Origin of the sequence: Acinetobacter sp. YH12145 (genome assembly GCF_013418335.1) — a bacterium.
In the GTDB taxonomy this organism is placed as follows: Bacteria; Pseudomonadota; Gammaproteobacteria; order Pseudomonadales; family Moraxellaceae; genus Acinetobacter; species Acinetobacter amyesii.
In genome coordinates this window covers 1-169898 of record NZ_VPCE01000009.1, presented here as the reverse complement: position 1 = coordinate 169898, position 169898 = coordinate 1, and the positions used below count along the sequence as shown (strand labels likewise).

At 40.2% G+C, this 169898-nt stretch carries 141 protein-coding genes, 4 tRNA genes and 3 pseudogenes; 83 read left to right on the top strand and 65 right to left on the bottom strand.

What is annotated here, in order from left to right; genetic code table 11:
• The 4 genes from FTU80_RS11920 to FTU80_RS11905 form a co-directional block, all read left to right on the top strand.
• Positions 1–2392 (top strand): BapA/Bap/LapF family large adhesin (locus tag FTU80_RS11920; protein ID WP_180085232.1); only part of this gene is annotated, 2392 nt, incomplete at its 5' end.
• Between the two features lie 248 nt (positions 2393–2640).
• Positions 2641–3612: a hypothetical protein gene (locus FTU80_RS11915; RefSeq protein WP_180085230.1), complete on the top strand. Its 972-nt coding sequence runs from the start codon at positions 2641–2643 to the stop codon at positions 3610–3612.
• A gap of 95 nt (positions 3613–3707) precedes the next feature.
• Positions 3708–4553, top strand: coding sequence for a hypothetical protein (locus tag FTU80_RS11910; RefSeq protein WP_180085228.1), 846 nt, complete (start codon positions 3708–3710; stop codon positions 4551–4553).
• Positions 4554–4703: 150 nt separating this feature from the next.
• On the top strand, positions 4704–5147 hold the full coding sequence (locus FTU80_RS11905; protein WP_257221503.1) for a hypothetical protein: 444 nt from the start codon (positions 4704–4706) through the stop codon (positions 5145–5147).
• A 108-nt stretch (positions 5148–5255) separates the two neighbouring features.
• Here the strand turns inward: FTU80_RS11905 and FTU80_RS11900 are convergent, their stop codons facing one another.
• Together FTU80_RS11900 and FTU80_RS11895 are read right to left on the bottom strand one after the other, a co-directional pair.
• Positions 5256–5834: a DJ-1/PfpI family protein gene (locus FTU80_RS11900; protein ID WP_120400947.1), complete on the bottom strand. Its 579-nt coding sequence runs from the start codon at positions 5832–5834 to the stop codon at positions 5256–5258.
• A gap of 346 nt (positions 5835–6180) precedes the next feature.
• Positions 6181–6798 carry a hypothetical protein gene (locus FTU80_RS11895; RefSeq protein ID WP_180085226.1) on the bottom strand — a complete coding sequence of 206 codons (618 nt, stop codon included), beginning with the start codon at positions 6796–6798 and terminating at the stop codon, positions 6181–6183.
• A gap of 389 nt (positions 6799–7187) precedes the next feature.
• Here FTU80_RS11895 and FTU80_RS11890 point away from each other — a divergent pair, with 389 nt between their 5' ends.
• Both FTU80_RS11890 and FTU80_RS11885 read left to right on the top strand, forming a co-directional pair.
• Positions 7188–8588 carry an AAA family ATPase gene (locus FTU80_RS11890; protein ID WP_180085224.1) on the top strand — a complete coding sequence of 467 codons (1401 nt, stop codon included), beginning with the start codon at positions 7188–7190 and terminating at the stop codon, positions 8586–8588.
• Positions 8585–9595: a hypothetical protein gene (locus FTU80_RS11885; protein ID WP_180085222.1), complete on the top strand. Its 1011-nt coding sequence runs from the start codon at positions 8585–8587 to the stop codon at positions 9593–9595. The genes FTU80_RS11890 and FTU80_RS11885 overlap by 4 nt, the downstream gene beginning before the upstream one ends.
• 30 nt (positions 9596–9625) lie before the next feature.
• Here FTU80_RS11885 and gatB read toward each other — a convergent pair whose 3' ends face one another.
• From gatB to gatC, 3 genes are read right to left on the bottom strand one after another with little or no spacing between them, the layout of a single operon-like run.
• On the bottom strand, positions 9626–11101 hold the full coding sequence (gene gatB, locus FTU80_RS11880) for an Asp-tRNA(Asn)/Glu-tRNA(Gln) amidotransferase subunit GatB (protein WP_180026500.1): 1476 nt from the start codon (positions 11099–11101) through the stop codon (positions 9626–9628).
• Complete coding sequence (gene gatA / locus FTU80_RS11875) at positions 11101–12579, bottom strand: Asp-tRNA(Asn)/Glu-tRNA(Gln) amidotransferase subunit GatA (RefSeq protein WP_180022293.1); 1479 nt, start codon at positions 12577–12579, stop codon at positions 11101–11103. The genes gatB and gatA overlap by 1 nt, the downstream gene beginning before the upstream one ends.
• 51 nt (positions 12580–12630) lie before the next feature.
• Complete coding sequence (gene gatC, locus FTU80_RS11870; protein ID WP_078189985.1) at positions 12631–12945, bottom strand: Asp-tRNA(Asn)/Glu-tRNA(Gln) amidotransferase subunit GatC; 315 nt, start codon at positions 12943–12945, stop codon at positions 12631–12633.
• 133 nt (positions 12946–13078) lie between these two features.
• On the opposite strand from gatC, the gene FTU80_RS11865 reads away from it, so the two are divergent.
• From FTU80_RS11865 to FTU80_RS11840, 6 genes are all read left to right on the top strand, one after another.
• Entirely contained in the window at positions 13079–14125 is a 1047-nt protein-coding gene (locus tag FTU80_RS11865) for a rod shape-determining protein (RefSeq protein WP_078193300.1), read from the top strand.
• Between the two features lie 16 nt (positions 14126–14141).
• Positions 14142–14999, top strand: a complete 858-nt coding sequence (mreC, locus tag FTU80_RS11860) for a rod shape-determining protein MreC (RefSeq protein WP_078189984.1) — start codon at positions 14142–14144, stop codon at positions 14997–14999.
• Positions 14986–15477 (top strand): rod shape-determining protein MreD, encoded by a 492-nt coding sequence (mreD, locus tag FTU80_RS11855; RefSeq protein ID WP_168379038.1) that lies wholly within the window; start codon positions 14986–14988, stop codon positions 15475–15477. Before mreC ends, mreD begins: the two co-directional genes overlap by 14 nt.
• The gene (locus FTU80_RS11850) at positions 15465–16031 is read left to right on the top strand and encodes a Maf-like protein (protein ID WP_180085220.1); all 567 of its coding nucleotides are present in this window, start codon (positions 15465–15467) and stop codon (positions 16029–16031) included. Before mreD ends, FTU80_RS11850 begins: the two co-directional genes overlap by 13 nt.
• A 42-nt stretch (positions 16032–16073) precedes the next feature.
• Entirely contained in the window at positions 16074–17528 is a 1455-nt protein-coding gene (gene rng, locus FTU80_RS11845; RefSeq protein WP_111885603.1) for a ribonuclease G, read from the top strand.
• A gap of 142 nt (positions 17529–17670) precedes the next feature.
• The gene (locus tag FTU80_RS11840; protein WP_180085218.1) at positions 17671–17844 is read left to right on the top strand and encodes a PA1571 family protein; all 174 of its coding nucleotides are present in this window, start codon (positions 17671–17673) and stop codon (positions 17842–17844) included.
• A gap of 313 nt (positions 17845–18157) precedes the next feature.
• Here FTU80_RS11840 and FTU80_RS11835 read toward each other — a convergent pair whose 3' ends face one another.
• A complete protein-coding gene (locus FTU80_RS11835) occupies positions 18158–19537 on the bottom strand; it encodes a wax ester/triacylglycerol synthase family O-acyltransferase (protein ID WP_111885602.1) in 1380 nt (459 codons plus the stop codon).
• Between the two features lie 166 nt (positions 19538–19703).
• Complete coding sequence (locus tag FTU80_RS11830; protein ID WP_168379034.1) at positions 19704–20438, bottom strand: phosphoadenylyl-sulfate reductase; 735 nt, start codon at positions 20436–20438, stop codon at positions 19704–19706.
• Positions 20439–20639: 201 nt separating this feature from the next.
• On the opposite strand from FTU80_RS11830, the gene thrH reads away from it, so the two are divergent.
• Positions 20640–21257, top strand: a complete 618-nt coding sequence (thrH, locus tag FTU80_RS11825; protein WP_180085216.1) for a bifunctional phosphoserine phosphatase/homoserine phosphotransferase ThrH — start codon at positions 20640–20642, stop codon at positions 21255–21257.
• 73 nt (positions 21258–21330) lie between these two features.
• Here the strand turns inward: thrH and FTU80_RS11820 are convergent, their stop codons facing one another.
• The 5 genes from FTU80_RS11820 to FTU80_RS11800 all read right to left on the bottom strand — a co-directional run bounded on the left by FTU80_RS11820 (position 21331) and on the right by FTU80_RS11800 (position 27891).
• Positions 21331–22722 (bottom strand): OmpP1/FadL family transporter, encoded by a 1392-nt coding sequence (locus FTU80_RS11820; protein ID WP_078189977.1) that lies wholly within the window; start codon positions 22720–22722, stop codon positions 21331–21333.
• A gap of 359 nt (positions 22723–23081) precedes the next feature.
• Positions 23082–24254, bottom strand: coding sequence for an OmpP1/FadL family transporter (locus FTU80_RS11815; protein WP_180035514.1), 1173 nt, complete (start codon positions 24252–24254; stop codon positions 23082–23084).
• Positions 24255–24558: 304 nt separating this feature from the next.
• Complete coding sequence (locus FTU80_RS11810) at positions 24559–25812, bottom strand: OmpP1/FadL family transporter (protein ID WP_180035515.1); 1254 nt, start codon at positions 25810–25812, stop codon at positions 24559–24561.
• Between the two features lie 544 nt (positions 25813–26356).
• Positions 26357–26429: transfer RNA gene (locus FTU80_RS11805), tRNA-Arg, on the bottom strand.
• 73 nt (positions 26430–26502) lie between these two features.
• Entirely contained in the window at positions 26503–27891 is a 1389-nt protein-coding gene (locus tag FTU80_RS11800; RefSeq protein WP_111885597.1) for an amino acid permease, read from the bottom strand.
• A gap of 330 nt (positions 27892–28221) precedes the next feature.
• Between FTU80_RS11800 and prpF the strand changes: the two genes are divergently transcribed.
• From prpF to FTU80_RS11785, 3 genes are all read left to right on the top strand, one after another.
• Positions 28222–29412 carry a 2-methylaconitate cis-trans isomerase PrpF gene (gene prpF / locus FTU80_RS11795; RefSeq protein ID WP_180085214.1) on the top strand — a complete coding sequence of 397 codons (1191 nt, stop codon included), beginning with the start codon at positions 28222–28224 and terminating at the stop codon, positions 29410–29412.
• 207 nt (positions 29413–29619) lie between these two features.
• Positions 29620–30597 (top strand): GGDEF domain-containing protein, encoded by a 978-nt coding sequence (locus FTU80_RS11790; RefSeq protein ID WP_180085211.1) that lies wholly within the window; start codon positions 29620–29622, stop codon positions 30595–30597.
• Between the two features lie 130 nt (positions 30598–30727).
• Complete coding sequence (locus FTU80_RS11785; RefSeq protein WP_180085209.1) at positions 30728–31636, top strand: polyprenyl synthetase family protein; 909 nt, start codon at positions 30728–30730, stop codon at positions 31634–31636.
• Between the two features lie 196 nt (positions 31637–31832).
• Here the strand turns inward: FTU80_RS11785 and putP are convergent, their stop codons facing one another.
• The 5 genes from putP to FTU80_RS11760 form a co-directional block, all read right to left on the bottom strand.
• A complete protein-coding gene (gene putP / locus FTU80_RS11780; RefSeq protein ID WP_078193047.1) occupies positions 31833–33323 on the bottom strand; it encodes a sodium/proline symporter PutP in 1491 nt (496 codons plus the stop codon).
• Positions 33324–33534: 211 nt separating this feature from the next.
• Positions 33535–34389 (bottom strand): SPFH domain-containing protein, encoded by an 855-nt coding sequence (locus FTU80_RS11775; RefSeq protein ID WP_078189969.1) that lies wholly within the window; start codon positions 34387–34389, stop codon positions 33535–33537.
• Between the two features lie 16 nt (positions 34390–34405).
• On the bottom strand, positions 34406–34885 hold the full coding sequence (locus tag FTU80_RS11770; protein ID WP_078189968.1) for an NfeD family protein: 480 nt from the start codon (positions 34883–34885) through the stop codon (positions 34406–34408).
• 99 nt (positions 34886–34984) lie between these two features.
• Complete coding sequence (locus tag FTU80_RS11765; RefSeq protein WP_180085207.1) at positions 34985–35908, bottom strand: patatin-like phospholipase family protein; 924 nt, start codon at positions 35906–35908, stop codon at positions 34985–34987.
• Positions 35909–35969: 61 nt separating this feature from the next.
• Positions 35970–36605, bottom strand: a complete 636-nt coding sequence (locus tag FTU80_RS11760) for a 1-acyl-sn-glycerol-3-phosphate acyltransferase (protein WP_180085205.1) — start codon at positions 36603–36605, stop codon at positions 35970–35972.
• Between the two features lie 168 nt (positions 36606–36773).
• Here FTU80_RS11760 and FTU80_RS11755 point away from each other — a divergent pair, with 168 nt between their 5' ends.
• From FTU80_RS11755 to FTU80_RS11735, 5 genes are all read left to right on the top strand, one after another.
• The gene (locus tag FTU80_RS11755; RefSeq protein ID WP_180085202.1) at positions 36774–38060 is read left to right on the top strand and encodes an MFS transporter; all 1287 of its coding nucleotides are present in this window, start codon (positions 36774–36776) and stop codon (positions 38058–38060) included.
• Between the two features lie 127 nt (positions 38061–38187).
• A complete protein-coding gene (locus FTU80_RS11750; RefSeq protein WP_180085200.1) occupies positions 38188–39294 on the top strand; it encodes a porin in 1107 nt (368 codons plus the stop codon).
• A 140-nt stretch (positions 39295–39434) separates the two neighbouring features.
• Entirely contained in the window at positions 39435–41105 is a 1671-nt protein-coding gene (locus tag FTU80_RS11745) for a phosphoethanolamine transferase (protein ID WP_180085198.1), read from the top strand.
• A gap of 3 nt (positions 41106–41108) precedes the next feature.
• Positions 41109–41777: a response regulator transcription factor gene (locus tag FTU80_RS11740; protein ID WP_078189962.1), complete on the top strand. Its 669-nt coding sequence runs from the start codon at positions 41109–41111 to the stop codon at positions 41775–41777.
• A gap of 19 nt (positions 41778–41796) precedes the next feature.
• Complete coding sequence (locus tag FTU80_RS11735) at positions 41797–43116, top strand: ATP-binding protein (protein WP_180085196.1); 1320 nt, start codon at positions 41797–41799, stop codon at positions 43114–43116.
• A gap of 43 nt (positions 43117–43159) precedes the next feature.
• Here FTU80_RS11735 and FTU80_RS11730 read toward each other — a convergent pair whose 3' ends face one another.
• The gene (locus FTU80_RS11730; RefSeq protein WP_180085194.1) at positions 43160–43867 is read right to left on the bottom strand and encodes a phosphatase PAP2 family protein; all 708 of its coding nucleotides are present in this window, start codon (positions 43865–43867) and stop codon (positions 43160–43162) included.
• 172 nt (positions 43868–44039) lie between these two features.
• Between FTU80_RS11730 and FTU80_RS11725 the strand changes: the two genes are divergently transcribed.
• Positions 44040–44738 (top strand): HAD family hydrolase, encoded by a 699-nt coding sequence (locus tag FTU80_RS11725; RefSeq protein ID WP_180085192.1) that lies wholly within the window; start codon positions 44040–44042, stop codon positions 44736–44738.
• A gap of 76 nt (positions 44739–44814) precedes the next feature.
• Here the strand turns inward: FTU80_RS11725 and FTU80_RS11720 are convergent, their stop codons facing one another.
• The 3 genes and pseudogenes from FTU80_RS11720 to dhaK all read right to left on the bottom strand — a co-directional run bounded on the left by FTU80_RS11720 (position 44815) and on the right by dhaK (position 49235).
• Positions 44815–46002, bottom strand: coding sequence for an ammonium transporter (locus FTU80_RS11720; protein WP_078193036.1), 1188 nt, complete (start codon positions 46000–46002; stop codon positions 44815–44817).
• Positions 46003–46604: 602 nt separating this feature from the next.
• Positions 46605–47282, bottom strand: coding sequence for a DUF421 domain-containing protein (locus FTU80_RS11715; RefSeq protein ID WP_180085190.1), 678 nt, complete (start codon positions 47280–47282; stop codon positions 46605–46607).
• Between the two features lie 222 nt (positions 47283–47504).
• A pseudogene (dhaK, locus tag FTU80_RS16495) lies at positions 47505–49235 on the bottom strand (dihydroxyacetone kinase subunit DhaK).
• Positions 49236–49458: 223 nt separating this feature from the next.
• Here dhaK and FTU80_RS11705 point away from each other — a divergent pair.
• On the top strand, positions 49459–51309 hold the full coding sequence (locus tag FTU80_RS11705) for a DUF262 domain-containing protein (protein ID WP_180085188.1): 1851 nt from the start codon (positions 49459–49461) through the stop codon (positions 51307–51309).
• Positions 51310–51359: 50 nt separating this feature from the next.
• Here FTU80_RS11705 and metH read toward each other — a convergent pair whose 3' ends face one another.
• Positions 51360–55049: a methionine synthase gene (metH, locus tag FTU80_RS11700; protein ID WP_180085186.1), complete on the bottom strand. Its 3690-nt coding sequence runs from the start codon at positions 55047–55049 to the stop codon at positions 51360–51362.
• A gap of 478 nt (positions 55050–55527) precedes the next feature.
• Here metH and FTU80_RS11695 point away from each other — a divergent pair, with 478 nt between their 5' ends.
• Entirely contained in the window at positions 55528–57147 is a 1620-nt protein-coding gene (locus FTU80_RS11695) for an inorganic phosphate transporter (protein WP_180026505.1), read from the top strand.
• A gap of 162 nt (positions 57148–57309) precedes the next feature.
• Here the strand turns inward: FTU80_RS11695 and FTU80_RS11690 are convergent, their stop codons facing one another.
• The 3 genes from FTU80_RS11690 to FTU80_RS11680 form a co-directional block, all read right to left on the bottom strand.
• Positions 57310–58860: a hypothetical protein gene (locus tag FTU80_RS11690; RefSeq protein WP_111884443.1), complete on the bottom strand. Its 1551-nt coding sequence runs from the start codon at positions 58858–58860 to the stop codon at positions 57310–57312.
• A gap of 219 nt (positions 58861–59079) precedes the next feature.
• On the bottom strand, positions 59080–59259 hold the full coding sequence (locus FTU80_RS11685) for a hypothetical protein (protein ID WP_078193028.1): 180 nt from the start codon (positions 59257–59259) through the stop codon (positions 59080–59082).
• Between the two features lie 245 nt (positions 59260–59504).
• The gene (locus tag FTU80_RS11680) at positions 59505–60122 is read right to left on the bottom strand and encodes a rhomboid family intramembrane serine protease (protein WP_180085184.1); all 618 of its coding nucleotides are present in this window, start codon (positions 60120–60122) and stop codon (positions 59505–59507) included.
• Positions 60123–60280: 158 nt separating this feature from the next.
• Here FTU80_RS11680 and nfuA point away from each other — a divergent pair, with 158 nt between their 5' ends.
• Both nfuA and FTU80_RS11670 read left to right on the top strand, forming a co-directional pair.
• Positions 60281–60919 carry a Fe-S biogenesis protein NfuA gene (nfuA, locus tag FTU80_RS11675; protein ID WP_078189947.1) on the top strand — a complete coding sequence of 213 codons (639 nt, stop codon included), beginning with the start codon at positions 60281–60283 and terminating at the stop codon, positions 60917–60919.
• A gap of 231 nt (positions 60920–61150) precedes the next feature.
• On the top strand, positions 61151–63346 hold the full coding sequence (locus FTU80_RS11670) for a TonB-dependent siderophore receptor (protein WP_180085182.1): 2196 nt from the start codon (positions 61151–61153) through the stop codon (positions 63344–63346).
• 37 nt (positions 63347–63383) lie between these two features.
• On the opposite strand, the gene FTU80_RS11665 is transcribed toward FTU80_RS11670, so the two are convergent.
• Positions 63384–64391, bottom strand: coding sequence for a hypothetical protein (locus tag FTU80_RS11665; RefSeq protein ID WP_180024089.1), 1008 nt, complete (start codon positions 64389–64391; stop codon positions 63384–63386).
• A gap of 46 nt (positions 64392–64437) precedes the next feature.
• Entirely contained in the window at positions 64438–65478 is a 1041-nt protein-coding gene (locus tag FTU80_RS11660; protein WP_373685217.1) for an alpha/beta fold hydrolase, read from the bottom strand.
• 334 nt (positions 65479–65812) lie between these two features.
• Between FTU80_RS11660 and FTU80_RS11655 the strand changes: the two genes are divergently transcribed.
• A complete protein-coding gene (locus tag FTU80_RS11655; protein ID WP_111884438.1) occupies positions 65813–66427 on the top strand; it encodes a carbonic anhydrase in 615 nt (204 codons plus the stop codon).
• A gap of 83 nt (positions 66428–66510) precedes the next feature.
• On the opposite strand, the gene FTU80_RS11650 is transcribed toward FTU80_RS11655, so the two are convergent.
• A complete protein-coding gene (locus FTU80_RS11650; protein ID WP_180085178.1) occupies positions 66511–67140 on the bottom strand; it encodes an arylesterase in 630 nt (209 codons plus the stop codon).
• A gap of 11 nt (positions 67141–67151) precedes the next feature.
• Between FTU80_RS11650 and FTU80_RS11645 the strand changes: the two genes are divergently transcribed.
• Both FTU80_RS11645 and FTU80_RS11640 read left to right on the top strand, forming a co-directional pair.
• Positions 67152–67883, top strand: a complete 732-nt coding sequence (locus FTU80_RS11645; RefSeq protein ID WP_111884437.1) for an ABC transporter ATP-binding protein — start codon at positions 67152–67154, stop codon at positions 67881–67883.
• The gene (locus FTU80_RS11640; protein ID WP_180085176.1) at positions 67880–70381 is read left to right on the top strand and encodes an ABC transporter permease; all 2502 of its coding nucleotides are present in this window, start codon (positions 67880–67882) and stop codon (positions 70379–70381) included. Before FTU80_RS11645 ends, FTU80_RS11640 begins: the two co-directional genes overlap by 4 nt.
• A 117-nt stretch (positions 70382–70498) precedes the next feature.
• On the opposite strand, the gene FTU80_RS11635 is transcribed toward FTU80_RS11640, so the two are convergent.
• Positions 70499–71335, bottom strand: coding sequence for a rhomboid family intramembrane serine protease (locus tag FTU80_RS11635; protein WP_180085174.1), 837 nt, complete (start codon positions 71333–71335; stop codon positions 70499–70501).
• A gap of 78 nt (positions 71336–71413) precedes the next feature.
• Here FTU80_RS11635 and mtgA point away from each other — a divergent pair, with 78 nt between their 5' ends.
• Both mtgA and ppk1 read left to right on the top strand, forming a co-directional pair.
• The gene (gene mtgA / locus FTU80_RS11630) at positions 71414–72091 is read left to right on the top strand and encodes a monofunctional biosynthetic peptidoglycan transglycosylase (RefSeq protein ID WP_180085172.1); all 678 of its coding nucleotides are present in this window, start codon (positions 71414–71416) and stop codon (positions 72089–72091) included.
• A 146-nt stretch (positions 72092–72237) separates the two neighbouring features.
• On the top strand, positions 72238–74319 hold the full coding sequence (gene ppk1 / locus FTU80_RS11625; protein WP_180085170.1) for a polyphosphate kinase 1: 2082 nt from the start codon (positions 72238–72240) through the stop codon (positions 74317–74319).
• Positions 74320–74403: 84 nt separating this feature from the next.
• On the opposite strand, the gene FTU80_RS11620 is transcribed toward ppk1, so the two are convergent.
• From FTU80_RS11620 to rubA, 5 genes are all read right to left on the bottom strand, one after another.
• Positions 74404–75015, bottom strand: a complete 612-nt coding sequence (locus FTU80_RS11620) for a response regulator transcription factor (protein ID WP_180085167.1) — start codon at positions 75013–75015, stop codon at positions 74404–74406.
• Positions 75016–75773: 758 nt separating this feature from the next.
• Entirely contained in the window at positions 75774–76679 is a 906-nt protein-coding gene (gene oxyR, locus FTU80_RS11615; protein ID WP_180007453.1) for a LysR family transcriptional regulator OxyR, read from the bottom strand.
• Between the two features lie 11 nt (positions 76680–76690).
• A complete protein-coding gene (estB, locus tag FTU80_RS11610) occupies positions 76691–77629 on the bottom strand; it encodes an esterase EstB (protein ID WP_078189932.1) in 939 nt (312 codons plus the stop codon).
• Between the two features lie 58 nt (positions 77630–77687).
• The gene (locus FTU80_RS11605) at positions 77688–78866 is read right to left on the bottom strand and encodes an NAD(P)/FAD-dependent oxidoreductase (protein ID WP_180085165.1); all 1179 of its coding nucleotides are present in this window, start codon (positions 78864–78866) and stop codon (positions 77688–77690) included.
• Between the two features lie 77 nt (positions 78867–78943).
• On the bottom strand, positions 78944–79108 hold the full coding sequence (rubA, locus tag FTU80_RS11600; RefSeq protein WP_005179369.1) for a rubredoxin RubA: 165 nt from the start codon (positions 79106–79108) through the stop codon (positions 78944–78946).
• 526 nt (positions 79109–79634) lie between these two features.
• On the opposite strand from rubA, the gene FTU80_RS11595 reads away from it, so the two are divergent.
• Positions 79635–80180, top strand: coding sequence for an adenine phosphoribosyltransferase (locus FTU80_RS11595; protein ID WP_078189930.1), 546 nt, complete (start codon positions 79635–79637; stop codon positions 80178–80180).
• Between the two features lie 93 nt (positions 80181–80273).
• Here FTU80_RS11595 and FTU80_RS11590 read toward each other — a convergent pair whose 3' ends face one another.
• On the bottom strand, positions 80274–80780 hold the full coding sequence (locus FTU80_RS11590) for a YqiA/YcfP family alpha/beta fold hydrolase (RefSeq protein ID WP_078193013.1): 507 nt from the start codon (positions 80778–80780) through the stop codon (positions 80274–80276).
• Between the two features lie 462 nt (positions 80781–81242).
• Between FTU80_RS11590 and lysS the strand changes: the two genes are divergently transcribed.
• Entirely contained in the window at positions 81243–82769 is a 1527-nt protein-coding gene (gene lysS, locus FTU80_RS11585; protein ID WP_078193012.1) for a lysine--tRNA ligase, read from the top strand.
• A 169-nt stretch (positions 82770–82938) separates the two neighbouring features.
• On the top strand, positions 82939–84390 hold the full coding sequence (locus tag FTU80_RS11580) for a capsule assembly Wzi family protein (protein WP_180085163.1): 1452 nt from the start codon (positions 82939–82941) through the stop codon (positions 84388–84390).
• Between the two features lie 355 nt (positions 84391–84745).
• Here the strand turns inward: FTU80_RS11580 and trpS are convergent, their stop codons facing one another.
• Positions 84746–85759 (bottom strand): tryptophan--tRNA ligase, encoded by a 1014-nt coding sequence (gene trpS, locus FTU80_RS11575; protein ID WP_180085161.1) that lies wholly within the window; start codon positions 85757–85759, stop codon positions 84746–84748.
• A 202-nt stretch (positions 85760–85961) separates the two neighbouring features.
• Here trpS and FTU80_RS11570 point away from each other — a divergent pair, with 202 nt between their 5' ends.
• Together FTU80_RS11570 and FTU80_RS11565 are read left to right on the top strand one after the other, a co-directional pair.
• On the top strand, positions 85962–86888 hold the full coding sequence (locus tag FTU80_RS11570; RefSeq protein WP_180085158.1) for a DUF808 domain-containing protein: 927 nt from the start codon (positions 85962–85964) through the stop codon (positions 86886–86888).
• 46 nt (positions 86889–86934) lie between these two features.
• A complete protein-coding gene (locus FTU80_RS11565) occupies positions 86935–87840 on the top strand; it encodes a neutral zinc metallopeptidase (RefSeq protein ID WP_180024102.1) in 906 nt (301 codons plus the stop codon).
• 55 nt (positions 87841–87895) lie between these two features.
• Here the strand turns inward: FTU80_RS11565 and FTU80_RS11560 are convergent, their stop codons facing one another.
• Complete coding sequence (locus tag FTU80_RS11560) at positions 87896–88453, bottom strand: hypothetical protein (RefSeq protein WP_180085156.1); 558 nt, start codon at positions 88451–88453, stop codon at positions 87896–87898.
• Between the two features lie 219 nt (positions 88454–88672).
• Here FTU80_RS11560 and FTU80_RS11555 point away from each other — a divergent pair, with 219 nt between their 5' ends.
• The 6 genes from FTU80_RS11555 to FTU80_RS11530 all read left to right on the top strand — a co-directional run bounded on the left by FTU80_RS11555 (position 88673) and on the right by FTU80_RS11530 (position 91949).
• Positions 88673–90172 (top strand): sodium:proton antiporter, encoded by a 1500-nt coding sequence (locus tag FTU80_RS11555; RefSeq protein WP_180011033.1) that lies wholly within the window; start codon positions 88673–88675, stop codon positions 90170–90172.
• A 385-nt stretch (positions 90173–90557) separates the two neighbouring features.
• The gene (locus tag FTU80_RS16530; RefSeq protein ID WP_373685219.1) at positions 90558–90749 is read left to right on the top strand and encodes a BapA prefix-like domain-containing protein; all 192 of its coding nucleotides are present in this window, start codon (positions 90558–90560) and stop codon (positions 90747–90749) included.
• Positions 90724–90921: a hypothetical protein gene (locus tag FTU80_RS11545; protein WP_180035355.1), complete on the top strand. Its 198-nt coding sequence runs from the start codon at positions 90724–90726 to the stop codon at positions 90919–90921. Before FTU80_RS16530 ends, FTU80_RS11545 begins: the two co-directional genes overlap by 26 nt.
• 27 nt (positions 90922–90948) lie before the next feature.
• Positions 90949–91170, top strand: coding sequence for an Ig-like domain-containing protein (locus FTU80_RS11540; protein WP_078193005.1), 222 nt, complete (start codon positions 90949–90951; stop codon positions 91168–91170).
• Positions 91171–91200: 30 nt separating this feature from the next.
• Positions 91201–91560, top strand: a complete 360-nt coding sequence (locus tag FTU80_RS11535) for a type I secretion C-terminal target domain-containing protein (RefSeq protein WP_227591821.1) — start codon at positions 91201–91203, stop codon at positions 91558–91560.
• Positions 91561–91631: 71 nt separating this feature from the next.
• Positions 91632–91949, top strand: a complete 318-nt coding sequence (locus FTU80_RS11530; protein ID WP_180085151.1) for an MGMT family protein — start codon at positions 91632–91634, stop codon at positions 91947–91949.
• A gap of 109 nt (positions 91950–92058) precedes the next feature.
• Here FTU80_RS11530 and FTU80_RS11525 read toward each other — a convergent pair whose 3' ends face one another.
• A complete protein-coding gene (locus FTU80_RS11525; RefSeq protein ID WP_180085149.1) occupies positions 92059–92499 on the bottom strand; it encodes a universal stress protein in 441 nt (146 codons plus the stop codon).
• 294 nt (positions 92500–92793) lie between these two features.
• Positions 92794–93210 carry a hypothetical protein gene (locus tag FTU80_RS11520; RefSeq protein WP_218949040.1) on the bottom strand — a complete coding sequence of 139 codons (417 nt, stop codon included), beginning with the start codon at positions 93208–93210 and terminating at the stop codon, positions 92794–92796.
• Positions 93211–93377: 167 nt separating this feature from the next.
• On the opposite strand from FTU80_RS11520, the gene FTU80_RS11515 reads away from it, so the two are divergent.
• Positions 93378–93454 (top strand) — tRNA-Met (locus FTU80_RS11515).
• Between the two features lie 266 nt (positions 93455–93720).
• Here the strand turns inward: FTU80_RS11515 and FTU80_RS11510 are convergent.
• Both FTU80_RS11510 and FTU80_RS11505 read right to left on the bottom strand, forming a co-directional pair.
• Positions 93721–95346: an NAD+ synthase gene (locus tag FTU80_RS11510; RefSeq protein ID WP_180085147.1), complete on the bottom strand. Its 1626-nt coding sequence runs from the start codon at positions 95344–95346 to the stop codon at positions 93721–93723.
• A 374-nt stretch (positions 95347–95720) separates the two neighbouring features.
• A complete protein-coding gene (locus tag FTU80_RS11505) occupies positions 95721–96236 on the bottom strand; it encodes a hypothetical protein (protein ID WP_180085238.1) in 516 nt (171 codons plus the stop codon).
• Positions 96237–96398: 162 nt separating this feature from the next.
• Between FTU80_RS11505 and FTU80_RS11500 the strand changes: the two genes are divergently transcribed.
• The 5 genes from FTU80_RS11500 (at position 96399) to FTU80_RS11480 (ending at position 103039) form a co-directional block, all read left to right on the top strand.
• Complete coding sequence (locus tag FTU80_RS11500; RefSeq protein WP_180085145.1) at positions 96399–97901, top strand: AAA family ATPase; 1503 nt, start codon at positions 96399–96401, stop codon at positions 97899–97901.
• A complete protein-coding gene (locus FTU80_RS11495) occupies positions 97889–99325 on the top strand; it encodes a VWA domain-containing protein (protein WP_180085143.1) in 1437 nt (478 codons plus the stop codon). The genes FTU80_RS11500 and FTU80_RS11495 overlap by 13 nt, the downstream gene beginning before the upstream one ends.
• Before the next feature lie 241 nt (positions 99326–99566).
• The gene (locus tag FTU80_RS11490; RefSeq protein WP_111884407.1) at positions 99567–100523 is read left to right on the top strand and encodes a metal-dependent hydrolase; all 957 of its coding nucleotides are present in this window, start codon (positions 99567–99569) and stop codon (positions 100521–100523) included.
• A gap of 12 nt (positions 100524–100535) precedes the next feature.
• Entirely contained in the window at positions 100536–101402 is an 867-nt protein-coding gene (locus FTU80_RS11485) for an SDR family NAD(P)-dependent oxidoreductase (RefSeq protein ID WP_180085141.1), read from the top strand.
• Positions 101399–103039, top strand: coding sequence for an NAD(P)/FAD-dependent oxidoreductase (locus FTU80_RS11480; protein ID WP_180085139.1), 1641 nt, complete (start codon positions 101399–101401; stop codon positions 103037–103039). Before FTU80_RS11485 ends, FTU80_RS11480 begins: the two co-directional genes overlap by 4 nt.
• 334 nt (positions 103040–103373) lie before the next feature.
• Here FTU80_RS11480 and gltA read toward each other — a convergent pair whose 3' ends face one another.
• Entirely contained in the window at positions 103374–104651 is a 1278-nt protein-coding gene (gene gltA / locus FTU80_RS11475) for a citrate synthase (protein WP_180085137.1), read from the bottom strand.
• A 1027-nt stretch (positions 104652–105678) separates the two neighbouring features.
• Here gltA and sdhC point away from each other — a divergent pair.
• The 13 genes and pseudogenes from sdhC (at position 105679) to pgaD (ending at position 123993) form a co-directional block, all read left to right on the top strand.
• The gene (gene sdhC, locus FTU80_RS11470) at positions 105679–106077 is read left to right on the top strand and encodes a succinate dehydrogenase, cytochrome b556 subunit (protein ID WP_078192993.1); all 399 of its coding nucleotides are present in this window, start codon (positions 105679–105681) and stop codon (positions 106075–106077) included.
• Entirely contained in the window at positions 106077–106442 is a 366-nt protein-coding gene (sdhD, locus tag FTU80_RS11465) for a succinate dehydrogenase, hydrophobic membrane anchor protein (RefSeq protein ID WP_078192992.1), read from the top strand. Before sdhC ends, sdhD begins: the two co-directional genes overlap by 1 nt.
• Before the next feature lie 12 nt (positions 106443–106454).
• A complete protein-coding gene (gene sdhA / locus FTU80_RS11460; RefSeq protein WP_078192991.1) occupies positions 106455–108353 on the top strand; it encodes a succinate dehydrogenase flavoprotein subunit in 1899 nt (632 codons plus the stop codon).
• 14 nt (positions 108354–108367) lie between these two features.
• A complete protein-coding gene (locus tag FTU80_RS11455; protein ID WP_078189905.1) occupies positions 108368–109075 on the top strand; it encodes a succinate dehydrogenase iron-sulfur subunit in 708 nt (235 codons plus the stop codon).
• A 794-nt stretch (positions 109076–109869) separates the two neighbouring features.
• Positions 109870–112692, top strand: coding sequence for a 2-oxoglutarate dehydrogenase E1 component (locus FTU80_RS11450; RefSeq protein ID WP_180059506.1), 2823 nt, complete (start codon positions 109870–109872; stop codon positions 112690–112692).
• A 16-nt stretch (positions 112693–112708) separates the two neighbouring features.
• Positions 112709–113926 carry a 2-oxoglutarate dehydrogenase complex dihydrolipoyllysine-residue succinyltransferase gene (odhB, locus tag FTU80_RS11445; protein WP_078192990.1) on the top strand — a complete coding sequence of 406 codons (1218 nt, stop codon included), beginning with the start codon at positions 112709–112711 and terminating at the stop codon, positions 113924–113926.
• A 60-nt stretch (positions 113927–113986) separates the two neighbouring features.
• Entirely contained in the window at positions 113987–115417 is a 1431-nt protein-coding gene (lpdA, locus tag FTU80_RS11440) for a dihydrolipoyl dehydrogenase (RefSeq protein ID WP_078192989.1), read from the top strand.
• Between the two features lie 181 nt (positions 115418–115598).
• Positions 115599–116765, top strand: coding sequence for an ADP-forming succinate--CoA ligase subunit beta (gene sucC / locus FTU80_RS11435; RefSeq protein ID WP_180085135.1), 1167 nt, complete (start codon positions 115599–115601; stop codon positions 116763–116765).
• A 13-nt stretch (positions 116766–116778) separates the two neighbouring features.
• Positions 116779–117669, top strand: a complete 891-nt coding sequence (sucD, locus tag FTU80_RS11430; RefSeq protein ID WP_180024115.1) for a succinate--CoA ligase subunit alpha — start codon at positions 116779–116781, stop codon at positions 117667–117669.
• Between the two features lie 232 nt (positions 117670–117901).
• Positions 117902–120358: a poly-beta-1,6 N-acetyl-D-glucosamine export porin PgaA gene (pgaA, locus tag FTU80_RS11425; RefSeq protein ID WP_180085133.1), complete on the top strand. Its 2457-nt coding sequence runs from the start codon at positions 117902–117904 to the stop codon at positions 120356–120358.
• Entirely contained in the window at positions 120358–122223 is a 1866-nt protein-coding gene (pgaB, locus tag FTU80_RS11420; RefSeq protein ID WP_257221498.1) for a poly-beta-1,6-N-acetyl-D-glucosamine N-deacetylase PgaB, read from the top strand. Before pgaA ends, pgaB (FTU80_RS11420) begins: the two co-directional genes overlap by 1 nt.
• A pseudogene (pgaC, locus tag FTU80_RS11415) lies at positions 122223–123494 on the top strand (poly-beta-1,6-N-acetyl-D-glucosamine synthase). Before pgaB (FTU80_RS11420) ends, pgaC begins: the two are co-directional and overlap by 1 nt.
• Positions 123481–123993, top strand: a complete 513-nt coding sequence (gene pgaD / locus FTU80_RS11410) for a poly-beta-1,6-N-acetyl-D-glucosamine biosynthesis protein PgaD (protein ID WP_180085132.1) — start codon at positions 123481–123483, stop codon at positions 123991–123993. Before pgaC ends, pgaD begins: the two are co-directional and overlap by 14 nt.
• Before the next feature lie 54 nt (positions 123994–124047).
• Here pgaD and pgaB (FTU80_RS11405) read toward each other — a convergent pair whose 3' ends face one another.
• From pgaB (FTU80_RS11405) to FTU80_RS11390, 4 genes are all read right to left on the bottom strand, one after another.
• The gene (pgaB, locus tag FTU80_RS11405; RefSeq protein ID WP_180085131.1) at positions 124048–125304 is read right to left on the bottom strand and encodes a poly-beta-1,6-N-acetyl-D-glucosamine N-deacetylase PgaB; all 1257 of its coding nucleotides are present in this window, start codon (positions 125302–125304) and stop codon (positions 124048–124050) included.
• A gap of 306 nt (positions 125305–125610) precedes the next feature.
• Positions 125611–127323, bottom strand: a complete 1713-nt coding sequence (locus FTU80_RS11400; protein ID WP_078192981.1) for a flotillin family protein — start codon at positions 127321–127323, stop codon at positions 125611–125613.
• 176 nt (positions 127324–127499) lie between these two features.
• On the bottom strand, positions 127500–128138 hold the full coding sequence (locus FTU80_RS11395) for a YqiJ family protein (RefSeq protein WP_180024121.1): 639 nt from the start codon (positions 128136–128138) through the stop codon (positions 127500–127502).
• A gap of 464 nt (positions 128139–128602) precedes the next feature.
• Positions 128603–129145 carry a hypothetical protein gene (locus FTU80_RS11390; protein ID WP_180085130.1) on the bottom strand — a complete coding sequence of 181 codons (543 nt, stop codon included), beginning with the start codon at positions 129143–129145 and terminating at the stop codon, positions 128603–128605.
• Between the two features lie 321 nt (positions 129146–129466).
• Here FTU80_RS11390 and cysD point away from each other — a divergent pair, with 321 nt between their 5' ends.
• The 6 genes from cysD to FTU80_RS11360 all read left to right on the top strand — a co-directional run bounded on the left by cysD (position 129467) and on the right by FTU80_RS11360 (position 135127).
• Positions 129467–130381, top strand: coding sequence for a sulfate adenylyltransferase subunit CysD (cysD, locus tag FTU80_RS11385; RefSeq protein ID WP_078189893.1), 915 nt, complete (start codon positions 129467–129469; stop codon positions 130379–130381).
• A 167-nt stretch (positions 130382–130548) separates the two neighbouring features.
• Positions 130549–132162 carry a sulfate adenylyltransferase subunit CysN gene (gene cysN, locus FTU80_RS11380; protein WP_180085129.1) on the top strand — a complete coding sequence of 538 codons (1614 nt, stop codon included), beginning with the start codon at positions 130549–130551 and terminating at the stop codon, positions 132160–132162.
• Positions 132163–132261: 99 nt separating this feature from the next.
• A complete protein-coding gene (locus tag FTU80_RS11375) occupies positions 132262–133950 on the top strand; it encodes a hypothetical protein (protein ID WP_180085128.1) in 1689 nt (562 codons plus the stop codon).
• A gap of 67 nt (positions 133951–134017) precedes the next feature.
• Positions 134018–134536, top strand: coding sequence for a PadR family transcriptional regulator (locus tag FTU80_RS11370; protein ID WP_180085127.1), 519 nt, complete (start codon positions 134018–134020; stop codon positions 134534–134536).
• Positions 134536–134853 carry a DUF3861 domain-containing protein gene (locus tag FTU80_RS11365; RefSeq protein WP_180011006.1) on the top strand — a complete coding sequence of 106 codons (318 nt, stop codon included), beginning with the start codon at positions 134536–134538 and terminating at the stop codon, positions 134851–134853. The genes FTU80_RS11370 and FTU80_RS11365 overlap by 1 nt, the downstream gene beginning before the upstream one ends.
• A 13-nt stretch (positions 134854–134866) precedes the next feature.
• Positions 134867–135127, top strand: a complete 261-nt coding sequence (locus FTU80_RS11360) for a DUF2798 domain-containing protein (RefSeq protein ID WP_111885646.1) — start codon at positions 134867–134869, stop codon at positions 135125–135127.
• Positions 135128–135140: 13 nt separating this feature from the next.
• Here FTU80_RS11360 and FTU80_RS11355 read toward each other — a convergent pair whose 3' ends face one another.
• On the bottom strand, positions 135141–135491 hold the full coding sequence (locus FTU80_RS11355; protein ID WP_180085126.1) for a co-chaperone YbbN: 351 nt from the start codon (positions 135489–135491) through the stop codon (positions 135141–135143).
• Positions 135492–135622: 131 nt separating this feature from the next.
• On the opposite strand from FTU80_RS11355, the gene FTU80_RS11350 reads away from it, so the two are divergent.
• On the top strand, positions 135623–136615 hold the full coding sequence (locus FTU80_RS11350; RefSeq protein ID WP_180085124.1) for an NAD(P)H-quinone oxidoreductase: 993 nt from the start codon (positions 135623–135625) through the stop codon (positions 136613–136615).
• 155 nt (positions 136616–136770) lie between these two features.
• On the opposite strand, the gene FTU80_RS11345 is transcribed toward FTU80_RS11350, so the two are convergent.
• Together FTU80_RS11345 and FTU80_RS11340 are read right to left on the bottom strand one after the other, a co-directional pair.
• Positions 136771–136856 (bottom strand) — tRNA-Leu (locus tag FTU80_RS11345).
• 10 nt (positions 136857–136866) lie between these two features.
• Positions 136867–136940 (bottom strand) — tRNA-Cys (locus FTU80_RS11340).
• 152 nt (positions 136941–137092) lie between these two features.
• Here FTU80_RS11340 and folD point away from each other — a divergent pair.
• Both folD and FTU80_RS11330 read left to right on the top strand, forming a co-directional pair.
• Positions 137093–137941 (top strand): bifunctional methylenetetrahydrofolate dehydrogenase/methenyltetrahydrofolate cyclohydrolase FolD, encoded by an 849-nt coding sequence (gene folD, locus FTU80_RS11335; RefSeq protein WP_078192972.1) that lies wholly within the window; start codon positions 137093–137095, stop codon positions 137939–137941.
• 263 nt (positions 137942–138204) lie between these two features.
• On the top strand, positions 138205–138873 hold the full coding sequence (locus FTU80_RS11330) for a methyltransferase (RefSeq protein ID WP_180085122.1): 669 nt from the start codon (positions 138205–138207) through the stop codon (positions 138871–138873).
• A 62-nt stretch (positions 138874–138935) separates the two neighbouring features.
• On the opposite strand, the gene FTU80_RS11325 is transcribed toward FTU80_RS11330, so the two are convergent.
• From FTU80_RS11325 to FTU80_RS11315, 3 genes and pseudogenes are all read right to left on the bottom strand, one after another.
• Positions 138936–139364 (bottom strand): hypothetical protein, encoded by a 429-nt coding sequence (locus FTU80_RS11325; RefSeq protein WP_078193296.1) that lies wholly within the window; start codon positions 139362–139364, stop codon positions 138936–138938.
• A 198-nt stretch (positions 139365–139562) separates the two neighbouring features.
• Positions 139563–140882: an MFS transporter gene (locus FTU80_RS11320; RefSeq protein ID WP_078190125.1), complete on the bottom strand. Its 1320-nt coding sequence runs from the start codon at positions 140880–140882 to the stop codon at positions 139563–139565.
• Between the two features lie 287 nt (positions 140883–141169).
• Positions 141170–141346 (bottom strand): annotated as a pseudogene (locus FTU80_RS11315) (alpha-ketoglutarate permease); the annotation flags it as partial.
• 355 nt (positions 141347–141701) lie between these two features.
• Between FTU80_RS11315 and glpD the strand changes: the two are divergent.
• Positions 141702–143219: a glycerol-3-phosphate dehydrogenase gene (gene glpD, locus FTU80_RS11310; protein ID WP_180085120.1), complete on the top strand. Its 1518-nt coding sequence runs from the start codon at positions 141702–141704 to the stop codon at positions 143217–143219.
• Positions 143220–143299: 80 nt separating this feature from the next.
• Here glpD and FTU80_RS11305 read toward each other — a convergent pair whose 3' ends face one another.
• Complete coding sequence (locus tag FTU80_RS11305; RefSeq protein WP_180007483.1) at positions 143300–145132, bottom strand: phosphoenolpyruvate carboxykinase (GTP); 1833 nt, start codon at positions 145130–145132, stop codon at positions 143300–143302.
• Positions 145133–145545: 413 nt separating this feature from the next.
• Here FTU80_RS11305 and FTU80_RS11300 point away from each other — a divergent pair, with 413 nt between their 5' ends.
• The 4 genes from FTU80_RS11300 to groL all read left to right on the top strand — a co-directional run bounded on the left by FTU80_RS11300 (position 145546) and on the right by groL (position 149432).
• Positions 145546–146484 carry a diacylglycerol kinase family protein gene (locus tag FTU80_RS11300; RefSeq protein ID WP_180024133.1) on the top strand — a complete coding sequence of 313 codons (939 nt, stop codon included), beginning with the start codon at positions 145546–145548 and terminating at the stop codon, positions 146482–146484.
• A complete protein-coding gene (locus FTU80_RS11295) occupies positions 146465–147250 on the top strand; it encodes a metallophosphoesterase (RefSeq protein WP_180085118.1) in 786 nt (261 codons plus the stop codon). The genes FTU80_RS11300 and FTU80_RS11295 overlap by 20 nt, the downstream gene beginning before the upstream one ends.
• A 183-nt stretch (positions 147251–147433) precedes the next feature.
• A complete protein-coding gene (gene groES / locus FTU80_RS11290) occupies positions 147434–147724 on the top strand; it encodes a co-chaperone GroES (protein ID WP_078192966.1) in 291 nt (96 codons plus the stop codon).
• Positions 147725–147797: 73 nt separating this feature from the next.
• On the top strand, positions 147798–149432 hold the full coding sequence (groL, locus tag FTU80_RS11285) for a chaperonin GroEL (RefSeq protein WP_180085116.1): 1635 nt from the start codon (positions 147798–147800) through the stop codon (positions 149430–149432).
• Between the two features lie 79 nt (positions 149433–149511).
• On the opposite strand, the gene FTU80_RS11280 is transcribed toward groL, so the two are convergent.
• Complete coding sequence (locus FTU80_RS11280; protein WP_078192964.1) at positions 149512–149994, bottom strand: copper resistance protein NlpE; 483 nt, start codon at positions 149992–149994, stop codon at positions 149512–149514.
• A gap of 280 nt (positions 149995–150274) precedes the next feature.
• Here FTU80_RS11280 and FTU80_RS11275 point away from each other — a divergent pair, with 280 nt between their 5' ends.
• Positions 150275–150853: a 1-acyl-sn-glycerol-3-phosphate acyltransferase gene (locus FTU80_RS11275; RefSeq protein WP_171262613.1), complete on the top strand. Its 579-nt coding sequence runs from the start codon at positions 150275–150277 to the stop codon at positions 150851–150853.
• Between the two features lie 81 nt (positions 150854–150934).
• Here FTU80_RS11275 and FTU80_RS11270 read toward each other — a convergent pair whose 3' ends face one another.
• Positions 150935–151264 (bottom strand): hypothetical protein, encoded by a 330-nt coding sequence (locus FTU80_RS11270; protein WP_180024138.1) that lies wholly within the window; start codon positions 151262–151264, stop codon positions 150935–150937.
• Between the two features lie 190 nt (positions 151265–151454).
• Positions 151455–152192, bottom strand: coding sequence for a sulfite exporter TauE/SafE family protein (locus FTU80_RS11265; RefSeq protein WP_180055799.1), 738 nt, complete (start codon positions 152190–152192; stop codon positions 151455–151457).
• 188 nt (positions 152193–152380) lie between these two features.
• Here FTU80_RS11265 and FTU80_RS11260 point away from each other — a divergent pair, with 188 nt between their 5' ends.
• Complete coding sequence (locus tag FTU80_RS11260) at positions 152381–152863, top strand: hypothetical protein (RefSeq protein WP_180085114.1); 483 nt, start codon at positions 152381–152383, stop codon at positions 152861–152863.
• Positions 152864–152919: 56 nt separating this feature from the next.
• Here the strand turns inward: FTU80_RS11260 and rsmD are convergent, their stop codons facing one another.
• Both rsmD and mrdA read right to left on the bottom strand, forming a co-directional pair.
• Complete coding sequence (rsmD, locus tag FTU80_RS11255; protein ID WP_180085112.1) at positions 152920–153471, bottom strand: 16S rRNA (guanine(966)-N(2))-methyltransferase RsmD; 552 nt, start codon at positions 153469–153471, stop codon at positions 152920–152922.
• Between the two features lie 3 nt (positions 153472–153474).
• Complete coding sequence (gene mrdA / locus FTU80_RS11250; RefSeq protein WP_180085110.1) at positions 153475–155517, bottom strand: penicillin-binding protein 2; 2043 nt, start codon at positions 155515–155517, stop codon at positions 153475–153477.
• A 234-nt stretch (positions 155518–155751) separates the two neighbouring features.
• Here mrdA and FTU80_RS11245 point away from each other — a divergent pair, with 234 nt between their 5' ends.
• The 4 genes from FTU80_RS11245 (at position 155752) to FTU80_RS11230 (ending at position 158676) form a co-directional block, all read left to right on the top strand.
• Positions 155752–156270, top strand: coding sequence for a hypothetical protein (locus tag FTU80_RS11245; RefSeq protein WP_180085108.1), 519 nt, complete (start codon positions 155752–155754; stop codon positions 156268–156270).
• 64 nt (positions 156271–156334) lie between these two features.
• Positions 156335–157651, top strand: a complete 1317-nt coding sequence (locus tag FTU80_RS11240) for a hypothetical protein (RefSeq protein ID WP_078189867.1) — start codon at positions 156335–156337, stop codon at positions 157649–157651.
• Positions 157652–157735: 84 nt separating this feature from the next.
• The gene (gene adk / locus FTU80_RS11235) at positions 157736–158395 is read left to right on the top strand and encodes an adenylate kinase (RefSeq protein WP_078189866.1); all 660 of its coding nucleotides are present in this window, start codon (positions 157736–157738) and stop codon (positions 158393–158395) included.
• A gap of 86 nt (positions 158396–158481) precedes the next feature.
• Entirely contained in the window at positions 158482–158676 is a 195-nt protein-coding gene (locus FTU80_RS11230; protein ID WP_180085106.1) for a hypothetical protein, read from the top strand.
• Between the two features lie 56 nt (positions 158677–158732).
• On the opposite strand, the gene nth is transcribed toward FTU80_RS11230, so the two are convergent.
• Both nth and FTU80_RS11220 read right to left on the bottom strand, forming a co-directional pair.
• Positions 158733–159422: an endonuclease III gene (gene nth, locus FTU80_RS11225; protein WP_180079050.1), complete on the bottom strand. Its 690-nt coding sequence runs from the start codon at positions 159420–159422 to the stop codon at positions 158733–158735.
• 2 nt (positions 159423–159424) lie between these two features.
• Positions 159425–160219, bottom strand: a complete 795-nt coding sequence (locus tag FTU80_RS11220; RefSeq protein WP_180085104.1) for an RnfABCDGE type electron transport complex subunit B — start codon at positions 160217–160219, stop codon at positions 159425–159427.
• A 330-nt stretch (positions 160220–160549) separates the two neighbouring features.
• Between FTU80_RS11220 and gdhA the strand changes: the two genes are divergently transcribed.
• On the top strand, positions 160550–161896 hold the full coding sequence (gene gdhA / locus FTU80_RS11215) for an NADP-specific glutamate dehydrogenase (RefSeq protein ID WP_227591817.1): 1347 nt from the start codon (positions 160550–160552) through the stop codon (positions 161894–161896).
• A 624-nt stretch (positions 161897–162520) separates the two neighbouring features.
• On the opposite strand, the gene FTU80_RS11210 is transcribed toward gdhA, so the two are convergent.
• From FTU80_RS11210 to rlmH, 3 genes are all read right to left on the bottom strand, one after another.
• Entirely contained in the window at positions 162521–163297 is a 777-nt protein-coding gene (locus FTU80_RS11210; RefSeq protein WP_180085103.1) for an META and DUF4377 domain-containing protein, read from the bottom strand.
• A 167-nt stretch (positions 163298–163464) separates the two neighbouring features.
• Positions 163465–164241, bottom strand: coding sequence for a dioxygenase (locus tag FTU80_RS11205; RefSeq protein WP_180085101.1), 777 nt, complete (start codon positions 164239–164241; stop codon positions 163465–163467).
• Positions 164242–164377: 136 nt separating this feature from the next.
• Positions 164378–164860 carry a 23S rRNA (pseudouridine(1915)-N(3))-methyltransferase RlmH gene (gene rlmH, locus FTU80_RS11200; RefSeq protein ID WP_078189858.1) on the bottom strand — a complete coding sequence of 161 codons (483 nt, stop codon included), beginning with the start codon at positions 164858–164860 and terminating at the stop codon, positions 164378–164380.
• Between the two features lie 152 nt (positions 164861–165012).
• Here rlmH and FTU80_RS11195 point away from each other — a divergent pair, with 152 nt between their 5' ends.
• The gene (locus FTU80_RS11195; RefSeq protein ID WP_373685213.1) at positions 165013–165975 is read left to right on the top strand and encodes a M20/M25/M40 family metallo-hydrolase; all 963 of its coding nucleotides are present in this window, start codon (positions 165013–165015) and stop codon (positions 165973–165975) included.
• A 417-nt stretch (positions 165976–166392) separates the two neighbouring features.
• Here the strand turns inward: FTU80_RS11195 and lon are convergent, their stop codons facing one another.
• The gene (lon, locus tag FTU80_RS11190; RefSeq protein ID WP_180085099.1) at positions 166393–168819 is read right to left on the bottom strand and encodes an endopeptidase La; all 2427 of its coding nucleotides are present in this window, start codon (positions 168817–168819) and stop codon (positions 166393–166395) included.
• A 147-nt stretch (positions 168820–168966) separates the two neighbouring features.
• Entirely contained in the window at positions 168967–169554 is a 588-nt protein-coding gene (locus FTU80_RS11185) for a 5-formyltetrahydrofolate cyclo-ligase (RefSeq protein WP_180085098.1), read from the bottom strand.
• Between the last annotated feature and the right edge of the window lie 344 nt (positions 169555–169898).

The following is a 169898-nucleotide window of genomic DNA, read 5'->3' as shown; positions in this document are numbered from 1 at the left end:
ACAACAAGCCAAAGCAGATGCACAAGCAGCGGTCGATGCGATTGAAACTGAATATCCAACCGCAGCTGGTAAATTCCAAGATCGTCTAGATGCATTGACAGATATCGTGTTACCGACGGTGAACGATGAAAACGGCAATGGCATTGATGATGCAACGGATCTATCAAGCGTAGAAGATTTAGTTGCTGATGCAGAACAAGCCTATCAAGATGCAGCAGATGCACTGGCTGCAGCTGAATCGGACAACTTGATCACGCCAAGTGAATTGGCTACGTTGACTCAAAACTTGGCGGATGCACAACAAGCCAAAGCAGATGCACAAGCAGCGGTCGATGCGATTGAAACTGAATATCCAACCGCAGCTGGTAAATTCCAAGATCGTCTAGATGCATTGACAGATATCGTGTTACCGACGGTGAACGATGCAATTGCAGTTAATGATGAAGTAGATGCAAATATAAATCTTGAACATCTACCAATCACAACGAATATCACACCAACTTCTAACGTTGCATTTGCTGTGGTTGGCTTACTCGGAGCTAATTTAAATCTTGGTAGTCCCTTAACACAATTTACAGTTGAAGAAGGCCACACGCAAAATTTAACTTTTACTGTAAGCAGTGGAATTAATTTAGGTGTGGGTCAACAACTTAGTATTGTCCTTCAGAAGTATGAAAATAATGAGTGGGTAGCAGTTGGGAATACTCAAGACGAGTATTCATTAATTAACTTAAACTTATTAGGTAATAATTTAGTTGGTACGGTTACGGATCTTCCGGAAGGTCAATACCGTGTTAATCTAGGAATTAATAGTGCTGTAGGATTAAGTATTTTCCCAAGTGTGACAATCAGTGGAACGGATACAGATTTGGGGATCTCAAGTGATACAGCGACAGGTAACGTCCTCACTGGTGATGGCGGTGCGACAGCAGATAATGTATTAGCGGATACTGTTGTAAGTACGATCAAACTAGTTGGTGGGGTAGCGATACCTGTTGATACTGATGGAGTAAATATTCAGGGCCTATACGGAACATTAAATATTAAGGCTGATGGTACCTATACTTATACTGCAAATCCAAAAATTGAAAGTTTGGGTAAAACAGAGGTCTTCGAATATACAATTACTGATCCTTTGGATATAAATGCAGTGAATAACACTGCTACACTGACTATCAATATTGGTAGTGACGATGTGACTGGTGTTGTGGCGGCTGAAAATGACACATTCGATTTAGATGTAAATGTTGCGAAGAATGTTTTGTTCAAAGAACATGAGCAAACAGATGTTTCGACTGTAGCCTCAAGCACAGCTACACAAAGTGATTCGGGCACAATTCAATTTACTCTAGGAGATGTAAATAAAGGTACTTTAGGTTTATCTAATGCTTTAGCGACCTCGGCAGCAACCACTACTATTACCTATAGTTTGAAATTGGATGGTGTTGCAATAGCTATTTCTGGTGCACAAGGTACAAACACTTCTAATGTTTATACTGTAGTGAAAACGGCAACACTCTCTACCATTTCGGCCAGTAACTTATTCTCAATTGATTTGAGCAGTTTAGCGGCTGGAAATTATGAGTTAACTTACACTGTGACTAAAGCTGCAGGAAATATACTTGGAGCCGCTACATCAGCATCTCAGGTAACTGCAGTATTGGATGGGACATCCTATACATACAATGGAGAGCATACAGACAGTACATCACAAGTGATCATTACGGGTAATATTTATGCTGATAATGGTGTAGCTACAGATACATTGGATACAACATTTACTAAACTTCTAGTTGGAGGGGTAACTATTGGCTACAATGAATCAACTACATATGAAACAGCTAAAGGTTACTTTGAAGTTAAAGGGAATGGTGATTATACCTATACTGCAAAAGCAGCTGGTGATACGACTAATTTGTCTGCTGATGTAATTAATTACACATTGATTAGCCCAACAGGTGCAACTGATAGTGCTTCTATTACAATTAATCCAGTATTGAATAATTCTGGAGTAGTTCAATATAGTACCAGTGGTGATGATACCTTTAATACAGGTACTGGCGCCGATACTGTAATTTATGACTTGTTGTCAACTGGAACTGCTGGTGGTAATACTAGCCTGTTAGGCAATGATACATGGGCGGATTATAATTTTAATGAAGGCGACGTGTTGGATTTGCGTGGTTTATTCAGTGATACAAGTACTGCACTAACTGATGCAAATATTGGAGGCTTTATTCAAGTTGAACAATCTGGTACTGATGTAAAAGTAAGTATTGATTTAGATGGACCTACATTTGGTGTAAGTAATTACACAGGTCTTGTAATTTTGAAAAATACTGATGTTACTCTGCAAGATCTTTTAGATAGTAATCAACTTATATTCTATTAAAATAGAATTTAAGCAATCAGAAAAGAGCCTCCTCGGAGGCTCTTTTTTATTTTCTTCATAAACACCGCTAGATCAAAATAAAATGTGAAACTCATCAAATTAAAATGAACAACATGTGTATACATCTCAAACGTATGCGATTTTAGTGATTAAAATTATAAAAATAATAAATAAAATCAAGATTATAAAATTGTGGAAGGCACTAAATTACGCTATTTTTTAAGGGTGAATTTTTTGAGATTTTTGCTGTGAATTTAAAGGCAATTTTATGGGTGGGGAGTATTGGATTTGCATTACATGGTTGTACAACCATGCAGAGTTTAAACCCAAATTCATTTAATCATTATGCTTCACCACAAGAAGTGATCAATCAAAAAGAGCTAAATAGCTCAAATGGAAAGGCGAAAGAATACGTCTATGATTGGGGACCACAAAAGAAAAATGTGGAAGTAGAATCGCTCATACCTAAGCAAAATATGAGCAGTTACTGCCAAGCCAAAAATGGCAAATTTATTCAACTGAATAAAAGCAATTTGAACCAAGTCAAAAATGCATGGAGTCGTAAATTATTAGCGACCTATAGCAGCATAAAACAGGGTACAGGTGTATTTCAGTGTAGTCAGGCAGATGGACAGCGCTGGATGGTTGCTATTGAACCCGTTTCAGAGCGTAAATTAAATGACCGTTCTGAAACCCGCTTAGTCAGTTTGTATACAGCAATCATTGGACCTGAAGAACGTCGCAAAAACTATAATAAACAAGAAGAAACCATAGCTAAGAAAGCCACATCAAACAAAGCAAAAGCAACGACAACAAAAAGCAATGCGAAAGATGAAGCAAAAAAAGAAGTAGAGACTAAAAAAGAAACCAAAGCCAAAGAGCCTGAAAAAAAACCTGTAGTGAAACCAGTTGCAGAAACATCGCAACAGATACAAATGCGCTTATATGTGAATGCACGACGTGACCTGAATGCCGGAAAAAATCAAGTCACCGCTTGTAATAATGCACAGCGCGCTTATAGCTATGGCAAATTAAATGGTGCAAATGCCAATAGAGCCTATGCTGAATCAGGTATGCTCGTTGCAAAATGCTTAACCTCAGTGCCTGCATATAGCAAAAGTTATCCAAACGCCAATGCAAGAGCAAAAGGCATCTTACAAAACTTAGCGACCAACTATAACCATGCAGGGGCAAAAAATATGTTGAATCGTATGAAATAAACTTCAACAGGATAAAAGCCATTTGGGGAAATAAGCTTTTATCCTGATCCAATGATGTACTCAGATAAAATTTTAAAAAATAATAAGGAAAAACCATGAGTTCAGTAAATGAAACTTATTTTAATGCACCATTATTTGACCGAGAATTAACAGAGATTACAGTCAATATCGAGCAAACACCCTTCTTTTTGAATGATCGTGGGCATCCAACATATTTAGCATCACTTGGAGCAGGAATTCATTTAATTACCGAGTCACCAACCAATGCGAAAATGACGATGGGAAATCCCTACGCGGTTCCTTCCGAAATTTCGACGATAACTACCGATTGGGGCGAGCAAACTGAGCTTGATTTTGAAGAGCAACACTTCGAGTTTATGCCATTGGTGGCAACCAGAGAAACCGCGGCAGCTTTTGGCATCACCCTAATCCATGCAGGTGAAGCGATTCAGATTCATTCACATCAAAAACGACTGTCAGAAATTCATTATGAATACGGCATGATGGCAGGGCATTATTTGCCTTATGAAAATGCAACATCAAATTTAAATGGCTGTAAAACTTTAACGCCATTTGTCATTACTGATTTAGAACATCATGACTTTCCGCATATTTTTAGCGCGACAGATCAGGATCATTTGCCTCTGGTCATCTCAGTAGGACGCTATTTTCCAAATCTAGGCAAGATTTACTTGGCAGATTTATGGGTCAATCCGGGGGATGCTTTATACATTCCTGCGAAACCCAAATATTCGAATCCCGAGTTTATTGACCTACATAACAACCGTAATGCAGCACTTGCATGTTGGCGAGGTGATAGCAATAAATCGACATTGACCACCCATAGTTTGCTCGATACCAATGGACATTTTTACTGGTATTGGAATAGAAGGCCAACGATTCATCCTCTCATCTATGCACCGACTAGCAAAAATGAATAGTTGAGTTACATAGACCAAACAGCAAATACAGCACTTCATGATACAAAGGTGACTCAAGTTTTGGGAGTTTGGTCTATGGCTTACGGTTTATCTAAAAAATTACATCTACGTTTTTCACGACCTGCAGGTTTGGCTTTATTGACGCTCATCATGCTCGGGTCGACTCAGGTGAGTTTGGCGAGTCCTACGGTCGATCAGCTTAGTCAATGTTTAGTGAAATCGACCACTGCTGCGGATAAAACAGCGGTGCTGCAATGGACCTTTTCTGCCTTGGCAGCGCATCCAGATTTAAAACAATACAGTAATGTCAGTGATGCGCAAAAAACGCAACTCGATAAAAATCTGGCTCAAGTGATGCAGCGAATCTTGGTGGAGCAATGTTCTACGCAAACGCAGGCTGTAATTAAAGCCGACGGTCTACAGGCTGTAGGCGAAAGTTTTCAAGAGCTTGGTAGTATGACGGGGGATGAAATATTAAAGACGCCTGAAATTAAACAACAATTACAAGGCGTACTGCGTTATGTCGATTTGAATAAATTGGTGACCAAATTTTTAACCCCAGAAATTTGGAATAAGTTAGGTGTGGTTCGTTAATTTTATTTTGAGTAAATAAAAAATGCTCCTTTTATACAAGGAGCATTTTTTATGGATTCACCCTAAATGGATGATGATCCAATGCGTTTTAGTTTGCTGACTCAAGCATTAAATGGTAATCGTCGCGCCTAATGCTTTAACAAATTGCGCCATCCACGCAGGGTGAGCAGGCCAAGCAGGAGCAGTAACTAAATGACCGTCGGTCACTGCATCCGTGACTGCAATATCTGCATACTGACCGCCAGCCAGTTTAACTTCGGCTGCACATGCAGGATAAGCGGAACATGTACGGCCTTTCAGTACATTGGCTGCTGCCAAAATTTGCGCACCATGACAAACCGCTGCAATAGGTTTTTTCGCCGCGTCAAATTCGCGTACGATTTCAATCACACGTGTATTCATACGTAAATATTCAGGCGCACGACCGCCCGGGATCACTAAGCCGACATAGTTTTCTGAGTTAACTGCATCAAAGTCATAGTTAATCGCAAAGTTATGACCGCGTTTTTCGCTATAAGTTTGTTCACCTTCAAAATCATGAATGGCTGTGGCAATGCTGTCGCCAGCTTTTTTGTCAGGACAAACGGCATGAACGGTATAACCAAGACCAACTAAAAATTGAAAAGGTACCATTGTTTCGTAGTCTTCAGCATAGTCGCCCACGAGCATAAGAATTTGTTTTGACATGATGTAACCCTCTGTTGAAATATGATTTATATCAATTTTTCATTTACCTTAGCATATTGGAATGACAGTTTTAAGCAGGCTGTAAATTCTTTAGTTGTATATTTTTATTTAGATTTATAAAAGTTATAGATGGTTATAGTTCAAATTATGATGAGTCTAGTAGGCTAGCTGTTATCAATTATTAATGACTTTAGTGTTTTTCACAAAGTTTTAAAAAGTTAAATATTTACCTCTCCCTTGCGCAGCACTGCTGCTTATCTCCTAAAAGGAGAGGGGGGATATCCAAAAAATCGTTTAAGTATTTATTCACTTTGAAAGCTCCCTCTCCCATTGGAAGAGGGATAAATCACAGCAAATCAGGATAAAATTTTTCATAGTCTAGATTTGGTTCATGCGTTACTTTCAGCTTGCCTTTAGATCCTGTGACATAGCTATTGATCTCTTTAAGTGGTTTCTCATGCCAACCGATATTGAATGCACAAAACGTATTTTCTTTTTTAAAAAATTCTAGATGACTGTATGGCAAGTGATTGTGAATCCAATATGCAATCTGTTTCCAATTATTTGGGTCTTTTTCAATTAAATCGATGAGTGAGGGAATGATAATACACGCCGTTGCACCGTAGCCTTTTGCGTCAGGATAGTCCCAAATATGGCTTGCAAAGTTTTTCTCATTGCTCGCGCAGTTGTGTCCTTTTTCATTGCCGATTTGGTTCACGCTTGGTGAACGGTACGCGGAACGAATGGCAATACGTCCAAACTTTTCTTGCAGTGGTTCAAGTAGTTCTTCGCAGAGTTTCGAGCCCGTACGAATGGCAATATCAGGATGGTCAGGGACGTTGGGTACACCGTACCAGTTTGCGATTTCACTATAGAGAAAGTCACGCATAAAAAAGGACTTTGAAAGTTGCACACGTCCTAAGTCTTCGAGTTTGGCGATAGAAGATAATTTTTTGATGGTCATGTTGTTTTAGTCTAAGTGTTTAGACTGATTTTATTATTAAATTTATGAAAATTAAATATTAATCCTCTCCCTAACCCTCTCCTTAAAGGAGAGGGAATTTCTATTATAGAATCCATAACGGTTTTAATTTGGTAATGGAAGCTCCTTCTCCCTCTGGGAGAAGGCGGGGGATGAGGGTAGAAGTCACGGATAAAGAAGAACTTTTAAATTTGAATGCGCCCTAAGTCTTTAAGTTTAGCGATAATGGTACTTTTTTGATGGTAATGTTATTTTTAAGCTGAAATCTTTGAAGATCTCTAAGTTAAAAGAAGTTTTTAGGAATATTTGTATCTTGTAAGGTTTTGATTTTAAGTTATAATTTTTACAACCATAGATGATATGACTATATTATGATTACAAATTATTCCATAGAAAACTTTAAAATTTTTTCTGATAAAACGGATTTAAAGTTTGCACCTATTACGCTAATTTATGGCCCTAATTCATCAGGAAAGTCATCAATTATACAATCTTTATTAGTCCTAAAAGAAAGTTTACTTAGCTCTAATTCCTTAAAAAGTAATAATCAGTATTTTGAATTAGGTAGTTATTTGTCTGTTGTTAATGAGCATAATAGTGATAAAAAAATTGGATTTCAGATTGATGTTGATGAATTGGAATACTCTTTCGAATATGCATACAGCAAGGAACATAATATATCTTTTTTGGATAAAACGGAGCTAATTTCAAAAGAAGATAGTGATTTCAATTTTTTATTCAGGCCCAAGTCAGTCTCTCGACAAGGTGTTCATTTGTATAATTTTGATTTTGATAAAAAAATAATAGATAAGCTCGTAAAACAAAATAGACTTTTAAAAGATATCAGTGAAATCATAAAAGAGAAGCACCCTATATCTAATAATGAAATAGAAAGGCATGTTAAAAAAGTAAGTTTTTCTAGAAAAAATAATTTGTTACCTTTAAGGATTAGCCGACCAGATGTGGATGCTAGTGGCTTGCTAAATGATGATGAAACACAAAGATTAATCCATTATTATCAAAATACATTTGTGGAAGATATTAGTAAGTATTTAAATAGAAGCGATAGAAAACTTTTTAACTTATTAAGTAATGTTTCATACATTGGACCATTAAGACCTCATCCTAAAAGAGTGTATCAATTAGATGGATTAGTTAATAATAGTGTTGGTCAAAAAGGTGAAAACTTTCTATCTTTTTTAACGCAAGAAGAAAAGTATATTGAAGGTGTAAACAAGGTATTAGAGGATTTTGGAATAAATTACATTATTGAGATAAAGAGATTAAATGATGAGATTATAGGAGATACAGCTTCAATCCTATTGAAAAATAAGAGTAATGGTGTAAAAACAACTTTGGTTGATGTTGGATTTGGAATTGGGCAAGTACTACCCATTATTATTGAAGGTTTAGTTAAAGAAAAGGCATCTATTTGTATAGAACAACCTGAAATCCATCTCCATCCAAAGTTACAAGCAAATTTAGCTAATTTCTTTGCTAAAGATATTAAGTCTTCAAAAGCTAATCAATGGATTATTGAGACACATAGTGAAGCATTACTATTAAGATTTCAGAGGCTTATTCGTCATAAAGTGCTCATGCCACAAGATATTTCTATTATTTATGTTAATCCAGCAGAAGATGATATAAGGACGATTGAAATTCCTTTAGATGCAGATGGTGATTTTAAAGTCACTTGGCCGAATGGATTCTTTGAAGAAAGGCTTGATGAAATGTTTGGTGGAAATCCTTTAGAGGATGAAAAGCTGTGATTACCCCTTTTATTTTTGACAAGGAAATTTTTAATTGTATAAAGTTTAAGGAAAATCTTTTAATTAGTGACTCCTTAATTGAGGATTGGGAACGTTTTGGAGTTTTATTATTCTCTAATAATTCTCAAATATTAGAATTGTCAAAAAAAATACAGCAAGATTTTCCTGTGAAGTATCGAAAAAGATGGACAACAGCATTAACATACTTTCCCAAATATATTATTAACAAAGAAATTATTTCGGATTTTTCCTTAAGCAATAATGATTTACCAAAATTGTTGGAAATTTTTGAGCACGCTGAAACCGTGTTGTTAAGTTTGGAAAACTATGAATTAATTAAAGAAAATATAGATATTTCTAAAATTAATGAGGATAGTGAATTATTAGATTATCAGTCTATAAAACGTTCTAAAAATTTCGAGTTGTCAAGAATTCATTCTATCAAGCAAATTGATTACAGAGAGAATAATCAGCAAGTTTTCAAAAGATTAAAAAATATTTTTAAATATACAAAGGAATTAACTATAGTTGATAGATATTTGTTTAAAAATGATTTTGCATCTGCATATGATCCTTTAATAGGAACAACTGCTTTAAAAAAAATATTTAAATATTTATCTGATAATAATTTACATATTACTAATTTTTTGATTGTGTCCAGTAATAAGGATGTTACTCAAGAAAATATAAAGCAACTGTTAAAGGATATTCTTGCAACTAACTCAAAATTTTATGAATGTTTTTCAGAATTGAAAGTTATTATGAGAGACGATAGGAAGTTTTCTAATATTTTTCATGATCGAATAATCAGAACAACTTATCATTATCTTGAGTTTGGTGCTGGCATGGTTGATGCATTAGGCCCATCTAGTACAGAAAGGTTCATGACTTTTAACTGTAAAAGTAGAACTCAAGTGGATTACCAAAAATATTTTAATGATATTTCTTTAAACCATATGCAAAGTAATGAATGTTCATTTGTCATTTCAAAAGAAAACCCGCTCTAAAGCGGGTTTTTTATTCCAAAATTAATTAGATTAACCAATCAATTTCTTCATTAGTTCATTCACTTGTGCAGGATTCGCTTTACCTTTCGCAGCTTTCATCACTTGACCAACAAGACCGTTAAAGGCTTTCTCTTTACCAGATTTATACTCTTCAACCATCTTCTCGTTAGCAGCAAGTACGTCTTTAATAATCGCTTCAATCGCGCCTGTATCAGTTTCCTGTTTCAAGCCTTTTTCAGCAATAATCTCGTCCGCAGTTTTGCCTTCTTCCCACATAAAGCCGAACACTTGCTTTGCAATCTTACCGTTAATGGTGTTGTCCACAATACGCGCGATCATACCGCCAAGTTTTTCAGCAGATACAGGAGAGTCATGAAGCTCGAAGCCCGCTTTGTTTAAAGCACCTGAGAATTCGCCCATCACCCAGTTTGCAGCCACTTTACCTTGAGCAGCACCGCCAGCAGCTTTCACCACGTCTTCATAAAACTCTGACATTTCACGAGTAAGCGTAAGCACGTGAGCATCGTACTCAGTCACGCCAAAGTCAGCTACAAAACGCGCACGGCGTGCAGCAGGCAACTCAGGCAATGCAGCACGTGCCGCTTCAATTTGCGCATCTGCAATGATCACAGGTAACAAGTCAGGGTCTGGGAAGTAGCGGTAATCGTTCGCTTCTTCTTTAGAACGCATTGAACGCGTTTCCATCTTCACAGGGTCGAATAAACGTGTTTCTTGATCAATGGTGCCATCCCATTCTAGGATTTCCATTTGACGTTCAATTTCTACGTTAATCGCTTGCTCAATGAAACGGAATGAGTTGAGGTTTTTAAGCTCGCAACGTGTACCAAACGGTTGACCCGGACGACGTAAAGACACGTTACAGTCAGCGCGGAATGAACCTTCTGCCATGTTACCGTCAGAAATACCTAACCAGCGAACTAGCGTGTGAATCGCTTTAATGTAGGCAACCGCTTCTTCAACCGAACGCATATCGGGTTCAGATACGATTTCAAGAAGTGGTGTACCTGCACGGTTTAAATCGATACCAGATTGACCTTCAAATTGGTCATGGATTGATTTACCAGCATCTTCCTCAAGGTGAGCACGGGTTACGCCAATGCGCTTAACCGTACCATCTTCAAGTTGGATGTCGATATGACCCAAGCCCACAATCGGGTTGTCCATTTGGCTGATTTGGTAGCCTTTTGGAGAGTCAGGGTAGAAATAGTTTTTACGTGCAAATACAGACGCTTGGTCGATGTAAGCATCAATACCCAAACCAAAGCGAATCGCAAGATCAACTACTTCTTTGTTGAGTACTGGCAATACGCCCGGCATTGCCAAGTCAACAAGGCTCGCTTGCGTATTTGGGTCTTGACCAAACGTAGTCGATGAACCTGAGAAAATTTTGGTATTGGTCGCAAGCTGAGTGTGAATCTCGATACCAATCACCACTTCCCAACCATCAATCAGGTTAGATTTTGGTTTCGCAGCGTTCTTAGCCATTATGCGTTCTCCTCAGCAATTGCAGCGCGTTGTGTATGCCAATCGGTTGCTTGTTGGTACTGATGCACCACAGACAACAATTGAGATTCTGACCAGTAGTTACCAATCAACTGTAAGCCAACAGGTAAGTTGTCTTTGTCAAAACCAACAGGCGCGTTAATCGCAGGCAGACCTGCCAAGTTCACTGCGATGGTGTAGATGTCACCTAAGTACATTTCTACAGGAGACAGGTTTGCACCAATCTTATACGCCGTTGTAGGCGCAGCAGGGGCAGCAATCACGTCTACAGATTCAAATGCTTTTAAGAAATCTTGTTGGATTAAACGACGTACTTTTTGTGCTTTGACATAGTATGCATCGTAATAACCCGCAGAAAGCGCGTATGTACCAATCAATATACGTTGCTGAACTTCTTTACCAAAACCTTCCGAACGTGAACGCTTGTAAAGATCCATCAAATCCACAGGATTTTCTGCACGGTAGCCATAACGTACACCGTCGAAACGAGATAAGTTAGACGATGCTTCAGCAGGTGCGATCAAGTAATACGTTGGTACGTAGCTTTCAGTCATGTTCAGGTCAATCTCAACCAAGATTGCGCCCATTTCCTCTAACTTTTTCAACGATTCTTCAACACGTGCTTTCACGTCAGCATCTAAGCCGGCAACGTTAAAGTATTGTTTAGGAATACCAATGCGTAATCCTTTTACAGAAGTACCGTTTAGGTTAGCAACATAGTTGTCTACGTCTTTTTCAACCGAAGTTGAATCTTTCGCGTCATGACCTGCCATCACGTTCATGAGGTAAGCACAGTCTTCAGCCGAACGTGCCATCGGGCCGCCTTGGTCTAAAGATGATGCATACGCGATCATACCGAAGCGTGACACACGACCATACGTCGGTTTAAGGCCTGTTAGACCACAGAAAGATGCAGGTTGACGGATTGAACCACCGGTATCTGTACCTGTTGCGAACGGCGCAAGATCAGCTGCTACCGCTGCCGCAGAACCGCCTGAAGAACCACCGGGAACATGGTTTAAGTTCCACGGGTTCGCAGTCGCGCCATAAAATGAATTTTCAGAGGTCGAACCCATGGCGAATTCATCCATGTTCACTTTACCTAAAGTGACAAGGCCCGCAGCTTTACCTTTCGCTACAACGGTCGCGTCGTAAGGAGAGATAAAATTGTCCAGCATTTTAGAACCAGCAGTGGTTTTAATGCCTTGGGTACAGAAAATATCTTTATGTGCAATTGGTACACCGGTCAACGCAGTTGCATTGCCTGCTTTAATTGCAGCATCAGCCGCATCTGCTTGCGCAAGTGCTTGTTCAGCTGTCACGGTCACGTATGACTTGACTTGAGCATCGATTTTTTCAATGCGTTTTAAATAGTGTTCAGTCAATTCGCGTGAAGAAAATTTAGCGCCAGCCAAACCTTCAGACAATTCACGAATTGATAAGCGATGTAAATCTGTCATGAGAAATATTTCTTTACGTTTAATTTGAAAAAATGTTGATCTGAATAAAAATTACTCAATCACACGCGGAACAAGGTACAAGCCATCCTGTACGGCAGGAGCAACTGCTTGATATGCTTCGCGATGATTGGTCTCAGATACCACGTCTTCACGTAAGGGCTGTGGATTGTCGAATGGACTTTTTAGTGGTTCAACACCGTCAGTATCGATGCCTTTCAGGGTTTCCATCATGCCTAAAATTTTATTTAAACTTTGAGCATAGTCAGCAGATTGCGCTTCATCTAGCGACAATCGAGCCAGATGGGCAATCGCTGAAACTGTTTGTGCATTTAGATCTGCAGAATGCTGTGCATCCGATGTAGACATAACATTACCTAATCAGTATTAAAAAAATTCAAAATATCGTGGCTTATAATAAGCGATTGACTTGTTCAAATCATCACATTTAGTTAAAGTTGCCACCTTGCGTCCATATAAAAGTTTAACTGAGAACGTCCCCGTGATTCTAAAACGACTAATTGGCTTGTTTTCGCCGGATCTTGCCATTGATTTAGGCACTGCAAATACACTTATTTATGCGCCAGGACGAGGCATTATATTAAATGAACCGACGGTGGTGGCAATTCGCCACAGTGGTTCACAAAAAATCGTTGCCGCAGTAGGTCTTGACGCGAAGCAAATGCTAGGTCGTACACCTGCAAATATTTCTGCGATTCGCCCAATGAAAGATGGTGTGATTGCAGATTTTGAAGTCACTGAAACGATGTTGAATCAATTCATTGGCAAAGTGCACGAAAAACGTTTGTTCCCACCTGCACCGCGTGTCGTGGTGTGTGTGCCATGTAAATCGACGTTGGTGGAACGCCGTGCAATCCGTGAAGCTGTATACAATGCAGGTGCACGTGAAGTTCGCTTAATTGAAGAGCCAATGGCTGCTGCAATTGGTGCAGGTATGCCTGTTGAGCAAGCTTGTGGTTCGATGGTTGTCGATGTTGGTGGTGGTACAACTGAAATCGCGATCATTTCACTTCAAGGTTGTGTCTATGCAGACTCACTACGTATCGGTGGTGATGTATTTGATGAACAAATCATTAACTACGTGCGTAAAGCACATGGTTGTGTGATTGGTGAAACCACTGCAGAAAACATCAAAAAAGAAGTTGGTATGGCGCTTCCAGAAGAAGGTGCAAAACCTTTGGAAATCGAAGTCCGTGGTCGTAACTTGGCTGAAGGTGTACCCCGTGCGATTACCGTAACTTCTGACGAAGTGACTCAAGCGATTTCTGATCCACTACAAAACATTGTGTCTGCGGTTAAATCTGCACTAGAGCAAACGCCACCTGAGTTGTCTTCAGACATCGCAGAACGCGGTATTGTGTTGACTGGTGGCGGTGCATTACTTCGCAATCTTGATAAGCTTCTTGCAAAAGAAACAGGTCTTCCTGTCGTAGTTGCAGAAGATCCACTATCATGTGTTACACGTGGTGGTGGTAAGGTTCTCGAATTCTTCGATAACCCTAATCATGACATGTTATTTGTAGGCTAAGAAAAGGACTCGGCGGGTGCAAACGCAACTGTTTTCAAGACAACCGCCATCTTTTCGCTCATTTATCATTGCGGTGATTACATGCTTGGTGGTGCTTTTCTTTGATTGGCGCATGCCGCATGTAATTCAACCGGCCAGAGACGTCTTGTATGCGGCATATAATCCAATTTATGCACTAGCAAGCTATCCAGTGTTATCGCGAGAATGGCTGAATCAACAAACCAAGTCTGAAGCTCAATTACGTCGTGAAAATACCGCGATGCAAGCAGAGTTAATTCAGGCTCAAGTCCGTTTACAGAAACTTTCTGAACTTTCTGCTGAAAATACTCGACTACGTGGACTACTCGATACACCACTCATCATTGATGGTCGTATGGAGATTGCCGAAGTCATTGGTACTGATGCTGATCCCTTACGTCATATTATTGTGATTAACCGTGGAGCCAGCAGTCAGCTTAAAGTGGGACAAACTGTACTCGATGACAAGGGTATTATGGGGCAAATTATCAATGTTTACCCGCATAGTAGCCGTGTCATGTTGCTCTCAGACAAAGAGCACTCTTTATCCGTGCGGATGGAGCATACCGGTATGCGCGCAATCGTTACGGGTACAGGTGACTTAGGTCGACTTAAGATGGAATACGTGCCAACCAGTGCGAATATCAAAGTCGGTGAAAAAGTCTATAGCTCAGGGCTAGGGGCACATTTTCCAGCGGGTTATTTGGTGGGTACAGTGTCGAAAGTCAGTCGTCACAATAGCGGTGAATTTGCCCAAATTGATATCAATCCTGCTGCCCAATTGGCAGGTGGTCATCATGTGGTTGTGCTATTTTCCGATTCTTTAGCGATGGAGCAACCGCATGTCACTCGCTAAGCTTAGTCGTCATACAGAGCGCGACCCATTATTTCCGATTATCTTTTCCATCATTTTGGCATCCGTGCTGATGGTGTATCCGCTTTCTTATGACCTATCAGGTTGGCGCCCATTATTCATGATGATGATCATGCTATTTTGGGTACTTTGTCAGCCGACATGGTGCGGTGTTTGGTTTGCATTTGCCACAGGTCTCTTTACCGACTTATTGACTGATGCGCCATTTGGCATGAACGCACTGAGTTTTGTGGTCATTGCATTTGTGACACGCTTTTTGACCCGTGAACGTCGTATCCTCACATTTGGTAATTTATGGATTATTGCTGCAATGGCAATTTTCGCGCATTTACTGTTTGTGTGGATTGTTCAAGTGATGGGTGGGGCACAGTTTTCATTTGCTCGCCATTGGCAGCCAATTGTTACTAGCTTACTCATTTGGCCAATCATGTATTACTTCCTGAGAAAATGGCGCATATAATTTTAGCTTCGAGTTCTCCTCGACGACGCGAACTATTGCAACAATTAGGTCTGGAATTTGAAATTTTCAGTCCAGATATTGATGAGTCCGTGTTGGAAGGAGAACCTGTAGCGGATTATGTAGAGCGTTTAGCACGTGCTAAAGCTTGCGCAGTACAACAACAATTCCCTAATGCTATCGTTATTGCCGCCGATACCAGTTTAGGCGTAGATGAGCACATTTTAGGAAAACCAGCATCGAAAGCACATGCTTTTTCTATGTGGGAAATGATCTCTGGACGAAAACATGATGTGTTTTCAGGTGTTTGTGTCAGTACAAAAGATCAAATATACAGTATAGTAGTACGTACACAGGTTGAATTTCAAACGCTGAGTCTAGCTGACATGGAAAGCTACTGGGCAACAGGTGAACCAATCGGCAAGGCGGGAGCCTACGCCATCCAAGGAATTGCTGCGCGCTATATTCCTTGTATTGAAGGGAGCTACAGCAATGTCGTTGGGCTGCCTTTGTATGAAACCGTACAGTTATTACAGACAGTTAAGGCATTAAATTAACTGCTGCAACACAAGAATTTTTATAATGTTTTGAGTTTTGATATGTCTGACGAGTTGTTGATTAACGTCACACCGATGGAATGTCGGGTGGCGTTGATTCAAAACGGTACGGTCAATGAATTATTTGTTGAACGCACCGTGAAGCGTGGGTTAGTGGGCAATATTTATAAAGGGAAAGTTGTTCGTGTGCTTCCGGGTATGCAGGCTGCTTTTATTGATATTGGATTGTCGAGAACAGCTTTTTTACATATCAATGATATGGTCTGGCAGCGCAATCAACCGACCCCGAACGTTTTTGAGCTGTTACAACCGGGGCAAGTACTCACCGTACAAGTCATGAAAGATATGTTGGGTACCAAAGGTGCACGACTTTCTACTGATCTTTCTATTCCTTCCCGTTACCTCGTTTTAATGCCATATGGCAGTCATACCGGTGTTTCACAGCGCATTGAGTCTGAAGAAGAACGTGATCGCTTGCGTAGCATGATTGAACGCATTCAAAAGGAACACAACTTACCGGGTTCAGTCATCGTTCGTACTGCCGCCGAAGGTATTCCTGAATGTGAAATTGCGCAGGACATGGCTTATTTAGCCAAACTGTGGGAATATATTCAACGTAAACAACGCAGTATTGTCGTACCTTCTCTGATTTTTGAAGAGCTGCCTTTACCGCAACGCGTCATCCGTGATTTGGCTAATGAAGAGACGTCTAAAATTCAGGTCGACTCACGAGAAGTACATGGCAAATTGCAAGAGTTTGTCCAAGAATTTGTACCGAGTATGCAAAATCGCTTACTCCATTATCCGGGTGAGCGTCCAATTTTTGACTTGTACAATGTCGAAGAAGATATTCAGAAAGCCTTACAGACACGTGTAGCACTTAAGTCTGGCGGCTACCTGATGATCGATCAAACTGAAGCGATGACCACGATTGATGTCAATACTGGGTCCTATGTTGGTGGTCGTTCGCTTGAAGACACTGTGTTTAAAACCAATATGGAAGCCACACAAGTTATTGCACGTCAGCTCCGTCTACGTAACTTGGGCGGGATTATCATTATTGACTTCATTGATATGCAAGAAGCACATCATCGAGAAGAAGTGATGAGCCAGTTTGAGAAAATGCTCGAGCGCGATCATGCCAAAACTAAGATCACTCAAGTGTCTGAGCTGGGTTTGGTGGAAATGACGCGTAAACGCACCCGTGAATCTCTGGAGCATCTGCTTTGTGATTCTTGCCCGACCTGTCAGGGGCGTGGTTATGTGAAAACTGCTGAAACAGTTTGCTATGAAATTTTCCGTGAAATCTTGAGATATGCACGAGCTTATGAGTCACAAAGTGGTTTTACCGTGGTGGCACATCCGTCGGTGATTGACCGATTGTTAACTGCTGAAGCACCTGCAGTGGCTGATTTAGAGCACTTTATTAGCCGTGTGATCAAGTTCCAAGTGGAAAATTTATATACGCAAGAGCAATACGATATCATTCTGAGTTGAAATTGTAACAGAATATCGTTAAACACTTGTTACAACTGAGATTTTACTTTTGAACTGTTATTTTGAATACTAGACACATCAAATAGCCAAAGCCGTTTTCCCGTAATGAACTTGAAAATGGCTTAGCAAAAAGAGGTGTATTATGGGTGTTAGTAAAACAGTAATGAAAAGTGGTCTTAAAACTGTCGTTGAAGCAAAAGTGATCCATTCAGGTTATATCGTGGATGAGCGTGGTAATGAAGTTCAAATTACAGCGTCTATGATTCGCTCTGCTTGTCATCAGTTACTTAAACAGTGCCGAGCAATTAAAGCTTAAATATTGAAATATAAATAATAATGTAATCCAGAGGGTTAAAGTGCTAACGCGCGATTCTAAATTTTTTTTTTGCGCAAAATTTTATAAAAAATGGAAAATAAACTTAATTATCAGTGCGTATCTACAAGTCGTAATTAAACAATAACAACGGATTTGTTCACCTAAATTTTAGCTTATACACATAAATTACTCCAAAAAATTAATCAAAGTTCAAATACTAAAAAACCCGTCTAGATTGTTTAATTTAGACGGGTTTTTAATTTTTGATGGTTCAATCTGCTGATGAACTGATACTAAGTTGTGAAGCAGGCGGTTAGCTAACCGCCTGTAACTTTGGGGAATCTTGATTCACAATAGCTTCAAATCGTTGGATTTCTTCTTCCAAATGCGTCAGTAAATTTTGCATTTTTGGCAGCGCATTACGACATGCCGTTAAACCCACTTCAAGCTTATCTAAATAGCTGGTCATGGTGATATTAAGCGCTTGACCATCCAAGACAATGGACGCAGGGTAGAGCGCTTCTAAACGTGCACCATTCCAATATAACGGCTCTTGTGGGCCGGGAACATTTGAAATCACCAAGTTAAAGGCCTGACGTTTTGGCATAAAGCCTGATGCAATATTTAAACCTGCTGCACTGTAGACAAAAGCACTGTAGTTTAAAATTTGATTCGAGTTCATCCGCTTAAAGCGTTCTTTGGCATTGAGCACACTACGACGCACAATCTTCAAGCGCTCTAGCGGATCTTCTTTATGGGTACCAAGGTTTGCCAAAATCATGGTAATACGGTTTGACATATCTGAATCGTCTGTACGAACCGATGCAGGCACCATGGCAATCAATGGCTTTTTAGGTAAAGCATTTTGTGTAATTAAATACTCACGTAATGCACCTGAACAAATTGCGAGCACAATATCGTTAATTGTTACACCAAGTGACTTGGCAATATGTGACAAACGTGAAAATTCAAAAGACTGAGCAGCGAAACGACGTGAAGAACTAACCCGTTGGTTTAATATTGAACTCGGCGCTTGGAAGCTAGATACATAATCTGGGTTACGCCCCATATCTTTCATTACAGTTTGTGATAGTTCATACAAAACTCGTGGAGTTGAGTCAAGTTGTCCCTTAATGGTCGATAACAAACCTTTCATGCGACTGACTTTAGGCTGCTTGAGGCGTTTTGCACGAGGGCCTTCCACACACCATGGCGGTACAATACTTTTAGCATCTGGGTCATGCGAAAGTGATTTTTCAACTAAACGCATACCTGCAATGCCATCGACCATCGCGTGGTGGATTTTGAAGTACATGGCAAAACGATTGCCTTCAATGCCTTCAATAATATGGCAAGTCCAAAGTGGTTTTGCGCGGTCAATCAACGCACTGTGTTCCTGTGAAATATAAGTCAAAAGTTCACGGATACGACCGGGATGCGGCAGTGCGATATGGCGGAAGTGATGATCTAAATCAAACTCTTCGTCTTCATCCCAAAAGAAGCCGTTGAGTTTATTGTTAAAAGGAGGAATAGGAATGGATTTTGAATTACGAATATCTGCGACTAAATCTTGAATAAAAGTATCTGGTGCATTGTCAGGGATCTGAAATAAAAATAGACCACCTACGTGCATCGGTTGTTGCCGTTTCTCTAAATTTAAGAATATGAAATCAATAGGATGTAATGGACGCATAGCGTTGATTGCCTCACTGCAATTTCTACAGCTGCTCATGTATGAGTAGCATTGTTAGAATTATTAAATTGTCATTTGCAGTATAGCGTTTTTACGTTGAAATGATACGGAATTATGTGTATCGATGCGTTGAAAAAACCACTGCTGTGCAGTGGTTTTGTGCTCTTTATTTTTTCATATTGCCTGCGTGTAAACCGCATTCTTTATGGGTTGCATCTTCCCACCACCAGCGACCTTCACGTTCGTGTTGATTCGGTAAAACAGGTCGAGTACATGGTTCACAGCCTATCGAGATAAAGCCACGTTCGTGTAGTGGATTATATGGAATTTCCATTAGACGGATATAGTTCCATACATCAGCACTAGACCAGTTTGCCAAAGGATTATATTTAATCAATTGCTTGCCCGGACCTGAAAAACCTGGGTCAGCTTGTACTACTGGAATTTCATTACGTGTGCCTGGGCTTTGGTCCTTACGTTGACCAGTGATCCAGCCATCTAAAGTGGCTAGTTTTTTACGCAAAGGTTGTACTTTGCGGATACCACAGCATTCTTTATGTTCATCTTGATAGAAGCTAAAAAAGCCCTTTTCTGTTACTAGTTTTTGTACCGCATCACTTTCTGGGAAACAGATTTCGATATCAATTTTATAATGTTTACGGACAGTATCTAAAAATTGGTAAGTTTCAGGGTGTAAGCGACCGGTATCTAAACTAAATACACGAAATGGAATCCCTAAGTTCGATGCAAGATCTATCAGTACAACATCTTCTGCACCAGAAAAGGAAATCGCAACTTCACCTTGCTGGCTTAGCGCAAGTTTCATAATCTCAGAAGGTGATTTATCTGCATATTCGGATGCAAGTGCATCGACAAGGTCAATAGTAGGGATGGTAGTCATGAATGTCCTGGCTATAGGCTTGGAACGTTAAAACCTATATTAATTTATTTCAGAACTATTTTAATTGAAATGCTAAAACACACTTATCACTAAAAAATAGATACTTATGAAAAAAATAGATTTAAAAAAAGAACAATGCATTTTTTTATTCTTCCGCTATGATATTGAAAAAATTTTTTCACTTAACAGAGGGTAGAGTGCATGGAAGTCGTTTGTTTAGATCTAGAAGGGGTTTTAGTACCTGAAATTTGGATTAATTTTGCGAAAAAAACAGGCATTAAAGAACTTGAAGCAACGACTCGTGACATTCCAGATTACGATGTGTTGATGACTCAACGTTTAAATATCCTAAAACAACACGGTTTGGGTTTAAATGATATTCAAGACGTAATTGCAGATATGGGGCCATTTGAAGGTGCAAAAGAGTTTGTAGAGTGGGTACGTACTCATTTTCAATTGATTATTCTTTCAGATACTTTCTATGAGTTTGCACATCCATTAATGCAGCAACTTGGTTGGCCAACGATTTTCTGTCACAAGTTAGAAACTGATGAAAATGGCATGATTAGCGCTTATAAGCTTCGTCAACCTGATCAAAAACGTAAAGCCGTTCAAGCATTACATGGGTTAAACTTCCGTGTAATTGCAGCAGGTGATTCTTATAATGATACGACGATGCTTGGTGAAGCTGATGCGGGTTTCTTATTTGATGCGCCTGACAATGTGATTGCTGAATTTCCACAATTCCCACCAATTCATGGCTATGCAGCACTGAAAGAAGCGATTCGTAATGCTTCTATTCGGGATATTCCAGCTTAATTCTGAATAGTAAGTTATAGAAAAGGGCGCTTATAGCGCCCTTTCTTGTTTAATCCAAAGTTTTTAAAGCAACTTAGAAACGGTAACCGATTTTTAAGCTGTAACCGATTGCATCGTTGTCTTTAAAGTTAGCAACATTTGCAGCTGTTTCATTACCAGGGACAGAGTGTGAACCAGATTGTGCAGTCGCATCACCCAACCAGAAGTATTTAACACCAGCTTGAATAAACGATTGAGGTGTTGGACTAAATTGTCCACCTAAGCCAGCGCTCCAGTAACCTTCGGTTGGGCCTAAAGTTGACACTGGGTTACCTGCACCAGAGTCCCAACCGACCATGACTGTACCAGCCCATTGATCATTAAATTTACGGCCAACGCCTGCATTTACAGACCATTGATCCTTAGAATAGTCGACTAAGTTAAAACCATCTGTGTAGCCAACGATACCGTTAGAACCAGCAACTAAAGAACCTAAAATATCTGCTTTAATACCAAACTCATGAGGTTTAATTGCAAATTTAGACCAATCTACCCAACGTACATTTGCGAAGGCAACAGTGTTTTCCATGATGCCAGATTGCAAATCTAAATTTACCGATTGTGGCGTGGTAACTTTTGTTTTACCTTCTGGAAGTGAATTAGATGCAACTAATGCATTTCTTACTGCAATTACAGCATCACGTTGCTCTTTCGGTAATTTGGCACCCAATGGACCAAGCATAATGTTTAAGATTGGTGCACTTAAGCCAGTGAAGTTATCAATTGATTGGAATGACTCAGTTGCATTTACTTCATGTTCGATTTCAGATCGATATGTTAGGGATGCCTTTAAGGCAATTTCAGGAATTTGATATGCAAAACCCGCTAGCCATCCAAGATCACCTTCTTCTTTGATATTTGCATCATATCCAGACATCATGCTGTAAGCTTCACCACGCAGACTTACTTTACCTTCAACAGTTTGGTATACCGGTCCTGCGTAAAAATTCCAATTCTCATTAGGTTGAAAACCAAATAAAAGAGAAAGGTTTTGTGTTTTTACATCCACTTCAGTTTGACCAGTAACTTCAGTGGCCTTACTGTTAAATTGAGCGACTGTTTTGTGGTCTAGTGCACCTAGGACAGAATCAGTAGATTTTGCTGAAAAGACGCTATTTGAATTATATTTAGCCTCTGCACCAAAAGGCTGATCATAAATTAAACCAAATGAGAAATGCTCATTCAGTTGAATTTTTAATGCAGCAGCTGGGAAATAATAGTCCTCAGCCATATCACCTGTAGCTTGGCCTTTAATATCTACACCTGAGACGTTTGGATCTAAAACTGAAATCCCTGCTTCAAAATAATTACCCGGTTGTAAAAATGCAGAAATTGACTGCCCAGAGCGATCCATTGCTGCTGCAAAAGCCCCTGTCATTGGTACGCTGGCAAATAAAATGGCACTTGTTAATGCTTTTAAGTTCATTTTTCTACTTTCCTAGTATAAAAAACGCGTCAATGCGTTAATAAAATTTAAAGATATGTAATTTTTTTAATCATATCTTGCACCAAAAAATAGCATAATAAAAAAAGAGTAAAGACTCTAAATTTGAACTTAGGGTAAAAAAAAGCTGTTGATTTTAAATAATTAGAATAAATACTTTAATAATTTTTAGATAAACTATTGTTATTAAATATATAAAATAAATATCCATTAAATTATTGATATAAAATCAATTGTTTGAAAAATAAGCAACTTGTATAAAATTCTAAATGTATTGTGTGAAATGGGTCACATGCAAAAATAAAAAAAGCCCCATATAGGAGCTTTTAGTTTTTTAATTCTTAGAAGCGATAGCCAATTTTCATGCCATAACCAAGCGCAGTATTGTCTTTGAATTCGCCAACAACTGTACCGCCAGTTTGCGCTTTCGCATCTCCTAACCAGAAGTATTTCACACCAGCTTGAATGAAATAGTTCTCAGCAGGGCTGTATTGACCGCCTAAACCAACACTCCAGTAGCCTTCAGTTGGGCCAAGTGTTGTTACAGGGTTACCTGCACCAGAGTCATAACCGACAGCTGCAGTACCCGCCCATTTATCATTGAACTTACGAGAAATACCTGTAGTGATTGAGTACTGATCGTCAGAATAATCAATTAAATTGTTGCCGCCTGAACGTTGGAATAATGCTTGCGGTGTTACTACAAATTGATCCCAATGAACCCAACGAAGGTTAGCAAAAGCTAAAGTGTTTGCAGCAATACCAGTTTGTAAATCTACGTTTACAGATTGCGGTGTAATTGCATCAACACGAGCGTCAGCTAAACCGATCGTAGTACCTGTAGGTAGAGTAACATCAGGAGCAACAGTCATAGGAGATGAAAGCGTATAAGTTTCTTCACCAGTTGCTTTGTGCTTGATTTCTGAACGATACGTTACAGAAGCTTTTAAAGCAATTTCTGGAATAGAGTAGGCGAAACCTGCTAACCAACCATATGCTTCTTCTTCAGCAATCTTGATGTTATAACCAGAAAGGCCTTGGTAAGCTAAACCACGGAGTTTGATATCTGCTTCAACAGTTTGCCATACTGGACCTGCATAGAAGTTCCAGTTCTCTGTTGGTTGGTAACCAATTAACGCTGTTAGGTTTTGTGTATCAACTTCAACACTTGTACCCGTGCCGTTTGAACCGAAGAAAAGTGAATTGCTGTCGTAAGCTGCATCTGCACCATACGGTTGATCATAGATCAAACCTAAAGAAATTTTATCTGTCGCTTGTACTTTAATTGCTGCTGAAGGGAAGTAGTAGTCTTCACCCATGTCATCAACTTTATTTTTCAGTAAATCTTGACCTTCTACTTTTGGGTCTAAAATAGAAATGCCAGCTTCTGCGTAGTTACCAGGTTGTAAGAATGCTGAAATAGACTGACCTGAACGATCTAGACCCGCTGCAAATAATGATGCTGTTGGTAAAGCGGTAAGTAAAATTGCGTAGCTAAGGTGATTTAAGCGCATACTTTTCCCTGTTTGTAACTTTTGATGTTATTTCAATGTGTGGAAAGTAACATAAATAGAAAAACAGTAAATAAGAGTTGCTACTCTAAAAATGAACTGTATAAGTTAAAAAATAAGCAATGCTAGAGTAATTATTCTAGAAGGTGTTATTTATGTTTATGATTTATAAATAAAAAAATAGAGTATTTAACTTAATGTTTATCTTTGAACTTAAGAAATTCAAATGCTCAATCTATGAACATTTGAATTAAATTATTTTTACAATAGTAGATTGGATATATTTCCAATCTACTAATACCGAGAATTAGAAGCGGTAACCGATTTTTAGACCGTAAGCCCATGCATCGTTATCTTCAAATGATGCAATTGAGTTGTTAGTGCCAAACATTGACGCAGGTTGTGCATCAGCATCACCTAGCATTAAGTATTTCACACCACCAGCAATGAAGTAGTTCGGTGCAGGGCTAAATTGTAAACCTAAACCGACGTTCCAATAACCTTCAGTTGGGCCAAGGGTAGAAACTGGGTTGCCTGCACCTGTGTCGTAACCTACAGAGACATTACCAGCCCATTTTTCACTTAACTTACGACCAACACCTACAGTTGCTGAAATTTGATCATCAGTATAAGACACTAAATCAAAACCATTCGGGTTATCTGGTGTTTGACCTACTGCGCCTAAAGTGCGGCCAATTTGATCAAATTTTTCTGGGCGGATGCTAAAATCTTTCCAATTTACCCAACGCACATTTGCAAATGCAACTGTATCCGCCATGATACCTGTTTGGAAATCAAGGTTTACGGATTGAGGTGTAGTAATGTTTGTTGTTGTATTTTCATCGAAAATGGCGTTTGCTGGATTGCTTGTAACTAACGCCATTATGTTACTTTGGCCAAATTCACGAGTTGATGCTTCATGTTCAATTTCAGAACGGTATGTAACCGATGCTTTTAAAGCAATTTCAGGAATTTGATAAGCAAAACCAGCTAACCAACCTACAGCTGAATCTTCCTTCATTGTTGCATTATATTTACCCAAACCATTTGCTGAACCATAAGCTGCACCACGAAGTTGCACATCACCTTTCACAGTTTGATAAACTGCACCACCATAAATATTGATACTTTCAACAGGCTGATAGCCAACAACGAAAGAAAGGTTTTGAGTAGTTACTTCAACTTCAGTATTTTCACCATTTAAATGAAATAAGCCCGTTCCAGCAGCTACTAATGGGTCATTTGCTGAATATGCTGCGTCAGCTCCAAAAGGTTGGTCATAAAGCAAACCGAATGAGAAGTTTTTTGTAGGTTGAACTTTAATTGCTGCTGTTGGGAAATAATAATCACCCGCCATATCGGATAGATTCCCACCACCATATGCAGCTTTAGCTTTACCTTCTACTGTTGGATCTAAAACCGAAATACCTGCTTCAAAATAGTTCCCTGGTTGTAAAAATGCAGACATAGATTGTCCTGAACGATCTAGTGCAGCTGCAAAAGCCCCTGTCATTGGAACTGAAGCAAGAATCATGGCTGTAGTTAAAGTTTTTAATTTCATTCTTCGTCATTCCTTGAGATACGAATTTGATTTTTATGGTTACTGCAAATATTCGTTATGGAAAACTTTTTAATACTCTTGGGCTTAATTGTTACTCCATGTGACAAAAATAGCACAATTAAAATAAGAGTAAATGCTCTAGATTAAAAAATATGATTGAAAAACGAACTATTTAGAGTAAATGTACTAATTAATACATATAACATTTTGATTATTATTTAATATTTTTAGTTACTGCATTATTTTCTAAACCTAAAAATAATTGAAAAATATTTTCATATGGGCAGTCATAAATTGATTTTTTGGCCTTATAGACCACGCCATGTGTCGTTTTTTGCATTGACAAATAGATGGTTAGGGAATCTAAAGGTGCTATTCAATTCTTCTTAAAAACAAAATCTCAAGAGTAATATCAGTAAAAACAAAGATTAAGTTAAAAAAAAATTAGATATGAATTTTGAATTTAGATTTAAGAATTCTGAATTTAGTTTTATTGATAAATGTGAGTTGAAAAAATCAGAGAGGTGAGGTGTCCAAAAAATTGTGCGCTCTGCGGGACTCGAACCCACGTCGGTCGCTTAGGAGGCAACTGCTCTATCCAGTTAAGCTAAGAGCGCAAGACGGAGGCTAATGTACTCCTATTTTAGCTAAAAAAAAAGTTATTGCCGAAACAATAACTTTTTAAATTACTTAGTCTTTATGAACTTCATTGGGGTCAATGTCGCTCAAATCTTTAGGATTAAGATAGTTAAACATTAATAACATGACTGTAATCCAAACAGGGATCATCAGAACAGATTCCATAAAGCCCTGAGTCCACATAATAAATAGAACTAAAGCAATAAAGATCAGAACGATGTAGTTGCTGACTGGTGCCCAAAGTGCAGGATATGAGGTTTTAAAATTCAAAATACGTTTTGCACGACGGAACTGTAAGTGAGTCATGGTAATCATCGCCCAGTTCAGGACAAGCGCACCAACAACAACATACATTAAGTGACCAAGTGCATCTTCAGGTACGAAGTAGTTTAAGAGTACACAGCCGAAAATCAATACTGCAGAAAGTAATACTGCTGGAATTGGCACGCCACTTTTGTTAGTTTTTGCGAAAACTTTTGGGGCATTACCTTGTTTTGCCAAGCTATAAAGCATACGGCTATTGGCATACATACCGCTGTTATAAACAGACAGTGCTGCAGTTAGGATAATGAAGTTCAGTAAATGTGCAGCCCAATCAATACCCAGTTGGCTAAAGATCATCACAAATGGACTTTTGTCTAGACCACCTAGTTCAAGCTGATTCCATGGCACAAGTGACAATAGAATAGTCAAAGAACCCACGTAGAAAATCAAAATACGAAATACAACTTGGTTAATCGCTTTTGGAATAGTTTCTTTTGGATTTTCAGCTTCCGCTGCCGCCATACCAATCAGTTCAATACCACCGAAGGCGAACATCAAGAAAGCTAGCATGAAGAATAAGCCTTCAAAACCATTTGGGAAGAAGCCGCCCTGACTCCATAAGTTGGTAAATGATGCTGTTGAATTGGCATCTGCAGTCAGTAGCAAATACAAACCAAATACGATCATCGAAATAACCGCAGTGACTTTAATAATCGACAGCCAAAACTCAGACTCACCATAAAACTTCACATTACCTAAGTTTACTAAAGTAATGATCACGAAGAAGAACAGTACAGATGCCCACGCTGGAATATGAGGCCACCAGTAGTTGATGTATTTCGCAACAGCGGTGAGTTCTGTCATTGCCACTAAAATATAGAGAATCCAGTAGTTCCAACCTGTTAAGAAACCTGGAAATTTCCCCCAATATTTATATGCAAAATGGCTAAATGAACCTGCTACAGGTTCATGGACGATCATTTCACCCAACTGACGCATAATTAGAAAGGCGATCAGACCGCCAATGGCGTAGCCGAGAATAATGGATGGTCCAGCAGATTGAATCACATGCGCTGAGCCCAAGAATAAGCCTGTACCAATTGCACCACCCATGGCAATCAATTGAATATGACGATTCTTTAAGCCACGCTTGAGTTCGGAGGAATTGGTAGTCAAGTTACTCTTCCCGAGAATGGTTTAATTTTGGTAATTGTAATGTATAGAGAATGAATAGCCTAGTAGCTCAAAATTTATGAAAAATATTTATATATTTAATAACCTATTTTTCGTTTTAAATGCTGAATTAAAAATTTATGAATCAATAGATTAATTTTATTTTAATTGAAATTTTTATACTTGGCTTTATATGGAAAAGGTATCGAATGTTGTTTTTTTATACTTAAGTCATGTGATTGTTAAAACTTCAATTAAACATTGTATGATGCAAAAGCGCAGAAAAGAACGCTCTGCCAAAACACAATGATAAAGATTAAGGATTCAATAAAAATGAGTTTTGCTCCCCAAATTAAGATTCCAGCGACTTATATGCGTGGTGGTACTAGTAAAGGTGTATTTTTCAAGCTAGATGATTTGCCGCTTGCAGCACAACAAGCTGGAAAAGTTCGCGACCAACTTTTATTACGTGTGATTGGCAGTCCAGATCCTTATGGTAAACAAATTGATGGGATGGGGGGAGCGACTTCAAGTACCAGTAAAACCGTGATTTTGGCAAAAAGTTCACAGCCTGAGCATGATGTAGATTATCTATTTGGACAAGTGTCGATTGATAAAGCATTTGTCGACTGGAGTGGTAACTGCGGAAACTTAACGGCAGCGGTTGGTGCATTTGCCATTTCAAATGGTTTAGTTGAGGCATCACGTATTCCTGAAAATGGTTTGTGTACGGTTCGTATTTGGCAAGCCAATATTCAAAAAACCATTATTGCGCATGTACCTATTACTGATGGTGCAGTACAAGAAACTGGTGATTTTGAACTAGATGGTGTGACCTTCCCAGCAGCCGAAGTTCAAATTGAATTTTTAGACCCCGCAGATGATGGTGAAGATGGCGGCGCTATGTTTCCTACAGGGAATTTGGTCGATACCTTAACCGTACCTGATGAAGGCAGTTTCCCTGCAACATTTATTAATGCAGGCATTCCAACCATTTTCTTAAATGCAGAAGATATTGGTTATGTCGGCACTGAACTGCAAGATGCGATCAATGGTGATGCCAAGGCATTGGCCCGTTTTGAAAAAATCCGTGCTTATGGTGCGCAGCAAATGGGTTTGATTTCAGATATTGCTGAAGCAGAACAGCGTCAACATACCCCAAAGATTGCATTTGTTTCAAAGCCGAAAGCCTATACATCTTCGAGTTCTAAACATATTTCAGAACAAGATACGGACTTATTGGTTCGTGCCTTATCAATGGGGAAACTGCATCATGCCATGATGGGTACAGCGGCAGTTGCCATTGGTACAGCTGCGGCGATACCGGGGACACTTGTGAACTTAGCCGCGGGTGGTGGGGAGCGAGAAGCTGTGCGTTTTGGACATCCATCTGGGACGCTACGTGTAGGTGCGCAAGCAATTTATGAAAATGGTCAGTGGGTCGTTAAAAAAGCCGTGATGAGCCGAAGTGCGCGTGTCTTAATGGAAGGCTGGGTGCGTATTCCTGGGGATAGTTTAGATTAAGCATTTAACATCGAATTAGAAATCAGCCTCTGCTTTGCAGGGGCTTTTTTTTTGCCTTTATCTTTTATATGAATAAGCAAATCATGAATTGGTATATATTTTTATATAATATGAACTGCATTTAATATTAGAAAGTTTCTGTGATTTATGTCAGATTAATTTTGTTAGCATTTTGCGTAGCTTTACCCTGAAAAAAGTAGCGAAACCATGCTTAAAAAAGACTTAATAAAATCGGACCTACCTACTGAACAATTGGCTGTATTAGAAGCGTTGCCAATGCCTGCTGCGCTATTTTCTGCGACAGCTGAGCTGATATGCGCCAATCAAATATTTAAACATCGATTTCAGTCAGACTTACAAGAGATCGTATTAAATCACGTGTCTGTGATGCAGCAAAAGACCAAAGCCACAAGTTCTGAGTTTGATTTACGCTGTTTAGAGAACGATAGCATTGAACCCTTTATGTATAGTGAAAATGAACGGCATTATTGGTTCACGCTCAAACCAAAGTTTCAACAAAGTGGCGATTTGGAACATGTGCTGTTGTGCTGTGCGGATATTACAAATTTAAAGCAATTCGAATTATCTCTGTTGAAACATAACCAACAACTCGAACAACAAGTTTATTTTGATTATCTGACAGGGATAAAAAATCGACGAGGTTTTGATTTAGACCTTTCTCAGTGGCAAAAAAGCTTCGCGGTTGAACAAGCTGATGAAATTTGTTTGATGATGCTCGACTTAGACAATTTTAAGCAAATCAATGATATCTACGGTCATGCATTTGGCGATGAAGTTTTAAGAAAAAGTGCGCAGCTTTTAAGGATGCAAATTAGTCAACATGCAGATGCACAAATATATCGCATGGGTGGGGAAGAGTTTGCAATGATTTTGCCACGCACAGCTATATCGACTGCATGTTCGATTGCACAACAATGTTGTGAGCAAATCTATGCTTCTTCGATGAATTATGCGGATAAGGCTTTACAACTGAGTATCTCATGCGGAGTGGCCTTGTGGGATGGTACAGAGTCATTTTTTGAAACATTGGCACGTGCCGATCAGGCTTTGTATCAAGCCAAGAAAGGTTCGAAAAATTGTACCTGTTTTAATGATGGACAAAATGTGGCGCTATTTGAGGAAACAACATTTAAAAAACCATCAGACTGTGGGAAAAATACATAGATTTAGGCCGTAACATAGAGAAAGATTTGAGAAAGCAGTATGATGCAACAGGTCAAAATTGACAGAAAACATTGGCAATCAATTTGCTAATGAACGAAGCAGTTAAATATTTAAAGTATTTGAGGTGAATGTGTCTTCTTTAACAGACGTTTCCACACATGCCCTGACAGAAGCGCAGCAGCGTATTCAGCAGGATTTACTGACAGCGCTTGATGCATTTTCAATTCCAGAACCCTTAAAAGGGGCGGTGTTTCATGCTGTGATGTTGGGTGGAAAACGCGTTCGACCGGCACTTTGTTATGCAACAGCAGCGTTAAAACCGAATACTAATTTTGCAGCCGTACGCCGTGCTGCAGTGGCGATCGAATTTATTCATTGCTATTCATTGGCACACGATGATTTGCCGTGTATGGACAATGATTTACTTCGTCGTGGTCAACCAACCTGTCATGTGGCTTTTGGTGAAGATACGGCTTTACTTGCTGGCGATATTTTACAATCGATGGCTTTTGAAGTTTTAGGCAGCCGTCTCTTTGATCAAGGCCCAGCCGTTGAAGCGCCGATCATCTTAAAGCAAATGCAAATTTTAGCGACTGCAACTTCCAAAATGGTCAATGGACAAGTTCTAGACTTACAAGCGGAAGGCAAGCATGTCAGTCAGGATGAACTGGAAAATATTCATCGAAATAAAACTGGTGCTTTAATTTCTGCTGCAATCATGATGGCGGCAGTGACGATATTTAATGGTACAGATCAAGCCATTCCTAAACTCCGTGAATTTGGTCTCGCGATTGGTTTAGCCTTTCAGGTGCAAGATGATATTTTAGATATTATTGCTGACACTGAAGCATTGGGTAAAACAGCGGGTAAAGATCAACAAGTGGATAAATCGACATATCCTGCGCTAATGGGTCTCGAGCAAGCGCAAGCTTATGCAGAAGAATTACATGCACAAGCGCTTCAAGCTTTGGATTATTTTGCAGAAGACGCGGCAGAATTACACAAGATCACGCAGTTTTTATTAAAACGTCAAAGTTAATATAACGCAGTAAAAACCTCAGCTCACTCATTCAATATGTTGTGAGCTTTTTTTATATTTTGTAGATTTGGAACAGAAGTAAATAAACCATCTAAGTAATATCTAAATGGATGACATGATAAAAACAAAAAAGGACGCTAGGCGTCCTTTTTTGCAGATATTAAAAATTAGAGCTTATATTTAAGTGCTATTGGTCTTAAATACTTTCTTTATAGATACGATCTGCTTCTTCAAATTTTTCAGTGACTTCAGCAGATGGTGCTTTGCCCATTAAGCTTACAATGATGATTGCAATGAGTGAGCAGATGAAGCCTGGTATAATTTCATAAACGCCTGTATCGCCCCAGAGGTTTTTCCATAGAATAACCATAACAGCACCAACCACCATACCTGCTAAAGCACCATTGAGTGTCATGCGTTTCCAGAACAATGACATGATAATCAGTGGGCCAAATGCAGCACCAAAGCCTGCCCATGCATATGCGACGAGACCAAGGACTTTAGAGTCAGGATTACCCGCCATATAGATCGCAAGCAACGCAATCATTAACACCATAATACGGCCGACCCAAACCAATTCTTTTTGTGAAGCATTTTTGCGTAAGAATGATTTATAAAAGTCTTCAGTTAATGTACTTGAGCAGACTAAAAGCTGACAGCTTAAGGTACTCATGATCGCAGCTAAAATCGCAGCCAATACGATACCTGCAACCCATGGGTTAAATAGAATTTTAGTCAATTCCATAAAGACCGTTTCAGGGTTTGCTGTAACGACACCTGCCAGTTCTGGATGCTGTTGGAAATAAGCAATACCGAAGAAGCCTGCTGCAACTGCGCCACCGAGGCAGAGCGTCATCCATGTCATACCAATACGGCGTGCATTGGGAATCGATTTAACAGAATCAGCTGCCATGAAGCGGACTAAGATATGCGGTTGACCAAAATAGCCTAAGCCCCATGCCAATAAAGACATGATTGCGACAAAACTTAAGTCAGCAAATACATTCATCGCTTGAGGGCGTGCCGCTTCTAGTGCCAGAGTGAACTGGCTTAAATCAGAGAATGACAACATGACCACGATAGGTGTCAGCAGCAAGGCAAAAATCATAAAGCCCGCTTGAATGGTATCGGTCCAACTGACAGCAAGGAAGCCACCAATAAACACATAGCTCACCGTTGCAATGGCACTGATCCAAAGCGCAGTGCTATACGACATACCAAACATACTTTCAAATAATCGAGCGCCTGCAACCATGCCTGAAGCACAGTAAATTGCGAAGAAAATCAAAATAATCACAGCTGACACGATACGTAAGATTTTCTTTTGATCGTTAAAACGATTTGAGAAATAGTCAGGTAGGGTCAAAGCATTATTTTGAACTTCGGTATGTACACGAAGACGACCTGCCACAAGTAACCAGTTGAGCCAAGCACCAATGATCAGACCAATTGCAATCCACATTTCAGATAAACCTGAAAGGTAAATCGCCCCCGGAAGACCCATGAGCAACCAACCACTCATATCCGATGCACCTGCAGAAAGGGCAGTGACAAAGCTCCCTAATCGGCGGCCACCTAAAATGTAGTCAGAAAAGTTACTGGTCGCACGGTATGCAAGTAAACCGATCACGACCATGGCGACAATATAAAAGAGAAAGGTAATTAGGGTGGGATTCAGGGAGCTCATACGGTATCCGCTTTGGCGTTGGACAATTGCGTTTAATTAGGGGACTCAATGGGATTTGCCTAAGCCAAGTAGGTAAAATCGAACGATAAGTCCTAAAACGTCAAAAAAATAACGTGAAATTTAAACATAAATTGACAAAATTTGCCTTCTTTTTTGTTTTGGGCATAAAAATGGGCCGTATATCACGACCCATTTTAATTAATGCGAAGATTTAGTTATTACGTCCCATCACACCACGAATCGTATTCAGTACATCCGCAGGTAAAACCACAGTTTTGGCATTATTAGATTTAGCCATATCTTGCATGGCTTTAACGTATTGTTCACCCAGTAAGTAAGCAACTGGAATTTCTTTATCGCCGACGGCTGAACTCACCATTTCAATTGCACGCTGTGAAGATTCTGCCAGTACCACTTGAGCTTCTGCATCACGACGAGAGGCTTCTAAACGACCATCAGCTTCCAAAATAGCCGCTTGTTTTTCACCGTCTGCCTTGGTCACTGTCGCACGACGTTGACGTTCCGCTGCTGCTTGCTCTTCCATTGCAGCCTGCATGGTATGAGAAGGTTTAATATCTTGAATTTCTACAGTTTTAAGCGTAATACCCCAGTCAGAGATATCATCAGAAATAGCAGCTTTAAGTTTAGCCTTAATATGATCACGCGATGAAAGTGCATCATCGAGGTCCATTTCACCAACAATAGACCGCAAAGAGGTTTGAACTAAGTTTTGAATCGCCCATGTGTAGTTTTCAATACCATAAACTGCTTTTTCAGGCGTGGTTAAGTTGATATAAGCCACAGCATTCATCAGCAGTACCGCATTGTCACGTGTGATCACTTCCTGAGAGGGAATATCTAACACGATATCTTTGGTTGTGACTTTATAAGCCACTTCATCGACATACGGAATCACAAAGTTCAGCCCCGGATTGAGCGTTGTATGGTATTTACCTAAACGCTGAACAATCCATTTATAACCTTGGGGAACAATACGGACACCTTTAAAAATGGTGACGGCTACAAAAACTAAGAGCGCTAAAAAAACAATAGAAACACCAGACATGTCATTTCTCACTTATTTATGGATTGTCAGTGGGGTGGTTGCTGCTGTGCAGTTGGACGACTAAATCATTGCCTAAAATATCGGTCACGCGAACACGGTCGCCGACTTGAAGTGCATCTTGGGTACGGCAATGCCATTCGTCTGAACCTAAAACAGGCATCGGGAAGCGAACTTTAACGCTGCCATGATTGAGCTGGGTTTGAATCACCATACCCACTTGGCCAATCGTCGCTTCACGGGACAGACCTGCTTTGGTTTTATCAATGGATAAAGGCTTAATAAATTTGAACCACAAAAATGTGCAGAGCACGGCAAAAATAATCCAAACCACAATTTGGACATTAAAGTCCATGGATGGAAAGATCCAATATAAGATCCCAACCAAAATTGCAGAAACGCCAAACCATAGCGCAGCAAAAGACGGCAAAATCAGTTCAAAAAGCATCAAAGCGACGCCCAATACAAACCAGTGCCAAGGTTCTAAAATAAATTCCATACATCTACTCTTATATAAGGGTGAATTGATATAGATGAACCAGTATCTATATCAATGTAGCAGATGTATAACTCAATGAATATAAAAAAAATCGTTGAATTATATTTTCGCTTTTGGTGCTGGTTTAAAGGCCGCAGGGGACTGTTTAAAGTTATCGATCGCCTTAATAATGCTATTCACTTTGAGCTGTGCGGCTTTTTCACCTTCTAAAATCGTCGCATTGCTCGACTTCAAATCGAGTGTGCCGATATGTCCCACTTTAGGTTGAATCACGAAATTGGCATTTTTCAGTTCTTCATTAATACTTTGTTGTCCCATGATGTTAATGGTTTGATCGAGTAAACCAAACATGCTTACGGCTTTGGTACCATCAGGACGCGCAGAGATATCAACTGCAATCACGATATCTGCACCCATATCACGTGCGGTTTTCACTGGAATTGGGCTGACTAAGCCACCATCGACATATTTCACCCCTGCAATGGTTGCAGGTACAAATACATTCGGAATGCTGCACGATGCACGTACCGCTTGGCCGGCATTACCACGGTTAAATTCAGTTTTACTGCCATTATCCAAACGGGTGGCTACAGCAGCAAAGCGCTTTGGAAACTGTTCAATTGATTTATTGCCGACGTTTTTATTGACAAAGTCTTGCAATTTTTGCCCTTGAATAATGCCTTGGCTATTTAAGGTTAAGTCACGAATATCAGACTCTTTAAAGTTCAGGGCCAATTGCTGCATTTGATAAGGCGTTTTACCGCTGGCGTACAAGCTGCCAACAAAACTACCCGCACTGGTCCCAGTCACAATTTTAGGTTTAATACCATGTGACTCGAGTACTTTAAGCACGCCAATATGAGCAAAACCTTTGGCACCGCCACCACCGAGCGCAATCGCGATCACCGGTTCACGTGCTTTGGTTGGTGTAGGTGTCGTGGTTGCAGGCGTTTTGGTTGCAGAATCACAGCCAGCGAGTGCCAATACAAATAGGCTAGGAGTCAGGTAATGCAAAAGTTTCATGTGTGAAATCTGATTGTTAAATATACAAAGTGCACATCACATCAAAAAAATAGCCATTTGACTAGGGCTTTTTCCAGTGCTTTTGTAACGGCAAGGCCAACCATTCGGGATTTTTCGGGGAAAATTTTCCATCATAAATCTTCAAAATTTTTTCGAGATCAGTTTCAAAATCTCCACTGGGTTCAAAAACACCCAAGCAATGAATGGTTTTCTTTGCATAATCAAAGCTAAACATCACAATAGGTATCTGTGCTTCATAGGCAATATAGTAAAAACCACTGCGGATTTTATCGGCTTTTTTTCGTGTTCCCTCAGGTGCCATTCCAATCCAAATTTGATCTGTCGCTTGGACAATCTCAGCAATTTCATGGGTCAGTCCATGTGGATTTTCACGTTGCACAGGGATCACGCCGACCCAATCCAAAAGTGGTTTTAAGGGAGTATCAAAAAGGGTGTTTTTACCAAAAATGGTTATTTTTATCCCGATTCCAAGCAAGGCGAGAAAACCATGCCATGCATCTATATTAGAAGTATGCGGAGAAATGATCGCTACAGCTTTGGCAAGGTTGGGAAACTCGCCGTCAAATTTCCATCCTTGCGCCAAAAAAAGTTTTTTAAATATTGCGCGGCTCAGAGTGGAACCACGTGATGGGACTTGATCGGGCAAAACTGGAAATAATTGAGTCTTTTGATTCATTGCATATTCTTATATAAGTGAAATCCATTTTCGACGTGATGCACTTTAAAAATACGGCATCAGCATTGACCTTTATCTTAGGTCGATGATTTTTTTAGATCATTGGCAAAATAGCCGTATTTTGACTACTCTAAATGTAACTTCAGCGCATTCAACATTTAGGAACTTATGATCCAGCTTCGTCAGCTCTATCTTTTACTGTTTTCCTTATATTGGGCGCAAGGGTTACCTGTCGGTTTTATGACGCATGCTTTACCAGTGATTTTAAGAGCGCAAGGTGTGTCTTTGGCGCATATTGGTGGTTTTGGATTACTCATGCTGCCATGGTCGATCAAAGTTTTCTGGGCACCGTGGATTGATCGGCATGGTTCAAGGTCCAAAGGGCACTATCGGAGTTGGATTATTCCAATGCAGTTGTTGTCCGTGGTGGTCTTGGTCTTCCTGTCTTTTCTGCCGATCCAAAGTTTGAATGAACCGATGTATCTGCTGCTGTTTTTTGTGGCTTTACTCAGTATGAATTTGGTCGGTGCAACTCAAGATGTCGCAACCGATGGCTTGGCTGTCAATATTTTAAAAACCGACCAACAGCACTGGGGCAATACCTTTCAGGTGATTGGTTCAAGACTCGGCTTTATCGTGGGTGGTGGTGCTGTGCTTTGGGCCTTGGATTGGTTGGATTGGCAAGCCACATTTCTGTTTTTAGCGGCATTGGTGTTCATCAATACCATTCCTATTTTTCTGTATCGAGAACCTTTAAAGCCACAGCTCAACATAATTTCCTCTCAAGAGAATGATAACAACCATAAATATACTTCAGGCTTGTTCTACGCCATTCGCCAGTATCTGACTTATTTTACCCAAACCAAAACTCTCACACTGTGGCTGATGATCTTATTGAGTTTTAAGCTTGCAGATGGACTGGCAGGTCCTTTACTTAAGCCGCTGATGGTCGATTTAGGATTGAGTTTTAGTCAAATCGGTCTATATGTCACTATGCTAGGTGCGGTGGCTGCTTTAATTGGGGCAGGGCTTGCAGGTCTTAGTTTGAAGTATATTTCTCGGGCACAGGCCTTGGTTGTCTATTCAGTATTGAAAATATTCAGCTTATTGGCCTATGCATGGTTGGCTTTGCAGTTCGAGGCAAAACGGCCCGTCCATGAATGGCTGATCTATGGCATTAATGCTGCCGAAGACATGATTTCAGCCATGCTGCTCGTGATCATGCTGACTTTGGTGATGCAATATAGTCGTAAAGCATTTGCAGCAACGGACTTTACATTTCAGGTTGCCATTATGGCGACGGTGAGTGGGGGGCTGTATAGCATCAGTGGCATAGTGGCCGATCAGTTGGGTTATAGCACTTATTTATTTTGGATCACAGGTTTGGCTGCATTGAGCTTAGTCCCGATTCTATTTTGGGGAAAAGCATCAAAAAATGACCAAAATCACTTTTAAATCATGATTTTGGTTGTTTTTTATCAGCTAAAGCACTAAAAGAGCAATGCAAATATTATTTTAATAATTTTGTAATATGTTTCGCGTGTGTAATATCTGTTACAAAATAATTTAAGGAAAATTTTTGATGAAAACTAAGTTAGCAGCGGCTATCGCATTGAGCCTTTTGGCTGGGTCAACCTTTGCAGCACCAACATTCTACGGTGAAATTGATGCGTCTGTTGATTATTTACCTGAAGATAATAAAACGGGTGTTTCAAACAAAGATGTCGTTGAAATCAGTTCAAACAGTTCTTTCTTGGGTTTAAAGGGCGATGAAAAACTGACTGAGCGTTTAAGCGCAGTTTATGCAATTGAATGGGCATTCAACTCTGACGGCGAAGGCGATGACTGGTCTAAGCGTAACCGCTTCGTTGGTTTGAAAGATGCGAAACTTGGTACATTGAAAGTTGGTGCACACGATACACCATTAAAACAATTGTCTAGTCCGGTTGATACATTCAACAACTACGTGGGTAACCGTGCTGATGTTACAGGCATCATGACCGGTGAAAACCGTGTAGATAACGTTGTTGTCTATGAATCACCAGCATTTAAAATTGCTGAAGGTGCAATTAAAGTTAATGCATTGCTTGCAACAGGTGAATCTTCAGGAATCAAGAGCGACAAAGGTGTAGTAAAAACTGCAGGTCGTGGTCTTGGCGATGCTTGGTCGGCGTCTGTTGTCTATGACAGCCCCGTTGTTGTCGCAGGTTTAGCCTATGACAAAGCCATTCCATCGAACTTTGGTGGATTTGGGATCTTAAATGCTGTAAGTCCTGAAGTTGAGGGTACTAAAGTTTTTGCTGCTGCAAATACAATTCGTGCGATCGGTCGTGTAAATCTTGAGGGTGGTTTGGCACTGAAAGCACTGTATCAAACATCAGAGGTTGAGGCTGCTAAAGGTAATGATGTTGCAGCAGCAAATATTGATGATGCTCAAGGTTGGTTAGTCGGTGCAGAATACAATTTACCCTCTGCAAAAGCTTGGACAGTAAAAGCACAATATAGTCAAAATACTACGACCTATAAAGTGGGTGATGATTACGAAGCTCAGCAATTCATTGCAGGTGCAGATTATGCATTTAGCAAACAAGTGAAAGCTTATGGTTATGCGGGTTACTTGGCACTTGAACAAGGTCCAGATGAAAGCAAACAACCCGTATTGGGTACAGGTCTAGAATTTAAATTCTAAAACTTTGATTTGAGTTGTTCAAAAGGCGATGTTTTACATCGCCTTTTTTGATTTTTCTTACTTGGTTTTGATCAGTTTTAAGTGATTTTTAAGTTTGAATTTTTAGATTAGGGCATCAAAGATCAATAATTGATGCCAATATGCTTCAGGTCATAGCTAAAATACAGCAAAAAATTCCAAGACTTAGTTTAAGTCAATTTAACCTCGTGCTTGCCTTATGGCTTGGGGTGGTTTTGAACCTTACGTTTTATCAGCAAATCCAGCAGCTCACGCCTTATACGGGGCTGAAGGCCGGACTATTTTTAGCGGCAACCGTACTGGTGGTGGTGGCACTTTATAATGTGCTGATGCAACTCCTGCAATGGCGATGGAATTCAAAACTTTTGGCGAGTGTTTTGCTGATCATTGGTGGCTTGAGTGCTTATTTCGTCAATAGTTTAGGCGTGACCATTACATCTGACCAAGTGCAGAACATGATGCAAACAGATGTAAAGGAAGTGCAGGATTTAATCTCGCCACAATTTTTTATCTGGGTCTTTGGACTGGTTATTTTGCCAGTGCTATTGATCTGGCTTTTGCCACTGCATAAAGAAGCCCTAAGCACGGTGGTAGCCAAAAAGGGTTTACATATAGTGCTTTCGCTCATCCTCATGGGTGCTTTGCTGTTTGTTTATTTTGTCGATTATGCTGCGATCTTTCGTGAGCATCGTGACTTAAAAGGCATGCTCTCACCACAAAACAGTATCGCTTCGACATTTTCCTATTATCACAAAAAAGCACCGAAACAGAATTTGCCATTGCTGAGCTATGGTGAAGATGCACATATAGTTGAAAACGTAAGCGCCAAAAGCTTACCAAAATTGATGGTCTTAGTGGTTGGTGAAACTGCGCGCGCGGAAAGTTTTTCACTCAATGGCTATGCTAAAAATACAAATCCTGAACTCAGTCAGCAAAATATTATCAATTTTAGCCAAGTCAGTTCATGTGGCACCGCAACCGCTGTGTCTGTTCCTTGTATGTTCTCGGGTATGCCGAGAACCGAATATGATGAACAGCTTGCAAGTCATCGCGAAGGTTTACTCGATATTGCACAGCGTGCAGGCTATAAGGTGACGTGGCTAGATAATAATTCAGGCTGTAAGGGCACATGCACACGTGTTGAAAAATATGAATTTCCTGAAGCGCTGAAGAAAAAGTGGTGTGATGCCGATGGCGAATGTCATGATGAAATCTTGGTGGATGGTTTGAAGGCATATTTGGCTTCGATCCCCAAAGCAGATCCAACTCCCCGTTTAATTGTGTTACACCAAATGGGCAGTCATGGCCCTGCTTATTTCAAACGAAGTACCGCAGCGTTTCAAAAATTTAAGCCAACCTGTAATAGCAATGCCATACAGGGATGTAGCTCGACGGAATTAATAAATAGTTATGACAACAGTATTGTCTATACCGACCATGTACTGAGTAAATTGATTAACACTTTAAAAGTGACTGACAACTATCAAACAGGACTGTGGTATTTGTCCGATCATGGCGAGTCGACAGGTGAGCATGGTTTGTATTTACACGGTTCTCCATACGCAATTGCACCGTCACAGCAAACCCATGTACCGATGTTGATGTGGTTTTCACCGGCGTGGCAAAAAAATAATTCAGCGCAATATACTTGTTTAATGGCACAAAAAAGCCAAAAATTAAGTCAGGATAATCTATTTCCATCGCTATTGAGTTTGCTCGATGTGCAGACTCAAGTGATTGATGAAAAAAACAATATGTTGCAACAATGTACTTCAGTACAGCGCAGGACTTAAGCCATGCACAAAATACTTATTATTGAAGATGATTTCATGATTGCCGAATCGACTAAAACCTTGTTGAACTATCAACAGTTTGAAGTCGAGTGGGTGAATAATGGTATCGATGGCTTAAAGCTCATAATGCAAGGGGGGATTGATATCGTCTTACTAGATCTGGGTTTGCCGATGATGGATGGTATGCAAGTCCTGAAACAAATTCGTCAAATGCAGCCTAAATTGCCAGTGTTAATCATCTCGGCACGTGATCAATTACAAAATCGTGTAGATGGTTTAAACCATGGGGCAGATGACTATCTGATTAAGCCTTATGAGTTTGATGAATTACTTGCACGGATTCATGCGCTCCTTCGACGCACAGGGCTGAGTTCAGTCGAAGCACCACAGAAAATTTTAAAACATGGTGAATTGATTTTAGATATTGAGCAGCATCTTGCACGCTATAAGGGGCAATATGTTGATTTATCTAACCGTGAATGGGCCATATTGATTCCACTGGTGACGCATCCGAATAAGATTTTTTCGAAAGCCAATTTAGAAGATAAGCTTTATGATTTTGATAGTGATATCAGTAGTAATACCATAGAAGTGTATGTGCATCATCTCAGAACAAAATTAGACAAAGATTTTATTCGCACCATTCGTGGTTTAGGTTATCGACTCGGTTAAGGCAAAGGAATTATCAACCATGCAGCAGCCTTATTCTCTGAAAAAGAGACTAATTATTTATGTGTCTGTTTTCAGTATGTTTTTGGGCTGTCTTTTGGTGTTTTCAGCTTATCGAATTGCACTTGAAGAAATTAATGAAATTTTAGATGCGCAAATGCAAAATTTGGCGGAACGTGTTGCAGAGCATGATCCGCAGCCTATTCGCGGCGAATTTGATCAACATAAGCGTTATCACGAAGAAGATTTATTTGTTGATGTGTGGACTTATCAGTCCAATGCGCATCAAACCCATCAATTAAAATTATTGGTCGCGCCTCAGCCCAAAGCCGGTTTTTATACCCACAATACCCAACAAGATGAGTGGCATACCTATATTTTGCCACTTGCAGATCGGCAAATTCAGGTCAGTCAGCAAGAATCGGTACGACAGCATCTTGCAGCAGAATTGGCCAGTAGCATGTTTATTCCCTATTTGGTTTTTATACCTTTTGCATTAATCGCTTTGGGATGGTTGATTCAACGCAGTTTAAACCCACTGGAAAAATTTAAAAAAGAACTGGCAAAACGGGATGCCTTTGAACTTTCTCCAATCTCTCAAATGCCGTATCCAGAGGAAATTGCACCGACTATTATTGAAATGAACCAGTTGTTTGAACGAATTTCATTGTCACAGCAGGAACAGCGCCAGTTTATTGCTGACGCAGCGCATGAGTTACGGACCCCGATTACCGCACTGAATTTGCAAATGCAGATTTTGCTACAAAAATTTCCACAAGATGACGCTCTACAAAATTTGAGTAAAGGTTTAATTCGTATTCAGCATTTGGTCAGTCAATTATTGAGTTTGGCAAAACAAGATGCCTCGGTCTTTGAACTTGAGCGCAAACAACATTTTGATCTTAAGCAAGTCGCAACCAATTGCGTGGAGCAACTGGTACATTTGGCGATGCAAAAAGATATTGACCTTGGCATGGAGCAACAACAAAGCATTGCCTTATATAGTCTTGAGCCAACGGTACATTCAATCATTTTTAATTTGATTGATAATGCCATTAAATATACCCCTGCACAGGGCATGATTAATGTCTCCGTCTTTGAACATGCGGGGCAGGCGGTTGTACAGGTTGAAGATAGTGGGCCTGGCATCGACCCAGCTTTATATGAGCAAATTCGAAAACGCTTTTATCGAATTTATAATCATGAAGAAATTGGAAGTGGTTTAGGGCTAGCGATCGTGGATAAAGCCGCAAAACATATCGGTGCGGATTTGAAATTTTCTAAAAGTGAAACATTGGGTGGTCTGAAAGTGAGTTTACAGATCCCATTTAGTGAATCATGAGTGACTCAATCATTTTCAGATCAAGCTCAATTCAGGGACTTAATTAGATCCATGTAAAAGGTTTGCTGTTTTGCTGCGTAGTCGATGCAGTGAAATGGCGAGAAAACAGCACATACATGACACAATTAAATGCCCAAATAAACCATGCTGTCCATAGATTATGACTGAGAAAATGTGCACCCCGCATCATTTGCGCCCAGCCAAAAGCAAAGCCTAAAATCAGCCCAGCAGATAAAAAGAAGTAAGCACGGGCAGGTCGATGTATTCGATAAACAAAATATCCCGTAATTAAGGCAAAACCAGTCGCAGCATGGCCACCGGGGAAGCAGTGTCCTTGGCGTGCTGAAAAATCCCAAGAAAAGCCATGGGCTGTAGCGGCAGTCATATTCCAAGGGCAGGCATGTGCAGATTGTGATTTGAGCAACCCAATCATTGCCGTGCTGAGTAGAGCAACCACGAAAAAATAACCAAATTCAAACTTACGTGCTTTCAGATGCGGATATTTAAAACTGCATATCCATGCTGCGATATAGAGAACATACACGCCTATGACGATATTCTTGATATAGCGATGGTTCAGCACAGCAAGTGCCCAATCATTACGATGAGGAAAACTACCATGTAGGTCGACCCAAGGCTGAATAAAAGCTTGGTCGAGCGAACCACCGACGGGAAAAACATAAAGGAGGCCAACCAAACTGAGTGTGAGCAGCAGGGTTTGTCGCAATAAAAAGGTACGGTTCGAGAGCATAAGTCGTGTGATGTGCCGAAATTATTTTGTTTGAATGCTGCTATTTGAAACCACAAAACTTAAATCAGACTTAATCGGCTATTTGAACTGTATTGATATCGATAGTGAAGAAGGTGCATAAAGCAAAACGGGCATTGTGTTAAAGTTTTTGAAAACTCAGTAATAAAGATTTATGAGCATACGTGCAGTCCTTTTTGATTTAGATAATACTTTGACTCATCGAGATCACAGCGTTCAGGCCTATACGCAGTATTTAGCCGAGTCTTATCAGTCGACGCTGGCGGAGGTAGACCTTGTACAGATTAAACGTATTATTAATCGTATAGATAATGGGGGATATCCGAAAAAAGAACTCCTTACTCATCCGAGTATTGGGGCATCTGTCGCTTATGCTCTACAAACGGAGCTGGATTGGATACATCAACCCGATTTTGATGAGCTCACACAATTTTGGTTTCAGCACTTTGGTCAGTTTGCCGTGGCGATGCCTGGGGCTTTGACCTTGCTGCAGCAACTAAAACAACAGCAGTATAAATTGGCTGTGGTGTCGAATGGTGGACATGCCACACGCCTGAATATTTTGAATGGACTAGGTTTTGCATCGTATTTTGATCAGATCATCAGCTCGGAAAGTGCAGGCATCAGTAAGCCCAAAGTTGAAATATTTCAGCACAGTTGTCGTGAGTTGGGCGTGATGGAAACCGAGTGTTTATTTATTGGTGATCATCCTGTCAATGATATTTATGGTGCGAGCCAAGCAGGGATGTCTGCCGTATTGCTTGAAGGCTTTCATACTTTAAGTCCTGAACAACAGCACAGCATTCCGAATAAAATTCAGCATTTGGATCAGGTCTTAGATTTTCTAAAATAAGGTGATTTAAACTCAAGCTTTAAGCGAAGTTCTGGGTAAAAAAAAGCGGCATAAATGCCGCTTTAGATTGTGTTGTTTAGAACATGTTTTCTTCAGAGTTTGCCGAAATACGGTGAATACTTAAGTCTGCACCACGGAATTCTTCTTCTTGATCTAGGCGAATGCCCATCGTTACTTTGAGTAGACCATAAACGATGAATCCACCAGCCAATGCAATCACGATCGCGAGTAGCGTACCGATACATTGAGAGATCATTGAAATACCGCCTAAACCGCCCAACCATTTTTGTCCAAATACACCCACTGCAATACCACCGAAAGCACCACAAACACCGTGTAGTGGCCATACGCCAAGTACATCATCGACTTTGAGTTTGTTTTGAGTGTATGTAAATAGTTTGACAAAGATCAGACCTGCGATAGCGCCGATAATCAACGCACCGACAGGATGAACTACATCTGAGCCTGCACAGATTGCAACCAAACCTGCTAAGGGACCGTTATGTAAGAAACCGGGGTCATTTTTACCCATGAAGTTTGCCGCCAATGTGCCACCGACCATCGCCATGAGAGAGTTAATTGCAACCAGTCCTGAAATCGCATCAAGGCGTTGAGCACTCATTACGTTGAAGCCAAACCAACCGACAATGAGAATCCAAGAACCGAGTGCCAAAAAAGGAATACTTGAAGGTGGATGCGCACTGATACGGCCATCTTTTTTGTAACGACCATGACGCGCACCGAGTAAAAGTACTGCAGCTAAAGCGATCCAACCACCCATCGCATGTACCACGACCGAACCTGCAAAGTCATGAAAGGCTGCGCCAAATGTACGTTCTAACCAAGCTTGTAATCCAAAATTACCATTCCATGCCATGCCTTCAAAAAATGGATAGACCAAAGCGACCAATAATAATGTGGCAATCGCTTGAGTCCGCATTTTTGCACGTTCAGCAATACCACCAGAAATAATCGCTGGAATGGCTGCGGCAAAAGTCAGCAGAAAGAAACAACGCATTAAGTTGTAGCCATGATCGGCGGCTAAAGTGTCCCCAATATGAAAAAAGTGCTGACCATAAGAGATGTAATAACCCACAAAAAAGTATGCAATTGCGGAAATAGAAAAGTCAGTCAAAATTTTACTCAGCGCATTGACCTGATTTTTATGTCGTACTGTACCCAATTCTAAAAATGCAAAGCCAGCATGCATGGCAAGAACCAAGACTGCACCAAGAAGGAGAAAGAGGAGATCTATATTTTGCATAAGGTGTTCCAGTTTTGTGCGCTAGTTCACGAAAAGAAGTTCAGTATATCGAGCGGAATAATTTCGAAAAGAGGAGTGAGAGAGGGAAATTTTGATTAAAAAAACTAAAAAATGTAGAAGACTCGATATAAAGCAAAGACTTGCTTGAGCATGACAATAATGCACTAAAATAGTGCAATGATGATTTGCAATGACAAAATTAAATGAATGATTATTAAGTGAAAAACTATGTTTTTAGAATCTGTTTAAAAAATGAAAAACAAATTGCGCCATTTCTGAGTTAATTCAGGGCAATTCATTATTTTGTATTTTTATCTGATTGATAGATGTTAGCGCGATAATGGAACTGAAAATTGACGAATGATACATTTTTGGGAGTCTGTCTGAGCATCTTGTGGTCATTAAAAGATGAAAGCTGGATGTCTTGCCTGAACTGAAATGATGCACAGATATTAACCAATGAAATCTCTGCTGCTGCACTTTTAGATGGCGAATAAAACATTCAAGGGTGGGTCTGTGGTGATGGTCGTTGGATCTGACTGTATTTTGATGACGTATTTAATTGAAGCGGCACAGAATTTTAAAGTTTTAGCCTTGAATGCTTAAGCTAAACGCTGTGTATTAATCGCTTCAGCCCAGTCACAACATCCGCAGCGCGGGCAGGCGTCCTGTGCACCGTGAATGTACATGGTTTTGCCACAATGCGTACAGGCGTACAAATGATGCATTTTGATATCGCGAACCGCTTTATAGGGTTTCGGAAATAGTGGCAGTCCATAACGCACTTGTTCTGGTGGGTAAAACAAAATACTAAACTTGCCATCACTTTCTAATAAGCCAACTCGAACTTGTCCAAGATGCTCAACATTTTGCTGACGCATTTCAGAGAAGAATTCATCATGTGACATTTTACCTTGTTTAATCTTTTCTAAAACCAATTCACCATCTTCCACAATGTAGAGGGCTTTGCCTTCAATTAAATCTTCAAAGGGTTGGTATTTCATCATTAGCCAAGTGATTACGCGGTATAAACCAATCACCACCGTCATCACAATGAGCGCTTGTAAGAGGGGGAGTTCCTCATCAAACATTGGGTCGCCTGCAATAGAACCCAAAGCAAGGAGTATCGCAACTTCAAAGATGGATAACTGTCGCACCCCGCGTTTGCCCGTTAGGCGTAAGAATACGATGATTAAAACGAACATAATGACGCTACGCAAAATCACTTCGGCAGCAAAAGTCCATGTGGTGTCATGGATGAAAATTTGAGTGAAATCCATGTCTCATCCTTTTTTATCGTTATATGTTTTAACTTAGCAAAGCGCTGGGCGGTAAAGCAGCTCAATTGTGTTAATTTTTAAGCATTATTTGAAAATGGATTTCATGCTAACGGTATTGTATGCATGAGATAGTTGATGAAAAAAGTGCTTTAAAATAGTCATAAAAAAGCACCGACGAATCGATGCTTTTGATGTGGGTTGGCAATTTTTTAAAACGTTCAGTTATTTAATATGTTCTGCAATATCCGTAAAGATTACACCTAAACCATGTGCGCCTGCATCTGGATAGCCAAGACTGCGGTCGCCCACAGTTCCTGCACGTCCCATACGCGCCACGATTTCTTTGGTATTTTCAGCGCCTTGAACTGCCGCTTTTGCACCTAATGTAAAGTTTTCTTTAAATGATTTATCGGTATGGGCAGACCATGAATCTGCACATGGCACTAAGGCATCAATCAGGGTTTTATCACCCACCACTGCGCCACGTCCAAATGAACGTTCACCTGTGGTTTGAATGCCTTTGACCGCTGCTTGCAGCATCTCTGAGAAATCAGCGACAGTTAAAACTGATTTGCCTTGAATCGATTTCGCTGCCGCACGGAATGCTGAACCCCAGATTGGGCCAGACGCGCCACCACAATGTTCCATAATGATCATTGAGCAGTTCAGCATGAATTCATCCATCTGCTGCGCTTGAATCAGACTTTGCCATTCACGTTTTAATTGCTTAAAGCCTTTCGCCACGCTCATACCGAAGTCGCCATCACCTGCATGCGCGTCCAGCTCACAGAATAGCACTTCATTTCTAATGATACATGCAGACATCACATCCACCACATAACGCATGTTTTCGATGGTGAATTGCTCATTGCTAATCACCGCATGTTCAGGCTGTGTTTCAACTTGGGTGTTTACTACAGCTTCGGCTGAAGAATCTTTGGACACAAAAGTTAAAGGCTGTGCTGCTGAACCATCCATTTTAAATGCAGGGGTGTTGGCTGCTGCATCGAGGTAAGTTTTCAATTCATCATCGACAGCAAGCAAGGACACAGATGCACCATTCATGTCGATACTGGTCATATAGTTGCCGACAAATGTGCGGTAAATTTTGATGCCTTTACGTGCAAGGTGTTCGCATACATCATGGTTAAAGACATACAACTCTTGCAGCGGTGTGCTACCAAAGCCATTGACCAAGACTGCAACTTCTTTCATGTCTGGGCGGTCAAGGAACAGGTCATCCACGATGCGCTGTACCATTTTTTTGGATGGCAAGATTTTTTCACGACGGATGCCGGGTTCACCATGAATACCAACACCGTACTCCATTTCATCTTCAGCTAAAGAGAAGGTTGGTGTACCTTAGGCAGGTACGGTGCATGAGCTATAAGCAAAACCAAGGCTAATGACGTTGTCCGCAGCTTTTTGAGCAATCGCTTTTACGTCTGCAAGTTCTAAGCCTTTTGATGCTGCTGCGCCTGCAATCTTATGTACAAATACTGTGCCTGCAACACCACGACGACCGACTGTATATAGGCTGTCTTTAACCGCAATGTCATCTGCCACTTTTACATAGTCAACTTTAATGCCGTCTTCAGTTGCAAGGGCTGCGCCATTCTGGAAATTCATCATATCGCCAGAATAGTTTTTGATGATCATCAGCACGCCTTTGTCAGTTGCGACTTGCTGTAAGGCTTTATAGACCTGAATTTGCGATGGAGATGCAAATACATCACCACATACGGCAGCGTCTAACATGCCTGTACCGACAAAGCCTGCATGGGCAGGTTCGTGACCGCTACCACCACCACTGATAAGTGCCACGTTATTGTGTTTTTCTTTACGTGAAATGATTTTGTGCGACTCGTTAAATGCGAGTTCTGGATGGGCAAGAACAAAGCCTTTGCACATTTCAATTACGATGTTTTCTGCACCGTTCATGAGTTTTTTCATGGAGGAAAGCCTTCACGGATATTTGGGAGAATATTAAATGTGGCTATTATCCTAGAAAGTGAGACTTTTTGCAGAGTTAAAAATGTAAAAATGGATGATGAGGCGTTGATGGGTTAGAAAGTAGCTAAGAAATAATGAATTAATTTGATGTTTTTCTTCATAGCTAAATGATATTAATGTATAAAACCGTTAGCGATTATTAATAAAGGAAATTATAAGGGTTATGAAAACTAGTACACAGGAAACTAAATCAATTGAAGATATTGTAAAATTAATAGATAAAGAAAAATTGGTGTTACCAGAGTTTCAACGCGATTTTAAATGGCCTTTAGAGAAAACAGAGACATTATTTGATTCAATTTTAAAAGATTTATTCATAGGTTCATTAATAGTTTCTAAACCAGATTTTGATTTAGCTTGTCGTGGATTTGACCTTAGAGAGCGAGGTAAGCGAGAAAGAAAGCCTAAAACAGTTCAGTACACTAAAGATCAATTTGAACAAGAGGACATTTATACATTATTGGATGGACAACAACGTGTTACATCTATATATCGAGCTATTAAAGGGATGGATAAAGTATATGTTACCTTTAAAGACAGTGAATTGCTCAGGGATTCTGAGATATGGGATGACACAATTCAAAAAATCAAAAAAGGGATAGATATATCCTTTGATAAATATATAGATGGCGTAACTTCGGTAAAGCCACTAGGTAAGACCTATTATATTTGCTTAGGTGATCTTTATGAAAATATAGATGAAATGCAAGATGATTTTCAGGAGGCAGTTATTGACCCAATTCTTGAAAATGATAAAATTGATTTTACTCATGATGATAAAAAAATATATAAAATTTTTGGTATAAAGTTTTGGAATGACTTTAAGACAGATGTCTATAAAAAGACAAACTTAATTTCTGTTCAATTATTAAATATGGACTTAGAAAAATTTTGCTTATACTTTGAAAGAAGTAATTCACAAGGCTTGAATTTATCTTTTACTGATATCATTACTGCGAAAATATATTTGACATTCAATTTGCGAAATGCACTAAAAAAATTAGAAAAAGAACCTTATTTTCAAGAAAATTTAGTTGATCCTTTAGTTAGATATATAAATTTTAAAGTCAATGGTGATGTAACCAAGAAATCTATATTAAAAGATTTAGATGGAGAAGCTTTTAAAAAAAATTGGGATAGCACAGTTAAAGATATAATCCATGTGCAAAAATGGTTGGAAGATAACCATTGGGTTTTTAAGGTTGAAAATATTCCATATAAGACAATGTTGCTACCTTTGTTAAGCTTTTTTCAAAATTTACCGAATAAAGATTTTTCTCAGGCAAGTGCTCAACAGATTGATATTGTTAGGTTTTGGTTTTATGCCTCTATTTATGATAATAGATATGGAGGTGCGCGACATGGTTCTACAAATGTTGTACTAAAAAAAGATTGTGAAGTTTTACGTGATTTAGCAATAGGTATTGCTATTCCTACTGAATATTGGAGTAATTTTAAAATAGAATTTAGTTTTGAAGAGTTTTTGAATATTGATTCAAATACCAACACCAAGTTTTTAACTGTAAATTACTTAATGTGGAGTAAGGAAAAGTTTAAGAACTTAGAGAATAATGCAAATATTTCCATCTCTGAAAAGATTGACGTTCATCATATATATCCAGTGAAATATATTGATAATAATTTTGCAGTTGATTCTTTTGAAGATGAAAGGGTCGATTGTGTATTAAATAAAATAAGAATTAATAAGATCTCTAATATTAAAATTAGGGATAAAGCACCAAGTATCTATTTGAAAGAACTTCTTGCAAATAATATTGAGAAAGATACAAACGGTGTACATCTTCCACAAAGTGAAATAAATGCAAAAAACAATTTAATAAAAAGTTTAGAAACTCATTGCATACCTTTTAGTGAGGACTTATTAAATGGAAGTAATGATAATAAATTTGAAGATTTTCTAAAAGCCAGATATCAACTGTTTGAGAAATATTTAAAACTATTGGATGATGCACACCTTAATATTAAAACAGCTCAGAGCACAATTTGGCAGTAAAAAAATCCCCTCACTCGAGGGGATTTTTCTTATCTAAACTCTTGCGATTATTAAACCACCGAATCATCCAAATTTGGCGCTAACCAACGTTTCGCTTCATCCAGTGTCCAACCTTTACGCTTCGCATAATCCTCAAGCTGGTCGCCTGCGATTTTACCCACGTTAAAGTATTGGCTTTCAGGGTTTGCATAGTAGAAACCGCTGACAGATGAAGGCGGCCACATTGCAAAACTAGAAGTCAATTGCGTACCAATCTTGTCGGTAGAACCTAACCAGTCAAACAATGGCGCTTTTTCAGAATGCTCAGGACAAGCAGGGTAGCCCGGCGCAGGACGGATGCCCACATACTTCTCTTTAATCAATTCTTCATTGCTTAAGGTTTCAGACGCTTGGTTGCCCCAGAACTCTTTACGGATGCGCTCATGCAAATGCTCCGCAAACGCTTCCGCAAAACGGTCACCTAAAGATTGTGCAAGAATTGCAGAGTAGTCATCGCCTTTAGCTTTGTACTCATTGGCCATTTCTTCTGCACCAAAGATCGATACAGTGAAACCGCCCAAGTAGTCTTCTGCGACACCTTTAGGCGCAATAAAGTCCGCTAATGACAAGTTTGGTTTACCTGTCACTTTATCAGACTGTTGACGAATGTGATGGAAGGTATGCGTAACCGATTGACCATCTTCGCTATACACTTCAACCGAATCCGCTGCTGAACGGTTTGCAGGGTAAATACCAAACACAGCACGAGCATCAAAACGTTTGTTATCAATGATGTCTTTCAGCATGGTCTGCGCTTGTTCATACAAGTCAGTTGCTGCTTCACCTACAACTTCATCAGTTAAGATAGCAGGGAATTTACCTGCCAAACTCCAAGAAATAAAGAACGGTGTCCAGTCGAAGTATTCAACCAAAGTTTCCAATGGATAATTGGTCAGTGTTTGCGTACCAATAAAGTTTGGCTTCACAGGTGCATTGGCTGCAAAGTCAATTTTTAAACCATTTTCAACCGATTCAGCATACGTCAGTTTCGCTGCTTTCGGCTGTTTGTTAGCAATACGCTCACGCACTTTTTCATATTCAGCACGGGTTTCTGCTACAAACTTTGGCTTCATTTCTTTAGAAAGTAAAGTTGTTGCTACACCCACCGCACGAGATGCATCGGCAACATAAATGACTGCATCGTTTGAATATTGTGGATCAATTTTCACTGCCGTATGCGCTTTAGAAGTGGTTGCACCGCCAATCATCAATGGAACATTAAAGCCTTTGCGCTGCATTTCTTTCGCAACAAAAACCATTTCATCCAGTGACGGCGTAATCAGGCCAGATAGACCAATAATGTCGACTTTCTCATCAATGGCAGTTTGCAGAATCTTCTCGCAAGGTACCATCACGCCAAGGTCGATGATGTCATAGCCGTTACAGCCCAACACCACGCCCACGATATTTTTACCGATGTCGTGCACGTCGCCCTTCACCGTTGCCATTAGGACTTTACCCTTAGATTGGCCAGCTGTTTTTTCCGCTTCAATGAACGGATTCAGCCAAGCTACAGCCTGTTTCATGACACGTGCAGATTTCACGACTTGCGGCAGGAACATTTTGCCTGAACCGAACAAATCACCTACCACATTCATGCCGTCCATCAGCGGACCTTCAATCACATCGAGTGGACGTTTAGCTTTCAGGCGTGCTTCTTCAGTATCTTCATCGATGTAAGTGGTAATACCTTTTACAAGCGCATGCTCAAGACGTTTTTCAACTGGAAGTTCACGCCATTCCAAGTTTTCCACTTGTTTTTGCGCAGCGCCTTGACCGCGGTATTTTTCAGCAACTTCAAGCAGCTTTTCTGTTGCTTCTTGATGGCTTTCACCTTGGTTTTGGTTCAAGATCACATCTTCAACCGCAGCTTTCAGTTCAGCGTCAATATCATCATAAATCGCCATTTGACCTGCGTTGACGATACCCATAGTCATGCCTTGCTGAATGGCATGGTATAAGAACACTGAGTGAATCGCTTCACGTACAGGCTCGTTACCGCGGAAAGAGAACGATACGTTAGATACACCGCCTGAAATCATCGCATGTGGTAAGTTTTGCTTGATCCAACCTGTCGCTTCAATAAAGTCCACAGCATAGTTGTTGTGTTCTTCGATACCTGTTGCCACTGCAAACACGTTCGGGTCAAAAATGATGTCTTCAGCAGGGAAGCCAACTTCATTCACTAACACGTCATAAGAGCGCTTACAGATTTCTTTTTTACGTGCAGCAGTGTCGGCCTGACCATTTTCGTCAAAGGCCATCACAATTACGGCAGCGCCATACTGACGGCACAAACGCGCTTTTGCAACGAACTCGTCATAGCCTTCTTTTAAGGAAATCGAGTTAACAACCGCTTTACCTTGTACACATTTTAAGCCCGCTTCAATGATTTCCCATTTAGATGAGTCAATCATGATCGGCACACGTGAAATTTCAGGTTCAGAGGCTACAAGATTCAGGAAGTGCACCATTGCGCCTTCTGAATCCAGCATGCCTTCATCCATGTTGATGTCGATAATCTGAGCACCGGCTTCAACTTGCTGCTGTGCAACATCGAGTGCTTCGGCAAAGTTTTCTTCACGGATTAAGCGTAGGAATTTTTTAGAACCTGTCACGTTGGTACGTTCACCGACGTTTACAAACAGCGAATCTTCTGTAATGTTGAACGGCTCTAAACCGCTTAAACGGCAAGCGGGTTTGGTTTCTGGCACTTGGCGCGGCGCAATGTCTTTTACGGCATTGGCAATAGCACGGATGTGATCCGGCGTTGTACCGCAGCAGCCGCCAGTGATGTTAATCAAGCCACTTTCTGCAAATTCTTTAATAAAGGCAGCGGTTTGTTCAGGGGTTTCATCATAACCGCCGAAGGCATTTGGTAAGCCAGCGTTCGGATGCGCCGAAACAAAAGTATCGGCAACGTCAGCAATGGTTTTTACATGCGGACGCATGGCATCTGCACCTAGGGCACAGTTAAAGCCAATCGACAATAAATCACCATGACGCACAGAGTTCCAGAACGCTTCAGCAGTTTGGCCAGTTAAAGTTCGGCCAGAGGCATCGGTAATCGTGCCTGAAATCATCAATGGCAATTCATAGCCAAGCTGATTAAACACTTCTTTCACTGCAAAAATGGCAGCTTTACAGTTCAAAGTATCAAATACTGTTTCAATTAAAAGAATGTCTGCACCGCCTTCAATCAGGGCATGCGCAGCTTCAATATAGTTTTCTTTAAGCTCATCAAAAGTAATATTACGAAATGCTGGGTCATTTACATTTGGCGAGATTGAGCAAGTACGTGAAGTTGGCCCAAGCACACCAGCCACAAAACGTGGTTTTTCAGGTGTTGAGTATTTTTCACAAGCGGCTTTGGCAATACGCGCTGCTTCACGGTTGATCTCTGATACCAAATCTTCCATGTGGTAGTCAGACATTGAAACTTTAGTGCCGTTAAAGCTGTTGGTTTCAATGATGTCTGCGCCAGCATCGAGGTAGGCTTCATGAATGCCTTGAATGATTTGCGGCTGAGTCAACACCAATAGGTCATTATTGCCTTTGAGGTCAGATGCCCAATCTGCAAAACGCTCACCACGGTAGTCAGCTTCTTCGAGTTTATGACGCTGAATCATGGTGCCCATTGCACCGTCGATAATCAGAATCCGTTGAGCGAGCAGCTCTTTTAGGGTGGCAAGCGTGGACATAAATAACCCCAATCCGATGGAATATAAAATCGGCAAATATATTAACAGAATTCATTGCAGTTTTATTGATATTCAACCATCTTAACAGCGCGCAATTATTAGCTTGTTGAATTAATGAGCAATATTGCAACTTGTTAATTTCATATACCAATTTCATATAAATGTATGGAAAGCTTCATGAATTTGTCATATTGCTCAGGCAAGCTTGAAAAACAACCAGGAGGGCTATGCAATATGACAAAAAAGATGACAGATGAAATATAAGTTGAAACATTGGGTTTCAAAGAAATTAAAGTTCAAATATGAAGCTTAAACAACTGATTTACTTTGTGAAAGTAGAGTGTAAAAGTCGGTTTTTAACGCTTAAAAAAAACAAATAAAGCATGAAAAATTGCTTTATATGACACCGCTTTGTCATATAATTGTCATAATTAAATTGAACAATATGGGGATTTTAAAATCCTCTATTCCTGCCTGCATGAATTCTAAACAAACTCCCGTAGATTCAGCGCACACGTCGACTACTCAAAAGTCTACGAATGTTCATGTGCCTACACCGAAATTCTTTATGCCGGTATTTTTAACGGTGATTATTTCAACGTTGATTTATATTGGTTTTCAGGTGACTGCCGATTTAGCGCATGTTCCGCCTTTAAGTCTTTATTCAATGATTTTATTGGGCACAGCCTTATTCATCGCACTTGGCTTTGAATTTGTAAATGGCTTCCATGACACTGCAAATGCAGTAGCAACAGTGATTTATACCAACGCCTTGTCAGCACCGGTTGCGGTAATGTGGGCGGGTTTCTGTAACTTCCTAGGCGTAATGGTTGCCAGTGGTGCAGTCGCTTACGGCATTATTGCCTTGTTACCTGTTGAATTGATTATGAATGTCGGTTCAGGTGCTGGCTTTGCCATGGTTTTCGCTATGTTGATCGCAGCGATTTTGTGGAATTTAGGGACTTGGTTCTTGGGCATCCCAGCGTCTAGTTCGCATACTTTGATTGGTTCTATTCTTGGCGTTGGCATCATGAACTACCTGTTAAATGCAGGCGGTGGTGCGAGCGGTGTAGATATGGAGCAGGTGCTTAAAGTCGGTAAGGCTTTATTGTTCTCTCCACTGATTGGTTTTGCATTTGCAGCACTCGTTTTCTTGTTGGTGAAGCGTATTTTCCGCAAACAGCTAGAATTGTTTCAGCCACCAGAAGGCAATAAGCCGCCACCACCACTGATTCGTGCAATTTTGATCTTTACCTGTACAGGTGTAAGTTTTGCGCACGGTTCAAATGATGGTCAAAAAGGTATGGGGCTGATCATGCTGATTTTGATCGGATGTGTGCCATTGGCTTATTCATTGAATAAGAACTTAGATAATCAACATATTCAATCTTTCCATCAGTTATCTGCTCAAACTGCGACTGCGATCTACGCAGAGCATAAGGATATTCCTGATGCACAAGCGCGTGATGTACTCACCAAATACATTCAAACCAAAGAAGTCAGCCCAGAAGTTGTGCCAGCTTTAGCAAGTTTGACCGATCATTTAGGTGAGCGTGTTGCACAGTATGGCGACTTAAAAGATATTCCTGAACAAGAAGTATCTTCGATTCGTAATGACATGTACTTAAGTACTACTGCTTTTAAACGTCTAGATAAAGCTGAGCAACTACCAGCAATGGCAGAAGCTGAACAAAAGACTGTGAAGGAATATCGTAGTCACTTAGACTCGTTCTTACAGTACATTCCAACATGGGTGAAAGTCGCTGTTGCATTGGCACTGGGTCTTGGAACCATGGTGGGTTGGAAACGTATTGTCGTGACTGTAGGTGAGCGTATTGGTAAAAACCACATGACCTATGGTCAGGGTATGTCTGCCGAGCTTGTTGCTATGTCAACGATTGCTGCTGCGGATGGTTTTGGTATGCCTGTATCGACTACACACGTACTTAACTCTGCGGTTGCAGGTACCATGGTCGCGAATAAATCGGGTCTGAACTTTGCAACAGTGAAAACCATTCTATCAGCTTGGGTCTTCACTTTACCTGCAACGATCTGTCTATCAGGTTGCTTGTACTGGTTATTCTTGAAAGTGTTCTAAGCAACTCAAATTCCAGATATAAAAAACGCTGCTTCGGCAGCGTTTTTTTATGGCTTTATCTCAGTCATCACCGATTTGAATGGGGTGACTGAGCTGAATTGGAACAGTCAAACTAGCGAGTTGAAGCTTTGCAAAGTTCAACACTTATTTAAACCAATGCAATTATGCTTTTTTAAACAGCCCCAATACTTTTTTCACGGGCAATTTCTCTTCAGCAAAACCATACAGCGCTGCAAAAGGTAAGGCAGTACGCGCCAAATAAGCCACACGCCATAAGCCACCATGGTTGGCACCATGCATCATGAGTTCTAATGGATGGTCTAGCGCTGTTTCAGGGTTAGCAACCGATTGAGGGTTTCTCAAGTCGTGAATCCATAAAGCTGCCATGAGTGCATTGGTGGTTTCAGGTTGGAAGGATTCCACATCAAATAAACTCGCACCATTAAATGCTGCCTTTAATAATGGGTTCTTCGTCACTGAGCGGGTCGTGGTGGATGGCGCAATATTGATACTAACCCGCTGACCATTTTGACGTGCGACAGTTGCGCGCCATTGTTGGATACGTTTTGCGAGTGCGTAGTTTGGACCTTGTTCCACCACTAGACAGTCAGCAATACCATAGGATTTTCCATTGTCTGCTGTGGTGGTTTGCTCATTATTTTGCTTAAAGAAATGCTGACCTGTGACTTTGGCAATACTTTGTGTCAATAGTTTTTGTGCAGAAGCACGGTTTTGGAATTTGGCTTGCGCTGCCGTAACAATCTCTTCTGGAACCGCATAGACATCGGTCGGAGTACACATAAACATCAAGCTGGTGTCGGCTTTTTGTTGGCTGACATAGGCCATGATGCTGTCCATTGCCATTGCAACACGAACATGCTTTTCACCATCTAAATAGGCAATTGCAGCCAGATCGAGTTGATGTTCACTTTGTGCAAGCCATTGTGCAATTTCAGGAATGTGTGTCAGTAAATTGGCGCCCAATTTGTGTTTTAGTTCTTGAATGGGTGTGTCTTCATGCACAGCGTCGAGACTTGGTGCATATAAAGTGGCATTACCGGCCTGAACCGTGCTTAAGATTCGATCCCAAACACGTTCATTATTGAGGTCGATTGCCACAATATTGGCTTTCCATTTTGCTAACCACGTCAGAGGGCCAGCTTCGGAGGCAGCACCAAAAAGCACCATAGTCCGATCTGATAAATCGAACCATTCTGGGTGTGCAATGGCTTCACGTAATGCGTCGGCATGACTGGCTTCAATGATGCCAGCATCTTGCCATTTTTGAATCTGAGCCAGTAAAGCCTCACCTTGAAGTTTTTGGCCATGATAGGGCACATACCACTCAGGCGCTGCGTCACTTTCACCTTTTAATTTCACGGTATGCAGCGGATGTGCAGTCAAAGCTACTGCATCTTTGAGCGTATACTTTTCTTGATTACGATAAAACTCAAAGACGTGATGCGCTTTATTTAAACCTTGCTCAGCAATGTTGATCGCAGCTTCAGATGATTGAATTCCTTGTTCAACCAAGGCTTTAAAATATTCAGGATATTTTTTACGCCAGTTTTTTTCTTGTTTTGCACGTACAGAAGAGTGATGGTCAACTGCAGCTAAGGCTTCAGCGATAATTTCACGACCAGTTTTAGATGTACTCGGCTTTTGGTTTGAAGCCGAAATGGGAAATTGAAGACCTTCAGTTGAACTCGACATGCAAAATATCTCAGCTAATTTTGTCATTAATATACAGATGTATACATTATCTATGCCAAATTAAAAAATAGGGTGGCATAAAGTGCCAGATTTATATGATTTGTCATGTGCTTTTGTGAACTTTCGTAGAATATACAGCTTCAAATTTTATTGCCGGAATTGAAAAAGCCTTCGGTTTGAAGGCTTAAAAGAAGAGGGCATGAAATCAGCAACGGCAAATCAGCAACGGCCTTTTTTAGCCTGTCCGGGCGGGCAAAAGTCGCCATGTCGATCTGGGTACTTATAAGGATAGTGATTACGATCTGGGTCGACCACGATACTGCCTTCACGGGTGTGAACGGCACAAGCACTCAACACGCAGGTCAACAGCAAACTTGAGAACATCAGGACTATTTTCATTGGAATTTTCCCTTTTTTATTCTGTGTCATTTCAGTTTAAATCAGGGCAAGGATAGATAGCGTTTCAATCTGCTGTGAAATTGTATAGCTCGATATTCAAAGTGCGGTGTTGTAGATGTGGGAAATTGGCTAAAGAAAAGATCAATGGTCATGAGGTTAAACTCTGCACAATAAAAAAGCCTAAACTGAAACGGTTTAGGCTGTCATTTTACTGGTTACATCAGGCTGATTTTTTAAACTTAATGTTAGAAAGGAACGTTTAATAACTGACTTAAGAAATGTGGAATGAGCTTCGGTTCAAGAATAATCGTCATGATTACACCATACGCTGCGCCCCAAAGGTGTGCGCTGTGGTTAATATTGCTGTTGCCACGTTTACCTGACCAGATACTATAAGCCACATACAGCACGGCAAAAATAATCGCAGGAACAGGAATAAAGAATACAAAGATCAGTTTCCACGGTTCAAACAGAATATACGCAAAGAGTACCGCAGACACCGCCCCAGAAGCCCCTAAACTTGCCCAATGGTTATCATGCTTATGTTTTAAATAACTCGGAATAATCGCAGCGATCAAACCGCCTAAATAAAACAACACAAAGCCCATGTCGAAGAAATATTGGCGATAAAAACTTTCAATCACGCTACCAAAGAAAAATAAGGTAATCATGTTGAACAATAGGTGCGCGCCATCTGCATGAATAAAACCATGGCTAATAAATCGGTCATATTCGCCACGACTGAGGGCTGGCGGCCAAAATAACAAACGATTCATCACTTTCTGATTTGAAAATGCAATCAGTGAAATCACCACCGTAATCAGGATAATGGTCACGGTGTGGTTAAAGGGTAGACCCAACATATATGACTATTCTACTTGTTAAAATTTATGCTCAATAATGCCATTAAAACGGCTTAAAGCGTGAACTTTCAGAATAATTCCGACAATTTTAGTTGATTTTTTTCTAATGCCCCGCATCTTAAGTTAAAATAGCGACTTCAGCTTGAGGAAATATTGTAATGTCGACTGAGAACAACAGCACAGCAGTTGCTGAAGAAATTCCAAACCTATTGATCACTCCAAATGCCCAAGAGTATTTGAAAGATCTTTTGGATAAACAAAATACACCGGGCATTGGTGTACGTGTTTTTGTGGAAAATCCGGGTACGCCACGTGCTGAATGTTGTATGGCTTACAGTGCACCAGAAGAAGTTGTGCCTACAGACTATAAACAAGACTATCCAGATTTCCCTGCATTTATTGACACACCGTCTATTCCATATCTTTTGGATGCGGTGATTGACTATAACAAAGACCGTTTTGGTGGTCAGTTAACATTCCGTGCACCAAACTCAAAAGTGCCACGTGTGGGTCCAGATGCCTCTGTAGAAGAGCGTATTACTTATGTTCTACAGTCAGAAATTAACCCTGGCCTTGCAGGTCATGGTGGTAACTGTGCACTGGTAGAAGTGGTTGAAGATGCAGAACATGGTTTAACTGCAGTGCTTAAATTCGGTGGTGGTTGTCAAGGTTGTTCTTCAATCGATTTAACCTTGAAACAAGGTGTTGAAACAACATTGAAGCAGCATGTACCTGAGTTAATGCGCGTTGTTGACCAAACGGATCACAGTAATACTGAAGGTGCTTATTTCAAATAAGTTTAGTATTGTTAAAAAAAGCCGCAATGATGCGGCTTTTTTATTGTCTAAATCAAATAAAACGAAGATTTTTAAATGGTTTCTGAAGTTTTTACAGCGAGATGATAATCTATATCATAAATATAAATGAGAATGATTATTAAAATTAGTTGCAATATTGTTCTTGGTGGTTACAATGTGCAACACATTATTCTAGATTTCTCCATAAATACGTTTATTTGGAAGCACTCAATGACCAAACAACTATTAAAATCAACGCTTACACTTTCAATACTCTGTGCATTGGTAAGTTTGTCGCATGCAGAAGATATGCAAACTGAAGCAACAGACGAATCCGTAACGAAGATGGAAACCATTGTTGTTACCGCAGCAGAACAGGTTAAACAATCATTAGGTGCTTCAAAAATTACGGCAGAAGATTTAGAAAAAATGCCGGTTGTGAATGATATTTCAGAGTATGTGCGCCGTATGCCGGGTGTGAATTTGACTGGTAACAGTGCCACAGGCCAACGTGGTAATAACCGTCAGATTGATATCCGTGGCATGGGGCCTGAAAACACGTTGATCTTAATTGATGGCAAGCCTGTAAATTCGAGAAACTCAGTACGTTATGGCTGGCGTGGTGAGCGTGATACACGTGGTGATTCGAACTGGGTACCTGCAGATGCTATTGAGTCGATTGAAGTGCTGCGTGGTCCAGCAGCAGCGCGTTATGGTTCAGGTGCGATGGGTGGTGTGGTCAATATTAAAACCAAGAAAGTGACCAACGAAGTGCATGGTTCTGTGGAGGTTTTTACTAATCAGCCCGAAGACGCTAAAGAGGGCGCAAGTCACCGTGAGAGCTTTAACTTAAGCGGGCCAATTCTTAAAGATGTCCTTTCATATCGTTTATACGGTAGTTATAACAAAACCGATTCAGATGCTGCGGATATTAATGCTCTAATGGATAATGGTGCGCGTATGGCGGGTCGAGAAGGCGTTGAAAATAAAGATATTGCAGGGCGCTTGGCTTGGCAGTTGAACGATCAACAAGTCTTGATGTTTGACGCAAGTGTTGGCCGCCAAGGTAACCGTTTTGCAGGAGACAGTCAAAACAGTGTATTTGATCCAGCCGATCCCAACAAAGCACCAATTTTATCCGCTTTAATCGGTGAAGAAACCAATACCATTTATCGTGATAGTTTTGCATTAACCCATGAAGGTACGTGGGGTTGGGGCGATAGTAAACTCATTGCGCAATATGACAAAACCAAAAATAAACGCCTACCTGAAGGAACAGGCGGTAGTACTGAGGGACAGATTAATAATCTCGAGAATAAACAAACGTCACATCTAGAAACCATTCGCTTTAATGCAGAAGCCAATCTGCCGTTCCAATGGTATGTCCCACAAGTATTAACTTTAGGCGCTGAATGGGTTGAAGATGACTTTACTGATACGGTTAATACACAAGCTGGCGCAGGCGGTTTTGGCGATGTGTTGACCTCAGGTGACCGTTCACAAATGGATTCACGGATTGCATCGGCCTATGTTGAAAACAATATGAACTTGGGCGAAAGCACCGATGTTGTTTTGGCACTACGCTATGATAATCATAGTAAATCGGGCGATAGCTGGAGTCCAAGTCTCAATATTACGCAAAAACTTGGCGACTATTGGACATTAAAAGGTGGTGTGGCTAAGGCGTATAAAGCACCTAATATGTACCAAAATGCGGAAGGTTATCTGTTAAGCACTCGCGGTAATGGCTGTCCGATTGGGCTGAGCCAATGTTTATTACAAGGTAATGGCGATCTCAAACCTGAAACTTCAGTGAATAAAGAATTAGGTGTACAGTTTGAAAAAGACATCGTAAATGCAAGCTTTGCATGGTTTCGTAATGATTATAAAAATAAGATCGTTGCTGGGGATACACGTCTAGAAGAACTGGAAGTAAATGGTACAACATATAATGTACTGCGTTGGATGAATACGCCAGAAGCCTTGGTGGAAGGTGTTGAAGGAAGTATTTCTTTGGACTGGGGTGATATCACGTGGACCAATAACGTTACTTATATGATCAACTCTGAAGATAAACGTACAGGCAACCCGCTTTCGATTATTCCGAATTACACACTAAACTCTATTTTGAACTACAACATCACGGATCGATTAGACAGTAACTTTGTCTATACCCAATATGGTCGTCAAAAACCACGTCAATATGCAGAAACCAGTCTTGAAAGCAAAAATGGCTTGGCGATGGATAGCGTGAAAAGTTATGGCATTGCAGGCATTAACTTTGGTTATAAATTTAATGCGGCTTTAAGTGCTCGTATCGGTGTGAATAACCTATTTGATGAGCAAAAACTGCGTGATAAAACGGTCAACCAAACATATAACGAGCCGGGTCGAGCTTATTATGCAAGTTTGAAATACCAGTTCTAAGTATGTCCAAAAGAAAAGCCGCTTAACGCGGCTTTTTTTATGTTGGGATATTTAAAATTTTCAGTGCTTCACTTGAGTAGTAGAATTGTTCTAAATAGAGACGTGAACGCTCACGCAAATAACCCGACTCAATCATTTGTTGAACGATAGGATTGAGTAAGTTTTGAAGTTCATGCTGAATCAGTGCTTCATCAATATTTAAATCACGTAGCAATAAATCAAAAGGGCGTTCTGCATTGCGCACGTACCAAGCGTATACGCCATCATGCACTTGCTGTTTCATATATTCAGACTGTCGCATAAAGTCCCAAATTTCATGACCCATGGCAACTGTTTGCGGCAAGTCCTGAACTTCAACATAGTTCTTTAATACTGAAACTGGCAGCGCTTTAATTTTATGCCACAAATTGGCTTGAAAATGGTACAGCTTATGATCATCAAAGTGCTGATTTAACACGGTTTCACTCATTTGACTGAGCTTTAAAATATTCTTTTGCAAGTATTTGCTGACAGCATTATCTAAATTGGTATCTGTGACATTTTCCAGTACCGATTTCCCCATTTTCATAAATCGTGAAACACCGGGTACCGATTTTGCAATCACTGAGTTGTCTAAATAATCTTGTATCGCATGTTGAATCAACTGACTGATCATGGCTGAAAATGCAGGATTGTTGACCATCGTATGAATTAAACGCTGACGATGTCCTTGTTTACTTGCCACATACTGCGCAATTTTATCGATGGTCAACACAGGAATGATTTCGGCAATTGTGGTGCTGTCATTTGCAGGATGAATCAGTGCAAATTTGATATGTTCAGCAATTTGCTCAATCAGAAATTGACTTGCAGGGGTATTTAAAATTTGTTTCTGCAACAAGGCATTGATTTGATCAAAACTCCAAATCTGCTGCAAAGATTGTTTACGAAACCATTGATAAAAATGGGTGAATTCAGTGGCTACGGTATCATTGTGTGAAAAGCTCTGATCTAAAAAGTTCAGTTGAGCGTCAATCAACTGCTCAATCATCGGGTTTTTCTGCATACTTTCCCTGAAGTCCCAGTGATGGGGATCTAAAAATGGCGAATGCTCAGTTTAACTGAATCAGTTTATCTACCAAAGGGTTTTTAAACTTTTGGCTTTTCGCAAGGAAAGGCAAGTAATGCTCTGCAACTTGTTGTTCAGCTTCTAAGATTGGCATATGACCGACGTTATTTAAAATCACTGGGGTTTCTGCACGTTTCAGTAAAGACTTGAGTTCGCCAGCCACTTCCACATTAAAGATTTTATCTTGTTTGCCCCAAAGGATCAGGGTTGGGGCTTCTACTGTTCGTGTTAAACGAGCAAAAGTTTCAGGGGTGTAGATTCGATTGAGCGTGACGACTTGATCGATCATTTTACTGGTGAAGGGCGCACGCGCAATTAAGATATTCTCCTGCGCTTCTTTAAGCTGTGTCGGAACATTGGGCGGATTTTGCATGAGTTTATGCATGACATCATCTAAATCCCCCGGTTTTGAAACGATTAAATTTTTAAGTTTATACGGGTCGCGGGTGTAACTGGTATTGGCCTGTTTATAAATGCCCGCGCTGTTGAGTAAAAATAAACTTTGGGTATCAAAAGGATATTGAGAGGCATATACCGTGGCAATGGAACCACCCAATGAGTGACCTGCAACATTCAGTTTATCTTCAATATCTATTTTAAGGACAAACTGGCGTAGTTGTTCCGTGACATTCGGCACTGAGACATCAAAATCGACCGGCACATGTGTATCGCCATTGGCCGGAAGGTCGGGGATGATCACGTGATAGTTCGGTGTTAAATAATGCGCAACACGATTCCAATTATCACGTGTGCCGCCTAAACCATGAATCAGCAAAATGGTAGGTTTAGAGCGTTGACCGCCTTCGCTATAACTCCAATTCACATTGCCGACTTGAACGCTATGTGTAACTAAACCAGCCGCTTTACGTTCTTGGCTCAAATAGTTTTGGACGATAGAGGGTACAGCCAGGTTTTTGCTGATGGGAGACGGATTTGCAGCCAAAGCATGGTTGGCAGTAAACGTCATACAGCAAATTGTTGCTAGCTTGAAAAAGCCAAAAACGCGTGAATGATGTCCTTTCATTGACGTTTACCCCAGTTAAATCGAATCGATATATTTTTTAGATCATTTATATGACTATTATCAGAATGGGCTGAAATAGCAAAAGCGTATATTTATGAAATATATTGTAAATTAAAAATGACCTTTGTCATCCATTGCTTTTTTGATGTGGTTAAACTTGAGTTTTAATAATGTGAACCATTACAGAAAAAATATTTTTTTTTGATGAATGTGGAGTAGCATTTTCTATCAAGTTGCATCGTCGTAGAAAAAATTCACAGCAATTGTTTTTGCAAGTGACAATCGATTCGACTGGGATTAAAATATTGCAACTTCGGATAAGGGTAATTAGAACATGCTAACAGCAGCAGAAGCTTTAGATCGTTTAAAAAAAGGGAATCAACGTTTTGTAGACGGTGAAACGAATCACCCAAAGCTTTTGACGCATCAACAACGCGCTGAAATGGCCGAAAGCCAAGAACCTTTTGCGATTATTTTAGGGTGTTCAGACTCACGTGTTCCTGCTGAAATGGTATTTGACCAAGGCTTAGGCGATTTATTCGTGATTCGTGTTGCAGGTAATATTGTGGCACCGTCTCAAGTCGGTAGCGTGGAATTTGCAGCAGAAAGCTTCGGTTGTCCTGTTGTAATTGTATTGGGCCATACACACTGTGGCGCGATTCATTCTACGATTGAAGCTTTAACTAACCCTGCGACACCACCATCAGCTAACTTGATGTCGATTGTGAATCGCGTTCGTCCATCTGTAGAAATACTTATGCAAACTGAATTGAAAGATGACCTTGAAAAACTTTCAATGCATGCAGTACGTTCAAACGTTTTTGCATCAGTAAATCAACTTCGTCATGGTTCAGCAGTTCTCGAAAACTTAATTGCGCAAGGCAAATTAAAAGTGGTGGGCGCTGAGTATTCACTCGAAACGGGTGAAGTAAGCTTCTACGATTTCTAAGCAAATTACAGTAAAGACAAGATATTAAAAAAGGCGCTCAAATGAAGCGCCTTTTTTAACGAATCCATTTTCACCAATTAAATTTATAAGCTGGCTTTAATCAATGGATAAGCATTATTCAGCAAAATTGGTTGCGCTTTGGCATTTGGGTGAATTTGATCTTGTTGCATCAAATTTTTATGCCCCGCCACGCCTTGCATAAAGAAAGGTAATAATTTGACTTTGTACTGTTGGCTCAACACTTGATAGTTATTTTCAAAAGCTTGGCTATATGCCTTGCCATAATTCGGTGGAATTTTCATTCCAAATAAAATCACTTTCGATTTGGCCTGTTGGCTTTTTTGAATCAGCTGCGCTAAGTTTTTTTGAATTTGTGCAGGGGGCTGTCCGCGTAAACCATCATTACCACCTAATTCAATCACCACAAGGTCTGGACGATGAGTGTGCAACAGTTTAGGCAGTCGTGCCAAAGCTCCACTGGTGGTTTCACCGCTGACACTTGCATTGACCACTTTATGTTGTTTCGGATACTGTTGGTCTAGACGTTTTTGTAATAAGTGGACCCAACCTTGCTGCACTGAAACACCATAACCTGCACTTAAGCTATCGCCCAAAATCATAATGGTTTTGGCAGAGAGCAGCATCGGGCAGAACATCAGTGCAATAGCCAGCAAGTAACTCAATAGACGATTATTTTGAATGCGATTTTGCATATAGGGAAAATATGACCCAACTCACGACAGATGTTGACATCATGCCACAGGCGATTATTTCTGCACAGCAATTGACACAAAAGATACAACTTCCACAAAAACAGTTATCGATCTTTGAACAACTCGATCTTGAAATCTTTGCCGGGGAACAAGTTGCGATTACCGGTCGTTCTGGTTCAGGTAAATCCACCTTGTTGGGGATTTTGGCGACCTTAGATCAGGCCAGTTCGGGACAATTACGGGTCTGTGGTCAGGACATTCATCTATTAAATGAAGAACAGCGTGCTCAAGTCCGTTTGGCCCATATTGGTTTTGTCTTTCAGTCTTTCCAGTTGTTGCCACATTTAACGGCACTGGAAAATGTCATGCTGCCGCTACGGTTACAAGCAAATTTTCAGGTCAAAGCTGCCGAAGAAAAAGCATTAAAATTATTAGCAAAGGTCGGACTAGAACGCCAAGCGCATCAAGCCCCTAAAGTTTTATCCGGTGGTGAGCAGCAACGGGTTGCGATTGCCCGTGCTTTGGTGAGTGAACCCGATCTGATCTTTGCAGATGAACCGACAGGTAATTTAGACAGTGCAACGGCACAGGAAATTGAACAACTGTTATTTCAGTTAAATCGTGAAATGGGAACCACTTTGGTATTGGTGACGCATGATGCCGATTTGGCCCGTCAATGTCAGCGCCATTTTGAATTGGTCAATGGTCAATTGATTGAGCATCGAACAGGAGATGCTGCATGAATCTTTTGGCATTGTTTCGACCACTCTTACAACTGAGTTTTAAAACCACGGGTGTGTATTTATTATTGATCGCACTCACCTTGGCGATCAGTGCCACCACGGCTTTAAAGTTTAGTAATGTACAAATTCAAAATGCTGTAGCGCTACAAGCTGCTGAAATGTTGGCAGCAGATTTGGTGCTGACAGCCAATGAACCAATTCCACAAGAGTGGCAACAACAAGCCAAAACACAGCAATTAAAACAATCGAATGTCACGCTATTTAGCAGTATGGCACACACCGATCAGCAATTTGTCATGGTCAATGTCAAAGCCGTTGATGCTGCATTTCCATTACGAGGTGAACTCGAAACAGAACCGAAACTAAACCGCTCCATAAAAGCAGGTGAGGTTTGGTTAAGTCCGCGTGCTATGGATTTGTTGGGCGTAAAAGTGGGAGATCAGATCAATATTGCTGATGCTGCTTTTCAAGTCAGTGCCAAAATCATTCATGACACCAATCAAGAGCTTGGCTTCAGTGGTTTTTCACCGACAGTTATGATTGCGCAGTCTGAGGTGGCGAGAACCAATGCCATCCAAGTAGGAAGTCGGATTGAATATCGCCTGTTAATGGCTGGAGATGCACAAAATACACAGCGATTTGAAAAACTGTATAAGCAGAAATTTGGCGATCAAAGCGAAGACCGTACTGCTAACTCAGATCATGCGCAGGTTCAAGATGCGGCTCAAAGCAGTTTAAAACTGAGAAATGCCAGTGAAGGCAATACACGCTTGATGAAGCCGATTGCCAATCTTGAAACGTTTTTACAACTGGCCAATATTTTAACCATTCTACTTTGTGGCATCGCCATCGCATTAACCAGCCAGCGCTATGTACAACAAAATCAGGATGCCATTGCGCTGATGCGCTGTATTGGATCGACCAAACAGCAAATATTAAGTGCTTATCTAGCTTTACTGTTGGTTGTACTCGGACTTTCAATCCTGTTTGGAAGTTTGATTGGTCTGGGATTGGGTTATGGTTTATTGCAACTGATGCTACAGCTGATTCCAAATTTACAATTAGAGTTTTCAGCCCTGTCTATGCTGCTTGGGCCACTTCCAATTGCAATATTCACCAGTGCGATTGTGCTATTAGGTTTTGTTCTTCCGAGTCTTTGGCAATTATTAGGAACACCGCCGGCACGGGTGATACGACAACAAGAGCGTTCTGTACGTTCCATGCTTTGGATGCTCAGTTTCGGCACACTCAGTTTGGTGGTGTTTTGTGTGGTTTTAACTGAAAATTTACAACTCACCCTGTGGCTGATTTGCGCCATCATCTTCCTGTGTGTCGGCCTATATATGATGGTCTGGCTCAGTTTAAAGGCTTTGAAAAGTTGGGGGACGAAAATCTCAGCATATATACGTACACCGTATCAAACGGCATTTCAAATTACTGCATTGGCATTGGGGCTAAGTTTGATCACGGTTTTAGCGGTATTGCGTACAGATTTACTGGAACGTTGGCAACAACAATTGCCACAAGGGACACCTAACCAATTTGTCTATGGATTACCGCCATTTGAGTTGCAGGATTTTAATCAACAACTCAAGCAGCATGGCTGGCAAGGGACGCCGATGTACCCGAATATTCGTGGGCGTTTAATTGCCAAAAATGATCTCCCTTTTTCGGATGCCTTAATTAAAAGCAATAATTCATTACGCCGTGAATTAAATCTTACGCAGGCCACAACTTTTCCAAAAGATAATCAAATCATCGCGGGTAGTCAGCAGTTTCAACAAGTCAATGAAGTATCGGTAGAGGTGAAAACCGCACAAGAGCTGGGTATTCAAATTGGAGATCGACTGAGTTTTAGCCTTCCTGAAGGGATTTTGCAAGCCAAGGTAATTAACCTTCGTAGTGTGGAGTGGGAAAGTTTTAGTCCAAACTTCTTCTTTATTTTTTCTCCCCAAACCATGGATGAAAATGCAGGCAGCTATTTGGGGAGTTTCTATGTTCCACTGCAAGATAAAAATCAATTGATTGGTCTAATTCAGCAGTTTTCGAATACCGTGTTTATTGATGTCAGTCTGATTTTGGATGAGATCAAACGCATCGTCAGCGTATTGGTTCAAATTATCACCATCTTGGCGCTGTTGGTCAGTATTTCAGGCATTTTGGTCTTGGTTGCATGTTTGAACTTATTTATGGATGAACGCAAAAAAGAAGTGGCATTACTGCGTTCCTTCGGCAGTTCCAAGCAAAAATTAAAGTCGATGCTCAGTTTGGAAGTCGGTTTGATGGGGCTAATTTCGGGTGTTGTGGCATGTATTTTTGCTGAAGTGATCAGCGCGATTGTCAGTTATAAAATGGAATTGGTCATCCAGTTGCATGCAGAGATTTGGTTGATCCTCCCGTTGGTCATGACCTTAGTCTGTACTTTGATCGGACGTTATCGCTTAAGTTATCTTTGCGATATTCCACCCTTAGAAAGTTTGCGTGAACTAAATAGTTAAGGGTGAAAATGGTTAACAGCCGAGCAAGTTAAGAGTGGAGCAGGAACCCAGTACTTAGTTCAGGTTTAGACATGATTTAACATGTTCTCAATATGTCTGTGTTGATAGCCACAGGGTTCATTCCACTGTTGAATGTGCTGCGAGAGATTGCTTCATCAGTAGGATAAAGTGTTCCCAAAGCGGTAAAATCGGTTGGATTAATTGTTGGCAATGCAGATAAAACAGATAGCATCCGACGGCTGCGGCGATTAGACCGATGATTTGAATGAGTAGGGATTGATGTAATTTTTGTCCCACATACCAAATGAAAGCCAAGGCAGCACCCATCAACATGCCGCCAATATGCGCGGCGTTATTAATCCCACTAATCATAAAGCCCATCGCGAGGTTAATCCCCATCACCATCAATAAGGTTTTTTTATCCAGATAAAATTGCTGTTTAGGTAACATAGGGAGCAGTGAAATAATCGTCAGCGCGGCACCCAGTCCCATTACCGCACCCGATGCGCCTGCACCAACACTCGGGAAAAGCTGCTGATTGGCTGTACCTTCGGCCAATAATGCATAGCTATCTTGAATAGTTAAATACCCACTCAACAAACTTCCCATCAGTCCGGCTAAAACATACAGGCCAAGAAAGTAGAAACGACCTAACATTTGCTCGGTAACACTGCCAAAAATATACAAAGCCCACATATTCAACATCAGGTGAATCAGGCCAAAATGAAAAAACATACTGCTGATTAAGCGGATGGGTTCCTCTAAAAAGGTTAAAGGTGCATAATCAGCACCCCAACGCAAAGCATCCAGTGTGTCGGGTTGGCTAACGTTTATTCCACGCAACACTTGCCAGCCAAAGAGTCCAACATTGATGGTAATTAAGAGTGCCGTGATCCACCACAGTTGGATTTGCAGCTTACGGGTTGATACAGCAGGAGGGCTGAGTTCAGACATGCTATTCTTGTACTGTGTCAAAATATTTAAAAATAAGCTTAACATGAAAAAACAGAATTTCTGGAGTAACACACTGACATGAAAGCCTTTATTGTTCGTACATTGTTAATTCTTGTCAGTCTTGTGCTTTTGGTGCAGCTTTGGATCTTTGGTAGTCTGGTTTGGTGGCGTACACATCCTGTGGAATCGACGATGATGATGCGTTTAGATTATTGGTCTGAGCCATCCAAACCGATTAAACACGAATGGCGTGATTACGACCAAATCAGTGATTATGTCAAACATGCTGTTGTTGCCGCGGAAGATGGCAAGTTTTTACAACACAAAGGTTTTGATTGGGAAGGCATGCAAAATGCCTTAGAACGCAATAAAGATAAAGGCAAAGTAGTCGCAGGTGGGTCTACCATTTCTCAGCAATTGGCAAAAAACTTATTTTTATATAACAAGCGTTCATTTATCCGAAAAGGACAGGAAGCCGTTGCAACATGGATGATGGAACGCATGTGGACGAAGCAGCGCATTTTAGAGGTATATCTCAACTCGGTTGAGTTTGGGGACAACATTTACGGCGTAGAAGCTGCAACACAGCACTATTTTGGCAAAAGTTCACGGAGTTTGAGTCGAGAACAAGCAGCGTTTATTGCGGCTATTTTACCTAATCCAAAATATTATGATGAAAATCGACAAAATCGTAAGCTAAATTATCGTAAGCGCATGATCCAAAAATATATGCGTTATAGCCATATCCCAGATTAAAAACGATCTAAACACACGTCAAATGGCATGGCAGCGATTTGAATTACAACAAAAAGCTCATCTTTATGGGCTTTTTTTATGAAATTGTCACAAATTTGAAGCATACTAAACTGAGTACAGCACACATTTTTTAATATGGGTTTGAAATGAATACCGCAGCTGAAGTCGCGCAAGTACCTACTGAATATACTTATAATGATCGTTATATCAATCGAGAGTTATCGATACTCGACTTTCATCTGCGTGTGCTCGAACAAGCGGTTGATCCGATACATCCATTACTTGAACGCATGAATTTCTTGCTGATCTTTTCACGTAACTTAGACGAATTTTTTGAAATTCGTGTTGCGGGAATGATGGAACAGCTAGACTTAGGTAATGAAAGCCGCAGTCCAGATGGCTTAACACCAAAGCAAGTATTAGATGAAATTTCTGCGACAGCGCATGCGGCAATTGAGCGCCAGTATCGTATTTTAAATCAAGAAATTTTACCCAAACTGCGTGAAGAAGATATTTGCTTCTTACGTCGTGGTGAGTTAACCCCTGCACAGTCGGCATGGGTGAAAAAATATTTTCAAGAGCAAGTTGCTCCAGTCTTAACGCCAATTAGCTTAGATCCCGCACATCCATTCCCTCGCTTGGTCAACAAGTCGTTGAATTTTATTGTGACTTTAGAAGGGAAGGATGCGTTTGGCCGTCAGATTGACTTAGCCGTTGTACCTGCACCACGTTCGCTGCCACGTGTCGTTCGGCTTCCTGATGAATTAACCGGTGGCAAAGAGCATCATGTGATGCTATCGGCAATTATTCATGAACATGTCTCTGATTTGTTTCCCGGCATGACGGCGACGGGTTGCTACCAATTCCGCGTGACGCGTAATGCCGATTTGGCTTTAAATGAAGATGTTGAAGATTTGGCTAAAGCCCTCAAAGGTGAGTTGAACTCACGTCGTTTTGGTCGCGCTGTTCGCTTGGAAGTGACAGAAAATTGTCCGCAGCATATTTATGAATATTTGCTTGATGAGTTCGATTTAGAAGAAGAGCAACTCTATAAAGTAGATGGACCAGTTAACCTTGCACGTTTACTGTCAAACTTTAAACGTCCACATCTACGCTATGACGCGCATATTCCTGTTATACCGAAAGTACTCAAAAAATCTGAAAACATTTTTAGTGCGATGCAAAAGCAAGATATTTTGCTGCACCATCCTTTTGAATCTTTCGCACCGGTAATTAACCTACTACGCGAAGCTGCACGTGATCCACAAGTTTTGGCCATTAAACAAACGCTTTATCGAAGTGGTGCAGATTCGGAGATTGTGCAAGTTTTAGCGGAAGCAGCACGTAATGGCAAAGAAGTCACCGCTGTAATTGAGCTTCGAGCACGATTTGATGAAGAATCAAACATTGCTGTGGCTAATGTATTACAAGAAGCAGGCGCAGTTGTCGTGTATGGCATCGTGGGCTATAAAACTCATGCCAAAATGATTTTGGTGGTACGCCGCGAAAACAATAAATTGGTGCGATATGTGCATTTAGGTACGGGCAACTATCATGCGGGAAATGCGCGTATCTACACGGATTACGGTCTATTAACCACAGATAAAGAACTCTGTGAAGATGTACATCGTATTTTCCAAGAATTGACCGGTATGGGTAAAATGGCGAAGCTAAAAAAACTGCTGCATGCGCCATTTACCTTACATACTCAACTCATCAATTATATTGATAATGAAATTTCTAATGCTAAAGCGGGTAAGTCTGCGCAAATTATAGTCAAGGTTAATGCATTAACAGAAGTTCAGTTGATCAATAAACTGTACGAAGCGTCACAAGCAGGTGTACAGATTGATTTAATTATTCGTTCTATTTGTTGTTTGCGTCCAGGTTTACCGGGGCTGTCTGAAAATATTCGCGTGCGCTCTATTGTTGGGCGTTTTTTAGAGCATACTCGAGTGTATTATTTCAGTAATAATGGTGATTCACGTATTTTCTGTTCAAGTGCAGACTGGATGGATCGTAATTTATTTAATCGCGTGGAAGCCTGTTTTCCAATTGAAGATCCAGCGTTGAAAAAGCGTATTTATCAATTAGGTTTAGTGAATTACTTAAAAGATAATCAGCAAGCTTGGTTGCTCCAAAGTGATGGGCGTTGGATTCGTACGCATGTTCAAGAGGGTGAGGAAGCACACAATTCACAGCATGTGCTTATAGAAGCATTTAAATAAATGCGTTAGAAAAGTAAAAGGGAGCAATGCTCCCTTTATTTTTTTAATTTATAAGTTTTTTTGAATCATTTATCTGAACTAAATTTAGCTGTAGCTACTAATTTTTCGGTAGATATTTTTAACAAAACCATCAATTTGATACGTTGAAAGTTTTAACTCACGGACCATCTGCTCTTGAGTCGCGCTATGGCTGACCATATCTAAAATTTGGTATTCAGCTGGATTCAGACTGAGCTGTTTAGGTGCTGCATTTTGCGGACTAAAAGTTTCACTCAATAAAAATTTAGCAAAACTTGGATGCAATGCAGCGCCACCTCTTAAAATAGTTTTCAGTTGGTTGTAGGTGTCTTCCAACGGTTGTTGAATCAACATATAGGCGGTTGCACCTAACTGAATGGCATGTAAGGTTAAATCTGTAGATTGTTCATTGACTAAAATGATGAGATTACTCGAAGGATAAATCTTTTTGATTTTATGGATGAAAGAGATATCAGACTGCTGAGTGATCACTAAAAAAATTAAATTGGGTAATTGATTGAAAATTTGTTGTTCTGCATCTGCTAAGTTTTCTGAAAATGTGATGAGATCTTCAGGATAACCGAGGTTTCCTAAGATGTTAAACAGCACTGTTTTTGAAGTCATTGCTTGATGATCAATGATCAAAACGGGTACTGGTAATAAAAATTCACTCATCATACATTTCGCTCATTTATTATTTTTAATCAAATTGCATTTCCATAATGTGCATGAAAGTGAATTAGAAAAATATACCTAGAAGTAGTGATTTATATATCAAAGTATAATTAAGTTATTGTGATATAATAGAATTTAATTAATGTATGGTTTTTTGTGTTTTTCATTATGTTGAATGCAAAGATTTATAGTTTTTTCGTTTTTATTTTTAGAATATTGATTAAATAATCATCAGATTTAGATTCGAATTGAAAATAATAATTGAAATGTGAAAGCAGTATTTTGACAACCGATAAATTGAACTGTTTCTGAGATGAGTTAATATTGACTAATTGATTAGTTATTTTAAACATAAATATTAGTGATTATTTAAAATAATGTGATTTATTTCTCATCTATATTTATTTTATAGCACAAAACACAACTATAAAAAAAGCCCTTTGAAAAATGAATCAGAAATACTTTATCTAAAATACCTGAAACTAGTGATTTTAACGAAAGTTATATTTTACTAAGATGTATTTATCTTCTTACTTATCTGGCTAGTGTGAAGATATTGTTGAGGCGATGAATTGAGATATACATCAAGTCATATATTACCTTATCAGGCTACCTATTTGGGTTAGCCTTTTCTTTTTTCTAGAGAATGTATTTTTCATTTTCAATTGTAAACTCATCTCAATATTATTACTTCTGCATTATTCATTTCTGCCAAATAAAAAAGAGAGCACAGGGCTCTCTTTAATTTTCACACTGATTAGTTAGTGCAGATTGTTAGTGATTTTCTGCAAGATTTGAAGCAATACATCAAATTCACTTTGAAGCGGTGTACTCTTACGTGTTACCAATGCCAATGTGCGTGTAGGACTTGCTTCAATTTCTTTCACAGCCAAATCTTCATTGGCTTTGATCATATTGGTATGAACTGCAATTTCAGGCAATAAAGTAAAGCCTAAATCTGCGGAAACCATTTCAACCAAAGTTGGCAATGAGCTTGCTTTTAATCGATGGTCATTTTTACGTTCACCAATCGGGCAAGCACTCAAAGCATGATCACGTAAGCAATGGCCTTCTTCAAGCAACATTAAACGAGATAAATCTAAGTCGTCTAGAGATTTCGCTTGAGCAGCATTTTGATCAGCTTTGTTGTACACCAAGAACAATTTTTCTTTGTTTACTTCTGCAACTTTCAAGCTACGTGTATCGAAAGGAAGAGCAAGTAATACAATATCTAGATTACCGTGCTCGAGTTTCTCTACAATTTTTTCACTTTGTGCTTCATGTAAATGCAATTGAATTTTTGGTAATTGCTTATGCACTTCTTCTAATAATGGCGCAAGTAAGAATGGCGCAATAGTGGGAATGACCCCTAGATGTAAATCACCCGTTAGAGGTTCGCTCATTTCACGACTTAAACGCATTAGGTCTTGCGCATCTGCCAATAGAACTCGGGCTCGTCCGACAACTTGTTCGCCAAGAGGAGTTAAACGCACGTTTTGACGGTCGCGTTCTACCAATACGCCACCTAGTAAACGCTCAAGTTCCATGATCCCGCCAGACAAAGTAGACTGGGTGACAAAAGAACGACGCGCAGCTTCAGTAAAGTGTAGCGTTTCTGACAGTGTTACTAGATATGACAGCTGTCTTAAGGATGGTAATGCAGCCATAGTGTCCTAATTTATGATTTAAAGTGATCAGCAAACAAACCGCTAAGATATGGAATAAAATGCGGTGGGATATCATGCCCCATTCCATCAATTAATTCAAATTTAGCACCTGAAATAGCCTTTGCAACGGCCTTACCATGGCTTGGCGGCAGCAAACGGTCACGAGCTCCATGAACCACAATGGTTTTATGCTGAATTTGTTTATCCAACTGCAGCAGGGAACCTGTACATAATATTGCTAAAAACTGTTGAAGTACACCCGCTGGGTAATAACTCCGCTTATAGAGTTTACGTGCAGTTTGTATCGCTTCAAGCTGATTAATATAGCCTGGAGAGCCTATAATATTAAAAACTTTCAGGCTATGGTTAATAATGCCATCTTCATCGTTAGATTCAGGTTTTTCAATTAGACTAAATAATTGCTTTGGAAATGGCGGTGGAAGTAAGGGTTGGATGTTACTGGTAAACAGTAAGCTTAAGTTGTGGACTTTGTCAGGATAGCGTGCAGCCACGATTTGAGCGATCATGCCGCCCATCGAAGCGCCTAAAATATGGACTTTATCGAGTCCCATACGATCAATTAATAGAGCAACATCGTCTGCCATATCGTAGAGGTCATAGGGCGCACCTTGATTCTCTAGACCTAAGGCAAAACGTCCCATCAATTTAAAGGTATTGAGACGTGGGCCTGGGTTACGAATTTTACTTGATAGACCAATATCACGATTATCAAAGCGAATAACACGGTAACCTTGGTCTATTAGGGACTTACAAAAGAAATCGGGCCAATACAACATTTGTGCGCCGAGCCCCATAATCAGCAAGATTGCAGGATCTTCAGGATGACCACCCACCTCGACATGAAGTTCAATGCCATTGCCTAACTCTACGCGAGTTTCATGCATAAAAGAGGCATAAGGTGAAATATTAAACTGAAGGGCACTATTCATTGTTATTTTCCTTTAAAAAGGACGTCTATTATTATCAGGACGTCCTTGTATTTAAACCTTAAACTGAAGCGGGAATCAAGTCCGGAACCTGCTTAGTCAAAGTTAAGCGTTGCTTCCCAGCAGTTGCACCGAGCAGTACAAATCCACGTAATACGCCATCTTGATCGATCGCACGGGCAATCATGCCATCTTCAAGCTCTTCTGTTTCCCATTGGGTTTCAACATCAATAGGCGCAGGAAGGACAGTTAATGGTGCAGCAGGTGTTTTAACGGCTACAGGCATGGCTGGATAATGCACAGCGGTATGTTCACCATTGAGGGTTTTTGCCAAAGCACGCGCTTGTTGCATGATCGGCATCACGTATGGCAGAAGGGTACCATTGACTTCAGCACAGTCACCGACAGCATAGATATCTGCTAAGTTGGTTTCTAAGCCTTTATTGGTTAATACACCACGACTGGTGTGAATGCCGGCTTGTTTTGCCAAGCTAATCTCAGGCTGTAGACCAATCGCAGACAACACAACATCTGCCACTAAGCTTTGACCATTGGCAAGGCTCACTTGATAGTCACCATTTTCAATACGTGAGACTTTTTCGACTGTCGTGCCTAGAACGAATTGAATGCCCGTTTCTTCTAAATTGCTTTGGAATTTAGCTGCAACATGAGACGGCAGTAGGCGACCCAAAGGTTGCGGAGCTAAATCGACCACCGATACTTTCGCCCCAGTATTTTGGAGGTCGTTGGCAAATTCACAGCCAATCAGGCCTGCCCCTAAAATCACCACACGTTTATCTTCACGTGCTGCAAGCTGTTTACGGAAAGCTTTGTAGTGATCTAAATTGTTGACGACGTGAATGTCTTCACTGCCATCACCCGAAATAGCTAAGCGAATTGGATTTGCGCCGACTGCTAAAACGAGTTTTGAATATAGTTGTGTTTGAGTTCCATTTTGGCTTTCAATAGTAAACTCATGTTTTGCTGCATCAATGGATTTAACCCAACTCTTATTGATGATTTGCATATTGAGTTGAGCCGACATTTTTTCGGCATCCCCTAGAGGGATTTGCTCAGGAGTTTTATTACCAACGAGCGCATTGGATAATGTCGGTTTAGCGTAGTTAATGGCATCATCCGCACAGATCATAATAAGTTCTAGTTCAGTATTTAACTTTCGAAATTCACGTGCAACGGCATATCCCGCCATACCAGAACCAATAATGACAATAGGGTGCATACTCAACTCCAAACACATTTCATATTTTTTAAAGACAAAAAAAAGACCATAACGATGATGGTCTTAGATTCTATTTATTAGATTTCAACCATTTCAAAATCTACTTTTGAGACGCCACAGTCTGGGCAAGTCCAATCATCTGGGATATCTTCCCATTTCGTTCCTGCCACGATACCGTCTTGTGGCCAGCCTTCTGCTTCGTCATAAATCCATCCACAAACGATGCACTGATACTTTTTCATTCCATTCTCCAAAAACTGACACAAAATTAAGTCAGTAAATACTTCATAACTGTATAAGTTTATACCTTAAGGTTAATTAGCCTTATACAGTAGACTCTTATGTTAAATTTTTACGCAGTTCTAACGATAAAGTAAAGTGGCTAAGAGTTTAATGAGTGAAATTAAAAGCAGAATGGCAGTGAGGGACAATAAATATCATCAAAACCCCAGATCTGGGAAAATTGTCTGACAATATTTATGCCTATTGAAAGCTATATTGGAATTCATTTCCGTGAATTGGGGTCTAAAAACCGCTTTTTCTATATTCATAGACTAAAGTCTTGCAGAAAAAAACTCTAAAATCTTTTATTTTATGATTAGGAAAATATATATTTGATATTTTTTAAATAAATACAATATTAATAATCAATAACTTATGTAAATTTGCTGTATCTTAAATATGCATTTTAGTCGGGGGTTAGCTGTTCTTTTCTCTCAAATCGCGTTAAAATTCACACATTCCTTCCTTAATTTATTTTCTCCTATTATGAGTAATTCTACTGCTGCGGCATTGTGGTCTAACATTCGTACTGTCCAAGATTTCCCAAAACCAGGAATTTGCTTCTTTGACCTTACGCCGTTATTTATGAATAACATCGAATCGTTAACTGATGCCCTAATTGCAAGTATTCCAGCTGAGCAATTGGCAGAAGTAGATAGCTTTATTGCAGTTGAAGCGCGTGGTTTTGTTTTGGCAAGCTTACTTGCTCAGCGTACAGGCAAAGGTTTGGTGTTGGTACGTAAAGCCGGAAAATTACCACCACCTGTTGTCGGTGTTGGTTATAGCCTTGAATACGGTTTAGATCGTCTTGAAATGTCAGCTGAAATCGAATCACAAAAAGTAATTATTGTGGATGACGTATTGGCGACGGGCGGTACGCTTCGTGCAGTGAAACAATTGGCTGAAAAATGTAAACACCAAGTTTTAGGCGCAAGCATTTTCTTAGATTTGCCTGACTTGCATAAAGATTTAGGACTAAATATTTGGTCTGTTTTAGATGATAAAACACGTCCTGAAGCAGATGCTGCCTAAGCGTCAGTTTTAAAATGTAAAAAGCCTTGTCTATGACAGGGCTTTTTTATGTCTGATAAAAAAGACGTTGCTACTTATGATTAATCTTATGATTTATTTTTTTAAATAGTTTAATTCGAGATGTTGGATTAAATCATTAATATTTTCAGGGCATTGTAGACGATGGTGTCCGCCATCCATCACTTGAACTTGCATATAGTCTTCGAGTTGTTGTTCTGCTTCATACATATCTAAGATTTCATCGCCACGTTCGATATATGCAATTTGTGGAATATCGTGATCCAAATCCATTTCATTAATTGCAGGGTAGTCGTCGCGAAAGTCTGGATGCAGACTCGGGTTGGCAATTACACACGGAATACGATGAAACAGCGACATTTTTAATGCCCAATATGCCCCGAGACTATGCCCGACGATGATATCGGGCTTAATGGTTTCAATACTCTCGTGGTAAAAATCCGCAACAGTTTGAAAATTTAAGTTGCGATAGTCCACTTCAATGCAGAATTTTTGTTTTGCATTGATGGCATGGAACTTCGTAGATTCACGGGAAGAATCCAATCCATGTAAAAACAGAATTTTCGATAAGCAGGAAGTCATTGTTTTTCTACACACTGTTTTAAAACATTTTTGGATGTGTTGAATATTTTATTTTTCAACAATTTTATGACTTCATTGTAGAGAGAATTGTCAAAAAGAGAATTTAGCTTTTGGTCTAATTTATAGGCATTTAAAAGACTTTAGTCTTAAAGAAAATAGATTAAAAGGTTGAATTAAGTTATTGATATTTATTTTAATGTATTGATAGTTATAAGTATTTTTTAAAGCTTTTAGTTATCATTTGATATCGTTAAAATGTAGGTTTTCGAGCTTGAGTATTTAATTTTTATCTACTGCATATTTGTAAGGTATGTTTTATGTCTACCTGAAGGTATAACGATTAAAACATCTTACTTCGATAAATTTCTACTTATTAAAAAAATGCGCGCATTGCTTACTGCTCAATTCAAAGGAAATCTGCTATGCTATGCAACTTCCGTTTTTTAACTATTTGAGACAGAGATGACGCAACATAACGCTCAATCGACTTCTGAACAAGCCATTTCCGAAAACGATTTAATTGCACAGCGTCATGCCAAGTTAGAGCACATCAAAGAGCACGCCAAGGAAACAGGTGTTAGCCCGTGGCCTAACACATTTAAGCGTGAACACTATGCACAAGACCTACAAGATCAATTCGCTGAAAAATCAAAAGAAGAAATTGAAGCAGGCGAAAAGGTTTATGTAAAAGTTGCTGGTCGTGTGATGTTGAACCGTGGTTCATTCATCGTAATCCAAGATATGACTGGTCGTATCCAGCTTTATGTACCACGTAAAGAGTTGGATGCTGATGTTCTTGCAACAATTAAAGCACTCGATTTGGGCGATATTATTGCCATTGAAGGTTATATTGGTCGTTCTGGTAAAGGTGACCTTTATGTTCATATTGAACATTTTGAGCTTTTAACCAAATCACTCCGTCCACTTCCAGACAAATTCCATGGTTTGACTGATACTGAAGTTAAATACCGTAAGCGTTATTTAGACCTCATCATGAACGAAGAAACACGTAAAACTTTTGAAATTCGTGCAAAAGTGGTGTCAGGTATTCGTTCATATTTGAGCAATGAGCGTTTCATGGAAGTTGAAACACCAATGATGCATGTGATTCCGGGTGGTGCGTCTGCGCGTCCATTCGAAACTCATCACAATGCATTGGATATGCCTTTATTCTTGCGTATTGCGCCTGAACTTTACTTAAAACGTTTGGTCGTTGGTGGTTTTGAGCGTGTGTTCGAAATTAACCGTAACTTCCGTAACGAAGGTGTATCAACACGTCATAACCCAGAATTCACCATGATTGAATTCTACCAAGCGTATGCAGACTACAAAGATCTGATGGCTTTGACAGAAAATATGCTTGAAAAATTGGCCATTGATATATTAGGTTCGACTGATGTGCCTTATGGTGATGAAGTGTATAGCTTCAAAGGTCCATTCAAGAAAATTTCGATGTTTGATGCGATTCTTGAACATAACCCAACGTTCACTGCTGAAAATGTATCTGATCGTGAGTTTCTTGCAAACTTTGTTAAAAATGAACTGAAAGAGCAAGTAAAACCTGGTTTTGGTTTAGGCAAACTTCAAACCATCGTATTTGAAGAAACTGTTGAAACAGAACTTCGTCAACCGACATTCATCACAGAATATCCAGCGGAAACTTCACCATTAGCACGTCGTAATGATGAAAATCCACATATTACGGACCGTTTTGAATTCTTCATCGGTGGTCGTGAATTGGCAAATGGTTTCTCAGAGTTAAATGATCCGATTGACCAAGCTGAACGTTTCCAAGCCCAAGTTGCTGAAAAAGATGCGGGTGACGATGAAGCAATGCATTACGATGCAGACTTTATTGAAGCATTGGAATACGGCTTACCTCCTACAGCGGGTGAGGGTATCGGTATTGACCGTTTGGTGATGTTGTTTGCGAATGCTGCAAGTATCCGTGAAGTGATCTTGTTCCCACATATGCGTCATAAAAACTAATTTAGTTTTTGAAATAAAAAACCCGCTTACTGCGGGTTTTTTATTTTGTATTTTTATTGAACATCTTTACCGAAATGATGAAAAAAATGAAAGGAGATACAGTTTCGCCCTTGAATAAATGAGTTGAAAAATCTAAGGTGGGATGTGAATTAAACTTGAGAAAAAGAGCATGTATTTAAGAAAGTCACTCTATGCTGCTGTACTGTTTGGATTATCAGTTCCTGTTTTTGCTCAGGGGATTGTATTAAATAATGAAGAGTTACGCGCAGATTTGAATTGGTTGAATCAGCAAGGCGTTATTCAAATTAGTACCTCAACATGGCCAATGAGTGGTGATGAAATACAGCGAGCGTTAACTTCTGCAAAAGTGATGACACCTGCACAACAAAAAGTATTACAAAGTATTCAAAATAAATTGACTGCCGAAAATGCATTATTAAAAGCAGAATTGTTTGCAGAGTCAGATAAAAATAATTTACCGCAAAATTTTGGTGATCATCAAAAAGCGCAATATCAAGGTGCACTTGAACTCAACGTTGGTGGTGAAAATTGGGATGGTCGTTTACGTGTAAATGCAGAAGATAAACAGCAAATTAATAATGATCAAGATGTAAATGTGGAAGGCTCATACATTGCCGGGAAGCTTTGGAACCAATGGTTAATTGCAGGTCAGATTCCGACTTATTGGGGGCCTGGTCATGACGGTAGTTTAATCCGTGGTGATGCGAGTCGTCCTGTGTACGGTGTTACTGCACAGCGTGCACAACAGAATGCTTTTGAAACACCATGGCTATCATGGATCGGCCCTTGGCAGTATCAAGCTTTTGCTGGACAGTTAGATGATTATTCTGCTATCCCAGATGCAAAACTCATTGGACTTCGACTAACTGCACAACCTACTCCATATTTGGAATTGGGAGCATCACGTTCTATACAATGGAGTGGCGAAGGTCGTCCCGAAAGTTTTAGTTCACTTTGGGATGCCTTTATTGGTAATAAAGATAATGTTGGAACAGGTAAGGCTGATCCATCAAATCAAGTCGCGGGTTTTGATGCTCGTTTGAATTTACAACCACTTGTGCAAGTTCCAGTTAGTCTTTACGGCCAATATATTGGTGAAGATGAAGCAGGTGGTTTACCAGCAAAAAGCATGTATCTTGCAGGTGTTGATTATTCTTCAAGTGTAAATAATATGCCTTATCAACTGTATACTGAATGGGTTGATACTCGAACTAATGGTGATGCCAAAGGCATTTCATACAATCACTCTATTTACACAGATGGATACTATCAACATGGCTATCCACTTGGTCATGCATTAGGTGGTGATGCTCAAATGGTTTCAGTGGGTGGGAATATACGTATTGATCCACTAAATCGTCTAAATGGTCGTGTACTTTTTGCAAAAGTTTCTGAAACAGAACGTGCTGCTTTGAACAATGCAGCATTTCCAGAAAAAGATGAATTTAAAGCTCTAGACTTAACTTGGACACATTATTTACGTCCAGATATGCCTTTAAAAATTAATGGTTGGGTGAGTGACTCGGATTTAAATGGTAATGATGGTGGAGCGTCAATTGGAATTGAACTACCATTAGATAAACGTTTATTTCATTACTAATTTATATTCGTTTTTAAAATGATTTATTAATTGAAAAGTCCGCTTATAGCGGACTTTTTTCTATTGGTAATTGTCAATTTTTAGACAAAAAAATACGCAATGATTGGGGTGTTCACTGCGTATAACAACGAATCTGCTTTCACAGGTTCGGTAAAGGAGAAATGTTATGAATTTAGGTATTCCTAAAACATAAGTAGATAATAGAGTGAACGGTCAGTCATTTCATTGGTGTTCACGTTAAGTGATGTTACCTAACGTTAAAACTAAGGAGATTTTGTGAATACCTTCACGAAAAGTGCTTGTAAAAAAAGCCTTTCATAATGGAAAGGCTTAATTTTATGGAATTTTTTTAAATTTAGAAGTGGAACACACCCAATCCAGATTTAATCTCATCCAACGTTTGTTGGGTAATATCACGGCATCTATCGGTACCAGTTTTTAAAATATCCATGATGTAGTCAGGATCTTTTTGCAATTCTAAACGGCGTTCACGGATCGGGCCGATCAGCTCTTTTAGTACACCTTCAAGACGCTTTTTCACAGTACCATCGCCTAAGCCACCACGACGATAGTGTTCTTTTAATTCTGCAACAGCATCTTTATCAGGGTCGAATGCATCAAGGTAAGTAAATACGACGTTACCTTCCACTTGACCCGGATCTTCAATACGTAAATGATTTGGGTCGGTATACATTGCATTAACAGCTTTCTTGATATCTTTATCAGTCGCGTCAAGCACAATAGTATTGCCCAAAGATTTAGACATTTTTGCTTTGCCATCAAAACCAGGTAGACGGCCTACATTAGAGAGTAAAGCTTTACATTCAGGAAGTACGTCACGACCAATTTGACGATTTAAACGACGAACAATTTCATTGGTTTGTTCAATCATTGGAATTTGGTCTTCGCCCACCGGAACGACAGATGCTTTAAACGCTGTAATATCGGCAGCTTGAGCCACTGGATAGCATAAGAAACCTGCAGGAATGTCACGCTCAAATCCACGCATTTGAATCTCAGATTTGATGGTTGGATTACGCTCTAAGCGAGAAACCGTCACAAAGTTCAAATATAACATGGTCAATTCATTCAATGCTGGTAAGCATGATTGAACGCAAATCGTGGTTTTAGTCGGGTCAATTCCTACAGCAAGATAATCGGTTGCGACTTCAATAATATTACGACGGACTTTTTCGAAGTTATCGGCATTATCAGTTAAGGCTTGGGCATCAGCTAAAAGAAGATGTTGATGATGCGAATCTTGTAAACCTACACGTGAACGTAAAGAACCTACAAAATGACCTAAATGTAATTGTCCAGTCGGACGGTCGCCAGTCAAAATCACTGGACGATTATCTTGAGTACTCATTATCTGTTCCAAAGTGGTAGTCAAAGCTACGGCTGATTTTCAAAGAATGTCCCCATTGTACGGCATTCTATTTTTGATTGTTACTGACACAGCACAATTGACTGAAAAATGGGTGAATATTTTGTTAATTATTAAAAAACTAAATACAATTTTAGTGTTAAATAGAATTAGAATAATAAAAAATGCCTAAAGGATAAAAATAATGGCGAGTAGCTTATTAATCTTACTTGATGATATTGCAACTGTGCTGGATGACGTTGCTGTCATGAGTAAGATGGCAGCCAAAAAAACAGCGGGTGTCCTTGGAGATGATTTAGCACTGAATGCACAACAAGTCAGTGGTGTACGTTCGGATCGTGAACTTCCAGTTGTTTGGTCTGTGGCCAAGGGTTCTTTTGTTAATAAATTAATTTTAGTTCCGGCTGCTTTATTGATTAGTGTGGTTGCACCTTGGCTGATTACACCGCTTTTGATGATTGGTGGTTTGTTCTTATGCTATGAGGGTGTGGAAAAAGTCCTGCATAGTTTGCATCATAAAAAAGCCAAAACAGAAGAAGTTGCTCGTGAAGAGATGAGCCATATTGAAACAGATTTGGTGACTTTTGAGAAAGAAAAAGTTAAAGGAGCCATCCGTACCGATTTTATTTTATCTGCTGAAATTGTGGTGATTTCATTAGGTACGGTTGCGACTGCGGCATTTGGGACCAAGGTCATGGTGCTTTCAGTGATTGCAATTTTAATGACTGTTGGTGTTTATGGTTTTGTCGCGATGATTGTCAAAATTGATGACTTAGGACTGTATCTCACTCAACAAGCATCACAATTTAAAAAGACCGTTGGACAAGGTTTGTTAGCATTTGCACCTAAGTTGATGAAGACATTGACCATTGTCGGTACCATTGCCATGTTTTTAGTGGGTGGTGGCATCATTACCCATGGTGTGCCTTTACTACACCATTTTATTGAAGGCTCTGTAGATTATGCAGAACATATTCCTACAGTTGGCAGTATTGTGGGTGCATTAACACCGACTTTAATTAATTTAGTGACAGGTTTTATTGCAGGTTTAATCGTGCTGTGCGTTGTATCTTTAGTTCAAAAAGTATGGCCAAAGTCGCAAAAGCATTAATCTGTAAACGCACGGATATCAACTATTTTATATAAGGAAGATCACTATGCGCTGGAAAGGTCGAAGAGTTAGTTCAAACGTAGAAGACCGTCGCGGTGGTGGCGGTGCAAAAGCGGGTGGGATCAGTATTCTCGGTTTGGTTGTGGCATTTGTTGCGTGGAAATTTTTTGGTGTCGATCCGCAGCAAGCTTATCAGGCGACTAAACAAGTGACTTCACAGGGGCAAACGGCTGAAGTCAAAGGTCTGGATAATCCAACACCTGAACAACAAGAAGCGATGGATTTTGTTGGAACGGTTTTGGCTGATACGGAAGATACATGGACTAAAGTCTTCCAAGAACAGTTAAATGCCCAGTATAAACCGCCTAAGTTGGTTATGTTTAATGGTGTGGTCAACTCGGGTTGTGGTACAGCACAAGCTGCAATGGGGCCGTTTTATTGCCCAGCAGATCAGAAGGTCTATATTGATACCGCATTCTTTAAAGATATGCGTACGCAAATGGGCATTACGGGTGAACAAAATCAAACAGAATTGAGTCGCCAAGATCAGGCGGGTGATTTTGCGCAAGCCTATGTGGTTGCCCATGAAGTTGGACATCATATCCAAACGATTTTAGGCATTTCTGAGCAAGTTCAGCAGGCCCGTGCGCAAGCATCTAAAGCTGAGGGTAATCGTTATTCGGTTATGCAAGAACTGCAAGCAGACTGCTTTGCGGGTATTTGGGCGCATCATAATCAACAGCGTACCCAATTTTTAGAGCAGGGTGATGTAGAAGAAGCGATGGACGCTGCACATAAGATTGGTGATGACTATTTACAGAAAAGTGCAACTGGGCAAGTGGTCCCAGACAGCTTTACGCATGGCACCAGTGAACAACGTATGAAATGGTTCCAGACAGGGTTGAAATCAGGCAATATCAATAGCTGTGATACCTTTAATCAAGCCATTTAAAACAAAAAAGAGGATGCAAAACATCCTCTTTTTTCATTGAAAAATAGATTGAAGCTTATTTGTTGAGAAATGATTTGAAGTTTCGAACAATGCGATAGCTGACATACAAGGCGGCAAATGCAAATAAAGCTACGCCAAAAACAGTATATTTAAGGCCTGAAATATCGTTTTGATAGAACTGTTTTAATTGGGCATCGCTATAGCGTAATTGTTGTTTTTGACCAGTGCGGCTATTGGTGAAACTCACATTTTGGATATATTGAAATTGTCCGATTTTCAGTAAATCGAGGTGTTGAATTTGTCGGGTGTGTTGCTGATTAAATTCATCTAGACAAATATCTTGTGCATAGTTTTCACAATTCAGTTTGGCAAGATAACCATTATTCGCCAGCATGATAAAAATCGCACGATCGGGTGATTCATTATTGGAGACCAAAACCAATTGTTCTTTGGGTGTTGAATCCAGTGAGATGGTTTTTGCCTGACTAAAATAGTGGTCAGCACGTAAAATTTCCTGTGACTTGCTATAGCAAGTGAGGAGCAGGGCCGCCGTAATGATAAAGATCACCGCAGCAAAAAAGAGTCGAAAAACAGTTTTAATAGTCTGATGCATAGGAGAAATCATGTAGATGATGAAAATGCATAAAATCTATGCAGGCTTGCTATGTTAAATGATCTTGATAAAAGATGTGAAAAAAACTGAATTTATACACGGTATTTAGATAAAATTCGTTAGAATATTTTATTTTTAAATACCAAATAATTTAGTATTTATTTTTAAAATACCTATATCTCACTCTGTAGGCGACAGAGCACCAAAATTGGGAACGAAATGGGAAATTATTTTTTTCTACAGGTTTTTACCGTTATTTTTGCACTTTCGATTGCAACCACGATTTTTAATAAACGTATCTTGGGTTTTCCACAAGCCATAGGTGTTCCCATTGTTTCTGCAATTTTTGTCTTTATTTTGCAATGGGGCGCAAGCCTGCTCAATGGCAATCAATTTGTGACGATTAATTTGCACAATATTGAAGAGGCCGTTCGTCATATCGACTTTTATGACTTTTTAATTAATGGCGTGATTTGTTTTATTTTGACCTCATCTGCCTTGAAATTTAAAGTTTCAGATTTACGTTTGCATTGGAAGCCGATCAGTATATTGGCCAGTATTGCCTTGGTGCTTTGTGCGGTGTTTTTTGGTGTTGCCTTATATGGTTATCAGTTCTTAATTGGTCATCATGTTGATTTATTGGTGTTGTTATTATTAGGTGCGGCTTTAGGTGCGACCGACCCAATTGGGGTTAAAGGTGTACTAAGTTCGGTACGTGCGCCACATCATTTGATGGTGAAATTAGAAGGCGAATCTCTCTTTAATGATGCCATGTGTATTGCCGTGTTTATGACTTTACTCAATGTTTTGCAAGGTGAGCATTTTACCGTCCTTGGTACGCTTGAAACACTGTTATATGAAATTGTTGTTGCAATCATTATTGGTTGGGCATTTGGTTTAGGGATTTTACGTTTACTCCGCGGTAAACATGAAATGGAGTCCTTGATTTTAACCACAGCATTATTGGCAAGTGGTTCATATCTAGTCGCTTTATTCGCACATGCATCTGCACCAATTGCATGTGTTATTGGTGGTCTGATCGTTGGGAATAAATGGAAAGAAATCCTCCAAGACCGAGAAATCAGGGAAGTGAACCATTTCTGGCATACCGTGGAAGGAATCATCAATTCCTTCTTATTTACCCTGATCGGTCTTGAGTTATTTATCTTAGATTTAAGTCTTAGCTTGATTTTAGGCGGCATGGTGGCGTTTATTATTTTGCATGCATCGCGCTTTGCAGCAAACTATTTATCTTTCGCATTTTTCCCGAGTTTCCGTAAAAAAAGCTATAACGGTAGTCTTGCGATTTTATCCTGGGGTGGGGTTCGTGGAGGCATTTCATTGGCTTTGATCCTTGCGGTTGCCAATATTCCTGAACTTAGTGAATACAGTAGTATCTTGATTGGATATACATTTATCGCAGTATTAATGTCGGGCCTCGTGTGTGGTCTGGGTTTACCTGCTGTGATGAATGCTTTTTATTACAATCCGAATGAAGAAACCAAAGGCTTTAAAGGTTGGTACCAAAGAATGTGCCATAAAATGAATAAAAAGGGTTTCCAATATATTGTGGGTGAAGATATCCATGGTAATGAAACCATTACGGTTTATAACCCAGAAGCGTTAATAGATACCAAAGCGGATGATGGTGTTGCTGCTGTACATAACCCAGAAAAAGTGCAAGAAGTTCGTCGTTTGGAGAACCCTGAAAACTTCTAAAACTGTTTTGTTTGACTTAAAAAAGGAAATGCTTGAGCATTTCCTTTTATTATTTATAGTTATGTTTCATCATGGTACATCAAAATGGAGGGAAATTATGACTGGTCATTTATTGGTGTTATTGTGACTCACATCACATAAATAAGTGTTTGTTATTACTTGCATAAAGATGGATCTAAAATCTAAATGTATTGATAAAAATATTAAAATATTCAAACAATTATGCAAAAAAATACACAAAGCATGATATAACGCACACAATTAAAAAAATTGGTTTTAATGATTTGTAATTAAAGAAATTATTAGTCACCAATAACTCATTACAAAACCAAAAAAAATAAAAACGGCCCTAATGTAAATAAATGAGGTTTTACCTATGTCGTAAATTTCTGTCATTTCTAAAGAAAGTCATAAAGTTTTGTATCAAGTTGAATCCAATCAAGTTGGGCTTATCAAAAATTCTGTCATCGTACTCAAAATCAGGAAAGAGGATGTTACTTCAATTACAAAGAATGGTGCTGACGTAATAATCACCTTAAAAAAATGGGGAAGTGATTACTGTACAAAACTATTTTAGTGAGGCGACACCAGACAATAGTTTGGTATTTGAGGGTGAAGACGGTACATGGTATTGGGCAAAATTTACAACAGCCAATGGTGATATTGCGGATGTTATTCAGTATCAACTTTTAGAAGAAATTAAACTGCTGCTTTATAACGATTCATTGACGGATGTAATTTTACCCTGAATTGCGGGAGCAGATGGTGCTGGTTTATTGGGTGCAGCTATTGTTGGTGAATCTGATTATTCTGGTGGTTCTAAGGATACGACTAAACCTGACGCGTCTAAAGATGTGGTGATCACCGATGATGGTGAGCACGTCACAGGTGAAGGTGAGCCGGGTACAACGGTAGAAGTAAAAGATCAAGATGGCAAAGTCATTGGCGCAGGCACAGTGGATTTATCAGGGAATTTTGATGTTGAATTTAAAAATTAATTAACCAAGGGTGAAACCATTGAAGTCACTGTGACAGATAAAGTAGGCAATGATCAATTCAACACCAAAGCGGGCATTGATACGGTTATTTATAAAGTATTGGATCAAGCCGATGCAACGGGCGGTAATGGACATGATACTTGGAATGACTTTAATTCGTCTGTAGGCGATAAAGTGAATATCAAAGCCTTGTTACAAGGTCAAAATGTCAATCAGTCGAATATTGATCAGTTTGTTTCGGTTAAATCTGATGGCAAGGGCAACACTGTGATCAGCATTGATCGTGATGGAACAGGATCTAAATTTGGTGATAAAGTTGAATTACTCACTTTGAAAAATACCGATGTGACTTTACAAGATCTAATCGATCACAACCAATTACTGTACTAATCTGTCAAAATTAAATATTAATCAAAGAGAACCTTCGGGTTCTCTTTTTTATGCGGCTCAAAGGAGATCAGATGAAGCAGAGTGATGAATTGGCAACGCAAATTTTGTCGGTCATTCAATTGATACCGCAGGCGAAGATTGCCACTTACGGACAAATTGCCAAATTAGCGGGTTTACCGAAGCATGCACGACTGGTTGGCTATGTACTAAAGCATCTAGATACAACATCAACGATCCCATGGCATCGGGTGGTGAATGCTCAGGGAAAAATCAGCACGCAGCGTTGCAATGAAAAAGGTGAAAATATCCAGCAATTGAAATTGGCAGCTGAAAATGTCTTTGTAGTGAATGGACGCATCTCATTGAAACAATATCAATGGATACCTTAAAAAATCCTTGCCTTAAACATAGAATTTTAATTTTATAATTGATGAAGTAGTCAATAAAAAGCCCTCTAGGATCAGAAGGCTTTTTATTTCACGCTATAAATCTAATGGCTTATTTGCGTACAACCAAAACAGGAATGTTTGAAGCACCTAGTACGCTTTGAGCTACGCTGCCCAAGAAGAATTTTTTGATCCCTGTACGGCCATGTGAACCAATAATAATCAAGTCCGCATGTGTTTCTTCTGCAGCTTTAACCAGTTCTGTATGCACCACTTGACCTTCAAGTAAGCGAGTTTCAACAGTGACACCTTCAGTTGAAAATTTCGCTTTTGCTTCTTCAAGTGTATTTAAAATCGATGCACGAGCACGTTCAATTAAATCATTGGTTTGCGCTGCTGAAATATACTCTGCAGCAATATATGGATCGAGCGTCAGTACTTGAACCACAGTAATTTTACTGCCAAAAGTTTTTGCAAACTCGACAGCTTTAGCCACCGCAGCATAAGAAGTTTCTGAACCGTCCACTGGAACTAAAATATTATTTAAAGCCATCTTATTTCTCCTTATCTGATCAATTGAATTTGGATGGAAAAACCTGAAAAAAAGCGCTACTTACATTGATCATAGTTTCATCATACGCTTTTTTATTTGGGAATAAAACCAAGTAAATTCATAAGGATATTGCGAAATTCGCAATAAAAATATTGCAAAAATATAGACTTGTTTTCACCTCGCTTAGCGATAGCAAAAATGCTCAATAATGTAAGCAGCTATGTCTAGATTGTAAGACAATTTGGTGCTGAAAAAATTGAGCCTAGATGAATTCATCCAACAGCAGACATGGTTTTAATCACACTGTTTCTCTTGCTCTGTCAGGGTAATATGCAATGCTTGTTGCTCAAGCAAGCTTAATTTATGCAACGCATCTTCAGGGAAGATCTGTTTTTGCAGGCGTTGAATTTGTCGCGCTGATAAATGCTGATTGGCACAATACATCGCAGCTTCATTGGCGCGCGCAACACTGACTAACTTCTCCTGATCATTGAAGTCGAGACGAATGATTGGTTGCTGTGCTCGGCTAAGTTGAGCCATGCTGCGCTTTTGTTGCATGCTCAATAAAGGCTGTTTATTAATCCAAGTCGCCACATCACGTCGCACACCATTATAGTCAACAAAAATTGGGGAGACGATTTGGCAGCCCGTCAGTGTCATAACGGTTAGGCTAAGGGTCAGACAGATTTTTTTTATCGAATTGAATTGCATGATAAAACTCTAATTTTTAATCAAAAAATATAGTAATTAGGGCTAAAAATAGCATGATTTGCTTAAATAGTAACATCTTGAACTTTGCTTGTTTAAACTCTGAACAATTGCAAACAAAAATGCTTGACGATAATGTATGAAATCTAGATAATGCCACCACAGTTTACGGCTATGTAGCTCAGTTGGTTAGAGCACCGCACTCATAATGCGGGGGTCACAAGTTCAAGTCTCGTCATAGCCACCATTTTTATAGACCAAGCTCTCAGCTTGGTCTCTTTTTTTGTGCCTAGAAAAAGTCAAATAGATTGAAATAATTACAGCACTAATAAAATGATCTATTTACGATATTTATGTGGAAATAAAAGAGAACTCAAATCTTTAACTGCATTATTTTATGACCTAACTTTTGAAATACACATCTCAATTACTTTTCATATTTACTGCTGTGTTTTTTGCGCCTATAAAAAGCCCAGTTATAGAACTGGGCTTTTTTTAATTTGAATCGAATAATTAGATACCCGGTTTCCAACCATTCACGATTGGGTAGCGTCGTTCACGGCTAAATGCACGTGAGCTGATACGTGGACCAATCGCGCCTTGGCGACGTTTGTATTCGTTTAGATCAACCAAACGGATGACTTTTTTCACGACTTCAGCATTAAAACCTTTGGCAATGATGTCATCTTGGCTCATGTCTTCTTCGATATACGCATACAAGATGGCATCCAATACTTCATATTCAGGTAATGAGTCTTGGTCTTTCTGATCTGGACGAAGTTCCGCAGAAGGTGGACGAGTAATTACACGTTCAGGGATCACAGGTGTTTCTGAAATGCTATTACGGTATTTTGCTAGTTCAAATACAATCGTTTTATATACGTCTTTAAGAACTGCAAAACCACCGACCATGTCACCGTACAATGTGCAGTAACCTACAGATAGTTCAGACTTGTTCCCTGTAGAAAGGACTAAATTGCCGAACTTATTCGATAAGGCCATTAACAATGTACCGCGAGAACGCGCTTGTAGGTTTTCTTCAGTTGCATCTGTCGGTGCATTGCCAAAGAATGGGAACAAGGTTTGCATAAAACCATTCACAATTGGATTGATTTCGGCAATACCAAAAGTCACGCCCATATTCTTGGCTTGTTCAGCAGCATCTTCAACACTGATTTGTGCAGTATAAGTATATGGCATCATGACCGCTTGAACTTTATCTGCGCCAATCGCATCGGCAGCAATCGCTAAAGTTAATGCTGAGTCAATACCACCAGATAGACCTAAAATCACGCCAGGGAAGCCTGAACGTTGTACGTAGTCACGGGTTGCGATTACAAGGCTTTGGTAGATTTCAGCCATGGTATTTAATACAGGCGTGATTGCACCTGGTTTAAAGGCTTTTTGTTCAGCATCGTATTCTGCGATATATAGATCTTCAACAAAACTCGGTGCTTGCAATGCAACTTCACCTGAATTGTTCATCACAAAGCTTGTACCATCAAAGACAAGGTCGTCTTGACCGCCCACTTGGTTGCAGTAAACCAGATTGATGTTCAATTGTTTGGTCAATGCAGCCATGGTTTCAATGCGATGCTGTGGTTTACCAACTTCATAAGGTGAAGCATTTAAAACCAAAGCGGTTTCAACATTTAACTGAGCAAGCTGTTGAACAGTTGGTAATGCCCAAACATCTTCGCAAATCAACACACCAAACTTATGACCTAAATATTCAAAGACAAGGTGTTGATGACCCTCACTGAAATAACGTTTTTCATCAAAAACGCTATAGTTTGGAAGATTTTGTTTATTGTAAATCCCGAGAACTTGACCATTTTTCATGACAGCAGCAGAGTTATAGCGCTGACCATCTTCAGTTTGATTCACAAAACCAAAGACTAAAACGATGTCCTTAACGTTCGCCAATTGTTCAAAAGCTTGCTGTGTACGTTTATTTAAACTTGGACGTAATAATAAATCTTCAGCAGGATAACCAACTGTAGAAAGTTCAGGAAAAACAATAATATCTGCGTTCTGTTCTTTTGCAGCATTGGCTTGTTGAAGCATTTTTGCTGCGTTTGATTCTAGATTACCAATATGCGGAGAGAACTGAGCAAGTGCAATTTTAAAACTATTCATTCCAACTAAATCCTATTCCTATAGGTGAATACACTTAACACACTGATTTGTATTATTGTGATTATTCAGCGAGTGTATTTAGATACGAAAAATACTGCCGAAAGGCGAAAACAAAACACCATCATCGTATGATAATTCACTTGTTTTGATGCAAAGCAAAAAAATAAGGTGAACCTATTTTATCTGAATTTAAGCGAGATACTAGAGGTATTCATAGCTTTTAAAAGCCTAGCTGAGCTTATGTGCCATAAAGTAAATATAATGCTGTTTTTTTGTACTTAAAATAGCGTCAATGGCCAAGCACTAGTGTGAAATAGAATGATCAGGCGATATTTAATTTTATCTATAAATATTCGTCAAAGAGCATTGACGCTTTACAGCTCAATGTGATGAACAAGTTCTGGATATAAAATAATATTTTTAATTCGCTTTAAATAGATGTCACGAGCAATGTCGCCTTGTTGCTCAATGTTGTAGTCAAAAAATGCTTTGTGTGGTTTGAGGGTATAGCGGTATGGATTATATTTTTTAAAACTGAAGAAATACGCCATCTGTAAAACAGCGCCACGACCCAAAACATTGATCTGCTGCTGGTATTGATAAACATGGGCCATCTCATGAATAAACAGGGCACGATATCCTAAAGACGCTTTGGCATAGTCCGCTTTAAACAGTAAATTTCGTGCATGGATATACCCCTGAGGCGCCATGACCACATGCGCAGATTGCCAAGGCAAAAAAGGGTGATTCATCACTTTCACTTGCTCATATTGAATCAAATCCCCAAATACACTCTGACACATGGATATTTCACCTGCCGTGAGGGATCGATATTTAAAACCTTCAAGTTTTAACAGTCGGATGAGTGTAGGAAAGAAGGGCAACATGATGAAAAGTTTCTAGAGTTCCAAAGGGATGTGTAGTTTTACTATAACCTGAAAATACAATATCACGCTGTTGCGCTGTATTTAAAAAGCGATATTTTTGCATCTGCTACAGCGAAAAATCGGTTAGGGCGTTACAATTTAGTTTTCGGTCAAACAGATAATCAGATGCAAGCACGGATCAATACTTTAATTTCTGAAATCAGCAAAAATATGTATGAACGTGAGCAGATTATTGCTTTGAGTTTGCTGGCTGGTGTTGCGGGCATGAATACCTTTTTATATGGTTTGCCCGGCACAGCAAAAAGTTTGATTTCACGTCGAATCGCCTCTGCTTTTGAAGTCCATGACTATTTTGAATATTTGATGAATCGTTTCAGTACGCCTGAAGAAATTTTTGGCCCAGTATCAATTAAAGCCTTAAAAGAAGATCAATATATTCGTAAAACAGAACATTATTTACCACGGGCAGATTTTGCTTTTTTAGATGAAATTTGGAAAGCCAGTCCAGCGATTTTAAATACTTTACTGACCTTGGTGAATGAGCGGAGTTTTAAAAATGGTGACATTGTCCAAAAAGTTCCATTAAATGTTTTGGTTAGTGCATCGAATGAAATTCCTGAACCCAATCAAGGCTTAGATGCCTTGTATGATCGTTTTATTTTGCGTTTAGAAGTGCCACCGATTGCTGTTGCAGAAAACTTTCATGCACTGTTACAGGCCAAGCCGAGTCAAGTCAGTGTTGAAGTCGATGCAACTTTAAAAATAAAAAAAGCGGAGCTACAAGATTGGCGGGAACAGATTTATCAGGTGGAATTACCCGAATCGATTTTAAATCTGTTTGATCAACTTAAAAATCGACTCAATCGTAACTTTGAAGATCACGTGGTCTATGTCTCTGACCGTCGTTGGCAACGTGTGGCTTATCTAGTCAAAACCTGTGCATTTTTAAATGATCGTCCATCGGTGATTTTGAGTGATTTTTTAATTTTAAAACATTGCTTATGGAATCAGCCTGAAGACATTGCCTTTGTTTCGCAGCAGATAGATGAAGTATTGGCTGAAAATGGCTTAAATTACGGTTTGCAATTCGAACAGCATGTGGCAGAGAAGGATGCACTTGAACAGCGGGTGCTCAATCATTTTTATTATACCGATGATGTGTATGAGAGTTATTTAATTCATGGCACTGACTACTTACGTGCAGTGACCAATCTAGATCGACACTATAAAGATAAAGTGTTGTATCTCGAACTGGATAAAATGGATACGAAAAAGGACTTCTTTGCCTTAGATGATACCGGTGAAGAAGTGCGTGGCATCGTATGTAATTTTAATGGTTCAAGAGTGTGTACGTTAAAAGGTGGCTATTACGGCCTAGAAGAAGTGGTGACGCCGTATATAAAACATACCAAAGGCAGTCCACGCAGCTCTCTTTCAGCACAAAGCCAATATGAGCTGTTACACGAAATTCAACAGCTCAAAACACTGTTTCAAACAGAATTGGATCTGTTAACGGAGCGCTTTAACGGCCAAAAACATCAGTTTAAATCGGTCTTTGTCACTGAACAGGATATTCAACAATTAATTCAATCTATTGAGCAGCAATTGGCAAGATATCAATTGCAGTTGCAAGATTGTGAGCGCTTGGAACAGTTATGTCGCAATTAAAACCGACACGACAACAAACCCAATCGGCGCTCGATGAATTAAGTTCGCAGCTTTATGATGAATTAAAACAATCCAGCTTAAAACATTGGTTGAAAGATCATAAAGTTGCAAAAAAGCTCGATCAAAAAATTCAGGAATGGGCCTTTCAGGCAAAGTCGAGTTTAGATCAGCAGCATCCCTATGCAGTGGCGCAGCAGCAATTGGAATATTGGCTTGTGTTAAAGCATTGGGAGCAGGGTGATTTTGTTCAATTCCGTGCTGAATATGCCGCCTTTATGCAAACATTAGGGATTCCAGAATTCACTGAAATGTGGCAACAGAGCCAACAGCCATTGCTGACCAAGCAGCAGCGTCAATTACAAATAGAGCTATTCAAAGGCAAATGGCAGCGCAAATTCACCGAAGCCATTGCACATTGGGAGTTTGAGCAGCTCTGTTTACAACGAGATGCCTTTTTAGATGAAATCAAAGATTTTCTTGCGACATTGTCGAAAATGGTCAAGCACCATGACAGTGTCGGGTTTGAAACTGGGATTTTTCTGGACTATTCCAAAGGGCAATTAACTGAGCATGATGTACAGAACTTTGAGCAATGGGCGAATTATCTCGAGCAAGATCGGGCGCTTAAACGCCTATGTCAAATGATTGGAAGCGCACAGCCGAGTATGCCACGTAAGCGGATTTCTGCTCAGTTAGAACAAGAACCACAGCAGCTTATTCACACCCCGATGGCGCAAGAGGAAATTACAGGAATTAAATTGGCACAAGAACTCAGTATGGCTTTACCTAGCGAGTTGGCGCTATTAGCCGATCCAGACTTGCAGGTTTTATTTGATTTGAAATATTTAGAATCTAACTTGATGAGTTTTAATCGACAAGGTCAGCAACAGGGACGGGTGATTGAAGACCAACGCCATACGCAGCGTCGAGTCGGACAAAAAGGCCCGATGATTGTCTGCTTAGATACGAGTGGCTCAATGAATGGGCAACCTGAACTGATTTCCAAAGCGATTTGTTTGTATTTATCTATTCGAGCGCTAAAAGAAAAGCGAGCGATGTATTTGGTGAATTTCTCGACCAATTTAACCGCGCTGAATTTACAGCGTAACAGCGCTTTGGATGATGTCATTCACTTTTTAGGGCAGTCATTTCATGGGGGAACCGATATTATCCCTGCGATGAATCATGCCGTGGACATGCTGAAACAACCGAATTTTGTACATGCCGATGTGGTGGTGATTTCCGACTTTATAATGGGTCAACTGACTGAAGAACTCATGCAAGAGATTACACATTTGAAGCAGCAGGGCAATGGATTCTATGCTGTGGCTATCGGTAATTTTAAACTAGATCATTTAGATGACAGCCTGTTTGATCATCAATGGGTCTATCAATCTGTGACTGGCGAAGTGCAAAAAATCTAATAATCGTCCCTCACAAAAAAATACGCCATGACCTTTAATGACAAGCTTTTGAGCCATGCAGCATTGATGTTTTAAAGATTGTCTGACAAAGAAAATATTTGAGCATTTTTGCAAATCTAGAGGTCGGTTTTGCTAATGGCCTAGTGATCTATCTCACTTAATTTGATCCTCAATCTATGTGTTTTTACTTTAATCGACATGAAGTCAATGAACGGTAAACACCCAAATTGAGAGCAAAATCATGAGCGCTTTTCAACCGATAAAAAAAACTTTAGCACGCGTATTTGCAGGCCCTGTCTTTGACCCAACAAAACAGTCTGCCGTTGTACCTATTCGTCATATGAAATTTGATTTCGAACCAGAAAAAATTGATCCAAAATTTTATATGAATGCAGAATTGGCCAGTGCCTATTTTGCATCTTTATCTATTTTCTTAACCCGTGGCGAAGATTTGGTGATTGATACTGCTCGATATCATCGCGACTTTATTCAAGATCCTGTATTAAGACAACGTGTCACGTCGTTGATTGGGCAAGAGGCTATTCATTCACGTATGCATGAAGAAATGAATGAAGCGTATCGCGCAAGAAATCTGCCTGTGCAATTTTTTAGAAAGTTAGAACACTACGTCTTTGCCTATGGTTTTGAACGTATGCCACAGCCAATGAAGTTATCCTTAATGGCAGCAATTGAGCATTTCACCGCAGTGCTTGCGGAATACATGATGAATCATGAAGAAATCTTTTTTAATTCAATAGATGAAAAGCAGCGCGCCATTTGGATGTGGCATATGTTGGAAGAGTCTGAACACAAAGACATTGCCTATGATGTTTATCAAGAATTATCAGGTAATTATGCTTTACGTATTGCTGGCTTTTTCCCTGCATTAATTACCATTTTGGGTTTGATTTCAATTGGTGCATCGATTGTCCCTTTCTACAGAAAGCCATCAAATTTGATTAGCCTAAGCTACTGGAAAGATGTTCCGCGCAGTTTCCAACTGATTTTTGGGCTAAGAGATGGTGTTTATGGCAGCAGCCTCGGGCATATTTTTGATTATTTACGACCAAGTTTTCACCCAAATGATCATGACACTTCTGCATTTCTTGAATATTACAAAAAGCGTTTGCTGAACCCTGTTGATGGTGTGTTAACACCTTATTTTGTCAAAGAATTTACCCCAGCATTAAAACGATAAAAGGACAAAACCATGGGTCTATTTGGAAAAAAGAACAAGCCAAGTGAAAATGCCTATGCGGTGGTCACTGGTGCAGGCAGTGGTATTGGGCGAAGTTTCGCTTTGGAGTTGGCTCGTCGTGGCGGAACAGTGGTCTGTGCCGATATTCATTTAGAGGCAGCGCAAGAAACGGTGGATCAAATTCAATCCATGACATCATCAAATGCTTATGCGGTGCAGTGTGATGTAGGTAAAGCTGAAGAAGTAAAAGCATTGTCAGAGCAAGCTGAGCAGTTGATGGGACATGCTGTGACCTTGGTGATCAACAATGCAGGCGTCGGGCTGGGTGGTAAATTTGATGAACTGAGTTTAGACGACTGGCAGTGGTGCATGCATGTCAATTTGTGGGGTGTGGTGCATGGCTGCCATTATTTTGTACCCAAGTTGAAACAAAATAAGCAGGGGGGCGCGATTATTAATGTTGCTTCTGCTGCGGCATATACCGCTGCACCAGAAATGACAGCATATAACGTGACGAAGTCGAGTGTGTTGGCATTGTCTGAAACTTTATCGGCAGAGCTCAGATCGGCAAATATCCGTGTGAATGTACTATGCCCAACTTTGGTGCCGACCAATATCATGAAAAATGGACGCTTACCCAATCGATATTCAGGCTTGGCTGATCAACTGCTGATGAATCATGCATTTACGACGAGCCACGATGTCGTCAATTTGACATTGAATAATTTAGATGCAGAGAAGTTGTATACCATTCCGCAACCTGATGCCAAATTATTTTGGTGGTTAAAGCGTCTATCCCCGCAAACCTATACCCGCTTATTGGGGATGGGTTATCCCTTATTTAACAACTATATTAAAAAGTCGGGAGCAAAAGCATGAATATGCCGACACAATTACATGACGAAGATGTAAAAGCATTAGATCAAGAGAAAACTCAAACTAAAAAGGCAACAACGCAAACTAATGCACGTCGTCCTGTAACGTCTTCTGCCAAAGCAAAAAAAGCAGTACAAGACCAATCAGAGTCAGAGCCTAGCCTAGAAAAACCAAGCGTAGAAAATCAAGTGCGTGTCTACGATACCATCGTGATTGGTGCGGGGATATCAGGTTTAGCTGCTGCTCATCAAATGAATGAACGGGGTTATACCGATTATGTGGTTTTAGAAAAAGCCAATCGCGTGGGAGGAACATGGCGCGACAACACCTATCCAGGTTGTGGATGTGATGTTCCTTCGGCGTTGTATTCTTTTTCATTTGCGCCGAGTCATAAATGGAGTCATTTATTTGCCAAGCAACCTGAGATTCTGAACTACTTAGAGGATGTGGCAGAGCAGCATGGGCTTTATCGTAACATTCAGTTCAACTGTGAATTGATTGCAGCGGAATGGAATGAGGAATTAAAGCAATGGCAATTGGAGACGAGCAAAGGTAAGTATGCCGCGAGAACGGTAATTTTTTCAACTGGGCCGATTACTGAACCTCAAATTCCAAAAATTAAAGGTATTGAAAGCTTTGAAGGTGAAATGTTCCATTCTGCGCGATGGAACCATGCCTATGACTTAAAAGATATACGTATTGCGGTGATTGGTACGGGGGCATCTGCGATTCAGTTTATTCCTCAGATTCAACCTATTGCCAAAAATGTGGTGGTGTTTCAACGTACCGCACCATGGGTATTACCAAAAGCAGATTTACCACTGAATGACCGTGCGAAAGGCATTATTACCCGCTTTCCAGCTGTTCAAGAAACTTGGCGAAAAAGTGTAGCTGGTATATTAAATGGTATCAATTTAGGACTGCGTAATCCTTCACTTTTAGAGCCTGTGAATTATTTGGGTCGTCAGTTGTTAAAAACACAAATTCAAGATGCTGAATTACGTGAAAAAGTTACACCAAACTTTTCTATTGGTTGTAAGCGTCTTTTATTTGCCAATAACTATTATCCTGCTTTGCAGCAAGCTAATGTCGAACTTGTACCACATGGTTTAGTCGAAATAGAAGGTAATACTGTTATTGCTGCGAATGGTGAACGTCATGAAGTCGATGTCATTATTTGGGGCACAGGTTTTGAAGTTTCTCATCCGCCGATTGGGCAACGTGTAAAAAATGCCAAAGGGGAGTTATTGTCAGAACTTTGGAAAAACAGTTCTCCCGAAGCGTTTTTGGGGACTAGTATCGCGCAAGTACCCAATGCCTTTTTGGTGCTCGGGCCAAATATTTTGGTTTATGATTCATTTATTGGGATTGCAGAAGCACAGGTTGGATATATCGTCGATGCCTTGTTAAAAATGAAACAAGAGAAGATACAGCGGCTTGAAATTAAGCCAAATGTATTGGCCTATCACAATGCAAAAGTACAGACACATCTACAGACTACAGTCTTTAATAGTGGCGGCTGTAAGAGCTATTACTTAGATGCCAATGGGCGCAATTTTGCAGCTTGGCCGTGGTCACTGAAACAGTTAAAGCAGCGTCTAAAACAGGTAGACTTGGCAGACTATGAGACGGTTGCTTAGAAAATATTGTTTATTAAAAGTTGCCTAACTCAATAAGCCAAAATAAAGGATCATCAATATTTAAACCTTTTGTTTACAGCCTAATTTCTACGTGGAATTAGGCTTTTTTTATGACGCTATCTGATGAAACAGTGTGAGATTTTCTAGAAAATGGCGATTTAAAATACATTCAGCAATATACACCATACTTTATAGCTTGTGATGCATCGTTTTATCTAATGATTGAGTTGGAAAATTCAGTCAGATGGGGCTGTTCAATAGCGCAAAATAATTCTAGCTGCATAAAAAAACCGCCCCAAAGGGACGGTTTTTAGATTCGCACAATTCTTTCGAATTAACGACCTTGGATATCGCGTTGAGTTTCGCCAGTGTAAAGCTGACGAGGACGACCGATTTTGTAAGGTGCGCTATGCATTTCTAACCAGTGGCTGATCCAACCAACAGTACGTGCAAGAGCGAAGATTACGGTAAACATTTCTGTTGGGATACCAATCGCTTTAAGGATGATACCTGAGTAGAAGTCTACGTTAGGGTATAGGTTACGTTTGATGAAGTATTCGTCAGAAAGCGCAATACGTTCAAGTTCCATAGCCAAAGCAAGTTGTGGATCGTTGATACCAAGTGCAATTAAGACTTCGTCACAAGTCTCTTTCATTACTTTCGCACGTGGATCGAAGTTTTTGTAAACTCGGTGACCGAAGCCCATAAGTTTAACTTCTTTAGTTTTCACTTTTTCCATGAACGGAGCAACGTTTTCTACAGTGCCGATTTCATCAAGCATCTTAAGAACAGCTTCGTTCGCGCCGCCGTGAGCAGGTCCCCATAGAGCCGCGATACCCGCAGCGATACATGCGTATGGGTTAGCGCCAGTAGAACCAGCAAGACGTACTGTAGAAGTAGACGCGTTTTGTTCGTGGTCAGCATGAAGCGTGAAGATACGGTCCATTGCTTTAGCAAGAATAGGGTCAACTTTGTAATCACGGTCTGCAGGAGTAGCAAACATCATGTACAAGAAGTTTTCTGCGTAGCTTAAGTCGTTACGTGGGTAAACGAATGGTTGGCCTACTGTGTATTTGTAAGTCCAAGCAGCTAAAGTAGGAACTTTAGCGATTAAGCGAATAGCAGTGATTTCGCGGTGGTCAATGTTTTCAACATCGAAACCGTTGTGATAGAACGCAGAAAGCGCACCAACAACACCACACATGATCGCCATAGGGTGAGCGTCACGACGGAAACCATTGAAGAAACGGCCAACTTGATCGTGAACCATAGTGTGGTTACGAACTTTAGCATCGAATTCTTGTTTTTGTTCAGCAGTAGGAAGCTCGCCGTTCAAAAGAAGGTAGCAAGTTTCTAAGTAGTCTGCTTTAGTAGCAAGCTGGTCGATTGGGTAGCCACGGTGTAGAAGAACACCTTTACCGCCGTCAATGAAAGTGATTTTAGATTCACAAGCAGCCGTTGAGACAAAACCAGGATCAAAAGTAAAGTGACCTGCGGCCAACACATCTTTAACGTCAATTACATCTGGGCCTAGAGTGCCACTGTAAATTGGTAAGTCAATTTCTTTGCCATCAAGCTGTAAAACGGCTTTTTTGCCAGTTGCTTCAGACATTCAATAGATCTCCTGTCCTGGTGAATGTTTTATCTGACTCAGTACTAATCTTTTAATGCGAGAATCAGACAGATCAAAAATTTGCTCTAAGATTAGAGGGAACTGAAATTTTGTCAATTATACTTATGGATATAAATTGAGGATCATTCCTTGAAATGAAGCACAATTCATCCGCTTAAAAAATGAGTAAAATCACAGTGCCGACGCAGTATAATAAGTCAATTTGCAGGGGAGGTGCAGATTAAAAAAAGCCTATTGCCTTAATTGTAAGCAATTTTTAATTCTTAAAAACTCTGAAACAAATATGAATTACAAGACCGCTATTTCATTAAATTATTATAATTTTCGTAACTTACACACATCTGTGGCTCTAAATTGCTTTTTTCTTATTCATAATTAAAACGACTTAATCGTACTTAAAAAAAAGTTCGTTTGGTTAAAAAATAGTTAATTAAACGCCTTTAAAAGATCAATAAATGAACATTTTTGTCATTGGAAAGGTAAAAAATGGAGTTTTATTAAACAGATTTGCTGTTGCTGAGATTTTTATGCACAGACTAAGTACTTATTTCGTTTCATGATCTTTTAGTTTTATCATTTGAGAAAATGGTGCACATTTATTTTTGTGATTATGGCTTGGCGAATGTGCTGGAAGATTTTAAAATGTAGTGGGAAAAGAAAGATTTAGATTTGTTCATCTTTAGTCTAAAAGTTTAAGTCGCCATATACACACAAAAACAATAAGTGAAACTTACATTTAACCGATTAAAACCAATAACATAGTATGATTTTCTTAGATAAATAAGGTATTTGTTTTTAGAAAAGTTATTGTTAATGATTCTTATTTAAGGATATTTTGCAAAATTCCTAATTGTCTTCGTTTGTGTTTTGAAAGTTCACGTTTTATAATTCCCTGTCGTTTATAAGATCAGACAGCTGCAGAGTTTATTATATTGTAATGTCTGACTATGCTAGCTTTCCTACGAATTAATTCCAACAAACTCCGGATGGAGTTTTTACTTACAGGATGCCCGCTGTGAAAAGCAACAGACCTGTCAATTTGTCCATGGGTCAAGTTTTAGACGTAAACTTAAAATCCCCTGTGGCTATTGCATCAATTTTACACCGTCTATCAGGTGTTATCGTATTTTTACTCGTACCGGTCCTTCTTTGGATTTTAGACAAATCTTTATCTTCACCTGAAGGTTTTGCGCAAGTTCAAGCTGTGTTTGATAGCTTTATTGTGCGTTTTGTCGTATGGGTATTTGTAGCCGGCTTAATTTATCACCTTATTGGTGGTATCAAGCATCTATTTGCAGATCTTGGCGTTGCTGAAGAACTTCAAAGTGGTCGTATCGCAGCTACTATTTCATTGATCTTGTCTGCAATCGGTATTGTTGCAGCATTTGTATGGATTGTTCTCTAATGAAAAGTGCTACAGGTTTAACAGGATCAGGTTCTCGCGATTGGTTTATCCAGCGTGTAAGTGCCGTTGTATTGGCTGTTTATACTATTGTTGTACTGGGCTGGATCCTTTGCAATAGCGGATTCACTTTTGAGCAATGGTATGGCTTTATGATGACAACACCAATGAAGATTATGTCTTTATTGTCTGTCTTATCTCTTGTTGCGCATGCTTGGATTGGTATGTGGCAAGTATTCACTGACTATGTGACTACTCGTCAAATGGGTCCTTCAGCAAACGGTCTGCGTTTAGTGCTGACTTCTGCAGTGATTGTTGCAGTATTTGCATACGCGATCTGGGCGATCCAGATTTTTTGGGCAAATTGATAGGAAAATATCATGGGCGCTATAACCCCTAAAGAAGATTACACAAATATTCCACACCTAACTTTCGATGCAGTCATCGTTGGTGGTGGTGGTTCAGGTATGCGTGCTTCTTACCAACTTGCTCAAGCTGGTTTGAAAGTTGCTGTACTGACTAAAGTATTCCCAACTCGTTCACACACTGTTGCAGCGCAGGGTGGTATTGGTGCATCTCTTGGTAACATGCAAGAAGATAACTGGCACTACCACTTCTACGATACAGTTAAAGGTTCTGACTGGTTAGGTGACCAAGACGCAATTGAGTTTATGACTCGTGAAGCGCCTCAAGTTGTATATGAGCTTGAACACCTAGGTATGCCATTTGACCGTAACGCTGACGGTACAATTTACCAACGTCCGTTTGGTGGTCATGCTGCGAACTATGGTGAAAAACCAGTTCCACGTGCATGTGCTGCTGCCGACCGTACAGGTCATGCTCTTCTTCATACGCTTTATCAAAGCAACGTGAAAATGGGTACTCAATTCTTCGTTGAATGGATCGCACTTGATTTGATCCGTAATGAAGAGGGTGATGTGCTTGGTGTGACAGCAATTGACCAAGAAACAGGTAAAATTGCAGTATTCCAAGGTAAAGCAACATTGTTCGCTACTGGTGGTGCTGGTCGTGTTTACCGTGCATCTACTAACGCTTATATCAACACTGGTGACGGTCTTGGTATGGCAGCTCGTGCAGGGATTCCATTACAAGATATGGAATTCTGGCAATTCCACCCAACAGGTGTTGCGGGCGCAGGCGTATTGTTGACAGAAGGTTGTCGTGGTGAAGGTGCGATCCTTCGTAACGATGCTGGTGAGCCGTTCATGGAACGTTATGCTCCGACACTGAAAGACTTGGCACCTCGTGACTTCGTATCACGTTCAATGGACCAAGAAATTAAAGAAGGTCGTGGCTGTGGTCCTAAGAAAGACTACATCTTGCTTGATATGACGCATCTTGGTGCTGAAACAATCATGAAACGTCTTCCATCTGTATTTGAGATTGGTAAGAAATTCGCGAACGTTGATATCACTAAAGAGCCAATTCCTGTAGTACCTACAATCCATTACCAAATGGGTGGTATTCCTACAAATATTCATGGTCAAGTGGTTGTTCCTGTATCTCGTGAAACTGAAGCTTTGGTTGCGAACTACAATAAAGAAACTGGTGTGTACTCACACAATGCGGGTGACCGTGATTTCACTAAACCAGTGAAAGGTTTCTATGCAATTGGTGAATGTTCATGTGTATCTGTACACGGTGCTAACCGTCTAGGTACAAACTCATTGCTTGACTTGGTTGTATTTGGTAAAGCTGCTGGTGAACATATTGTTGACTATGTAACTAAACACCACGGTGATGAATATGCACCGCTTCCTACAACTGTTCTTGAAAAAACTTTGAATCGTGTTCGTCATCTTGATGAATCAACTTCTGGTGAAAATGCTCAAGAAGTTGCAGATGCAATCCGTGACATCGTTCAAGATCACGCTGGTGTATTCCGTACATCTGCACTTCTTGAAGAGGGTGTGAAACAGATTCTTGCGCTCGAACCACGTGTACGTAACATTCACTTGAAAGACAAATCTAAAGTATTTAACACAGCGCGTGTTGAAGCTCTAGAAGTTGAAAACCTGTATGAAGTTGCGAAAGCGACACTGATTTCTGCGGCTGCACGTAAAGAATGTCGTGGTGCGCATACAGTGGTAGATTTTGAATTACCACCTGATCATGCTGACTACCCATACGGTCGTCGTGATGATGAGTGGATGAAACACACTTTATGGTTCTCTGTAGATAACCGTCTTGAGTACAAACCAGTACGTTACAAGCCTTTATCTGTAGATGCTATTCCGCCTAAACCACGTACATTCTAATTGGGAGAAGTAAGATGAGTAGAGGTACTCGTACATTTAATATCTACCGCTACGATCCTGATAAGGATGCAGCTCCGTACATGCAAACTTTTAAACTAGAGTTGACTGATAAGCATCGTATGTTGCTTGATGCACTTCTAGCATTAAAAGTTCAAGACGAATCATTAACATTCCGTCGTTCATGTCGTGAAGGTATTTGTGGTTCTGATGGTGTAAACATTAATGGTAAAAATGGTTTGGCGTGTCTTTGGAACCTAAACGACTTACCAGAAGTGATCACAATTCGTCCACTTCCAGGTCTTCCAGTAATTAAAGATTTGGTTGTAGATATGAATCAGTTCTACGATCAGTACAATAAAATCCATCCGTTCCTAATCAACAATCAGCCTGCGCCTCCTAAAGAGCGTTTGCAGTCTCCTGAAGAGCGTGAACATTTAGATGGTTTGTACGAATGTATTCTTTGTGCATGTTGTTCAACTTCATGTCCATCATTCTGGTGGAACCCAGACAAGTTCTTGGGTCCTTCAGCATTGTTGAACGCATATCGCTTCATCATTGACTCTCGTGATACAGCAACTCAAGAGCGTTTGGCTCGTCTTGACGACCCATTCTCATTGTTCCGTTGTAAAGGTATCATGAACTGTGTATCTGTATGTCCTAAGGGTCTTAACCCAACTAAAGCAATCGGTCACATCCGTAATATGCTTTTAGATCTTGGTTAATAGATTTAGCAGTAAAAAGAAGCGCACCATTGGGTGCGCTTTTTTTGTCATATATAAAAATGATGATAGTGAAAGTTATTCGCTGTCATTGCAGAGTGCTATAAATGGATTTCATAGAAACGTAGTGAATTAAAAGTATAAAGTGATAGATAAATGGTTATTTATTGATGAAACGCTCGTTCAAGTCTGTCAAAAGGATTAGAAGATGTTATTATGTAACGTAGTAAAAAGAGAGAGGATAGGAATGTCAGCTCTCTTTTGTTTTTGTATATGAGATGAGGTAAAAACCGAACGTAGACTTTTGTCTTAATTGAAAGATCATTTTATATGTAGCACCATATCATAGATGAAAATACAAACAGTGTATTTCGCTAATTTATGAGAGGTATGTGTCAAAAAAATCAATTGAAATGCTCGAACGTGTTAGCATTTAAGGTATCACTATATGTAAAAAATGACTTTGAATTGGGTACATTTTTTCTACAATTTAAGCGCTGTAGACGGTATATAAATGTTAATAAAGTCGCTTTAGAAAAGATAATTGCGAAAAATTTATTTTTTCTAAGATGATTTGCAAAAATTGCCCGATTTATGTCGGGTATTTCTCAATGAGTAATGATGCCGCTGAGGGCGTTATTGTTCATTAATCACATTGGGTAATCCTAATGTAGTGATAACGCCTCAAGGCTTAAGCCTAATGGGGACTAATGTCATATTACCAATTTGACATTACTAATCATGGGTTCGCTTAAAAAGCATCCTGAAATGTTTTGCAATAGGAAATGGGTCCACAAATGCAAGAAGTTGCTGACGCACTGCGTCTTGACACTGAACTTAGCGCTGACAGTGCAGCGTATATTGAAGAACTTTATGAGCAGTATTTAACGGCTCCAGACTCAGTAGAGGCTGATTGGCGTGAATACTTCGATAAATTCCCGAAAGGTGATCAACCACACAGCAATGTACGTGAGCAATTCCTATTATTAGGCCGTAATTCAAGCCGTGTTCAGCCAGTAGTGCAAAGTGCAGTAAGTTCTGAGCATGAACGCCGTCAAATCGGTGTATTACAGTTGATCGCTGCATACCGTAACCGTGGTCATCAAAACGCAAAATTAGATCCACTTGGTCTTGCAAAACGTGAAATCGTGCCTGATCTAGATCTTGCTGCGCACGGTCTAACTCAGTCTGATTTAGATACTGTATTTAATACAGGTAACCTTGCAATCGGTAAGTCTGAAGCAACACTTGGTGAAATGGTTCAAGCAATGGAAGCAACTTATACTGCTTCGATTGGTGTTGAATACATGCACATTGTTGATACAAAAGAAAAACGTTGGATTCAACAACGCCTTGAAGGTACTCGTGGTCAATTTGGCTACACTGCAGACCAGAAAAAACATATCCTTGAACGTCTAACTGCAGCTGAAGGCCTAGAAAAATACCTTGGTAACAAATTCGTTGGTGCGAAACGTTTCGGTGTTGAAGGTGGTGAATCTTTCATTCCTATGGTGAATGAACTTATTCAACGCGCAGGTTCAGTAGGCTGTAAAGAAGTGGTTATCGGTATGCCTCACCGTGGCCGTTTAAACCTTCTTGTAAACATCATGGGTAAAAACCCAGCTGATCTATTTGGTGAGTTCGAAGGTAAATCTCTGCATAAAAAAGGCTCTGGTGACGTTAAATACCACCAAGGTTTCTCTTCAAACGTAATGACTCCGGGTGGCGAAGTTCATTTGGCATTAGCGTTTAACCCATCACACTTAGAAATCGTTGGACCTGTAGTAGAAGGTTCTGTACGCGCACGTCAAGTACGTCGTAAAGATATCGGTGGTGATGATGTATTACCAATCATCGTTCACGGTGATGCTGCATTTGCAGGTCAAGGTGTAAACCAAGAAACTTTCCAAATGTCACAAACTCGCGGTTATACCGTGGGTGGTACAGTTCATATCGTTGTAAACAACCAAGTTGGTTTCACAACGTCTGACCCACGTGATGCGCGTTCTACAGAATACTGTACTGACATCGCGAAAATGATCCAAGCACCGATCTTCCATGTGAACGGTGATGATCCTGAATCTGTATTATTTGTTTCTCAATTGGCACACGATTTCCGTCATACATTCCGTAAAGACGTTGTAATCGATATGTTCTGCTACCGTCGTCGTGGTCATAACGAAGCCGACGAGCCAGCTGCAACTCAGCCAATGATGTATCAAATCATCAATAAAAAAGCGACTACACGTACGCTTTATGCTGACAAGCTTGTACAAGAAGGTGTTCTTGATCGTGCTTCTGCTGATGCAATGGTTGAACAATATCGTTCTGACCTTGAAGCAGGTAAACACGTTGCAAATGCGTTGGTACTTGAGCCAAACACAAAAATGTTTGTGGACTGGAAACCTTATTTAGGCCACGAATACACAGATAAATGGGATACCACTTTCCCAATCGAACGTCTAAAAGAGCTTGGTGCGAAAATGCGCGAGCTTCCAGAAGGCTTCGTGATGCAACGTCAGGTTGCTAAAGTGATTGATGACCGTCTGAAAATGCAGACTGGTGAAATGCCATTGAACTGGGGTGCTGCTGAAACATTAGCTTACGCGTCTCTTCTAGATGAAGGTTTCCTTGTTCGTTTAACAGGTGAAGACGTTGGTCGTGGTACATTCTCACACCGTCATGCAAAACTTCATAACCAAGTAGATGGTTCAACTTACATTCCATTATGTAACTTGAAAGAAAACCAACCACGTACAGCTATTTATGACTCATTATTGTCAGAAATGGCGGTTCTTGCATTCGAATACGGTTATGCAACGACTCTTCCGAAGAGCCTTGTCATTTGGGAAGCGCAATTTGGTGACTTCGCAAACTGTGCACAGGTTGTAATCGATCAGTTCATCGCGTCTGGCGAAACTAAGTGGGAACGCGTATGCGGTCTGACTATGCTTCTTCCACATGGCTTTGAAGGTCAAGGTCCTGAGCATTCATCAGCTCGTTTAGAGCGTTTCTTACAGCTATGTGCTGAAGAAAACATGCAAGTGATCACACCGACTACACCAGCGCAGATTTATCATGCGATGCGTCGTCAAGCACTTCGTCCAATCCGTAAACCAATGATCGTCACTTCACCGAAGTCTCTTCTTCGTCACAAACTCGCAACGTCTACATTAGAAGAACTTGCAAATGGTACATTCCAAACTGTGATCGATGAAATCGACAATATCAACAAGTCAGACGTAACTCGTCTAGTGCTTTGTGGTGGTAAGGTTTACTACGACTTACTTGAAAAACGTCGTGAAAAAGAATTGAACAACACAGCAATCGTTCGTATTGAACAATTGTATCCGTATCCAGAAGCACGTCTTGCTGAAGTTCTGGCACAATATCCAAACGTTAAAGAATTGGTTTGGGCTCAAGAAGAACCGAAGAACCAAGGTGCATGGTTATTCATCGCTCCGCGTCTTTATGACGACGTGATGAAAGCGGGCAAACAAGTTCGTATTAGTTATGCAGGTCGTGAAGCTTCTGCTGCACCGGCTTGTGGTTCACCATATTTGCACGCAAAACAACAAGCTCAGCTCGTAAATGATGCTTTAGCTATCGTAGCTGAATAACAGGAGATTCTTAATAATGGCAACCGAAATTAAAGCACCGGTATTCCCAGAGTCAGTTGCTGACGGTACAGTTGCAACTTGGCACAAACAACCAGGTGAAGCAGTATCACGTGACGAAGTGATTTGTGATATTGAAACAGATAAAGTTGTTTTAGAAGTTGTAGCTCCTGCTGACGGTACGATTTCTGCAATCGTTAAAAACGAAGGCGATACAGTTTTATCGAACGAAGTGATTGCGACTTTTGAAGAAGGTGCTGCTTCTGGCGCTGCTCAAACTCAAGCTGTTCAATCAGAAGAGAAAGTAGAACAAGCTGCTGCGCAAACTCAAGCGGGCGCTGCTCCTGTTGTTGAACGTGCTCAACCTGTTGCTGATCAAGCTCCTGCAGTGCGTAAAGCATTGACTGAGTCTGGCATTGCTGCTGCTGACGTTGCTGGCACTGGCCGTGGCGGTCGCATCACTAAAGAAGATGTTGCAAACCATCAAGCTAAACCAGCTGCTCCTGCTGCTGCGCCATTAAGCGTTGCTGTTGGTGAACGTATCGAAAAACGTGTTCCTATGACTCGTCTTCGTAAGCGTGTTGCTGAACGTTTACTTGCTGCAACTCAAGAAACTGCAATGTTGACTACGTTCAACGAAGTAAACATGAAACCAATCATGGAAATGCGTGCGCAATACAAAGATGCTTTTGAAAAGCGTCATGGTGCACGTCTTGGCTTCATGTCATTCTTCGTTAAAGCGGCAACTGAAGCACTTAAACGCTACCCAGCTGTAAACGCTTCGATTGATGGCAATGACATCGTTTACCACGGTTTCTACGACATCGGTGTTGCTGTATCAAGTGACCGTGGTCTCGTAGTTCCAGTTCTTCGTGATACTGACCGCATGAACTATGCTGAAGTTGAAAACGGTATCCGTGCATACGCTGGTAAAGCGCGTGATGGTAAATTGGGTATCGAAGATATGACTGGCGGTACATTCACTATTACTAATGGTGGTACTTTCGGTTCTTTGCTTTCTACACCTATCTTAAATACGCCACAAACTGCGATTTTGGGTATGCATAAAATCCAAGAACGTCCTATGGCTGTAAATGGTCAAGTTGAAATCTTGCCAATGATGTACTTAGCGCTTTCTTATGACCACCGTCTAATCGATGGTAAAGAAGCAGTAGGCTTCCTTGTAACAATCAAAGAATTGTTAGAAGAACCAGCTAAGCTAATCCTTGATCTTTAATACTTCAGAATAATGCAATGGGCTTAGAGCGATCCTCTAAGCCCATTTTTGGAGATACACATGTCTCAATTTGATTTAGTTGTTATTGGTGGCGGTCCTGGTGGTTATGAAGCTGCTATCCGCGCTGCTCAATTAGGCTTTAAAGTAGCTTGTATTGAAAAACGTATTCATAAAGGTAAACCATCTTTAGGTGGTACTTGCTTAAACGTGGGTTGTATCCCATCTAAAGCATTACTTGATTCATCTCACCGCTATGAAGATACCGTTCATCACTTAGATGACCACGGTATTACGACTGGTGAAGTGAAATTTGATCTTGCAAAACTGCTTGATCGTAAAGACAAAATTGTTAACCAATTGACGATGGGTATTGATGGCCTACTTAAAGGCAATGGTATCGAATGGTTAAAAGGTACAGGTAAATTACTTGCAGGTAAGAAAGTTGAGTTTGTATCTCACGAAGGTGAAACTCAAATTTTAGAACCTAAATATGTAATCCTTGCATCGGGTTCTGTGCCGGTAAATATTCCAGTTGCACCTGTAGATCAAGACATTATTGTTGACTCTACTGGCGCGCTTGAGTTCCCAGAAGTGCCTAAACGTCTTGGCGTAATCGGCGCGGGTGTAATTGGTCTAGAACTTGGTTCTGTTTGGCGTCGTCTAGGTGCTGAAGTTGTTGTATTTGAAGCAATGGATGCATTCTTGCCAATGGCTGATAAGGCTTTGGCAAAAGACTACCAAAAAGTATTGACTAAACAAGGTCTTGATATCCGTGTTGGCGCGAAAGTTGCTGGTACAGAAGTGAATGGCCGTGAAGTTACTGTTAAGTACACTCAAGGCGGCGAAGACAAAACTCAAACTTTCGATAAATTGATCGTTTGTGTGGGCCGTAAAGCATATGCAGAAGGTTTATTGGCTGAAGATTCAGGCATTAAACTCACTGAACGCGGTTTAGTTGAAGTAAACGATTGGTGTGCAACTTCAGTTGAAGGTGTATACGCAATTGGTGACTTGGTACGTGGTCCAATGCTTGCACATAAAGCAATGGAAGAAGGCGTAATGGCTGTTGAGCGTATCCACGGTCATGCAGCTCAAGTGAACTATGACACTATCATCTCTGTAATTTACACACACCCAGAAGCGGCGTGGGTTGGTTTAACAGAAGAGCAAGCGAAAGAAAAAGGCCACGAAGTTAAAACAGGTCAATTTGGTTTCGCTGCAAATGGTCGTGCAATGGCTGCTGGTGAAAACGCAGGCTTTGTTAAGTTTGTTGCTGATGCGAAGACAGATCGTCTACTCGGTATGCACGTGATTGGACCTGCAGCGTCTGACATCGTACACCAAGGTATGATCGCACTTGAGTTCGTATCAAGTGTTGAAGACCTACAGTTAATGACTTTCGGTCATCCGACATTCTCTGAAGTGGTTCATGAGGCGGCACTTGCAGTCGATGGACGTGCGATTCACGCGATTCAGCGTAAACGCAAATAAGATGAAAAAAAGAGCGACTTAGGTCGCTCTTTTTTGTTTAAGATGGTTGTTTTAATTTGAATAATCATCTAAAAATAAAGATAAGAAATATTTTAAGATTTAAAAAGGTTAAAGCTGCTTTGACGGATGTCTGGGCTTTAATGGGTCATAACAAAGCGAAGAAAGAGTAAAAGGTTGTTCAATGAATCTACACGAATATCAAGCTAAAGCGTTATTAAAAAAATATGGTATGCCAGTCCAAGAAGGCGTATTTGTAACTACCGCAGAAGAAGCAGTCAAAGCTTTTGAGCAACTGGGTGGTAAGTTTGCGGTACTCAAAGCCCAAGTGCATGCAGGTGGTCGTGGTAAAGCAGGCGGCGTTAAAGTCGTAAAATCTGCACAAGAAGCCACTGATTATGTGAACAAAATGGTCGGCTCACGCTTAGTCACTTATCAAACAGATGCATTAGGTCAACCCGTCAGCGGTATTTTGGTATCCGAAGATGTTTATCCTGTAGAGCGTGAATTGTACCTAGGTGCTGTAGTTGACCGTTCTAGCCGTCGTGTGACCTTTATGGCATCGACTGAAGGCGGTGTTGAAATTGAGAAAGTTGCAGAAGAAACGCCTGAAAAAATTATTAAAGTTGAAGTTGATCCTCTGGTTGGATTGTTACCATTCCAAGCACGTGAAGTGGCGTTTGCTTTAAACCTAAAAGATGGTCAAGTGAATCAATTTGTCAAAATCATGTCTGCGGCTTATCAAGCATTTATTGAAAATGATTTTGCTTTATTTGAAATTAACCCGTTATCCGTACGTGAAAATGGCGAGATTTTATGTGTGGATGCAAAAATTGGTATCGACTCAAATGCTTTATATCGCTTACCAGAAATCGCAGCACTACGAGATAAAACGCAAGAAAATGAGCGTGAGCTGAAAGCATCAGAATTTGATCTGAACTATGTTGCCTTAGAAGGCAATATTGGCTGTATGGTCAATGGTGCTGGCCTAGCGATGGCAACCATGGACATTATTAAACTCTATGGTGGTCAACCTGCAAACTTCCTAGATGTAGGCGGTGGCGCGACCAAAGAACGCGTAATTGAAGCCTTTAAAATCATTTTGGCGGATAGTTCTGTGCAAGGTGTATTAATTAATATTTTTGGTGGGATTGTACGTTGTGACATGATTGCTGAAGCAATTATTGCAGCGGTTCAAGAAGTAAATGTGACTGTACCTGTGGTTGTTCGTTTAGAAGGGAACAATGCAGAGTTGGGTGCAAAATTACTTGATGAATCAGGTTTGAAATTGATTTCTGCAAATGGCTTGGCTGATGCTGCAGAAAAAATTGTTGCTGCGGTAAAAGGCTAAGGGAGTAGGGATCATGAGCGTATTAGTTAATAAAGACACCAAAGTATTGGTACAAGGTTTTACCGGTAAAAACGGTACATTCCATTCTGAACAGTCAATTGCTTACGGCACAAAAGTGGTCGGTGGGGTGACTCCGGGTAAAGGCGGCACACAACATTTGAATCTACCCGTATTTAATACCATGAAAGAAGCGGTGCGTGAAACGGGTGCAACGGCAACCTCGATTTATGTACCTGCACCATTTGTCCTAGATTCAATTATTGAGTCTATAGATGCAGGTGTAGAGCTGATCGTTGTGATTACGGAAGGTGTACCGACACTTGATATGCTAAAAGCGAAACGTTACCTAGAAACCTATGGTAACAATGCACGTCTAATTGGTCCGAACTGTCCAGGGATTATTACTCCGGGTGAATGTAAGATCGGTATTATGCCGGGGCATATTCATCAACCAGGTAAAATCGGCATTATCTCGCGTTCAGGGACTCTGACCTATGAAGCTGTAGCGCAAACCACGAAGCTGGGTCTAGGTCAGTCGACGTGTATCGGTATTGGGGGAGATCCAATTCCGGGCATGAATCAAATTGATTGCTTAAAGCTGTTCCAAGACGACCCGCAAACTGAAGCGATCATCATGATTGGTGAGATTGGTGGTACAGCAGAAGAAGAAGCGGCTGAATATATCCAGTCGAATGTAACTAAGCCTGTTGTCGGTTATATCGCGGGTGTGACTGCACCAAAAGGTAAACGTATGGGACATGCAGGCGCGATCATTTCGGGCGGTAAAGGTACAGCAGAAGAGAAATTTGCTGCTTTTGAAAAAGCCGGAATGGCCTATACCCGTAGTCCTGCTGAATTAGGCTCAACTATGTTTGAAGTCTTAAAGTCAAAAGGTCTTGCTTAAGTACGGTAAGTTTCTGTTAATAAAAACCCCTCAAATGAGGGGTTTTTTTATTTTTATTTAATAATAGTGGGTGAATAGTAAAGAAAATTTATAAAATCAGCATATTCTCATTCATTATTAACACTTTAGTATGAATAATTAACCAAATTTAATCGATCAAAATATGATATAATGTGAAACACATCACATTAATTTAATTTGATGAATAATTACTCTTCTAACGTGAATAATCATGATTTATAAATCTTATTTATCTCGTCTATGTTTCTTGTCGATTTTTTCGAGCCTTCCTACGGTTGTATTTGCAGTTGATAATATTGATCAGCAAAGAGAACAAAGTGTTGCAGATATCCGTGTCGGTAAAGTGGATCAGGGATTTAACCAATTACAAGTTTTATTAGCGCAACATCCTGAAAATCAGAAGCTCATTGCAGATTACACGCTCCTGCGTTATGCAAATGCAACCTTTAGCTCTACAGATGTGGCCTACTTGGCGAAGATTAGTCCAACGACGTTTCCAGATTATGGCAAAGTCAGTGTCATCAAAGCTTTACGCGATCTTAAACAATATGATCAAGCCTTACAGTGGGCACAAAAATTTTATCAGCAGGATCAATCGGAACAGTGGTTGATTTGGCAGGGTGTGTTGCTTGCAGAATCAGGTCAAAAAGATCAAGCAAAACAAAAACTGGCAAATCTCAACTTACAGTCGCTTGGTGCAGATTATCTTTCGCAATTGGCCTATGCCTATCGATTATTGGATATGCCTGCTGAATCTCTCAATGCAGCGAAATATGCGTTAGAAAAACAGCCCAATGCAGATATCCAAGAACAGTTCGTATTGGCTCTATTGCAAAATAGCGATTTTGCCACTGCGCAAAGCTACATTCAGGCCAATGGACTCAATAGTTCTAAGCCAGTGTTGCAACATTTGCTCAAGATGAATGAGTTCTCGCAGCGTATTCAACAAGGCATTCAAGCCTCAAAAAATGCGTTTGATATGAAGCGTGGGGCAACGGCATTTGAACCACTAGATCGTGTTCTGGCTGAAATGAGTGCTTATGAAGACTCACTTCCTGCAGATGAAGCCAGTAAACGTAAATTTTACTATGAATATATCTATGCCTTAAATGGACGTAATGCTTCAAAGCAGGCATTGGCACAAGTAGAAAAAACAGGTCAAACAGCTAAAGAAATGCCTGCTTATGTACGACATGCTTTGGCAGACAGTTATTTAAAATTACGTCAACCTGAAAAAGCTGAGCCTTTATATCAGAGTTTATTTGCTGAAAAAAATTATGCGGACTATAACGTCTATGCTGGTTTGTACTATAGCTTGATTGAACAAGAAAAATTTAAACAAGCCAATCAGTTAATCGACACCATGGACAAACAGTTGCCGACCTTTGTTTATAGTAATGCAAAAGGTGTTGATAAGGCGCCACACGATGATCGTACTGAATTTATTGCGTTGAAGGGATTGAACTATGCTTATCGCAACGAGCATGAAAAAGCGGAACGTTACTTTAATGACTTAACAGCAAAGGCTCCTGGCAATATTGGGTATCAAAATAATTTGGCATTAATTCAACGTTGGCGTGAAAAACCAGAGCAATCCCAGCACACTTTGGCGCAGCAGAATAGCTTAGAGCCAATTTCACAAGGAACGCAAATTAACCGCATGCAGAATTTCCAAGCCTTGAGTCAAATTCAAGCTTGGCGTGAACTCAATCAATATATGGTCAGTCATGTCGGTGATGATACGGGCGTAAAACAAAGTAAAAAAGAATTAGATGATCGGAATCGTGCGTCAATTCAACATCAAAGTACCTTTGCAAAAAGTGAGTCTGATGATCCTCGTGTACAAAATCGCCTGAAAGGTTCACGTGAACAGGAAAACTGGACGCGCATCAATAGCCCATGGTTTTACGATAATTACCGACTCTTTGCAGACCATAGCAACCGTTGGTCGAAGTATGAGTCTGGCAAATTAAAAGACCAAAGGATTGGCATGGGTTTGGAGTGGGCTTCGGATCGTAAAGCTGCATCTGCATTATTCTCTCAAAGCACCGATGGCGACCGTTTTGGTGTGCAATTGGATTGGTCACATTGGCTGAATGATCATTGGAACTATGCATTGGGTTATGACAGCCAAGCGGATATTCCATTGCAATCTTTGGCACAGGATCATGAAGGGCAGGCATATCGTTTTGCACTGAACTGGCAACAAAATGAATCACGTAAAGCAGGTGCAAGTTATCAATTGACCGATATTGATGATGGCAATCTACGCCAAGAACTGTCAGGGTATTTTAAACAGCAATTCCAACAATCTCCGCATCATATTTCTGCGGCAACACTGCGTGGTTATTACGGAAAAAATGATCCGGTTGATGTGCCTTATTTTAACCCCGAACATAGCTATAGCGCTGAAGTGACATTGGAACATGATTGGATGACATGGCGTGATTATGAACGTCATTTTAACCAGCACTTTGCAGCAACTATCGGTACATTCGGACAAAAAGGCTACTCAAGTCGTCCGATTTATAATTTGTTTTATCAACATGATTGGCAGCTCTCGCGCACGTGGAAACTGAACTACGGCATAGGTTGGGGTTCACATCCGTATGACGGAAAAGATGAAGATCGTAGTTATGCAGTTGTTGGTTTTGAGGGGCGCTTCTAATGAAAAATACATTAATACACCGCATGTTGAAGCAAAGCTTAGTTCTAGCTGTGACTTTGCCCATCAGTACGACATATCTTTTTGCTGACAATAATGTGCCAAAAACTGCAAATTTGGCGATGCCTGAACTTGATGAAAGTACCGCACATAACCAATTTGTAACGCTGACCTTTCATGATGTTCGCGATGATGTTGCCAAACGTGGTGACCGAGATGTCTATGCGATTAGTACGCAAAATCTTGGGCAATATTTTGCGTGGATTAAACGAGAAGGTTGGCAGCCCATTCGTTTAGAAGATGTCATGCAGGCGCGTTTACAAAAGAAAAAGCTACCTGAAAAGGCGCTGTTATTAACCTTTGATGATGGTGCGCTAAGTAGTTATAGCAAAGTATTTCCATTGTTAAAGCAATATCAATTTCCTGCAGTTTTTGCTATTCCAACCAGTTGGATTAATGGCAATACCAAAGATGCTTATGAAGCTTATGGTGTGGGTAATTTGATGAATTGGGATCAAATGCGGGAAATGCAAAAGTCGGGATATGCCGAATTTGTATCGCATTCGGATGATCTGCATCATGGTATTTTGGCAAACCCACAAAAAAATATGGAACCTGCTGCGATTACACGTCAGTATTTTCCAGCTCAAAATCGTTATGAAACCGATGCTGAGTTTGAGCAGCGTATTGTGCAAGATTTGAAGAAATCTAAACAAGAACTCGATCGTCAACTGGGTATTCATAGTATGGCAATCTTCTGGCCATACGGTGCAGTTACACCGGAAATTGAGGGATATGCACGTAAAGCAGGACTGCCCATGTCCTTTAGCTTAGGTAATGTGGTCAGTCAGGCAGATTCAGTGCATACCTATCAGCGTGCCTTGATTATGGATAACCCAACACCAGAGTTTATCCACCAAAATATGGAAGACTTTATCGTTGAAGCTCGTGCGCCTTATAAACAACGTAAAACATTCCTGAATTTTAATTTGACTGAATTACAAGCGCCAACGGATGAGCAATCAGATCAGAAATTAGGGAGATTATTAGATCAGGTCAATGCGTTAAAAACTAATACATTGCTTTTAAATGCCGCAGTTGATCATGATGGTGACGGTAAAATTGATGCCTTATTTTTCCCAAATTCAAAACTGCCGATGCAGCAAGATTTACTGAATCGTACCGTATGGCAAGCTCGTACACGAATTGGTAATCGAGTCTATGCACAGCTTCCAATCAGTTTAGAGCTACAGCAGGGGATTAATCTAGCAGACCTAACGGCAGATCTATTGAAAAATAACAGTTCGCTAGAAGGTTTAATTATTAACACCGGTAACAGCTTGGACTGTGCAATTCATTCAGCTCAGTGGTCAACCGCATGTACCGAGCAAGTGCAAAAAATTATTGCAATTAAAGAGCGTAGTAAGGCGCAAGCGCATTTTTATTCCAATATTAGTAATGACAACCAAACCGCGCTCAAGGTGAATTTAACTGGACATCAGTTTTCTGGATTAAAACCGTTGGTGACTCGTGCCTTAACAGCGTCGGACTTTCTGTATTTAAGTATTAACCCAGGTCAACATCCGCAAAGTTTTAAAGCCTTTATGTCCGCATTGAAGACTTTGAATACAGAGCAAAAGCAACGCTTGATTGTCAGTTTGGATATCAATCCAAAAATGAGCGAGAAAGATTGGACACAGTATCAGCAAAACTATCAGGCTTTACGCGCAGCATCGGTTCAAAAAATCGGACTGAATAATTACCAGCTTCAGGATGGCGAACGCGTTCAACATCACCTATATCAAAGCATCAGCTTGAATGGCAGTCCACTGACTTACCGTGATCCGTATATACAAGGAGGTCAGTAATGCAAGAATGGGAACTGAGTTTTAACGATCTGTTTTTTGCCTTTGCTTTCCTATATCCCTTATTTATGGCGTGGATTTGGATTGCTGGAGGCGTGTGGTTCTACTTAAAGCGTGAATGGAAACAACCTGAACTTCCCGTGCCAACCGTACACGGTTGTAGCATCATTGTGCCTTGCTTTAATGAAGAAGCACAGGTACGTGACACGATTCGATATGCGATGCAGAGCCAATATCCAAATTTTGAAGTGATAGCGGTGAATGATGGCAGCAAAGATCGAACCGCTGAAATTTTAGACCAATTGGCACTCGAATATCCGAGATTGCGTGTGGTGCATTTGGCTGAGAATCAGGGTAAAGCGTATGCGTTACGTGCAGGCGCGATGGTCAGCCAATTTGAATACTTGATCTGTATTGATGGTGATGCATTATTGCACCCGCATTCAGCACTTTGGATGATGCATCATCTGACCAGTTTTCCACGAGTCGGCGCTGTAACCGGTAATCCACGTATTGTGAACCGTTCAAGCATCTTGGGTAAAATTCAGGTCGGTGAATTTTCTTCGATTATTGGCTTAATCAAGCGCTCTCAAAGAACCTATGGTCGTATTTTTACAGTATCAGGTGCAATTGCAGGTTTCAGAAAAACGGCACTCGACCGCATCGGTTATTGGCGTGATGACATGATCACAGAAGATATTGATGTGTCATGGCGTTTGCAGTTCGATCATTGGGATTTGCACTATGTGCCGCAAGCCCTTTGCTATATCTATATGCCAGAAACATTTAATGGACTTTAGAAACAACGTTTACGTTGGGCTCAAGGCGGCATCGAAGTGCTATTTGCCTATTTACCTAAAATATTTAAATGGCGTTTACGTCGGATGTGGCCGATTGCATTCGAATCTATCATTAGCGTGATCTGGGCATATGTGATGTTCAGTATTTTTGTCTTGTATTTTTATGGACTGTTTTTCTCATTACCGGGCGAGTGGGCGATTCAATCACTTTTACCTCAATGGTATGGGGTGATTTTAGGCGTGACCTGTTTATTTCAGTTCCTCGTGAGTTTATGGATCGATCGTGCATACGACAAAAAACGCTTACTTCGAAATTATTTTTGGGTGATTTGGTATCCCTTATTTTTCTGGATCTTAGCCATGCTGACAACGGTCGTTGCTTTGCCAAAGACTATTTTTAAAACCCAAAAGCGTGCGCGTTGGGTCAGTCCAGACCGTGGATTTAGAGGGGAGGAAAACAATGAACCAAGTTAATTTACAAAATCAGAAGCCGGTTGCAGATTCAGATTTTAAAATTATTCAAGATGAATCATTGCTTGAATTACCTGAATATATTGATAAACCTGAATACGTCAAACGCAAGTCAGCAGGCTATGGTCTGATGGCAGTCGGGTGGATGCTTTGGATGTGGTTGTTTTTACCGCTATTAACCCTTGTGTTTTGGTGGTTTGAAGGCACGGTGGTGTATTCACAGGTTATGGATCAGTCCCAACCGATGACCAGTCTAACGATCATGAAATTGATTTTCTCAATCGGAATCTTTATTTGCTGTCTATTTGTTTGGGCAAGTTATAACTGGCTGCGTTTTCACGGTGAAGACCGACGAAAGGCGCCTGAGAATGCTCAAGATGAAGATTTGGCGAAAAGCTTTCATGTAAAAGCCAGTGATATAGCCACGATGCGAGAATCAAAAAATATCACCTTGCACTATACGGATGAAGGTCAATTAGAACACTATAAAATCAACAGCTAATCAGCGTTCTTCATCAGATCTAGAATCCTAGATCTGATGATGTAGGCATTGGTATCAGTCCTTAGCTAGGGTGGGTGCAAATGCCTTTTTTATTTGCTGTGCATCTGGATGATTTTGCACGAAATCATCTGGATAATACCCAATATGTTGCACACCATGTTGTTCTAGTAAACGGATGGTGTCAGTGAGCTCCTGATTGGAAATGGGTTTTTGATGATTCCAATCGGTCACTTGAAGTTCAAAAATGGTACGGTTCAAATTGGGGTCATATTTTTTGGCACGTTCGATCAAGTTTAAATAAAACTGACGATGGTCATCTGCTTTTTCCATATAGGGCATGGCCATGATGGCGTTGTAATCATAATGTTGATATGTACTGGCATTAGACTGGCTAAACCATTTTTCACTGTTCGGGTTCAGCACGGCTTCAGCATACATATTACGAGCAAAATGTAAGTCGGGTTGTTGCTGTTTTAAAATCTGACTGATGCCTTCAGCAAATTGGTCTAAATAGGCGGTTTTGTAGCGTGAAAATTCAAGCTGCTGCGCATGCTTTGGCTGTCCAATCAATTGTCGATCGAAGCCCCACGTTTTGTATGTCTGAAGTGCTGCGGCACTATTATCCTCAAAATCATTGAGAGTGATATCATCATGATAAAGAATGCCATCTACTTTATTCTGCTGAATAAAATCTAGAAAAATTTCTGCTGTGTATTGTTGGTTTCTCGGGTCAAAGGGCGATATCCGAATATAACCTTTCTTTTCACTTTGGCTTTTTACATATTGCAACGGGTACTGTTTCGGGAACTCCCACGCAATTAAAGGCAGCCATGCATATACAGTTTTTACTTGAGTCTGCTGTCGTATTTCGTGCAAAACACGTTGAAATAAATCTGAGCGCATTGGGATATAGCGATTTTTAAAATACACCGCATCAGCCGAACCATTGGCATCAGGGTCTGCAAAAGCCTGTAGAAAAATCGTATTGGCTTCAATGCTGCGGATACGTTCGATAAAAGCGTGGATATTTTTTTCTTGTTGAGCCTGATTGGCATCATAAACATAATCTAAGTCGATATGCATGATGCGCATACGTTTTGTAATGCTTGGCTTTTGTATATCGCTGGTCAAGGTTTGATGTACAGAATTGGCTGATGCATATTGCTTGACCAAATCTTGTATAGGGTGGTGGGCAATATGTACAGTTTCAGCACTGCTACAGCCTGAAAAGACCAAACCGAAGCAGGTCATTAGACCTATTAATTTTTTAAAGGGGCGTAGGGAAGTAACGGCATTTAAGGAAGAAGTCATATTTATACTTGCACTGAGCGTATTATCATTCGTAAATGTGTTCATCGCATATTTTGCTGCACGTTTTAGCAAGTACAGCTAAGCAGAATATGATGAATTTGAAGATTGTAGCAAGATTGCAGGGGAAGGGTTATTCTTAAAAGTGTGATTTGGTTTGCACTTTGTTGTGATCCAGTATTTCGTCATTTTACAGTCATGATTTGGTACTGAACGAATTATTTAAGCTCTCGTAAGTCTTCCTTGTCGATGATCTCAATAAAAAAAACCGCAGGATTAAGCTGCGGTTTTTTTAGCGTGTAAAACGAATTAACCAGCTTTTTTATTTAAGCTCTGAGTTAAACCGTTAATATCGCCACCTTGGATACCAAGCTCACTCATCAAGCTATCAATCAGTGGGGCCTGGCTGCGGTAGCGTAGGGCGCTATTCACCACTTGGTCTGACAAGGCAACATTACCACTACCTTCGTGGTGAGCATCACCTTGGCAAGAACCTGCATGACCACCATTTAGACCATTTACTTGCAAAATCTTAATGTCATCAATGTTTTCCATTGGTTTAACACTTTCGCGAATGATTTCTGGTAAGTATTTCAGCATCGCTAAACGAATTTGCATTTCAACCTGTTCAGATGACAATACGTTGTTTGCTTCGTTCACTGCACGTGTACCTTCAGCATCAACTTGGTATTGTTTTTCCATCGCTTGAGCCAACAGAACTTTTGCGTCAGCTTCACCTTTGGCTTTTAAGCGAACTTTTTCAGCTTCGGCTTCAGCTGCAATACGAATCGCTTCAGCTTCATCTGCGGCTGCTTGTTTACCCGCTTCAGCCGCGACAGTAATGGCAATCGCATCTTTCTCCGCTTTTTCTTTCGCAGAGACCAATTCAACAGCTTTTTGACGTTCAGCTTGTTGGATCTGACGAACGGTAATCACTTCTTCTTCGGCTTTTACCGCTTGAGCACGTGCTTGATCGGCATGTGCTTTAGCTTCAGATTCAGCACGAGATTTTTCAGCAATGGCAATGGCACGGTCTTGCTCAGCCAATTCAATGGTTTTCTTTTGTTCCACTTGGGCTTGCTGAATAATTTGTGACTTTTGAATATTTTGATTTTCAACGTCACGTGCAGCAGTAATACGCTTTAAGTCAACTTCACGTTCAGCAGCAATACGCGCTTCTTCGGCTTCACGTTTTTTAGCAGCTTCTTGTGATGCAATTTCTGCAAGCTGTTCTGCACGACGGATTGAAATTTCACGTTCTTGTTGCAGTTTTGCATATTCTTCTTCACGCAAAATTTGTAGACGTGCTTGTTCTGCTTCTAAGTTCTTGGTCTTAATTGCAAGATCTGCATCTTGTTCAATCGCATTACGTTTACGACGACGGTCTTCAATGGTTTCTGTCAGTTTAGTTAAACCTTCAGCATCGAACGCATTTTGTGGGTTAAAGTATTTAAAGCCTGTTTGGTCTAAGCCAGTTAATGAAACGGTTTCAAGTTCCAAACCGTTTTTATGTAAATCTTCAGACACCACTTGCTGAACTTTTTGTACGAAGTCGACACGTTTTTCATGCAACTCTTCCATCGCCATTTCTGCGGCAACTGCACGTAGAGAGTCAACAAATTTACCTTCAACCAAATTCTTTAACTCATTTGGCGACATGGTCTTTTGACCTAAAGTCTGTGCTGCTGTAGCAATCGAATCGGCTGTCGGTTTAACACGGACATAGAACTCCGCCATCACGTCGACACGCATACGGTCACGTGTAATCAGCGCTTGGTCATCTGCACGGCGTACTTCAAGACGTAGGGTGTTCATATTGACTGGAATAATTTCATGCAGCACAGGAAGCACAATAGCACCGCCACCTAAAATCACTTTTTCACCGCCGAAGCCTGTACGCACAAATGAAATTTCTTTACTTGAGCGACGATAAAGTCGAGCAATAATAAAACCAATAAAAATAAGTGCGGCAAAAATTATCCCGACTGAAACAAGGATACCGCTTGGAATAATGTCTAACATGGACGTTTATCTCTTTTGTTGTAGTTCAAGTTAACCCTCTAAAGTGCTAACAAGTTTGGTTTAAAAATCAGTATTTTGTTGACTCATCATGACTTCGATATATGCAGAAGGTATGACGTGTTAAATGTATTTATATGGTGTTAGAAGAACTGATCGAGCATCAATTCATTCAAAATTTAGAGCATGGTGGCTTGAAAGCCTACATTTGTTTTTTGGGTTAAAACCACTGATTGACCTTGGCTGAAAATTTCATCTTGTTCAGGTTCAACCAAAATATAATGGGTCAATCCGTGTTGATCTTTGACTTTGGCTTGAGCAGGAGACTGTGGTCGTGCATCACCCAGAATGATCGTGGCCGTTCTACCGATCAATTCATCACTATAAATGGCAGTGGTTTCATCTTGGGGTAAAATACGGGCAATGAGCATTGCGCTAAAACGTACGAAGGGCATGCACAGAAAAACACAGGCTGGTGCAATAATCCATGCACTGAACATCATACTGGTCATTTGGTTAACGATGGCTTGAATAGCAAAGCCCAACAAACTATAGACACATAAGAAAATGATGAGCCATACAAACAGTGGAATACGACCCAAATACAACCAATCGAGCACACGTGTCACGATACCTGCATCGGCATCTACACCTAGCTCTGCATTATGACCAACATCCTCAGGTAGGAATTGATCTAAGAAGCCTTGAGAACCACCCCCTAAAATTGTTAACACAATCTCAAAAAGTCCAAACAAGAACATTAAGCAGAGACTGATGCTAAACACGATATTAGACGGGTGAGTAAACAATTCCCACATTATATTTATCTCTATATTTATGCTTATAAAAAATCAAAAAAAATAATTCTGGCTGAATTTTTTTCAGTAAATAAAATAACATTATCTGTCGAAATTGTGTAAAAAAATTACAGATCAGATTAACAAAAAGTCGGCTTTTATGTGAGCTATTACTAAGTTTTTCTTTAAAAATAGGTGATCAATTAAGTCAGGATTATCTAAATCTAAAGTTAATAGTATTTCTGCTTTACCCATTTAAGATTTAAGTCATTGTGATCAATCAAATTTTCAGTCTAATTGCAGATATATAAGTGGTCGTGCTCAAGGGAGAGAAATGGCCTGTTAAACGGCACAGAAAACAATGTTAGGAAATGTAAATTTATAAGCGTCACGGCAGTGCTGAGGGCTTTGCCGTGACTTTCGATGTCATATGGAGATTTGAACTGGTGTTCAATAGAGCTATTTTTAGGTGGCTTTAACCGTTTTTATAACAATGAAGTTTGAATGCGTACTTTCATATCTAAAGCCGCTTGAACAATAAAGGTTTTCATCCACTTCACTTGTTCGCCCATCGGATTGGTTTTAATCGCAGTGTCTAAAAAGTCCATGCTTTCAAGTTGAAACAATTGCTTTTCGATCTCTTCTTCTAACTGGGTGCTATTGGCTGCGAGCGGGAAATGGATTAAGTGAAATGCTTTGGGAAAATTATAAAAAGCATAGAGCAGATTAAATGCGCGTTGATCGGCCTTTAAATTGCCAGCGCCAATTTCGTAGCCGCGATCTTGGTTACTGTGAGTCACCCCAATCAAAAACTCGAGTTTATTGTCCAAAAGTCGTAGACCGAACTGAAGGCCAATTTGGTCTGCACTCAGCTCATGTTGGATAAAGTTATTCAGCGGGCTGCCGTCATCATTTAAGGCTTCTTGGAGCACGAGCATGTGTGAAGAATGCTGATAAATATAGCCAGCAAGACCTGCGGCTTCAATCAGCGACTTTAAGGTTTCAAGCGTATAGTGACTATATGGCATATCAATAACTGTTGGAGAGCGATATAGCTACTTTAGGTAGTTTGAGCGAGTTTGAATACCGATTGTTTAGAGGATTTAGCGATTAGTTAATTGATAAAAAATTGCGTAAACTTACGGATCTCGGACTAGAATAATAATGAAATTGATAAGTCTATCGTATTAAATTAATTAAAATTGATAAGCAGTATCAGACAATTTGTATATGACGAATAAGAATATCAATATCACAAAACAAGCAATCGTTATGAAAGCTTAATCACTATAATGTATATATATCTTTAAAAGTGTAATAAGTACACATATTCTAAGCTGGTGTTGTCCATGTCATTAAATGAGGAAAGACTTACTCATCTTAAACAGCTTGAAGCTGAGAGTATTCATATCATCCGTGAAGTTGCTGCTGAGTTCGAAAACCCAGTCATGCTGTATTCAATCGGTAAAGATTCAGCGGTCATGCTGCATCTTGCTTTAAAAGCATTCTATCCTGCCAAACTTCCATTCCCACTACTGCATGTAGACACGGGTTGGAAATTTAAAGACATGATTACTTTCCGTGACAACATGGCAAAAGAGCATGGCTTTGATTTGATCGTGCATCAAAACAAAGAAGGTAAAGACGCAGGCGTGAATCCGTTCGATTATGGTAGCTCAAAATATACTGACATTATGAAAACTCAAGGCTTAAAACAAGCGCTTGATAAATATCAGTTTGATGCGGCTTTCGGTGGTGCGCGCCGTGACGAAGAGAAATCTCGTGCTAAAGAACGTGTTTACTCGTTCCGTGATACCAAACACCGTTGGGACCCTAAAAACCAACGTCCTGAACTTTGGAATCTTTACAACGGTAAAGTGAACAAAGGCGAAAGTATTCGTGTGTTCCCATTGTCTAACTGGACTGAGTTGGATATTTGGCAATACATCTACCTTGAAAATATTAAATTGGTTCCTTTGTACTTGGCTGCTGAACGTCCAGTGGTTGAGCGTAACGGTACTCTGATCATGGTTGATGATGAGCGTATGCGTTTGAACGAAGGTGAAGTGCCACAAATGAAATCGGTGCGTTTCCGTACTTTAGGTTGTTACCCACTTACAGGTGCGGTTGAATCAACTGCAACAACTTTACCGGAAATTATCCAAGAGATGCTTTTAGCCACCACATCTGAACGTCAAGGTCGTATGATCGACCATGACGAAGCAGGTTCGATGGAAAAGAAAAAGCAGGAAGGTTACTTCTAAGAATCTTAAGAAATCTCCCTTACGCAGCAGTGCTGCTCACCCTCTTTACTAAAGAGGGGGAACTCCCGAGAAAGAACGGAGCAAAGTCTCCCTTTCTTAAAGGGAGATTTAGAGGGATTAAAAAGATTCAGAAACCGATTTCAAAAGAATATGTGGAGCTTTGAGCAATGTCTCATCAATCAGATTTAATTAGCCAAGACATCTTGGCGTATTTAAAACAACACGAAAATAAAGACCTTCTACGTTTCCTGACTTGCGGTAACGTAGATGACGGTAAATCGACTTTAATCGGCCGTTTGCTTTACGATTCAAAATTGATTTATGAAGATCAATTACAAGCTGTGACTCGTGACTCTAAAAAAGTCGGTACAACGGGTGATGCGCCTGACTTGGCTTTACTTGTCGATGGTCTACAAGCAGAGCGTGAACAAGGTATTACCATTGACGTGGCTTACCGTTATTTCTCTACTGAAAAACGTAAGTTCATTATTGCTGACACCCCGGGGCATGAGCAGTACACACGTAACATGGCAACTGGTGCGTCGACTGCAGATTTAGCGATCATCTTGATTGATGCACGTTATGGCGTTCAAACGCAAACTCGTCGTCACTCATTTATTGCGAGTCTTTTGGGTATTCGTAATATCGTGGTTGCAGTGAACAAAATGGACTTGGTTGAATTCTCTGAAGCGCGCTTCAATGAAATTCAAGCAGAGTACAATGAGTTCGTAAACCAATTGGGCGACCGTAAACCTGCGAACATTATCTTCACGCCTATTTCTGCGTTGAATGGTGATAACGTTGTAAACAAATCGCCAAATACGCCGTGGTACCAAGGTCAGACTTTAATGGAGACTTTGGAAACTGTTGAAATTTCGCATGATACGAGCAAGCACGAATTCCGTTTCCCTGTTCAGTATGTTAACCGTCCGAACCTCGACTTCCGTGGCTTCTGCGGTACGATTGCACTTGGTGAAGTGAAAGTTGGCGATACCATTACTGCATTGCCATCTGGTAAGTCTTCGACTGTTAAAGAAATCGTGACTTTTGACGGTAACTTAGATCATGCAGTTGCAGGTCAAGCGGTGACTTTAACACTGAATGATGAAATTGATATTTCACGCGGTAACGTGTTGGTAAAAGCGGGCGAACAGCCTCTAATTTCACGTTCTGCACGTGCCTCTGTGGTATGGATGACGGATGCGCCTTTAGTGGTTGGCAAACTGTATAATGTGAAGTTTGGTACACAAACTATTCCTGCGAAAGTTGCGAAAATTAACTACCGTACCAATGTAAACACATTGGAAAAAACGGAAGTTGAACAGCTTGAACTGAATGCGATTGCAGATGTAACGATTGAGTTTGATGCGCCAGTGGTATTTGACCGTTATAAAGACAGCCGTTACACAGGTTCATTCATCTTTATTGACCGTTTAAGCAATGTGACCGTTGGTGCGGGTATGGTTGAGTCTGCAGTGGAATGGACTGCACACAACGAGCCTGTTACTGCTGAAGCGCGTGCTGCACGTTTAGGTCAAAAACCTGCTGCGGTAACTGTAACTGCAAAAGCACTTGAAAATGCGCAAGCGATTGAAAGCTTGTTGATTCAGCAAGGTGTGGTTGCGATTGCGAAAGCTGGTTTAACTGTAGAGCAAGTTGCACTAGTTCGTGAAACTGGTGTGGTTGTGATTACTGATAGTACTGAAGGTACTGATATGACTTATACAGTGGAGACTGCTGAAGAAGTTGCTGAGAAAATTGTTGAGTTAGTTCGTCTATAATAGATTGAATTGATTTAAAAAGACCCGCCGAAAGGCGGGTTTTTACTAACAAATTATTGTAAAGTAATTTATTTAATGTTAGTGAATTTTGAGCTTAAAATGTTTAGAAATATTATATTAAATACAAATAAAACAGAGATTGATTTTGAGATATTAAAATCCGAACAAATTTATTCTAAATTTGAAGCATGTCTCAATGCACATGGAATGTATGAAACACTGAAATTTTCTCTTAGTTTAAGTCCTGTAGTTCATAATTTGATGGATGAATTAATTGATGAAAATAATAATATTATGGATAATCCTACATATGAGCATTTTCAGGCATATTCAACCTATCTGCATGAAACTATTCATTGGTGGCAGCATGTTGGATCTGTATCTGGTTTATTATTCAGTTTGAGCTATTTGGGTATAACATACATTAACTTTGAAGATTTAAAAGAAATATATAGAGACTTTGGAGCAAAAAAATCATTAAAGTCATGGTCATCTTCAATTTTAAAAAAAGAAGGGGCGTTAGCTCAAAAAAAATTGGCTAAAGCTAATACTGTAGTAAATAATACCTTAGACATAGAATATTATCAGTTGCTTGCTTTAGAACCAAAACGATTTGCTCATTATGTAAATGGAGATAATTTTTTTGAGTCTATTGGACATTCCTATCATATGGCATATAGTCAACTGAATAGATTATTAGACACAGTTATTGATGATGAATTTAAAATTTTACCGCACCCTGAAAATTGGCAAAAGAAATTCAATGAATTATCGGATAAAAAAATAGACGGCTATTATTATGGTAGTGTGATAATTATTCCACCTATTGGTATGCTTGATATTTATGAGGGTCAAGCTAAATTTATTCAGTTACAGTTTTTAATAAGTTTATATCCAGAATTAGATTCAATGGAATATTGGTGTAATAATGGTCACTTATATGGAGTTTACTTAAGTGCATTTAATGAATACAAAAGAATTTTGAATATTGATGTAATAGAAAAAATAAGTGACCCATTAGTAGGTTTATTTTTATTAATCTGTGATTTAGCAATTAATCCGTCTGTCGGTTTTCCATTTAATATTGAAAAATATGAAAATTTTATTACAGATGTAGATGTTGGAATACGATTTTGCAAGCTTACGGTGGCTTTACGTGAAAAAATATATTTGATAGATAGGCTTAATGATTATTCCAAACAAGAATATTTATACTTAAGTTATGAATTGTGTGAGCATGCAGGATATACTCACCCTTCATTGTTATTAGATAAAATATTAAGTTGGGAAAATAAATCGGATAAATTTGTTAGTTTAATGAAGGAATATGAATCTTTTGAGTTTGATTTATCAAATCAACCAATTAGAGTTATGTTTTCTCATTTTATAGAATTTTGTAAAGATAAATCTCTAAGGCCTGAGTTTTTCTGCTGGCCATCAAAGTTTTTAATTAGTCAAGGCTCAAATCAAGAATTTAAAGAGCTGTGGCTTAAGCACCTTTCACTTTTTGGTGATCACCCTTATAAAAAAGGTGTATATCCTCGTTTAAGAAATGATCGTAAACAAGAAAATGTTCAAAAAACTTTTAATGATTTTTACGGCGGAACGGCGCTTTATGATTTAACAAGACAATGGATTTTGATAGATGGAGATTTTAAATTAAATTATAATTGGTTATCAGAAAATTATATAGAAAAAGATATTTTTGAATGGGCCAATGAAACCTTTAAATCGGTATATAGTATTGATCTACGGGAATTTGAAAATTTTAATCATAATAATATATAAAAATGATTGTTAGATAGAATTTTTTTGTTAAGATATATCTTAAATAATCTTAAGGTGTATCTTTGCTATGTCAAATTCAGACCTTCTCGACAGTAGTGATAGTCCAGTCAAAACCCGAAAACGCCTGTTTGAAGCAGGGCACATGAAACTATTGGTGCTGCATCTGATCTCCCAAGCGCCTAAGTTCAGCTATGACATTATCAAAGATGTCGGAGCAATCGTCGGCGGTGGCTACAGCCCAAGCACAGGGACAATTTACCCAACGCTGAATTACCTAGAAGAACAGCAATACATACATGCAGAACTAAATGCGGAAGACCGTAAGCAATACAGCGTTACGCAGTCAGGTTTAGCGCATCTGGATGCCGAAAAAGCCACAGTAGAGAAAATCCTCTGCCGTTTTGATACCCGCAAGCAGATTCATAACAACGAACAGTACGTCGATATCAAACGCGCGATGGAAAACCTAAAAGCATCACTACGCATCAAAATTCAGCACTGTGAACTGACACCCGAGCAGGTGTATGCCATTGCAGAAAAAATCGATCAGGCGGCAGTCGAAATCAGCCGTATGGAGGTGTCTTAGTGAAACAGCATCAATATGAAATTACGCTCAAACACATTGCAGATGCACAGGGCAATCCATCGACCTATACCGAAGCGTTGCAGTTTAATGCTTACAACCATGATGACATGTTTAAGGTGCTAGAGCATTTGACTAAAGCGCAGTTATTAGATGATGAAAAGACCAAAGCCTTTGCTGTGGGTCTGAAACTGTTTGGTGAAACCTTGTTGGAAAATAAAGACCATCCTTTATTTAAAGATTTCATGCCGCATTTCGGGCAATTTATGAAAACACTAAAACAAACCGTAAAAGCCCAGAACGCAGCCCAAGACGAATAATAGGTATTTACAGATGAATCAACTCCCAAAATTTCATCCCAAACACATGACTTGGCTGATGCCCCTAATTCTGTCCGGCATTATGAGCGGTTCAATTTCCTGCTTTAATATGCTGATGAATAAAGGCTTAGTTGAAGGCTTTCTTGGTATTTGGCTGCGCGCTTGGGGTATGTCATGGATGGTGGCGTTCCCGCTCATTTTGATCGTGTTGCCATTGGTGCGTAATACGTTAATGAAGTTTGTACGCCTGCCGAATGAGTCTGCATCCAAATAAAAGGAAAATATGCTTAGTCATGAGTTGAATGTGACTGCATCGCATCTTGAATGATGGCTGTTAATTCAGTCAGTGATTTGACACCTGCAATACGTTGAATCACTTGCCCGCGATAAAATACTAAGGTTGAAGGTAGTCCATAAACGTTATAGCGCAAGGTTAGTATCGGTGAGGAATCAATATTTACCTTGCCAAATTTGAGCTGTGCATGCTGTGCGGACATTTGACTTGCGCACTGCTCAAATACAGGGAAGTTCTGCACACAGGGCGCGCACCAGTCTGCATAGAAACGAATCACGGCAAAACCATCGAACCATTCATAGTCGCTGGCGTTATCTTCATTGTATTCAACGATCTGAGACATGCTTGGCCTATTATTCATTTACGAAATACAGTACAGATTATACATAAGTCCATGTTTATTCATTCTGCGGCATTTCTATGTTCAAATAGTGCAGAGATAGATGAATAGTCAATAATTGAAAAGGAAAAACAATGTCACAGCAAAGCATGCAGCAGGTCATTATTACTGAACCGGGCGGTGTCGATAAACTGGCGTATGAAAGCGTTGCCATCCCAGATGTGAAAGCGGATGAAGTGTTGGTTAAAGTGCATGCCTTTGGTATTAACCGTCCAGACATTTTACAGCGCCAAGGCTTGTACCCAATGCCGAAAGGGGTAACACCAGTACCGGGTCTGGAAGTGGCGGGTGAAGTAGTTGCTGTGGGTGCAGATGTCACTTTGTTTAAAGTGGGTGATAAAGTCTGCGGTCTGACCAATGGTGGCGGTTATGCAGAATATTGCGTAGTGCCTGAAAGCCAAACCATTCGTATTCCTGAAGGCGTCAGCTTTACCCAAGCAGCGGCCATTCCTGAAACGTTTTTTACAGTTTGGGCAAATGTATTCCAAATGGGTAAAGCCAAAGCAGGTGAAACGGTACTTATTCATGGCGGTACTAGCGGTATTGGTACTACAGCGATTATGTTGTGTAATGCTTTAGGTATGAAAACCTTTGCGACGGTCGGTTCAGATGAAAAAGTGGCAGCGATCTCTGATATCACGCATGCGATTAACTACAAGACTCAAGACTTTGAGCAAGTGATTAATGAAGCGACCAATGAGCAAGGTGTAGATGTTATTTTAGATATCGTTGGCGCACCGTATTTGGCGCAGAACCTCAATCTATTACGTCGTGATGGTCGTTTGGTCTATATCGCCTTCTTAGGTGGTGCAAAAGCCAAAGAGGTAAAACTGGGTCAAATCATGATGAAGCGTTTGACCATTACAGGCTCAACCATGCGTGCGCGTAATACTGCAGAAAAAGCAGAGATTGCCAAAGGCATTCAGGAAAATGTTGTTCCGTTATGGTCTAAAGGTGAATGCCTGCCAATGATCTACAAAACATTTAAGTTTGACCAAATTCAAGAAGCACATGCAGCCATGGATACAGGCGAGCATGTGGGCAAGATTGTGGTTGAAGTGATTTAAAGGATTATTTTTAAAACGCGATGTATTTGCAGGGTGTTTTAAAATAATTAAAGAGGGCAATGTCCCTCTTTTTTTATTGTCTTACTAAATTTTAGGCATAAAAAAACCAGCTTATCGCTGGGTTCTTTATTACACCATCTTCAGTAGAAGAAGAATGGTGCCCGAGGCCAGACTCGAACTGGCACGCTTTGTGGGCGGGGGATTTTAAATCCCCTGTGTCTACCGATTTCACCACTCGGGCTTAACAAGATTGGAGGCGGAGGTCGGAATCGAACCGGCGTACACGGAGTTGCAGTCCGCTGCATGACCACTCTGCCACCCCGCCATGTCTTGTTGATGCGTATATTAGCAAGCTCTGAAAAAAAAACAATAGCAGATTCATCTGTATGAGCATAAAAGCAGCATACAAGGTAAAAAATTTAAAATAATCATGTATTATGTGCAAAATTGATTCATATCATCACTTGGAGAAGTGCCGTGGCATTAGTTTTAGATGGTCGTGCATTGGCGAAGAAAATTGAAGCTGACTTGTTGACTCGCGTAGAAGCGCTAAAAGAGAAAACTGGTCGTACCCCAATTCTTGCGACTATTTTGGTAGGTGACGATGGTGCATCTGCAACTTATGTACGTATGAAAGGGAATGCTTGCCGCCGAGTTGGTATGGATTCATTAAAAGTTGAGCTTCCTAAAGAAACTACAACTGAGCAATTGCTTGCTGAAATTGAAAAATTGAATGCAAACCCTGATGTTCACGGTATTTTGTTACAACACCCTGTACCTGCTCAAATTGATGAGCGTGCTTGTTTCGATGCGATCTCTCTTGAAAAAGACGTAGATGGCGTAACTTGCTTAGGTTTTGGTCGTATGGCGATGGGTGAAGCGGCATATGGTTCTGCAACACCAGCAGGTATCATGACCATTCTAAAAGAAAACAACATTGAAATCGCAGGTAAACATGCGGTTGTTGTGGGTCGTTCTGCAATTTTAGGTAAACCAATGTCTGCGATGCTACTTGAAGCGAATGCAACAGTGACCACTTGCCACTCACGTACTCAAAACTTAGCTGACTTTGTTAAGCAAGCTGACATTATTGTGGGTGCGGTAGGTAAAGCTGAATTGATTCAAAAAGATTGGATCAAACCAGGTGCAGTGGTTGTTGATGCTGGCTTTCATCCACGTGATGGCGGCGGTGTAGGTGATATCCAATTGGTGGGTATTGAAGAAGTTGCTTCTGCTTATACACCTGTTCCGGGTGGTGTAGGTCCTATGACCATTACAACGTTGATTCGTCAAACTGTTGAAGCTGCTGAAAAAGCGTTGGGTTAATCTTTTAATAAAAAGATATTAAAGTCACAACGGAGTCTTACCGTTGTGACTAAAATGTAAGAAGCTCGTATGTTACTTTTGTTTCGGCAAAAGTAACCAAAACCATTTGTCATCTGCTGAACTCGACAGAATCAGTCTTTTGATTAATGGTATCGCAGAAACAGTGTTCATTCGATTAAGGTCTGTCTCGCACAGCAGCAGATGACGATGTCGCATATCTAATACGTTTATAAATTCAAATAAAATCATCTCCAAGGCTTAATATGAGCTGTACTTTCCAATTCCCCAAAGCCCCTGAACATTTACTGAAAGCGCTGCATGAAGTCATTCCGCATTGTGAACTACATGCACAACAGTTGCCTGAAACGCCTATTTCTCTATGGTTGATTCCACCGGTATTTCCAACCGATAAATTGGATGATGAAGTCATTCGAAGGATTTGGAACGACACACCGTATTGGATATTTTGCTGGGCATCTGGTCTTGCGATGGCGCAGTGGTTGTTGGCAGAGCCGCATCATGTCAAAGACAAATTGGTATTAGATTTTGGCGCAGGTTCGGGTGTGGTTGCGATTGCCGCGAAAATGGCAGGTGCAAAACGCGTGATCTGCTGTGACATCGATCAAGTGAGTCTAGATGCCTGCCGTGCCAATGCAGAGTTGAATAATGTTGAACTCGAATATTTGGACGATCTGTATAAAGTTGAACAAGTCGATATTTTATTGGCTGCCGATGTGCTATATGATCAATGCAATCGTTTCTTTTTGGATGAATTTTTAAAGTTTGCTCCAGAAGTGTGGGTGGCAGACAGTCGTGTGAAAAACTTTAGTCATCCTAAATATGAAAAACTCGATGAGCGAAGCGCGACGACATGGCCTGATTTAGATGAATCACCTGAGTTTCGTAATGTGAGTTTTTATAAAACACTATAAATATTGAACCCATAAAAAAGACGCTCAACGCGTCTTTTTTGTCTTTTGAACAACATATTTTATTAAGAGCAGGTATAGCGAACCACACGTAATGTTGCAGGGCGAGCATCGAGTGCATCACGTGCACCTAAGTTTTCAGAGTTACGTAGGTCTGGGGTGTTTGACAGTCCAAAGTTCGCACGTGTATTACCAATTTGACGGCCGTACTGGGTATTTTCCAAAGCAGGATTTGCAATTTCGTTCACGCTTAAGATTTGCAATTTATAGGTCTTTTGCGTATTTAATACTTTTTGGCAAGCACGTTGTAATTTATTGGCATCCAGTTGTTGGTTTTGGCGACCCGCTAAAGTATATGCAAGTGTTGCGCTATCTGCAGATTTGGACTCTATTTGAAAGCCCGTTTGACCATTAAAAGCACGTGGAGTACTTTGGCAAGCAGCCATCGACATTGCAACAATACCCAAACTTAAAACTTTGTAAATATTTTTCATCATTCATTCGCCGTGTGTATTTGTACGCTCAGTATGCCATAGACCGTCTGTCGACTCGATGGCGAAAACCAAGAAAGCCATAGAAGTTTGATTAAATCTTTGATGTAGCTAGAACGATAAATAGATGGAAATTGATATAAAAAAAGCTCATCAAAATAGGCTTTGATGAGCTTAAGTGGAATAGCAGGGCTGAGCGACTTAATCGTCAGTGATCATGCTATGTTTTTTCGTATCTTTCATGAAGACATAGGTAATTAAAGATAAACCAATCATGAATGTAATGTAGTAGAAGAAGTAGTTTTCATGGCCTGCATTTTTGAAGCTCAAAGCTACAAGTTCTGCGGTACCACCAAAGAGTGTGTTCGCGATGGCATAAGGCAATGCAACACCTAAGGCACGGATGTGTGCAGGGAACAACTCTGCTTTTACTACGGCATTAATCGCAGTATAACCAGTGACAATCACCATACCGCTCATGCAAAGCATAAATGCTGTGGTTGGGCTGGTAGTTGAACCGATACCATTGAAAATAGGAATGGTAAACAGCACACCAAGCACACCAAAGGCGATCATAATTGGCTTACGACCAATTTTGTCTGAAAGCGCACCGACAGCAGGTTGTAAAAGCATGAAGATGAAAATTGCAGCAGTGGTAATTTCAGTTGCTGTGGTTTTTTCAAAGCCAGACGTGTTGACCAAATATTTTTGTAAATATGTGGTAAAAGTGTTGAACGCTAAAGTACCACCGGCAGTCAACATTATCACAGTGAAGGCTTGTTTAGGGTATTTGGTAAATAACGCTAAAGCACCTGATTTTGGACCACCATTTTTAGCTTGTTCTTGAGCTTCTTTAGAGGATTGAGTTTCAACTAAACCGCGACGAATCCAGAACACCACAATAGCGAGTAATGCACCGATGAAGAACGGAACACGCCAGCCCCATTCAGTTAAAGCTTGTTCTGAGAAATTGCGTTGTAAGATAATTAAAACGCAAAGTGCCAATAGCTGACCTGAAATCAGTGTGACATATTGGAAACTTGAGAAGAAACCACGATGGTTTTTACCTGCCATTTCAGTCAAATAGGTGGCACTAGAACCATATTCACCACCAACACTTAAGCCTTGGAGTAAACGCGCTAAAAGTAGAATAGCGGGTGCGAGCATCCCTACAGAATCGTAGGTTGGTGCACATGCGATCATCAGTGAGCCGACACACATCAACGATACAGACAGCGTTAAACCTGCTTTACGACCTTTACGGTCAGCATAAATACCCATGACCCATGCGCCGATTGGACGCATTAAGAAACCGAGTGCAAAGACTGCAGCCGCTTGTAAGAGTTTTACAGTATTGTCACCATCAGGGAAAAATTGCGGTGCAAAGTAAAGGGTAAAGGCAGCGTAGACATACCAGTCGTACCATTCAACGAGGTTGCCGGCAGATCCGCCGAGGATAGATTTGACACGAGTTTTTCTATCCAATTGTTCAGGAACAACTGGCTCAGATGAGTTTGACACATCATTCTCCAAGGAATGAATGCAAAACATATCCATTTAAACTCTTTGGGAAAAGTTTAAATCAATATATTTTGTCGAAATGGGAGATGAAACTATATTTATTTAATTTATACTCCTGTTGTCGCAGAAAATCATGCGACTTTAGTCTATAAAATGCGATTTTTTTAAACAGATACATTTTTCACGACTAAATGAAAACAACAAAGCCTCATAGATTGAGGCTTTGATTGGAAAAACATGCTGTTTTTGATCAGCTTGATCAATAAGTCGTCATCAAATGACCCAGATCAATGCTCCTGAATTTTGGAATGGTGTTTGGTGTCTTTCATAAAGACGTAGACCAATAACGAAATAAAAATCATGATGGTCACATAGATGAAGAACCAAGACTCGTGACCAGCTTCTTTAAAACTTAACGCGAAGAATTCTGCCGTACCACCAAAGATGGTATTTGCAAGTGCATAAACGGGGTACATCAAAACTGAAGGCTTCTGCAGCTGAACATGCAATATATAAAAGCTTGAAATAAAATTTTAAAAAAGATTAGGTTGAAAAAAAATACAAATCAACTGCTTGTAATTATGTTTGCTTTGAATATAGGTTCTGACTTTAAAATGATTGATTTCATGCTTGAGCCAGCAAGCTTTTAAACGTACATTTAAAATATAACTTCTCATTTATTGAAGGATATAAAAAACTCAGCGTACAGATATCTTGATCAAAATAGGTACTTGATCAAAAAAGCATGATCAATGAGAAAAATAATAAAGCAAAGAAAACGAAGCATTGTTGAATAAAAAGACATAGCGGGAGGGAGCGATGAATACACAACAACAATCAATATATGACATGGTGGTCATTGGTGGTGGAATAAATGGTGTTGGTATTGCCTGTGATGCAGCGGGGCGGGGTTTAAGTGTTTTGCTCTGTGAAAAAGACGATCTCGCGAGCCACACTTCATCTGCAAGTAGCAAATTAATTCATGGTGGTCTTCGCTATTTAGAGCATAAAGAATTTCGTTTGGTACGTGAAGCACTGGCAGAACGCGAAGTTCTCCTTAAAAAAGCCCCCCATATTATTCGACCGATGCGTTTTATCATGCCACATGAACCGCATTTACGTCCGGCTTGGCTAATTCGGACTGGATTATTCTTTTATGACTATTTGGGTAAGCGAGAACAGCTTGCTGGCTCCAATGGTATTGAATTTGATGTGAAAGTTAGTCCTTTAGCACCCAGATTTACTCGAGGATTTGAATATTCCGACTGCGCTGTGGATGATGCACGCTTGGTTGTACTCAATGCGATACAAGCACGCGAATTTGGTGCACAGATTCTGACTAGAACAGAATGTTTAAATGCATATAGTAAAGCTGGAATTTGGCAAGTGTGTTTGAAAAATACCAAGGGTTTGCAAAATGTGCAGGCTAAAGTATTGGTGAATGCGGCAGGTCCTTGGGTTGCTGACTTTATAAAACAGGGGTTAAAGCAAGAGTCACCTTATGGTATACGGCTGATACAAGGTAGCCATATCATTGTTCCAAAGCTCTTTGATGGTGATAAAGCTTTTATTATGCAAAATGATGATCATCGCATTGTTTTTGCGATCCCATATTTAGAACAATATACCTTGATCGGCACGACAGATCGTGAATATCATGCAGACCCAAATCGAGTAAAGATAAGCCAAGAAGAAATCGATTACTTGCTTGATGTGTCAAATGATCACTTTAAAACTCAATTGACGCAAACGGACATAATTTCAACCTATTCAGGTGTGCGTCCGCTGTGTGATGATGAATCAGATAATCCAGCAGCAGTCACGCGAGATTATACTTTGGCACTGACAGATGTAGAAGGTGCAGCATTGCTATCAATTTTTGGTGGCAAGCTCACCACCTATCGAAAACTCGCAGAAGCGGCGCTAGATCAGCTTAAAACTGTTTTTCATCATCGATCCAAGCCTTGGACTGCTGATACAGCATTGCCTGGTGCGGAAAATTTAGAATCAATCGAGCAGTTGATAGTTGAAATCCAACAAAATGTTAAAGGTGTTTCAAGCAGTCTAGCAAGTCGTTGGGCGTATGCTTATGGAACCCGTGTCTGGATTTTGCTGAATCATTTAACTTCGATTGATGAGCTTGGGCAAAACTTCGGGCATGGCTTGTATGCTCAAGAAGTAGATTATTTGGTTGAGCATGAGTGGGCGAGAAGCTCTGAAGATATTTTGCAAAGACGCACAAACTTATATTTGCAATTCAGTGCATCTGAAGTTGATGTTTTGGACGAGTACTTAATGGCAATACGTATAAAGCAAAAAGCTCAAGATGTGGCTTAGTTGATATAAAAAAGACCGCGCAAGGCGGTCTTTTAAATCTTTCTTAATCCCTCTTTTAATGGAGGGAAATTAAAGGCCGATTAAGCAGATTTTTTTACAGCTTCTAAAAGTTCGTCTTGACGTACTTTAAGTGCTTTTGGTAAGCGATCACCAAGTTTGTTGAACAATTCAGTGTGGCTTTCAAGTTCTTTGATCCATTGATCTTTATCTTGAGAAGTTACAAGCTCGAATTGCTCTTTAGTGAAGTCTGAACCAGTCCAGTTCAATTGTTCGTATGTTGGAACAAGGCCGATAGGTGTTTCAACAGCGTCTGCACGACCTTCACAACGGTCAATGATCCACTCAAGAACACGCATGTTTTGACCGAAACCAGGCCATACAAAGTTACCTTCAGCATCACGACGGAACCAGTTCACGTTGTAGATACCAGGAAGTTTATTGCCAGCAGCTTTAGCTTTAGCAGCAACTTCTTCACCAAGTTCTAACCAGTGAGAGAAGTAGTCAGCCATGTTGTAACCCGCAAATGGAAGCATTGCGAATGGGTCACGACGAACGATACCTTGTTGACCAACAGCAGCAGCAGTTGTTTCAGAGCCCATAGTTGCAGCTTTGTAAACACCGTCAACCCAGTCAAATGCTTCTGAAATTAGAGGCACTGTGTCTGCACGACGACCACCGAAGATGAACGCAGAAATTGGAACACCTGCTGGATTTTCCCAGTCAGCATCAATAGAAGGACATTGACCAGCTGAAACAGTGAAACGAGCATTTGGATGAGCTGCTTTTTCTTCGCCGGTGTGTGGTTGACCTTTCCAGTTAGTCAAGTTAGCAGGCGCTTCTTTAGTCAGACCTTCCCACCATACTTCACCTTCGTCAGTTACAGCAACGTTGGTATAGATTACGTCTTTATGAAGAGTCGCCATACAGTTCGGGTTAGTCTTGGTATTTGTACCAGGTGCTACACCGAAGAAACCAGCTTCAGGGTTGATTGCATATAAACGACCATCTTCACCTGGTTTGATCCAAGCAATATCGTCACCTACAGTTTCAATTTTCCAACCTTCGTAACCCGCTGGTGGAATCAACATTGCGAAGTTTGTTTTACCACAAGCAGAAGGGAATGCAGCTGCGATGTAGTGTTTTTCGCCTTGTGGGTTAGTCACGCCAAGGATGAGCATATGTTCAGCTAACCAGCCTTGTTGACGACCCATAGAAGATGCAATACGTAAAGCTAGGCATTTTTTACCCAACAATGCGTTACCGCCGTAACCAGAACCGTAAGACCAGATTTCACGAGTTTCTGGATAATGAACGATGTATTTTTCAGGGTTGCAAGGCCAAGCAACGTCTTTTTGACCTTCTTCAAGCGGAGCACCAACAGTGTGTACGCAAGGAATGAAGTCACCGTCAGTACCAAGTACGTCATAAACAGCTTTACCCATACGAGCCATTTTAGACATGCTTACAGCAACGTAAGGAGAATCAGTAAGTTCGATACCGATGTGAGCAATATGAGAACCTAAAGGACCCATAGAGAAAGGAACTACGTACAAAGTACGGCCTTTCATTGAACCGTCAAATAAACCATTCAGACGAGCACGCATTTCAGCTGGAGCTTCCCAGTTGTTTGTTGCGCCTGCATCTTCTTGTTTTTCAGAACAGATGTAAGTACGACCTTCAACACGAGCAACGTCAGAAGGATCAGAATTAGCAAGGTAAGAACCAGGATGTTTTTCTTGGTTAAGTTCTTGCATAGTGCCGTTAGCGATCATCAAGTCGATATAACGTTGATATTCTTCTGCGCTACCGTCACACCATTCGATTTTTGCTGGTTTGGTTAATTTGGCAATTTCTTCCACCCAAGCAATGAGCTTAGGGTGACGAACGAATTCTGGTGCGTTCACTTGGGTCATGGTGAGGCCTATCTCAAAAATGTACTAACCGTACAAAGTATAATCTGCATCATGGGATACATCATGCAGATAAAAGATGAAAAAAAAGTGGCTGTATTAAAGCATAAAATCATAAAAAAAATAAGACTAAAGAAGTGGTAGATTTTTTTTGGTAGTTAATGCTATTTATATTAAATATAGATAAAATACAATAACTTAAAATATTATATGGTGAATTTTAACTTTATTTATTAACGTGATGGACAATATTTTATATAGTTATTTTTAATAAAAACAAAAAGTTGCATGTAATTGATATTTGAGAATTATTATTGATTAAATAAATGGTGGTAATTCGATTTTTACATAAAGGCGCTATTATTTGCTGTTAAATTCGACAAAATACAATACTAAGCGGCCAAGATGTATAAAAAGTGATTAAACAAGCCAAGCCTTTATCTATTATCTATAATAAAAAATCAGGATTTCATGCTGCAAATAAAGATGAAGTCTACGAGGAGCTTGTGCGGATATTATCCGATCATAATTTCGAAATACAGTCATTTGAGCTTGGGCAGGAAGCGAGTTTTGATACTTTAATGAGCAAGGTATTTGCACGCCATCAAGACCCTGATAATTTGGGTGTTGTGGTTGCTGCAGGTGGTGATGGAACCTTAAATGCTGTTGCTCATCAGTTGATGCATACCGATATTCCTATGGGGGTCTTACCTTTGGGCACATTTAATTATGTGGCGCGGGTACTCAATATTCCTCTCGATTTAATTCAAGCGGCACAGGTGATTGCGACAGGCAATAATCGACAGGTGCACGTGGCGCAAATCAATGAACATATCTATTTAAACAATGCCAGTTTGGGCTTGTATCCTTTATTTATACAAAAAAGAGAATTTTATAATCAAAAGTTTGGGCGTTTCCCATTGCATGCTTATACCTCAGGTTTGGATGTGCTGATTCGAGATCGTAAAGAGCTGAAATTGGAAATAGAAGTGGATCATCATATTTATCCAGTCAAAACGCCCTTGATCTTTTTTGGCAATAATCAATTGCAATTGGCCGATTTAAACTTGCAAATTGCTAAGGATGCAGAGGCAGGTAAAGTTGCAGGTGTGGTGGTCGCAAAAAGTGATAAGAAAACGTTATTTAAAATTTTATGGCAATTGATCCGTGGCAATATCGACAATGCGCCAGATGTGTATAGTTTTGCCGCTGATGAAGTCACGATACATACCCAACGAAAAAAAATGACCGTTGCTGTGGATGGTGAGATTGTAGAAATGAAACCGCCGCTTAAAATTCGAGTGCAAAAACAAGCCTTAAAGATACGGGTGCCACATGATACTGCATCTGTCTGATTTGCATTTTGGCACTGAAAAGCCAGAGTGTATACGTGCTATTCAGCAATTTTGTCATGAACAGCGTATCGAGGCCGTGGTTGCCAGTGGAGACTTGACCCAACGTGCGCGCTATCGCCAGTTTTATGCATGTAAGCAATTTTTAGAAAGCTTAAATTTGCCATATATCGTTGTGCCGGGGAATCATGATATTCCGCTATATCATTTATGGAACCGTGTTTTTAGCCCTTTTGCACGTTATCAACTTTTTTTTGGTGCCATGGAAAATGTACTGGAAACCGAGCATTTTTATTTAATTGGGATCAATAGTATTCGCCGTCGTTACCATACGCGAGGGCATGTATCGCTCGAGCAAATACATCATGTCGAGGAATTACTTAAACATGCGCCGCCCAATAAAGTGAAATTAATCATAGCGCATCAACCTTTTTATACGCCGCCCAATGACCCGCATGGTGTGAAAGATTGTCCTGTTCAAGGGCGTTTGGCACTCGAACAGTGGAGTCAACACGGTTTAAATGGTTTATTGCATGGACATTTACATGTTCCAGCCAGCTATGACCTCAATCAGATTTATGCTTTAGGTGCTGCGCATCCAGTTTGGGATATTCATGCTGGAACTGCAACGTCATATCGCCTACACGATAACCTTGCCAACAGTTTTAATGTCATTGATGAGCAGATGAATGTGCAGCATTATTTTTATCATTCAAAGTTAAAAATATTCGAAGAAAATCTTAGTACTCATATTTTGGATGAGCTTTAATCCTTTAAATTTAAATTTTGAAGAAAAAAAATACAAAAAAATGAAAAAAATTAAATTTTGCCCTTGAAGGGTTTTTTTCCATCCCCACAAAAGTGTCATCTAAATTATTTTTTGTCGATGGCTTACGGAAATCAAAATGTCATCGTCTTTTATCTAGTAAATAGACTTAGTCTGGAGTTAACTATGAGCAATATTCGTCCTTTGCATGACAACGTTGTGATTCGCCGTGTTGAAAAGGAAACTAAAACTGCTGGTGGTCTTATTTTAAGTACTTCAGCAGCTGAACAACCTGCTCAAGGCGAAGTAATCGCTGTAGGTAATGGCAAAGTAACTGACAATGGCGTACGTGCATTAGACGTTAAAGTTGGTGACAACGTATTGTTTGGCACTTATGCCGGTACAAAAGTAAAAGTAGCAGGCGAAGAGCTTCTTATTATGAAAGAGTCTGACATCTTAGCGGTACTTGAAGCTTAAGTTTCGTACACGCATTTAGACCCTTTTATTCATCATAAATTGTTAAAAATTTTAAAAAGATTCGGAGTTAGACATGTCAGCTAAAGACGTAAAATTTGGTGATTCAGCGCGTTCAAAAATGATCGCGGGTGTAAATGTACTTGCAGATGCTGTAAAAGTGACTTTAGGTCCTAAAGGCCGTAACGTTGTCATCGACCGTTCTTTCGGTGCGCCGCACATCACTAAAGATGGTGTTTCTGTTGCTAAAGAAATCACGTTAAAAGACAAGTTTGAAAACATGGGCGCTCAGCTAGTTCGTGAAGTGTCTTCAAAAACCAACGATATTGCGGGTGACGGTACAACAACTGCAACTGTTCTTGCACAAGCAATCCTTAATGAAGGGATTAAATCAGTAACTGCGGGTATGAACCCAATGGATCTTAAACGCGGTATCGACATCGCGGTTAAAGCTGTAGTTGCTGAAATTAAAGCGACTGCAAAACCTGCATCTGACTCTAAAGCGATTGAACAAGTAGGTTCTATTTCTGCGAACTCTGACACCACTGTTGGTAAACTTATTTCTCAAGCAATGGAAAAAGTTGGTAAAGAGGGTGTAATTACAGTTGAAGAGGGTTCAGGCTTTGAAGATTCTCTAGATGTTGTAGAGGGTATGCAGTTTGACCGTGGTTACATCAGCCCGTACTTTGCAAACAAGCAAGATACACTAACAGCTGAACTTGAAAACCCATACATTCTTCTTGTTGATAAAAAAATCAGCAACATCCGCGAATTAATTGCTGTACTTGAAGCTGTTGCTAAAACAGGTAAACCGCTTCTTATCATTGCTGAAGATGTTGAAGGTGAAGCACTTGCAACTCTTGTTGTAAACAACATGCGTGGCATTATCAAAGTTTGTGCTGTTAAAGCACCTGGTTTTGGTGATCGTCGTAAAGCGATGCTTCAAGACATCGCGATTTTAACTGGCGCGACTGTAGTTTCTGAAGAGATTGGTATGTCTTTAGACCAAACTACACTTGAGCACTTAGGTACAGCGCATAAAGTTACTGTTTCTAAAGAAAATACAGTAATTGTTGATGGTGCAGGTGTTGCAGAGCAAATTGCTGAACGTGTAACTCAAATTCGTGCTCAAATTGAAGAATCAACTTCAGAATACGACAAAGAAAAACTTCAAGAACGCGTTGCTAAATTGGCAGGCGGTGTTGCTGTAATCAAAATCGGCGCTGCAACTGAAGTTGAAATGAAAGAGAAGAAAGATCGCGTTGACGATGCACTTCATGCAACTCGTGCTGCAGTTGAAGAAGGTGTTGTAGCAGGTGGTGGTGTTGCACTTGTACGTGCTGCAAAAGCACTTGAAGGTGTGTCTGGTGCTAATGATGACCAAAATGTTGGTATCAACATTTTACGTCGTGCAATTGAAGCACCGCTTCGTCAAATCGTTGCAAACTCTGGTGATGAGCCATCAGTTGTAATCAATGCTGTGAAAAACGGTGAAGGTAACTTCGGTTATAACGCTGCGACTTCAGAGTATGGCGATATGTTAGAAATGGGTATTCTTGACCCAGCTAAAGTAACACGTTCTGCGCTTGAGCATGCTGCATCTGTTGCGGGCTTAATGCTTACAACTGAATGTATGATTACTGAAATCCCAGAAGACAAACCTGCTATGCCTGATATGGGCGGTATGGGTGGTATGGGCGGTATGATGTAATTCATACTGATCATCCGATCTAAAAAATCCCCGCTACTTGCGGGGATTTTTTTATAACAATCCTAGTTAAAATAAAACACTAATCAAGCTTTTTGGTGAGTTTAAGATTTACTTCAGGCATTTCTAGTTTTTCACCTTTATCACCACGAAGCTCAATAAAGTTTTCACCTACAAAGTAAATTCGATTGTCGCCCTCGGCATCAAGTTGAATCATTCCAGGTTGATCTGGCAAGAACTTAAAACTGCCTTTCACTTTATTTTCAGTGTTCGCAGGTTTACCTAAAAACTCTTGGCTGAGTTCATAGCTCTTATCAAGTTTGAGTTCAAGTTCAGTTTCAATCCCTTTGCAATCATGGCAAGGTAGAATCCCTTTATACTCACCTGCCCAATCAAGTGCATTTTCGGTGTTATCACCTGTGGCAATCGGACTTTCTGAGGCTGCGTCTGTATTGGCAATGACATTATTATCTGGTGGTGTCGCAGTTTCAGATTCATTGCTGGTTTTTGAACATGCCGTTAAGGTTGCACTGACCATACAGAGAGCGAGGATTAGTTTTTTCATGAGATTTATACACCGTACGTACCCAATATAATGCTAAGCGTGGCTTTTATTGCTCAAGAAAAATAGCCTATTCTTGTTAACAATTTGTGTTTGGTTAATACATCAAAACAGACATTTGATTTTTAAAAATTCGTAAATAGTGAAATATTGGTGACTTACCTAAAAATGAACGCTAAAGGACATTTATATATTAATTGGTGAATAACTGAACAATATAGGCTTTTATAATTATTTTGCGTTGTTAAACTCTGCGGCATAGAAAAAACTGTCGGTGCAAATTGTGTTTGAAAAAACAGCGGAAAAAAGTCTGAACTTAATGGGGTGGCAAATTGATAACCATTGGGATTTAAATATTGACCAATGTGTCATGATTGCAGCGCCACATACCAGTAATTGGGATGCACTTTATGCACGCCTTGCCCTGAAAGCTTTAGGGGTAAATGTTCGTATCACGATTAAAGACAGTTATATGAAATTCCCGTTTGGGCCTTTTGTACGTGCTATGGGCGGAATTGGTATTAATCGTCGTCCAAAACAAGATGGTGAAGCACGTCAAAGTATGGTTGAGCTGATGGCTGACTTATTTAAGCATCATCCGAAATTAGTCATGTTGGTAACGCCTGAAGGGACACGCGCTAAACAAGAGAAGTGGAAAACCGGTTTTTATCATGTTGCTATGCAAGCAGGTGTACCGATTGCTTTAGCTTATATGGACTATGCGCAGAAAAAAACGGGTGTGGGTAAAATTGTTTATCCTACAGGCGATTATGAAAAAGATATGGCTGAAATCATGGATTTTTACGCGCAAATTCATGCCAAATTTCCTGAAAAATTCAGTGTCGATACACGCTATCACTAATCCAACAAACCAATAAAAAAGGACAGCATCGGCTGTCCTTTTTTATGTTTAGATTCTTCTGTTTAGATTTTTATATTGATTTTAATCATTAAAGTCGGGATGAATACCGCCCAGATTTTGACATGCCGCCTTATAAATAATGTATTGCTGGTCAACCACATCGATGAGCGGAATACGAAATAACTTTTCGCCTTGCTTATAGCTATCGATATAAGACACGACTTTTTGTTTGCTTGATGCTAGTTTTTCTTCATGGAAAGTTGTAATCGAGCTATGAGTCATATGTGAACTTTCAATATTATTGCATTGAAAATGGGAGAGTAGTTTTTCAGCTTTTTTAATTTCGCTGGACGTGCCAAACATACAGCCGCTAAGCAGAGTCACACCTGCAAGCAGGATGAACTTTTTCATGGTTTTATTTTAAGCAAAATTATGAGGTGCAATATTCTATTAATTTTCGACAAAAAAATTAATCACTTTTTTACTATTTGGCTAATTTTTATTTAAATGTGAACTGTGTCATTGTTACAAGATGTGAATGTCTAACTGAAAAGGCTTTTTGTTAGAACAATTTGGACAAATATCTTTAGGTTTGGAGTCATCAGGTTAAGATACTCATCGTCACCAAGAAGCAGCCTGAAGAAAATAATAGCCCTAATACAATATGTTTAAATTGGCGTTCTGAAATGCGATAAAAAAGTTTGGCACCAAAAATCACTGGAAAAGCCATAATCACCAAAAGCACGGCTAAATAGGGTAGATGTTCACGATGGATGATCCCTTGTAACAGATAGCTAATGAGTGTGACGAGCTGAATGGCTAAATTGAAATGTCGCAAAATATAGCGTTGTTCTGCTTTGGGTGTATTTTTCAGCATGAGCCATGCAGAGGGTAATGCACCACAAAAGCCTCCAAGACCACCCAAGATTCCAGCAATATATCCAATACTAGAATCCGCCCATTTCCCTGATTTTTGGATGAATGAAAATTTCGGATTAAAAAATAAAATTGGGCACCAAAACATTAAAAAAGCGCCCAAAACCAATTTAAATGTATCTGGATTAATGCTGTCTAATAAATAGGTACCGAGCGGTACACCTAAAATTCCTGCAATTAAATAGGGATAAATGATTTTTTTATTGATCGGAATGCTTTTACGTTCTGATGATAATGAAATGAAGTGGCTATAAACTGAAGCGCAGACCACCAAGGGTGCGGCTATTTGAGGGGGGAGTATCCAAACCCAAAATGACATTGCGATAAGGGCGAATGCAAACCCTGTTAATCCTTGTACGAATCCCGCAAAGATGGCACCAAGAATAAAAATCAGCCAAGTCATTAAATTACAGCTTTGAAATACGTGGCGATATTGTAGTTAATTTTTCGTTATAAATGTGGCTGTCTGAGCAAATGTGGAAAAATTGGACCTCAAACCATGAATGTTTAAATACAGCAGATGTACACAGACTTCAGATTGAATTCATTTCGATAAGTGAAAATGCCCTTCATCAAAGAGGAGTGCTACACATGCTTAAACAAGTTGCTTTGCTATCTGTGGTTGCAATTACATTTACAGGGTGTGTCGTGGCGCCATTTGATGATGGCCGATACCATTCGAATCAATATGGCTATGCAAATCAATATGGTTATTCAGGTCAATATGGTGGTTCATACGGACAGAGCTATGACTCAAGTCAACGGTATGACCGCTCATATGGTCGAATGAATAGCCCGCAACATCGACCAAACTCACCACGACCGAATTCGAATAACCGTCCAGACAATATATATAAACCAAATGCGCATAAACCGAATGTACACAATTCTTCATCTCAGCATCCGTCAAATGTGCAGCGTCCAAGCTCAAAGCCTCAGACTTCGGCTAAACCCAATACAAGCAAGCCCCAGCAGCAAAAACCACAGCAACAACGTCTAAAAGTGACGCCCGTGGATAAAGCTAAAACCACAGGTGGATTTAACAGCCAGCGTCCACTTCGACCACAGGTTTAATGATTTTCAAGTAATAAAAAAGGACGCATTGGCGTCCTTTTTTATGTGCATCTACATTAAGCCTTTTTATATAAGCCTGCACGCACCGTTCCAGCTTTGGTTTGTTTAATTTGCTGCCAACTGCTCGGGAGTTTTAACTGAGCAAGATCACGATCAGCTTCGATATAAATTAAACCATTGTCTGAAATGTACGGATCGACCAACTCAGCAAGTTCTTGCCATAAATCAAGACTATAAGGGGGATCTAAGAAAATCAGATCAAATTGGTCTTTCAAGTTAGGAATGGCTTGTTGTGCCGTCATGTTTTTGAGTTGCACACGTTGTTTGCTCACTCTTAAAAGTTCTAAATTGTCCATGAGAAATTTCGCTTGGGTGCGATCAGGTTCAATTAAAACAGCTTCTGCTGCACCACGTGAGAGTGCTTCAAATGACAAAGCACCTGAACCTGTACAAAGGTCGAGAACTTTGGCATTTTGAACATCCCACATGAGCCAGTTAAATAATGTCTCGCGCACACGGTCAGGTGTAGGGCGTAAACCATCAATACTGGCAAAAGGCAGTTGACGGCGTTTCCATTCACCCCCAATGATTCTTAATTGATTTTTCATGAATTATTCCTCATCGGTTGCATGGGCTGCACTGGCAGCACGAGGTGGGGTATTTGCAGTATTCGATTGTTGAGTTGCACTGTTGTTCTGCTGAGCTGTTGGGCTCGCATTTGGATCGGCTGATAAAATATTAGAGCCGCTTGGTAACTCACTCGGTTTTAGACCCGCAGTCATGAGACCACCGCTAATTTGATGGCTTGCAGGACGAATTGGATTCTTTTTACGTGTTAATAACCAGTAGTCAAACATCGGTTTCGCAATTTGAGCAGCAGAACCACCGTGACGACCATTTTCCCAAACGACGGCAATCGCAATTTCAGGTTTTTCCGCAGGGGCAAAACCAACAAATAAACCATGGTCAAGTTGACGCTCTGTCAATAAGGACTCGTTATAGCGTTTACCTTGGGCAATACTTTTAACCTGTGCAGTCCCTGTTTTACCTGCTATTTGATACATTGGGGTACGAATACCACGACCGGTCCCTGTTTGAACCACATCAATCATGGCATCACGCATTTTAATCCAATCTTCTGGCTTACCATTAAATTGAATGCGACCATTCGGGGCGTTATGGACTTTATGAACCTTTGCGCCTTTACTTTCACGCAAAACGTGAGGTGTAACATGAGAGCCTTGATTGGCGGTAATGGCAGTTGCCATCGCCAGTTGTAATGGTGTTGCTGTAAATGCACCTTGACCAATACTGACAGAAATGGTTTCACCTTTAAGCCAGTTGGACTTCCGTGTGCGGAGCTTCCATTCAGGATTTGGATATAGCCCCGTACTTTCACTTGGTAAATCTACACCGGTTTTTTCACCGAAGCCAAACTGACGCATCCAAGTATTCATTTTTTCAATGCCCATGCGATAGGACAAGACATAGAAGTAGGTATCGCAGGAAATGACTTGAGCTTTGTGTAAATTAACTGAGCCATGACCAGTTTTTTTGTGGTCACGGAAACGATGGCTGTCACCCGGAAGCGTGAAATAGCCCGGATCGGAAATGGCTGTACTCCAATCCACTAGACCATAATGAATACCACCTAGACCAAACATTGGCTTAATCGTTGAACCCGGTGGATAAGCCCCTTGCACAGCACGGTTATATAATGGCTGATCGAGGCTATCACGTAGTTCAGAATAATCTTTGCTGCTAATGCCAGTAACAAATAAATTGGGGTTAAAACTAGGACTGGACACAAGAGCAAGAATTTCCCCAGTACGTGGGTCAATCGCAACAATTGCACCACGTCGATCTGCAAGCTGCTCTGAAGCGACCATTTGCAGTCCATAATCTAGGGATAAATATAAGTCATTACCACGAATCGGATCTTTACGACCTAGATGTCGTAACACATTACCAAAGGCATCGGCTTCAACCGACTCATTTCCCGGCATACCATGTAAAAGTTCTTCGTATGATTTTTCAACACCAATTTTACCGATCAGGTTAGAGCCAGCGTATAAATCTTTATCAATCGTTTTTAGTTCTTTGTCATTAATACGACCTACGTAGCCAATCACATGGGCAAACAGTTCACCATGTGGATAGTAGCGAGTCATTTGGGTCTCTATATTGACACCCGGGAATTGATATTTCACCTCACTAAAACGGGCGATATCATTTTCATTTAAATTCAGTTTAATCGAAACGCGTTCAGTCTTTTTAGAGGTTTTAATCCGACTTTTGAAACGTTCGATGTCTTCATCAGTCAGTTCTAACAGAGGCGTTAGGCGCTCTACCGTATCATCAATGTCTTCAACATCCGCACGGCTCATGGTTGCTGAGAAAACCGGATAATTATCCGCTAATAACACGCCATTACGGTCATAGATATAACCACGTGAGGGTGCAAGCGGTTGCAGTCGAATTCGGTTTTGATCTGCCGCAGTCGAAAAGGTCTCATAACTTTTGATTTGCAAATATGCATATCGTGCAACAAGCAACAGCATAAAGAAGGAGACAATCCCTATCGAAATCACCACGCGATTACGATAAATCCGCTTTTCTTGCTGGACATTTTTTAAAGGATAATGCTGCTTCATACGCGATCGACTTAAAGACTGAGAGCTAAAATAACGGAAGAGGCATATTCTAGCGCAACTGACATTTTTTTGATAAATAAAAACGACTCTGCTGTGATTGCAGTCTATATTTTGACTTTGCAGACATGAAAAATATGGGGCTTTGTGTATAACAGTTCATATTATTCTGCTAAAGTCGAAACGTATAAAAAAGGAATATTCCAAAAAATAATACTAAGGAAGTTTGTGAAAACAATGAATAAATTATATACATTGCTTGCATTTATGATGCTCGGAAGCATCGCACATGCCAATGACAATTCATTTTTACCTGAGGCAAAGTTAACAGGTAAGGGTTATCAACCATGGAATGTTGGAGCAGGTTTTACTCAAAAAATTATTCACGTGAATGGTGAGTGGGTAAACCCATATGGCATTGCCTATGCAAAAGCTGGTGTTTTCTTGAACGATGATAAAACACCTGGTGGGCAAGTCGGCTTTCGTTACCCCGTTCATTTCACTGGCAAAGATAAAAATGGTTATTATATCGGAGCTTATGCGGGCCACATCGACTCCAAGAAAGTAGATGGTGAAGATGAAGCGCGTTTAGGTGGTGGTATCGATCTTGCTTATGTGATGTTGAGTGCCGAGCGTATTAGTACGTTTAGTGTAGGCTTGGGTGCGGGTGAAAAATTAGAAGACAAATCAGGTAATGTGATTGTGGAAACCGAACCGAGACTACAAATCTCATATACTTTAAGTTTTGGTTTGTAGTGAAAATAATCAACTTTATTTTATAACCGCACTCACTGAATAAAATTAAATATGGAAGTTATGCATGCTTGAGTACGTTAACGAATTGTGGCAAACCTTTTTGCAACGTCCCGATTTTTGGGCTGTGCTGAGTATTATCCCCGTTACCGCATTCGTTACCTGGGCACACGTTTGGATGGCACTGAAAATGGTGTTTTACCCGATTACTTTCTGGGGATTCCATTTAGGTCCATTACCCGTGGGATGGCAGGGGATTGTGCCAAGAAAAGCTGGACGTATTTCTGGCATTATTACGGATAATACATTGTCTAAATTGGGTTCCTTGCGTGAGTTTTTGGATGCAATGGATCCTGAGGACATGGCGCGCATCATTGGTGAACAAGTTGGCTTTGAGCTTGAACATTTGATTGATGAAGTCATGCTAGACCGAAATGCGGTGCTTTGGGAAAACCTACCGTATTCGATTAAACGTCGTATTTATGCCCAAGCACACAAACAGCTGCCAAATACCTTAAAAGAACTCGTGACCGAACTGACCATGAACGTAGAGTCACTTGTTGATATGCGTGAAATGGTGGTGAGCCAAATGGAAGCGGATCGTCTCTTGATGGTGCGTATGTTCCTTAAAGTTGGCCAAAAAGAAATCAACTTTATTTGGCATATCAGTGCCTTGATTGGGATGTTCTTTGGTATCTTCCAAATGGTTGTTTGGTTTGTGGTACCTTGGCATTGGACGGTTCCATTTTGGGCAGCAATCTGGGGCTTTTTGACCAACTGGATTGCCATCTGGATGGTATTTAATCCCATTGAGCCGCACCCCGTTAAGTATTTACAATTGTTTGAATTAACTAAAGATCGTAAATTCCCTTGGATTAAACCTGTGATTCCACGTATTGGAACGTACAATGTTCAAGGCGCGTTTATGAAACGCCAAGAAGAAGTTTCAGATGTATTCGCAAGTGTAGTCACAGAAGACCTAATTACGTTAAAATCTATCATGACCGAAATGATGTATGGCGGGAAGAAAGATAAGACCCGTCGCATTGTGAAACGTCATATTAATGAAATTATGGAATCTCCACTGGTTCGTACCTCATTACAGTTGTCTTTAGGTCCAAAAGAGTACGCAAAACTCAAGACAGACTTGATCGATCGCTCAATTGAAATTACGATGGTGCCTGTATGCGACCCTGCGTTTAATGCGAGCCGTGCACAGAAAATCTTTCAAATGTTTAGAGACCGTATTCGTGAGCTAACACCGAAAGAATTTCAAAATCTATTACGTCCTGCATTTCAGGAAGACGAATGGATTTTAATTGTCTTGGGTGGTGTAACCGGTTTTATCGCGGGTACAATACATTTGTTTGTGGCTTTCTTATAATTAGATGCTGGAAGATGATCTGAATCTTGGGTTTAGATCACTACATAGCGTCATATACAATGTTTAAAATGAGGATGTTTTTTTATGCGCATTATATTACTCGGACCACCTGGAGCAGGTAAAGGGACACAAGCTCAGTTGATCTGTAAGCGCTACGATATCCCACAAATTTCAACCGGTGATATGCTCCGTGCTGCGATTCGTGAAGGTACTGAATTAGGTCTACAAGCTAAAAGCGTCATGGATAATGGCGGCCTTGTATCTGATGAGCTTATTATTGGTCTTGTAAAAGAACGCATTGCTCAACCTGACTGTGTCAACGGCTGCATTTTCGACGGTTTCCCGCGTACGATTCCACAAGCTGAAGCGCTTGAAAACGAAGGGATCAGCATCGATCACGTAATTGAAATCGATGTACCTGACGAAGAAATCGTTCAACGTTTATCTGGTCGTCGTCAACACCCTGCATCTGGTCGTGTATATCACACCGTTTACAACCCACCAAAAGTGGAAGGTAAAGATGACGAAACTGGTGAAGACCTTGTTCAACGTCCGGATGACCAAGAAGCAACAATTCGTAAGCGTTTAGGTTCTTACCACGCTGAAACTGAGCAATTGGTTGGTTTCTACCAAGGTCGTGCAGCTTCTGGCGAAAACGCACCGACTTATGACAAATTAAATGGTCTTCGTCCAATCGATCAAGTTCAAACTGATTTGTTCGCGATTTTAGATCAGTCTAAATAATTCAGTTTTTTTGAATTTTTGACAATCAAAGAGTCCTACTGCATAGTGGGGCTCTTTTTTTATGTGGCTTTTAGGGCGAATCTGTTATGAAATTTGCTTTGGTTATAATGGTCATCATCGCTGTAGCGGTGTTATTGGGCTTATTATTTGTCAGCTTTAAAATGTTGCGTAAAGTGCAAGTGGAAGAAGCAGAGCAAGCTAAACTGAGCCCGAAGCAATATCGCTTACATCCAAAGCTGCAGCAAGAGCTTGATAAAAAAAAAGAACAAGATAAAAATTAAGCATCAACTCGATCAATTGATTCTTACAAATTCCATCTACCCCGAAATTGAAGAGATTAATCTTCAATTTGGGTGGTTTTAATCGGTCTTAATGCGCCAAAGTCAAAACGGTCGGGCCAATTACATACATCAGACACGATGCATTCATTACATTTGGGTTTGCGGGCAATACAGGTATAACGCCCATGCAAAATCAACCAATGATGTGAATCAACAATAAACTCTTTGGGGATGACTTTGACGAGTCGGTGTTCGACTTCCAAAACATTTTTGCCGACAGCCAATCCTGTACGATTACCTAAACGAAAAATATGCGTATCAACGGCCATGGTTGGTTGACCAAAAGCAGTATTCAGCACCACATTTGCAGTTTTACGACCGACACCGGGTAAGGCTTCCAAATCTGCACGATTATTCGGAACGATACTGTTATGCTTCTCAATGAGCATCTTGCAGGCTTTAATGACATTTTCCGCTTTTGAGTTATACAGGCCAATGGTCTTGATATATTCCTTTAGTCCGTCAACACCTAACGCATAAATAGCTTCAGGAGTATTTGCTACTGGAAAAAGTTTATCTGTGGCTTTGTTGACACTGACATCTGTGGCCTGAGCAGATAGGGTAACAGCCACTAAAAGTTCAAATGGACTACTATAATTGAGTTCAGTTTTCGGGTTGGGGCGTTGCTCACGTAAGCGTTCAAAAAAAGTTTGAATTTGCTTCTTAGTCATGTTTTTAACAGCCATGATTAAGCCCCTTGCAGTTGTGTTAGTTGTAGCGTTAGCGTATGGAGTAACTCACGTTTTTTTGCATCGTCTCGAACACTCAGTTGTTTTTCTAACTTTTTGATTTGTGTTCGAATTTTAGCAAGTTCAATGGTGGTTTTTGCATCGAGTTGAACGACTGGCGTAGCAGGTTTTTCCACGACTTCAATGACCGGTACCGAGTCTGTCTGGGTCGAAAATTGGGCAAAAAGTTCCGTGTCAATTTCAGCACGTACGACTGGGCCTTTACGATGAATTCGGCGCTTTTCCTCACGTTGAATATGTGCATAGTAGCGGCGACGTAAATCATTCTGTTCTGCGATTCGAACGGCTTCAGATGGCACTTGATCAAGCTCTTCGACAAGGTCGATACAATCCACTGGGCAAGGTGGAATGCAGAGTTCGCAACCCGTACATAAATCCATCAAGACGGTATGCATCAATTTGCCTGAGCCAATAATGGCATCAACAGGGCAGGCACTGATACATTTGGTACAACCAATACATTCATCTTCACGAATCACAGCTTTAACCCGTTGCGGGCGTCCATCACTTTGGATTGGCCAAACGCTGGCTTCTGCTGTTAAGTGTGGACGATTTAATAACGCTGCTAGTGAATCTGCCACAGGTTGACCACCGGGTATACATTTATTGGCTTCTTCTCCTTCACTGATGGCTTTGGCATAGGGTAAGCAGCCGTCTCGGTGTCCACAAAGTCCACATTGAGTTTGTGGCAATAGGGCATCTATTTGTTGGATGAGGGAAATTTCAGAAGTCATGGGTAGTCGCGAGTACAAATGAAGGCAGTGAAAAACCAAAGAGGACGTTGAATTCTAGCATGTTTCAGTATGAATTGCTGTGCGCAAAAATGGGTCTATAGATGCATCATAAATGAGCAAAATAATTCATTAAAATATTCCTAAAAGTAATAGTATTTATAACTAAAATATCTGATTAATCAATTTAAATCGCTGTTCTTTAAAGAATTTAAAGATTTTTTAAAAAAACTATTGCTGATTAGTTACAAAAGATATTTAATATTTTGCGCCAAAATATATCTTTGATCAAAATTGTGATCAATTTTGATCCATACATCTGCTGAGGATTAAGTGTTGAAATATAACAGCCTTAACGACTTCCTAGACTACGTTAAAACACGTGATGAACATCAACCTGAATTTCTTCAAGCTGTTGAAGAAGTGATGACGAGCCTTTGGCCATTCATCGAAAAGAACCCACAATATGCTGACTACGGTTTGCTAGAACGTCTTGTTGAGCCTGAGCGTGCAATTCAGTTCCGTGTTTCATGGGTAGATGACAAAGGTCAAACTCAAGTTAACCGTGCTTTCCGTGTTCAATACAACTCAGCAATTGGTCCATTCAAAGGTGGTATGCGTTTCCACCCATCAGTGAACCTTTCAATTCTTAAATTCTTAGGTTTTGAACAAACTTTCAAAAATGCCTTAACTACACTTCCTATGGGTGGTGGTAAAGGTGGTTCAGATTTTGACCCTAAAGGTAAATCTGAAGGCGAAATTATGCGTTTCTGTCAAGCATTAATGATCGAATTATACCGTCATCTTGGTTCTAACACTGACATTCCTGCGGGCGACATCGGTGTAGGTGGCCGTGAAGTGGGCTACATGGCTGGTATGATGAAAAAATTAAGCAACGACACAGCATGTGTGTTCACTGGTAAAGGTTTAACTTTCGGTGGTTCACTTGCACGTCCTGAAGCAACTGGTTACGGTACTGTATATTTCGCTGAGGAAATGCTAAAAACTCGTGGCGACAGCTTTAAAGATAAAGTTGTAACGATTTCGGGTTCTGGTAACGTTGCACAATACGCTGCTGAAAAAGCAATGTACTTGGGTGCGAAAGTGGTTTCACTTTCAGACTCAGCAGGTACTGTATACGTAAAAGACGGTTTCACAACTGAACTTCTTGCTGAAGTAATGGAATTGAAAAACGTTAAGCGTGGCCGTATTTCTGAATTTGCATCTAAGCACGGTTTTGAATATTTAGAAGGTCAACGCCCTTGGTCAATCAAATGTGATATCGCGCTGCCATGTGCAACTCAAAATGAATTAGATGAAGCTGATGCTGAAGCTCTTCTTGCTAATGGCGTAATCTGTGTTGCTGAAGGCGCAAACATGCCATCTACTTTGGCTGCAGTTGAGAAATTCGTTGAAGCGAAAATTCTTTATGCACCAGGTAAAGCTTCAAATGCAGGTGGTGTTGCAACTTCTGGTCTTGAAATGTCTCAAAACGCAATTCGTTTGGGTTGGACTTTCGAAGAAGTTGACGAGCGTCTACACGCGATCATGAAAGAAATTCACCGCAACTGCGTGAAATACGGTACTGAAGAAGATGGTACTGTGAACTATGTAAACGGTGCGAACATTGCAGGTTTCGTAAAAGTTGCTGACGCAATGCTTGCTCAAGGCGTTTACTAAGTTCTCCGTAAGTTGAACTGAAAACCGAGGCTCAAGCCTCGGTTTTTTTATGGCTTAATGGTTTGGAATATATTGGATTGTTAATTAGTGCTCATCAGGGTAAGTTGGATTTCGCTATCCATAACACTGAAGTGAAAATTTAAGGGTTGGTCGAGCAAACGTTTAAAAATGAAGCCTTGACCGATGTAACTGTGTGCTGAACTTCAGTGTACTCCCTACATCTCCTATAAAACGCAAAATATGCTTTTCTACATCATAATTGTGGCCAATGTAATTACAGCCACTAAGAATGTCATACTGCCATCGTTAATTTGAGAGTTATTTGGGCGGGTAAAGCCTTATTTTCTACGAGACCCGATTCTTTTGAGTTAATTGTTCTGCTTCAAAATCATGTAAATCAGTAATTCGCTGTATGCCTTTAAAATATACGACTGTTGATTGCGATTCGTCAGGATGAATTCAGGCAAGGTATTTTGCTTTTATAGTAGCCTTAGTTTGACATCGCTAAAGCATTGGCTGAACAGTACATCGTGATTTGAAAACTTTGCACGGCTGATCAGCGTTTGCGGTTGTGTAGATATAAAAAAACCGAGGCGATGACCTCGGTTTTTTATAGGCTGTAACTTACAAGGTACCTTTTACAGCTTCACGTTCGACTGACATATCAAAAATATAGGCATATTTTGATTGATCAGCAGCAGGGTTTTTACGTTCAAAACGTTTTACGCGAATAATTTGGCGTTCTGTAGGAGTGTGCTTAAAGCCTTCAATTTGATCGTAAAATAAAGTCCAGTCTTTATCAACTTGTGTTTTTAAGCCTTTTTCATCGTACTTCACTTCACGTACTTGCAAACAAGTTTGTGGAGCAACACCTGTACATTGTTTAGTTTCAGGGCTGATTTCAAGGAAAATCGTTTCGCCTTGCGAGTTGTACTGAGTTTCAGGTGTTAATTTTCCAGTGAAAACCAGTTTTTCACCTGTTGCAGAGATAATGGTTAAAGTTGGATTTTGTGGATCTGTGGTATTTAAAACAAAAGGTGCTTTACGGTCACTAAAGAGTGAAGATGCAAGTCCTTCTTGTTTCATCGCATTATCAGGACACGCCATCATGGTAGATGCAATGTTGCCTGTTACAAGCGTATTGTGTTCCACTTTCCATTGGGTTGACATGCTGTTACAACTGGTTGAAATACCCAAAGTGCCATTTTCTAGAAAATTTAAAACCAAAGGCTTTGGTGCATTTTCAGTGGTGGTGCTCCATTGGTATGAAGCTAAAGTTTTATCAGCATTTTGTTGTTGTAATACGCTCACGGCTAAATCTCCAGCTTTTTGGATATCGCTTGATTGACATGCTGCAAGGGCTAAAGGGAAGAGGGCGATCGCTAAATATTTTAATTTCATTACGCTAACTGTTCTAAGTGAATTTCAGCCTGTAGCATAACCCATTCATTTTAAAAAAATATGAATACATTCAGCTCAAATAAGTAGCAAAATGTATCCATAAATAATAATTTGTTAACTTATTAATATAAATTATGAATAAGTCGAGCTATCAAGTTTATTCACGCTTAATCAAAACGATAAATATCCATACCGAGCGAACCCATACTAAAGCTACTGTGAACGATAGAGAAACGGAGGCCTGTACCCATCGCAAAGAAGATGGGTGCAAAGTGTTCTATCGTTGGGTGGTTGCGTTGCACAAATGGGATATTTTGCCAATCGAGAACTGCATCAAAATCTTGATGAGTGAGCTTATTGACCACAAAATTACGGAATGTAGACGCCCATTCAGGCACGGCTGCTGCACGTCCATCCCAAGCCAATTCACGTAAGTTATGAGTAATACTGCCCGATCCAATCAACAGGATTTGCTTGTCACGTAAAGGTGCAAGCGTTTGTCCAATTTTATAGATCTCTTGCGCAGACATGGTCATCGGCAGTGATATTTCAATTACAGGAATGTCGGCATCAGGATACATATGCAATAACGGCATCCAAACGCCATGATCGCGTGGACGGGTGCTGTTGGCATGTGCAGATAATCCTGTATTGGCAAGCAAATGAAGGATTTCTTCAGCAAGCTCTGGGTTACCCGGTGCAGGATAGCGGATATCATAAAGTTCCGCAGGGAAGCCACGGAAGTCATGCCAAGTTTCAGGACGGGCACTGGTACTTACTTCTAGTGCGTTACTTTCCCAATGCGCGGACATAATAATAATGGCTTCCGGCTTTGGAAGATTCAGGCTTAAACGTTCCAACGCAGGACCGACTTGCTCAGGATTGATGGCAAGCATAGGTGAGCCATGGGAAATAAATAAACCTGGAAGTGTTTGTAAATTCATCGCGGTCGCCGTTGGTTGTTTAAAGGAATATGATGATCATGCACTAAATTATTCAGCGTAACAATTCGGATAATTTCAACGGTTTGTTTCATTGTTGCAACGCTGTACTTGCTGTAGATACTGGAGTCAGTTCGGATTAACCCGCACGATGGTAAGGGTGATTATGGTTAATACTCATTGCACGGTATAGCTGTTCGATGAGCATGACACGAACCATAGGATGCGGCAAAGTCAGTTTAGACAAAGACCAATGCCACGCTGCAGCTTTACGTACTGCTTCAGAATGTCCATCTGGCCCACCAATGGCTAAAACCACATCATTGCCTTCAAGCATCCAGCCTTTCATGGTTTCAGCTAGTTTTTCCGTACTGAACTCACGACCACCGACTTCTAAGGCGATTAGCACTTCATTCGATTTCATGGCATTTAAAATGCTGTCACCTTCAATTTGACGGTATTTTAAAATGTCGGCTTCTGAGTCGTTCTTGCCACGTTTAGCCATAGGTAATTCAATGATTTGCGTTTGAACAAATGGCTGAATACGTTTGAAATAATCTTCAAAACCCGTCAGAACCCATGCTGGCATTTTTTGACCGATTGTCAGAATACGAATTTTCATACAGCGCCTGAAAGTATACAAAAGAGCATTATAACGGTTCGCTTGAGCTTTGTATGTTCAGACACAATTTGCAATTGAAATCGTGTTCTGCTTGCTGTTTAAATACGCAGCATAAACAGATTTGATCAAAGATGAAAATTGGAATAATAACAATGAAAAAAACATGGCAGGACGGTAAATTATTTTTGCTCAAGCAAGCAGCAATGCTTTCAATTTTTGCATGGTGTTCATTTGCGGCGTATGCCAACAATATTAGAACCGCTGAACCAGATAATTTAAAAGTCTATTTAGAACAAATTATTGGTAATGAAGCTGAATATCGTAACTATAAGAACATTCAAGAGTTAAACCGGGTGTCTGCTTGGATTCGTGAGCAGATGCGTTTATTTGGTGTGAATTGTCGTTTTCAAACCTATACCGTAAACAGCCAGCCATACCGTAATGTGGTCTGTCCCTTAAATGCAGGGCATAGCAACCGAGTGATCGTTGGTGCGCACTACGATGTATTTGAGGAGCAGCATGGCGCCGATGATAATGCTTCTGGCGTTGCAGGTGTACTCGAAGCTGCTCGGATTCTTTCGGCTGAAAAAGCGCGTTTAAAACAAAATATTGAGTTTGTATTTTATACCCTCGAAGAACCGCCATATTTTAGAACAGAGTCGATGGGCAGTTTTATTCACGCAAAATCGGTAGCAAAGGAAAATGATAAAATTTCAGGTGTATATATTCTGGAAATGATTGGTTATTTTGATCCCAAAGTCACTCAAGATTATCCAGTTGGACTGAAATGGATTTATCCATCTCATACGAATTTTATTGCATCGGTGGGGAATATTCAGTCTCGTGACTTAACCTCATCGTATTGTGCGGCGATGGAGTCATTGAAGCAGTTGCAATGTGAACGCTTGATTTCACCTTCATTTATTCAGGGTGTGGATTTTTCAGACCATATGAATTATTGGCAATTTGATATGCCAGCGATGATGATCACTGATACGGCATTTTATCGTAATAAGCACTATCACACCGAGCAAGATACCTTGGATAAATTAAACTTAGACAAAATGGCTCAAGTGATCGATGGTTTAGTGAAAACCATTTTAAATTTGAAATAGCATGTCTTTAAAAACATGACATAAAAAACGCAGCCCCGAAAGCCTGTGGACTGCGATAAAAGGTCATCTACCTGGAGATGTAGATGACCATCTTGTTCCAATGATCATCACGCTTTTACACGTGATTGGAACCAATAAAGAAACATACAGCGCGTATATCTCTCTACTATATATGTGGGATAGAGGGCGATATTTCAAGTAATAGCATTCAAATTTTGTAAGACTTTCTAATTGGCTATTATTGATCTTGATGTCGAATTAGAAATAGTTATCCAGTCAAAAGTTGTAGCTGTTGTCTTGAATCTGGTGGTTGTGAAGAATTTGAATGAAAAGTTTCGAATATTTAGTATGAAATAATGGATATAAAAAAGCCCTGTCGAAACAGGGCTTTTTTCTTTTATTGCGAGTTGCTAGCGCTTAGTGACGAGCAGCTTTGCCACCTTCAGTTGCTTTGACAATCGGTGTCTTTGCAAGAGGTTTAGGCATATCAACCAAGGCTAGAGGTAAAATCTCATCAATCGATTTCACTGGTTTAATTTCTAGACCTTCTTTGACATTGTCTGGAATCTCAGTCAAGTCACGAACGTTATCTTGTGGGATAAAGACAAGCTTGATGCCACCACGGTGAGCAGCGAGAAGTTTCTCTTTTAAACCACCAATGCGCATTGCACGGCCACCAAGACTGGTTTCACCGGTCATCGCAATATCTGGACGAATCGCAATGCCTGTAAACGCTGAAACAAGTGCGGTAGTTAGGGCCAAACCAGCAGATGGACCATCTTTCGGTGTTGCGCCTTCTGGTAAATGCACATGCACATCAGTTTCTTCAAAGCGGATCGCTTCAATACCTAGTTCATCTGCACGGGTACGTACAACGGTCATCGCTGCTGTGATCGATTCTTTCATGACATCGCCAAGAGAACCGGTGGTAATGAACTTGCCTTTACCTTTTACTGCTGCAACTTCAATCGTTAGCAGTTCACCACCAACAGATGTCCATGCCAAGCCATTTACACGACCCACTTCAGCTTCTTCTTCGGCCATACCGAAGTCGAATTTGTGTGGTCCTAAGTAGTCAGGAAGATTTTTCGAATTCACTTCAATTTGAAGATTTTTCGCTTTCTTGCTCACTGCTTCTTTTACCACTTTACGTGCAATTTTCGACACTTCACGTTCTAAGCTACGGACACCGGCTTCACGTGTATAACGTTGTACGATATCGCGAATGGCTTCTTCGTGAACGGTTAATTCCTTTGCACGCAGACCATTATTCTTGATGGCTTTTGGAACAAGGTAACGTTCAGCAATATTCACTTTTTCATCTTCGGTGTAACCCGGTAGACGAATCACTTCCATACGGTCAAGCAAAGCTTCTGGAATATTCATGCTGTTTGCAGTACAGATGAACATCACTTCAGAAAGGTCTAGATCAAGATCTAAGTAGTGATCATTGAACTTGCTGTTTTGTGATGGATCTAGGACTTCAAGCAATGCTGAAGCAGGGTCGCCACGGTAGTCTTGCGCCATTTTGTCAATTTCATCGAGTAAGAACAGTGGGTTCTTTACGCCAACTTTTGTCAAAGACTGCACAATTTTACCTGGCATCGCACCAATATAAGTACGACGGTGACCACGGATTTCAGCTTCATCACGCACGCCGCCAAGCGCCATACGGACAAATTCACGGCCAGTTGCTTTGGCAACAGATTCACCGAGTGAAGTTTTACCTACACCTGGAGGACCAACTAAGCACAGGATTGGGCCACGAAGCTTTTTCACACGTGATTGAACAGCAAGGTATTCCACGATGCGGTCTTTCACGTCGTCTAAACCATAGTGATCGGCATCAAGAATATCTTGAGCTTTCGCAAGGTTAATGCTGACTTTGCTGGCTTTGTTCCAAGGCGTATCTAAAATAACTTCTAGATAGTTACGCACGACAGCAGCTTCGCTCGAAGCAGGTTGCATTGCTTTTAGCTTACGGAACTCATTTTCAGCTTTCTTGCGTACATGTTCAGGTAAATCGGCTTCAGCTAGACGTTTTTCAATTTCTGCAACGTCATCTTCAGCACCGCCATTCATGTCAGAAAGTTCGCGTTGAATGACCTTCATTTTTTCATTTAAGAAGTATTCACGCTGATTCTTTTCCATTTGGCGTTTTACAGAATCATGTAAGGTTTGCTCAATTTGCTGTTCTTCTGACTGTTGTAATAAATACGTCATCAGCTCAGCTAAATGTGCTTCAAATTCATCATGCTCTAAGAACTTTTGTTTTACATCAATATTCAAAGGCACGCGTGTTGCTACGAAGAATAATAATTGCAGCAAATCATCAATTTTATTGGCTGCTGCAATCAATTCACGTGCGTTACGCAATTTTGCTTCTGCATATTGAGCAAATAAGGTGCGTAATTCTTCCACACGGTTATTCTGAGTTTCTGAGTCAACAGAAACCGTCATTGGGCTTAATGAATGCTCGGCAGTCAGGTAATCATCGGTATCGATAATTTTTTCTAACTTGGCACGATATAAGCCTTCAATCAGTACTTTTATACAGTTTTCATCATTCTCATGATTCACAACTTGCACAATCTTCGCGACAGTACCGTATTGATATAAATTGTCGTGATCAATTTCTTCTGTAAGCGAATCTTTTTGTGCAATTACGAATACAAGATTGTCACTGTCACGTGCGACATTGACTGCATTGATCGACTTTTCACGACCCACAAACAGTGCAATTTGCATGTGAGGATATACAACCACATCTCGTAGCGCTAAGAGCGGTAATACGCTCGGAATTGTAGTTTCCAAGCTTTCTTCATTCATAATAATCTCAGACATGGGCACTCCTAATGAGTGACAACGGTGTTGCCATGTTTTTTATAGTGATGTGTATTTTTTAAATTACAAGGGTCATGCCAATTAAAATGTGTAAAAAATGACTAAATATGTGATTTTTAAGTGTAACTCAGTGTCAAAAATATCAAATTAACGTTTGAATCTTAAAGTTTGAGATGGGCTAATAAAGCCATCTAGCGGTTGATCCCATGCCTCTCGGACCAAGGGGTCTTGAATGAGTTGAAAATCATGACCAAGTCCTAAACGGTAGGGGGTAGAGTGGGCTGTTGCTAATGTTTTATCGTAGAAGCCACCCCCCATACCAATACGTGTGCCGTACTTGTCGCAAGCGAGTAAGGGCATGATTAAAAGGTCAAGATGAGAAATATGCTTCCCACGACTTGCCATCGGTTCTTTCATACCGAGTGGGTGATGAGAAAAACGTTTGTTGATGTATTGATGACGTGAGATTTCAACCCAAACCAGTTGCTGATTCATGTTGCAAATCATGGGTAAATACACGTGTTTTTGATGCGCAAAACAGTAGTGGATGATCTTTTGAGTGTGAATTTCACCGAATGCATGTAAATACACGCCTATATGCTGACTGCTCTGAAAATGACTGAGTCTGACTAAACGCTGTAGGACTTGTTGTTCAGCTTGTCGTTGGGTCCATAGGTTTAGGCTACGACGCTGCTTGCGGAGTTGTTTACGAAGGCTGGTGGTGCTGAAAGTCATGATTCATTTCAAAGTAGCACAAAATTCTCAAGGCATTTTAACTCGTTCAAGCTTAAAAGTCCGAAAAAATAGGTTTTATCTTTTTTATATAAAGCGTTCCTTAAACACTAGTTAGCTTAAGGAACGCATACTTATTTAAGGTTTTTTTATACCAAGAATTTGCACATCAACACGGCGGTCTGCTTGTAAGCAAGCTTTTAAGGCATTTCGATCTTGCACGGCTTTGTTGCACAAAGATTTGAAATGCAAAGCGCCCCTAATTGAGCCAAATTTAAGGCGTAACTTGGGTAAGTGGTCGACCTAATTCCGTAAATCTGTTAAGAACTGCTACACGTGCATGGATC

Coding starts and splice junctions, on each gene's coding strand:
- FTU80_RS11910 (WP_180085228.1), top strand. CDS start 3,708: ATGAGTTCAGTAAATGAAACTTATTTTAATGCACCATTATTTGACCGA.
- FTU80_RS11905 (WP_257221503.1), top strand. CDS start 4,704: ATGCTCGGGTCGACTCAGGTGAGTTTGGCGAGTCCTACGGTCGATCAG.
- FTU80_RS11900 (WP_120400947.1), bottom strand. CDS start 5,834: ATGTCAAAACAAATTCTTATGCTCGTGGGCGACTATGCTGAAGACTAC.
- FTU80_RS11895 (WP_180085226.1), bottom strand. CDS start 6,798: ATGACCATCAAAAAATTATCTTCTATCGCCAAACTCGAAGACTTAGGA.
- FTU80_RS11890 (WP_180085224.1), top strand. CDS start 7,188: ATGATTACAAATTATTCCATAGAAAACTTTAAAATTTTTTCTGATAAA.
- gatB (WP_180026500.1), bottom strand. CDS start 11,101: ATGGCTAAGAACGCTGCGAAACCAAAATCTAACCTGATTGATGGTTGG.
- gatA (WP_180022293.1), bottom strand. CDS start 12,579: ATGACAGATTTACATCGCTTATCAATTCGTGAATTGTCTGAAGGTTTG.
- gatC (WP_078189985.1), bottom strand. CDS start 12,945: ATGTCTACATCGGATGCACAGCATTCTGCAGATCTAAATGCACAAACA.
- mreD (WP_168379038.1), top strand. CDS start 14,986: ATGTCACTCGCTAAGCTTAGTCGTCATACAGAGCGCGACCCATTATTT.
- FTU80_RS11850 (WP_180085220.1), top strand. CDS start 15,465: ATGGCGCATATAATTTTAGCTTCGAGTTCTCCTCGACGACGCGAACTA.
- rng (WP_111885603.1), top strand. CDS start 16,074: ATGTCTGACGAGTTGTTGATTAACGTCACACCGATGGAATGTCGGGTG.
- FTU80_RS11840 (WP_180085218.1), top strand. CDS start 17,671: ATGGGTGTTAGTAAAACAGTAATGAAAAGTGGTCTTAAAACTGTCGTT.
- FTU80_RS11835 (WP_111885602.1), bottom strand. CDS start 19,537: ATGCGTCCATTACATCCTATTGATTTCATATTCTTAAATTTAGAGAAA.
- FTU80_RS11830 (WP_168379034.1), bottom strand. CDS start 20,438: ATGACTACCATCCCTACTATTGACCTTGTCGATGCACTTGCATCCGAA.
- thrH (WP_180085216.1), top strand. CDS start 20,640: ATGGAAGTCGTTTGTTTAGATCTAGAAGGGGTTTTAGTACCTGAAATT.
- FTU80_RS11820 (WP_078189977.1), bottom strand. CDS start 22,722: ATGAACTTAAAAGCATTAACAAGTGCCATTTTATTTGCCAGCGTACCA.
- FTU80_RS11815 (WP_180035514.1), bottom strand. CDS start 24,254: ATGCGCTTAAATCACCTTAGCTACGCAATTTTACTTACCGCTTTACCA.
- FTU80_RS11810 (WP_180035515.1), bottom strand. CDS start 25,812: ATGAAATTAAAAACTTTAACTACAGCCATGATTCTTGCTTCAGTTCCA.
- prpF (WP_180085214.1), top strand. CDS start 28,222: ATGAGTTTTGCTCCCCAAATTAAGATTCCAGCGACTTATATGCGTGGT.
- FTU80_RS11790 (WP_180085211.1), top strand. CDS start 29,620: ATGCTTAAAAAAGACTTAATAAAATCGGACCTACCTACTGAACAATTG.
- putP (WP_078193047.1), bottom strand. CDS start 33,323: ATGAGCTCCCTGAATCCCACCCTAATTACCTTTCTCTTTTATATTGTC.
- FTU80_RS11775 (WP_078189969.1), bottom strand. CDS start 34,389: ATGTCTGGTGTTTCTATTGTTTTTTTAGCGCTCTTAGTTTTTGTAGCC.
- FTU80_RS11770 (WP_078189968.1), bottom strand. CDS start 34,885: ATGGAATTTATTTTAGAACCTTGGCACTGGTTTGTATTGGGCGTCGCT.
- FTU80_RS11765 (WP_180085207.1), bottom strand. CDS start 35,908: ATGAAACTTTTGCATTACCTGACTCCTAGCCTATTTGTATTGGCACTC.
- FTU80_RS11760 (WP_180085205.1), bottom strand. CDS start 36,605: ATGAATCAAAAGACTCAATTATTTCCAGTTTTGCCCGATCAAGTCCCA.
- FTU80_RS11755 (WP_180085202.1), top strand. CDS start 36,774: ATGATCCAGCTTCGTCAGCTCTATCTTTTACTGTTTTCCTTATATTGG.
- FTU80_RS11750 (WP_180085200.1), top strand. CDS start 38,188: ATGAAAACTAAGTTAGCAGCGGCTATCGCATTGAGCCTTTTGGCTGGG.
- FTU80_RS11745 (WP_180085198.1), top strand. CDS start 39,435: ATGCTTCAGGTCATAGCTAAAATACAGCAAAAAATTCCAAGACTTAGT.
- FTU80_RS11740 (WP_078189962.1), top strand. CDS start 41,109: ATGCACAAAATACTTATTATTGAAGATGATTTCATGATTGCCGAATCG.
- FTU80_RS11735 (WP_180085196.1), top strand. CDS start 41,797: ATGCAGCAGCCTTATTCTCTGAAAAAGAGACTAATTATTTATGTGTCT.
- FTU80_RS11730 (WP_180085194.1), bottom strand. CDS start 43,867: ATGCTCTCGAACCGTACCTTTTTATTGCGACAAACCCTGCTGCTCACA.
- FTU80_RS11725 (WP_180085192.1), top strand. CDS start 44,040: ATGAGCATACGTGCAGTCCTTTTTGATTTAGATAATACTTTGACTCAT.
- FTU80_RS11720 (WP_078193036.1), bottom strand. CDS start 46,002: ATGCAAAATATAGATCTCCTCTTTCTCCTTCTTGGTGCAGTCTTGGTT.
- FTU80_RS11715 (WP_180085190.1), bottom strand. CDS start 47,282: ATGGATTTCACTCAAATTTTCATCCATGACACCACATGGACTTTTGCT.
- FTU80_RS11705 (WP_180085188.1), top strand. CDS start 49,459: ATGAAAACTAGTACACAGGAAACTAAATCAATTGAAGATATTGTAAAA.
- metH (WP_180085186.1), bottom strand. CDS start 55,049: ATGTCCACGCTTGCCACCCTAAAAGAGCTGCTCGCTCAACGGATTCTG.
- FTU80_RS11695 (WP_180026505.1), top strand. CDS start 55,528: ATGAATTCTAAACAAACTCCCGTAGATTCAGCGCACACGTCGACTACT.
- FTU80_RS11690 (WP_111884443.1), bottom strand. CDS start 58,860: ATGTCGAGTTCAACTGAAGGTCTTCAATTTCCCATTTCGGCTTCAAAC.
- FTU80_RS11685 (WP_078193028.1), bottom strand. CDS start 59,259: ATGAAAATAGTCCTGATGTTCTCAAGTTTGCTGTTGACCTGCGTGTTG.
- FTU80_RS11680 (WP_180085184.1), bottom strand. CDS start 60,122: ATGTTGGGTCTACCCTTTAACCACACCGTGACCATTATCCTGATTACG.
- nfuA (WP_078189947.1), top strand. CDS start 60,281: ATGTCGACTGAGAACAACAGCACAGCAGTTGCTGAAGAAATTCCAAAC.
- FTU80_RS11670 (WP_180085182.1), top strand. CDS start 61,151: ATGACCAAACAACTATTAAAATCAACGCTTACACTTTCAATACTCTGT.
- FTU80_RS11665 (WP_180024089.1), bottom strand. CDS start 64,391: ATGCAGAAAAACCCGATGATTGAGCAGTTGATTGACGCTCAACTGAAC.
- FTU80_RS11660 (WP_373685217.1), bottom strand. CDS start 65,478: ATGAAAGGACATCATTCACGCGTTTTTGGCTTTTTCAAGCTAGCAACA.
- FTU80_RS11655 (WP_111884438.1), top strand. CDS start 65,813: ATGCTAACAGCAGCAGAAGCTTTAGATCGTTTAAAAAAAGGGAATCAA.
- FTU80_RS11650 (WP_180085178.1), bottom strand. CDS start 67,140: ATGCAAAATCGCATTCAAAATAATCGTCTATTGAGTTACTTGCTGGCT.
- FTU80_RS11645 (WP_111884437.1), top strand. CDS start 67,152: ATGACCCAACTCACGACAGATGTTGACATCATGCCACAGGCGATTATT.
- FTU80_RS11640 (WP_180085176.1), top strand. CDS start 67,880: ATGAATCTTTTGGCATTGTTTCGACCACTCTTACAACTGAGTTTTAAA.
- FTU80_RS11635 (WP_180085174.1), bottom strand. CDS start 71,335: ATGTCTGAACTCAGCCCTCCTGCTGTATCAACCCGTAAGCTGCAAATC.
- mtgA (WP_180085172.1), top strand. CDS start 71,414: ATGAAAGCCTTTATTGTTCGTACATTGTTAATTCTTGTCAGTCTTGTG.
- ppk1 (WP_180085170.1), top strand. CDS start 72,238: ATGAATACCGCAGCTGAAGTCGCGCAAGTACCTACTGAATATACTTAT.
- FTU80_RS11620 (WP_180085167.1), bottom strand. CDS start 75,015: ATGATGAGTGAATTTTTATTACCAGTACCCGTTTTGATCATTGATCAT.
- oxyR (WP_180007453.1), bottom strand. CDS start 76,679: ATGGCTGCATTACCATCCTTAAGACAGCTGTCATATCTAGTAACACTG.
- estB (WP_078189932.1), bottom strand. CDS start 77,629: ATGAATAGTGCCCTTCAGTTTAATATTTCACCTTATGCCTCTTTTATG.
- FTU80_RS11605 (WP_180085165.1), bottom strand. CDS start 78,866: ATGCACCCTATTGTCATTATTGGTTCTGGTATGGCGGGATATGCCGTT.
- rubA (WP_005179369.1), bottom strand. CDS start 79,108: ATGAAAAAGTATCAGTGCATCGTTTGTGGATGGATTTATGACGAAGCA.
- FTU80_RS11595 (WP_078189930.1), top strand. CDS start 79,635: ATGAGTAATTCTACTGCTGCGGCATTGTGGTCTAACATTCGTACTGTC.
- FTU80_RS11590 (WP_078193013.1), bottom strand. CDS start 80,780: ATGACTTCCTGCTTATCGAAAATTCTGTTTTTACATGGATTGGATTCT.
- lysS (WP_078193012.1), top strand. CDS start 81,243: ATGACGCAACATAACGCTCAATCGACTTCTGAACAAGCCATTTCCGAA.
- FTU80_RS11580 (WP_180085163.1), top strand. CDS start 82,939: ATGTATTTAAGAAAGTCACTCTATGCTGCTGTACTGTTTGGATTATCA.
- trpS (WP_180085161.1), bottom strand. CDS start 85,759: ATGAGTACTCAAGATAATCGTCCAGTGATTTTGACTGGCGACCGTCCG.
- FTU80_RS11570 (WP_180085158.1), top strand. CDS start 85,962: ATGGCGAGTAGCTTATTAATCTTACTTGATGATATTGCAACTGTGCTG.
- FTU80_RS11565 (WP_180024102.1), top strand. CDS start 86,935: ATGCGCTGGAAAGGTCGAAGAGTTAGTTCAAACGTAGAAGACCGTCGC.
- FTU80_RS11560 (WP_180085156.1), bottom strand. CDS start 88,453: ATGCATCAGACTATTAAAACTGTTTTTCGACTCTTTTTTGCTGCGGTG.
- FTU80_RS11555 (WP_180011033.1), top strand. CDS start 88,673: ATGGGAAATTATTTTTTTCTACAGGTTTTTACCGTTATTTTTGCACTT.
- FTU80_RS11530 (WP_180085151.1), top strand. CDS start 91,632: ATGAAGCAGAGTGATGAATTGGCAACGCAAATTTTGTCGGTCATTCAA.
- FTU80_RS11525 (WP_180085149.1), bottom strand. CDS start 92,499: ATGGCTTTAAATAATATTTTAGTTCCAGTGGACGGTTCAGAAACTTCT.
- FTU80_RS11520 (WP_218949040.1), bottom strand. CDS start 93,210: ATGCAATTCAATTCGATAAAAAAAATCTGTCTGACCCTTAGCCTAACC.
- FTU80_RS11510 (WP_180085147.1), bottom strand. CDS start 95,346: ATGAATAGTTTTAAAATTGCACTTGCTCAGTTCTCTCCGCATATTGGT.
- FTU80_RS11500 (WP_180085145.1), top strand. CDS start 96,399: ATGCAAGCACGGATCAATACTTTAATTTCTGAAATCAGCAAAAATATG.
- FTU80_RS11495 (WP_180085143.1), top strand. CDS start 97,889: ATGTCGCAATTAAAACCGACACGACAACAAACCCAATCGGCGCTCGAT.
- FTU80_RS11490 (WP_111884407.1), top strand. CDS start 99,567: ATGAGCGCTTTTCAACCGATAAAAAAAACTTTAGCACGCGTATTTGCA.
- FTU80_RS11485 (WP_180085141.1), top strand. CDS start 100,536: ATGGGTCTATTTGGAAAAAAGAACAAGCCAAGTGAAAATGCCTATGCG.
- FTU80_RS11480 (WP_180085139.1), top strand. CDS start 101,399: ATGAATATGCCGACACAATTACATGACGAAGATGTAAAAGCATTAGAT.
- gltA (WP_180085137.1), bottom strand. CDS start 104,651: ATGTCTGAAGCAACTGGCAAAAAAGCCGTTTTACAGCTTGATGGCAAA.
- sdhC (WP_078192993.1), top strand. CDS start 105,679: ATGCCCGCTGTGAAAAGCAACAGACCTGTCAATTTGTCCATGGGTCAA.
- sdhD (WP_078192992.1), top strand. CDS start 106,077: ATGAAAAGTGCTACAGGTTTAACAGGATCAGGTTCTCGCGATTGGTTT.
- sdhA (WP_078192991.1), top strand. CDS start 106,455: ATGGGCGCTATAACCCCTAAAGAAGATTACACAAATATTCCACACCTA.
- FTU80_RS11455 (WP_078189905.1), top strand. CDS start 108,368: ATGAGTAGAGGTACTCGTACATTTAATATCTACCGCTACGATCCTGAT.
- FTU80_RS11450 (WP_180059506.1), top strand. CDS start 109,870: ATGCAAGAAGTTGCTGACGCACTGCGTCTTGACACTGAACTTAGCGCT.
- odhB (WP_078192990.1), top strand. CDS start 112,709: ATGGCAACCGAAATTAAAGCACCGGTATTCCCAGAGTCAGTTGCTGAC.
- lpdA (WP_078192989.1), top strand. CDS start 113,987: ATGTCTCAATTTGATTTAGTTGTTATTGGTGGCGGTCCTGGTGGTTAT.
- sucC (WP_180085135.1), top strand. CDS start 115,599: ATGAATCTACACGAATATCAAGCTAAAGCGTTATTAAAAAAATATGGT.
- sucD (WP_180024115.1), top strand. CDS start 116,779: ATGAGCGTATTAGTTAATAAAGACACCAAAGTATTGGTACAAGGTTTT.
- pgaA (WP_180085133.1), top strand. CDS start 117,902: ATGATTTATAAATCTTATTTATCTCGTCTATGTTTCTTGTCGATTTTT.
- pgaB (WP_257221498.1), top strand. CDS start 120,358: ATGAAAAATACATTAATACACCGCATGTTGAAGCAAAGCTTAGTTCTA.
- pgaD (WP_180085132.1), top strand. CDS start 123,481: ATGAACCAAGTTAATTTACAAAATCAGAAGCCGGTTGCAGATTCAGAT.
- pgaB (WP_180085131.1), bottom strand. CDS start 125,304: ATGACTTCTTCCTTAAATGCCGTTACTTCCCTACGCCCCTTTAAAAAA.
- FTU80_RS11400 (WP_078192981.1), bottom strand. CDS start 127,323: ATGTTAGACATTATTCCAAGCGGTATCCTTGTTTCAGTCGGGATAATT.
- FTU80_RS11395 (WP_180024121.1), bottom strand. CDS start 128,138: ATGTGGGAATTGTTTACTCACCCGTCTAATATCGTGTTTAGCATCAGT.
- FTU80_RS11390 (WP_180085130.1), bottom strand. CDS start 129,145: ATGCCATATAGTCACTATACGCTTGAAACCTTAAAGTCGCTGATTGAA.
- cysD (WP_078189893.1), top strand. CDS start 129,467: ATGTCATTAAATGAGGAAAGACTTACTCATCTTAAACAGCTTGAAGCT.
- cysN (WP_180085129.1), top strand. CDS start 130,549: ATGTCTCATCAATCAGATTTAATTAGCCAAGACATCTTGGCGTATTTA.
- FTU80_RS11375 (WP_180085128.1), top strand. CDS start 132,262: ATGTTTAGAAATATTATATTAAATACAAATAAAACAGAGATTGATTTT.
- FTU80_RS11370 (WP_180085127.1), top strand. CDS start 134,018: ATGTCAAATTCAGACCTTCTCGACAGTAGTGATAGTCCAGTCAAAACC.
- FTU80_RS11360 (WP_111885646.1), top strand. CDS start 134,867: ATGAATCAACTCCCAAAATTTCATCCCAAACACATGACTTGGCTGATG.
- FTU80_RS11355 (WP_180085126.1), bottom strand. CDS start 135,491: ATGTCTCAGATCGTTGAATACAATGAAGATAACGCCAGCGACTATGAA.
- FTU80_RS11350 (WP_180085124.1), top strand. CDS start 135,623: ATGTCACAGCAAAGCATGCAGCAGGTCATTATTACTGAACCGGGCGGT.
- FTU80_RS11330 (WP_180085122.1), top strand. CDS start 138,205: ATGAGCTGTACTTTCCAATTCCCCAAAGCCCCTGAACATTTACTGAAA.
- FTU80_RS11325 (WP_078193296.1), bottom strand. CDS start 139,364: ATGAAAAATATTTACAAAGTTTTAAGTTTGGGTATTGTTGCAATGTCG.
- glpD (WP_180085120.1), top strand. CDS start 141,702: ATGAATACACAACAACAATCAATATATGACATGGTGGTCATTGGTGGT.
- FTU80_RS11305 (WP_180007483.1), bottom strand. CDS start 145,132: ATGACCCAAGTGAACGCACCAGAATTCGTTCGTCACCCTAAGCTCATT.
- FTU80_RS11295 (WP_180085118.1), top strand. CDS start 146,465: ATGATACTGCATCTGTCTGATTTGCATTTTGGCACTGAAAAGCCAGAG.
- groES (WP_078192966.1), top strand. CDS start 147,434: ATGAGCAATATTCGTCCTTTGCATGACAACGTTGTGATTCGCCGTGTT.
- groL (WP_180085116.1), top strand. CDS start 147,798: ATGTCAGCTAAAGACGTAAAATTTGGTGATTCAGCGCGTTCAAAAATG.
- FTU80_RS11280 (WP_078192964.1), bottom strand. CDS start 149,994: ATGAAAAAACTAATCCTCGCTCTCTGTATGGTCAGTGCAACCTTAACG.
- FTU80_RS11270 (WP_180024138.1), bottom strand. CDS start 151,264: ATGAAAAAGTTCATCCTGCTTGCAGGTGTGACTCTGCTTAGCGGCTGT.
- FTU80_RS11265 (WP_180055799.1), bottom strand. CDS start 152,192: ATGACTTGGCTGATTTTTATTCTTGGTGCCATCTTTGCGGGATTCGTA.
- FTU80_RS11260 (WP_180085114.1), top strand. CDS start 152,381: ATGCTTAAACAAGTTGCTTTGCTATCTGTGGTTGCAATTACATTTACA.
- rsmD (WP_180085112.1), bottom strand. CDS start 153,471: ATGAAAAATCAATTAAGAATCATTGGGGGTGAATGGAAACGCCGTCAA.
- mrdA (WP_180085110.1), bottom strand. CDS start 155,517: ATGAAGCAGCATTATCCTTTAAAAAATGTCCAGCAAGAAAAGCGGATT.
- FTU80_RS11245 (WP_180085108.1), top strand. CDS start 155,752: ATGAATAAATTATATACATTGCTTGCATTTATGATGCTCGGAAGCATC.
- FTU80_RS11240 (WP_078189867.1), top strand. CDS start 156,335: ATGCTTGAGTACGTTAACGAATTGTGGCAAACCTTTTTGCAACGTCCC.
- adk (WP_078189866.1), top strand. CDS start 157,736: ATGCGCATTATATTACTCGGACCACCTGGAGCAGGTAAAGGGACACAA.
- FTU80_RS11230 (WP_180085106.1), top strand. CDS start 158,482: ATGAAATTTGCTTTGGTTATAATGGTCATCATCGCTGTAGCGGTGTTA.
- nth (WP_180079050.1), bottom strand. CDS start 159,422: ATGGCTGTTAAAAACATGACTAAGAAGCAAATTCAAACTTTTTTTGAA.
- FTU80_RS11220 (WP_180085104.1), bottom strand. CDS start 160,219: ATGACTTCTGAAATTTCCCTCATCCAACAAATAGATGCCCTATTGCCA.
- FTU80_RS11210 (WP_180085103.1), bottom strand. CDS start 163,297: ATGAAATTAAAATATTTAGCGATCGCCCTCTTCCCTTTAGCCCTTGCA.
- FTU80_RS11205 (WP_180085101.1), bottom strand. CDS start 164,241: ATGAATTTACAAACACTTCCAGGTTTATTTATTTCCCATGGCTCACCT.
- rlmH (WP_078189858.1), bottom strand. CDS start 164,860: ATGAAAATTCGTATTCTGACAATCGGTCAAAAAATGCCAGCATGGGTT.
- FTU80_RS11195 (WP_373685213.1), top strand. CDS start 165,013: ATGAAAAAAACATGGCAGGACGGTAAATTATTTTTGCTCAAGCAAGCA.
- lon (WP_180085099.1), bottom strand. CDS start 168,819: ATGTCTGAGATTATTATGAATGAAGAAAGCTTGGAAACTACAATTCCG.
- FTU80_RS11185 (WP_180085098.1), bottom strand. CDS start 169,554: ATGACTTTCAGCACCACCAGCCTTCGTAAACAACTCCGCAAGCAGCGT.